Origin of the sequence: Synechococcus sp. CS-1333 (genome assembly GCF_025128015.1) — a bacterium.
Classification (GTDB): Bacteria; Cyanobacteriota; Cyanobacteriia; order PCC-6307; family Cyanobiaceae; genus MW101C3.
On sequence record NZ_JAHLYO010000009.1, the window covers coordinates 56,568 to 221,651 of the forward strand.

The 165,084-nt window shown below is 65.4% G+C and carries 139 protein-coding genes, 2 tRNA genes and 2 pseudogenes (1 of these 143 cut by a window edge); 81 read left to right on the forward strand and 62 right to left on the reverse strand.

The features are described 5' to 3' along the window. Together KQ303_RS02225 and KQ303_RS02230 are read left to right on the forward strand one after the other, a co-directional pair. On the forward strand, positions 1-1,471 hold the 3' portion of the coding sequence (locus KQ303_RS02225) for a radical SAM protein (protein ID WP_259729082.1). Its footprint begins 89 nt before the window's first position; the window shows 1,471 of its 1,560 coding nt (coding positions 90-1,560); its start codon lies off the left edge, out of view; the stop codon is at positions 1,469-1,471. A 141-nt stretch (positions 1,472-1,612) separates the two neighbouring features. Continuing rightward, complete coding sequence (locus KQ303_RS02230) at positions 1,613-3,853, forward strand: S8 family serine peptidase (RefSeq protein ID WP_259728980.1); 2,241 nt, start codon at positions 1,613-1,615, stop codon at positions 3,851-3,853. Positions 3,854-3,918: 65 nt separating this feature from the next. On the opposite strand, the gene KQ303_RS02235 is transcribed toward KQ303_RS02230, so the two are convergent. Next, positions 3,919-5,199: an O-antigen ligase gene (locus tag KQ303_RS02235; protein WP_259728981.1), complete on the reverse strand. Its 1,281-nt coding sequence runs from the start codon at positions 5,197-5,199 to the stop codon at positions 3,919-3,921. Positions 5,200-5,201: 2 nt separating this feature from the next. After that, on the reverse strand, positions 5,202-6,056 hold the full coding sequence (gene purU / locus KQ303_RS02240; protein WP_094511547.1) for a formyltetrahydrofolate deformylase: 855 nt from the start codon (positions 6,054-6,056) through the stop codon (positions 5,202-5,204). A gap of 133 nt (positions 6,057-6,189) precedes the next feature. On the opposite strand from purU, the gene psbQ reads away from it, so the two are divergent. The 3 genes from psbQ to pstS all read left to right on the forward strand — a co-directional run bounded on the left by psbQ (position 6,190) and on the right by pstS (position 8,893). Then, entirely contained in the window at positions 6,190-6,672 is a 483-nt protein-coding gene (gene psbQ, locus KQ303_RS02245) for a photosystem II protein PsbQ (protein ID WP_259728982.1), read from the forward strand. Positions 6,673-6,736: 64 nt separating this feature from the next. Further along, the gene (locus tag KQ303_RS02250; protein ID WP_259728983.1) at positions 6,737-7,807 is read left to right on the forward strand and encodes an FAD-binding oxidoreductase; all 1,071 of its coding nucleotides are present in this window, start codon (positions 6,737-6,739) and stop codon (positions 7,805-7,807) included. Between the two features lie 60 nt (positions 7,808-7,867). Continuing rightward, the gene (gene pstS, locus KQ303_RS02255) at positions 7,868-8,893 is read left to right on the forward strand and encodes a phosphate ABC transporter substrate-binding protein PstS (RefSeq protein WP_259728984.1); all 1,026 of its coding nucleotides are present in this window, start codon (positions 7,868-7,870) and stop codon (positions 8,891-8,893) included. Between the two features lie 178 nt (positions 8,894-9,071). Here the strand turns inward: pstS and dnaK are convergent, their stop codons facing one another. After that, entirely contained in the window at positions 9,072-10,979 is a 1,908-nt protein-coding gene (gene dnaK, locus KQ303_RS02260; RefSeq protein WP_094511214.1) for a molecular chaperone DnaK, read from the reverse strand. A gap of 244 nt (positions 10,980-11,223) precedes the next feature. Between dnaK and KQ303_RS02265 the strand changes: the two genes are divergently transcribed. From KQ303_RS02265 to KQ303_RS02280, 4 genes are all read left to right on the forward strand, one after another. Then, positions 11,224-12,201 (forward strand): shikimate dehydrogenase, encoded by a 978-nt coding sequence (locus KQ303_RS02265; protein ID WP_259728985.1) that lies wholly within the window; start codon positions 11,224-11,226, stop codon positions 12,199-12,201. A 14-nt stretch (positions 12,202-12,215) separates the two neighbouring features. Then, positions 12,216-12,680: a Tic20 family protein gene (locus KQ303_RS02270; RefSeq protein ID WP_094511541.1), complete on the forward strand. Its 465-nt coding sequence runs from the start codon at positions 12,216-12,218 to the stop codon at positions 12,678-12,680. Between the two features lie 110 nt (positions 12,681-12,790). Continuing rightward, on the forward strand, positions 12,791-13,159 hold the full coding sequence (rpsF, locus tag KQ303_RS02275) for a 30S ribosomal protein S6 (protein WP_094511212.1): 369 nt from the start codon (positions 12,791-12,793) through the stop codon (positions 13,157-13,159). 246 nt (positions 13,160-13,405) lie between these two features. After that, positions 13,406-14,302 carry a DUF4115 domain-containing protein gene (locus KQ303_RS02280; RefSeq protein ID WP_259728986.1) on the forward strand — a complete coding sequence of 299 codons (897 nt, stop codon included), beginning with the start codon at positions 13,406-13,408 and terminating at the stop codon, positions 14,300-14,302. 1 nt (position 14,303) lies between these two features. On the opposite strand, the gene KQ303_RS02285 is transcribed toward KQ303_RS02280, so the two are convergent. Both KQ303_RS02285 and KQ303_RS02290 read right to left on the reverse strand, forming a co-directional pair. Continuing rightward, on the reverse strand, positions 14,304-15,524 hold the full coding sequence (locus tag KQ303_RS02285; RefSeq protein ID WP_259728987.1) for an argininosuccinate synthase: 1,221 nt from the start codon (positions 15,522-15,524) through the stop codon (positions 14,304-14,306). Beyond that, positions 15,521-15,745 carry a hypothetical protein gene (locus KQ303_RS02290; RefSeq protein ID WP_144036949.1) on the reverse strand — a complete coding sequence of 75 codons (225 nt, stop codon included), beginning with the start codon at positions 15,743-15,745 and terminating at the stop codon, positions 15,521-15,523. The genes KQ303_RS02285 and KQ303_RS02290 overlap by 4 nt, the downstream gene beginning before the upstream one ends. Positions 15,746-15,840: 95 nt before the next feature. On the opposite strand from KQ303_RS02290, the gene KQ303_RS02295 reads away from it, so the two are divergent. From KQ303_RS02295 to KQ303_RS02305, 3 genes are all read left to right on the forward strand, one after another. After that, positions 15,841-16,092 carry a DUF3134 domain-containing protein gene (locus KQ303_RS02295; protein ID WP_094511208.1) on the forward strand — a complete coding sequence of 84 codons (252 nt, stop codon included), beginning with the start codon at positions 15,841-15,843 and terminating at the stop codon, positions 16,090-16,092. 65 nt (positions 16,093-16,157) lie between these two features. Next, positions 16,158-17,243: a phospho-N-acetylmuramoyl-pentapeptide-transferase gene (gene mraY / locus KQ303_RS02300; protein WP_259728988.1), complete on the forward strand. Its 1,086-nt coding sequence runs from the start codon at positions 16,158-16,160 to the stop codon at positions 17,241-17,243. A gap of 112 nt (positions 17,244-17,355) precedes the next feature. Continuing rightward, on the forward strand, positions 17,356-17,598 hold the full coding sequence (locus tag KQ303_RS02305; protein WP_094511206.1) for a hypothetical protein: 243 nt from the start codon (positions 17,356-17,358) through the stop codon (positions 17,596-17,598). A gap of 90 nt (positions 17,599-17,688) precedes the next feature. Here the strand turns inward: KQ303_RS02305 and KQ303_RS02310 are convergent, their stop codons facing one another. Next, the gene (locus tag KQ303_RS02310; protein WP_233132866.1) at positions 17,689-17,877 is read right to left on the reverse strand and encodes a cytochrome B6; all 189 of its coding nucleotides are present in this window, start codon (positions 17,875-17,877) and stop codon (positions 17,689-17,691) included. A gap of 59 nt (positions 17,878-17,936) precedes the next feature. Between KQ303_RS02310 and purT the strand changes: the two genes are divergently transcribed. After that, on the forward strand, positions 17,937-19,133 hold the full coding sequence (gene purT / locus KQ303_RS02315; RefSeq protein WP_259728989.1) for a formate-dependent phosphoribosylglycinamide formyltransferase: 1,197 nt from the start codon (positions 17,937-17,939) through the stop codon (positions 19,131-19,133). 50 nt (positions 19,134-19,183) lie between these two features. After that, on the forward strand, positions 19,184-20,212 hold the full coding sequence (locus KQ303_RS02320) for an LCP family protein (RefSeq protein WP_259728990.1): 1,029 nt from the start codon (positions 19,184-19,186) through the stop codon (positions 20,210-20,212). Between the two features lie 33 nt (positions 20,213-20,245). Here KQ303_RS02320 and KQ303_RS02325 read toward each other — a convergent pair whose 3' ends face one another. From KQ303_RS02325 to recN, 3 genes are all read right to left on the reverse strand, one after another. Then, on the reverse strand, positions 20,246-21,799 hold the full coding sequence (locus KQ303_RS02325) for a dienelactone hydrolase (RefSeq protein WP_259728991.1): 1,554 nt from the start codon (positions 21,797-21,799) through the stop codon (positions 20,246-20,248). A gap of 67 nt (positions 21,800-21,866) precedes the next feature. Beyond that, on the reverse strand, positions 21,867-24,905 hold the full coding sequence (gene uvrA / locus KQ303_RS02330; protein WP_259728992.1) for an excinuclease ABC subunit UvrA: 3,039 nt from the start codon (positions 24,903-24,905) through the stop codon (positions 21,867-21,869). Between the two features lie 87 nt (positions 24,906-24,992). Further along, positions 24,993-26,720, reverse strand: a complete 1,728-nt coding sequence (gene recN, locus KQ303_RS02335; protein ID WP_259728993.1) for a DNA repair protein RecN — start codon at positions 26,718-26,720, stop codon at positions 24,993-24,995. A gap of 75 nt (positions 26,721-26,795) precedes the next feature. On the opposite strand from recN, the gene KQ303_RS02340 reads away from it, so the two are divergent. The 7 genes from KQ303_RS02340 to purF all read left to right on the forward strand — a co-directional run bounded on the left by KQ303_RS02340 (position 26,796) and on the right by purF (position 37,286). Next, positions 26,796-28,724: an AarF/ABC1/UbiB kinase family protein gene (locus KQ303_RS02340; protein WP_259728994.1), complete on the forward strand. Its 1,929-nt coding sequence runs from the start codon at positions 26,796-26,798 to the stop codon at positions 28,722-28,724. Positions 28,725-28,751: 27 nt separating this feature from the next. After that, positions 28,752-29,402 (forward strand): alpha/beta hydrolase, encoded by a 651-nt coding sequence (locus KQ303_RS02345; RefSeq protein WP_259728995.1) that lies wholly within the window; start codon positions 28,752-28,754, stop codon positions 29,400-29,402. Between the two features lie 142 nt (positions 29,403-29,544). Next, complete coding sequence (gene thrC / locus KQ303_RS02350; protein WP_255100710.1) at positions 29,545-30,603, forward strand: threonine synthase; 1,059 nt, start codon at positions 29,545-29,547, stop codon at positions 30,601-30,603. Positions 30,604-31,127: 524 nt separating this feature from the next. Further along, positions 31,128-32,303: a DNA polymerase III subunit beta gene (gene dnaN, locus KQ303_RS02355; RefSeq protein WP_259728996.1), complete on the forward strand. Its 1,176-nt coding sequence runs from the start codon at positions 31,128-31,130 to the stop codon at positions 32,301-32,303. A 4-nt stretch (positions 32,304-32,307) separates the two neighbouring features. Further along, entirely contained in the window at positions 32,308-33,207 is a 900-nt protein-coding gene (locus KQ303_RS02360; protein ID WP_259728997.1) for an RNA methyltransferase, read from the forward strand. Positions 33,208-33,277: 70 nt separating this feature from the next. Further along, on the forward strand, positions 33,278-35,647 hold the full coding sequence (purL, locus tag KQ303_RS02365) for a phosphoribosylformylglycinamidine synthase subunit PurL (RefSeq protein WP_399232666.1): 2,370 nt from the start codon (positions 33,278-33,280) through the stop codon (positions 35,645-35,647). Positions 35,648-35,786: 139 nt separating this feature from the next. Then, the gene (gene purF / locus KQ303_RS02370) at positions 35,787-37,286 is read left to right on the forward strand and encodes an amidophosphoribosyltransferase (RefSeq protein WP_259728998.1); all 1,500 of its coding nucleotides are present in this window, start codon (positions 35,787-35,789) and stop codon (positions 37,284-37,286) included. Positions 37,287-37,337: 51 nt separating this feature from the next. On the opposite strand, the gene KQ303_RS02375 is transcribed toward purF, so the two are convergent. From KQ303_RS02375 to queG, 3 genes are all read right to left on the reverse strand, one after another. After that, positions 37,338-39,797 (reverse strand): DNA topoisomerase (ATP-hydrolyzing) subunit A, encoded by a 2,460-nt coding sequence (locus KQ303_RS02375; protein WP_259728999.1) that lies wholly within the window; start codon positions 39,795-39,797, stop codon positions 37,338-37,340. A 75-nt stretch (positions 39,798-39,872) separates the two neighbouring features. Next, positions 39,873-40,775, reverse strand: coding sequence for a tetratricopeptide repeat protein (locus KQ303_RS02380; protein WP_259729000.1), 903 nt, complete (start codon positions 40,773-40,775; stop codon positions 39,873-39,875). Positions 40,776-40,862: 87 nt separating this feature from the next. Continuing rightward, positions 40,863-41,843: a tRNA epoxyqueuosine(34) reductase QueG gene (queG, locus tag KQ303_RS02385; RefSeq protein ID WP_259729001.1), complete on the reverse strand. Its 981-nt coding sequence runs from the start codon at positions 41,841-41,843 to the stop codon at positions 40,863-40,865. 31 nt (positions 41,844-41,874) lie between these two features. Here queG and KQ303_RS02390 point away from each other — a divergent pair, with 31 nt between their 5' ends. The 7 genes and pseudogenes from KQ303_RS02390 to KQ303_RS02420 form a co-directional block, all read left to right on the forward strand. Beyond that, positions 41,875-42,525: an HpsJ family protein gene (locus tag KQ303_RS02390; protein WP_255141031.1), complete on the forward strand. Its 651-nt coding sequence runs from the start codon at positions 41,875-41,877 to the stop codon at positions 42,523-42,525. 79 nt (positions 42,526-42,604) lie between these two features. Beyond that, positions 42,605-43,381 carry a DUF502 domain-containing protein gene (locus KQ303_RS02395; RefSeq protein ID WP_259729002.1) on the forward strand — a complete coding sequence of 259 codons (777 nt, stop codon included), beginning with the start codon at positions 42,605-42,607 and terminating at the stop codon, positions 43,379-43,381. A 26-nt stretch (positions 43,382-43,407) separates the two neighbouring features. Further along, positions 43,408-44,022, forward strand: a complete 615-nt coding sequence (nusB, locus tag KQ303_RS02400; RefSeq protein WP_259729003.1) for a transcription antitermination factor NusB — start codon at positions 43,408-43,410, stop codon at positions 44,020-44,022. A gap of 7 nt (positions 44,023-44,029) precedes the next feature. Then, complete coding sequence (gene ftsY, locus KQ303_RS02405; protein ID WP_259729004.1) at positions 44,030-45,769, forward strand: signal recognition particle-docking protein FtsY; 1,740 nt, start codon at positions 44,030-44,032, stop codon at positions 45,767-45,769. A 145-nt stretch (positions 45,770-45,914) separates the two neighbouring features. After that, positions 45,915-47,318: a PP2C family protein-serine/threonine phosphatase gene (locus KQ303_RS02410; protein WP_259729005.1), complete on the forward strand. Its 1,404-nt coding sequence runs from the start codon at positions 45,915-45,917 to the stop codon at positions 47,316-47,318. Between the two features lie 52 nt (positions 47,319-47,370). After that, entirely contained in the window at positions 47,371-48,819 is a 1,449-nt protein-coding gene (gene argH, locus KQ303_RS02415; RefSeq protein WP_259729006.1) for an argininosuccinate lyase, read from the forward strand. Positions 48,820-48,934: 115 nt separating this feature from the next. Further along, positions 48,935-49,360 (forward strand): annotated as a pseudogene (locus KQ303_RS02420) (RNA recognition motif domain-containing protein); the annotation flags it as partial. A gap of 119 nt (positions 49,361-49,479) precedes the next feature. Here KQ303_RS02420 and dusA read toward each other — a convergent pair. Next, complete coding sequence (dusA, locus tag KQ303_RS02425) at positions 49,480-50,427, reverse strand: tRNA dihydrouridine(20/20a) synthase DusA (protein ID WP_255100473.1); 948 nt, start codon at positions 50,425-50,427, stop codon at positions 49,480-49,482. A gap of 69 nt (positions 50,428-50,496) precedes the next feature. Between dusA and KQ303_RS02430 the strand changes: the two genes are divergently transcribed. After that, a complete protein-coding gene (locus KQ303_RS02430) occupies positions 50,497-51,762 on the forward strand; it encodes an NAD(P)/FAD-dependent oxidoreductase (RefSeq protein WP_259729007.1) in 1,266 nt (421 codons plus the stop codon). A 119-nt stretch (positions 51,763-51,881) separates the two neighbouring features. On the opposite strand, the gene KQ303_RS02435 is transcribed toward KQ303_RS02430, so the two are convergent. The 3 genes from KQ303_RS02435 to KQ303_RS02445 form a co-directional block, all read right to left on the reverse strand. Further along, a complete protein-coding gene (locus KQ303_RS02435) occupies positions 51,882-53,330 on the reverse strand; it encodes a type II secretion system F family protein (protein WP_259729008.1) in 1,449 nt (482 codons plus the stop codon). 10 nt (positions 53,331-53,340) lie between these two features. Next, positions 53,341-54,420, reverse strand: a complete 1,080-nt coding sequence (locus tag KQ303_RS02440) for a type IV pilus twitching motility protein PilT (RefSeq protein ID WP_259729009.1) — start codon at positions 54,418-54,420, stop codon at positions 53,341-53,343. 71 nt (positions 54,421-54,491) lie between these two features. Beyond that, positions 54,492-56,339 (reverse strand): GspE/PulE family protein, encoded by a 1,848-nt coding sequence (locus KQ303_RS02445; RefSeq protein ID WP_259729010.1) that lies wholly within the window; start codon positions 56,337-56,339, stop codon positions 54,492-54,494. 217 nt (positions 56,340-56,556) lie between these two features. Here KQ303_RS02445 and grpE point away from each other — a divergent pair, with 217 nt between their 5' ends. From grpE to rsgA, 4 genes are read left to right on the forward strand one after another with little or no spacing between them, the layout of a single operon-like run. Continuing rightward, positions 56,557-57,306, forward strand: coding sequence for a nucleotide exchange factor GrpE (gene grpE, locus KQ303_RS02450; RefSeq protein WP_259729011.1), 750 nt, complete (start codon positions 56,557-56,559; stop codon positions 57,304-57,306). After that, positions 57,306-58,418 carry a molecular chaperone DnaJ gene (gene dnaJ, locus KQ303_RS02455; protein ID WP_259729012.1) on the forward strand — a complete coding sequence of 371 codons (1,113 nt, stop codon included), beginning with the start codon at positions 57,306-57,308 and terminating at the stop codon, positions 58,416-58,418. The genes grpE and dnaJ overlap by 1 nt, the downstream gene beginning before the upstream one ends. A 22-nt stretch (positions 58,419-58,440) precedes the next feature. After that, entirely contained in the window at positions 58,441-58,704 is a 264-nt protein-coding gene (locus KQ303_RS02460; RefSeq protein WP_259729013.1) for a sulfurtransferase TusA family protein, read from the forward strand. A 2-nt stretch (positions 58,705-58,706) separates the two neighbouring features. Then, positions 58,707-59,741: a ribosome small subunit-dependent GTPase A gene (gene rsgA, locus KQ303_RS02465; RefSeq protein ID WP_259729014.1), complete on the forward strand. Its 1,035-nt coding sequence runs from the start codon at positions 58,707-58,709 to the stop codon at positions 59,739-59,741. Here the strand turns inward: rsgA and KQ303_RS02470 are convergent. The 3 genes from KQ303_RS02470 to murC all read right to left on the reverse strand — a co-directional run bounded on the left by KQ303_RS02470 (position 59,716) and on the right by murC (position 62,509). After that, the gene (locus KQ303_RS02470; RefSeq protein WP_094511181.1) at positions 59,716-60,051 is read right to left on the reverse strand and encodes a YbaB/EbfC family nucleoid-associated protein; all 336 of its coding nucleotides are present in this window, start codon (positions 60,049-60,051) and stop codon (positions 59,716-59,718) included. The genes rsgA and KQ303_RS02470 overlap by 26 nt on opposite strands. A gap of 91 nt (positions 60,052-60,142) precedes the next feature. Continuing rightward, a complete protein-coding gene (murB, locus tag KQ303_RS02475) occupies positions 60,143-61,063 on the reverse strand; it encodes a UDP-N-acetylmuramate dehydrogenase (protein WP_259729015.1) in 921 nt (306 codons plus the stop codon). A gap of 3 nt (positions 61,064-61,066) precedes the next feature. After that, positions 61,067-62,509 carry a UDP-N-acetylmuramate--L-alanine ligase gene (gene murC / locus KQ303_RS02480; protein WP_259729016.1) on the reverse strand — a complete coding sequence of 481 codons (1,443 nt, stop codon included), beginning with the start codon at positions 62,507-62,509 and terminating at the stop codon, positions 61,067-61,069. A 162-nt stretch (positions 62,510-62,671) separates the two neighbouring features. On the opposite strand from murC, the gene KQ303_RS02485 reads away from it, so the two are divergent. After that, positions 62,672-63,694, forward strand: a complete 1,023-nt coding sequence (locus KQ303_RS02485; RefSeq protein WP_094511178.1) for a type I glyceraldehyde-3-phosphate dehydrogenase — start codon at positions 62,672-62,674, stop codon at positions 63,692-63,694. Between the two features lie 171 nt (positions 63,695-63,865). Here KQ303_RS02485 and thiL read toward each other — a convergent pair whose 3' ends face one another. After that, entirely contained in the window at positions 63,866-64,909 is a 1,044-nt protein-coding gene (gene thiL / locus KQ303_RS02490) for a thiamine-phosphate kinase (RefSeq protein WP_259729017.1), read from the reverse strand. Next, on the reverse strand, positions 64,902-65,990 hold the full coding sequence (locus KQ303_RS02495; protein WP_399232679.1) for a peptidylprolyl isomerase: 1,089 nt from the start codon (positions 65,988-65,990) through the stop codon (positions 64,902-64,904). The genes thiL and KQ303_RS02495 overlap by 8 nt, the downstream gene beginning before the upstream one ends. 131 nt (positions 65,991-66,121) lie before the next feature. On the opposite strand from KQ303_RS02495, the gene efp reads away from it, so the two are divergent. Both efp and accB read left to right on the forward strand, forming a co-directional pair. Then, positions 66,122-66,682, forward strand: a complete 561-nt coding sequence (gene efp / locus KQ303_RS02500; protein ID WP_094511175.1) for an elongation factor P — start codon at positions 66,122-66,124, stop codon at positions 66,680-66,682. A 6-nt stretch (positions 66,683-66,688) separates the two neighbouring features. Then, on the forward strand, positions 66,689-67,177 hold the full coding sequence (accB, locus tag KQ303_RS02505) for an acetyl-CoA carboxylase biotin carboxyl carrier protein (RefSeq protein ID WP_094511174.1): 489 nt from the start codon (positions 66,689-66,691) through the stop codon (positions 67,175-67,177). Between the two features lie 37 nt (positions 67,178-67,214). Here accB and pdxA read toward each other — a convergent pair whose 3' ends face one another. After that, entirely contained in the window at positions 67,215-68,231 is a 1,017-nt protein-coding gene (gene pdxA, locus KQ303_RS02510; RefSeq protein WP_255100485.1) for a 4-hydroxythreonine-4-phosphate dehydrogenase PdxA, read from the reverse strand. Between pdxA and KQ303_RS02515 the strand changes: the two genes are divergently transcribed. Further along, a complete protein-coding gene (locus tag KQ303_RS02515; RefSeq protein WP_255141020.1) occupies positions 68,230-68,448 on the forward strand; it encodes a hypothetical protein in 219 nt (72 codons plus the stop codon). The genes pdxA and KQ303_RS02515 overlap by 2 nt on opposite strands. 33 nt (positions 68,449-68,481) lie before the next feature. On the opposite strand, the gene KQ303_RS02520 is transcribed toward KQ303_RS02515, so the two are convergent. Continuing rightward, positions 68,482-69,438 carry an SDR family NAD(P)-dependent oxidoreductase gene (locus KQ303_RS02520; RefSeq protein WP_255141019.1) on the reverse strand — a complete coding sequence of 319 codons (957 nt, stop codon included), beginning with the start codon at positions 69,436-69,438 and terminating at the stop codon, positions 68,482-68,484. Between the two features lie 34 nt (positions 69,439-69,472). Here KQ303_RS02520 and KQ303_RS02525 point away from each other — a divergent pair, with 34 nt between their 5' ends. Next, entirely contained in the window at positions 69,473-69,718 is a 246-nt protein-coding gene (locus tag KQ303_RS02525; RefSeq protein WP_259729019.1) for a hypothetical protein, read from the forward strand. A 15-nt stretch (positions 69,719-69,733) separates the two neighbouring features. Here KQ303_RS02525 and KQ303_RS02530 read toward each other — a convergent pair whose 3' ends face one another. Continuing rightward, positions 69,734-70,150, reverse strand: coding sequence for an HNH endonuclease (locus tag KQ303_RS02530; protein ID WP_259729020.1), 417 nt, complete (start codon positions 70,148-70,150; stop codon positions 69,734-69,736). Positions 70,151-70,411: 261 nt separating this feature from the next. Between KQ303_RS02530 and KQ303_RS02535 the strand changes: the two genes are divergently transcribed. After that, on the forward strand, positions 70,412-71,956 hold the full coding sequence (locus KQ303_RS02535; protein WP_259729021.1) for a DEAD/DEAH box helicase: 1,545 nt from the start codon (positions 70,412-70,414) through the stop codon (positions 71,954-71,956). Positions 71,957-71,975: 19 nt separating this feature from the next. Here the strand turns inward: KQ303_RS02535 and KQ303_RS02540 are convergent, their stop codons facing one another. From KQ303_RS02540 to KQ303_RS02550, 3 genes are all read right to left on the reverse strand, one after another. Continuing rightward, positions 71,976-72,371: a hypothetical protein gene (locus tag KQ303_RS02540; RefSeq protein ID WP_259729022.1), complete on the reverse strand. Its 396-nt coding sequence runs from the start codon at positions 72,369-72,371 to the stop codon at positions 71,976-71,978. 16 nt (positions 72,372-72,387) lie between these two features. After that, complete coding sequence (locus KQ303_RS02545; RefSeq protein WP_399232685.1) at positions 72,388-72,939, reverse strand: DUF6554 family protein; 552 nt, start codon at positions 72,937-72,939, stop codon at positions 72,388-72,390. Positions 72,940-73,036: 97 nt separating this feature from the next. After that, positions 73,037-73,567 carry an AbrB family transcriptional regulator gene (locus KQ303_RS02550; RefSeq protein WP_255100712.1) on the reverse strand — a complete coding sequence of 177 codons (531 nt, stop codon included), beginning with the start codon at positions 73,565-73,567 and terminating at the stop codon, positions 73,037-73,039. Between the two features lie 85 nt (positions 73,568-73,652). On the opposite strand from KQ303_RS02550, the gene KQ303_RS02555 reads away from it, so the two are divergent. Both KQ303_RS02555 and KQ303_RS02565 read left to right on the forward strand, forming a co-directional pair. Next, positions 73,653-73,949 carry a hypothetical protein gene (locus tag KQ303_RS02555; RefSeq protein WP_255100490.1) on the forward strand — a complete coding sequence of 99 codons (297 nt, stop codon included), beginning with the start codon at positions 73,653-73,655 and terminating at the stop codon, positions 73,947-73,949. Positions 73,950-74,377: 428 nt separating this feature from the next. After that, complete coding sequence (locus KQ303_RS02565; protein ID WP_233132859.1) at positions 74,378-74,599, forward strand: hypothetical protein; 222 nt, start codon at positions 74,378-74,380, stop codon at positions 74,597-74,599. Between the two features lie 472 nt (positions 74,600-75,071). On the opposite strand, the gene KQ303_RS02570 is transcribed toward KQ303_RS02565, so the two are convergent. Both KQ303_RS02570 and KQ303_RS02575 read right to left on the reverse strand, forming a co-directional pair. Continuing rightward, positions 75,072-75,143 (reverse strand) — tRNA-Gly (locus KQ303_RS02570). Between the two features lie 64 nt (positions 75,144-75,207). After that, a complete protein-coding gene (locus KQ303_RS02575; RefSeq protein WP_259729023.1) occupies positions 75,208-76,359 on the reverse strand; it encodes an alanine--glyoxylate aminotransferase family protein in 1,152 nt (383 codons plus the stop codon). A 53-nt stretch (positions 76,360-76,412) separates the two neighbouring features. On the opposite strand from KQ303_RS02575, the gene cbiD reads away from it, so the two are divergent. The 5 genes from cbiD to mrdA all read left to right on the forward strand — a co-directional run bounded on the left by cbiD (position 76,413) and on the right by mrdA (position 82,204). Further along, positions 76,413-77,558 carry a cobalt-precorrin-5B (C(1))-methyltransferase CbiD gene (cbiD, locus tag KQ303_RS02580; RefSeq protein WP_259729024.1) on the forward strand — a complete coding sequence of 382 codons (1,146 nt, stop codon included), beginning with the start codon at positions 76,413-76,415 and terminating at the stop codon, positions 77,556-77,558. A gap of 86 nt (positions 77,559-77,644) precedes the next feature. Beyond that, on the forward strand, positions 77,645-79,243 hold the full coding sequence (gene guaA / locus KQ303_RS02585; protein WP_259729025.1) for a glutamine-hydrolyzing GMP synthase: 1,599 nt from the start codon (positions 77,645-77,647) through the stop codon (positions 79,241-79,243). Positions 79,244-79,346: 103 nt separating this feature from the next. Then, positions 79,347-79,955, forward strand: a complete 609-nt coding sequence (locus KQ303_RS02590; protein WP_255100494.1) for a hypothetical protein — start codon at positions 79,347-79,349, stop codon at positions 79,953-79,955. 81 nt (positions 79,956-80,036) lie between these two features. Further along, positions 80,037-80,441, forward strand: coding sequence for a hypothetical protein (locus KQ303_RS02595; protein ID WP_259729026.1), 405 nt, complete (start codon positions 80,037-80,039; stop codon positions 80,439-80,441). A 5-nt stretch (positions 80,442-80,446) separates the two neighbouring features. Beyond that, on the forward strand, positions 80,447-82,204 hold the full coding sequence (gene mrdA / locus KQ303_RS02600; protein ID WP_259729027.1) for a penicillin-binding protein 2: 1,758 nt from the start codon (positions 80,447-80,449) through the stop codon (positions 82,202-82,204). Positions 82,205-82,253: 49 nt separating this feature from the next. Here the strand turns inward: mrdA and KQ303_RS02605 are convergent, their stop codons facing one another. The 4 genes from KQ303_RS02605 to KQ303_RS02620 form a co-directional block, all read right to left on the reverse strand. Continuing rightward, positions 82,254-83,387, reverse strand: a complete 1,134-nt coding sequence (locus KQ303_RS02605) for a glycosyltransferase family 1 protein (protein ID WP_094511156.1) — start codon at positions 83,385-83,387, stop codon at positions 82,254-82,256. A gap of 28 nt (positions 83,388-83,415) precedes the next feature. Further along, positions 83,416-84,612 (reverse strand): NAD-dependent epimerase/dehydratase family protein, encoded by a 1,197-nt coding sequence (locus KQ303_RS02610; RefSeq protein ID WP_094511155.1) that lies wholly within the window; start codon positions 84,610-84,612, stop codon positions 83,416-83,418. 82 nt (positions 84,613-84,694) lie between these two features. After that, positions 84,695-84,862 (reverse strand): photosystem II assembly protein Psb34, encoded by a 168-nt coding sequence (psb34, locus tag KQ303_RS02615; protein ID WP_094511154.1) that lies wholly within the window; start codon positions 84,860-84,862, stop codon positions 84,695-84,697. Positions 84,863-84,936: 74 nt separating this feature from the next. Then, the gene (locus KQ303_RS02620; protein ID WP_259729028.1) at positions 84,937-85,785 is read right to left on the reverse strand and encodes a thiazole synthase; all 849 of its coding nucleotides are present in this window, start codon (positions 85,783-85,785) and stop codon (positions 84,937-84,939) included. A 54-nt stretch (positions 85,786-85,839) separates the two neighbouring features. On the opposite strand from KQ303_RS02620, the gene KQ303_RS02625 reads away from it, so the two are divergent. Beyond that, the gene (locus KQ303_RS02625; RefSeq protein WP_259729029.1) at positions 85,840-86,391 is read left to right on the forward strand and encodes a hypothetical protein; all 552 of its coding nucleotides are present in this window, start codon (positions 85,840-85,842) and stop codon (positions 86,389-86,391) included. A 117-nt stretch (positions 86,392-86,508) separates the two neighbouring features. Here the strand turns inward: KQ303_RS02625 and KQ303_RS02630 are convergent, their stop codons facing one another. The 3 genes from KQ303_RS02630 to rpmI are packed head-to-tail and all read right to left on the reverse strand — an operon-like array spanning position 86,509 to position 87,798. Beyond that, positions 86,509-87,168, reverse strand: a complete 660-nt coding sequence (locus KQ303_RS02630) for a tetratricopeptide repeat protein (RefSeq protein WP_311134102.1) — start codon at positions 87,166-87,168, stop codon at positions 86,509-86,511. 26 nt (positions 87,169-87,194) lie between these two features. Next, the gene (gene rplT, locus KQ303_RS02635; RefSeq protein ID WP_094511150.1) at positions 87,195-87,542 is read right to left on the reverse strand and encodes a 50S ribosomal protein L20; all 348 of its coding nucleotides are present in this window, start codon (positions 87,540-87,542) and stop codon (positions 87,195-87,197) included. Between the two features lie 55 nt (positions 87,543-87,597). Next, the gene (gene rpmI, locus KQ303_RS02640) at positions 87,598-87,798 is read right to left on the reverse strand and encodes a 50S ribosomal protein L35 (protein ID WP_094511149.1); all 201 of its coding nucleotides are present in this window, start codon (positions 87,796-87,798) and stop codon (positions 87,598-87,600) included. 76 nt (positions 87,799-87,874) lie between these two features. On the opposite strand from rpmI, the gene KQ303_RS02645 reads away from it, so the two are divergent. Both KQ303_RS02645 and KQ303_RS02650 read left to right on the forward strand, forming a co-directional pair. After that, entirely contained in the window at positions 87,875-89,467 is a 1,593-nt protein-coding gene (locus KQ303_RS02645) for a SpoIID/LytB domain-containing protein (protein WP_259729030.1), read from the forward strand. Between the two features lie 85 nt (positions 89,468-89,552). Continuing rightward, positions 89,553-90,926 carry a glycosyltransferase gene (locus KQ303_RS02650; RefSeq protein ID WP_399232730.1) on the forward strand — a complete coding sequence of 458 codons (1,374 nt, stop codon included), beginning with the start codon at positions 89,553-89,555 and terminating at the stop codon, positions 90,924-90,926. Here the strand turns inward: KQ303_RS02650 and KQ303_RS02655 are convergent. The 5 genes from KQ303_RS02655 to tig form a co-directional block, all read right to left on the reverse strand. Further along, entirely contained in the window at positions 90,923-92,947 is a 2,025-nt protein-coding gene (locus tag KQ303_RS02655) for a DNA polymerase III subunit gamma/tau (RefSeq protein WP_259729032.1), read from the reverse strand. The two genes, KQ303_RS02650 and KQ303_RS02655, sit on opposite strands and share 4 nt — an antisense overlap. A 31-nt stretch (positions 92,948-92,978) precedes the next feature. Continuing rightward, positions 92,979-93,650 carry a lecithin retinol acyltransferase family protein gene (locus KQ303_RS02660; RefSeq protein WP_259729033.1) on the reverse strand — a complete coding sequence of 224 codons (672 nt, stop codon included), beginning with the start codon at positions 93,648-93,650 and terminating at the stop codon, positions 92,979-92,981. A gap of 12 nt (positions 93,651-93,662) precedes the next feature. After that, the gene (gene clpX, locus KQ303_RS02665) at positions 93,663-95,009 is read right to left on the reverse strand and encodes an ATP-dependent protease ATP-binding subunit ClpX (RefSeq protein WP_094511144.1); all 1,347 of its coding nucleotides are present in this window, start codon (positions 95,007-95,009) and stop codon (positions 93,663-93,665) included. Between the two features lie 98 nt (positions 95,010-95,107). Next, on the reverse strand, positions 95,108-95,788 hold the full coding sequence (gene clpP, locus KQ303_RS02670; RefSeq protein ID WP_094511511.1) for an ATP-dependent Clp endopeptidase proteolytic subunit ClpP: 681 nt from the start codon (positions 95,786-95,788) through the stop codon (positions 95,108-95,110). A 51-nt stretch (positions 95,789-95,839) separates the two neighbouring features. Beyond that, positions 95,840-97,222, reverse strand: a complete 1,383-nt coding sequence (gene tig, locus KQ303_RS02675; RefSeq protein ID WP_259729034.1) for a trigger factor — start codon at positions 97,220-97,222, stop codon at positions 95,840-95,842. Positions 97,223-97,670: 448 nt separating this feature from the next. Between tig and KQ303_RS02680 the strand changes: the two genes are divergently transcribed. The 3 genes from KQ303_RS02680 to KQ303_RS02690 all read left to right on the forward strand — a co-directional run bounded on the left by KQ303_RS02680 (position 97,671) and on the right by KQ303_RS02690 (position 101,785). Beyond that, a complete protein-coding gene (locus tag KQ303_RS02680; RefSeq protein ID WP_259729035.1) occupies positions 97,671-98,789 on the forward strand; it encodes an aspartate-semialdehyde dehydrogenase in 1,119 nt (372 codons plus the stop codon). After that, positions 98,786-99,682 carry a 4-hydroxy-tetrahydrodipicolinate synthase gene (gene dapA / locus KQ303_RS02685; RefSeq protein ID WP_259729036.1) on the forward strand — a complete coding sequence of 299 codons (897 nt, stop codon included), beginning with the start codon at positions 98,786-98,788 and terminating at the stop codon, positions 99,680-99,682. Before KQ303_RS02680 ends, dapA begins: the two co-directional genes overlap by 4 nt. 126 nt (positions 99,683-99,808) lie before the next feature. Continuing rightward, on the forward strand, positions 99,809-101,785 hold the full coding sequence (locus KQ303_RS02690) for a ribonuclease J (protein ID WP_259729037.1): 1,977 nt from the start codon (positions 99,809-99,811) through the stop codon (positions 101,783-101,785). 25 nt (positions 101,786-101,810) lie between these two features. On the opposite strand, the gene KQ303_RS02695 is transcribed toward KQ303_RS02690, so the two are convergent. Together KQ303_RS02695 and tilS are read right to left on the reverse strand one after the other, a co-directional pair. Then, positions 101,811-102,521: a hypothetical protein gene (locus KQ303_RS02695; RefSeq protein WP_259729038.1), complete on the reverse strand. Its 711-nt coding sequence runs from the start codon at positions 102,519-102,521 to the stop codon at positions 101,811-101,813. Then, a complete protein-coding gene (gene tilS, locus KQ303_RS02700) occupies positions 102,521-103,573 on the reverse strand; it encodes a tRNA lysidine(34) synthetase TilS (RefSeq protein WP_259729039.1) in 1,053 nt (350 codons plus the stop codon). Before tilS ends, KQ303_RS02695 begins: the two co-directional genes overlap by 1 nt. Positions 103,574-103,612: 39 nt before the next feature. Between tilS and KQ303_RS02705 the strand changes: the two genes are divergently transcribed. The 3 genes from KQ303_RS02705 to uvrB all read left to right on the forward strand — a co-directional run bounded on the left by KQ303_RS02705 (position 103,613) and on the right by uvrB (position 107,033). Further along, positions 103,613-104,368, forward strand: a complete 756-nt coding sequence (locus tag KQ303_RS02705; RefSeq protein WP_259729040.1) for a DUF561 domain-containing protein — start codon at positions 103,613-103,615, stop codon at positions 104,366-104,368. A 135-nt stretch (positions 104,369-104,503) separates the two neighbouring features. Then, the gene (locus KQ303_RS02710; RefSeq protein ID WP_259729041.1) at positions 104,504-104,929 is read left to right on the forward strand and encodes a phage holin family protein; all 426 of its coding nucleotides are present in this window, start codon (positions 104,504-104,506) and stop codon (positions 104,927-104,929) included. 97 nt (positions 104,930-105,026) lie between these two features. Then, positions 105,027-107,033, forward strand: a complete 2,007-nt coding sequence (gene uvrB / locus KQ303_RS02715) for an excinuclease ABC subunit UvrB (protein ID WP_259729042.1) — start codon at positions 105,027-105,029, stop codon at positions 107,031-107,033. A gap of 20 nt (positions 107,034-107,053) precedes the next feature. Here the strand turns inward: uvrB and KQ303_RS02720 are convergent, their stop codons facing one another. The 3 genes from KQ303_RS02720 to holA are packed head-to-tail and all read right to left on the reverse strand — an operon-like array spanning position 107,054 to position 111,248. Then, positions 107,054-108,400, reverse strand: a complete 1,347-nt coding sequence (locus tag KQ303_RS02720) for an exopolysaccharide biosynthesis polyprenyl glycosylphosphotransferase (RefSeq protein ID WP_259729043.1) — start codon at positions 108,398-108,400, stop codon at positions 107,054-107,056. Then, positions 108,401-110,245 (reverse strand): aspartate kinase, encoded by a 1,845-nt coding sequence (locus KQ303_RS02725; RefSeq protein WP_259729044.1) that lies wholly within the window; start codon positions 110,243-110,245, stop codon positions 108,401-108,403. A gap of 34 nt (positions 110,246-110,279) precedes the next feature. Then, positions 110,280-111,248 carry a DNA polymerase III subunit delta gene (gene holA, locus KQ303_RS02730; protein WP_259729045.1) on the reverse strand — a complete coding sequence of 323 codons (969 nt, stop codon included), beginning with the start codon at positions 111,246-111,248 and terminating at the stop codon, positions 110,280-110,282. An 11-nt stretch (positions 111,249-111,259) separates the two neighbouring features. On the opposite strand from holA, the gene KQ303_RS02735 reads away from it, so the two are divergent. Then, complete coding sequence (locus KQ303_RS02735; RefSeq protein ID WP_094511132.1) at positions 111,260-111,883, forward strand: precorrin-8X methylmutase; 624 nt, start codon at positions 111,260-111,262, stop codon at positions 111,881-111,883. 8 nt (positions 111,884-111,891) lie between these two features. Here KQ303_RS02735 and mutS read toward each other — a convergent pair whose 3' ends face one another. After that, entirely contained in the window at positions 111,892-114,681 is a 2,790-nt protein-coding gene (gene mutS, locus KQ303_RS02740) for a DNA mismatch repair protein MutS (protein ID WP_259729046.1), read from the reverse strand. A gap of 144 nt (positions 114,682-114,825) precedes the next feature. Here mutS and psbZ point away from each other — a divergent pair, with 144 nt between their 5' ends. The 7 genes from psbZ to KQ303_RS02775 all read left to right on the forward strand — a co-directional run bounded on the left by psbZ (position 114,826) and on the right by KQ303_RS02775 (position 122,745). Next, positions 114,826-115,014, forward strand: coding sequence for a photosystem II reaction center protein PsbZ (gene psbZ / locus KQ303_RS02745; protein WP_094511131.1), 189 nt, complete (start codon positions 114,826-114,828; stop codon positions 115,012-115,014). 5 nt (positions 115,015-115,019) lie between these two features. Beyond that, a complete protein-coding gene (gene ribH, locus KQ303_RS02750) occupies positions 115,020-115,511 on the forward strand; it encodes a 6,7-dimethyl-8-ribityllumazine synthase (protein ID WP_094511130.1) in 492 nt (163 codons plus the stop codon). Then, positions 115,508-116,314 (forward strand): ABC transporter ATP-binding protein, encoded by an 807-nt coding sequence (locus KQ303_RS02755; protein ID WP_259729047.1) that lies wholly within the window; start codon positions 115,508-115,510, stop codon positions 116,312-116,314. The genes ribH and KQ303_RS02755 overlap by 4 nt, the downstream gene beginning before the upstream one ends. A 5-nt stretch (positions 116,315-116,319) precedes the next feature. Further along, the gene (locus KQ303_RS02760; RefSeq protein ID WP_259729048.1) at positions 116,320-117,147 is read left to right on the forward strand and encodes an ABC transporter permease; all 828 of its coding nucleotides are present in this window, start codon (positions 116,320-116,322) and stop codon (positions 117,145-117,147) included. 208 nt (positions 117,148-117,355) lie between these two features. Then, complete coding sequence (locus KQ303_RS02765; protein WP_259729049.1) at positions 117,356-119,539, forward strand: glycosyltransferase; 2,184 nt, start codon at positions 117,356-117,358, stop codon at positions 119,537-119,539. A 545-nt stretch (positions 119,540-120,084) separates the two neighbouring features. After that, the gene (locus tag KQ303_RS02770; RefSeq protein ID WP_259729050.1) at positions 120,085-120,471 is read left to right on the forward strand and encodes a hypothetical protein; all 387 of its coding nucleotides are present in this window, start codon (positions 120,085-120,087) and stop codon (positions 120,469-120,471) included. A gap of 141 nt (positions 120,472-120,612) precedes the next feature. Next, on the forward strand, positions 120,613-122,745 hold the full coding sequence (locus KQ303_RS02775) for a sialidase family protein (RefSeq protein ID WP_259729051.1): 2,133 nt from the start codon (positions 120,613-120,615) through the stop codon (positions 122,743-122,745). Positions 122,746-123,108: 363 nt separating this feature from the next. Here the strand turns inward: KQ303_RS02775 and KQ303_RS02780 are convergent, their stop codons facing one another. From KQ303_RS02780 to KQ303_RS02790, 3 genes are read right to left on the reverse strand one after another with little or no spacing between them, the layout of a single operon-like run. After that, positions 123,109-123,975, reverse strand: a complete 867-nt coding sequence (locus KQ303_RS02780) for a glycosyltransferase family 2 protein (RefSeq protein WP_259729052.1) — start codon at positions 123,973-123,975, stop codon at positions 123,109-123,111. A 4-nt stretch (positions 123,976-123,979) separates the two neighbouring features. Further along, positions 123,980-124,987, reverse strand: a complete 1,008-nt coding sequence (locus KQ303_RS02785; protein WP_259729053.1) for a hypothetical protein — start codon at positions 124,985-124,987, stop codon at positions 123,980-123,982. After that, a complete protein-coding gene (locus tag KQ303_RS02790; RefSeq protein WP_259729054.1) occupies positions 124,984-126,243 on the reverse strand; it encodes a glycosyltransferase family 1 protein in 1,260 nt (419 codons plus the stop codon). Before KQ303_RS02790 ends, KQ303_RS02785 begins: the two co-directional genes overlap by 4 nt. 230 nt (positions 126,244-126,473) lie before the next feature. Here KQ303_RS02790 and KQ303_RS02795 point away from each other — a divergent pair. Beyond that, positions 126,474-126,545, forward strand: a tRNA-Gly gene (locus KQ303_RS02795). Between the two features lie 145 nt (positions 126,546-126,690). Here KQ303_RS02795 and KQ303_RS02800 read toward each other — a convergent pair. The 3 genes from KQ303_RS02800 to KQ303_RS02810 are packed head-to-tail and all read right to left on the reverse strand — an operon-like array spanning position 126,691 to position 131,627. Continuing rightward, positions 126,691-127,845 carry an HlyD family secretion protein gene (locus KQ303_RS02800; protein WP_259729055.1) on the reverse strand — a complete coding sequence of 385 codons (1,155 nt, stop codon included), beginning with the start codon at positions 127,843-127,845 and terminating at the stop codon, positions 126,691-126,693. A gap of 42 nt (positions 127,846-127,887) precedes the next feature. Next, on the reverse strand, positions 127,888-130,851 hold the full coding sequence (locus KQ303_RS02805; protein WP_259729056.1) for a peptidase domain-containing ABC transporter: 2,964 nt from the start codon (positions 130,849-130,851) through the stop codon (positions 127,888-127,890). After that, positions 130,848-131,627, reverse strand: a complete 780-nt coding sequence (locus tag KQ303_RS02810; RefSeq protein ID WP_259729057.1) for a peptidylprolyl isomerase — start codon at positions 131,625-131,627, stop codon at positions 130,848-130,850. The genes KQ303_RS02805 and KQ303_RS02810 overlap by 4 nt, the downstream gene beginning before the upstream one ends. Positions 131,628-132,363: 736 nt before the next feature. Between KQ303_RS02810 and KQ303_RS02815 the strand changes: the two genes are divergently transcribed. After that, on the forward strand, positions 132,364-134,895 hold the full coding sequence (locus KQ303_RS02815) for a glycosyltransferase (protein ID WP_259729058.1): 2,532 nt from the start codon (positions 132,364-132,366) through the stop codon (positions 134,893-134,895). Here the strand turns inward: KQ303_RS02815 and KQ303_RS02820 are convergent. Continuing rightward, complete coding sequence (locus KQ303_RS02820) at positions 134,871-136,046, reverse strand: glycosyltransferase family 2 protein (RefSeq protein WP_259729059.1); 1,176 nt, start codon at positions 136,044-136,046, stop codon at positions 134,871-134,873. The two genes, KQ303_RS02815 and KQ303_RS02820, sit on opposite strands and share 25 nt — an antisense overlap. Positions 136,047-136,717: 671 nt before the next feature. Here KQ303_RS02820 and KQ303_RS14700 point away from each other — a divergent pair. From KQ303_RS14700 to KQ303_RS02830, 3 genes and pseudogenes are all read left to right on the forward strand, one after another. Next, a pseudogene (locus KQ303_RS14700) lies at positions 136,718-136,819 on the forward strand (DUF4214 domain-containing protein); the annotation flags it as partial. Between the two features lie 9 nt (positions 136,820-136,828). After that, positions 136,829-141,547, forward strand: coding sequence for a calcium-binding protein (locus tag KQ303_RS02825; protein ID WP_259729060.1), 4,719 nt, complete (start codon positions 136,829-136,831; stop codon positions 141,545-141,547). 84 nt (positions 141,548-141,631) lie between these two features. After that, on the forward strand, positions 141,632-142,852 hold the full coding sequence (locus KQ303_RS02830; RefSeq protein ID WP_259729061.1) for a glycosyltransferase: 1,221 nt from the start codon (positions 141,632-141,634) through the stop codon (positions 142,850-142,852). A 231-nt stretch (positions 142,853-143,083) separates the two neighbouring features. Here KQ303_RS02830 and KQ303_RS02835 read toward each other — a convergent pair whose 3' ends face one another. Genes KQ303_RS02835 through KQ303_RS02845 form a run of 3 tightly spaced genes read right to left on the reverse strand, consistent with a single transcriptional unit; the run spans position 143,084 to position 144,752 of the window. Further along, complete coding sequence (locus tag KQ303_RS02835) at positions 143,084-143,302, reverse strand: DUF6447 family protein (protein WP_259729062.1); 219 nt, start codon at positions 143,300-143,302, stop codon at positions 143,084-143,086. Between the two features lie 59 nt (positions 143,303-143,361). Beyond that, positions 143,362-144,261 carry a hypothetical protein gene (locus KQ303_RS02840; protein WP_259729063.1) on the reverse strand — a complete coding sequence of 300 codons (900 nt, stop codon included), beginning with the start codon at positions 144,259-144,261 and terminating at the stop codon, positions 143,362-143,364. Continuing rightward, positions 144,258-144,752: a GNAT family N-acetyltransferase gene (locus tag KQ303_RS02845; RefSeq protein WP_259729064.1), complete on the reverse strand. Its 495-nt coding sequence runs from the start codon at positions 144,750-144,752 to the stop codon at positions 144,258-144,260. The genes KQ303_RS02840 and KQ303_RS02845 overlap by 4 nt, the downstream gene beginning before the upstream one ends. A 122-nt stretch (positions 144,753-144,874) precedes the next feature. Here KQ303_RS02845 and KQ303_RS02850 point away from each other — a divergent pair, with 122 nt between their 5' ends. The 6 genes from KQ303_RS02850 (at position 144,875) to secA (ending at position 154,596) form a co-directional block, all read left to right on the forward strand. Next, positions 144,875-146,524 (forward strand): hypothetical protein, encoded by a 1,650-nt coding sequence (locus KQ303_RS02850; RefSeq protein ID WP_259729065.1) that lies wholly within the window; start codon positions 144,875-144,877, stop codon positions 146,522-146,524. 69 nt (positions 146,525-146,593) lie between these two features. Beyond that, the gene (locus KQ303_RS02855) at positions 146,594-147,760 is read left to right on the forward strand and encodes a glycosyltransferase family 2 protein (protein ID WP_259729066.1); all 1,167 of its coding nucleotides are present in this window, start codon (positions 146,594-146,596) and stop codon (positions 147,758-147,760) included. Between the two features lie 281 nt (positions 147,761-148,041). After that, entirely contained in the window at positions 148,042-148,839 is a 798-nt protein-coding gene (locus KQ303_RS02860) for an ABC transporter permease (RefSeq protein ID WP_259729067.1), read from the forward strand. Positions 148,840-148,896: 57 nt separating this feature from the next. Further along, positions 148,897-150,321: an ABC transporter ATP-binding protein gene (locus KQ303_RS02865; RefSeq protein ID WP_259729068.1), complete on the forward strand. Its 1,425-nt coding sequence runs from the start codon at positions 148,897-148,899 to the stop codon at positions 150,319-150,321. A gap of 8 nt (positions 150,322-150,329) precedes the next feature. Then, positions 150,330-151,124 (forward strand): class I SAM-dependent methyltransferase, encoded by a 795-nt coding sequence (locus tag KQ303_RS02870; protein ID WP_259729069.1) that lies wholly within the window; start codon positions 150,330-150,332, stop codon positions 151,122-151,124. 631 nt (positions 151,125-151,755) lie between these two features. Next, complete coding sequence (secA, locus tag KQ303_RS02875) at positions 151,756-154,596, forward strand: preprotein translocase subunit SecA (protein WP_255100534.1); 2,841 nt, start codon at positions 151,756-151,758, stop codon at positions 154,594-154,596. A gap of 32 nt (positions 154,597-154,628) precedes the next feature. Here the strand turns inward: secA and cysE are convergent, their stop codons facing one another. Both cysE and KQ303_RS02885 read right to left on the reverse strand, forming a co-directional pair. Then, entirely contained in the window at positions 154,629-155,417 is a 789-nt protein-coding gene (cysE, locus tag KQ303_RS02880; protein ID WP_259729084.1) for a serine O-acetyltransferase, read from the reverse strand. Positions 155,418-155,455: 38 nt separating this feature from the next. Further along, positions 155,456-156,484: a GntR family transcriptional regulator gene (locus KQ303_RS02885; RefSeq protein WP_094511103.1), complete on the reverse strand. Its 1,029-nt coding sequence runs from the start codon at positions 156,482-156,484 to the stop codon at positions 155,456-155,458. A gap of 151 nt (positions 156,485-156,635) precedes the next feature. Between KQ303_RS02885 and KQ303_RS02890 the strand changes: the two genes are divergently transcribed. Then, entirely contained in the window at positions 156,636-157,442 is an 807-nt protein-coding gene (locus KQ303_RS02890; protein WP_259729070.1) for a dienelactone hydrolase family protein, read from the forward strand. A gap of 70 nt (positions 157,443-157,512) precedes the next feature. Here the strand turns inward: KQ303_RS02890 and infC are convergent, their stop codons facing one another. Together infC and miaA are read right to left on the reverse strand one after the other, a co-directional pair. Continuing rightward, positions 157,513-158,172, reverse strand: a complete 660-nt coding sequence (infC, locus tag KQ303_RS02895) for a translation initiation factor IF-3 (RefSeq protein WP_259729071.1) — start codon at positions 158,170-158,172, stop codon at positions 157,513-157,515. Positions 158,173-158,233: 61 nt separating this feature from the next. Then, positions 158,234-159,145: a tRNA (adenosine(37)-N6)-dimethylallyltransferase MiaA gene (miaA, locus tag KQ303_RS02900; RefSeq protein ID WP_259729072.1), complete on the reverse strand. Its 912-nt coding sequence runs from the start codon at positions 159,143-159,145 to the stop codon at positions 158,234-158,236. A 295-nt stretch (positions 159,146-159,440) separates the two neighbouring features. Here miaA and gyrB point away from each other — a divergent pair, with 295 nt between their 5' ends. From gyrB to KQ303_RS02920, 4 genes are read left to right on the forward strand one after another with little or no spacing between them, the layout of a single operon-like run. After that, positions 159,441-161,399: a DNA topoisomerase (ATP-hydrolyzing) subunit B gene (gyrB, locus tag KQ303_RS02905; RefSeq protein ID WP_259729073.1), complete on the forward strand. Its 1,959-nt coding sequence runs from the start codon at positions 159,441-159,443 to the stop codon at positions 161,397-161,399. Beyond that, on the forward strand, positions 161,399-161,710 hold the full coding sequence (locus tag KQ303_RS02910) for an SH3 domain-containing protein (protein WP_259729074.1): 312 nt from the start codon (positions 161,399-161,401) through the stop codon (positions 161,708-161,710). Before gyrB ends, KQ303_RS02910 begins: the two co-directional genes overlap by 1 nt. After that, complete coding sequence (locus tag KQ303_RS02915; RefSeq protein WP_399232719.1) at positions 161,707-162,072, forward strand: fluoride efflux transporter FluC; 366 nt, start codon at positions 161,707-161,709, stop codon at positions 162,070-162,072. Before KQ303_RS02910 ends, KQ303_RS02915 begins: the two co-directional genes overlap by 4 nt. After that, positions 162,065-162,496, forward strand: coding sequence for a CrcB family protein (locus tag KQ303_RS02920; protein ID WP_259729075.1), 432 nt, complete (start codon positions 162,065-162,067; stop codon positions 162,494-162,496). The genes KQ303_RS02915 and KQ303_RS02920 overlap by 8 nt, the downstream gene beginning before the upstream one ends. 33 nt (positions 162,497-162,529) lie before the next feature. Here KQ303_RS02920 and KQ303_RS02925 read toward each other — a convergent pair whose 3' ends face one another. After that, positions 162,530-163,009, reverse strand: a complete 480-nt coding sequence (locus KQ303_RS02925) for a glutathione peroxidase (protein ID WP_311134103.1) — start codon at positions 163,007-163,009, stop codon at positions 162,530-162,532. A gap of 106 nt (positions 163,010-163,115) precedes the next feature. Between KQ303_RS02925 and mgtE the strand changes: the two genes are divergently transcribed. Together mgtE and KQ303_RS02935 are read left to right on the forward strand one after the other, a co-directional pair. Continuing rightward, positions 163,116-164,618, forward strand: a complete 1,503-nt coding sequence (mgtE, locus tag KQ303_RS02930; RefSeq protein ID WP_259729076.1) for a magnesium transporter — start codon at positions 163,116-163,118, stop codon at positions 164,616-164,618. A 259-nt stretch (positions 164,619-164,877) separates the two neighbouring features. Further along, the coding region (locus KQ303_RS02935) for a sigma-70 factor domain-containing protein (RefSeq protein ID WP_311134104.1) at positions 164,878-165,084 on the forward strand (207 nt) is incomplete at its 3' end.

The window sequence follows — 165,084 nt, forward strand, 5'->3', positions numbered from 1 at the left end:
GGATGTGCGGCGCCTGTTCACCGACCAGGGCGATCCGCCTCACCGCCAGCTCGATCTGTTCGGCCTCTCGCTCAGCTGGGAGCTCGATGGCCCCGTGCTGCTCGATCTGCTGGAGCAGCTGGGCATTCCGCTCTGGAGCCAGGAGCGGGGCGAGCGCGATCCGATCGTGTTCGGCGGCGGCCCGGTGCTCACCGCCAACCCCGAACCGCTTGCGCCGTTCTTTGATGTGGTGCTGCTGGGCGATGGCGAGCTGCTGCTGCCCGCCTTCATCGATGCCGTCCAGGCCCGGCGCCAGGCGCCGCGGGCCGAGCGGTTGCGGGCGCTGGCGCAGATTCCCGGCATCTACGTGCCATCGCTGTACGCCCCTCGCTACGGCGCAGCGGGGGAGCTGCTGGCGGTGGAGCCGATCGAACCGGGCCTGCCGGCCACCATCGCCAAACAGACCTGGCGCGGCAACACCCTCAGCCACTCCACCGTGATCACCCCGGAGGCGGCCTGGCCCGCGATCCACATGGTGGAAGTGGTGCGCAGCTGCCCGGAGCTGTGCCGCTTCTGCCTGGCCAGCTACCTCACCCTGCCCTTTCGCACCCCCTCCCTCGACGACGGCCTCATCCCCGCCGTGGAGAAGGGTCTGGCCGCCACCCAGCGACTGGGCCTGCTGGGGGCCTCCGTCACCCAGCACCCGCAGTTCGCCGATCTGCTCACCTGGCTTGATGGCGATCGCTTCGAGGGCACGCGCCTGAGCGTCAGCTCGGTGCGGGCCGCCACCGTGACCCCCCAGCTGGGGCGGATCCTGGCCAAGCGGGGCAGCAAGTCGCTCACGATCGCGATCGAAAGCGGCAGCGAGCGCATGCGCCGGGTGGTGAACAAGAAACTCGCCACCGAGGAGATCTTCGCCGCCGCCCGCTACGCCAAGGAAGGCGGGCTCAGCGGCCTGAAGCTCTATGGCATGGCCGGCCTGCCCACTGAAGACGACGCCGACATCGAAGCCACCGCCGATCTGCTGCTGGCGATCAAAGCCGCCACGCCGGGCCTGCGGCTCAGCCTCGGCGTCAGCACCTTTGTGCCCAAGGCCCACACCCCCTTCCAGTGGGAAGGGGTGCGGCCGGAAGCGGAGAAGCGGCTCAAGCGGCTGGCCCGCCGCCTTCAACCCAAGGGCATCGAGCTGCGGCCCGAGAGCTACGGCTGGAGCGTGATCCAGGCGTTGCTCTCCCGCAGCGACCGGCGCCTGGCGCCGGTGATCGCCGCCGTGCGCGGCCGTCACGGGCAGCTGGGCGGCTGGAAGGCCGCCTATCGCGACGCGCTGGCCGCCGCACCCGCTGCGCTGCCGTCACCGCCGCCCTGGCAGGAGGTGATCCACCAGCGCTGGCCCCATGAAAAGTTGTTGCCTTGGGAACATTTGGAGGGACCGCTCCCAAAGAGCCTCCTGCAGCGGCACCATGATGAAGCTCTTGAACCAGCCAAGGGCTGATCCCCCTTTTCCCGAGCGATGGGCCACTCTCAAACGCCCTCTGGCCAAAGCAATCTGAGCCCATCCATCCCACGGGCAGCCTGGGATCTTGAGGCAGGCACGACGGCCCCGAGCGGACAGGCCGAAGGTCCCGACGGCCCTGTGCAACAACTGCTCGTCCAGTGGCGCCTCAACATCGACGCCGCCAGACGCAGTTCCATCCACCGGGAGCTGGGGGGAACAGTCCTGCGCTCCATCCATACCCTGCCCATGCAACAGGCCGGGGAGGGGGTGCTGGATGTCGTGCGGGCACCCGCGGATGCCCAGGCCAGGGAGCGACTGCTGCGGGGCTACGGCCAGCGGCCCGAAGTCATGTTCGCTGAACAGGATGGGCGCGTTGGCATCCAGCAGGTCAGCAACGATCCCTCCCTCAGCACGCTCTGGGGCATGCAGAGCACTGGCTTCGGCTCTGGCGCCGTCGGTGCCTGGGGGCGGGACATCACCGGGACCACCACCACGGTTGTGGGAATCGTCGACTCCGGCATCGATTACACCCACCCCGACCTCTACCTCAACATCTGGCTGAACCAGGGCGAGCTCCAGGGCCTGAGCTTTTTCAGCACGCTGGTCGACACCGATGGCGACCAACTGATCAGTTTCCGCGACCTCAACAACGCCACCAACCGTTCCAATCCCGCCGCCGGGCTCACCGATTGGAATGGCAACGGCTACATCGATGCCGGGGACATGCTTGACAGCCGCTCAGGCTGGGAAAACGGGGTTGACAACGACAGCAATGGTTACAGGGATGACCTGATCGGTTGGGACTTCGCCAACAACGACAACGACCCCTACGACGACAACAGCCACGGCACCCATGTGGCTGGAACCGTCGGGGCCATGGGCGGCAATGGCCTGGGCGTGGCAGGCGTGAACTGGCAGGTGCAGATGGTTCCCTTGAAGTTCCTCGCCCGCTCAGGCAGCGGCAGCCTCAGCGATGCCGTGTTGGCGCTCGACTATTTCACCACCGCCAAGATCCAAGCGGGCCAGCGGGGGGAAACAGGCCAGTTCGTGGGCACCAATAACTCATGGGGCGGTGGTGGCTATTCCCGGGCCCTCGAAAACGCGATCGATCGGGCCACCCAACAGGATCTGCTGTTCATCGCGGCAGCCGGTAACGGCGGCCTCGACGGCATCGGCGACGACAACGACCTGAATCCCAGCTACCCCTCCAATTACTCCAGCAGCAACGTGATCGCCGTGGCTGCGATCACCAGCACAGGCGACCTGGCGAGATACTCGAACTTCGGGTCGGTGTCGGTGGATCTCGGGGCGGCTGGTTCCTCCGTCTTCTCCACCGTGCCCGGGGGGGGCTACGGCAACAAGAGCGGCACCTCGATGGCCTCGCCCCACGTCGCAGGAGCAGCGGCGCTGCTCAAGTCGGCGTTTCCCAGCGCCACCGCCGCCCAGATCAAGCGGGCCTTGCTCGAATCCGCGACCCCCACAGCCTCTCTGGCCAACAAGACCGTGACAGGCGGCCGGCTCAACATCCCCGCCGCCCTCGACCGGCTGGGCGCGCTGGTGGTGGACCCAACCCTGCCGATGGTGTCGGTGGCAGCCAGCGATGCTGCAGCGGCGGAAGCAGGCCAAGCGCCCGGCTCCTTCACCCTGACCCGCAGTGGCGGGACCCTCGGCCAGTCCCTGACGGTGAGCTTCAGCCTTGGCGGCACGGCCACCGCGCCCGACTACGCGCCCAGCCTGGGCAGCACCATCACCTTTGCCAGCAACCAGACGTCCGTCGTGCTCACCATCACGCCGGTGGACGACTCGCTGGTGGAGGGCCCTGAAACCCTGGTCCTCAATCTTGCGCCCGGCTCCGCCTACGCGATCGGCACGGGCTCGGCCACCGTCACCATTGCCGACAACGACGCTGCGCCACCGCCCCCAACCAACCAGATCCTCTGGGGCACCACTGGCAACAACACCGTCACCGGCGGCAATGGCGACGATCGGATCGCCGGGGTTCCCTCCAGCGGCACCTCGGCCGCAGCCTTGGGCCGCAACCAGATTGACAGCCTCACCGGCGGCGGCGGCCGGGACACCTTTCTCCTGGCCGACAGCCGCGGCACCTTCTACAACGATGGCTCCCGCCTCTCCCAAGGAACTGAGGACTATGCCCTGATCAAGGACTTCAATGCAGCCGACGACAAGCTGCAGCTGCGCAGCGATTCCCAGTACCTCTACCGCTTCTCGGGAGGATCCACCGAGATCTTTCTGGGCAACGGCGATAACCGCTTCAGCAATGCGGATGAACTGATCGGGAAACTGGAAGGGGTCAACCTCGTACCAGGGACGGGCGCCTACATCCTTGGAACCGGCAACAGCTGGACGACCTTCATCTGACGAGACCTTCAGCTGACGATCGGCCTCAACCTGATCGGGCCCGGATCGGGCATGCCCTGAGGTGATCAGCCCTTGGTCAAGGTCTGAGGGTCGGGATGATGCCTTTCGACTGTCCGCAACCCCGCCAGGAGTATCCACCCGGCAATATTGATGCGGCTGTCGTACATCGGAATGTCGGTGGCGTGAAGGACCACCAGCACCAGGGTTGCCGCCCACCAGGCCCGCTCGAACACCGGCTCCCTGGCAATCCCAAGCCGCGCCGCACGGATCAGAAGCCACAGCACGATCGCCACCACGCCCACGGCAGCCGGCAGGCCGTGGCTGACCGCCAGGTCAATCACCACGTTGTGGGGGTGGCCATGCCACTGGCCCGTACGCAGCGGGTAGATCACGCTGAAGGCCGCCGCGCCCCAGCCCAGCCAAGGCCGCTCGGCGATCAGCATCAGAGCCACGCCCCACTGGCTGAGCCGGGTGCTGGCCAGATTTCGCTCACCGGCGAACTTGACGTCATTCAGGCGGGCCCAGATCGCCTCAGGCACCAACGCGCGGGCGGGGGCCTGCAGCAACGCCGGCACGCCAGGCAGGCTGGCCAGGATGACGGGCAGCAGCAGCAGCAGCAAAAGCGGCAGCAGCCATGGCCAGCTGATCGGCCCGGCCACGATTGGGGCCGCCAGCACCAGGGCCCCCCAGGCATTGCGTGAATCGGTGAGATAGAGGGACGTAGCCAGAAGGGCCGCCAGACCGAGCGCCGCAGCGCGTCGCTGCCAGCTCTGGCCTGCCTGCAGCAGTGCCGCCAGCGCGAAGGGCCAGGCCAGCGCCAGCCAGGCACCGGCGATGTTGGCGTAGTCGAACAGGCCGGAAAAACGCCCGTCAGGCGTGCCCCCCTCGCCGATGTGCCAGATGATCGCTCCACCCAGGATCTGGAACGGCCCGGCCCAGCCCCACCACAGCTGGCCCAGGCCCGTAACGATCACCGGCACCGTGCCGGCCAGCAGCCAGAGCCCCACGCGGCGGCGGGCAGCGGCGCTGGCCACATACGGCTGAAAGCCCCAGAAGGCCCAGAAGAAGGGCAGCCAGTTTCCCATCCCCACCCAGGCAAGCCAGCCGCTGGTGGCGCGGAAGCAACCGATCACCATCAAGGCAGCCACTACCAGCAGCACCCGGTTGACCTTGTCCTGGAGGAACCGTCCGCGGCGGCTGGCGGCCACAAGCGCGACCAGCAGCAGCAGGCCAGCGATCAGGGCGCTACTGGGCAGCACGAAGACCCCAAGCTGGAAGCAACGCCAACCCATGGGTGGCGCCGTCTCGGGACGGCAGCTGTCGAGGCGGTGGATCAGCTCCCGCATGATCAGGAGAACACCGCTGTGCGGCCGCGGTAGACCATCACCTGGCCACGCAGGTGCAGGCGTAACGCCCGGGCCAGCGCCAGCCGTTCAGTGTCGCGGCCTTTACGGATCAGATCGTCCACGTCGTCGCGGTGACTGACGGTGATCGTGGCCTGCTCAATGATCGGGCCGCCATCAAGCTCCTCGGTCACGTAGTGGGCGGTGGCTCCGATCAACTTGACCCCCCGCTCCCAGGCGCGGTGGTAGGGCTGGGCCCCCTGAAAAGCGGGCAGAAACGAATGGTGGATGTTGATCACCGGCGGCGCCCCCAGCAGGAAGGCTGGGCTCAGCACCTGCATGTACTTGGCCAGCACCACCAGATCGATGTCCAGCTCGCTCAGCAGCTGCCGCTGGGCCTGCTCCACCTGCTCGCGGCTGCCGGCGCTGATCGGTAGATGCACGAAGCGGGCACCGAAATCGGCGGCGAGCAGCTCAAGATCCGGATGGTTGGACACCACCAGCGGCACCTGCATCGGCAGCTCTCCGGCCCGCGTGCGCCAGAGCAGATCCACCAGGCAATGGTCCTGCCGCCCCACGAAGATCGCCACGCGCGGGTGGCCGTCGGAGAAGCGCAGCGTGCCTTCCCCCCCCAGCCGCTCGGCAAGAGCAAGCGCGGCCGGGCCGATCGCCTCCCGCGGCAGGCCGAAGCCCTCCACCTCCCACTCCAGACGGCTGAGGAACAGGCCGGCACCGGCATCGGTGTGGTGATCGGCATGGCGGATATTGCCGCCGTTGGCAGCCACCCAGCCCGAAAGGGTGCTCACCAGCCCAGGACGGTCGGGGCAGATCACCTGAAGGATCGCCGTTGGAAGGGTCATCACCGCCAGGATTGCCAGGGTCATTGTGCCGCCCGCCCTGGAGGGCCGGTCCCACAACCTGGGCGGGTGGTGTTGATCAGAGCCACAGCGCTGCATGAACGGACGTAAAGTCCGCTCGCCTGTTCCCCTCGTCATGGTCGCTCAGCTGGTTTTCGCGCTTCGTTCCGCCCTGAAGCGCTTCGCCGTGCTCAGCCTTTCCGTGGTGCTCTGCCTGGGGCTGGCCGCCTGCGACGGCAATCAGGCCCGCAAGCCTCCCTCGATCAGCCCAGCGGACATGGCCGTGATCCAGCGCCAGGCCGCAGGCTTCCAGGCCGCCAAAGACCGGCTGCCGGAACTGGCGGAGCTGATCAACGAACGCAACTGGGTGTTCACCCGCAACCTCATCCACGGTCCGATGCAGGAAGTGGGTCGCGAGATGCTCTACATCAACCAGCGGCTTCTTCCCGCCGACCGTCCAGCCGCCACCAAGCTCGCCAACCAGCTGAAGGCCGCCCTGGCCGAACTCGATGAAGCCGCCAAACTCCAGGACGGCGAGCGGCTGCGCAAGGGCTACATCAAGGTGGCCAGCGGTTTCGGCGCCTACGGCGAAGTAATCCCCGCCGATCCGCTCGGCTGAGCCAACAGCCCCTCTGACGGCTCCTCCGCCCCATCTCCCGCTACTCCCCACGCCCGCGTCCCGGGTGGTGGTGATCGGCGCCGGCATCATCGGCCTGGCTGCCGCCTGGTGGCTCCAACGCCTCGGCCATGCGGTGGTGCTGGTGGATCCAGCCCCCCACGGCCCCCAGCCCGAAGGCAGCGGCAGCAGCGCCGCGCTCGGGGTGCTGATGGGGGAGGTGTTCCACCGCAGCAGCGGCCGGGCCTGGCGGCTGCGGCAGCAATCGTTGCGGCTGTGGGAGCAGTGGCGCGCCGAGCTGGCCCTGGCCGGTCAGCCGGTGCCCCACCGGCCGGGCCTGCTGCTGCTGGCCGCCGACGCTCAGGAGCTGGCGCGCCTCGAAGCCCTCGCCCTGAGCCGCCAGGCCCTGGGCCTGGCCATGGAGTTGTGGCAGCGGCCGGCGCTGGAAGCCCTTCGCCCCGCCCTGCCGCACGGTGCCCTGGCGGGGCTGTTCTCTCCCCGCGACGGTCAGCTCGATCCCCTTGCCGCCATGGCCGCCTTCCGCCACGACGGACTGGCGCGCGGCCTGGAGCTGCGGGCGGATCGGGTGGAGGCCCTGGAGCGCCGCAACGACCGCTGGCACCTATCGCTGCGCGGCGGCGGCGAGCTGGAGGCCCCCTGGGTGCTGGTCGCCGCCGGCCTGGCCAGCCCGGCGCTGCTGGCGCCGCTCGGCCATGAGCGGCCGCTGGAGCCGGTGCTGGGCCAGGCCGCCGAGTTGGAGATCAGCCCTGAGCTCGCCGCTGCCTGGCCGGCGAGCGTGGTGTGGCGGGGCATCAACCTGGTGCCACGCCCGCAGCGGCGGCTATGGCTGGGCGCCACCCTGGAGCCCGGCCTCAGCGCCGATCCAGCCCGCTGGAGCGCCCTGCGCCAGCTGGAAGGCGTAGCACCGGAGTGGCTCGCGCAAGCGCGCGTGCAGCGCCACTGGCAGGGTCTGCGGGCGCGGCCAGCCGGGCGGCCGGCACCGTTGCTCGAGCAGCTGGAGCCGGGGCTGCTGCTGCTGTCCGGTCACTACCGCAATGGCGTGCTGCTGGCACCAGCCAGCGCCGCCTGGGCTGCTGACGTCATCGCTACCGGGAACGGGAGCCTTACCTGTCGTTAACGTTGGCAGCCGTGCCCTTGGATAGCTTCCGGGAGAAGCATTCCGCTCGCCCGTCGTCCCATGGCCTCCCCCACCCGATTGCACCGCCGTCCGCTCGCCCGTCTGGCGCTGCCGCTCGGCCTGGGCGCGGCGATGGCGCTCACGGCCTGCGGTGGCGGTAGCGGGGGCGGCGGGGGCGGCCAGCTCACCGGCACCCTCAACGGCGCCGGCGCCTCCTTCCCCTCCTCCATCTATCAGAGCTGGTTCCAGCAGCTGGCCTCCACCGGCTTGAAGGTGAACTACCAGTCGGTGGGCTCTGGCGCCGGGGTGCGCCAGTTCATCGCCGGCACGGTGGATTTCGGCGCCAGCGATGCGCCGATGGACGCTGAGGACCTCGCCAAGGTGAGCCGCGGCGCCGTGCAGGTGCCGATGACGGCTGGCGCCATCGCCGTGGCCTACAACCTGCCCGGTTGCGAGCTCAAGCTCACCCAGGCCCAGGTGGCGGATGTGTTCCTCGGCAAGATCAAGAACTTCAAGGAACTGGGCTGCGCTGATCAGCAGATCAACGTGGTGTATCGCTCGGACGGCTCTGGCACCACCTACAACTTCACCAACAGCCTGGCCGCCTTCAGCGAAGCCTGGAAGAGCGGCCCCGGAGCTGGCAAAGCGGTGGCCTGGCCGGTGGGCGTCGGCGCCAAGGGCAACGAGGGCGTAGCCGCCAACCTGGGCCAGAACCGCGGCAGCATCGGCTACGTGGAAACCTCTTTTGTGAAGGGCGATCTGCAGGCGGCCGCCATTCAGAACAAGAGCGGTGACTTCGCCAAACCCGACAACGAAAACGCCAGCAAGGCGCTGGCCGCCATCGATCTCGGGCCCGACCTGATCGGCAGCGATCCCAACCCCTCGGCCGGCTACCCGATCGTCACCTTCACCTGGATCCTGCTCTACAAAACCGGCAACGGCGAGAAGGCCGAGATGCTCAAGAAAGTCTTCAACACCACCTTGTCGGAAGAATTCCAGAGCAAGGCCCCCACGCTGGGCTACGTGAGCCTGCCGGCTGAGGTGGTCACCAAGGCCAAGGCCGCCGTCGACAGCATCGGCAAGTAATCCCCGGCACACCGTCCCCAGCCAGCTTCAGGCCCCGGCCTGCGCCAACGGCTTCCCAGCCCGGCTTCCTGCCATAACCGGATTCCTGCCCCTGAAGAGCAAAAAAAAGCCCTCCCTGCGGAGGGCTTTTCTGCTGAGACGTGAGGGCCGGTGGCAGGCCCGAAGGCCTGCCCGCCGCTCACTTGCTCTCGGTGAACTCGGCGTCGATCACGTCGTCGGCGGCAGCACCGGAGGCAGAGGCACCATTGCCGGCCGCTCCGTTGGCCGCCGCCGCTTCAGCGGCACCGGCCTGCTGATACACAGAGGCGCCCAGGGCGTAGAGCTCCTGTTGCAGCTCTTCGAGCAGGCTCTTCATGGCGGTGAAGTCTTCCTTCTCGACCGCTTCCTTGAGCTGCACGCGCTTGGCTTCCACCTTGTCCTTGGCGTCGGCGGCCACCTTGTCGCCCAGTTCGCCGAGCTGCTTCTCGGCCTGATACACGAGGGTTTCGGCCTGGTTCTTCAGGTCGATGCGCTCGCGCTTCTCCTTGTCGGCCGTGGCATTCAGCTCGGCGTCCTTCACCATCTTCTCCACCTCGTTGTCGCTGAGGGTGGAGGCGCCGGTGATGGAGATGCTCTGCTCCTTGCCGCTGCCCTTGTCCTTGGCGGTCACGCTGAGGATGCCGTTGGCGTCGATGTCGAAGGTGACTTCGATCTGGGGCACGCCGCGGGGGGCCGGAGGAATGCCGTCGAGACGGAAGGTTCCCAGGCTCTTGTTGTCGGACGCGAGCTCACGCTCACCCTGCAGCACGTGGATCTCCACGTTCGTCTGGCCATCCACCGCGGTGGAATACACCTCCGACTTCTTGGTGGGGATGGTGGTGTTGCGGGTGATCATCTTGGTCATCACGCCGCCCAGGGTTTCCACACCCAGCGACAGCGGGGTGACGTCGAGCAGAAGGATGTCCTTCACCTCACCGGCCAGCACACCGCCCTGAATGGCGGCGCCCACGGCCACCACTTCGTCGGGGTTCACCGTCTGGTTGGGGTCCTTGCCGGTGACCCGCTTGACCAGTTCCAGCACCGCGGGGATGCGGGTGGACCCCCCCACCATCACCACCTCATCCAGCTCGCTGCTGGCGAGCTTGGCGTCCTTGAGGGCCTGCTCCACCGGCACGCGGCAGCGATCAATCAGCTTGCTGGCCAGCTCCTCGAACTTCGCCCGGGTGAGCGTGACATCCAGGTGCTTGGGGCCTTCCGGCGTGGCCGTGATGAACGGCAGGTTGATCTCGCTCTGGGTGGCGCTGGAGAGCTCGATCTTGGCCTTCTCGGCCGCTTCGGTGAGGCGCTGCAGGGCCTGCTTGTCCTGGCGCAGGTCGATGCCTTCGTTGGCCTTGAAGGAATCCGCCAGGAAGTCGACGATCACCTTGTCGAAGTCGTCGCCACCCAGGTGGGTGTCGCCACTGGTGGAGAGCACCTCGAACACGCCATCGCCCACTTCGAGCACGGACACGTCGAAGGTGCCGCCGCCGAGGTCGAACACCAGAATGCGCTCGTTGCTCTTGCGATCCAGGCCATAGGCCAGGGCCGCCGCGGTGGGCTCGTTGATGATGCGCAGCACTTCGAGGCCGGCGATCTTGCCGGCATCCTTGGTGGCCTGGCGCTGGGAGTCGTTGAAGTAGGCGGGCACGGTGATCACCGCCTGGGTGACGGTTTCACCGAGGTACTTGCCGGCGTCTTCCGCCAGCTTGCGCAGCACCTGGGCCGACACTTCCTCCGGGGCGAACTGCTTGTTCAGCACCGGGCACTTGACCTTCACATTGGCGCCCACCTTTTCGACGCCGTAGCTCACTTCCTTCGATTCTTCGTTCACTTCCTCGACCCGGCGGCCGATGAAGCGCTTGACCGAATAGAAGGTGTTTTCAGGGTTCATCACCGCCTGGCGCTTGGCGATCTGCCCCACCAGCTGGTCCTGGTTCTTGGTGTACGCCACCACCGAAGGCGTGGTGCGGAAGCCTTCGGCGTTGGCAATCACCGTGGGCTTGCCGCCCTCCATGACCGCCACGCAGCTGTTCGTCGTGCCCAGATCAATCCCAACAACCTTGCCCATGGTGTCCCACCTCCTCTGATCGGATCGTGTTCTTACCGCTGCATCCTCAGCAACAGGGGCCTGGCGAGGCGAGGGGTGGTTTCCGAACTGCAGCCGTACCACTGGCTCTTCTGTGGTGCAGCCGGGCCCGTGGGGAAGGCGCAGCTGATGGTGCTTCCCATGGCGCCGCCGCCAGGCCACCGATGATGCCGCAGAGGCCCCGGAGGCCTCCGCTGCCGCTGGTGGCACCGCCGCAAGCCCCCCCATGACCCACACCATCACCGGCCATACCGCTCTGCTGGGCGTGCTCGGCGATCCGGTGCGCCATTCGCTCTCGCCGGTGATGCACAACGCCGCCCTGCGGGCACTCGGCCTCGACTGGATCTATCTGGCCCTGCCGGTGGCTGCCGCCGACCTGGCCACGGTGGTGCGCGGCCTGGAAGCCGTCGACTGCCGCGGCCTCAACGTCACCCTGCCCCACAAGCAGGCCATGGCCGCCCTGGCGGCGGAACTCAGCCCCCTGGCCCGCCGGGTCGGGGCCGTCAACACCCTGGTGCGCCGCGAGGCGGGCGGCTGGCTGGGCACGAACACCGATGTGGACGGCTTTCTGGCACCCCTGCGACAGGCGGCGGCGGGCGGCGGGGCCGGCGGCTGGAGCGGGCGGCGCGCCGTATTGCTGGGCTGCGGCGGCAGTGCCCGCGCCGTGGTGGCCGGTCTCACCGAGCTGGGTCTGGGGCGCATCACCGTGGCCGCCCGCGACCACGGGCGCCTGGCGGCCTTCCAGGCGAGCTGCGGTGACTGGGCGCCGGCCCTGGACAGCTGGCTCTGGAGCGCACCCGCTGGCGGTGGGGACGGCAACGCCGCCGCTGCTGGCCCCAGCCTGGCGCAACGCCTCAACGAGGCGGATCTGGTGGTGAACAGCACGCCGGTGGGCATGGGCGCGCCCGCCAGTGCTTCGGCAGCCATGGCCGCCGCCCGTTCCCCCCTGACGGCAGCCGAGCTGGAGGCACTGCGCCCCGGCACGCTCGTCTACGACCTCATCTACACACCTCGCCCCACCCCGCTGCTGCAGGACGCCGCCGCCCGGGGCTGCCACACCCAGGACGGCCTGGAGATGCTCGTGCAGCAGGGGGCTGCCGCCCTGCAGCTCTGGCTCCAGGCGGCCGGCCAGGCGCTGCCGGTGCCCGTTGACGCCATGCGCGAGGCGGCCACAGCGTGGCTGGCGGCACCTACCGTGGGCTGACACGGCCCCGGCTGATGGACATCCCCATCTGGCAACGTTTTCTGGCCGTTCTGGCTTACCTGCTGCCCTGGAGCGACGCCCTTCCCTTCGGCAGGGACCTGTTCGGCCTCTTTCCACTGCTGCAGTGGCTGGCCGTTCCGGCGCTGCCGCTGGCCACCCTCCAGCAACTCGTTCCCTTCGGCGGGTTCGTGATCTTCCTGGTGCTGTTTCTGGCGGTGGTGCGCAACCCGCGGGTTCCCTACTTCATCCGCTTCAACGTGCTGCAGGCGATCCTGATCGACATCGTGCTGATCCTGGTCTCGCTCACCTTCCAGATCCTGCTGAGCCCCCTGGCGGGCAGCTTCGCCGTGCGCACCCTCAGCAACACGGTCTTCCTCGGCACGCTGCTGCTGGTGCTGTTCTCCGTGATCCAGTGCGTCCGCGGCAAGGAACCCGACATCCCCACCGTGTCCGAGGCGGTGCGCATCCAGCTCTACTGACCCGCCGCTGAAGCCCCGGTCAGCCCGGCGGGTAGGCTGGTGAGTCCGTCGCTGGTCGCCAACAGGCTGCCGGCCTCATCCGAGCCCGTCACGGAGCTTTCACTCCCGCCATGTCGCAGAAGCCTTACTACGAAACGATGTACATCCTTCGTCCGGACATCCCGGAGGAAGAGGTGGAGACGCATGTCAACAAATACCGTGACATCGTCACCGAAGCAGGCGCCGAAGTGCTTGACACCCAGATGCGCGGCAAGCGGCGTCTGGCCTACACGATCGCCAAGCATCGCGAAGGGATCTACGTGCAGCTCAACCACAACGGCGATGGCCAGCAGGTGGCCCTGCTGGAGCGGGCGATGCGTCTCAGCGAAGACGTGATCCGTTACCTCACCGTCAAACAGGACGGCCCGATGCCAGCCCCCCGCGCCGGTGGCGCAGCGGCGCCCGCCGAAGCCGAGGCTGCCATCGCTGTCGCCTCCTGATCCTGGGCCTTCACCGGCTGCTCCAGATCCGGGGACACAACACCGGGGTCGCAACGACTGCTGCAGTCGCGGCGGTCCCGGATAGCCTGATACCCATCTTGTCCCCCGTTCTGGACGTTGCCCGAACACGTCCCCTCCGACCGGTTCGGGTCTGACGACCCGACTGCCTCTCAGGCCAATGGCAGCGATCCGGAAACCCTTGAGGTTGATCTTCAAGCCACGCGGCTTGAGTTGCAGTCCAGCCAGATGCAGCTCCAGTCGGCCCACCTGCGTCTGAGCCGTACCCAGCAGGAGCTGGAGCAGGCGCGCCGTCACCAAGCGGAACTGGAATCTCTGGTTTCCGAGTTGCCTGAGATCTTTGAGCGCAAGTTCAAGGAACGCTGCGAGCCGATCCTGGAGCGCCAGAGGTTGCTCACGGAGGAGAACCAGTCGTTGCGGCTAACGCTCCAGCACGCGCTGCCTGGCCTCAACCCCCAGCAACGCATCTTGATGCCCGCTCCCGCGCCTGCCGCCGCACCGGGTCCGCCACCACCACCCACACCACCGTCCAGGGAGCGGCCCACCCAGCCGCGCACGCCGCTGCAGCCGCTGCACTGGTTGAAGAGCTCCCTGAGCGCCGCACCCCGTCTGCCGCAAACCCGGCACCAACTGCTGCTGATCGCCGGAGCGGTGGGCCTGCTCTCCCTCGGAGGCACCCTCGGATGGCATCAACTGCGGCAATCCCCCGCTTCCGCTCCCTCGGTGAAAACCACTGCGTCAATAGCGGAAGCGCAAGGGCAGGCCAAGAGCGGCAATGGCACCAGTGCCGCCACCCCCAATCCCGACGCTGTCGGGCCCAACGAAGTGGCCCTGCGCAGCAACGAGGACAACTGGGTGGAGGTGCGCAACGGCGCCGGTACCTACCTATTCGCGGGCTTGCTGAAAGGGGAGAAGCGATTTGCGCTCAGTGAGGGGCTGCAGGTGTTCGCCGGCCGTCCCGACCTGCTCACGATTCGACGCGCTGATGGCCCAGCCCGCCTGCTGGGGCGCATCAGCGACGTCGCCTGGGTCACCATCCAGCCTGGAGCCAGCGGCCGTGGCTCCGGGCCTGAAGCCGAAGGAACTCCCACCACTTCTCCGGCCATCGCGACTCCCAGCCCCTGAACTAACGCCGCCGCGCGGCGGCCCACAGGCGCGTGGGCAGGCCCCACATGTAGATGAACCCCTCAGCCGCCCGGTGATCGAAGCGATCGTCGGCACCGTAGGTGGCCATGTCGGGCATGTAGAGGCTTTCGCTGGAGGAGCGGCCGATCACGGTGGCATTCCCCTTGTGGAGCCGGATCCGCACCATGCCGCTGACGGTCAGCTGGGTGCGGTCGAGGAAGCCGTCGAGCGCCTCCTTGAGCGGGCCGAACCAGAGGCCCTGGTACACAAGATCAGACCAGCTGGTTTCGATCTGGCGCTTGTAGCGCAGCACATCGGCGGCCAGGGTGAGGCTTTCGAGTTCCTGGTGGGCCTTGATCAGCAGCAGCAGGCCGGGGGTTTCATAGATCTCCCGCGACTTGATCCCCACCACCCGGTTCTCGATCATGTCGAGACGGCCGAAGCCATGGCTGCCGGCAAGGGCGTTGGCGCGGCGCACCAGCGCCACCGGATCGAGCCGTTGGCCGTTGATCGCCACCGGATTGCCCTGCTCGAAGCTGATCTCCACCACCTCGGGCTGCTCCGGCGCTGCGCTCACGGAGCAGGTCATGGCGTAAATCTCTTCGGGCGGCTCGACCCAGGGATCCTCCAGCGGGCCGGCCTCGATGCTGCGGCCCAGCAGGTTCAGGTCGATCGAAAAAGGTGAGGCCTTGCTCACCGGCACCGGGATGCCGCAACGCTCCCCATAGGCGATCGTTTCTTCCCGGCTCATGCCCCACTCGCGCGCCGGAGCGAGCACCTTGAGCTCGGGCGCCAGGGCCCCGATCGCCACATCGAAACGCACCTGGTCGTTGCCCTTGCCAGTGCAGCCATGGGCCACGGCATCGGCGCCCACCTCACGGGCCACCTCCACCAGGCGACGGGCGATCAGCGGGCGGGCCAGGGCGGTGGAGAGGGGATAGCGGCCTTCGTAGAGGGCGTTGGCGCGGATGGCGGGAAAGGCAAAGTCGGTGATGAACGGCTCGATCAGATCACCCACGATCGACTGGCTGGCGCCGGAGTCGAGCGCCTTGCGGCGGATCGGCTCGAGCTCATCGCCCTGGCCGAGATCGGCCGCGAAGGTGATCACCTCCTCCACTCCGAATTCGTTCAGGAGATAAGGAATGCATACGCTCGTATCGACCCCGCCGGAGTAGGCGAGCACCACCCGTTTCGCCCGGGACGTCCGTTCCTCCTGTGTCATTCGCTCAGTGCCTCGCTCGGATCCGGTTGCTGGATTCTCCCCCAGCGGCGGGCGATCCAGAACCCCATCAGCAGCGGGGGCAGCAGCAGCAGAGCCCAGACGATCGCCGGCGTGGGCGTGAGCGCCACCGGCCAGCGGCGGCCGGCGGCCACCAGCAGGCCACTGAGCAGCAGGGCAACGGCCCATACCCGCAGAATCCCGACCGCCTTGGATGCCGACAAGAAAACGGGGCAGAGGCCTGATCTATGGTGGTGGATCGGCGAACCGGGCGCAGCGTTGGCTTTCCCAGCCTGAACATCCCCGCTGATCTGCATTCATGAGCACCCTCGACAGCGTCAATCCCTCCCTCACCCGCTACGGGCGGGAAGAGCCGGCACCGGTGCTCCCCCTGCGGGACGAACCGGACCTGCTGAGCTGGCTGGAAACCAGCGGCCGGCTGGTGGTGGATGAGGAAACCGCCGCTCCTGACGTGAGCACGGTGGAAGAGGAGGAGCTCTCCGCCCTGATGGGCGAGAAAGAGGATTACAGCCCCGCCGACGAAGCAAGCGACGAAAGCTGGGAAGACTGACCCTTCCCCTCCCATCCGTCCGGTTACGAGGAACGGGCCTGAACGGCCGCCATCGCCCCTGATCCTTGGCCTCCACCTCCCCGCTCACCGCTCCCGGCCGGCTGCGTTCACCCGCCAGCGCCCTCACCCTGCTGCTCGTGGCGGCGGCCTTGGGCTGCGATCTCTGGTTCCGGGTGTCCCAGCTCACGCTGCCGCTGCTGCTGGCGGCGCTGGTGAGCTGGACGCTGTGTGTGTGGGGGGTGCCGCGGTTGCGGGCCCTGAAAGTGGGCCAGGTGATCCGGGAAGACGGCCCCCAGGGCCACCTCAGCAAGGCCGGCACCCCCACGATGGGCGGTCTGCTGGTGGTGCCGGTGGGGGTGATCGTGGGCGGGCTGATCGCTCCGACCGATGAGCGACTGCTGGCGGTGGCCGCCATCACCCTCGCCTTCCTGGCGATCGGCGGCTTCGACGACTGGCGCAGCCTCACCCGCCGCACCAACACCGGCCTGACCCCGAAGGGGAAGCTGGTGCTGCAGGCGCTGGCGGCGCTGCTGTTCCTGGCCTGGGGCAGCTGGCGTGGCTGGTTCGGCGGCGATGTGGGCCTGCCGTTCGGCTGGGTGCTGCCGCTGGGCCTGCTGCTGCTGCCGCTGGGTCTGTTCGTGTTCCTGGCCGAAAGCAACGCCACCAACCTCACCGATGGCCTCGACGGCCTGGCGGCAGGCTGCGGCGCCGTGGTGTTCACCGGCTTCGCCCTGGAGCTGATGCTGCGTGGCCACAGCGGCGACCCCGCCATGGCCGGCTTCTGCGCGGCGATGGCGGGCGCCTGGCTGGGCTTCCTGGGCCACAACCGCCACCCCGCCCGGGTGTTCATGGGCGACACCGGCTCGCTGGCAATGGGGGCGGCGCTCACGGCGGTGGCCCTGCTCACCAACAGCCTCTGGCCCCTGCTTGTGATGGGCGGGGTGTTCGTGGCCGAGTCCCTGTCGGTGATCCTGCAGGTGTGGGTGTTCAAAGCCACCAAGGGCCCCGATGGGCAGGGCAGGCGGCTGTTCCGCATGGCGCCGCTGCACCACCATTTCGAGCTGGCGGGCAACCCGGAACAGCGGGTCGTGGTGGGGTTCTGGCTCGCGAGCGTGGCCTTGGTGCTGCTCGGCCTGCTGCTGCTGCCCTGAGCCTCGAGCGCTGCGGCGCAGGGCAGAGCTGAGCAGAATTGAGGCGGAGCTGAGCAGAATCGAGAGGGTGGCTCCCACCCCCGCGTCCATTCCCCGCACTGCGAGCGTCGCCTTGGCTTACTTCACCTGGAAGGAAACGGGCCTGACGGCCGATTGCGCCAGCCTCGAGGCGATGGCAGCCCGCTTTGAGGAGGCCGCCGGCCTGATGCGGCGCATGGCGCAGGAGGGCTTCCAACTGGAGCGCCACAGCGACGGCCAGCACATCACCCACGCCGATGCACAGGTGTTCGAGGCCTATGGCTTCGTGAGCGAGGAGCCGCCGGTGCGCCAGCTCGACCTGATCGCCGATTCCTGACCAGGCCGGGCTGATCGGCGTTTTGATCGGGACGTTCTGTTGGGGGCCTGCTGGCTGAAGCAGTGGGTCGCGGCGGGGAGGTCGCGGCGCTCAGGAGCGACGCAGGAAGCCCACCAGCCACACGATCACGAACGCCAGCGAAGAGAGGCCGAGATAGATCAGCACACCATTCTGCAGGCCGTCGATCGTCCATCCGAACGGCAGCCCATCGACGCCGTCACCGGTGGACGCGAAGGCCAGAACGGCGGGCGAAACGATCAAGGCAGGCGGGGCCGACACGCTGCTCTTCTAGCAGGGCCAAGCGGGGGAGCAGGATCAAGGGCACCTGCCCCCCCGTGATGACGGCGCCCACCTTCCCTCGCACCCTGATGCTGCTGGGCAGCGGCGAGCTGGGCAAAGAAGTGGCCATCTCCGCCCAGCGCCTCGGTTGCCGCGTGATCGCCGTCGACCGCTACGCCGGTGCGCCCGCCATGCAGGTGGCCGATGCGGCGGAGGTGATCCCGATGACCGATGCGGCGGCGCTGCTGGCCGTGGTGCGGCGCCACCGGCCGGATCTGGTGATCCCGGAGATCGAGGCCCTGGCCGTGGATGCCCTGGCTGAACTGGAGGCGGAAGGCGTCACCGTGATTCCCACGGCGCAGGCCACAGCCGTGACCATGAACCGTGATCGCATCCGGGATCTGGCCGCCGGCACCCTGGGCCTGCGCACCGCCCGCTTCGCCTATGCCAGCAGCGCCGAGGAACTGGCCGCCGCCGCCGCGCCGCTCGGTTGGCCCGTGGTGGTGAAGCCGGTGATGAGCTCCTCGGGCAAGGGGCAGAGCGTGGTACAGGGCCCCGAAGGCATCGCGGCGGCCTGGGAGGCGGCGCTGGCGGGCGCGCGCGGGGCCGGTGCGCGGGTGATCGTGGAGGAGTTCCTGCAGTTCGAGCAGGAGATCACCCTGCTCACAGTGCGGCAGTGGAACGGCCCCACGCTGTTCTGCCCGCCGATCGGCCACGTGCAGGAACGGGGCGACTACCAATGCAGCTGGCAGCCCGCCTGCCTCGCACCGGCTCAGCTGGAGGCAGCCCAGGCAATGGCCTTGAAGGTCACCGATCACCTTGGCGGTGCTGGACTGTTCGGCGTGGAGTTCTTCCTCACCGGTGCTGCCGGCTCCACGGACCCCGGTGCGGTTGTGTTCTCGGAACTCTCGCCCCGGCCGCACGACACGGGCCTGGTGACGCTGGCCGGCCAGAACCTCAGCGAGTTCGAACTGCACCTGCGCGCCGTGCTGGGGCTGCCGATCCCCGCCATCCAATCCACCGGTCCCGCCGCCAGCCGGGTGATCCTGGCCGGCGAGCAGCTCAGCAGCGTGGCCTACACCGGCGTGGCGGCAGCCCTGGCCGAACCCGACACCACCGTGCTGCTGTTCGGCAAGCCGGAAGCACGGCCCCACCGGCGCATGGGTGTGGCCCTGGCGCGCGGCACCGATCTGGCTGAGGCACGGGAGCGGGCCGATCGCGCCGCCGCCCGGGTGGAGGTGGTGGCAGGTCCCTGACCTGGCCAGCCAGGGGAATGGGTTTTATGGTGCGGCCATCGGAAACCTCAATGCCCAAGGCCCAGTCGCGTCGTAGCCCTCTCTCCGTCACGGCCCGGGTCCAAGACCTTGGGTCGACGGCTGACCCTGCCGCTGGCCTTCAGGAAGGCGCGCCGGCGGAAGGTGCACCGCGCCGGGGCAATGGTGGCAAGAGCCCCCGTCGCCGTCTGCATCGCCCCTCTGCGCTGCTGGGTCTGGCCTGTGGAGTGGGCCTGAGCCTGCTCGTCACCGGGCCCCTTCCCCAGCTGCTGGGCGCCTTGATGGCCGGGCTGATGAAAGCGGCCCCCTCGGTCAGCAGCCTGGTGGCGCCCCTCGGCCTCGACCAGCACCGCATCGTGGTGCTGGGCACCGATCACGTGGCCGCCAATACCGATGTGATGTTCACCGTGGAGGTGCAGGACGGCATCACCCGGCTGACCCAGGTGCCGCGGGACACCTTTATCGAATCCGACCAGCACGGCGTGCTGAAGGCCAATGCCCTCTATGCCATGGGTGGTGTGGAGGAAGTGAAGGCACAGCTCACCAGCTTGCTGGGCACTCCGGTGGACCGCTACGTGCTGGTCAACCTCAATGCCGTGCAGAAGCTGGCCGATGCCCTGGGCGGTGTGGAGGTGGATGTGCCCAAGCGGATGTACTACACCGACAGCCGCCAGGACCTTTACATTGACCTCTACCCGGGCGTGCAGCTGCTCAAGGGCGAAGCCCTTGAAGGCTTCCTGCGCTACCGCAACGATGAACTGGGCGATCTCGGCCGCATGGAGCGTCAGCAGATGGTGCTGCGGGAAGTGTTCCGCAAGCTGGCCCAGCCCGGCACGGTGGCCCAGTATCCGGCGCTGATCAAGCTGGCCGGCGAGAACGTAAAAACCGATCTCACGCCGATGGAGCTGGGCGCCCTGCTCTCCACCATGGGCTCCACCAAGCTCAGCACCAACCGCCTGCCGGGGCGGCTCTTCTGGCAGGACGACCTGAGTTACTGGATGCCGGACACCAACACCAACCACCCCGCCAGCAGCGACAGCGAAGAACTGCCGGCCTTCTGAGCGGACCGGCCACCAGCCCGCTCTGGTTCAGCTTCAGGGGGTGCGACCACGCAGGGCGCCGGTCACGTCCACCAAGGGAATAGCGCTGTCGCCCCAGCCATTGGCTGGTAGCAGTTGCGGGGCACCCGAGCGCGGGGCGACCGCAGGCCCGGCCGCATAGGCGGCGTTGGTCCAGGCCAGGAGCAAGCCGCGCAGCGCCCCACCACCCACCTCGTAGGTGGAACCGAGATTGAAGTGATCGCCGCCTTTGGCCAGCACGAGGCTGTGCCCACCGCCGGCATTGCGCGCCTCCAGGGTCATCGGCGTGATCGCCTCAGGCCCGGCGGGCACCACCCAGTCACGGCTGCCGCTCACCAGCAGCACGCGGCTGGAGATGGACTGGGCCGCACCGGAGGCGAACAGCAGCGACATGGGCGGACTGACCGCGACCACCGCCTTGATGCGGGGATCCGCCAGCGCGGCGGTATTGGCAGAGGTGAGGAAGCTGCACTGCAGGATCCAGCTGAGATTTCTGGAAGGATCGAAGGGGTCGTTGCAGAACTCGGTCAGGCGGGTGTCGCTGGGCTTGGCACCGGCCAGCTGCAGCACGGTTGTGGCGCCCCACGACTGGCCCATGGCCACCACGGAGTCGGTGCGGATGCCGGGCGGCAGGCCCAGGCCACCGGCAGCGACGGCATCGATCACGGCGCTCACATCCAGGGGCCGCATCCGCAGCTCCTCCGGGCCCGGCGGCGGCACCTTGCCGGAGAGCATGGCGCTCTGCTGCTGCCGGTCGCTGCCGGGGTGGCGGGGCAGGAGCACGGTGTAGCCGTGGCTGGCGAGATGGCGCCCCCAGCCCTCAAAGCTTTCCGGGCTGTCCCACAGACCGTGGGAGATCACCACCAGGCGGTTGTTGGCGCCTGTGGTCGGGCGGACCACCACCACGGACAACGGCTGGGGCCGGTAGGCCACGGGAATCGTGAGTTCAGCGCGTTGCGTGGCCAGTGGACCCGCTGAGCGCAGGGCCGGATCTTCCGCCGCCGCCGGCTGCGCGGCCAGCAGGGTATCGGCCGGCTGCTGCTGCCGCGCCAGCCGCTGCACGGCGAACAGGGCGCGGCCCAGATCGATCGTGGCCGTTTTTCCGGGCAGGGCCCGCAGCACAGTGAGCATGGTGAGCGGACCCTTGGCCGCCGCCTGGTCCAGCACCCTGGAAAGATCCTCCCCGGTGAACGGCTCCGGCAGGCCGTCGATGCCGCCGAGCGCCGACACCAGCAGCAGGGCCTGATTGAGCAGGGGCGAGGTCGCGGAGGTGTCGACCACGGCCGTCACCTGCAGCGGCAGCGGGGCATTGAACAGGTCCACGAACTTGCGGCCCACCGCTCCATCGGTGGCGCGGTCCAGCTCGGCCAGGTCGCTGTTGCCGGCCAACAGGCTGGCAGGGCTGCTGAGCTCGCTCAGCTTCACTGTGAAGTCGGTATCCAGCAGCGGCAGCCGCATCTGCACCCGCTCCAGCGCCTGGGCACGGGAGGGCGCCAAGGCGAGGCCCCCCACTAGCCCGGCAACGGTCAGCAGGGCGGTTGCCGCCGGCTTGAATCGACGCTGGGCCACGACGTTGGAGCGGTGATGCCTCCATGATCCCCTCCCGCTGGCCGTTGGTCGGTTGGTGGTGATGGCTTCAGGCCGAAAGGGCCACCGGTGGATGCTGAGCCAGCACCTGCTGGAGGTAGCGGCCCGTATGGCTGGTGGGATGCTCGGCCACCTGCTCCGGCGTGCCGGCCACCACGATCTGGCCCCCCTTGTTGCCGCCTTCGGGGCCCAGATCCACCAACCAGTCGGCACAACGGATCACATCGAGGTTGTGTTCGATCACCACGATCGAGTTGCCCTTGTCCACAAGGCGCTGCATCACATCCATCAGCTTGTGGACGTCGTAGAAGCTCAGGCCGGTGGTGGGTTCATCGATCAGATAGAGGGTTTTGCCGGTGGCCCGCTTGGAGAGTTCGGTGGCCAGCTTCACCCGCTGGGCTTCACCGCCGGAGAGCGTGGGAGCGGGTTGGCCCAGCTTGATGTAGCCCAGCCCCACATCCACCAGGGTGCGCAGCCGGTCGGCCGCCTGGGGAATGGCGCTGAACACGTCGGCTGCCTGTTCCACCGTCATCTGCAGCACATCTGCAATCGTGTGGCCTTTGTAGGCCACCTGAAGCGTTTCACGGTTGTAGCGCGCCCCCTTGCAGACATCGCACTGCACATACACATCGGGCAGGAAATTCATCTCGATCACATTCACGCCCTGGCCACTGCAGGCCTCGCAGCGTCCACCTTTCACGTTGAAGCTGAACTGGCCCACCTGATAGCCGCGGGCCTTGGCCTCCACCGTGGCGGCAAACACCTGGCGGATCGGATCGAAGGCGCCCGTGTAGGTGGCGGGGTTGGAGCGGGGGGTGCGGCCGATCGGGCTCTGGTCGATCACGATCACCTTGTCGACCGATTGAATGCCCCGCAATTCATCGAGACCGGACGGGAACGGCACCTTCAGGCCCAGCTTGTGCTCGAGCGCCGGGTGGAGCAGTTCGTTGATCAAGGTGCTCTTGCCGCTGCCGCTCACCCCGGTGATCGCCACCAGGCGGCCGAGCGGAATGTCGACATCGAGCCCCTGCAGGTTGTTGCGGGAGCAATTGAGCAGTGAGAGCTTGCGGCTGCTGCTGGTGCGCCGCTCGGGCGGGGTCGGAATCGAGCGCCGCCCGCTCAGGTAGGCCCCCGTGAGTGAGTCCTCCTCCGCCAGCAGGTTCTCGAGCGTGCCCTCGGCCACGATCCGGCCGCCGTGCACGCCCGCGCCCGGGCCGATGTCCACCAGGTGGTCGGCAGCGCGGATCGTGTCCTCGTCGTGTTCCACCACGATCAAGGTGTTGCCCAGGTCGCGGAGCCGGAAGAGGGTGTTGAGCAGGCGGTCGTTGTCGCGCTGGTGCAGGCCAATGCTGGGTTCATCCAGCACGTAGAGCACGCCGGTGAGCCCGGCGCCGATCTGGGTGGCGAGGCGGATGCGCTGGGCCTCTCCGCCGGAGAGGGTCATGGCCGGGCGGTCGAGGCTGAGGTAATCGAGGCCCACATCCAGCAGGAAGCGCAGGCGCATGCGGATCTCACGCAGCACCAGATCGCCGATCTGGATCTGGCGGGGATTGAGCAGGGGGTCCGCCCCTTCCGCCTCCCCGACCCCCATCAATGACTCGATCCGCTGCAGCGTGTCGGCGACGCTCACATTGGTGAGATCGGTGATCGCATACGGCCCCACCTTCACCGCCAGCGCCTCAGGACGCAGCCGCAGGCCATGGCAGGTGCCGCAGGGCACCAGATCCAGGTACTTCTCCAGCTTCTGGCGGATCGCCTCGCCGCTGGCGTCGCGCAGCTGCCGCTCCAGGATCGGCAGGATGCCTTCGAACGGGCGCAGGTAGCCCTGGCTCTTGGTGTACCGGCTGTCGGTCTTGATGGCGATCGGCTCAGGGCTGCCGTGCAGCAGCAGTTGCTGCTGGTCTTTGGTGAGCTGGTTCCAGGGCTGCTTGATCTCGAAACCGAAGGCTTCCCCCACGCTGAACAGCAAGGAAAAGTAGTAGCTGTTGTCCTTTTCACTCCAAGGCGCCACCGCCGCATACACCGGCAGGGCGGGATCGGGCACCACCCGTTCCTCGGTGAACTTGCGCAGATGGCCGAGGCCATGGCAATCGGGGCAGGCGCCGTAGGGGCTGTTGAACGAGAACAGCCGGGGGGACAGCTCTTCGATCACGGCGCCGTGCACGGGGCAGGCGAAGTTCTCGGAATAGAGCCGCTCACGCTCCACCCCTTCCGGCAGCTGCTCGCCGGTCTTGGGGACCACCTCCACCAGCGCAAGGCCGTCGCCGCGCTTGAGGCAGGTGCGCAGGGAGTCGGTGAGCCGTTCGTTGATGCCCTCTCGCGCCACCAGCCGGTCGACGACCACCTCGATGTTGTGAGCGTGGTTCTTGTCGAGCTCGATGTTGTCGGAGAGTTCGCGCACCTCGCCGTTGATGCGCACACGGGCGAATCCTTCGGCCACCAGGCCGCTGAGCAGCTTGGTGTGGGTGCCCTTCTTGCCCCGCACCACCGGCGCCAGCAGCTGGTAGCGGGTGCCCTCCGGCAGGGAGGAGATCCGGTCGACCATCTCGTCGATGCTCTCGGGCCGGATCGAGCGGTCGCACTGAGGGCAGTGGGGTTCGCCGGCGCGCCCGAACAGCAGGCGGAGATAGTCCTGAATCTCCGTGACCGTGCCGACGGTGGAGCGAGGGTTGTGGCTGGTGGACTTCTGGTCGATCGAGATCGCCGGGGAAAGCCCCTCGATCGCATCCACATCGGGCTTGTCCACCTGACCGAGGAACTGGCGCGCGTAGGCGGAAAGGCTCTCGACGTAGCGGCGCTGCCCTTCGGCGAAGATCGTGTCGAAGGCCAGCGAGCTCTTGCCGCTGCCGCTCACACCGGTGAACACCACCAGCCGGTTGCGCGGGATGGTGAGATCCACGTCCTTGAGGTTGTGCTGGCGGGCGCCACGCACACGGATCACGTCCTCGAGGGCGCCGCCGTTGAGGGAGCGCAGCTTCGCCGCCTCTTCCTTGTCAAGGGCCGGGACCGTGGTGCTGGCTGTGGTCGACGTGGCGTCAGGCTCAGACGATGTGCCCTTGGGCCCAGAAACGATGCTCGCGCGGGGCATCCGGCCTCGTCTAGAGCGTCTGAGTCTACGGGTGTCTCCTGATGGGCAGGGTGCCGCCCCTCGACGGCAACGGAAACGGCGCTCCGCTCAGCTTCGCTCCAGCAGCCCGGCCGCGTAGCGATGGGCCTCACCGAAGTCGCCCCCTGCCAGTTCCGCCAGCTCCTGCTGACGTGCCTGGGTGTCCCGCAGCGGGCGCACCCGGGTGAGGGTGCGGCCCGCCTCCACCGCCTTGCTCACCTGGAAATGGTGATCGGCAGCGGCGGCCACCAGCGGCTGATGGGTCACACAGAACACCTGGCGCTGGGCAGCCAGCTGGCGCAGCAGCGCGGCGATGGCGCCACTCACGCGGCCGCTCACGCCGCTGTCGATTTCATCGAACAGCAGGGTGACACCCGGATCCGCCGCCGCCAGGCAGGTTTTCAGCGCCAGCAGGAAGCGGCTCATCTCGCCACCGGAGGCCACTTCCCGCAGGGGAGCCAGCGGCTGGCCAGGGTTGGCGGAGAACAGAAAGGTGACCGCATCGGCCCCCTCCTCCGCCGGGGGCGTCGGCTCGATCGCCACCGAAAAGCGCACATCGGCCAGGCCCATCGGCCGCAGCGAGGCCGTCAGCTGCTCCTCCAGCTGCCGCGCCGCCCGCTGCCGCTGGGCGCTGAGCAGGCTGCAGGCCTGATCCCGCAGCAGGCGGGCCTGCTGCTCATCGGCCTCAAGAGCTTCGAGGGCGGCGGCAGCCCCACCGCTGAGGCGCATGCGTAGCTGGTCGCGTTGCTCGATCAGCCCCGCCAGATCGCGGCCGTGGCGGCGCTCCAATCCCTTGAGCAGGGCCAGCCGCTCCTGCACCGCTTCCAGGCTGGAGGGATCGCTGTCGAGGGCACCGCCATAGCGCTCCAGGTCGCGGGCCAGGTCCTGCACGTCCTGCAGCGCTTCGCCACAGCGCTCCACCAGGGGCCCGAGGCTGGCGTCGAAGCCGGCCAGCTGTTGCAGCACCTGTTCGCAGGCGGCCAGATGATCGAGCGCTGCCGGGGCCTCTTCGGCCCCTTCCACCAGCCGTCCCAGCAGCAGCATCACCCCTTCCTGCAGCCGCACCGCATGGGCGAGGCGGTCCTGGTCCTGCTGCAGCCGCAGGCGTTCGTTGGGGTCGTCGAGGGCGGCAGCCTCCAGCGCCTCGAGCTGCTGGCAGGCCTCCTGCCGTTCCCGCTCCAGCCGGTCGCGGTCCGCCCGCGCCTGCTCCAGCCGAGCGGCCGCCTGGCGCCAGCTGCGCACCGCCTGCCGCACCGGCCCCAGACAGGTGGCCAGCGCGTCACCACCGCAGCGGTCCAGCCACTGACGCTGCTGGCCGGGACGGGCCAGTTCCTGGGTCTGACCCTGCACGGTGAGGTCCAGCAGCAAGGGCCGCAACTCCAGCAGCTGCTGGCGGTTCACCACCACGCCGTTGATGCGACTGCGGCTCTGGATGCGCTCGACGTTGCTGCGCCATTCGCGGCTGAGCACCAGGTCCACCGGTGGGTCGGCAGGCTCGTCTCCGTTCTGATCGAGGCCATCGGATTCGGGACCGGCAAGCTGCTGATCCAGCTGCTGCTGCTGCAGCCAGGCCTGCACCGGCGCGGTGGTGGTGAACTGGGCTTCGATCAGGCTCCGCTCGGTGCCCTTGCGCAGCAGGCGCACGCCGGAGCCGCCGCCCAGCAGGGCATCGAGGGCATCGAGCAGCAATGACTTGCCGGCACCGGTTTCACCGGTGAGCACGGTGAAGCCCGTGGAGAACTCCAGCTCCAGGCTCTCCACCAGCGCGATGTTCTCGAGGCGCAGTCCCGTGAGCACCCGGTGCCTCAGCCGTCTGCCCGACCGTAGCGACGCTGAGATTCGTTTAGAAGGGGTTGATCGATCTGCCCCGTGATGGTTCGCTCCGACCATGTGAGCACCCCTGCGGAGCTCAGCGACTTCATCGAAGCCGCCGGCCTGCTCAGCTACGACCCGGCGGCGATCACCCGCCTCTACGCCGGTCACCCCCGGCGTCTGCTGCTGCGGCTCTGGCAGACCCTGATGCCCATCAGTCTGTTCCTGGTGGGTGTGGCCGTCGATCGCTTCACCGGCCTGCTCAGCAACCCCGACCGGGCCCGGGAGCGGGCGCGCGAATGCGCCCAGCTGCTGGTGGCGCTCGGTCCCGCCTTCATCAAGGCCGGCCAGGCCCTCTCCACCCGGCCCGACATCGTGCCGCCGGTGCTGCTGGAGGAGCTGGCCCAGCTGCAGGATCAATTGCCCGGTTTCAACGGTGCACTGGCCATGGCCTGCATCGAAGAAGATCTGGGTGCGCCCGTCTCCGAGATCTACGCCCAGCTCGATCGCGAGCCGATCTCCGCCGCTTCACTCGGCCAGGTGCATAGGGGCACGCTCAAGGACGGCCAGGCGGTGGCGGTGAAGGTGCAGCGCCCTGGTCTGCGCGAGCAGATCACGCTCGATCTCTACATCGTGCGCAACATCGCCGCCTGGATCAACCGGAATGTAGGCCTGGTGCGCAGCGATCTGGTGGCCCTGATCGATGAACTGGGTAAGCGGGTATTCGAGGAGATGGATTATCTCAACGAAGCCAGGAACGCCGAAACCTTTGCCAGGCTCCACCAGCACAACCCGAACATCGCCGTACCGGCCATCTATCACGAGGCCACCAGCCGCCGCGTGCTCACAATGGAGTGGATCGATGGGGTGAAACTCACCAATCTGGAGGCGGTGCGCTCGCTCGGCATCGACCCCGACCACATGGTGCAGATCGGCGTGAACTGCAGCCTGCAGCAACTGCTGGAGCACGGCTTTTTCCACGCCGATCCCCACCCCGGCAATCTGCTGGCCCTACCGGATGGCCGCCTGGCTTACCTGGATTTCGGCATGATGAGCGAGGTGAGCCGCGAATCGCGCACCGGGCTGATCCAGGCGGTGGTGCACCTGGTGAACCGCAACTTCTCAGCCCTCTCCACCGATTTCGTGCAGCTCGGTTTTCTGGGCGAAGAGGTGAATCTGGAGCCGATTGTGCCGGCGTTCGAATCGGTGTTCGGCCAGGCCCTGGAGATGGGAGTGAGCCGGATGGATTTCAAGGCGGTCACCGACGATCTCTCCGGTGTGATGTACCGCTTCCCCTTTCAGGTGCCGCCTTACTACGCCCTGATCATCCGCTCGCTGGTCACGCTTGAAGGCATTGCCCTGAGTGTGGATCCGGAGTTCAAGATTCTCGGTGCGGCCTACCCTTACTTCGCCCGCCGGCTGATGGAGGATCCGGATCCGGATCTGCGCCGCAGCCTGCGCGAGATGCTCTTTGATGGTGATGAGTTCCGCTGGCAGCGGCTGGAAAATCTGATCAGCAGCGCTTCCCTTCAAGACCAGCTGGATGTGGAGGGTCTGCTGGATCAGGTGCTCGATTTCCTCTTCTCGCCCAAGGGAGGCATGCTGCGCCAGCAGCTGGTCGATGCGATGGTCGACCGGCTCGATGCGCTCGGCTGGCGGGCCGTGCAGGCGATGGGGAGGCGGCTGCCGACACGGCTCCAGCCACCGGGCCTGCGGGGCATGGAGCGGATGAGTGCGATCGACGCCCAGTTGCTGGATCTTGAACCCGTGCAGCAACTCCTGGTGGTGCTGCGCGATGTGCCGGGCTTCGAACCCCGTCTGCTGCTGCGCCGGCTGCCACGGTTGCTGGCGGAACCCGACCTGCGCCGCATGGGGCTGCAGCTGGCCCAGGGGTTGGCGGAGCGGGGGGTGGTGCGCCTGCTGCGAGACGTGCTGGTGGCGCCGGAAACCCGTCGAGCCGCTGGAATGGCACCGGTCGGCAGCTTCTAGGATCAGCGTCCAGCCAGGGAGTTTCAGTTGCGCATCCGCCCCAACGTCCTGGGGGTCCTGCTCGGGCTCTCGCTGAGCACGGCCGCTCCGAGTCTTCAGGCGGCCGAGCAACTGGTTTTCGTCAGCGGCGCCTTCCGGCGCTCGATCCCGGTCGCTGATCTCGACCATCTGGCCGCCACCGGCCAGGCACGCGGCCTGCTGGCCGACGTGCTCAAGATCGGCCGCCAGAACCCGGAAGATGTGGCACGGCTGCTGAACCAGAAGATCACCCTGCCGCTGGTGCTTACCAGCCGTCTGCTGTCCACCCGCATCGGCGAGGCGATCCTGCAGCGCCTGGCGGGCATCTTCGCGCCGTTGCGGGCACCGGGCACCGGCGTTCCGGCGCTCCGCTCCGCCCTGATCATCGGCATCAGCAACGGCAATGGCACCCTCACCCCCACCGGCTTTCTGAGGGCCTACCCCGCCAACGAGCTGGCGATCAACATCCCGGCCCTGCTCAGCCTGGTGGGCAAAACCAATTCGATCGCCGATCTGGTGCGGTTCTTCTCCGAATCCCCGCTTGACGGCCTGCGGGAGGGCAATGAACGGCCCTCCGGCCCCCCGGCCCCGTCCACCAGCCCTCCAGCCAGCGCCCCCGGCCAGCCACCCGCCAGCGCACCCGATGCCAAGGGCTCCTGAATCGCTCCAGGCCCCAAAGCCAGCTCTCAGGGCGGTGAGCTCTCTCGGCGCTTCTTAACCGCCGCGTAGATTCGCCACAGCCTGCTCCGTCGCGCCCGTGCCGCTGCTCTCTGCCCTCAGGCGCCTGGGCGCGAAGCCCACGCTGCAGGACTGGCCGGGGCTGATCGAGGCCTACCGCCCCTGGCTGCCGGTCAGCGATCGCACGCCGGTGATCACGCTGCGCGAAGGCGCCACCCCGCTGATCCCCGCGCCGGCGATTGCGGCGCGCGTGGGCCGCGGCGTGAAGGTGTTCCTCAAGTACGACGGCCTCAACCCCACCGGCAGCTTCAAGGACCGGGGGATGACGATGGCGGTGAGCAAGGCGCGCGAAGCCGGCGCTGAAGCGGTGATCTGCGCGAGCACCGGCAACACCTCCGCCGCGGCCGCGGCCTATGCCAAGCGCGGTGGCATGCGCGCCTTCGTGCTCATCCCCGATGGCTACGTGGCCCAGGGAAAGCTGGCCCAGGCGCTGATGTACGGCGCCGAGGTGCTGGCGGTGAAGGGCAACTTCGACCGGGCGCTGGCGATCGTGCGCGAGGTGGCCGACAGCTACCCCGTCACCCTGGTCAATTCCCTCAACCCCTTCCGGCTGCAGGGCCAGAAGACGGCCGCCTTCGAGGTGGTCGATGCGCTTGGCGATGCCCCCGACTGGCTGTGCATCCCGATGGGCAATGCCGGCAACATCAGCGCCTACTGGATGGGCTTCCAGGAGTACCGGCAGGCCGGGCACAGCCAGCGGCTGCCCCGGATGATGGGCTTCCAGGCCAGCGGCTCCGCCCCCCTGGTGCTGGGCCACACGGTGGAGCAACCGGACACCATCGCCACGGCGATCCGCATCGGCAACCCGGCCAACCGCGAAAAGGCCCTGGCGGTGCGTGAGCAGAGCAACGGGGCCTTCCATGCGGTCACCGATCAGGAGATCCTGGAGGCCTACAAGCTGCTGGGCCGGGAGGAAGGGGTGTTCTGCGAACCCGCCAGCGCCGCTTCGGTGGCCGGCCTGCTGCAGCGGGCAGCGGAGGTGCCGGCAGGAGCCACGGTGGTCTGTGTGCTCACCGGCAACGGCTTGAAGGATCCCGGCACCGCGATCGATCACAGCGACGGCGCCTTCCATGCCGGCCTGGCGCCGGAGGTGGACGTGGTCGCCAAGGTGATGGGCTTCTGAGACCAGGGCTGAAGCCCGTCTGATCAACCAGGAGCCCCCGCCCACGGCCTTTCTTGGACGGGGGTTTTTGGCGTTCGGGCACGGACAGCGCCGCTGGAAAGCCCTGAAGCGGCCAGAAGCGTGGCGTTTTGATGTCGGCCGGTGAACAGACCGTCCCAGGGAAAAACGGGGGCCAGCGGTGGAAAAGTGCGGCTGAATCTGGGCCCCGAACAGAGCGTCGGTTTTCCTCAGGCAGGGAAATCGTGGAAAAGGGGAAAACGTGCGGTTTCCGTCAGCGGTTCTCCCCATGCCTGTTGAGCCAGATCCCTTGCTGCAACTAGCTTTCTGAGTTTCTCCCCGATTTCCACACCCCCTACGACTACGGCTGCTTTTCTCCTTTTTCTGAAAGAGAGAACTTCCGTAGAAGGATCGCGGAAAACGGGCGTGGAAAAGGGCGCTGACGGTCGTCCGCCGTTGCGGATCGCCCCGGCTTGTGGAAGCGTGGTGGGGCCCGAAAAGGGCATCCCACCCGGAGTCTCGAAACGATGAAGCTGGTCTGCTCCCAGGCGGAACTGAGCGCCAGCCTTCAGTTGGTCAGCCGCGCGGTGGCGGCCCGGCCGACCCATCCGGTGCTGGCCAACGTGCTGCTCACCGCCGATGCCGGCACCGGCCGGTTGAGCCTCACCGGCTTCGATCTCAATCTCGGCATCCAGACGAGCCTGCCTGCGGCGGTGGAAACCAGCGGCGCGATCACGCTGCCGTCCCGCCTGTTCGGCGAGATCGTTTCCCGGCTCTCCGCCGACAGTCCGATCACCCTGGAGTGCCCCGAAGGCCAGGAGCAGGTGGAGCTCACCAGTTTCTCTGGCAGCTACCAGATGCGCGGGCTGTCGGCGGAGGATTTTCCCGACCTCCCGCTGGTGCAGACCGGCGCTCCGATCCGGCTGGAAGCGGACGCGCTGATCAAGGGCCTGCGCGCCACCCTGTTCGCCAGCAGCCCGGATGAGGCGAAGCAGTTGCTCACCGGCGTGCATCTCGGCCTGGAGCACGACGGTCTCGAATGCGCCGCCACCGACGGCCACCGCCTCTCGGTGCTGCGTCTCGACAATGCGGCGGCCGCTGCTGCCGGTGCGGGCCCCGGTAACGGCGCAACGGACGCGGAAGAGGCGCCGAGCTTTGCGGTCACGGTGCCGGCCCGCTCCCTGCGTGAACTTGAGCGCCTGCTGTCCTCCCGCCAGTCGCAGGAGCCGGTGAGCCTGTTCAGCGAACGCGGGCAGGTGGTGTTCGTCTGGGCGGATCAGGTGCTCACCAGCCGCAGCCTCGACGGCACCTATCCCAACTACGGCCAGCTGATTCCCGCCTCCTTCAGCCGCACGCTTGAGCTCGACCGCCGCGCCTTCGTCAACGCCCTGGAGCGGGTGGCCGTGGTGGCCGATCAGCACAACAACGTGGTGAAGCTGAGCAGCGACCCATCCGCCGACATCCTGCGCATCAGTGCTGACGCCCAGGATGTGGGCAGCGGCTCGGAATCCTTGCCGGCGCTGGTGAAAGGGGACGCGATCGAGATCGCCTTCAATGTGCGCTACGTGCTCGATGGCCTCAAAGCGATGACCGCCGACCGGGTCGAGCTGCGCTGCAATGCCCCCACCACGCCCGCCGTGCTGGCGCCGCTGAAGGATCCGAGCTTCACCTACCTGGTGATGCCCGTGCAGATCCGCAGCTGATGCCGTGAGCCTTCCCGCTCAGCTGCTCCTCTCCGACCTGCTGCGCTTGCGGGTGCGCTGCGATCAGGGCCTCGACCACGGCCCCGGACTGATGGGCTGGATGCACCCGCCGGTGCACCGCCTGCTCGGCTGGGCCAGCAAGCCCTCCGCCTTCGGCACCCGCCGGCTGGTCTGGCGCCTCGACCAGCTGCGCGGCCTCGGTGAACTGGAGGCTTTGGTGCTGGGCGAACCGGCCGTCACCGATCCGGCCACGCTCGAACGCCTGCCCACGCTGTTCGATGCCGCCCTGACCGGCGCTGGGGGTTCCGTGCTGGGCACGGTGGCGGATGCGGCCGTGGAGCTGCGCAGTGGGCGCATCCTGCACTACCTGGTGTCGCGCAGCGATCCGCGCCTGCCGGGCACCAGCCGCTGGCGCCTCACTCCCGATCGGATCGTCGATCAGCAGCCCGGCCAGGTGCTCACCGGCCTCGGCGGCCTCGACGACCTGCCGCTGGCCAAGGCCAGTGTGCGGCAGGAGTTTCTGCGCCGCTCACGCCGCTGGCGGGATCAGGTGGGTCAGGAGACCACCCGGATCAGGGATCAGTTCCAGGAGGTGGGCGGACGCTTCGAGGAACGGCTGGAAGGCTGGCTGGAGGAACCCCCCTGGCAGGAGCCGCAGCGGGACGGTCCGCCCTGGCAGGACGCCGATTCCGGCCGGCGTCAACCGGACGGCGACCCGCTGGACGACTGGGACGACGACGATCGTCTGGAGGATCGCGACGATGGGCCCAGGGCCTGGGACTCGCCTGAGGACGATCCGGAGCTCGAACCGGACACGGACCGCTACCGTCGGACCCAGCCTGTCAGCGAGGGACCGTCCCGGCGGGGCAGCCGCTACGCCAGCGACACGGATCCCTGGGTCTGAACCCGCCGATCCCCCGGCGGCCGTGGGCGCTCGCTCGGCCAGACTGCGCTTTCCTGCCTGCGGCCGCCTGGTGTCCTCCCCCTCCTTTCCGCTTGCCGAAGCTCTGCGCAAGGAGGGCCTCAGCCAGGCGGACTACGACGAGATCGTGCTGCGGCTGGGCCGGGCACCGAACCGCGCCGAGCTGGGCATGTTCGGGGTGATGTGGTCGGAGCACTGCTGTTACCGCAACTCCCGCCCCCTGCTCGGCCAGTTCCCCACCACCGGGCCGCGCATCCTGGTGGGGCCCGGTGAGAACGCCGGCGTCGTCGACCTGGGCGAGGGTCAGCATCTGGCCTTCAAGATCGAAAGCCATAACCACCCTTCGGCCGTGGAGCCCTTCCAGGGCGCGGCCACCGGTGTGGGCGGCATCCTGCGCGACATCTTCACCATGGGCGCGCGCCCGATCGCGCTGCTCAATGCCCTGCGCTTCGGTCCGCTGGAGGATCCACGCAATGTGGGGCTGATGGAGGGCGTGGTGGCCGGCATCGCCCATTACGGCAACTGCGTCGGTGTGCCGACGGTGGGAGGGGAGGTGGCCTTCGATCCCAGCTACAGCGGCAACCCGCTGGTCAACGCCATGGCCCTGGGGCTGATGGAAACCGAGGAGATTGTGCGTTCGGGTGCGGCGGGCGTGGGCAATCCGGTGGTCTACGTGGGCAGCACCACCGGCCGGGATGGCATGGGCGGGGCCAGTTTTGCCTCCGCCGAGCTCACCGAAGCCTCCCTCGATGCCCGCCCGGCGGTGCAGGTGGGGGATCCCTTCCTGGAGAAGGGGCTGATCGAGGCCTGCCTGGAAGCCTTCCAGAGCGGCGATGTGGTGGCCGCCCAGGACATGGGCGCCGCCGGCCTCACCTGCAGCTGCTCGGAGATGGCTGCCAAGGGGGGCGTGGGTGTGGAGCTCGATCTCGACCGCGTGCCGGCCCGCGAAGACGGCATGACTGCCTACGAGTTCCTGCTGTCGGAATCGCAGGAGCGCATGTTGTTCGTGGTGCGTCAGGGCCGCGAGCAGCCGCTGATGGAGCGCTTCCGCCGCTGGGGCCTGCAGGCCGCGGTGGTGGGCCGCGTGGTGGCCGAGAACGTGGTGCGGGTGCTGCAGCACGGCGCGGTGGCCGCCGAAGTACCGGCCAATGCCCTGGCCGACGACACCCCGATCAACCACCACGAGCTGCTCGCTGCCCCGCCCGCCGAGATCCAGGCCCACTGGCAGTGGAGCGAGGCCCAGCTGCCGCCCGCCGACACCGCCGGTATCACCCCGGCGGGCCAGTCACCGCTCAGCTGGAACCAGGTGCTGCTGGCCCTGCTCGACACGCCCACGATCGCGAGCAAGCGCTGGGTGTACCGCCAGTACGACCACCAGGTGCAGGGCAATACCGTGATGCCCCCCGGCGGCGCCGACGCGGCTGTGGTGCGGCTCCGGCCTCAGCAGGGGCCTGGCTCGTTGCTGCCGGCCCAGCGCGGCGTGGCGGCGGTGGTGGATTGCCCCAACCGCTGGGTGGCCCTCGATCCGCAGCGGGGCGCGATGGCGGCGGTGGCCGAAGCGGCCCGCAACCTCAGCTGCGTGGGGGCCGAGCCGTTGGCCGTGACCGACAACCTCAATTTCCCTTCCCCCGACCACCCCACCGGCTACTGGCAGCTGGCGATGGCCTGCCGCGGCCTGTCGGAGGCCTGCGCCGCGCTCGGTACACCGGTCACCGGCGGCAACGTCTCCCTCTACAACGAGACCCGCCTGCCCGACGGGCGCCTGCAGCCGATCCATCCCACCCCCGTGGTGGGGATGGTGGGTCTGGTGCCCGATCTTGCCCGTGTCACCGGCCAAGCCTGGCGCGCGGCCGGTGATGCCATCTGGCTGCTGGGTGTGCCGCTGGCGGGCGACGATGACGCCGACGAGCGGTTCGGGCTGGCGGCCAGCGGCTACCTGGAGTGGATCCACGGGCTCAGCACCGGCCGGCCGCCGCGCACCGACCTGGCGCTGGAGCTGGCGGTGCAGGCTCTGCTGCGGCAGGCGATCGCCCAGGGGGTGGTGACTGCCGCCCACGATCTCAGCGACGGGGGCCTGGCGGTGGCGGCGGCCGAATGCTGTCTCGCCTCGGGGCTGGGCGCGCAGCTGGAGTTGCCGGCGGGCACGGCCCGGGCCGACCGGCTGCTGTTCGCCGAGGGCGGCGCCAGGGTGCTGGTGAGCGTGCCGCCGGCCCAGGCCCAGGCCTGGCAGGCGTTGTTGGAGCAGGCGCCGCTGAGCGGTGCCGCCGGCTCGCCGCCAGCCTGCCAGCGGTTGGGCCGGGTGCAGGCTGAGGCGCTGCTGAGCATCGAGCGGGGCGGCACGACGTTGCTGGCGCAGCCGCTCGATGTGTTGGGGCTGGCTTACGAGCAGGGGATTCCCCGCCGCTTGGCCGGCGGGGCCTGAGGCAGACTGTCAACGCAGTCGGTCAGTGGTCAGGCCTGTGGTTCGCGCGCACCCCAGGCAGCACCCCTCCCCGTCACCGTCCGGCCCCCAAGGTGCCAGCTCGCCTGCTCTGGGTGACGGGTCCAAACACGCACAAGCCATGACCGCTCCTGCCGTGGCTGCTGAACCCGCTGCAGCAGCAGCGGCGGCAGAGCGTCCCGATCGCATGGAGGAGGCCTGCGGCGTGTTCGCCGTCTATGCCACTGGCCAGCCGGTGGCGAACCTCACCTACTTCGGCCTCTACGCGCTGCAGCACCGGGGGCAGGAGTCGGCTGGGATCGCCGTGTTCAACGGCGCCAAGATCCGGCTCCACAAAGACATGGGCCTGGTCAGCCAGGTGTTCGATCAGGACGTGCTGGAGCGCATGCCAGGCGACCTGGCGATCGGTCACAACCGCTATTCCACCACCGGCAGCAGCCGGGTCTGCAACGCCCAGCCGGTGGTGCTGATGACCCGCCTCGGGCCCTTCGGCCTGGCGCACAACGGCAATCTGGTCAACGCCAACGAGTTGCGCGAGGCCCTCGACCATCTCGCCGGTGAATTCACCTCCACCACCGATTCGGAGCTGATCGCCTTCGCGCTTCAGGAGGCCGTGGATGGAGGTCTGGGCTGGAGCGCCGCGATCCGTCAGGCCGCCGGCCGCTGCCGCGGCGCCTTCAGCCTGGCGATCGGCACCCCGGACGGTCTGTTCGCCCTGCGCGATGGCTATGGGGTGCGCCCGTTGGTGTTCGGCCACATGGGCGACAAGCACCAGGGGCAATGGGTGCTCAGCAGCGAAACCTGCGGCCTCGACATCATCGGCGCCTCCTACGACGGTGATGTCGGCCCCGGCGAACTGATTCATTTCCGGGCGGGCGAGCCGGTGCCTGAGCGGGTGCGCTGGATCGAGGAGCCGGCCAAGCTGTGCGTCTTCGAGATGATCTACTTCGCCCGGCCCGACAGCCGCTTCTTCGGCGAATCCCTGTATAGCTACCGCCATCGCATCGGTGAGATGCTGGCGCGCGAATCCGCCGTGGAGGCGGACATTGTGATCGGCGTGCCCGATTCCGGCATCCCTGCTGCCATCGGCTTCTCCAAGGGCAGTGGCATCCCCTTCGCCGATGGGCTGATCAAGAACCGCTATGTGGGCCGCACCTTCATCCAGCCCACCCAGGCGATGCGGGAGGCGGGCATCCGCGTCAAGCTCAATCCCCTGCCGGATGTGCTCTCCGGCAAGCGGGTGATCGTGATCGACGACTCCATCGTGCGCGGCACCACCAGCCGCAAGCTGGTGATGGCGCTGCGGGATGCGGGCGCCACCGAAGTGCACATGCGCATCAGTTCGCCGCCGGTCACCCATCCCTGCTTCTACGGCATCGACACCGACAACCAGGAGCAGCTGATCGCTGCCCGGCTCACCCTTGAAGAGATCACAGCCCACCTCGGCGTCGATTCGCTCGCCTATCTCAGCCAGGAGGGAATGCTGGAGGCCGCCCAGGACCATTCCTCCCATTTCTGCACCGCCTGCTTCGATGGCAACTACCCGATTCCCATGGACGACGCCGTCCGCTCCAGCAAGCTGATGCTGGAGCCCTCAGGCCTGGCGGCCACCAAGCCCTGAGCCTTGCTGCCGGGGCCCTGAGGATCAGCAGGTCAGATCAGCCATCGGAAATCAGTTGATCAGCGGCACCAGGGCCTGCACGCTGTCGCCGGCCGCCAGTGGCTGCGGCAGTTCGCCGGGTTCGTCGGGATTCTGGGCCGAAAGGGTGGCTGGATCGAGGCGGAAGCTGCGGGTCGGGCTCAGCACCACCCCCAGGGTGGACGTTCCGCACACCTGCAGGTCCACCAGGGCGTCGCTGCGATCGAGGAAGCGCAGGCCGATCTGGCCCAGCTCGCCCCGCTGGCACCGCCGCAGACTCTCCAGCCGCAGGCGCTTGATCCGTCCCAGGCGGCTGGCCAGCACCACGTCCTGATCCGAGCGAGGGGCGCAGGCACCGGCAATCGTCTCGCCGGGCAGCAGCCGCAGCAGCAGGGGGCCCTGGGCCGCCCGCCCCATCAGCGGCACGTCGGCGTCCGTCAGCTGCAGGCGCAGCAGGCGCCCGGAGCTGCTGCCCACCACCAGGTCCTGGTCGTCGCTGCAGGGCACCACACGGCGCAGCACCACCCCGTCCTTCAGCTTCAGCACGGTGGCGGCACGGCCGGAGAGCTCCAGAAACGCGTCGATCGGCAGCCGCTTGAAACGGCCGTCGCTGCTCAGCAAGCCCAGGCTGCCCTCGGGTTGTGCCGGGAGTGGCAACACCTGAATGATCGGGTCATCGAGCAGGCTCTCGGGCAGGAACTTCTCCAGGCCGCCCTGCTGCTGTCCGGCATACTCCCAGCGCAGCAGGGCCACCCGCCCACCGGCGCTGAAGGCCAGCACGGCCGGTTTATCGCTCACCGCCAGGATCAGCCGCGCCGGGGACGGGTGCTCACCCAGCGGGGCGGCCTCCTCCAGATGCAGGCGGCCGAGCAGCTGGGGGCCCACGATCCGCACCTGGCCATCGGCCTGGATCAGCAGGCGACCATCGCCGGGCAGGGCGTCGAGCGCCTGCTGCCGCTGCAGCTCGGTGGTGGGTCGGGTGGCAGCGGCACGCTGTGCCACCAGGGCATCGCCGCCGGCCACCAGACGCGTGCGCCGGGGTGTGGCATAACGCTTCTTCAGGCTTTTCAGCTCAGTCACCATGGCGTCGAGCAGGGCCTGGCGGTCGTCGAGCAGGTGCCGCAGCCGCTCCCGTTCCTGTGCCAGCTCAGCGGCCTCCTGCCTCAGGCCGTCCTGCTCCAGGCTGGTGAGGCGCCGCAGCGGCATGGCCAGCACCGCCTCGGCCTGCCGTTCGCTCAGATCGAAGTGGACCTGCAGGCTCGCCTTGGCCGTGGCGGCATCCTTGGCCGCCTGGATCCGGGCAATCACCTCCTGCAGGGCATCGAGCGCCCGGATCAGACCCTCCACCACCTCCAGCCGGTCTTCAGTGCGGCGAAGGGCGTGGTTGGTGCGCCGGATCAGGGTGTGTTCCCGGTACTCCAGGAAATGGTTGAGGATCTGCCGCAGGCTCAGCTGCAGCGGCTGGCCGTGGACGAGCGCCAGCATGATCGCCCCGAAATTGCTCTGCAGGGCCGTGCGGCGTTGCAGTTCAGCCAGCACCTTGGCGGGCTCCCCGTCGCGGCGCACCTCCACCACCACCCGCATGCCATCGCGGTCGCTCTCGTCGCGGATGTCGGCGATGCCACCGATCTTGCCGTCGTTGACCTGCTCCGCCAGCTTCTCGATCCAGCCCGCCTTGCTCAGCTGGTAGGGGAGTTCGGTGATCACCACGGCGCCGCGGCGGTGGCGCCCCTTGCCGGGCTGCACCTCCTCGATGTGGGCCACCCCCCGCATCGGGATGCTGCCGCGGCCGTTCAGGTAGGTGTCGCGCACGCCGCTGCCGGTGAGCACTTCGCCGCCGGTCGGAAAGTCGGGGCCGGGGACCAGTTCGAGCAGTTTGTCGTCGCTGAGATCGGGCTTGCGGATCAAGGCGATCAGGGCGTCCACCACTTCGCCCAGGTTGTGGGGCGGAATGCTGGTGGCCATGCCCACAGCGATGCCCGAGCAGCCGTTCAGCAGCAGGAAGGGCAGCTGCGCGGGCAGCACGGTCGGTTCCTGCTGGGAGGAATCGAAGTTGGGGGCGAAATCAACCGTGTCGTTGCCGATTTCATCGAGCAACCCCTGATTGGCGATCGGTGCCAGGCGCGTTTCTGTGTAGCGCATCGCCGCTGGCGGGTCGTCGTCGACCGAGCCGAAGTTGCCGTGGCCATCGAGCAGCGGATGGCGGCTGGCGAAGGTCTGCACGAGGCGTACCAGCGCGTCGTAGACGGCCTGGTCGCCATGCGGGTGGTACTTGCCGAGCACATCACCCACCACCCGGGCGCATTTTCGGTAGGGCCGGTCTGGGGTGAGACCCAGCTCGTGCATGGCAAACAGGATGCGCCGCTGCACGGGCTTGAGGCCATCGCGCACATCCGGCAGGGCCCGACCCACGATCACGCTCATCGCGTATTCGAGGTACGACCGCTGCATCTCCTGATGCAGGGAGATCGGTTGGACGCGCTCCTCTGCCATCCTGTTCGGGGGTCTGGGGGCGGAAGGGGCTCAGCCTACAGATGCTGCCTGGCGGGCCCAGCTGCTGGTGGCTGCTCAGGTGGAGGGTTCTTCCTCCGTCTCCATGGTGCCTGAGGCATTGGCATTGGCCCTGTCCACAGCGGCCTTCAGGTCGGGATGGCTCAGCAGGGTCTTGGTGCTGGCACGCAGGCGGGGCCCCCAGAGTTGTTCTTTCTGATAGGCGTCAAGCACGTAGTTGGGTTCGATCGCCAGGGCCTCGCTGGCAAGCCTCCGCGCTTCGCTCTGTCCGTCCGGGGCGGCGGAGAGGCCGGCTGCCAGCGCCAGCATCGGTTCCGCCGCCTTGGCGTTGATCTGCAGGGCCTGGCGCCAGCGTTCGATCGCCTCGCCCCGGCGGCCCAGCTCATAGAGCACCAGCCCCTGGTTGTTGATCGCCTCCCAGAAGCCCTTGCGCAGCCCGGAGGCACGCTCAAAGGCCAGCAGGGCCCCCTGGGGGTTGTTGAGCAGCAGCTGGGCGTTGCCGAGATCGAAGTGGGCGCCTGCGTTGCGCCCATCCAGCCGCAGGCCCTGCTCCAGCAGCCCCACCGCCTGCTGCGGCTGACCATCGCGCAGGGCCAGGGAGCCTTCGGCGAACCAGATGCCGGGGTTGCGTGGATCGAGCTGCTTGGCCCGCGCCAACGAAGCCGATGCCTGCTTGCTCTGGTTGCTGCGCAGCTGGGCTTCCGCCAGCAGCACCCAACCGCGCGGGTCGCCAGGCAGCAGCTGCACGGTGAGGGCCGCCAGACGGGCCGCATCCTCCGCTTGGCCCAGGCGCAGCAGGCGGGTGGCCGCCTGGGCGATGCCCAGCCCTGCCGCTTCCAACTCCGCGGTCTGCGGAACATAGGCGTAAGGGACCAGCGCGAAGGCCGGCGGCACCGACCCTGCCAGAACGGAAAACGTGAACGGTGCTGCCGTAAGACTCGCCAACCAGCGCGGGGCCATGCCGGGCGTTCCATTCCAGAACCCACCCTAGAGCGGCGGTTCTTGACTTCTGCAGGCGAATGGCCTCTCTATTTCAGGCGGGCACTGTCAGCTGGCAGGGCCGGGCGTGCCCAGCCTCAGCATCGCCCGCAGGTTGCGCCGCCACATCCAGGGCTTGATGCGGCGCAGGGCCGAGGCCCGCAGCCGCTCATCCCAGTCGTCGTCACTCCACTGCAGCGCCTCCTCCGGCTGCAGGTCGAGCATCCAGGTGCGCGGCTGCAGGTCGGGATCGCTGGACACGGGCAGGTCCTGGTCGTTCCAGGGGCAGACGTCCTGGCAGATGTCGCAGCCGGCCACCCAGGGAGCCATGGCGGCGCTGATCGCCGGCGGCAGCTGCGGCTCGCGGCTTTCGATCGTGTGGAAGGCGATGCAGCGCCGCGCGTCCACCACGAACGGCTCGGTGATGGCGCCGGTGGGGCAGGCGTCGATGCAGCGGCTGCAGCGCCCGCAGAGTGGCTCGGCCGGAGCATCCGCAGGCAGCTCCAGGGTGGTGAGCAGATGGCCGATCAGGAACCAGGAGCCCCGGCGGGGGTGGATCAGGTTGGCGTGTTTGCCGATCCAACCCAGGCCGGCCTGCTCGGCCCAGGCCTTGTCGAGCAGGGGAGCGCTGTCGACACAGGCCCGCCAGCGCACCTCCGGCGCCTGTTGCTCCAGCCAGCGGCCCAGCTGGCGCAGGCGGCTGTCGATCACCCGGTGGTAGTCGCGACCCCAGCCGTAGCGGGCGATCGCCGGGCGGCCGGGGGTGCGGATCGCGGCCACGTTGTAGTTGAGCCCCACCGCCAGCAGGCTGCGAACCCCAGGCAGCAGCCGCTGGATTTCCGCCCGGCGTGGATCGGCCATCCAGTCCATCGAGGCGTGGTGGCCTGCGGCCAGCCAGCGCTGCAGGGCCGCCGTCCGCAGCTGCATCCGTTCATCCGGCTCGGCGACACCCAGCCCCACGGGGGCGAATCCCAGCAGCAGGGCCTGCTGTTTGAGGGCTGCGGCCAGGGCTGCGGGAGACAGGCGTTCCTGGTCGGGTTTAGATCCCACCCGTACAGTTGCGCATCACCGTCATTCTGCTGTGATCTCCGCCTCTTCCGGACGTTTCGGCGTGCTGCTGCGCTGGCTCGGTCTCACCCTGGTGGTGCTGCTGGCCCTGCAGCTCACCTCCGTGATCCTGATCGGCAGCTGGGAGGATCCCACCTTCCAGCAGCTGCTGGTGGAACGGCTGATCAGCCAGGCACCGATGGCGCTGGTGGGCCTGCTGCTGATCCTGCTGGGCTGCCGCCTTGATGTGTCCCACGAGGGCCGCACCCCCCTGCGCTGGGTGGTCACCGTCGTGGCAGCGGTGCTGGCGATCGGCCTGGCTGTGGCAGTGCCGGTCACGGTGAGCGCCGATGGCTCAATCACCGCCCAGACTGAGCAGAGCCTGGCCACCAAGCGGGGCCAGCTGGAGATGGCCAAGCAGCAGAGCACCAATCCCCAGGTGATTGAGCAACTGGTGCGTCAGGCCGAGCAGGCGGGCCAGGTGCCGCCCCAGGCCACGCCTGAGCAGAAGCAGCAGGCAGCGCGCGGCTTCATCGACCGCCAGTTGCAGCAGATGCAGGACCAGCTGAAGCAGGAGGAACGCTCCAGCGTGCTGGCCCTCAACCAGCGCCGTTTCAACGGCACCGCTTCAGCGGTGGTGTTGGCCGTGGCGTTCACGTTGGTGGCACTCGCCGCGGTGCTCTGAGCCTCGGAAGTTCTGTGGCGAGATGGGCCGCTGCTTAACGGCGTCCCTGGTGGCTGGCTAGGTTGAAGTCTGCTTTTTGATGTCCGGTCGTTCCGGCCCGCTCTTGGTGCAATCGAATCCCCGCACTGATGAACCCCTGGGGGACCGTCTTCGCCAGGACCTCAAGAACGACCTGATCGCCGGTCTGCTGGTGGTGATTCCACTCGCCACCACGATCTGGCTGGCCACCACGGTGAGCCGCTTCGTGCTCGCCTTTCTCACCACGATCCCGAAGCAATTCAATCCCTTCAATACGCTGAGTCCGCTCCTGCAGGAGTTGATCAATCTCGGCGTGGGTCTGTTGGTGCCGTTGCTCGGCATCCTGCTGATCGGTCTGATGGCCCGCAACATCGTGGGCCGCTGGTTGCTCGATTTCGGCGAAGGCACCCTGCAGCGGATCCCCTTGGCGGGTTCGGTCTACAAAACGCTCAAGCAGCTGCTGGAAACCGTGTTCCGCAGCAACTCCACCCGCTTTCGCCGGGTGGTGCTGGTCGAGTACCCCAGCAAGGGCCTGTTTGCCGTCGGTTTCGTCACCGGTGTACTCGGAGCCGCCATGCAGAGCACGTCCGATCAACCGATGCTGAGCGTGTTCATCCCCACGGCGCCCAACCCCACCACCGGTTGGTATGCCGTGGTGCCCGAGCAATCCGTCCGCGACCTCGACCTCTCGGTGGAAGATGCCTTCCGCACGATCATTTCGGCGGGGATCGTCAGCCCCGATGATGAGCGCGGTGGTCAGGGCAACCGCAGCTTCTCCAGCCTGCTGGCCCAGCTGAGGGCCCCTGTGTTCACCGCCCCCTCTTCCACCAAGGCCTGAGGGGGTTCACCCCTTCTGACGATCCGATGCAGAGTCGCTCCGTTTCCAGAGAACTGGCTTTGTTGATGCTGGGCCAGGTGAGCGATCGCGTTCCCACCGCCGACCTCTCGCTTGAAGGCCTGTTGCACCAGGCCCTCGCCAGCCTCAGCCAGTGCGTGCGTGAAGCCCTCGACAATGCCGCGCTCGACCTGGAGCAGGCGCAGCAGCAACTGCTCGACAGCGAACTGGTCGATGCCGCCGATCAGGTGGTGCGCGTGCGCGGTCACCTTCAGCGCGGTCTGGCACACGCCGAGCAGGCGATCAACCGCCTGTCAGCGGGCCTTGAACTGCCGCGCCTGCTGATGTTGGCCGACCAGGAAGATGTGCGCCGCGGCGCGGTGGAGCGGGCGCGGGCTGTGCTCGATCACCGCGAAGACCTCGATCGCCGCCTCGATGAGGTGATGGAGGGCTGGCGGCTGAAACGCCTGCCGCGCATCGACCGCGACATCCTGCGACTGGCCGCCGTCGACCTCGACACCTTCGGCACGCCGGCGGCCGTGGCCTGCAACGAGGCCGTCGATCTGGCCAACCGCTACAGCGACGAGCAGGGACGGCGGATGATCAACGGCGTTCTGCGGCGGTTCACCACCGCGGCCCCCTGAGGCAGGCATGGTTTTCGACTGGTTCCGGCGCCAATCCGCCCCCCAGCCCGTGGCGGCTCCTGCCCCCTCTGCGGCTGAAGCTGAATCCGCTGCACCGACGACGGCCGCTCCCGCTCAGGACGAACGACCCGCTGGTGATTCATCCACAACTGCTACCTCCACCCCTGAGCCTTCTGAGGGCGGGTCATCCGCCAGCCAGGAGAGCACCGGCTCAGCATCTGAAGTTGCTGAGGCTGGCTCCGCTTCTGCTGCTCCAGCCCCTGCCCCTTCTGCCCCGGCCCAAGCCGGCACCCCTGCAGCCCCTGTCGTCGATCAGGACGCTCTTGCCTGGGCGCGCGAGGCCTATGCCCGGCTGAAGGCCCAGCAGGATGCGGCCAGGCAAAAGGAGCCCCCAGCCGAGCTGCAGGCGGTTGCGGCCGAGCAAGGGTCTGGGGCTCTACCCTCCGCTGCCCCGCCTGCGCAGGAGGAACCCGCGCCTGCTCCTGAAGTGGCTGCAGCGGTGCCCCCTGAGCCTCAACCTGAGGCCAGGCCCCAGGCACCGGCCCCGCCCGCAGGCGCTGCCGCACCACCAACCGCGCCAGCCGCACCGGCGCCCGCACTGTCGCTGCTTGAGCAGGCTGCGGCCCAGCGCCGCGAGCGCCAGCAGGAGTTGCTGGAACGGCCGGAGCCGCAGAGTGCAACCGCCACCGCCGCCTCCACCGGCGCCCCGGCTGCTGACACCGCCGCTCCCCAGCTGGGAGCGTTCGATGAAGCCTTCACCTGGTCGGTGGAGGTGCTGGCGGCCCAGGGCGTGCGTGCCGATCAGGTGTCGCTCGAGGAGATCGACTGGCTGGGCCGGCTGCGGCGCGGTCTGGAGAAGACCCGCCAGGGCTTTGTCAGCCAGATGCTGGAAACCCTCGGGGATGATCCGCTCACCCCGGAGGTTCTTGAGCAGCTCGAAACCCTGCTGCTGCGTGCCGATGTGGGGGTGAAGGCCACCGATCAGGTGCTCGAGGCCCTGCGGCAGCGTCTCAACCAGGAGGTGGTGGATCCGGGCGAGGGGCTGCGCTTTCTCAAGGAACAGCTGCGGGGGGTGCTGGAGGCACCGATCCAGGCCAGCGGCACGGCGTTGCTGGCCCCGCAGCGCGATCGCCTGAACGTGTGGCTGCTGGTGGGAGTCAACGGTGTCGGCAAGACCACCACCCTCGGCAAGCTGGCCAACCTGGCGGTGCGCAGTGGCTACAGCTGCCTGATCGCCGCGGCCGACACCTTCCGGGCCGCTGCCGTGCAGCAGGTCACGGTGTGGGGGGAACGCAGCGGCGTTCCAGTGATCGCCAACCCGAGCGCCAACGCCGATCCGGCAGCCGTGGTGTTCGATGCCATCGGTGCCGCCAGTGCCAAGGGCACCGAACTGGTGCTGGTCGACACCGCTGGTCGCCTGCAGACCAAGCACAACCTCATGGAGGAACTTAGCAAGGTGCGCCGCATCGTCGATCGCCTGGCGCCCCAGGCCAGCGTGGAATCGCTGCTGGTGCTCGATGCCAGCCAGGGCCAGAACGGCCTGCGGCAGGCCATGGCCTTCGCCAGCGCCGCCGGCCTCACCGGCGTGGTGCTCACCAAGCTCGACGGCAGTTCCCGCGGGGGCGTGGCCCTGGCGGTGGCCTCCGAGGCCGGCTTGCCGATCCGCTTCGTGGGTGCGGGCGAGGGTATCCGCGACCTCAGGCCGTTCAACAGCTTCGAGTTCGTTGAGGCGCTGCTGGCTGTCTGAGCCGGAGGTGGCTGTGACTGCCCCTCCGCTCGGGGGCGGCTTCTCTGCGCTTCAACCGGTGATGCCAGCCACCCGGTTAGACGCATCACGAGCGCTCAGCGCTTAACGCGCACCACTGCTACTCTTCGTTCCCCCGGCCGCTCCCGTGAGCAGTACGCCGCCCTCCCGTGTGCCTCCGCCCCCTCCGCGGGCCCATGGCACCCTGTCGGCATCCGCTTCGCTGAGGCAGCTGCTCGACAGCCTCAGCCGGGAGCAGCGGCGCAACCAGGAGCTGCTGGCGTCGCTGGCCTTTGCCCTGCGCAGTTTCACCAATTTCAACCGCTTTCTGGAGCTGGTGCCCCTGGTCTGCTCCCGGCTGGTGGAGGCGGAGGGCAGCCTGTTGGTGGTGTTTCACGCCGATGGCCGCCTGTGGCGCGAGCAACTGCATGCCTCGCCACCGGAGCGCTGCCGGCATCTGGTGAGCCATCTGGCCGGGCTCAGCGATCAGGATCTGGCCGCCGGCGCCGGCGATGACGCGGTGGTGGCCCAGCTGGATCTGGAGATGCGCCGCCTGCTGGGCCAGGTGCCGATGTTCGGCACTTCGGTGGTGGCCCGCAACCATCAGCGCGGCCGGCTTTATGTGTTCGGCTCCAGTCAGGGCGATGGTCCCAGCTGGAGTGATGTGCACCGGCGCCATGTGCAGCTGGTGGCCGATCTCACCGGTGTCGCGATTGAAAACGAGGTGCTGCAGGAGGACATGCGCCTGCATGAGCGCCTTGATCGCCAGCTCAGCACCGGCGCCGAGATCCAGTCGCAGCTGCTGCCCGATCAGTGCCCCGTGATCGAAGGGGTGGACCTGGCCGCCCGCTGCCGGCCGGCCTTCCGCGTCGGCGGCGACTACTACGACTTCATCCCCACCCGCCCCGAGCTGGTGGGACGGCGCCGTGAAACCGAGCGCTGGGCGCTGGTGATGGGCGATGTGATGGGCAAGGGGATCCCGGCCGGCCTGCTGATGACCCTGCTGAGGGGCATGCTGCGGTCGGAGGTGCTGAGCGGCCACGCGCCGGACCGGATCCTGCGGGATCTCAACCAGCTGGCGCAGGAAGATCTGGCCCATTCGCACCGGTTCGTGACGCTCTTCTATTCCGACTACGACCCGCGCACCCACGTGCTGCGCTACGCCAATGCGGCGCACAACCCGCCGCTGATCTGGCGCCGCCAGGGCCACACGCTCGAACGCCTCGATGCCCCTGGCCTGCTGATCGGCCTGCAGCCCGAGGCCGAATACGGCTGCGAGCGCCTGGTGCTGGAGCCGGGCGACGTGCTCCTGTATTACACCGATGGCGTTACCGAGGCGGCGGGAGTCGGCAATGAACGTTTCGATGAAACCCGGCTGATGCGGGCCTTCGATCGCTCCTGCCGCTCCGGGTTGGGAGCGCAGGGGATTCTCGATCAGCTCTTCACCCGTCTGGATCGTTTTGTGGGCTCCGATCGTCAGCTCCAGGACGACGCCTCGATGGTGGTGCTGAAGGTGCGCGATGAGGTGATGCTGCCGGCACTGCCGGGCTGAAGCCCCCGGCCGCCGGGTGCAAAGCTTTGCCTGACGACAAACCTCGGCGGACATGGCCACAGAGTCTTCCCCTTCAGCGCGCGGTCGGGGGGTGTCCGGCGGTGCCGACGGCAGCTGGAGCGACCGTTTCGAGGAGGGCCTGCACCCGGCGATCGAGCGCTTCAACGCCTCGATCGGCTTTGATATCGCGCTGCTGCCTCAGGATCTGGACGGTTCGGTGGCCCATGCCCGCATGCTCGGTCGCTGCGGCGTGATCACCACGGCGGAGGCGGAGCGGCTGATCGAGGGGTTGGAACTGGTGCGGGCGGAAGCGGCCGCGGGCGGCTTCAATCCCGGCCTGGAGGCAGAGGATGTCCACTTCGCCGTCGAGCGCCGGCTGATCGCCCTGATCGGTCCGCTCGGCAAGAAGCTGCACACCGGCCGCAGCCGCAACGATCAAGTGGGCACCGATCTGCGGCTCTGGTTGCGGCAGAAGATCGACGGGCTCGATCGGGCTCTGCTGCGGTTCCAGCAGGCACTGCTGGCCCAGGCGGAGCAGCACGTTGACACGCTCATCCCCGGCTACACCCACCTGCAGCGGGCCCAGCCGCTCTCCCTCGCTCACCATCTGCTCGCCTACGTGGAGATGGCGGCGCGTGACCGGCAACGCCTGGGAGATGTGCGGCGTCGGGTGAACATCTGCCCGCTGGGGGCGGCGGCCCTGGCGGGCACCCCCGTGCCGATCGATCGCCGCCAGACGGCCGCAGAGCTGGGCTTTGAGGCGATCTATGCCAACAGCCTCGATGCCGTCAGCGACCGCGACTTCGCCGTGGAATTCAGTGCGGCGGCCAGCCTGATCCTGGCCCACCTCAGCCGCCTGGCAGAGGAGGTGATTCTCTGGGCCAGCGAGGAATTCGGCTTCGTGGCCCTCACCGACCGCTGTGCCACCGGCAGCAGCCTCATGCCTCAGAAGAAGAATCCGGATGTACCGGAACTGGTGCGGGGCAAGGCGGGCCGTGTGTTCGGCCATCTTCAGGCCCTGCTCACGATGATCAAAGGATTGCCCCTGGCCTACAACAAAGACTTTCAGGAAGACAAGGAAGCGCTCTTCGATGTGGTGCGCACCACCGAAGACTGCCTCGAGGCGATGGCGATCCTGCTGGAGGAAGGCATCCGGTTTCGCCCGGAGCGCCTGGAGCAGGCAGTGGCCGCCGATTTTTCCAACGCCACCGATGTGGCCGACTATCTGGTGGCTCGCGATGTTCCCTTCCGCGAGGCTTACCAGCTGGTGGGCGGGTTGGTGAAGCGCTGCCTTGCGGAAGGCCTGCTGCTGCGAGAGCTGCCGCTGGAGCGCTGGCAGGCGTTGCATCCCGCCTTTGAGGCGGATGTGTATGCCGCGATCGAACCGCGGCAGGTGGTGCGCGCACGTCGCAGCGAAGGGGGCACGGGCTTCGATCGGGTGCGTGAACAACTCGCCCTGATGCGCCAGCGGCTCGATCCGATTCCAGCGGAAAACCCTTGAAGCAGAGAATGGCGGTCCTAGGGTTGGGGTGTCACCTCCGATGGGTTCTTTCCGAGGCCGTCGAGGTTGATGCCATCAAGGCCCCTGTTCTCGGTCCAATCGGTTTCTTCGGTCAGTGAGCATTTTCGTCGGCAACCTCCCCTTCCGCGCTGAGCAGGAAGATGTGGCTGAATTGTTTGCGCCTTTCGGCGAAGTCGTGAGCTGTTCTCTCCCCCTCGAGCGGGACACAGGACGTAAACGCGGCTTTGCCTTTGTGGAGATGGCCGATGAGGCCACGGAAAGCAAGGCCATTGACGGCCTGCAGAACGTGGAGCTCATGGGCCGCCCGTTGCGCATCAACAAGGCCGAGCCCCGCGGCAGCGGCGGGCCGCGTCGCAGCGGCGGCTATGCCGGTGGCGGTGGTGGTGGTGGATATGGCGGTGGCGGCTATGGAGGGGGGGGCTACGGCGATCGGGGCGGCTCTGACCGGGGTTCCTCCGACCGCGGCAGCTCCGACCGTGGCGCTTCAGAGCGTGGCAGCCGTGGCTGGGAAGATCGCAGCCGCTTTCAATAAGCGCCCGTGTCCTGCCTTGAACCCCAGCGCGCGATAGCGCAGCGCCTGGAGCCTCTTCCCCTGGAACTGCAACGCCTCACGCCGGACTGTCGGGGAGACAGGAGCCCTCAGAGCCCCTGATCCTCCAGTTCACGGCAGGCCTGCTCCAGCACCTCGGCCCCGGCCGTGGCCTGGCCGGCGGCTTCCCCCAGCCGCCGGCGCCAGTGCCTGGCCCCTGGAACGCCCTCCACCAGGTGCACCAGGTGCCGGGCGATCGGCCACAGGCGGCCACCGCCGGTGCACCACCGCTCTGCGTAGGGAACCAGACCGCGCACCACGCTTGAGGACGTGGCGATCGGCGCTGTGCCGTCGGCAAACAGGTCCGCGTCGACCCGGGTCCAGCGCAGCGGATGCTCATAGGCCGCCCGCCCCACCATCACGCCGTCGAGGTGCTGGAGGTGGGGCCGGCATGCCTCCAGATCCTGCAGCCCTCCATTGAGCTCGATCGTCAGGTCGGGCCGTTCCTGCTTGAGCTGGTGCACCCGGTCGTAGCGCAGGGGCGGCACGGTGCGGTTCTGCTTGGGGTCGAGTCCCGTCAGCCAGGCCTTGCGGGCATGCACGGAAAACCGGGCGGCGCCGGCGCCGGCCAGCTGCTCCACAAAGGCCAGCAGCTCCGCGTAGCTGTCGCGCTCATCGATGCCGATCCGGTGCTTCACCGTGACGGGCAAGGGGCTGGCCGCGGCCATCGCCTCCACACAACGGGCCACCTGCTCAGGGTCCGCCATCAGACAGGCCCCGAAGCGGCCTTTCTGCACCTTCTCGCTGGGGCAGCCCACATTCAGATTGATCTCGTCATAGCCCCAGGCGGCGGCCAGGCCGGCGGCCTCCGCCAGCAGCGTGGGGTCATCTCCGCCCACCTGCAGGGCCAGCGGCTTTTCGCTGGGGTCGAAATCCAGCAGCCGTTCCCGCCGGCCATGGTGGAGCGCCTGGGCCACCACCATCTCGGTGTAGAGCAGGCTGCGGCGGGTGATCTGCCGCATCAGCACCCGGAAGTGCCGGTCGGTGCAGTCCATCATCGGCGCCACACTGAACCGGTGCGCGGGCAGCTTCCGCCCCACCTGCAACTCACCCTCTGCCATCTCCCCATGCTGCCTTCTGAGTGCCCCCTGGTGGTGGCCGGTGGTGGCCCGGCCGGCTACATGGCCGCGATCACGGCCGCGGAGGCCGGACTGGCCGGGGTGCTGCTGCTGGAGGCCACCGATCAACCCCTCGGCAAGGTGCTGATCAGCGGCGGCGGCCGCTGCAATGTCACTCATGCCTGCTGGGATCCGCGTGCCCTGGTGGGTCACTACCCCCGCGGGGCGCGGGCGCTGCTGGGGCCCTTCAGCCGCTTCGCCACCGGCGACACGCTGCGCTGGTTCTCAGACCATGGCCTTGAGCTGGTGGAGGAGCCCGATGGGCGGCTGTTTCCCCGCAGCAACCGCTCCAGCTCCGTGGTCAGAACCCTGGAAACGGCGGCGGCGGCGGCCGGTGTCACGGTCTGGCGCGGGGCCGCGCTGCGGGGGGCTGCGGCATCAGCGACGGGCGGCTTCGCCCTGCAGGTGCGCCACCGCGAGCAGCCCTTGCGCTGCCAGCGGTTGCTGCTGGCCACCGGCGGCCACCCCAGCGGGCGGCAGCTGGCCGCCGGGCTTGGCCATCAATTGGTGCCCCCGGTGCCCTCGCTGTTCACCCTCGCGCTGGAGGCCAATCCCCTGGCGGCGCTCAGTGGCGTGGTGATGGATCCGGTGGAACTGGAGCTGGACGTGCCGGGAGGAGAACGCTTTCGCCAGAGCGGCATCGTGCTGCTCACCCACTGGGGGCTCAGCGGCCCTGCCACCCTGCGCCTCACCGCCTTTGCGGCCCGTGCCCTCAAGGACCATCGCTACCAGGCCCGCTTGACGGTGAACTGGTGCGGAGGCCGCTCCGCCGCGGATGTGGAGGCGCTGCTGGCGGCCTGCCGCCGGGACCAGCCCCGCCGGCAGCTGGCGGCCTGCAGGCCCTGGCCGGAGTTGAGCCGGCGCCTGTGGCTGCATCTGCTTGAGCGGCATGGGGTGGACGGGCAGAAGCGCTGGGCCGATTTCGGCAAGGCCGACCAGCGCCGGCTGCTGGAGGGGCTGCGGGCCAGTCGGTATGCGGTCAGTGGCCGGGGCCCGTTCGGTGAAGAGTTCGTCACCGCAGGCGGAGTGGCCCTGGGCGAGGTGAACCTGGCCACGATGGAGAGCCGTAAGCAGCCAGGCCTGTTCCTTGCCGGCGAACTGCTGGATGTGGATGGGGTGACCGGCGGTTTCAACTTCCAGCACTGCTGGACATCCGGTTGGCTGGCGGGACAGGCGATCGCCCAGCAGGCGAAGCTTGCGACAGCTGCGAACTAGGCGTTGATCATCCAGCGTTCCTAGCTAGGGCTGCTTCTTCTGAATGAGAAACATTGAGAGAGCCTGCAATCAGCTTGCCCACCCCTATGGCCAATAGCCGATATTCTTCTTGTAATGATCTATCTGATCTTTTCAAAAATGGAGAACATTGGCAGATACATGGCCAGCAGAATCGAAGCCACGATGATGCCAATGAGCACGATCATGGCGGGCTCTAGTAGGGAGGTGAGCGCTTTTACGGCAGCTGAAACCTCATCTTCATAGAAGTCAGCTACTTTGGCGAGCATGGAATCCATCTCACCAGTTTCTTCTCCCACCACCAGCATGCTCAATGCCATTTCGGGGAAGACGCGCTTGCGTGAGAGGGCGGTACTCAGCAGGACGCCGTTCTGAAGCTCCCCGCGGCAATTGTCAATAGCGTCAGAGAGAATGCTGTTCCCCACGGTGTCGCGCACGATTTCAAGTGACTGGAGGATGGGAACTCCGGCACGGCTGAGGGAGCTGAAGGTGCGGCAAAATTGCGCCGTTGACGTTTTTTGGATGAGATCACCAAACAGGGGAATCTTCAGAATGGCTGCATCTACTTGCCGTCTACCTAGCGGAGTTGTGTAGTATTTGCTAAACAGGATGACAGCAAGAATGATGATTCCCGTCATGTAAATCGAGAAAGGCGAGCGTAGTAAAGCGCTGAGGTCCACCATGAATTGGGTGAATGGCGGTAAATCGGCACCTAGCTGATCGAAGATGCCCGCAAAGGTTGGGATTAAGAAGATAGTCATCCCCAGAAAAACAGCTATAGCGATCACCAGCACCGCAACTGGGTATCCCAGGGCCCCCTTCACCTGGTTCTGGAGTCTGGAGGTCTGCTCAAGCAAGAGTGACAATCTCTTCAGTGATTCATCAAGCACACCCCCGACCTCACCCGCTTCGATCAAGGCAATGCTCAAACGATCGAACACCTTTGGCCATTTGCGCATGGAGCTGCCCAGGGTTTCACCCTGACTGACTTCGACACTGATGGCCTGTAGAGCGCGCTTGAAGATTGGATTCATCTGCTGAGTAGCGAGCAGAGTCAGGCTGCGCACAATCGGAACGCCGGAATCCACCAAGGCCGCGAGCTTGCTAGCGAACAGGGCCTTGTCCTTGACTCCGGGTGACTGTTCAAACAGCGGCCCTAGGTTGATTTCCTTGTTCAGCAAGCTGCCGTCCTGCTGTTTCTCGCCTCCCTGGCTAGCCGCTCTTGCGAAATCCTGAACAAGCTTGGTTGTTGTGATCCCGCGACGCCTCAACTCACTGCGCGCTGCTGTCATATCGACTGCGGCCAGTTTTAGTTTCTTGGGCTTACCATCTCTACCGCTATAGGTGGCGATGAACTGGACTGTTGGTGTTGATCGAGTCTTTGCCTTTGCGAGCGGAGATGGGCTGGAGCCGCCCACAGCCTGTAGGGTGGTCGGGAGGATGCCGCGCTTTCTCAGGTCACGCCGTGCGGTTGCCAGATCCACTGCGCTGACGCGAAGCTCCTTGGTGTGCCCTCGGCTGGTGGTGTAAGTGGCGAGAAACGAGGCCATTCGGGAACGATTAGGAAAGGGTGCTGAGCAGGCGGTTGAGCTCCTCTGGTTTGACGGATTTTGAGCGGGCTTCTTCTAGGCTGATCTCTCCGTGCATGACAAGCTCGCTGAGGGCTTTTTCCATGGTCTGCATGCTCAGTTGAGCCCCGGTCTGAATCTGGGAGTAAACCTGCGCTGTTTTTCCCTCCCGAATCAGATTGGCGATGGCTGGGGTATTGATCATGATTTCTTGCGCCATCACTCGGCCCCAGGAGTGCTGGTCAGGATTCAATCGCTTGCACAGAGTCTGAGCAAAGATGGCAGCAAGACTGCCGCTGAGCTGCGCGCGGACCTGAGTCTGCTGGTTGGCGGGAAACACATCCACCATCCGATCGACTGTTTGAGCGGCGGAGCTCGTATGCAGGGTGGCAAAAACCAGATGGCCGGTTTCTGCGGCCGTGATCGCCAGCTGGATCGTTTCCAGGTCGCGCATCTCACCAACCAGAATCACATCAGGGTCTTCTCGCAGAGCGGCACGTAGGGCGTTGCTGAAGCTCTTGGTGTCGTCGTTCAGCTGGCGCTGATGCACCAGGCTGAGATTGTTTCGATAGGTAAACTCAATGGGATCTTCAATCGTGATCACATGCAAGGCCTTGGTGCGATTGATGTGATCCAGGAGGCTGGCCAGGGTGGTGCTTTTGCCGGATCCGGTAGGTCCCGTCACAAGCACGAGCCCTGAGGGCCTGTCCGTAATCTCCACAACCACCTCGGGCAGGCAGAGGTCTTCAGGGGTGGGTATTTTGCTGCTGAGTGCTCGTAGGCAGGCCGCGTAGGTGCCGCGTTGGCTGTAGACATTCACACGAAAACGGGCCAGACCTCGTAGCGCATAGGAGCAATCAAGTTCCCAGGTTTGCTCCAGATGTTTCCTCTGGGCATTGTTCAGGATCGAGAAGATCAGCCGGTTGCACGTTTCTTCCGTGAGAATTTCTTCATGCATCGGCCGCAGTTCGCCGTTGAACCGTCCATAGGGACGTTGTCCGGCGGCCAGGTGCAAGTCACTGCCCCGTGCTTCCACCAGCTCGCGCATGAAATCTTCAATCACGAGTTCCATGGGCTTCGCGGCGTTGAGCAAGCTTCGTGACGTTGCGCAATTCTGCACGCCTTAAGGGAGAGCATCAAGGGTCAGGCCCTCTCTGTCAGGCAGTAGGGGCATTCCAGCCATTCATCCTTGAGCCCGGCCCCGCAGCCGCTGCAGCTCAAGGTGGTGAGGGCTCTGGCACGGCGTTCCGATTCAAGCTCCGTGTCGGTGAGCAGCATGCGCTCCACCTCCTCCAGTGTGGTGTGCCCCTCCCGCACCAGATCCAGGCCGTAGCCGAGCAGGGTTTTCATCCCAGCTTCCAGGGCCAGCTTGCGGATCACATCGGTGCTCGCCCCCTGTGCCACCGCTGAAGCGATGGTTTCATTGAACTGGAGCACCTCGTAAACGCCGATGCGGCCTTTGTAGCCCCTTCCCTGGCAGGTGCTGCAGACGTGGGTGGCATCCGGTTCAGGCCGAAAGGCTTTGTAGAAGGTGACCTTTGTATCAGGGCTGGATAGGAGGCCAAAGTGGCCGAGCTCTTCAGGGCCGGGGCGATAGCTCACCCGGCACTTCGTGCAAACGTGCCGCAGCAAACGTTGCGACACGATTCCCAACAGGGAGGCACTGATCAGAAAGGGCTCCACGCCCATTTCGTTGAGGCGGGCGATCGCACTGGGGGCATCGTTGCAATGGAGGGTGGTGAGCACGAGGTGTCCGGTCAAGGCGGCCTCAATCGCAGTCTTGGCCGTTTCTCCGTCGCGGGTTTCCCCTACCAGCAGAACGTCGGGGTCCTGCCGCATGAAGGCCCGCAGGGCATTGCTGAAGTCGTAGCCCTTGTCGCGGTTCACCTGGGTCTGGGTGATGCCCTTGAGCATGTACTCAATCGGGTCTTCAACTGTGGAGATGTTGATACCCGGAACGTTACGCTCCGACAGCAGGGAGTAAAGCGTGGTGGATTTACCGGATCCGGTTGGTCCGGTAACCAGGATCATCCCGAAGGGGCGTGACCCCAGCGTGCGCACCAGATTGAGGATCGCTGGAGAGCTGATCAGCTTGTCAAGACCAAGCTTTGTGGCGGAGCTGTCCAGCAGCCGCATCACCACCTTTTCACCCCAGCGGCTGGGCAGGGTGCTTACTCTCAGTTCAATTGTCCGCCCGTTATAAACCCGTCGAATGCGGCCGTCCTGCGGCATCCTCCGTTCGGAGATGTCCAGATCGGCCATGATCTTCAGCCGTGAGGTGATTGCAGGGATGAGGCTTCTTGGCAGGAGTTCCAGAGGTTGCAGCACGCCGTCCTGGCGGAAGCGGATCTGCAGGCCATCTTCCTGAGGTTCAACGTGCACATCGCTGGAGTCACTGTCGATCGCCTTGATCAGAATCCGATTCACAAGACTCACCACCGGCGAAGCACTTGCGGCGGCAATGCCCTCATCAAGATTCATATAGGCATCGTCTTCGGCTGGCGCTTCGTCGAGCTGCCGTTCGAGGCTCAAGTTCTCCAGCAAGGAGACCCGCTCCACACGGGCCTCCTGCTGCGCCTCTTCGGGGTTCGGCAAGGAATCACCTGAGCCGTCACCATCACGAGCGACAGCAGCACCTAGCTCCTCAAGCCTCGCCTTGAGCACCACCTCGATTTCGCCCTTTAGAGCAAGACGCAAATCGGGTTCCAATCCGTCGCCAGCGATCGTCTCCATCAGCTCGTGACGCTGGCCCGATCCCCAGAAGGTGGGCACGGCCAACACGAGCCGGTTCCCGATGCGCCGAATCGGCAAGCTCGCCAAGTCGCGCCACCTCTCACTGCCGATCGAAGGGCAGGCCTCAAACGCTTTTGGATCCGCCTGCTCCAGCTCCTGCGGACGGAGCACACGTTCCCCAAGCAACAACTCCACCTCCAAGCGCTGCTGGGTGGGGGTGATGGCATCCGGCACCGGACGGGTTGCCGAAAGGGTCATGGCAGGAAGCGGCTCTAGGGGGAAATGCCTATGTGGGGCTGAGATTTCACGCACCCAAGGCCCCTTTCTAGACCAGATCCCCTCTGAAGGGCTGCTTGTTTGCCGCGATCATGGCGCACCTGGTGAGTGACGGATGCCGAGGTGCGGGCTTCCGCCGCTTGTGGGAGGCACGCGTCACCCTCCAACATGTTGGTGTCAGATCTGCGATCCAGCCGGCATGAGTGGCGAAGCCTCTTCCTTCTCCCAGGATTCTGAGGCCCCTGCGGAGGCACCTCAAGCGGCCTCCACGGAGGCCAATGTCGAGGGTCTTGCCAGCGAGGCGAATGAATTGATCACGCAGCTCGAAGCCTCCGCGGCCTCGGCCGACGCCTCCGCCCAGGCCGATGCCATCGGTTCGGAGGCCGGTGGTCCCGAGCAGCGGATTCAGGAACTGGAGGCGACGCTCAGCAGTCTCCAGGCCGAGCACGAGGGCGTGCGCAGCCAATACATGCGCATCGCCGCCGACTTCGATAACTTCCGCAAGCGCCAGAGCCGCGATCAGGACGAGCTGCGCATGAAGATCACCTGCTCCACGCTCGCGGAGATCCTGCCGGTGGTCGACAATTTCGACCGGGCGCGCCAGCAGCTGGACCCCCAGAACCCCGAAGCCCAGGACGTGCATCGCAGCTACCAGGGGCTCTACAAACAGCTGGTCGATGTGTTCAAGAATCTGGGCGTCTCGCCGATGCGCGTGGAGGGGGAGCCGTTCGACCCCAACCTGCACGAAGCCGTGCTGCGGGAGCCAAGCGACGAGGTGATGGAGGACGTGGTGATCGCCGAACTGCAGCGCGGTTACCAGCTGGAAGGCCGGGTGATCCGTCATGCTCTCGTGAAGGTGTCGATGGGCCCCGGTCCTGCCGGTGGGCCCAACGCCGCCAACGCCCCGCACGGGGACACTGAACCCATGGCCGGCGCGGATCCGAGTTGATGGCCGATTACTACGACCTTCTGGGTGTCAGCCGTGATGCCGACGCTGACACCCTCAAACGTTCCTACCGCCGGCTGGCGCGGCAGTTCCACCCGGACATCAACAAGGATCCCGGCGCCGAGGAGCGCTTCAAGGAGATCGGGCGCGCCTATGAGGTTCTGAGCGACCCCCAGACCCGCGCCCGCTACGACCAGTTTGGTGAAGCGGGTGTGTCCGGTGCCAGCGGCGGCCCCGACATGACGGATATGGGCGGCTTCGCCGACCTGTTCGAGACCTTCTTCAGCGGTTTCGGGGGGGCCGGCGGTGCCAGTGGTCCCCGCCGCCGTGGCCCGCGCCAAGGCGATGACCTGCGCCTTGATCTCACGATCGGTTTCAGCGAGGCCGTGTTCGGGCAGGAGCGCGATGTCCAGATCCGCCACCTGGAAACCTGCGCCACCTGCGAGGGCAGCGGCGCCAAGCGGGGCAGCGGGCCCACCACCTGCGGCACCTGCTCCGGATCCGGCCAGGTGCGCCGTGCCACCCGCACCCCATTCGGCAGTTTCACTCAGGTGGCGCCATGCCCCACCTGCGAAGGCACCGGCCAGGTGATCGCCGATCCCTGCGGCGATTGCGGCGGCCAGGGGGTGCAGCAGGTGCGCAAGAAGCTGCGCATCACCATTCCAGCCGGCGTCGATTCAGGCACCCGGCTACGGGTGACGGGCGAGGGCAACGCGGGCCAGCGGGGCGGTCCGGCCGGTGACCTTTACGTCTACCTGTTCGTTCAGGCCCACGACCACCTGCGCCGTGAAGGCATCCACATCCAATCGGATGTCACGATCAGCTATCTCCAGGCGATCCTCGGCGACAAGATCGAAGTCGACACCGTTGATGGTCCTGAAACCCTGGAGATTCCTGCTGGCACCCAGCCCGGTGCCACGCTCACGCTCAACAACAAAGGGGTGCCGCGGCTGGGGAATCCCGTGGCCAGGGGGAACCATCACGTCACCGTGAAGGTGCATATTCCCACCAAGCTCTCCAGCCACGAGCGGGATTTGCTCGATCAGCTCGCCGGTCACCATTCCGGCAAGGAACACCCGCACAAGAGCGGTCTTTTCGGGGGACTGTTCGGGTGAGGGCCGCCGCCTGCCCATCACCATGAAGCCCGCTGATGCCTCCACTGCTCCCGCGCCGGCCCAGTGCCTTGACCTGCGCGGCACACCTTGCCCCGTCAACTTCGTGCGCACGAGGCTGGCGCTTGAAAAGCTGCCGCCAGGTGCCTGGCTTCAGGTCGATCTTGACGCAGGCGCCCCTGAGTTACTGGTGAGCGAGGGCATCCGCGAAGAGGGGCATGAGGTGCTGCGCATGAAGCCCATCGATGGCGCCGGGGCGCGTCTGCTGATCTGCCGCGACGGGGCCTGAGCGTGGAGCAGGAGCCGGTCACCGGCCGGGTCGTGGCTCTGCAGGCCAATTTCTGCAGGGTTTGGCTCGATCGGGCCGGCCCTGACAATCAGCTCGAACTGCTGTGCGTGCGGCGCACCCGGCTGGGCAAGAGCGGCCAGCAGGTCCATGTCGGGGATCAGGTGAGCCTCGATGGAATCGACTGGGCCGCCGGTCGCGCTGCGGTGAGCCGCCTGTTTCCTCGCGGCAGCCGGCTGGAGCGGCCCGCCGTGGCCAACTGCAGCCGGTTGCTGGTGGTGGTGGCGCTGGCGCAGCCGGAGCCGGATCCCGTCCAGATCACCCGCTTTCTCCTGGCGGCAGAGGCCACCGACCTGCAGGTGGAGCTGGTGCTCAGCAAGGTTGACCTGGTGTCCCGACCCGCCCTGGAGGCGTGGCTGGTTCGCCTGAAGGGCTGGGGGTATGACCCGATCGGCCTGAGCGTGGCCACAGGTGAGGGGCTCGAGCTGTTGCGGCAGCGGCTGGTGAAACCGGGTATCACCGTGCTGTGCGGCCCTTCCGGCGTGGGCAAGAGCAGCCTGCTGAACGCCCTGATTCCAGCGCTTCAGCTGCGGGTGGCTGCAGTGTCCGGGCGGTTGCAGCGTGGCCGCCATACAACGCGGCACGTGGAGCTGTTCGCGCTGGGATCCGAGGCCCTGCTCGCCGATACGCCGGGATTCAACCGGCCGGATCTGCCGCTCGATCCCACCCGGCTGGCCGCGTTGTTTCCTGAAATGCGAGAGGCGCTGCGTTCGGGTGCGTGCCGGTACCGCAACTGCTTGCACCGCGGCGATCCCGGTTGCTGCGTCGGCACCGACTGGGACCGTTACCCCCACTACCTGCAGGCCTTGGAGGAGTTGTTGGCGGCCGGTGGCTCAGGGCCAGCGCGCCGTACGCAGGAGCCGGATGTTCAGGCACAGCGGACCGAGGTGCGGCTGGATCGCCGGCAGCGCCAGCCCTCTCGCCGCCGGCTGCGGCAGAGCCAGCAGGAAGGGCTCAGCCCCCCATCCCCGTCAGATTGAGCCCACCGGTGAGCTCTTCCATCCGCTCCTTCATGGTCGCGGTGGATTTTTCGTAGGCGGCCCGCAGCGCTTCGAGGGCGGCGGCTTCGGTGGCTTCGGCGCCGCAGGCCACCAGTTCAGGAGCCAGCCTGACCCGCAGGGGCTGTTGATTGCCCGAGAGCCACACGCTGGCTCGGCCGTCCTCACTGGTGCCCTCCAACTCCATGGCATCCAGTTCGTCCTGCAGTTTCTGGGCGTCCTGCTGGATCTGCTGAGCCTTGCGGAACGCTTCGGTGAGCTGGCCGAAGTTGGGAAGACCGAAGCCTGCCATGGGGACGATGTCGTGGGGCCACAGCGTACGTGGGCCGCCACGGTCGTTCAGCAGCACCTCTGGAACGGCTTGCCCCCCGCCGACACCCTGTTCAATCGGACATCGTTGCCCGATCGAAGCTGCCCAGGCGCTTCACTTCCGGGTGGAGCTCCAGGCCATGGGCCTGACGCACCCGCTCCTGCACCCGTTCGATCAGGCGGTTGATCTGCGCGGCGGTGGCCTCCCCCGTGTTGACGATGAAGTTGGCGTGCATGGGCGACACCATGGCGCCGCCCACCGTGCTTCCCTTGAGGCCGAGTTCCTCGATCAGCCGGCCCGCCTTGAGCGGTTCCGGGTTGCGGAACACGCTTCCGCAGCTGGGCAGGTGGTAAGGCTGCGTTCCGGTGCGGCTCTGCAGATTGGCGCTCGTGCGCCGGTCGATCGCACGCGGATCATGGCCGGCGCTCAGCTGGAACCGGGCCGAGAGCACCAGCAGCGGCTCCTCCTGCAGGCGGCTGTGGCGGTAGGCGAACTCCAGGCTCGACGCCGGCAGGATGAAGGGAACGCTGCCCGGATCCGGCGCCACCACGGTGACGTCGCGCAGCACTTCCGCCGTGCAGCCTCCCTGTGCACCGGCGTTCATCGCCACAGCCCCCCCCACGGTGCCCGGGATGCCCACGGCCCATTCCAGCCCGCTCAGGCCCGCCCGGGCCGCCCGGCGCGCCAGGGTGGGAATCGGTTCTCCCGCTCTGGCTTCCACCAGGCCCGTGCTGGCGTCCAGCTGGCTGCCCTGGAGGCGGCGTGAGCAGAGGGTCAGGCCCGCCAGGCCGCTGTCGCTGATCAGCAGATTGGAGCCCGCGCCGATCAGGCGCCAGGGCAGACCGCGCTCCCAGGCCCAGCGGGCCATGGCGTGAAGCTCTTCCTCACTGGAGGGTTCCCCGAACCATTCGGCGGGGCCGCCCACCTTCCAGGTGGTGTGAGCGGCGAGCGGCAGCTGGGCGCTCAGATTGGCCGGTGGTTCGCCGCCCGCCATCCCTCAGGCAGCCAGGGGTGTGACGACAGCGGCGCCGGGCAGGGCCTTGAGCCGGTCCCACAGCCCGTTGACGTCCCCGGCCCCCATCGCCAGCACCAGGTCACCGTCCTGGCTCAGCGTCGCCACGTCCTGGGCAAGGTGCTGCATGTCGGCTGCCACGCGCACCTCAAGGGCGGGGTGCAGCGCGGCGATGCGCTCCGCCAGCGATCCGCTCGACACCCCGGGGAGTGGCGCTTCGCCGGCGGCATACAAGGGCGCCAGCAGCACGGCATCGGCCTGGCCGAGGGCCTGGGCAAACGCTTCGCCGAATTCCGCCGTGCGGCTGTAGCGATGGGGCTGGAACACCGCCACCACCCGCCGCGGCACCGCCGGCAGCGGGCTGCGGCCGGTGCTCACCATCAGCCGCGCCATGGTCAGGGTGGCATTCACTTCGCTGGGATGGTGGGCGTAGTCGTCGACCACCAGACGCCCCTGCCAGCTGCCGCGGAAATCGAAGCGGCGGCCGGGGGCGCTCAGGGAGGGAATGGCCTGGCTGAGCGCTTCGAACGGCACCCCTTCCAGCCGGCAGGCGGCCAGGGCGCCGGTGGCGTTGCTGAGGTTGTGACGCCCGGGCAGCGGCAGCCGGAACTGCCCCACCTCTGTGCCCTGCTCGTAGAACGCGGCCAGGGTGCCGTCCCCCTCTTCTGCCACAGCGATGGAGGCGAAGTCGGCTCCGTCCGCGCTCTCGATCGACCAGCAGGCGCTGGGCTGAAAATGCTGGTGCAGCACCGGGCAGTCCCGGTTGGTCAGCAGCCGGCCGCAGCCGGAGGCGAATTGCTGCAGGGTGCCGATCAGGGCCTCCAGGTCGGCGTAATGGTCGGTGTGGTCGAGTTCGAGGTTGGTGATCACACCCAGGCTGGGCCGAAACTTGACGAGCGAACCGTCGGATTCGTCGGCTTCCGCCACCAGCAGCCTGCCGTTGCCCACCCGGGCGTTGCTGCCGAAGCCTGGAACGATGCCGCCGATCACGGCCGTGGGGTCGTTCGCGGTGGCGGCCAGCAGGGTGGCGACCATGGTGCTGGTGGTGGTCTTGCCGTGGCTGCCGGCGATCGCGATCGCGTCCTGGCTGTTGATCAGGGCCGCCAGCACATCGGAGCGGTGCACCACTGACAGACCCACGCGGCGGGCTTCGACCAGCTCGGGATTGGTCTGGGGAACGGCGGAGCTCACCACGATCTGCGGATCGGCCGCGGCTGTGGTGCGGATCGCCTCGATGGTGGTGGCGCTCTGCTCCTGAAACACCCGCACACCCCGGCGGCGCAGGGCCTGCAGCACGCTGTTGTCGCGGGGGTCGGAGCCGCTGACGGAAAAGCCCCGCTCCACCAGGATCTCGGCCAGGGCGGACATGCCGATCCCGCCGACACCGATGAAGTGCAAAGGCTGCCCGCGATCGACCAGCAGTCCCAACGGCGTCTCCAGGATGAACCGAAACTTAAGCGGCAGGATCCCCGCTTGTCCCTGCTGAGACACCTTGTGGCACCCGGCATGGCTCCCGTGGGGGCAGGGGCGCCATTTCTGTATGATCGGCAGCCAAAACCTCCCTTGTTAGCGGGTTTGCCCGCTGTTGCCATGGCTTTGCGTGTTGCGATCAATGGATTTGGCCGGATTGGTCGCAACTTCATGCGTTGCTGGCTGAGCCGCGGCGAGAACACCGGCATCGAAATTGTCGGCCTCAACGACACCTCCGATCCGCGCACTAACGCACACCTGCTTCAGTACGACTCCATGCTCGGTAAGATCCGGGACGCCAAGGTGAGCCACACCGATGACGCCCTGATCGTCAATGGACGCACCATCAAGTGCTTCTCCGACCGCAACCCCCTGAACCTTCCTTGGAAGGAATGGGGTGTGGATCTGGTGATCGAAGCCACCGGCGTGTTCATCGACAAGGAAGGGGCAGGAAAGCACATTCAGGCCGGTGCCCGCAAAGTGCTGATCACCGCTCCCGGGAAAGGTGATGGCATCGGCACCTTCGTGGTGGGTGTGAACGCCGATCAATACACCCATGACGGCTTCGACATCATCAGCAATGCCAGTTGCACCACCAACTGCATGGCACCGATCGTCAAGGTGCTCGATCAGGCCTTCGGCATCGTCAAAGGCACGATGACCACCACCCACAGCTACACCGGTGACCAGCGCATCCTCGATGCCAGCCACCGTGATCTGCGCCGGGCCCGCGCTGCTGCCATCAACATCGTTCCTACCTCCACTGGCGCTGCCAAGGCTGTGGCTCTGGTGTATCCCCCGATGAAAGGAAAGCTCAACGGCATCGCTCTGCGGGTGCCCACCCCGAACGTGTCGGTGGTCGACCTGGTGCTGGAGGTGAGCCGCGGAACAACCCGCGAAGAAGTGAATGCGGTGCTTGAGGAATCGTCACGGAACGGCATGAAGGGAATCATCAAGTATTCCGATCTGCCGCTGGTGTCCTCTGACCATGCCGGCACTGATGAATCCACGATCGTGGACGCTGACCTCACCCTGGTGATGGGCGACAACATGGTGAAGGTGATCTCCTGGTACGACAACGAGTGGGGCTACAGCCAACGCGTTGTTGATCTGGCCGAAGTGGTGGCCCGCAACTGGGTCTGATCCTCCCGTTCCTCGTTCGCCCGGATCGCCCTTCTTCCGAATCGGGCCGTATTGCCAACTGAATCGGGTCTTCCTGCACGGCCTCTCCTGAGGCGAGGGGTTTCGCAGGGAGGCCCTTTTTTGTGGGGCCGCCGCAACGCTGGTTTGCCCGGCCACGTGCTCCGGCACGCTTCAGCCGAAGTGCCGGAACCCGGCTGGGCCCTGCAGTGGCTCCTCTGTTCCCTGCCAGAGCAGCCGTCCTGTGCCGGCCACCAGCCGGCCGAGGCAGTGCACCCCCGGCAGGCAGGCCTGCAGGCGCTGGGCCCACCGCTCCGGCAGGGCCAGCACCAGCTCGAAATCTTCTCCGCCGCCGAGGCACCAGTCGGTGGCCTCCCGCAACGGCGCCATGGCCGGATCGATCGGCAGGGCTGAGCGATCCAGCAGCGCATCGCAGCCGCTGGTGCGGGCGATGGCAGTGAGTGCCGCCGCGAGCCCATCGCTGCTATCGGTGCCGCCCACCCGCCAGGCATCCCCGGGGGGCTGGCTTTGCTCCAGAGCAGCCACCACATCAAGACGCGCCTGAGGGCGCCGGTGTGCTGCGATCGCCCGCTGCCGCAGGTCTTCAGGCAGGTCGGTGGCGGCGATGCTGCCGGTGATGAGCCCGTGCAGCGGCTGCTCCAGCAGCAGCGCCAGGCCCAGGCGGCTGAGCCCGTGGAGACCACTGCACACCAGCACGTCACCGGCACGGCCGTCCTGCCGTCGGATCGGCCCCTGCGGGCCCAGCCGGCCCAGGGCCGTCACCGCCAGCAGGCGCTCGCTGCCGCTGCTGCAGTCGCCCCCGAGCAGCGGCGCGCCGGTGGTGGCCAGTGCCGCGGTCAGGCCGCCGTACACCCCTTCCACCCAGGCCCAGAGGGTGCGGGGTGGAGCCACCAGGCCCACGGTGAGCCCCACAACCTCACGGCAGCCCATGGCGGCCAGATCCGACAGGTTGGCGGCGGCGGCACGCCAGCCCAGATCGCCAGGGCCCATGGTGGCGTCGCTGAAGTGCACCCCCTCCACCAGCACATCGGTATTGACCACCAGCACCCCGCCAGCGCGCTCCTCGATCAGGGCGGCATCGTCATCGAACTGGCCCGGCGGCGCGAAGGCCCGCAGACGCTCGAGCAGTCGCCATTCGCCCAGATCGCCGAGGGTGGGCGTGGAGCCCTCGCCGCAGGCGGCCGGTGACTCAGGCATGGGGCCGCAGGTTCTCGGCCCCCTCCAGCACCGTGGCCTTGACGATGCCGTCATCGGCGGTGAGTTCTTCGAGCACATCAAAGCCGTCGGTGACGTAGCCGAAGGCGGCATAGCGCCCATCGATCAGGTTCAGCCCAGCGGGGGTCAGCTCGGCTTCGAACAGGAAGAGGAAGAACTGGGAGGAGCCGTCGTCGAGGGCTTCATCGGAATGGGCCCAGCCCAGGGTGCCCTTGGTGGCGAAGGGCAGGGTCGGGGTGGCCTTGAACAGGCCCAGGTCCTCGAAGGTCTGGTTGTAGAAGGGGGACGCTTCGCCGGGTACCTTGATCTCCAGGGGCACCGGGCGGTTGCTGTGGGTCTTGGGATCCACGAAGCCGTCTGCGGGACCGGCGGGATCGCCGGTCTGCAGCACATAGAAGTCTTCGGCCCGGATGAAGGGAAGATCGTCATAGAAGCCGCGCTGCACCAGGTCCACGAAGGCCCCTGCGGTGAGCGGCGCGTTGTAGCCGTCCACAACGGCGGTGAGATCGCCCTTGGTGGTGGTGAGTCTCACGGTGGCCCGGCCCAGCAGCCGCGGCAGGTCGTCGAAGGCGGCAGGAATGGTGAACGGGAACGGACCCACCAGCTCGGCCTCGGCGGCGCCGATCCGGCTGAGTGCCTCGCGGCGGGCATCCAGGAAGGCCTCCCGGTCCTGGCGCTCAGCTGCTGTCGCCATGTCCTGGAGGGATCCTTGCAACTGTTCGAGCAGGGCTTCCGCCTTGTCGCGGTCCGCCGGGTCGAAGCTGTCGAGCAGACCCACACGACGGGTACCCAGCAGCGACTGGGAGCGGCGCACCACATTGGTCAGGGCGCTCCAGCGCTTGGCGCGCAGGTCGTCGCTGGTGCTTTCGAGCCGGTGCTGGAGATCCTGCAGATCGGTGGCTTCGATCGGCAGCGCATCCCGCAGCAGGGCAGCGGGATCGGTGACGGCATTGCCCGGGGGTAGGGCTGCAGCGACAGGTCGGGGCGCCGTCAGCCCCGTCGCTGCGCAAAGCACCACGGCCAGGAGCAGGGCCCACAAACCACCGACCCGGGTCCTCCGCATCTGTCCGTCTGCCGTTTTCCGGACTTTGGCACAGCCGGCCGGTCCCGTTCCATCCGGCGCTGTCGCTGCAGCCGCACGGCGGGGAGGGGCCGAAGGGCAGCCGTACAATCCCGCTGACCCGTTCCCTCGGAATGATCTCCAGCAACGACTTTCGTACAGGCACCACGATCGAGCTGGATGGTCAGGTCTGGAGGGTCGTCGAGTTTCTGCATGTAAAGCCCGGTAAGGGTTCCGCGTTCGTGCGCACCAAGCTCAAAGGTGTGCAGAGCGGCAGCGTGGTGGAGAAAACCTTCCGCGCCGGCGAAACCGTTCCCCAGGCCCTGCTGGAGAAGTCCACCCTTCAGCACACCTACATGGAAGGTGACGACTACGTGTTTATGGACATGGGCAGCTACGAGGAAACCCGCCTTACCGCCAACCAGATCGGCGATGGGCGCAAGTACCTCAAGGAGGGCATGGAGGTCAATGTGGTGTCGTGGAATGGGTCCCCACTTGAGGTGGAGCTGCCCAACTCCGTGGTGCTGGAAGTCACCCAGACCGACCCCGGCGTCAAGGGTGACACCGCTACCGGCGGCACCAAGCCGGCGATCGTGGAAACGGGCGCCCAGGTGATGGTGCCGCTGTTCATCTCGATCGGTGAAAAGATCAAGATTGATACCCGCACCGACAGCTACCTGGGTCGGGAGTCCTGAAGCGCCATGCAACTCGACAACAACCAGCTCCACGCCCTGCTCACCTTCCTTGAAGGCAGCGACATCCAGGAGTTGAAGCTGGAGGGGGAGGATTTTCGTCTTGAGGTGCGCCGCAACCTGCCGGCCCCCAACCCCGTTCCTGCGCCTGCCGCCTACGCCCCGGTGGCGATGGCAGCCCCCGCGCAGGCTGCGCCAGCCCCAGTCGCCCCCCAGCCCTCCAGCGCGCCGCCTGCCGCCGCCGCCCTGCGGGCCGATCTGGTGGAGGTCACCGCCCCGATGGTGGGCACCTTCTACCGGGCAGCTTCACCGGGAGATCCCCCCTTCGTGGAGCTCGGCAGTGTCATTTCGGTCGGCCAGACCGTCTGCATCCTCGAAGCGATGAAGCTGATGAATGAGCTGGAGGCGGAAATGACCGGCCAGGTGGTGGAAATCCTGGTGGAGAACGGCACCCCGGTGGAGTTCGGCCAGGTGCTGATGCGCGTCAAGCCCGGCTGATCCGCGCTGGTGTCCAGCAGCCCCGCTCCGCTGCCGATCAGCCCAGGTCCCAGGCGGCGGTGAGAGCCGCCACCATGCTGTCGGCGCGGGCGATGCCAAGTCCGGCGATGTCGAAGGCGGTGCCGTGATCGGGGGAGGTGCGCAGGAAGGGCAGCCCCAGGGTCACATTCACGGCCGCATCGAAGGCGAGCAGCTTCACCGGAATCAGGCCCTGATCGTGATACAGAGCCAGATAGCCGTCCGATCCCTCACCGTCACCACGCCAGGCGGCGGCGGCACCCAGCCAGCAGGTGTCGGGCGGCACCGGCCCCACCAGCTCCACGTCCGGATGGCGTCGCCGCCAGCGGTCCAGTGCCGGCACCAGCCACTCGACCTCCTCTTTCCCGAGCTGGCCTGCTTCGCCGGCATGGGGGTTCAGGCCCGCCACTGACAGCCGCGGATAGGGCTTGAACCGCTGGCAGAAAGCCAGCAGAACGTCGAGCTTGCGCTCCACCAGCGCCCCATCGAGACAGCGCGGCATGGCCGCCAGCGGGATGTGCGTGGTGGCCAGCAGCGTGTTCAGACGCCAGGCGGTCAGAGGGGAGCGGGCTGTGAACAGCATCGAGGCCTCCATGCCGCCGGCCAGTTCCGCCAGCCGTTCGGTCTGGCCGGGGTAGTGATGGCCCGCTGCATGCCAGGCGTGCTTCGCGATCGGCGCTGTGGTGATGGCGCGGCAGCGGCCGCTGGTCACCAGCGCTGTGGCGGCGGTGAGCCAGGCGAAGCTGGCGGCACCACTGGCCGCTGAACCCTGGCCGGGCTGTGGCGCTACCTCCAGCGGCAGGTCCAGCACCTCCAGGCCGCCGGGGTCGGCCAGGGGAACGCTGCTCAGCGGCTCCAGGCGCCGGTGGGTGTCTTCCAGCCAGCGGCGGCAACCCACCAGCACCACCTCCGCTTGCCGATCGCCGAGCAGGGCCAGAGCCTTGAGAGCCACTTCCGCACCGATGCCAGCCGGGTCACCGAGGGAGACGGCAATGGCAGCGGGCTTAGTCTCGCGCTGATGGGAGAGTGACGACATGTTTCGGTGGTTTCTGATCGGATTGGCGGTGGTCGGAACAGCCGTCGGTCTGGAGCGGGGCTGGGTCACCGTGGATGGCTGCCGCTTCATGCAGGACACGAAGCTCCCCACCCTCAAGAACCTTCAACCGGATGCGGCCGGAGTTTGCCCCGAGCCCGGCGCTGACGCCTCCCCCGCCGACAGCCAAAGCATCGAACGGGTGTTCACCCGCCGCTGAACGGGCCCGGCGGAGTCGGCCGGAGACGTGGGCTCATGCGGCCTGGTCGCCGTTGCCGCGCGCGGCCGTCCGGCGCTCTTCGGCGAGGGCCTCGCGAAAACCCTCGCGGTAGCTGGGGTAGCGCAAGGTGTAGCCCAGGTCATGGCAGAGCCGATGGTTGCTGGCGCGGCGATTTTCCACCCAGAAGCTGAGTGCCATCGGGCTCATGCCACCGCAGATGTCCTCAAACCGCTCCACGGTCGGCAGTTTGCAGTCGAGCAGATGGGCGGCGTAGCCCAGGCTTTCCGTTGAGGGGCAGGGGCGGTCGTCGGAGAGGTTGACGATCCGCGGGCGCCGCTGGGGCGGCAGGCCGATGCAGTGGATCAGCGCTCCCACAATGTCATCGACATGGACGCGGCTGAACACCTGGCCCGGCTTGTGCACGAGCCTGCTGGTGCCCTGCAGCAGGTTCTGGAAGGGGCAGCGACCGGGCCCGTAGATCGCCGGCAGGCGAAAGATCTGCACCGGCAGGCCACTGCAATCCCACGCCTGCTCACAGGCCAGCCGGGCGCGACTGCGCGACGCCCCTGGCGCGGGAGGAGTGGTCTCGTCCACCCAGCGACCGCCATGGTCGCCGTAGACGCCGGTGGTGGAGAGGTAGCCGATCCACTGCAGCGGCAGCTGGGCCAGCAGCGGGGCCAGATGTTCGAGCACCGGATCCTTTCCCTGCCCGTCGGGCGGGATCGTCACCAGCACATGGGTGATGCCGTCGAGCGCCTCGGCATCGGGCAACGCGCCGTTGTCGGGGTCAAAGCTCAGCCAGCGCAGCGGCAGCGCGCTGCCAGCGGATCCCCAGGGGGTGAGCGCCTCCGGCTGGGCCGGCTGGCGGCGGGAGGTGACCGCTACCGGCAGCGCGTGTTCGGTGAGGGCCTGGGCGAACCGCAGTCCGCTGTAGCCACCGCCCAGCACCAGCACGCTGGCCGGCCGGCCATTGACATCACCGACCGTCATGAGTACACCTGTATCACATTCATGGCTTTCGTTGATGACCGCCTCCTCTCTCTCTAGCTCCCGCAGGGTGCCAGCCGGCCCCTTCGTGGCCCGGAGTCAGCGCCCCGCCGCGCTTCTCTCTGCCCGCACGGCCACCTGGAACACCGCTCTGGCCTGGGCTCCGGCCGTGCTCGCCCTCAGCCTGGTGCTGGTCGTCTCCGTGCTCGCCCCGGAAGCCCCGGAGCGGGAAGAGGGGATCTGCGTCCGCCACAACGGCCCGGTGGCCTGCCGGGTCTGGTGAACCGGCGAGGCGCGCTCAGGCCGCCTGAAAGGCCCAGTCCGTCCCTGCTGGAGTGGCTCCGGCATGGAGCGGCGGGCTGGAGCTGGGCTCCGGGTTGGCCCAATGGAGCAGCCGCACCGCCAAGCGTAGATCCCCATCCATCCAGGCACGGATCGCCATGGCCCGCCGCGGGTCGTAGAAGCGCTGACGCCGGTACCAATCGAAGGGATCGGCATCGCTTTTGTGGCCGTTGCAAGCCAGACAGGCCGGCACGCAGTTCGCTGTCACGCTCAGGCCACCACGGCAGCGGGGCATCAGATGATCAATGGATTCGGAGCGATTGCCGCAGTAAATACAACGATTGTCAGTGTGTTTGTGGAGAGATTGACGCCAGCGCCTGACGCGAAGTTTGGGGCAGAGATCTTCAAGGAACACCGCATCTCTCGCGTGCATCCTGATGGCTCAGTTGCGGAGAGTTTGCCCCCACCTCAAGAGATGTCAATGTGTCGAGGATTGCTTTTTTCGGCCTTCAGCGCCAACGGTTGCCCGTCGCCCCGATTCGACTAAATTTGTCTTCGGCCCGCTTGCAGCGCCCCCGTCGCCAGCCGCTCCCCCGCCGTCAGCAGCTCTCCCTCGGTCAGCCGCTCCCTCGGACCCCGCACGGTTTCCGCCGCCACCTGTCTGCTGCGTCTCGGTCCATCGGGACAGATCGAGGTGGTCTCCCCCTTTGATCCCGTCACTCAGGCCCAGTTGCGCGCCGTGCGGCCCCGGGGCCAGTGGCAGGCGCGGCGTGGTTGCTGGGCCTTTCCGCTCGAGGCCTCGCTGGCCTTACGCCAGCTGCTTGGCCAGCGCTTCCGGATCGATCCGGAGCTGGCGCAGTGGATGGCATGGCTGGAGCAGCCCCTGCCGCCCCTGCCGCCTCACCGCACCCTCGTGTCCCAGGCCGCCCTGGATCAGCCTCTGGCCGATGGGCGCCGTCTGTTCGCCCATCAGCGGCTGGCGGCGCGTTGGCTGCTGGCTCGCCGCGGTGCCCTGCTGGCCCACGCCATGGGCCTGGGCAAGACGCTCACGGCGTTGGTGGCGGCCCGGGCCATGGTCCGGGCGGCGGATTGCCGCATCGCCGTGGTGGCTCCAACCGCCCTCCATCCCCACTGGCGGCAGGAGGGCCTCTCCCTCGCCCTTGATCTGGAGCTGATCAGCTGGGCGGCCCTGCCGCGCTCGTTGCCGCCGGCCGCCACGGTGTTGATCGTGGATGAGGCCCATTTCGCCCAGAACATCCAGGCGGCGCGCACCCAGGCCCTGCTGCGGCTGGCCAGACATCCGCGGCTGCGGGCGATCTGGTTGCTCACCGGCACCCCGATGAAGAACGGCCGCCCGGTTCAGCTGTTTCCGCTGCTGGCGGCAATCGGCCATCCCCTCGCCCAAGACCGGCACGCCTACGAGGAGCGGTTCTGTCAGGGGCACTGGAGCGAACGGGGTGGACGGCGCCAGTGGCAGGCGGTCGGAGCCGAGCGGCTCGATGAACTCCAGCGGCTGACAAGGCCGCTCGTGCTCCACCGCCGCAAGCAGGATTGCCTCGACCTGCCTCCAAAGTGCCGCCGCATGCTCCCGGTGGCGCTCGGGGAGTCCCAGGCGATGGCGTTCGAGCAGGAACTGGCCGCCAGGCTGGACGACTATCGCTGCCGGGCCGCCAGGGGCGAGGTGCGCCGCGACGCCGAGCCCCTCGCCATGCTCACCGCCCTGCGCCGGATCGGTGCCCAGCACAAGCTGCCTGCCGCCATCCAGCTGGTGGAGGCCCTTCTGCGCCAGGGGGAGGCCGTGGTGCTGTTCACCGCCTTCGTGGCCAGTGCCGAACAGCTGCAGGACCGCCTGGGTGGGGCGCTGCTCACGGGTCGGCTGAAGGCGGTGGAGCGCCAGGCACAGGTGGATCGCTTCCAGGCCGGGGCGACGCCCTGCCTGGTGGCCACTTTCGGGGCTGGTGGCTTGGGCTTCACGCTGCACAGGGCCGCCCATGTGGTGCTGTTGGAGCGCCCCTGGACGCCGGGGGACGCGGAGCAGGCGGAGGACCGCTGCCACCGCATCGGCATGGCCGGACCGCTCACCAGCCATTGGCTGCAGCTGGGCGTGGCCGATCAGCTCGTGGACGGAATCATCGCCAGCAAGGCCGAGCGCATCACGCTGCTGCTGGAAGGCCGTCAGACGGCTCTGCGGCGCCAGGCGCTGCCGGCGATGGTGCGGCAGCTGATCGAGCGCTGGTGATCATGGTGCTGACCCCTGATCAGGTGCCAGGCAGCGGTGCCTTCTCCTGGCAGCCCTCCAGCCGGATGCGGATGTCGATGGCCAGCTGGGAGTCCTCCGTTCGGTTGCCCTGTTGCCGCAGCAGCTGGGCGGCCCGTTCGATGTCCCTGCAGGCGGCCTCCTGATCGCCACCCAGGCTGTGCAGCACGGAGCGCTCGCTCAAGGGGCGGGGATCGGTGGGGAAGGCCTGCACCGATGCGTCACAGCGCTGCAGCGCCGCCGGCAATTCCGCCAGTTTCACCTCACGCAGGCAGTCGTCGTTGGCTGGCGCGTCGCCTACCTCCGGCGGCGGAGCCGCCGCACAGCCGATCAACGCCAAGCCGGCCAGGGCGACCGTGGTGAGCAGGCGGATCCCCTGCAGCCGGTTCCTGCTCAAGTGCAGTGCAACACCTTCAATTGTTGTAGCGCTCCTCGCGGGTCATGCCCCCTTGGATCGGCACCGGCCCGCTGGAGGTGACGGCAGGAGCCGCAGGGGCAGGGTTCTCGCTGCCGAACAGCGCGCCCAGGTACTGGCCGCAATCGGGGAAGGCGTCCGGGTTGTTGACCACCGCCTCGGTGATCATCACGGCGCCGTGCTGCGGAGATGTCTTGAACAGGCTCGCGGATTGCCGCCGGATCAGGGCATAGGCCGCCGTCCAGCTCACCTCGTGGTTGTTGCCCGCCTTGCGCATGAAGCAGTACACCTGCGCGCCCTTGCTGCCTTGATCGGCAGGCAGCGCTGTGGTGGCCTGGCTCAAGGCGGGCTGTGGGATCGCCCCGGCCGTCAGGAGGGAACCAGCCAGCGTGAACAGACCTGCTGTGAGGGCGGTGCGGATGCGGCGAAAGGAGCTGGCTCGCAGAGCACCGGCTGGAGCAAGGCCGGACTCGGCGGCGCTGGTTTGCAGAGTGCCGGCCCGAACAGTGTCTTGGTGAACAGTGGCGCGGCGAACAGTGGGGTGCTGCATGGAAGGGTGGAGGCGGGCCCGAGGCTGCTGGGCCCAACGTATCGGCCGTGCTTCGGCTGTCGAGGGGCCTCTGTGGCGGTTATGGCCAGGGCCGGGCTCAGCCCGATGACGAACCGCCCGTGCTGCCGAGCACCAGGCGCACGATCACAGGCAGCACCAGCAGCACGGTGATCAACCGCACGGCATGCAGGGCCGCCACGGCCGCCCCTACACCGAACTGCGCTCCCACCAGGCTCATGCCGCTGATGCCCCCCGGTGCTGCGCCCAGCAGGGTGATGACCGGATCCACGCCCAGCAAACGGCTCGACCACAACCCCACCACCAGGCCGGTGGCCACCAGGGCCACGGTGATCAGGATCGCCGGCCGCCACAACACACGCAGCTCCGCCAGCGCGGCACTCGTGAGCCCAGTGCCGATCACCGTGCCGATGCCGATCTCCAGCAGGGTGCGGGTTCCGGTGGGCCATTGGGCCACTTCGAGGCGCCCGCTCATGCTCGCCACGGCCGCTCCAAGCAGCGCGCCGGCCAAAGGGGCAGCAGGAATTCCGGTACGCAGAGCCAGTAGGCCCCCGGCCGTCCCGCACAGCAGATAGAGCACCAAAGTCGCTGGTGCAGCCATGAAGAAGATCCGCTGGTGGGATCCCTCAGTCTGAAAGACGACTTGAGCCCGCCGGGGATGTGTGTTGTCATCGGCGTTACCGACTTTGCCTGCGATGACGACCGAATCGGTGTCTTTCCGGATCACGCGAACCGCCGAGGATCTTGCCCAGACGGTGGCCGCCCTTTCCCATCGGCTGGTGAAGCTGGAACAGCGGCTTGGCGCCCTTGAAACGGCGATCCAGCGGCCTGAGTCGCCAGACCAGGCTCAGCTCGATGCCCTCGACCACGTGGAAGCGCTGCTTCAGGACTGCCGGCAGCTGCTTGATGAGCCAGGTCCCCAGGCGGAGGCGGTGGCCGAAGTGTTCCTGTCATCGGCACCCGAGCCGCAGAGCTACCGGGACGCCGCCTAGCTCACCTTCTCTCGATGCACTGGCCAGGGGTGGCAGAATGAAAAGAAAGCGAACATGGCTTTCACCTATCCCGCTTGCCCCCTGCCACGGCCCCTCGGGTCGGCTGGGCTGAACGCCACCGGAACCTCCGCCTCCCGCACGTTCCCTTCCTGCACACCTCCTTCCGCTTATGTGGAGCGGGGGCACCAACGCGAAAAGCTTGAATTCGCCCTTGCTGTGGCGGTGAGCCGGGGTGATCAGTCTCGCGTGGAAGCCCTGAGATCGCAGATTGCCGATCTTGTCGACGAGGGAGAAGAGCCTGGAACATGAGCGTTTGGCGGCAGGCCCAGCCGTATGGCGGCCGGCAAAGCTGTTACTTTTCGCTGCGGCAAGAACTCAGGCAGCTCTGCTCGAAACCCCTACACTTGCGCTATTCATGATCTCCGGTTTTGACAGTCGTCGCTAAAAGCATGGCGGTGAAAGCAGTTTCGCACGAGCAGCGTTCTGCCCTCCTTCAAGAGATCAGCCGCCATGAGTCTGCTGCCAAAGCGGCAGCGCAAGAGGGCGATCTGGCTGAATCTGCGCGCTGCATTCTGCTGCTCCTCGACTGCGAGCGTCGTGTGGGTGGCCTTGGCCCCCAGGTGTTGCAACTGATCAAACCCCGCGCCTGAGCCTGCACCCCCGCCTGGGTCAGCGGCCACCCTGCCGATCACGGCATCTTCCGGCCTGGCCTTCCCCAGGCAGGTGTTGAGCCAACGCCCTCGCGCTGCCTGCCTGGTGTGACGGCCTCACGGTCTGCCGCGCAAGGGTCAATGCCGCTTCGCCCCTGCGCAGCGTTATCAGATCCGGCAGATGCCACAAGGGTTCCGGCGATGCTGGATAGGACCGGCAGATGTGAGGAACAGTCCTGATCCGCAGACGGGCACCCTGCAGGTCGTTAGGGGGAAGGCGGAGAGTGCTTGAGAGCCTCAATCCAAGTGCTGCCAGGCGGTTGGGTGGCTGCCGATCAGCCAGGGGTGCGATTCATTCGCTGCACACGCTTCACTTCAATGCCCCTTCATTGGGCGATGTGCTTGGAGCTGAAGCAGCTTCAGCAGTTAAGTGCTAAACAGCTCAAAACCAATTTAAATTGAACATCTTTCAAGCGGGTGACCGGATTCGAACCGGCGACGTTCAGCTTGGGAAGCTGACATTCTACCACTGAATTACACCCGCATTCCTGCAATGTAGCAAGGTGCCGGAAGGCGGCCTCCTGGAAGGCCGCCCCGCGCGCTGCGCCTCAGCGGGCCAGCTCGGTGGCAGCGGCTGCCATGCCGGCTCCCACGGTGGCTGTGGCCATGCCCATCTCCTGCAGGGTGGCTTCGATCGCCGCCACCGCCGTAAGCACATCCCGATCGCAGACGAAGCCGAGGTGGCCGATGCGGAACACCGAGCCCTTCAGGTGGTCCTGGCCGCCGGCCAGCAGGATGTCGTAGCGGGCCTTCACTTTCTTGCGCAGCACTTCGGCGTCGATGCCGCTGGGTGCCACGGCGGTGATCGAGGGGCTGCCGTGGCCCTCCGCCGCGTACAGCGGCAGGCCGATCGCCTTCATGGCCGCGCTCACCGCGCGCCGGTGGCGTTCATGCCGGGTGAAGATCGCTTCCAGGCCTTCGCTCTGCATCATCTCGAGGGCGGCCTCGAGCGCGAAGTAGAGGTTCACCGGAGGGGTGAACGGATTGCTGTCCTGGGCGGCCGCTTTTCGATAGGCGCCGAGGTTCAGATAGAACTTGGGCAGGTCGGAGCGCTGCTGTGCCTGCCAGGCCCGCTCGCTCATGCCCACGAAGCCCAGACCGGGCGGCATCATGTAGCCCTTCTGGGAGCCCGAGCCCACCACGTCGAGGCCCCAGGCGTCCATGGGCACGTTGCAGGCCCCCAGGCTGGTGACACAGTCGGCCACAATCAAGGCCTGGCCGTGGGCATGCACGTGCCGGGCGATCGTTTCCAGGTCGTTGATCACGCCCGTCGAGGTTTCCGAGTGGGTGAGGATCACCGCACGGATCGCTTTGTCTGTATCCGCCTCCAGCGCCACACGGAACGCGTCCGGATCCAGAGGCTGGCCCCATTCGGCCTTGATCACCTGCACATCCAGCCCGTAGGCCTTCGCCACCTTGACCCAGCGCTCACCGAACTTGCCGTTGTCGCCGCAGATCACCTTGTCGCCGCGGCTGAGGATGTTGATGATCCCCGCCTCCATCGCCGCCGTGCCGCTGCCGGCGAGCACCAGCACATCGCTGCCGGTCTGATGCAGCCACTTGAGCTGCGCGGTGGTGCGCTTCACGATCGCCTGGAAATCGGCGCTGCGATGGCCGATCGGGTGGCGGCTCATCGCCAGCAGGACGGTCTCCGGCACCGGTGTGGGACCGGGAATCATCAGGGTGAGCTTGTCCTGCATGGGGAGTGGAAACGCGGGGGCGCAGCGGCACAATCAACCACCTTAAAAAACGGATGGTGAACGCTTCACCCGGCTACACCCTGCCGGTGTGGGTGACGGCGGCGGCGTGTGCCGCCGTGCAGGCGCTCCAGCGGGCGGAAGCTGGCCCTGCGGCTCCCTTCGAGGGCCTGCAGACACTGGAGTTGCTCGAGCCGCCCGGGCTGCAGCCGGTGCCGGTGGAAGCGGCGGCTCCGATCGGGCCAGGCCGAGCTCTCGGCATCAGTCGCTGCGACCCCGGCGCCGGCCTGGATCTCACCCGTGGCCTGGCGGTGTGGGTGGTGGCCTGCTGGATCCAGCCGCCGCCGGCCGGCGGCTCGTGCTTCGTGCTGGAAGCCGGCGAAGGGGTGGGGGTGCATGGCACGACGGGTGACCTGTGCGCCTCCGCCTATGCCCGTGCCCTGCTGGAGACGAACCTGCGGCCCTTGGTCGGTGCCGGCCGGGCGGTGTGCCTGCGGCTCGTGCTGCCTGAGGGCCGGGCCCTTGCGCTGCGCACCAGCAACGCGGCCTTCGGCGTGGTCGACGGACTGGCGCTGATCGGCACCCAGGCGGAGGTGCAGCGCAGCGCCGCTCCCGATCAACTGCAGGCCTGCCTGGCGGCCCTGGCGGCACGCACCGCCACGGCCGGCTTCAACGGTGATCTCGTGCTTGTGATCGGCGAAAACGGCCTCGATCTGGCGCCCAGCCTGGGGCTCCCCGCCGGGCTGCTGCTCAAGGCCGGCAACTGGCTGGGGCCGGTGCTGGTGGCGGCGGCGGAAGCGGGAGTGCGCCGCCTGCTGCTGTTCGGCTACCACGGCAAGTTGATCAAGCTGGCCGGTGGGATCTTCCACACCCATCACCATCTCGCCGATGGCCGCGCCGAGGTGCTCACCGCCCTGGCGGCCCTTGAAGGTCTCAGCGGTGAGGCCCTCGGCCGCCTGCATGGTGCCGCCACCGTGGAGGCAGCGCTCAGCGAACTGGTGGCCGTGGACCCTGATCTGGCCCAGCGGCTGGAGCGGCGCATCGCCGCGGCCATTGAGCAACGCAGCATGGCCTATCTAGCCCGCTACGGCAGTTTCCCCATGCGCGTGGGGGCCGCGCTGTTCGACCGCCGGCGCCAGCTGCGTGTGTGCGGACCTCAAGGCCAGGAGTTGCTGGAGGCATTCCGGCACCCTCTAGGGTGAGTCCCTCAGGCCTGGCGGCCCATGCGGGGCCTTGCTCCGGGGGCAACGCATCCGGCCAGCCGCCGATCAAGAAGCGTTCCGGTCGTATGTCTCAAGCTTCACAGTCGCTGGAACAGCCGGAGAGCCAGCGCCACCCGGCGATCGTGATCCTCGATTTCGGATCCCAGTATTCGGAGCTGATCGCGCGCCGTGTGCGGGAAACCGAGGTGTATTCCCTGGTGATGGGCTACGCCACCAGCGCCGATGAGCTGCGCGAGCTGGCCCCCAAAGGCATCATCCTCAGCGGTGGCCCCAGCTCGGTGTATGCCGAAGGGGCGCCTGTGTGCGATCCGGGCCTCTGGGATCTGGGCATTCCGGTGCTCGGGGTCTGCTACGGCATGCAGCTGATGGTGCAGCAGCTGGGCGGCAACGTGGTGGCGGCGGGCCGCGGAGAGTACGGCAAGGCACCGCTTCAGGTGGACGATCCCACCGATCTGCTCACCAACGTGGAAAACGGCTCCACGATGTGGATGAGCCATGGCGATTCGGTGGAGACTCTGCCGCCTGGATTCGCGCGGCTGGCCCATACCAGGAACACGCCGGAAGCGGCAGTGGCAGATCATCGGCGCCATCTTTATGGCGTGCAGTTCCATCCCGAAGTGGTGCACTCCACCGGTGGCATGGTGATGATCCGGAACTTCGTTTATCACATCTGCGGCTGCGAGCCAGATTGGACCACCAGCGCCTTCATTGAAGAAGCCGTGGCCGATGTTCAGGCCCGTGTCGGCAGCAAACGGGTACTGCTCGCCCTCTCCGGTGGCGTGGATTCCTCCAGCCTCGCCTTTCTGCTGCACAGGGCGATCGGGGACCAGCTCACCTGCATGTTCATCGACCAGGGCTTCATGCGCAAAGGGGAGCCTGAATTCCTGATGGAGTTCTTCGATCGCCAGTTTCATATTCGCGTGGAGTATATCAATGCCCGTGATCGATTCATCGCCAAGCTCAAGGGCATCATCGATCCGGAGGAAAAGCGCAAAATCATCGGTGCCGAGTTCATCCGTGTGTTCGAGGAGGAGAGCAAGCGACTCGGCCCCTTCGATTACCTCGCCCAGGGCACCCTCTATCCCGATGTGATCGAGTCGGCCGGCACCGGCGTGGATCCCAAGACCGGCGAACGGGTGGCTGTGAAAATCAAGAGCCACCACAACGTGGGTGGCCTACCCAAGGATCTGCAGTTCAAGCTGGTGGAGCCGCTTCGGCGTCTGTTCAAAGATGAGGTGCGCAAGGTGGGCCGCAGCCTCGGCCTGCCCGAAGAGATCGTGCGCCGCCATCCCTTTCCGGGGCCTGGCCTGGCGATCCGCATCCTGGGCGAGGTCACGGCCGAGAACCTCAACATCCTGCGCGATGCCGATCTGGTGGTGCGCGAGGAGGTGCGGGATGCAGGGCTCTACCACGACATCTGGCAGGCGTTTGCGGTGCTGCTGCCGGTGCGCAGCGTTGGTGTGATGGGCGACAAGCGCACCTACGCCTATCCGATCGTTCTCCGTTGCGTGTCCAGCGAAGACGGCATGACCGCCGATTGGTCGCGCTTGCCCTACGACCTGCTGGAGAAAATCTCCAACCGCATCGTCAATGAGGTGCGGGGCGTGAACCGGGTGGTGTACGACATCACCAGCAAGCCTCCCGGCACGATCGAGTGGGAGTGACAGCCGGCTGAAGGCGCCGCCGGCGGCGTTCTTTTGTCTGGTCTGGGTCTGGTCTGGCCCGCCCGGGACAGCTTCGATACCATCGGGGCCCGGCCTTCCTCTCTTGACTGTCGCCCTCGAGCAGGACCCGCAGCTGCAGCGCCGCCTCCAGCAGGACAGCATCCAGCTGGCCGGAAAGGTGATCTACCTCAATCCCTTTCTGTATTGGCGGCGCTTCGATGCCAACACCGACCGCTGGTTGCGCGAACCCGGTCAGCTGCAGGAGGAGCAGATTCTCGCCAACCGGGGCCGCTTCTACCCCGAGGTGCTGTGGGAGGAGATCCCCGAGCAGGAGGCGCAGATCAAGGATGGCGCCGTGGAGATGTTCCTCAAGACCCTGGAACTGATCAGCACCTTCAACCCCGAGCTCAGCGCCGGCCACCTGCTGGAGGTGGAGCGCAAGATGGCCGTGACCAAGAAACGCTCCTTCGAGCGCTGGGTGGAGAAGTCATTGCGCCGCCGGCAGACGTTGGAGCGGCAGGAGCGCCGCCGCTTCGATCGCGAGCGGCTGCTGCGCAGCTGGGGAGAGTGGGCAGGGCTGGACGTCACCCGACAGGCCGTGCTGCCGTTCACCGCGGTGCTGGTGCTGGCAGTGGGGGCCGGTTGGATGGTGGGCTCGCGCGAGTTCTGCCGCCAGATGATCGTCGATCCCGGCGTGCAGCGGCTGCCCTGAGTCCCTGCCACCTCCGGAGGGCGTCAAACTGGGGGCAAAGCCGCTCGCCTGCGCGGGTGGTGCTGCCTCGGTTGCTTCGGCATGGCTGATCCTCTCGATTCCCTTCGGCTCGCGCTGATGCAGGAGGTACTGCCGGTAGGTATGGCGGTGGTCGAGCGGGCGCGCAAGGGGGGCCCGCTCGAGGTGGTGGAAGCGTTCACCGCTTCGCCTGACCCGCTCGCCCAGCTGAAGCAGGAAGGCGATCCAGCGGCGCGGGCCGTGCGCCAGAGCCTTGATCAGATCCAGCCCGGTCTGGGCAATCCCGTGATGAAGGTGGAGGTGCACGATGTGGCCCCGCCACCGCCCTGGTCGCCGCAGGCGGGCGATCCGGCCGCCACCGGATTCTCAGAGGCCGCAGACCCGCAGCGGGAGCGGGAGGCGCTGCAGACCACCCTGGCCCGGATCTCCGAGCGCCTGGCGCTGCTCCAGCACCGCCTGGAGGCCTGACGCCCATGGCCGCTGGGCATCTGCACGGACAGGCCCGCCACGCGGGCATGCGGCACCAGCCGGCCTGGCTGCTCGGGCTGATCGTGCTGGTGCTGGGGGCGATGGGCGCCCGGCTCGTGTGGCTGCAGCTCGCGCAGGGGGCAGAGAACAAGCTGCTGGCGGATCAGAACCGCATTCGCCTGCTGCCGCGCCATCCGATGCGCGGCCGTCTGCTTGATCGCAACGGCCAGGTGTTGGCCAGCAGCCGACTCACCTACAACCTCTACATCCAGCCCCGGCTTGTCGATGACGCAGCCTGGCCGTCGCTGCGGGTGCAGTTGGCTGCGCTGCTGGCGCTCGACCCGGCGCAGCTCGATGCCAAACGCAAGGACGGCAGAGCCGTGGACGGCTTCCGCATTGAACTGGCGGGCCCCCTCAGCACCGAGCAGGTGTTGCGTTTTCGCGAGCAGGCCGAGTCGCTCAAAGGGGCTGATGTGGATGTCGACGTGCTGCGCGCCTACCCGCACGGACGGCTCGGCGCCCACGTGCTCGGCTACACGAGCAGCATCACGGAGGAGGAATACAAGGAGCTGTCTGAAACGGGCTACCGCCTGCAGGACCGTATCGGTCGCACCGGCCTGGAGCGCGTCTACGAGAACCACCTGCGCGGCGAGTGGGGGGGACAGCAGCTGGAAGTGAACGCCGATGGGCAGGTGCAGCGGGTGCTGGGAGACAAGCCGTCGCGGGCCGGCAACGATCTGCGCCTCACCCTCGATCTGGAGCTGCAGAAGGCGGCCGAGAAGGCCCTCAGCGGGGTGAGCAAGGGGGCGATCGTGGCGATGGATCCCCAGACCGGCGCGATCCGGGCCATGGCCAGCCGCCCGAACTTCGATCCCAACATCTTCTCGGAGGGCCCCACCACAGCGCAGTGGAACGAGCTCAACCGCCCGGAAGCCCCCATGCTCAACCGGGCGCTGCGGGGGTTCCCGCCCGCCAGCACCTTCAAGGTGATCACCGCGATCGCGGGGCTGGAATCGGGCTTGTTCAATCCCGCCTCCACCATCCTCACCTCAGGCTCCTTCTGCTACGACGGCCAGTGCTACGCGGATCACGGCAGCTTCGGCAGCATCGGTTTCCGCCTGGCCATGGCGGTGAGCAGCAACAGCTTCTTCTACCGGCTGGGCCTCAAGACCGGCCCCGATGAACTGTTCAGAGCGGCCCGCCGCCTGGGCTACGGCAGTCTCACCGGTGTCGAACTCAAGGGGGAGGAGAGCCCCGGCTTGCTGGGCGATCCCGCCTGGAAGCGCCAGGTGCTCGATGAGCCGTGGACCTCGGTGGACACGATCACCTCCTCGATCGGCCAGGGGGCCGTCACCGTGACGCCTCTGCAGATGGCCCGTCTGTATGCGGCAATCGCCAACGGCGGCTGGCTGGTGACGCCCCACCTGGCGGAGCGGCCGGTGGAGCGCCGCTGGATCGGCCTCAAACCCAGCACCTTGAAAGTGTTGCGGGAGGGGCTGCGCGAGGCGGTCACCAGCGGCACGGCCACCCTGCTGAACGACCCTTCGCTGCCCGCCGTGGCCGGCAAGACAGGCACCGCCGAGGATCCCCCCCGGCCAGACCATGCCTGGTTCGGCGGCTATGCGCCGGCGGGCAAGCCCAACCTGGTGATCATTGCCTTCGGCGAGAACAGTGGCGGCTACGGCGGCACCGTTGCCGCACCGATGGTGAAGGCCCTGCTCACCACCTGGTTCCGTGACACCCTGCCCCAGCTGCGCAACTGAAGCCGCGCGCAGGTGACATCGGATGGCTTCGAGCTGCTTCGGGGGGGCTTCAGGCCACCAGCTGCAGAGGGGGGCGCACCACCTCGCTGTAGAAGCGCCGCAGTTGCTGGGTGGCGCCCGCCCAGCCCCAGCGCTCTGCTTCTGCTCGTGCTGCCAGCCGCAGGGCCTGGCGCCGTTCGGTGCTGGCCAGCAGCCTTTCGGTGGCGGCGGTGAGGCTGGCCGGGCTGTCGGGATCGTAGAGGCAGCCGTTCACTCCGTCGGTGACGATGTCGGGGATGCCGCCGCGGTTGGCGCCCACCACCGGGCAACCGGCCGCCATCGCCTCCAGCAGCACCAGCCCAAGCGTTTCGGTGGAGGAGGGGAACAGGAAGGCATCGGCGCTGGCATAGGCGCTGGCCAGATCCTCGCCGCCCAGGTAGCCCACGAACGTGGTGGCGCTGCCGGCGAACACCTTCTCAAGCTGCTGGCGGTGTGGGCCATCACCCACCAACGCCAGCCTGGCCTGGGGCAGGGCATCGAGCACCGGCCGGATCCGCTCGATCTGCTTCTCCGCCGAGAGCCTGCCCACGTAGAGCAGCAGGCTGTCGCTGTCGCCGTGCACGCCGGTGAGTTTGCTGCGCATGGTCTGATTGCGCCATTCCGGTCGGAACAGATCGGTGTCGACTCCCCGCTGCCACAAGGCGGTGTGCTGGATGCCGTGCTGGCTGAGTTCCTCCACCATCGCCGTGGAGGTGCAGAGGTTGAGGGCCGCCTGGTTGTGGGCCGCCTTTAGCAGCTCCCACAGCAGCGGTTCGAACATGCCCATGCCGTAGTGCTCGAGGTACTTGGGCAGGTGGGTGTGGTAGCTGGCCACCAGGGGCACGCCCCGGGTACGCGCCAGCCAGATCCCGCCCAGGCCGAGCACCGCCGGGTTCACCACGTGCACCAGGTCGGGCTTGAAGGCGTCAAGCGCCTCGGCCACCAAGGGCCGCGGCAGCGCCAGCTTCAGCTCGGGGTAGAGCGGCAGGGGCAGGGCCGGCACGCCGATCACCCGTGCGCCCATGAAGGTGTCCGGGGCTCCTTCGGGGCAGAACAGCAGCACCTCGTCGCCCGCATCCACCAGGTGGGTCACCGTTTTGGTGAGCCGCGTGACAATGCCGTCGACCTTGGGAAGGAAGGTTTCGGTGAACAGTGCGATCTTCACGTGGACGGCGTGCCTGCGGACGGTCCGTTCAAACCACCGGTTGGAGCGCGGCCGCCTGGCTGTGGGTCCAAGTGGACACGCAGGGAATGCGGGAGCGATCGCAGCGATCGGCCCAGCGGCGTGCCACATCCACAACTTCGCCCAGTAGGCCGTCGTCGAGGGTGGTGGGCTTGAGCCCCAGCTCGATCAGGCAGCGGTTGTCGACGATCAGGTCGTTTTCGATGGCCTCCTTGCGGGGGTTGGGGAGGTGGTTGAGCTTGGCCCCGGTGACGGCCGCCACCTTTTCGGCCAGATCCTTGACCTTGTGGCTTTCGGTCATCTGGTTGTAGATGCGCACCTTCTCCCCTGAGGCGGGGGGATTGTCGATCGCCAGCTCCACGCATTTCACCGAATCGCGGATATGGATGAAGGCGCGGGTCTGGCCGCCGGTGCCATGCACCGTGAGTGGATAGCCGATCGCCGCCTGCATCAGGAAGCGATTGAGCACGGTGCCGTAATCACCGTCGTAGTCGAAACGGTTGACCAGGCGCGGATCCCTGTCAGTGAGATCGGTGTTGGTGCCCCAGACGATGCCTTGGTGCAGGTCGGTGACGCGGATGCCGTCGTTCTTGTTGTAGTAGAAGAACAACAGCTGATCCAGCGTTTTCGTCATGTGGTAGACGCTGCCTGGATCGGTGGGGTGAAGGATTTTCTCCTGGAAGCGGGTGCCATCGGGCTGGGGAACTTCCACCGTGAGATAGCCCTCGGGGATGGTGGCGCCACGGTGGGAGCCATAGCCGTACACCCCCATCGTTCCGAGGTGAACGATATGAATGTCGAGACCGCTTTCAACAATTGCACAAAGAAGATTGTGCGTGCCATTCACGTTGTTATCGACCGTGTAGCGCTTGGTGGCGCTCGACTTCATCGAATAAGGGGCGGCCCGTTGTTCGGCGAAGTGCACCACGGCACTGGGGCGCTCACTGCGCAGCAGCCCCAGCAGCAGGTCATAGTGCTGGGCGATGTCGAGTGCCACGAAACGGATGGGCCGGCCTCCGGTTTCCTCCCAGGCACGCAGGCGGTCGTTGATCGTGGCGATCGGAGTGAGCGATTCGACCCCAAGGTCGATGTCGATCTTGCGGCGGCTCAGGTTGTCGACGATCACGACGTCGTGACCGGCGTCGGCCAGGTTCACAGCGCAGGGCCAGCCGCAGAAGCCGTCGCCGCCGAGAACGAGAACCTTCACGTCTGAACTCCTGCTGAACGAGCGATTGCTCTCTTGGGGCAAGCTACTACAGGCATTCCGCCCCCCTCGTGCAGCAGTGGCGTCAGCTGATGCCGACCGCCACGCCCACCATGGCCAGCACCAGCAGCCCACCTGCGATCAGCAGGACGGTGGTGCTGCGGCTGCGTTCACCGCCGGCTTCGACCACCTGCATCCGCGGTTCTCTGGCAAAGGCGTTGAGCCTGCCCCCGTCCTCCTTGGTGACCGACATGGTGGGGTGGCCCGATTCAGAAAGCGAACCTTAACGATGTCCTTCCGCGCCGGCATCGAGGCCGAAAGGGAACGTCACAGGCGCGGAGCCTCGGTGTTGCCGACCCGTCCCCACTGGGGTGAGCTGGCCTGGGCGTCCGGTCGCTGCGGCAGGCGCCCGGCCTTCCAGGCGCACCGGCCCGCCTCGGTGGCCCGAGCCATCGCCCAGGCCATGGCCGGTGGATCGCCTGCCATGGCGATGGCGCTGTTGATCAGCAGGGCGTCAGCCCCCATCTCCATGGCCTGGGCCGCTTCGCTGGGTACGCCCAACCCCGCATCCACCACCACCGGCACCCCCGCCGACTCGATGATCAAGGCGATGTTGGCGGCGTTGCGAATGCCCTGGCCGGAGCCGATCGGAGAGCCCAGCGGCATCACGGTGGCGCAGCCCACCTCCTCGAGTCGACGGGCGAGCAGCGGATCGGCGTTGATATAGGGCAACACGGTGAAACCCTCCTTCACGAGCCGCTCGGCCGCCTCGAGGGTGCCGAATGGATCGGGCAGCAGGTGGCGGCCGTCGGGGATCACCTCCAGCTTCACGAAGGTGTTGTCTTCCTGGCCGGCGAGCTTGGCCAGCTCTCGGCCCAGCCGCGCCACCCGCACGGCCTCATCTGCGGTGGCGCAGCCGGCGGTGTTGGGCAGCATCCAGATCGTGCTCCAGTCGATCGCCTCAATCAGGCCCTGATGGCCTGCCGCCGCCGCTTGCACCCGCCGCACCGCCACGGTGACGATGTCGCAGCGGCTGGCCGCCAGGCTGGCCTGCATCGCCGCTAGCGAGGGGTATTTGCCCGTGCCGGTCATCAGGCGGCTGCGGAAGCGGCGACCGCCGATCACCAGCGTGTCGTCGGCGAGGGCGGACGGATCCGAAGCCGGAATCTGCACCATGGGGAGAAGTTACAGCGCACGCCTCCTAACCTTCGCGCAAGCCTGCTTGTTTCCATGACACCGGTTCTCCCCCTGCTGCTCGCCGCCAGTGCGGTGCCGGTGGGCAGTTTTGTGCCGTTCACCCTGCCGTCCGCCTCGCCGCTGGACACCTCCTTCAGTGAGACCGGTCCGGTGGAAACCTTCGATCCGGTAGGCCGGGCCGTGCTGCTTGCCGCCCAGTTGCCGCGGCAGTGGCGCGGCAGTTACCAGGCCTTTGGCGGCGGCGTCCCCACCCCTGTGGAGCTGCGCCTCGACACCGTGACGGCCATGGGCCAGATGATCGATCTGCGCGGCACGCTCACGGTGGGCGGCACCACCTCGCCGGTGCAGGGCAACCTCAATGCCAAGTCTGATCAGCTGGAGCTCATCCCCCTGATCGACACCCTCACTTTGGGCCTCGAACCAGGCGGTGATTTTCTCGGCCTGCAGGGCTTCTCGCTGATGGGCTGGAATGCACCGCGGCTCACCAATCCCGGTGGCCGGCTGGTGCTTGATCCCGTGAGTGCCTTCAGCCCACCCGCTTCCCGGCCAGCCGGCCAGGTGGCGCCAGTCCGCGGGCTGTGGTGACGACAAGCGAGCGCCCCTGAGGCAGCGAACCTCAGGGGCGGCTGGCCCTCTCCAGGCCATCTGTTCGGTTCCCGCTGTCGCTTTAAGCGGATCAGCCTGGAGCCTGACGACCTGTGGTCAGACCGGTGTGTTGGTGGGCGAGGGTTTTGGAGACGATTTGCTGCCTGTGCTGCTGGACCCAGCTGATGATGAGCCTGGCTCGCCAGTGCCCGCAGCCATCCCCTGGCCGCTGGTCGCCGGGGCTTTCAGTTCAGCTGGAAAGCGACGATCGAGCAGCTTCAGGCGCTTGAGGGTTGTTTTGTTGGTGGGATCGAGGCTCAGGGCCTTGGCATAGGTGTCCCGCGCCTCATCCGGTTTGCCCTGTCGCTCGAAGGCATAGCCCAGGTTGTTGAGTGCTACCGGGTAATCGGGTTTGGCCTGAAGAGCTGCCTTGTAGTGGCGGATGGCACTGGCGTAGTTGCTCTGGGCCGCCAGGGAAAAGCCAAGCGCGTTCTGAATCAGCGCCTGCGCCTCGGGGGGCTCACCGCCACTCTTCTTCTGGGCCAGGCCAAGGGTGTCCACCGCCTGGGCGTAGAGGCGCTTGCGCAGCTGCACAGAGCCGAGTTCGTAGAGAACGGCAGGGTCCTTGCCGTCCCCTCCCTTGGCTTGCCCCTCCAGCCGGGCCAGCGCCGCTTCATCGCGGCGGACCCGCATCACCTGCAGGGCGATGACCACGGCTGCACCGCCGAGCAGAAGGATCAGGCCGATCAGATAGGCCTGAGGCAGGAGAATGTCCATCGGGCCTCCCCGCAGTGCGGTGGTGATCAGCGCGTAGCGGCCGAAACCACGCTGGTGAAACTGGCCGGATCAGCCACGGCGAGCTGGGCCAGCATCTTGCGGTTCAGCAGCATGTCGGCTTTTTTCATGCCGCCCATCAGCCGGCTGTAGCTCAGCCCGTTCATGCGGGCGGCGGCGTTGATGCGGGCGATCCAGAGACGGCGGAAATCGCGCTTCCGGCGGCGACGGTCGCGGTAGGCGTTGCACAGCGCCTTCATCACACGCTGGTTGGCGGTGCGGAACAGGCTGCCGTTGCTGCCCTGGAAGCCACGGGCCAGGCGGAGGATCTTGTTACGGCGTTTACGGGCGACGTTGCCCCTCTTGACGCGGGCCATGGTGAGTTCTCAGGGCGAAATGGAAAGGAAAAGGAGTGGGCGACCTGGCGAGAGGTCAGCCGGCGTAAGGAAGCATGCGGCTGACGTTGTCGGCGTCGCGTTCGTCGACCACCGCCATCGTGCCCAGAAAACGCTTGCGCTTGGGGCTCTTGTGATCGAGCAGGTGGTTGCGGAACGCATGCCGGCGCATGAATTTTCCGCTGCCGGTCAGCTTGAACCGCTTCGCGGCAGCTTTGCGGGTCTTGAGCTTCGGCATGTCCTGCGCGACTTCACAAACAACCAAACTACGACTTGGTAGTGCCGGCTGCCAACTCCCCCCGTCCGCTTTGCCCATGCTCCGCCAGCTGTTGCGTCCTTCCGCCCCCCTCTCCCTGCAGCCCGGGTCTGCCCTGGCGCCGGTGGCCCTCGGGCTGGCGCTCACCCTGCTGGCGGCACCCAGCTGCCGTGCTGTCCCCGCTCTCGACCCCCTCCCGGCCCCTCTGCCCCTGCACTGGCCCACCAGTGCGCCGCCGCCGGTGCAGCCCGCCCAGCCCGTGTTGTGGGTGTCGCTCGGCCCACGCCTGGGCCCTGCTCCTGGCGGGGTGGCCAAGGCCGCTCCACTGGTGCTCCAGGCGGCGGCGGGTGAGCTGGTGGTCACCGACGCCGACGGCCAGCGGCTCTCGGGGTCCAGCGTTCGCCTGCGCTGGCAGGAGGAGCCCCTGGCGGAGCCGTTCCAGCTCGCCCGCACCGTGCTGGGCCCGTTCGCCAGCTTCGAGAGTGCGGAACAGGCGGCGACGGCCTGGCGGGAGCTCGGCGTGGCTCCGGTGATCGCTCATCCCGCCGAATGGGAGGTATGGGCGCCTGCCGCCACCCAGGCTCCGGCCGGCCTGCAGGCCCGGCAGGTGGAGCAGCGGTTCAGCCAACGGCTGGTGCTGACGTCCGGGGAGCCGGGAGCTGCTGGTGCGGCATTGAAAGGTCCGCTGCGGATCACGGCGCCGGGAGGGCTGCGCTGGGAGGGCGGTGTGTTCCAGGGGCCGTTCCGCCTGGCGAGCAACGCCTACGGCGGTTGGACTCTGATCGAGGAGGTGCCGCTGGAGCGCTACCTGCTGGGTGTGGTGCCCCATGAGATCGGCGCCGGATCACCGCCGGCCGCCCTCGCCGCCCAGGCGGTGCTGGCCCGCACCTGGTCGCTGCGCAACAAGCACCGCTATGCCACCGATGGCTACCACCTCTGCGCTGACACCCAGTGCCAGGTCTACGCCGATCCGCGGCAGGCGGGGGCGGCGGTCCGGGCTGCGATCCAGGCCACCCGGGGCCAGGTGCTCACCTGGCAGGGAGAGCCCATCCATGCCGTCTATCACGCCACCAACGGGGGAATGGCCGCTGGCTTTGAGGAGGTGTGGAGCGGCTCGCCGCTGCCCTATCTGCAGGCGGCGCCGGATGGCCCACCCGCTTTCAACGCGCGGTTTGCCGTGCCCCTGGCGGCGGCGTCGCTGCCGGCGCTGCTGGCCAACGGCGGTTCCGCCTATGGCGCCTACCACCCGCGCTTCCGCTGGCAGCGCCTGCTGACGACCGCTCAGGTGCAGCAGGCGCTCACCACGGCCCGGTTGCCGGTGGGCACCCCCTTGAAGCTCAGCGTGCTGGAGCGGGGACCGAGCGGCCGCGTGATGGCGCTGGCCATCGAGGGGAGCGAAGGTCGGCAGGTGCTGCGCCGCGATGCCATCCGCCGCACCTTCCGGCAGCTGCCCAGCACCCTGTTTGAGCTGAGAGCGGAGGGAGCCGGCCGCTGGCGCTTCAACGGCGGCGGCTTCGGCCATGGCGCCGGCCTCTCTCAGGCGGGTGCGATCGATCTAGCCGGTCGGGGCTGGACCCTGCCACAGCTGCTGAGTCGGTACTACCCGGGGACCCAGCTCCAGCCGCTGGAGGCGCTCGGTCAGGGCCTTTAGAGTTCGGCCCAGTTCGAGCCCTGCCACGACCGAGACCCTGTCGCGTGCGGCGTGGCATCACGGAGAGCGTTCATTCATGCCAGGCCTGACCGCTGCGAAGACCGCCTCTCGTCCTCGGCGTGGCAAAGCGGCGCTGTTCGTGCTCCTGTGCGGTTGTGCCGGCGCGGCACCCCACTGGGTGGAGCCGCCCCGCAACCTGCTGCCGGCGATCAGCCTCACCTTGCTGCTGGGCGCCTATGTGATCCGCACCGTGCTGTTCCGGCTCTGGAAACCCCAGCTGCCGGCTGCCCTCCCCGAGGCCTTGGACCACTGGCCCGACGTTGATGTGGTGGTGGCGGCGCGGGACGAGGAGGCTGTGATCGGGCGCCTGGTGGAGCGGGTGGCGCAGCTGAGCTACCCCGAAGGCCAGCTGCGTCTCTGGGTGGTGGACGACGGCAGCGAAGACCGCACAGCCGCGCTGCTGGAGGAGATCGGCAGCCGCCACTCCCTGCTCACGGTGCTGCGCCGTCCGCGCGATGCCGGTGGCGGCAAGTCGGGGGCGCTCAATGCCGTGCTGCCCCAGCTGCGCGGCCGCTGGATGCTGGTGCTGGATGCCGATGCCGGCATGCCGCGGGATCTGCTGCAGCGGCTGATTCCCTACGCAGAAGCGGGCAGCTGGGCGGCGGTGCAGCTGCGCAAGGCGGTGGTGGAAGCCGATCGCAACCTGCTCACCCAGGCCCAGGCGATGGAGATGGCCCTTGACACCGTGATCCAGCAGGGACGGCTGGCCTCCGGCGGTGTCCCCGAACTGCGTGGCAATGGCCAGTTGCTGCGGCGTGATGCCCTGGAAGCCTGTGGCGGCTTCAACGAAGCCACCGTCACCGACGACCTCGACCTGAGCTTCCGCCTGCTGCTGGGCGATTGCGGCATTGGCGTGCTCTGGGATCCGCCGGTGGAGGAGGAGGCGGTGCGCACCCTGCCCGCCCTCTGGCGGCAGCGGCAGCGGTGGGCCGAGGGGGGCCTGCAACGCTTCTTCGACTACTGGCCCAGCCTCGTGGCAGGTCCGCTGGCCCCTTCCCGCAAGTTGGATCTGGCGGCGTTCTTTCTGCTCCAGTACGCCCTGCCGGTGGTGTCGATCGCCGATCTGCTCACAGCCCTGGCCACCCGCACGCTGCCATCGATCTGGCCGCTGTCGATCGTGGCCTTCGGCCTCTCCGGGGCGGCGATCGTGGCGGGTTGCCGGCGCAGCAGCGAAGGCCCCCCCCTGCCCAACATCAATCCCTTCACCGCCGCCCTGGGCATCGCCTATCTGGCCCACTGGTTCGTGGTGATTCCCTGGGTGGCGCTGCGCATGGCCCTGCTGCCGAAACGTCTCGTCTGGGCCAAGACGCTTCACGTGGGCGAGGCATCCGGCGAGGAAAGCCACGAGGAAAGCGACGATCTCACCGGTGAGGCTGACCTCACCACCCAGGTCTCCTAGGGCGGGTTCGCCCCATCCTGCTGCCCTGGCACCGGCCCGTCGAACGCAACCACCTCGCCGTTGAAGAAGTCCGCCAGGCGCCGCGCCTTGTCGTCGAGCGGCACGGGGGTTACAGGTGGACCGGTAGGTGTGGCCGTGGTGAGGCCTGCGGCCACCGCGGGTGCTGGAAGGCCAGTTGCAGCAACGGCAGCCATGGCCGTCACAGCAGCCCCAGGCCCTGAACCGGCGGCGGAGGGCGCCTGAGCCGGCTGCAGCCCCGGTACAGGCGGTGTCACAGCAGCTGGCGGGGAGACCGTTCGCAACGGCATCGCCGTGGCGGCTTCCGGTCGCTGTGCCTGGTCCGGTCCCTGGCCCAGTCCCGGTGCCGCTGGTGCTGGCGTTGGCCCCCCTCCGCCCGGCACGGCCCCAGCGGGTGCCCCTGAACCGTCAGCGGTGGCACGCGGTGGACCTGGGGCGTCGGCGCTCTCCAGCACGAGCTGGCGGGCGGAGCCCAGCGCACTTTGCAGGGCCTTCTCCAGCAGCGGCAGGCGGCTCTGCACCATCGCCACCCAGTTGCCGCTGACCCGCACCACCGCCCTCTGCCCGTCGAGGCGCACCAGTGCCGCCTGCTGGGACAGGAGCATGCGGGTGGAGGGAAGCTCCAGGCTGGCCAGGATCTGTTGCCACAGCTCGGTGAGGTCGCTGCCGCCCCCTGGGCTGGAGGGCACCGGGTCTGGAGGGACCTGGGCTGCGGGCCTAGGGGCTGCGGGCCCCGGGGCCCCGGGGCCCGGCACGCCGGGCTCTGCGGCTGCAGGGACCGGGGCACGCGCGGCTGCAGGGCCATGCGCATTCGCAGCTGGCGCGCTGGGAACGGCTGGGGCCTGGGCGGGCGCAGCAGCTCCCGGCGAAACAGAAACCGGCGCGGCGGCGCTGCCCGTCGACGCTTCGGCCAGCAGGCCCAGCAGCAGCACCTCCAGCCACAGGCGTGGCTGCACGCTCTGGCGCAGCTGCTGTTCGCTGCCCTTGAGGCCGGCCTGCCAGCTCAGAAGCCGGGGGGTGGAGATGCGGGCCGCCAGCTCCGGCAGCTGGGGCCGGAACTGGGGGGAAAGGCTGCTCAACTCCAGGCGCCCGGGCGCGGCTGCGGCCACCGTGAGGTCGCGCAACAACGAGGCCAACCCCTGCAGCACCGCCCCCGGGTCGCGGCCCCGCTCCAGCAGCTCGCGGCAGGTTTCCACCACGGCCAATGGCTCAGTGCCGGCGAGAGCCGCGGCCAGGGAGAGCAACTCCTGTTCTGGCACCGCCCCGAGCAGCTCCCAGACGGCTCCAGCCTCCACCGGGGCAGGCAGGAGGCTGAGCTGGTCGAGCAGGCTTTCGGCATCGCGCAGGCCGCCCTGGGCCCGCTGGGCCACCACATGCAGGGCCTCGGGCGTGATGCTGATCGCTTCGAGCCGGGCGATCTCGCCCAAGTGGGTTTCGATCGCTTCCAGCGGAATGCGGCGGAAATCGAAGCGCTGGCAACGGGACAGGATGGTGGGCAGCACCCGCTGCGGATCGGTGGTGGCCAGCACGAACACCACCCGCGGCGGTGGCTCCTCCAGGGTCTTGAGCAGCGCATTGAAGGCAGCGGTCGAGAGCATGTGGCACTCGTCGATCACGTAGACCTTCCAGCGGGCCTGCACCGGCGCGAAGCGCGAGCGTTCGATCAGTTCCCGGATGTTGTCGACCCCGGTGTTGGAGGCCGCATCGATCTCGATCACATCAAGGGCATTGCCCGCCGTGATTGAACGGCACAGCTCGCAGACGCCGCAGGGTTCGGGGGTGGGGCCGTCGGCGGCGATGCAGTTGAGCGAGCGGGCCAGGATCCGCGCGCTGGAGGTCTTGCCGGTGCCGCGTGGACCGCTGAACAGATAGGCGGGCGCGATCCGCCCCTGCCGCAGGGCGTTGCTGAGGGTGGCCACGATCGCCTGCTGGCCCACCAGCTGGTCGAAGCGCTGGGGACGGTACTTGTGATGGAGCGGCTGGTAGGCGCTGGCCTGGGTCATGGCGGGGTCCCCGACGGCCTGATCAGCGAGGTTACTGGGGGCTCCCGGTGCCCAGCAGACGCTCCAGCCGGCCTTCCAGTTCCTCCACCGCTTCCAGCTGATCGGCCAGGTTCTGGGCCTGCAGCCGGAGGCGGTCGAACTGGTCGCTGCTGCCGCCATTCCAGCGGGCTTCGGCCTGCTCCAGCTCCCGCTCCAGCCGCTGCTGCAGCTTCAGCCGCAGGGCATCGAGCTGCTCCAGGCTGCGGCGGGCCAGCTCGCGGCCGCGCTCCAGCTGGGTGCCGTCGATGGTCAGACCCTGGCGCAGCAGCAGGCGCACGGCCACCAGCAGGGCGGCGGGGATGAACTGACCCAGGGCCAGGGCGCCGAGACTGCCGGTGCCCAGCCATCCCTCCACCTGGGAGCTGCGGTGCCGCCCGGTCTTACACCAGCTGGCGAAATGCTCGCAGTTGTTGAACACCAGGTTGTAGCGCTGCTCGCCCAAGCGGCCCATGGCGCGCCGCAGGGTCACGCCCACCGGCGACACCTCCCCTTCCGGGTAGCTCACCACGCTGACCGCTTCGCCACGGGAGAAGTCGGCGAGCGGGCTGCGCAGGATCTGGCGGCCCTCCAGGTAGTGGGCCACCGTACCGTCGCCCAGATCGATGCCGTGGTGGTCGAACAGGCCGTGCTGGCGCGGCACCTGCAGATGGTCAGCCGTTGCCATGGCGGCTGTGCCTCAAGCGGATTCCTGTTTGTCGACCAGGCCGGGGTAGGGAAGAATCTTGGCGCGCGAGCGCTGCTCCACCAGCTCACGGGTGATCGTGAAGGTGGTGATCGCGTCGTTGGAGGGGATGTCGTACATCACATCGAGCATCAGTTCCTCGACGATGCCCCGCAGCGCCCGGGCGCCGGTGCGGCGGCGGTGGGCCTCTTGGGCGATCGCCTCGATGGCGCCGGCCTCGAACTCCAGCCGCACGTTGTCCATGCTCATCAGGGTCTGGAACTGCTTCACCAGCGCGTCGCGCGGCTCGGTGAGGATGGCTTCGAGGGAGCGGATGTCGAGCGGTTCGAGCACGGCGCTCACCGGCAGCCGGCCGATGAATTCGGGGATCAGGCCGTAGCGCACCAGGTCGTCGGGTTCGAGGTGGCGCAGCACGTGGGCCGCCTGCTGCTCCTTCTGGACGCGGCTGCGGCCGCGGCCGTCGCTGGGCAGAAAGCCGATCGAATTGCGACCCAGCCGCCGCTGCACCACATCCTCGAGGCCGGTGAATGCGCCGCCGCAGACGAACAGGATCTGGCTGGTGTCGATCTGGATGCAGTCTTGGTAGGGGTGCTTGCGGCCGCCCTGCGGCGGAACGTTGGCCACCGTTCCCTCCAGCATCTTGAGCAGGGCCTGCTGCACCCCTTCGCCCGAGACATCCCGGGTGATCGAGGGGTTCTCGCTCTTGCGGGCGATCTTGTCGATCTCGTCGATATAGATGATGCCTCGCTGGGCCTGCTCCACATCCAGGTCGGCCTTCTGCAGCAGCCGCAGCAGGATGTTCTCCACGTCTTCGCCCACGTAGCCGGCTTCGGTGAGCGTGGTGGCGTCGGCCACCGCGAAGGGCACGTCGAGCAGTTCGGCGAGCGTCTGGGCCAGGAGGGTCTTGCCGGAGCCGGTGGGGCCGATCAGCAGGATGTTGGATTTGTGCAGACGGGTGGCGAGATGGTCGGTTTCGCCCTGCCCATCTCCCTGCCAGGCGAGGCGTTTGTAGTGGTTGTAGACCGCCACCGACAGCACTTTCTTGGCTTCGTCCTGCCCCACCACCTGCCGGTCGAGGTAGGCCTTGATCTCCCGCGGCTTGGGGACGGTGGCAAGGGTGGGGGCCGGTTTGGTGCCCTTCCTGGGCGCAGGCTTGCGGCCGCTGTCGTGGTGGGTGCGGGGGCTTCCGGCCGTGTCCACCAGCTCTTCATCGAGAATCTCGTTGCAGAGATCGATGCATTCGTCGCAGATGTAAACGCCTGGTCCGGCGATCAGCTTCCGCACCTGTTCCTGCGATTTTCCGCAGAACGAGCACTTCAGATGGGCGTCGAACTTTGCCATCGCGTGGGATCCGGGAGCGGAGGAGGAACGCTGGAGGCCGGAACTCCAGATGGGGCCGGAATGACGGGGTCAGACGAAGGGGGCCGCACTGGCGCGGCTCAGGCCGGCATGGTGTCAGTGACGACACGGTCGATCAGCCCGTAGGTCACGGCTTCGTGTGGAGACAAAAAGTAGTCGCGGTCGGTGTCTTCGGCAATCTTTGCCAAAGGCTGGCCGGTGTGTTCGGCCATCAGTCCGTTCAAGGTGTCTTTGAGGAAAAGGATCTCCTTCGCCTGGATTTCGATGTCGACCGCCTGGCCCTGGGCTCCGCCCAACGGTTGGTGAATCATGATCCGGGCGCTTGGCAGCGCCATGCGCTTGCCCTTGGTGCCACCGGAGAGCAGGAAGGCCCCCATGCTCGCGGCCAGTCCGTAGCAGATGGTGACCACATCGGGGGCCACCTGCTGCATGGTGTCGTAGATGGCCAGACCTGCGGTGACCGAACCGCCGGGTGAGTTGACGTAGATCTGGATGTCCTTGTCGGGATCTTCCGCCTCCAGGAAGAGCAACTGGGCCACCAGCGAATCGGCCACGGCGTCGTCGATGCCGGTGCCGAGGAAGATGATCCGCTCGCGCAGCAGACGCGAGTAGATGTCAAACGCCCGCTCGCCCCTGCCGGATTGCTCCACCACGGTGGGGAGCACCCCCGGAGCGGCCTGGGGCCCCGCGCCGCTGAGGGCCATGGGTGGTTGACCCTGCCAGCGGTTCTGGATCGGATGGGGGCGGAAGGCGTCGATCACGCGGCCGTGGGGATGCAAGGGGAGATGAAGTCAATCTATGGCCGCTGCGCTTCAGCCCGCTGCGGCAGGAGGTTCGGTGGCGGCTTTGTCAGCTCCCTCGCTGGCTTGTGCTGCCGGCTCCGGCGCCTTCTCGGTGACGGTGCTGTTCGCCTCCAGCCACTCCAGCAGCTTCTCGCGCAGCAGGTCGTCGGCCACGGCCAGCCGCAGCCGCTCGGGGTCGATCGTGCTGGTGTCGCTGAAGCCCTTGCTCACCTCCTTCACCTTGGCGTCAATGACGGCCGGCTCCACCGCGATCGTTTCGGCCTCGGCCAGAGCCTGCAGGGCGAAGGTGCGCTTCAGCCGCTGCACCGCCTCAGGACGGGAGGTGTCCATCAGGCTGCGAACCAGCTCCTGGGTGAACAGCTTCTTGACGTCCATGCCCTGCTGAGCGATCTGGCTGGCCGTCTGCTCGATCAAGGAGCGCACTTCCTGCTGGATCAGACTTTCGGGCAGCTCCACCTCCAGCTGCTCCACCAGTGCATTGAGCAGGGCTTCCTGGCGGCCGTTGCGGGCGCGCCGTTCGGCGTCATCGCGCAGCCTGGTCTCCAGGTCGGCCCGCATCTCGGCCACGGTGGCCTTGTCACTGGCTTCCTGGGCGAAGGCATCGTCGAGGGCGGGCAGTTCGCGGGTCTTGAGGTCGCTGAGCGTGATCGCGAAGCTGGCGGCCCGGCCGCGCGCGTCTTCCTGGGGGTAGTCGTCGGGGAACTGGCAGCTGACCTGGCGCTCCTCGCCGATGGTCATGCCGAGGATGCCTTCCACGAATCCGGGGATCATGCGGCCATCGTCGAGCTCCACCTCCAGGGCTTCGGCGGTACCGCCCACGATCGGCTCACCGGTGTCGGCGTAGCTGCCGCTGAAGCTCACCACCGCCACATCGCCGCTGGCGGCGGGCCGGCCTTCCACCGGCACCAGGGTGGCCCGCTGGCGGCGGGATTGCTCGATCAGTTCATCGATGCGGGCCGGGTCGAAACTGACCGCTTCCGCTTCGGCCGTCAGGCCGGTGGTGGCCTTCAGGCTGGGGGTGGGCTGCACATCAAGTTCCAGGGTGAGCACCAGGGCATCCCCGGGGTTGAAGCGCTCCAGCAGCGCCTCGAAGCCTTCGCTCAGTTCGGGGCTGCTGAGCGCCTCGATCTTTTCCTGAGCGAGCGCATCGCGCCAGACGCTGTCGACCAGGTCTTCGAGGGCGGTGGCGCGGATCCGCAGCGGACCGATCTGCTGCAGCAGCACTGGCCGCGGCACCTTGCCGGGCCGGAACCCCGGCAGGCGCACGCTGCGGCTCAGCTTGTTGACCGCCGCTTCGTAGCTGGCCTGGGAACGGCCGCCAGGGATCTCCACTTCCAGGGCCAACCGGCTGCCGGGGAGGGGGCTGGTCTTGACCTTCAAAGCAGAGCTCATGGACGAACCGGCTGGACCGGCGGGGCAGGGCAGCTCCCGATACTAGAAACTCGCCTCTCCCCCCTATGGACCGGGCAGAGGCCGCCCCAGGCAGCCCCATCCTTGTTCGCCAAAGCGATGGGGTCCGGGTAAGGTGATCGGGACGACAAACAGATCCATATCCCCATCCGGTTCGATGCCGGCTGGAAACGCTCTTCTCGTAAAGCCCGAGGCCAGGCCGTTTCCACCCCGTCTGAATCGCCGCACTTGCTGCACAGAGTTTTCACACCCCACTGCTCTCCTCACCTTTCCCTTTTCGTCTGTCTTCGTTTCCCTCGCTTCGTCGGTCGGCCCACTCCGTTCTCTTTCCAAGCGCTCGTTGCAAGGCCCAGCCGCTGCCTCCTGATCCGTTTCGGCTCCACCCCGTCTGAATCCATTTTCGTCTGCTGCTCCGTTCTCCCCCGCTACGTTGTCCACCGCACCATCCGCCTCCTTTCTGAATCGCCAGCCGCTCACCGTCGCCGTACTCGGCGCCACCGGTGCGGTGGGCTGTGAGCTGCTTGAGCTGCTGGAGGAACGCCAGTTCCCGGTGGCCGAGCTGCGCCTGCTGGCCTCCCCCCGCTCCGCTGGCCGCAGCCTCACCTGGCGGGGCCAGGCGCTCACCGTCCAGCCGGTCGCCCCGGACGCCTTCGAAGGGGTGGACCTGGTCCTGGCCTCTGCGGGCGGCTCCATCTCCCGGCAGTGGGCGCCGGTGGCGGTGGCGGCCGGCGCCGTGGTGATCGACAACTCCAGCGCGTTCCGCCTGGATGAGGATGTGCCGCTGGTGGTGCCCGAAGTGAATCCGGCGGCGGCGTTCGCCCACCGGGGCATCGTGGCCAATCCCAACTGCACCACGATCCTGCTCACCCTGGCCCTGGCTCCTCTTCAGGCCCGGCGTCCGATCCGGCGTGTCGTGGTGAGCACCTACCAATCGGCCAGCGGCGCGGGAGCCCGGGCGATGGAGGAGCTGCGCGCGCTCAGCCGCACCGTGCTCGATGGTGGCCAGCCCGTGAGCACGGTGCTGCCCCACTCGCTCGCCTTCAACCTCTTCCTGCACAACTCGCCGCTGCAGGGCAACGGTTACTGCGAGGAGGAGCTGAAGATGGTCAATGAAACCCGCAAGATCATGCAGCTGCCGCAGCTGCGCCTCACCGCCACCTGCGTGCGCGTGCCCGTGCTCAGGGCCCATTCGGAGGCGGTGAACATCGAGTTCGAAGAGCCCTTCCCCCCCGAGGAGGCCCGTGCCCTGCTGGCGGCGGCACCCGGTGTGGAGCTGATCGAGGATTTCGATGCCAACCGTTTCCCCATGCCCACCGATGTGACCGGCAGGGATCCTGTGGCGATCGGTCGGCTGCGCCAGGACATCAGCGATCCACATGCGCTGGAGCTCTGGCTCTGTGGCGATCAGATCCGCAAGGGGGCCGCGCTCAACGCCATCCAGATCGCCGAGCTGCTGTTCGACCCGTCCCGCCAGCCCCCAGGCGGCAGGGCCGAGCCCTCCGCGGCAACACCATCCCGCGCGCAATCCCTTGCAGGAGGTGCCGGTTGACACTGGTTGCCGCGCCTTTCGGCCGGGTGCTCACCGCCATGGTCACGCCGTTCGCGGCCGATGGCTCCCTTGATCTCGATCTGGCTGCCCGCCTGGCGGTGCACCTGGTCGCCCATGGCTCCGACGGTCTGGTGGTGTGCGGCACCACCGGCGAATCCCCCACGCTCAGCTGGGATGAGCAGCATCAGCTGTTCCAGGCTGTGAAGGAGGCGGTGGGACCCGGCGCCAAGGTGCTCGCCGGCACCGGCAGCAACTGCACGGCTGAGGCCGTGGAGGCGATCTCCCAGGCGGCCGCGCTCGGTGCCGACGGTGCCCTGGTGGTGGTGCCTTACTACAACAAACCGCCCCAGGAGGGGCTCGAGGCCCACTTCCGGGCCGTCGCCAGCGCCGTGCCGGAGCTGCCGATCATGCTCTACAACATCCCCGGCCGCACTTCCTGCAGCCTGGCCCCGGAGACCACCGAGCGGCTGATGGATCTGCCCAACGTGGTGAGCTACAAGGCCGCCAGTGGCAGCACCGACGAAGTCACCCAGCTAAGGGTCCGCTGCGGCTCGGCCCTGGCAATCTACAGCGGCGACGATGCCCTCACCCTGCCGATGCTGGCGCTCGGGGCTGTGGGTGTGGTGAGCGTGGCCAGCCATCTGGTGGGCCCCCAGATCCGGCAGATGATCACCGCCTTCCATGCCGGTGACCATGCCACCGCCCAGGCGCTGCACGAGCAGATGATGCCGCTGTGCCGGGCGCTGTTCTCCAGTACCAATCCCATTCCGGTCAAGGCCGCCCTGCAGCTTGAAGGCTGGCCCGTGGGCGCCCCCCGACTTCCTCTTGTTTCTGCCGACAGCGATGTGCGTGAACGATTGACCACGGCCCTGGCCGCCCTGCGTCCCACGTGACGCCAAGGCTCCCCTCCGGCATGGCCTCGCCCGGAACTCCTGCTTCAGCTTCACCGCACCAGACCACAACATCTGCTCCACAGCTCCATCCCCCTTCGTTCCGGATCTGATCCGGAGACACCCCTGATGACCTCAAGCACCAACGGCAAACAACCCTGTCTCCGAGTGATTCCCCTCGGCGGCCTGCACGAGATCGGCAAGAACACCTGCGTGTTCGAGTACGGCGATGACCTGATGCTGGTGGATGCCGGCCTGGCCTTCCCCAGCGACGGCATGCACGGCGTGAACGTGGTGCTGCCCGACACCAGCTATCTGCGCGAAAACCAGAAGCGCATCCGCGGCATGATCGTGACCCACGGTCACGAAGATCACATCGGTGGCATTCCGCATCACCTCAAGAACTTCAACATCCCCGTGATCTACGGGCCGCGGCTGGCGATGTCCATGCTGCAGGGGAAAATGGAGGAGGCAGCGGTCACCGATCGCACCGTCATCCAAACCGTGAGCCCCCGCGATGTGGTGAAGGTGGGGCAGCATTTCAAGGTGGAGTTCATCCGCAACACCCACTCGATCGCTGACAGCTTCAGCCTTGCGATCACCACCCCCGTGGGCGTGGTGGTGTTCACCGGCGATTTCAAGTTCGACCACACCCCGGTGGATGGCGAATACTTCGACATCCAGCGCATGGCCCATTACGGCGAGCAGGGCGTGCTCTGCCTGTTCAGCGACTCCACCAATGCCGAGATTCCCGGCTTCACCCCGCCCGAGCGGGCTGTGTTCCCGAATCTGGATCGACACTTCGCCAATGCCGAAGGGCGGGTGATCGTCACCACCTTCGCCAGCTCGGTGCATCGGGTGTCGATGATTCTGGAGCTGGCCATGAAGCACGGCCGCAAGGTGGGCCTGCTGGGCCGCTCCATGCTCAACGTGATCGCCAAGGCGCGCGAGCTGGGCTATATCCGCTGCCCCGATGAGCTGTTCGTACCGATCAAGCAGATCCGTGATCTGCCCGACCGTGAAACCCTGCTGCTGATGACCGGCAGCCAGGGTGAACCCCTCGCTGCCCTGAGCCGCATCTCCCGTGGCGAGCACCCGCAGGTGCAGGTGAAATCCACCGACACGATCATCTTCTCGGCCAGCCCGATCCCCGGCAACACCATCTCAGTGGTGAACACCATCGACCGGCTGATGATGATGGGGGCGAAGGTTGTGTACGGCAAAGGCGAGGGCATCCACGTGTCCGGACACGGTTGCCAGGAGGATCACAAGTTGATGCTGGCGCTTACCCGGCCGAAGTTCTTCGTGCCCGTCCACGGTGAGCACCGCATGCTCGTATGCCACTCCAGGACGGCCCAGTCGATGGGGGTCCCCGCCGACAACATCCTCATCATCGACAACGGCGATGTGGTGGAACTCACCCCCGACCGCATCCACAAAGGGGAACCGGTGAAGGCCGGCATTGAGCTGCTCGATGCCTCCCGCAACGGCATCGTCGACGCTCGTGTGCTCAAGGAGCGCCAGCAGCTGGCTGAAGACGGGGTGATCACCCTGCTCACCGTGATCAGCACCGATGGCGTGATGGCGGCCCCGCCGCGGGTGAACCTGCGCGGCGTGGTCACCACAGCCGATGCCCGCAAGCTCTCGGTCTGGGCCGAGCGTGAGATCACCTGGGTGCTGGAGAACCGCTGGAATCAGCTCTCCCGCAACAGCGGCGGCAAGGCACCCGATGTGGATTGGGTGGGCGTGCAGCGCGAGATCGAAGTGGGGCTGCAGCGCCGGCTGCGCCGCGAGCTGCAGGTGGAGCCGCTGATCATCTGTCTGGTCCAGCCGGCTCCTGGTGGCACGCCCGCCTACAAGGGCCGCGCCGATGCCGAGCCCGACACCCGGCCGGCTCCCCGCACCGTGCGGCACCAGAGCCGCGAGGTGGTGCGGGATGGTGCGGTGCGCACGGCCCCGGCGGCTGCCGCCACGCCAGCTCGCCAACTCGCCGTGGCCGCACCAGCGGCCGCCGTCGTCAAGGAGGAGCCTCAGGCAGAGCGCCGCGAGGAACCTGAAATGCCCGCCAACCGGGTGCGCCGCCGCCGTTCCACCGCCGCGGGCTGACGCCGCCGCCGGGTGGTGCTGGGCCTCAGTCCAGCACCACCCGCAGCAGTCCTTTCATCAGCTCCGCTTCCTCTTCGGGGCTGATTTCCAGCGGAGGCAGGGACGTGCGCCCCGCATCGGCGGTCCAGCGGGTTGCTGGCGTGGTGTCTTCCACCACCCTCACGTTCACGGTTTCGATGGGGGGCGGAACTGGCAGCACCGTCTCGATCGCCAGTCTGCTGCTGCCGGAGGCCGCACCCTGGGCAGAGCCGCCCTTCGGGGTCGTGGGCATGAACGGCAGCGAGCTGTACGCGCTTGCCTCGAGGTCGAGCAGCTCCGCCTCCTCGTCGTCCCCGTTACCGCTCAGCCAGGGCATGGCGGCGTTGCCGCCGGTCTTTGGCTTGGTCGGTCGATCACGAACATGCCCCGGCGCGGACTCACTGGCCTGTTGTTGCAACGCCTTCTCGGTGAGCTCCACCCCCTGCGCCGCCAGGTCGCGGTAGATGGGGTCGAGGGCGTTGTCGAGCACGTTGTGGTACAGCTGCCCGGCGCGCAGCGGCTGCTGCAGCCCATAGAAATTGATGTGGCCGAGCAGCAGCTTGAGGCGGAGCACCTGGGGACGGTTCCCCGTGCCTTCCACTTCCTCCATCAACGCTTCGGCGCCGGACAGGGCTTCGTCGTAGCGTCCCTCGCTGTAGGCCAGCTCCACCATGCCGTAGTTGCGATCGAAGCTGGCCTGATCGAAAACGTCGGACATCAGTGGGGGGTGGTGTGGAGGGTCGAAGCCGATGCTGGATCGGTGCGGCTGACTGACCGCTCCAGTGTGAGCGTTGCGCGCCCCCACACCAGCCGCCAGCCCTCGGCAAGATCCAGGCTGCCAGCCCCGCGCTCCGGCGGCAACCGCTGCCTCAGACGCTCCAGCTGGGAGCTCAGCGGCCCGGAGCCCGTTTCCCGCTCGATCCAGTGGTGCAGCACCGCCCGCTGAGTGGCCGCCGACAGACCGGCAAGGGCGGCACGCCTGAGCGTGCGGGGGCTGTCAGGCTCGCTGAGCGCTGCGATGCTGAGGGCCAGCAGCTCGCTCTGCAGCGCCTGGCCGTGCTCCAGCCGTTCGGCCAGGGCGTTCATGCGCCGGCTGGCCCCGGGATGCAGCTCCTCCAGCACCGGCAGCACCTGATGGCGGATGCGGTTGCGGCTGAAGCGAGGATCCGTGTTGCTGGAGTCGGGCCACACGGGCAGGCCACGGTCTGCGCAGAACCGCTCCGTTTCCTGACGCATCAGCCCCAGCAGCGGCCGGGCGATCTGAACAGTGCCGCTGCTGGGACGCAGGCGTCTCAGGCTCGCCAGACCCCGCAGATGGGTGCCGCGGGCCAGGTGCAGAAGCATGGTTTCGGCGCGGTCGCTGGCGGTGTGGCCCGTGGCCACCCGGCGGCAACCCAGCCGCAGCGCCTGGTGCTGCAAGCAGTGGTAACGCCATTCCCGTGCCTCCGCTTCCGAGGCCAGCGCTCGGTCAGGGGTGGCCAGCTCCAGCGGCAACTGCTGCTGCCTGGCCCAGGCGGCAAGCTCCCGGGCCTGGCTGCTGGCTTCGGGGCGCCAGCCGTGATCGCCGTGCCAGAGATGGAGTTGCCAGTGGTGCAGGCGGCGCAGGTCAAGCAGCAGCCCGGTCATCGCCATCGAATCCTGCCCGCCGGAAACCGCCAGCAGCAGCCGCTCCCCCGGTGGCAGCAGCTCGGGCAGCAGCAGCAGGGTCCGGTGCAGGCGCAGGTGAAGAGGGCTCCACGGGGAGGCGGCAGCTGGCGGCTCCCCGTGCATGGCGGGTGGGACAATGCCAGTCATCCGCTGCCCCCGCCGATGTCCCGTCTTGCCAGTCTGCCCGCTGCTCTGCAAGCTTCGCTGGCCTCGCGGCGGATGCTGAAGGTGATCGCGGGCCTCACCAATCGCGACACGGCCTCGGTGGCGGCGGTGAGCCGGGCGGCGGGCGCTGGCGGCGCCGATTTGATCGACGTGGCCTGTGACCCCGAGCTGGTCCGGCTGGCGACGGCGGCCTCCGGTCTGCCGATCTGCGCCTCGGCGGTCGACCCCGAGCTGTTCCCCGCGGTGGTCGCCGCCGGCGCCGCCATGGTGGAGATCGGCAATTTCGATGCCTTCTATCCGCTCGGCCGCCGCTTCGGTGCCGAGGAGGTGATCGCCCTCACCCGCCGCACCCGGCAGTTACTTCCCGACGTGGTGCTGTCTGTCACCGTGCCGCACATCCTGCCGCTGGACCAGCAGGAGCAGCTGGCAGTGGTCCTGGCGGCCGAAGGCGCTGACATCATCCAGACCGAAGGCGGCACCAGTGCCCTCCCCCACAGCGCCGGCATCCTCGGCCTGATCGAGAAGGCGGCACCCACCCTGGCGGCGGCCCACACGATCAGCCGCGCCGTCCCCCTGCCGGTGCTGTGCGCCTCCGGCCTCTCGGCCGTCAGCCTGCCGCTGGCGATCGCCGCCGGCGCCAGCGGCGTGGGCGTGGGCTCGGCCATCAACCGCCTCCACGACGACCTGGCGATGCTTGCGGTGGTGCGCAGCCTGCGCGAGGCGCTCAACGGCGTTCCGGCAGCCGTTCATTGACCCGATTGGCCGTCTGGCCAAAGCTGGTGCCGCGACGGTTGGTTTGCCTGTCTCCTGGGCCATGAAGGAATGTGCCCAGCGCCCTATGCACCCCCTGGTGAGGTGGATAGGGTTCAGTGTCCGCATCTTTGAAGCATGGGAGCCTTTGTCTGGCTGCTGCAGTGGCCCATCCGCGCCGGCATCCTGCTGATCGTGGCGGCTCTCCCCCTGGGGGTGGAGATGTCCAACTTCGGGACGGCCATGCTCTCTGCTGTGGTGATCGGCCTGCTGGGCACCCTGCTGGTGTGGCCGCTGAAACTGCTGCTCGCTCTCCCCTGGGCGGTCACCAGCCTGGGTGGATTGATCACCCCGGTGACCTTCCTGTTCAACTGGCTGATCACGATCATCCTGTTCGCCCTGGCGGCGTGGCTGATCCCGGGCTTCCGGCTGCGCGGTGGAGCGGTGAGTGCGATCTTCGGCGCCCTGGCCTACAGCATCCTCAGCACCTTGATTCTCGGCCTGCTGGGCCTCAATGTGAGCTTCACCCGTGCAGGTCTGCTGGCCGGGGCCGGGCTCAGCTGAAAACTGGCGGGCTCTGGGCGGCTCTCCGCCGCTTTACCCCTTGCGGCTTCCTTAGGATCAGCTGCTACCGGCAGGCCTGGCCTGGCATCCGAGCGGCATGCCCCGTTATCAGCTCACAGCCCCTTATGAACCCAAGGGGGATCAACCGACCGCCATCGAGACCCTCACCCGCGGCGTGGAGCAGGGGCAGCGTTTTCAGACCCTGCTGGGCGCCACCGGAACGGGCAAGACCTTCTCGATCGCGAATGTGATCGCCCGCACCGGCAGACCCGCCCTGGTGCTGGCCCATAACAAGACATTGGCGGCGCAGCTGTGCAACGAACTGCGCGAGTTCTTTCCAGAGAACGCCGTTGAGTATTTCATCTCCTATTACGACTACTACCAGCCCGAAGCCTACGTCCCTGTTTCTGATACCTACATCGCCAAGACGGCCTCGATCAACGAAGAGATCGACATGCTGCGGCACTCCGCCACCCGTTCGCTGTTCGAGCGCCGCGATGTGATCGTGGTTGCTTCGATCAGCTGCATCTATGGCCTTGGTATCCCCTCGGAATACCTCAAGGCAGCGGTGAAGTTCCAGGTGGGGGAGACGCTCAATCTGCGCGGTTCGCTGCGGGAGCTGGTGAACAACCAGTATTCCCGCAATGACCTGGAGGCGGGCCGCGGCCGCTTCCGGGTGAAGGGCGATGTGCTGGAGATCGGCCCCGCCTATGAAGACAGGCTCGTGCGCATTGAGCTGTTCGGGGATGAGGTGGAGGCGATCCGCTACGTGGACCCCACCACCGGTGAGATCCTCCAGAGCCTGGAGGCGGTGAACATCTACCCCGCCAAACACTTCGTGACCCCCAAAGATCGGCTCGAAGTGGCGATCGATGCGATTCGCACGGAGCTACGCGATCGTCTCGAGGTGCTGCATGCGCAGGGCAAGCTGCTGGAGGCCCAGCGCCTCGAGCAGCGCACCACCTACGACCTTGAAATGCTCAAGGAAGTGGGCTACTGCAACGGTGTGGAGAACTATGCCCGCCACCTCGCGGGCCGCCAGGCCGGCACTCCGCCCGAATGCCTGATCGATTACTTCCCCGACGACTGGCTGCTGGTGGTGGATGAAAGCCATGTCACCTGCTCCCAGCTGCATGCCATGTACAACGGCGACCAGGCACGCAAGCAGGTGCTGATCGACCACGGCTTTCGCCTGCCCAGCGCCGCTGACAACCGCCCGCTCAAGGCGGAGGAGTTCTGGGAAAAGGCCCGCCAGACCATCTTCGTGTCTGCCACTCCGGGACAATGGGAGATCCAGCAGAGCGAGGGCCACATCGCCCAGCAGGTGATTCGCCCCACGGGCGTGCTGGATCCGATCGTGGAGGTGCGCCCCACCGAGGGGCAGGTGGATGATCTGCTGGCTGAAATCCGGGTGCGGGCGGAGCGCTCGGAGCGCAGCCTGATCACCACGCTCACCAAGCGCATGGCGGAGGATCTCACCGATTACCTGGCCGAGAATGGGGTGCGGGTGCGCTATCTCCACTCCGAGATCCACTCGATCGAGCGCATCGAGATCATCCAGGATCTCCGCAATGGCGCGTTCGATGCTCTGGTAGGTGTGAATCTATTGCGAGAAGGGCTCGATCTTCCGGAAGTGTCGCTGGTGGCGATTCTCGATGCCGATAAGGAAGGCTTCCTGCGGGCAGAACGCTCCTTGATCCAGACGATCGGCCGCGCCGCCCGCCATGTGAGTGGGGTGGCGTTGCTCTATGGCGACAACCTCACCGATTCGATGGCGAAGGCTATTTCCGAAACCGAGCGGCGGCGTGCCATCCAGCATGCCTACAACGAAGAGCACGGCATCACCCCCACCCCCGCCGGCAAGCGGGCCGGCAACTCGATCCTGGCCTACCTGGAGGTGTCCCGCCGCCTCAACGACGATCAGCTGGAGCAGGCCGTGGAGCTGGCTGTTCACAACGAAGCCCCGCTCGAAGCGCTTCCGGAGCTGATCACCCAGCTGGAGGAAAAGATGAAAACGGCCGCCAAGAACCTCGACTTCGAAGAAGCGGCCAACCTGCGCGATCGCATCAAGCAGTTGCGTCAGAAACTGGTGGGTCATCACTGAGCCCTGCTGCGATCAGCTGGTCAACGCCCGGAGGCCTTCAGCACGGTTTTGATCGTTTTGGCGAGGATCAGCAGATCCAGCCAGATGCTGCCGTTGCGTAGGTAGTAGAGGTCGTAGCTGAGCTTCAGCTGCGCATCCTCCACGCTGGAGCTGTAGGGCATGTTCACCTGGGCCCAGCCGCTCAGGCCCGGGCGGATCCAGTGCCGCAGCCGGTAGTGGGGGATGCGCTGCTCCAGCTCCCCTTCCAGCTCCGGCCGTTCCGGCCGTGGGCCGATCAGGCTCATCTCGCCGCGCAGCACGTTCAGAAGCTGCGGAAGTTCATCGAGGCGGGTGCGCCGCAGCCACACACCCACCGGGGTGATGCGTTGATCATTGGGCTCCGACCACCTGGCCCCGCCCAGTTCCGCCTGTCGCACCATCGAGCGCAGCTTGATCACCTCAATGGCTTTGCCCATCAGGCCGGAGCGACGCTGGCGGTAGAACACAGGTCCGCCATCGCCCAGGCGGATCAGTGCCGCAGCCGGCAGCAGTAGGGGCGCAGCCAGCAGCAGCAGCAGCAGGCTGATGGCCACATCGGCGAAGCGCTTGAGCTGCCTCTCCACCGTGGGCTGACGCCCTTCGATCCGCCCGGAGAACAGCAGCCACTGGTGTCCCACCCACTGCGGCGGGATGCGCTGCAGCTCCTGCTCGGCCATCTCGGCCAGGGTGGTGAGTGGCCCGCCCAGCCAGGCCAGCTGCTCCGCCTGCCGCATCAGGGCGGGGTCGGCCTGCACACCCGGGCTGAGGGCGATGCCATCCAGCCCGCCCGGCAGCTGTTCACGGGCCATGGGATGGCCGTCCACCGGCGACGCCGGGGCGTGCGCATCCTGGATGGCCAGTGCCGGTCTCCCCGCCTGGTGCCCCCACTCCCGCTCGATCGCCGCGATTTCCTCCGGCAGCGCCAGCACCCGCCAGTGGTCGTTGCCGGGGTGGCTGGACACCTGCCGGATCGCCAGCCGCACCAAGGCGCTCCACAGGGCCAGCAACACGAACAGCGGGATGAGGCTGCCGCGGTGCAGCACGGCTACAGCCGGGCCTGCCCGCACCAACCAGCCCAGCAGGGCGGCGGCACTGAGCGACACCGCGCTCGTGACCCCCAGCCGCAGGGCCAGGCGCATGCGGCGCATGTCGGCGCGGCGCAGCACGGTGTACGAACCGAACAGCCAGCCGAAGGTCCAGTAGAGCAAGACCAGGATCAGCAGCAGGCCGGCGCTCGGGTCGCTCGGCGCCTGGCGCGCCCGGCCGATCAGCAACGCCAGCACGACGAGGCCGGCGGCATCAAGCCCCGCCGCCAGGGCCAGCCAACGACGGGTGGAGAGCCAGTGCACCTAGGCGCCTGCGGGGAGGGCGGCGTCGTGGCTGCCGGGAGCCTCGCTGCCCTGCGCCTGATGGCTGGCCTCGCCCCCAAGCGCGAAGCAGGCGTGCACCACCTGCAGGGCCTTGACGCCATCGTCTTCGGCCACCACGCAGCTGGTGCGGATCTCGCTGGTGGCGATCATCTCGATGTTGATGCCCGCTGCCGCCAGGGCCCGGAACATGCGGCCCGCCGTGCCGGGTGTGCAGGGCATGCCGGCGCCCACGGCGCTGACCCGGGCGATAGCGCTGCCCTGCTCGAAGCTCGCTTCCGGCCACTGCAGCAGCAGCGGTTGCAGTGCCTGGCGGGCCCGCGCCAGATCCTCCCGTCGCAGCGTGAAGCTCATGTCGCGGCTGCGGGTGGGCCCTTCCCCGCGGGTGCGCTCCGACTGCACGATCGTGTCGAGGCTGATGCCCGCATCCGCCAGGCTGCGGCAGACGGCGGCGGCGGTGCCGGGCCGATCGGGCACCTGCCGCACGGCCACCTGGGCCTGATCCCGGTCGAGGGCCACGCCCCGCACAGCGGGATCGTTGACCCTGCAGGGCAGCGGGTTCTGGCGCAGCTGGTGGTCCTGCAGCTCGAACACTTCGGCAGCGGCCCGCAGCGCCCGGTGGCCCTGGCTGCCGTCCACCAGGCAACTCACCTTCACCTCGCTGGTGGCGATCATGCGCAGGTTGATGCCGTAGCGCGCCAGGGTGTCGAACAGGCGCGCGGCAATGCCTGGCCGCCCCATGATCCCGGCTCCGGAGATGCTCAGCTTGGCCAGGCCCGCCTCGCTGCTCAGGGCCGTGTCGTCGGCCTGGAGATCGCCGAGCAGAGCGCGGCACACCGTGAGTGAGGCCTCCAGCTGATCCTCCGCCACGGTGAAGGCGATGTCGTTGGTGGTGCCGTCATGGGTCGATTGCACGATCAGATCCACGTTCAGGCCGGCGGCCGAGAGGGCCTCGAACAGCAGGGCGGCCACACCGGGCCGGTCGGGCACGCGGGTGAGGGCCAGCACCGCCTGGCGCTCCTCGAGATCGGCGCCATCGACAGGACGACCCAGTTCCAGCCCACCGCTGCCGATCGGGCGCGGCGGGCCACTGGTGAGCCGGGTGCCGGGGGCCTCGCTCCAACTGGAGCGCACCACCAGCGGCACGCCGTAGTTGCGGGCGATCTCCACCGCCCGTGGGTGCAACACCGAGGCGCCGAGGCTGGCCAGCTCCAGCATCTCGTCGCAGCTCACCTGCTCCATCAGCTGGGCATCCGCCACCTTGCGGGGGTCGGTGGTGAGCACGCCCGGCACATCGGTGTAGATCTCGCACACCGACGCCGCCAGCGCCGCCGCCAGCGCCACGGCCGAGGTGTCGGAGCCGCCGCGGCCCAGGGTGGTGATCTCCGGCGTACCGGCGCTGCCGCTGCTGGTGCCCTGGAAGCCGGCCACCACCACCACCTGGCCCTCCTCCAGCAACCGCTCGATGCGGTCGGTGCGCACCTCCAGGATCCGCGCGCGCCCGTAGGACGACTCGGTGACGATCCCCACCTGAGCGCCGGTCATCGACACGGCCGGCACGCCGATCGCCTGCAGCGCCATCGCCAGCAGGGCGATCGACACCTGCTCACCGGTGGCCAGCAGCATGTCCATCTCCCGCTGGGGAGGGGTGGTGGTGATGGCCCGGGCCAGGCCGGTGAGTTCGTCGGTGGTGTGGCCCATGGCCGACACCACGATCACCAGATCGTGGCCCTCCTCGCGGCTGGCGGCGATGCGACGCGCCACGGCCTGCAGGCGTTCCACGCTGCCGACGGAGGTGCCCCCGAACTTCTGAACCAGCAGGGCCATCCCGGTGCGCGCGCGAACGGTGGATCGGTGCTGATTATCGGAGGGGGGCTGACAGGAACCCATCGCGGAAGGCGTCGCCGGCTTCAGTGCCCCGTTTGAGCGCCGCCTCCACCTCCAGCAACTGCCCCAGCAACCGCAGCAGCCGCTCCGCCGACCGACCGCGCAACTGCTTGCGCAACACGTAGATGCGCCTGGGGTTGCCGATGCCGGCCGCCTTGGCGATCACGGCCACGTCCTGTTCGCCCTGGGCGTCCAGCAGGCTCACCCACACCCAGCCCCGCAGCTGGCCGGCGAGTGTGGCCACGATCCGCAGCGCCGGCTCCCCCGCCCGCACCAGCTCGTCCACCAGGGCGATGGCCTCGCCGGCGTCCCCGCGCAGCAGCGCTTCCCCCACCGCCAGGCTGCTGGTGCTGTGGCCCGCCACCAGCGCCGCCACCGCCGCGCCGTCGATCGGGCGCTGACCGCAGAACACGGCGAGCTTCTCCAGCTCGCTGGCCAGGCGGGCGCTGTCGCTGCCGATCGCACCCGCCAGCGCTTCGATCGCCGCCGGCGTGGCCGTCAGGCCCAGGGAGCGGGCAGTGCTGCGCACCAGCTCCAGCTGGCCCTCTCCATCCCACACCGCCGGCAGCACGAAGCTGCGTTCCTTGGCGATCGCCTTGAGGGCTTTGGTGGTGCGCAGGCGTGCGTCCGGTTTGCCTTCGCTCACCAGCACCAGGTGGCTGGTGGCGGGGATCAGCTCCAGGCTGGCCTCCAGCTGCGTGGCCAGCTCCGCCGGACAGGTGTGGCAGAAGGGGCTGCGCTGCACCACCACCACCCGGTCACCGCCGCCGAACGGGCCGGTGCGCGCCTCGATCAATGCCTGGCCGGCCTGGGCCGTGTCGTTGCCATCGAGCCGGCTGAGGTTGATGCTCTGCCAGACCGGATCCACCGACGCGGTGATCAGCTCCTCCACCGCCCGCTGACGGCTGGCCTCGTCGTCGCCCCAGTAGAGATGGATCGGCATCGGGGCAGGCCGTGGACCATCCGATCTTCACCGAAAGCGTGCGGAGGATCCGGGGCTGGCTGGGGCCCACCGGTCTTGACCCTGTGCAACAGGAGGTGCTCGAGCGCCTGGTGCACAGCAGTGGCGATCTGGCCATTGCGCCGGAGCTGCGCTTCAGCCCAGGCGCCTGCGTCGCCGGCCTGGCGGCCCTGGCGGCCGGGGCGCCGATCCTCACAGATACCGCGATGGCGGCGGCGGCGGTGACCCCGATGGCCCGCCGCAGCTTCGGCAACCCGGTGCACAGCGTGCTGGCCTGGGCGCCCGCTCTGGCGCCTGAAGGCAGCACCCGCACCGCTGCGGGGATGGCCCCGGCCCTGGCGGCCCTGCCGGGGGCTGTGGTGCTGATCGGCAGTGCCCCCACCGCGCTCGAACGGTTGCTGGAGCTGGTGGCCGCCCCCGAGCCGGTCGCGGGCGTGGTGCCGCCGGCGCTGGTGATCGGCATGCCGGTGGGCTTTGTGGGGGTGGCCGAGAGCAAGCGCCACCTGGCCGCCAGCGGTCTGCCCCAGATCCGGCTGGAGGGCAGCAAGGGGGGGGCGGGTCTGGCGGCGGCGGCGGTGAACGCCCTGCTGCGGCGCGCCTGGCTGGACCGCGCCTGAGGCCTTCCCTAGGCCGCCACCTGCAGCCCCACCACCACGTGGCTGTTGGCCTCGATCCGTCCGAGCACCTGGCGGGCGCGGCGCACCACCTGCTGGGGCACCCCGGCCAGGCGGGCCGCCTCGATGCCGTAACTGCGGCTGGCGCCGCCGGGACGCACCTGATGCAGGAACACCAGCTGATCGCCGGTTTCCTCCACCAGCACCTGGAAGTTGGCCACGTTCGGGAGCAGCTCGGCCAGCTCGTTGAGCTCGTGGTAGTGGGTGGCGAACACCGCCCGCGCCCGCAGGCCGTCGGCCAGGTGCTCCGCCACCGCCCAGGCGATCGAGAGGCCGTCGAAGGTGGCAGTGCCGCGCCCGATCTCATCGAGCAGCACCAGAGAGCGATCGGTGGCGTGGTGCAGGATGTTGGCCGTTTCGGCCATCTCCACCATGAAGGTGGACTGGCCGGTGGCGAGGTCATCTACGGCGCCGACCCGGGTGAAGATGCGGTCGCAGAGGCCGAGCCGGGCGCGGCTGGCGGGAATCCAGCTGCCGATCTGGGCCATCAGCTGCAGCAGGCCCGTCTGGCGCAGATAGCAGCTCTTGCCACTGGCGTTCGGTCCGGTGAGCACCACCAGATCGGGCTGGTCCGCCTCGCCCAGGTGGATGCCATTGGCGGTGAAGGGCTCCTCCACCAGCAGCTGTTCCACCACGGGATGGCGGCCGGCCTCGATCCAGAGGCTGCGGTCGCCGGTGAGCTCGGGGCGGCAGTAGCCGCAGGTGGCGGCCACCTCGGCGAGCGAGGCGATCGCATCGAGGCGGGCCACGCGCCGGGCAGCGCTGCGGATCGGCGCGGCCAGGGCGCCGACGGCGGCGCGCAGCTCGCTGAACAGTTCGTACTCCCGCTGGGCGGCGCGGGCCTGGAGCTGCAGGATGCGGCCCTCGCGCGCCTTGAGTTCGGGCGTCACGAAGCGCTCCTCGTTGGCGAGGGTCTGGCGCCGGATCCAGTGCTCGGGCACCCGTGTGGCCCGGGCCCGGCTCACCGAGAGGAAATAGCCGAAGGTGCGGTGAAACTGCACCCGCAGCGAGGGGATGCCGCTGCGTTGCCGCTCCGCTTTCTCCTGCTCCACCAGCCAGGCCTGCTGGTCGTCGAGCCGGTTGCGCAGCCCATCGAGTCGCGCGTCGACGCCGTCGTGGATCAGCCCCCCTTCCGTGAGGCTCAGTGGCGGGGTGTCCTGCAGGGTGTGACGCAGCTGCTCCACCAGCACCGCCAGTTCGGGCGGCGGTTCGCGCAGGGCCGCCAGGGGCTCGCTGCGCGCCGCCGCCAGCAACGCCGCCAGCCGCGGCAGCCGCTCGAGTCCATCGGCGAGGGCCACCAGATCCCGGGCCGAGGCGGTGCCCGCACCGGCCCGCCCCGCCAGCCGCTCCAGATCGCCCATCGGCCGCAGCAGACGGCGCAGGGCCAGCCGCAGCCCGCGCTGCTCCACCAGCTCACTCACGCCCTCCTGACGGGCGTGGATGGCGGCGCGGTCCATCAGCGGCGCCTCCAGCCAGCGACGCAGGGCCCGGCCGCCCATGGCGGTCATGGTGCGATCGAGGGCCCACAGCAGCGAGCCGTGGAACTGGCCGTCGCGCTGGGTGCGGGTGATCTCCAGGTTGCGCCGCGTCTGGGCATCGAGCACCAGGTGATCGCCGGCGAAGCGGAGGCTGGGTGGATCGAGGGGCACCAGGCCGGCGGCAGTGCTCCGGGCACCGGTCTGGTTGTCGTCGAGGTAGCGCAGCAACCCTCCCGCCGCCCGCAGCGCCAGGGGCGCCTCCGCCAGCCCGAGACCGTCGGTGGTGGCAAGCCGAAAGCGCTGCAGCAGTGTGCGCCGCGCCTCCGGCAGGCTGAAGGGCGTGCGCGCCAGCCGGGTGAGGTGCAGGGCTGGTGGGCACCAGGCCGGCTTGCCGGCGGTGCCGTCCGGGTACGCCGCGGCGTCGGGATCGGGCCAGATCAGCTCGGCCGCCTCCAGTTGCAGCAGTTCCTGGTGCAGGGCATCGCTCCCCTGCCGTTGGCTGAGGCGGAACTCGCCGGTGCTCACATCGGCCACCGCCAGCCCCCAGTCGCCCTGCTCCAGCACCACCGCCGCGAGCCAGTTGTTACGCCGGGCGGCCAGCATCCCCTCCTCCAGCACGGTGCCGGGGGTCAGCACGCGGGTGATGTCGCGCTTCAGCAGCGCCCCCTTGGCGGCCGTGGTCTCCAGCTGGTCGCAGAGAGCGACGCTCAGACCGCGGCGCACCAGCTCACTGCAGTAGCGCTCGGCGGCGTGGTGGGGGATGCCGGCCATCGGCACCCGACCGATCGCCTTGCCGGCGTCCTTGCCCGTGAGCGTGAGCTCCAGCAGGCGGGACAGCTGGATGGCGTCCTCGAAGAAGCACTCGAAGAAGTCGCCGAGGCGGTAGAGCAGCACCCGCTCGGGGTGGGCGCGCTTGAGCTCGGCGTAGTGCCGCAGCATCGGCGGCAGGTCTTCCGCCGCCACCAGGCTGTGGTGATGCCAGCGGGGCTGGTCCTCCGCCAACGCCTGCTGCGGGCTGGCTTCGCCGGCGGCGCTGGCAGGGGCTTCGTCGGTATCGGGATCGGTGGAGAGGCTGCGGCGCGAGTGGGCCCGGGGCCGGGCGGCGGCCGCTGCGGCGAGGGCGCCATCGTCCAGGTCGAGATCGCCCGGGCTGCTGCGGTCTCCATCGCCCGGTGCGGATGCGGGCTCGGCGGCGCCGAACAGACTGCCCTGCAGCGCCTCCTCAGGCACCAACGAGAGCTGGCGATCGGCGTCGGCGCCCACGGGCGGCTCCTGGCTGCAGCGATGGTAGGGGCCCCGGGCCAGCTGCTCCCCACAAGATGTGAAGGATCCGGCGGCCGCCCGCAGGTGAGGGAAATCCCACGTGGGAAGATCGTCGCACTGCCCTCCCCAGGCCCCGCAGGTCCCATGCAGCTCCTCAACACCCTCACCGTTCTGGCCCTGGTGGTGATGTCGTTCGCCCTGATCGTGGCGGTGCCGGTGCTCTATGCGAGCACCGAAGACAGCGGCCGCTCCAACCGCCTGATCCTGCTGGGTGGCGCCGCCTGGGTGGCCCTCGTTCTGCTCAACTGGGGAATCAGTTACTTCGTGGTCTGAGGCCCTTGGCGGTTTTCGAAGGACGGTTCACCGAGGTCAGCGGCCTCCATATCGGCATCGTGGTGGGCCGGTTCAATGACCTGGTCACGGGCAAGCTGCTCAGCGCCTGCCTGGATGCCCTTTCTCGCCACGGCATCGACGTCACCCCCAGCAGCGAGCAGCTGGATGTGGCTTGGGTGCCCGGCAGCTTCGAGATTCCCCTCGTGGCGCAGCGTCTGGCGGCCTCGGGCCGCTATCAGGTGGTGATCACACTCGGGGCCGTGATCCGCGGCGACACGCCCCACTTCGATTACGTCTGCTCCGAAGTGAGCAAGGGCGTGGCGGCCGTGGCCCGCGATACGGGCGTGCCGGTGATCTTCGGCGTGCTCACCACCGACACCCTCCAGCAGGCGCTGGAGCGGGCCGGTATCAAGAGCAACCTGGGCTGGAGCTATGCGTTGCAGGCCCTGGAAATGGGCAGCCTGATGCAAGTGCTACCTGGCACAATTGTACGTTGACCGATAGCGTGACGCTCTCTTCAAGGAGAGGCTTGGCCTCCAGTCCTGCTGATCAGCCGCTGGTGGAGCTTGACAGGGTTTGCCTTGACATTCCGGTGGAGGGCGTTGGCGGTCGTTCGCTCAAAGCAGCGCTTGTCGGTGGGCTCACTGGCGGCCTGCTGAACCGCGGCAAACGAGGAGGGGTCTCGGTGCGCGCTCTCAATAACCTCAGCTTCACAATCAACAAAGGAGAGCGAGTTGCGTTGCTGGGCCATAACGGTGCCGGTAAATCCACCCTTTTGCGGTTGCTCTGTGACATCTACAAGCCCAGCAGTGGCAGTGTCCGCCGTTATGGTCGGGTGGTTCCACTGATCAATAAGAACTTTTGGGTGGACACCGATCTCACCGGCAGGCACGCTGCACGCGCCCACTATCTTTTCAATTGCAACACAATCAAGGGATTTGACGCTTTTCTGGAGGAACTCACAGCCTTTACGGAATTGGCTGATTTCATCCATCTACCGATTCGCACCTATAGCGAAGGCATGCGCACCCGGTTGCAATTCGGGCTGCTTACCGCCTTCAGGCATGAAGCCTTGGCGCTAGACGAGGGGCTAGGGGCTGGTGATCAGTGGTTCCTCTCCCGAGCCCGGCACCAGCTCACACGCTTCTTAGGGGAAGCGGGAACACTTATTTTGGCCTCCCACTCCAATGACCTGCTCGCTCAATTCTGCACCAGGGGGGTGGTTCTCATGCACGGGCACCTTGAGTTTGATGGCTCCCTAGAGGAGGCGATCGAGGCCTACACCAAGGGGGTGGGCTGAGAGCGATGCAGGAGCTTTCCCCGAGGGATATGAGTCTGCGAGATGCAAAGCCCGCCATGGGCCAAGGACTGGGTTATGCCTGCCGCACGGCGCGTGCATGGTGGTACAGCGCTTGGTTGCGCACCTTGGCTCGGTTCAGCCGCACCACGCTGGGTAGCTTCTGGATGGGCCTGAGCAATCTGTTGAGTGTGGGTGTTCTAGGGGTTGTGTACGGCACTGTTCTGAAGGTTGCCGACCCTCTCCGTTACATTATTTATCTCGGATTTGGTGTCACTATCTGGGGGCTCGTCAGCATGGCGTCACTTGCGGGCAGCACTCTGTTCCTGCTGCGCCGTGACCAACTCGTGAACAATGCGATGCCGAGCATCTTCTATTGCCTGGAGGAATGGGCGTTCCAGCTCCAGACCTTCGCCCAGGCCTTTGTGGTTGTTCTCCTCGCCTTCGCATTGATTGATCCAGGTCTTCTCCTGAATGCTGTTCACTACATCTGGCTGCCATTGATCAACCTATGCCTATTCACGTTTTGGATCATCGTTTTGATGGCCGTGTTGGGAGCCCGCTTCAAGGATTTTGCTCAGTTGATGCCGATTCTTCTCCAGCTTCTTTTTCTTGTTTCTCCAATCCTCTACAAGCGGGAAGGCCTTGGCGAGCTCAGCGTTCTCGCTGACTTCAATCCCTTCTACCAAGCGCTTGCACCGGTGAGGGACAGCTTGATTGATGGTCAGTTACATCTTGGAGATGAGTTGCTCTCTCTTGCCATTAACACCATTGGGGTGTTGATAGCAGTGGGAGCCTTGAAGTGGGTTCGGTATCGCCTTCCTCTATGGGTCTGAGGCTGCAGCGCATGGCTCCTTTGAGGGGCTCTCTTGCACGTGTAACCAACGAGTGCAGGGGTTCTTGCCGCCATTGAGTGAATGCCAGCTTTTAATGTGAGCCTGAACTTCCTATGAATCGCCATCGCTTCCAGAGTGTGTGTAGGCGATAATCTGGCAGGAAAGTGCTTAGCGTGCTACTATCTTAGACATCGGCGATCATTTATTCATGCTTGCATCTGTAGTGATACCTGTATACAATACCAAGCCAGATCAGCTTGAGGCGGCATTTCTGAGTGCATGCGAGCAAACTCTTGACCCCAGTAGCTATGAAATAATCATTATCGACGACCATTCGACCAGCCAGGATACCCTGCACCTGCTTGATGTGATTGAGGGCCAAGCCTCTCGTTGCGCCAATCATGTGACGGTGAAGCGCTTAGCAAAGAACACTGGATTGGTTCAAGTTCGCAACTTCGGCGCACAGATCGCCAAAGGCGATTTTCTTGTGTTTCTTGACTCCGACGATCTTGTCTCTTCCGACTATCTTCTCAAAGGCTTGGCTACAATGATGTCAGGCGAGAAGATTGGCTGGACATATCCGAATGTAGTGGGATTTGGGTTTGAGCAGAACTTCTCGCGTGCTGAGGACTTTGGCATAAGAAGGCTATTCGTCTATAATTATTGCGCAACAGCCTCCATGTTTAGAAAAAAAGCATGGGAATCCATCAAGGGCCAAAGAGATAAGACAGTTGCCGGTGGCGTTAAGTGGTATGAAGACTGGGCTACCTATATGAGCCTGCTTGTAAAGGGCTGGTATGGAGAGCCAAACAGATCCATCGTCTTTTACTACCGCAAAAACATTAAAAGCATGATGACGAGGTCTCCCGAGCTCGCACTCGCTAGCCGATATGTTCATTGGCGCACGTTTGTTTGCCGTCTGCCGTTCATGGCAGGGGCCAAGCTGAATTATATGAAAGCGCGATCTGGATCAGAGACTACGACCTCTCCACTTGACCCTAGGTATTACTCAAGGCAAGCGCTAGCGATGCTGCTGAGGCAGTTCTTGAAAATTGATACACCCGTGGCACGGGTCAAGACGCGCTATCTGTTCTATGCGATGGCTCGGCCGAAAAAGCTGATCTCTGAACTGGTCTCTCTCCGGTTCCTCCCCAATCCATGTGAGCAGTACTGCGGATTATCAGAGAGCATCAATTACAGTAGCAGTAGCTTTGACGAAATCTATTCCAAGCTCTCTGCACTTAGCCCTGCTTCCAGTAGCGTTCTGGTTGGTCATTATTGGTGGCGTGCTGGCGGGGCGGAGCAGGTGTTGTTGGATCTCTGTGGATATCTCAAGGAGATTCAAGGCCGAGAGTTGTTGGATATTGTTGTTCTTGGGCGTGGTGAGAACAAATACTTCAGCGAGCAGTTCTCTTCTGTTTCACTGTGTGCGGGAATCCTGGAAGAGCTGAGCACATCGCCAATCGGCAGGATCAAAGCGCTATGGGCATTGATTTGCATTCACAAGCCTGCCTCAATCATCATCATGAGCAATCCGCACCTTTATTGCCTTGCGCCGCTGATCAAAAAGTACTTCCCCTCAGTCCGTATTGTCGACTTACTCCATTGCACCGGAGCCACTGGCACCCTGAGCTGGTTCGACCTGAGCAATTATTACAAGGACTTTATTGATACTCGAATCGTCATCAGTGAGACATATAAAGACTTTATGTGCGGCCGCTATGGCGTGGATGAAAGCAAGGTCCTTGTCGTGCACAACCAGGTAAAGCCGATGCGTCCACAATCGCAGCAGGCGCCTTCTAAATATAGCCGCATGGCGCTAGGAATACCAGACACTAACTTGATTGTTGGTTTTCTTGGTCGTTTGGACATGCAAAAACGGCCCGATGAGTTTCTGAGGCTTGTTGAATCCACGCAAGCTAACAGCGGCATCTCCTATCTCATGGGAGGAGATGGTGAATTGCGCAGCACCGTTGAAAAAGCCGCTTCACAGTATGGCAGCCTCAGTTATGTAGGAAATGTTAAAGACGCTGGCGGCTTCTTGTCCCTTTGTGATGTCGTTGTTTTCTTTTCGGAGTATGAGGGCATGCCCTTGGTGGCTTTGGAATGTGCGTCTCTGTCGGTTCCCATCATTGCTCCCGATATTGTTGGCTTTAGGGAGCCGATTGCGAATGGAGAGTTTGGCATGCTTTATCCGTCATGCTACGACGGAACAGATCATACGAAAGTTAAAACGATCATTGAAAATGATCTCAGCAAGCTTCGGCTTCTCGGCCCAAATGGCCCATCCTATGTTCAAACATATCATGCGAGATATTCCGCCAGGCCTGGCTTCGACCAGTTGATCAATAGCGTTCTGTTTAGCAAGCCCAGCATCTGTGCATCACATTAGAAGCTCTTTTCATGGCTTCAGTGTGGTTGTGCGATGCCGCTAAGTGTTCTTCCGAGCCATGCGATTGCAGCGACTGTCCGCAGCGACTGTCGGCAGCGCTGGGCGCCGCGGCAGCATGGACACAGGACAGGCTGTTGCCGAGGATCGGCAGGGCGTGGCTGTTGAGCGATGATCAGCAGCCGGCTGTTGCTGGATTGGCTCAGCCGGGCTTCCAGTGAGGCTTGAGCCTGGGCAAGGGCACGGATCAGCGGCCTCCTTCCTAGCAGCCACCGTTGCGTCTGCGGGGATCAGCAATCTTCCCAATGAGTTGATCAGTTTCTGATCAACTTCGGTAGACGTTGGCTTGGACTCTGAGGGGCGGGAACCCCACTGACTGAGCCAATCCTCGCAGGTCAGGCAAAAGAACCGGTGAGGCACTTGGCTTCGGTTTCAGACCCATCCAGGCGGCCAAGCTGTTGCAAATTATAAAGAACATTGCCCGGATCGCTGAAGTATAAGATTTCCTACAATAGCATCAAGATATATCGTATAGGTTGTGGGCTGCAATGGACTTTCTTGTAACAACCCTGGCCAATCAAGGGATTGGGAGCCTGAGATGGGCAATCACTAGTGCCAATAGCTCCATGGGGTTTGATTCGATTGGCTTTGATTCCTCTCTTGCTGGAGGAACAATCAGTCTGTTTAGTAGTTTGCCCGTAATTACTGACAGGGTGGCGATCAGTGGATTGTTTAATGACACGAGTGCGCCCGGCATTGCCATTGATTTCAATGGTCGCGCAGGATTAGTGTTCCGAGGCAGCCGAGCCGCGGAATCAAGCCTTCGAGGGTTGTCACTAAACGATGCCGGTGGTGATGGCCTCAGGCTTGATGCGAATGGGATCACTGTTCAGAATAACTTCTTTGGCTTGATGCTCGATGGTGTCAATGGCTAGGGCAACTCGGGCAATGGGATCCGAATCACAGCCAACTCAAGTCAAAACACGATTGGTGCTCTGACGGATCCCCTCACAGGGCAACTGGTTGACAACACGTTCTCCAATCAATTCGGTGGCAATGGTGGTTCGGGTATTCTGGTGCAAGGTGCCAACACCCATACCATCTCAGGGAACAAGATCTCCGCGATTGGCGATGGGAATCGTGGCATCCTTGTTACCGAAAGCCGTGCCACTACATCCCCAACCAACGATCTCCAAATTCTCGATAATATGATCACGGCCAGTGGTGCACAAACAGCTGGCATTGAAGTGGTCGTTTCCAATGGTTACCTTGATCGCCTTGACCTCATTGGGAACAAGATCAGCACGGATGGAGCCTTCATGTCGCATGGTATTCGCTTGCTGGCCTCTGGATCTGGCTCGATTGGATCTGTGCAAGTGAATCAGAATGACATTTCAACGTCGGGACCTCTCTCTGAAGGTGTTTACTTGAGCAGCCTGGATGGGGGAACGATCAGACAGGCAACCGTGAATAGCAACACGATTCTGACCACGGGAGACGTTGGCAGCGATTCAAACAATAGATTCGAATTGGAATCAGATGGAATATACATTAACGTGCTCAGAAACAGCAGCATCCAGACTGTTCAAGTTGAAGGCAATGAAGTAACTACGCTCGGCAACGATGCAGATGGAATCTACTTGATTGCCGGAGTCAATGGAGAAGTTGGCGAAGCCATGGTGTCCAATAATATAATTTCAACACTTGCAGATAATCCCATTCAGAGCAGTCAGTCTGCAGAAGGAATCAAGATTCTGTCTTATGAAAACTCAAGCATTGATATTGCACTGTATTCGAATACGATCCTCCAGTCAGAGGGCGATGGCATTCTTTTGAGGGTTCGTGCAGTTGTGAATGGAATCGAGTCAACTGGTGGCGCAATCCTCGCCGATCTGCAGGGCAACAATGTTGTTAATGCCAATTCCTCTGGTCAGATCTTTGCCACAGCGTATAGCTTTTCCAACCCTGACAATGCAGGGATAATCGCACTGGTTGGCGCTGACTTGGATGAGATCATCGCGAACAACTCGCCAGCTGATCCTGCCGCGTTCTCTGTGACTGGCACCATCCTGTTTGCCCCTGGTGCCCCTGGTAGCCCTGATGTCATCACCGGGAATCCCACTACGATCACGAACGGTAATGAGGGCATGATCTCCTCGCGTTTTCAGGATCATTCATGGGTCACTGAAGATGGCGCTGTTAACGTGATGGCCAACACAAATGGCCAGCTTTCACTCTATTCCAGCATAGACAATGGTTCAACATGGGAGGCAACTGTCACGCTGGCGAACTCCACTGCTTCTTCCCGTGCAGATGGCATGATCGTTGATGGCAAGCTTTATTCAGTGTATACGATTGAAGGCGGCGGGATCGCTCTTGCCATCCTGAGCTATTCGGAAGCGAGCGTATCTTGGACAATTGAATCGACGGTAATCCCACCCAGTCCTGCGTCCCTGAGGGTTGAGCGGCCGTCCATCGCCGTCACCGGGGCTGGCACGATCGTTGTAGCGTTTACGGCAACCGACAGGTCAACAGGACAGGCGAGCCTAAGGGTCGCTCAGAGCGATGATCAAGGAGCAACATGGGCTGTCCTCAATCAAGGAATTGTCAATACAACGAATGACGGCAGGATGTCGGGGAACGTCATTGCATTGGATGAGGGATTTGGGCTTCTTTATACCAATGGAGCTACTCTGAATTGGACTGAGTTTTCGGAAAGCGCGTCCCCTGGTGGCAGCCTTGGCGTCAGTGAGACAATCTTGATCCAGGGAGATAGTCAGAATGATCCCAATGGCACCCATTTCAGCTCGTTGACCGATGAGGACGGCAACATCCATGTTGCCACTAATAACGGTGAAAGCCGAGTTGTTTACTTGCGATACAATAATGATACGGACTCATGGGATGAGCCTGTTGTGATCACGGATCAGCCCAGCGGAAACTACATGCAGATCAGCCTGATGGAGGATGGCACGATCAAGATCACCTATGATGCCATTATCGATGGCGACAGAGTTGTTGCGGTCAGCGAGAGCACGAACGGTGGAGATAGCTGGGCCTTGATTTCTGTCCTTACCCAGGATGTTGTTGCGGATCCCGGCAATCGCAGAGTTGAAACTCCAGCGTATGCGCAAGATACATTGCCGGTCTTTCAGCAGGTTGAGTCAGCAAGCGGCTCCAATTCACTTGTGTATTATGAAGTGGCTTGAGGAAGTTACGGGCAATCCGCTTTAATCAGGCCAGTTCGCAGATTTCGAGAGGATCGATCCTGCTGTTCAGCCGTGGCGCTCGCTGCTCTTGCCTGCGAAGACAATCACGGCTCCCTGGATTCCACTGAAGCGCCTGATCAAGCTCATGCATCACCAGCGCTCCAGCAGGGGGGCTGATCGCTACGCTGTGCTTTCGCTGCTTAGCCGGAGTGAGGTTGAACGAGAGAAGATGGATGATTTCTTGTGGATATCTTGGGCACCAATGGATTGGCTGACACGGTGAACGTCCAGGCCTTGCCTACCGCTCTTGGTCACCTAACGCATGCCTCAGCAGGCACAGCAATCGTTGCTGGTTGTCTTTGGCTATGAGGTGCTGCGATGGTCATCCAGGTACGGCTGACTCCCGGTCGCCAGATAATCGATGAAGGGCGATGGAAGCTTGGCATCCTGCCACAGGATCCGGTGAACTCCAGCAACCGTTTGTCTCCACGCACGCTCCAGCGCCCAGGCTGTTAGGGCCATGAGTCTTCGGCTGGGGGCACTGAATGTGTGCCTGAATAGTTTCTCCACAGCGAAGATGCTGCGTCCACGTTGGGATGACAGGGATGCGCTATGCAACCGGTAGGCCATCAATGGCTCCATGAGGCATCCATAGCGCGGTGGCGGGTCGTTGGTGAACAGCCGGAGCCATAGGCCGTAATCCTCGTGGCGTTCAGGATGGAACGGTTGCGTGAGGCAATCACGCTGGATGATCACAGACGAGAACGGCACAGGATTGCCCCGTAGCAGTGCTTTGAGATTGAGAGTAAGCGGAGGCCTGCGCGTTTCAACTAACTTCATGCTGGTTGCTTCAAAGCGGTGATAGCCAGTTACCGACAATTCGATTCCGTGAACGGAGTGAAGGACAAGCTGGCGCTCAAGTTTGCGTGGATGCCAGAGATCATCGGCATCGAGAAACGCAATCAGTTCACTTGTTGCACTGGCCAAACCGACATTGCGGGCGAGCCAGGGTCCGGGAAAATGGTCGTTGTGTGGAATGCTGATGAGTTTGAAGCGTCCATCACGTGTGGCAACAGCCTCAGCAATCTTTTGTGCTTCGCTATCTGACCCATCGTTGACGAGAATACACTCCCATGCGTCGACCGTTTGAGCCTGCAGAGACTTGCAGGCCTGGGATAGGAGCGCCCCCTGGTTACGGAAGGGCAGCACAATGGAGACCCGTGGCGACACAGCGTTAAAAATCAGGTAAGAAGGGTGTGTCCATCATCGGATGTTGAAGCAGGTAGCTTCGCTGCATTCGTGATAGACGACTCAGCAAGGAGGGTTGTCGGCTGAGGCGAAGACAGGAGGTCACCAGTTCGTCGCGGCTGCAGGTCTCCCAGTGCAGAAGTGAAAACTGATCCCACAGTGGCCATCGCCCCAGGATTGGTACCACGCAGCCGCTGGCCACAGCCTCTATCTGCGCAAGACCAAGCGATTCATAATCGGAGGGAATCAACACCAGTTTTGCTTGTCGCAACAGGGCAGGAATATCGTTCGTCGTTGGTGAAACAACTACAGTCAACGTGGGTGAGCGTGAGATGTCACTGCTGGGTGGTGAGGTTGGAACGATGGCCGCACTGCGAAGCCCTGTTTCCTGCACCACAGCAAGGAATCTGGACCAACCTTTCTGTTCGGTGGGGCGTCCGAGAAAGAGCAAGTCAAAGGGCCTCTGCCTGGCGTCCGGGCACGAGTGCGCCTGTTCAACCTTCAGCCGCTGCAGCACCGCAAGGGGCAGAGCATGACTTGAAAGCAGACAGCGCCCTGCCTGAAGCAGTTTCTGCTCATGGATCGTCTGCACATACACGTTGATTCCGATCCTCTGCATCATTTTCAGCACTACCTGGGCCAGGCGAGCCCGCCAGCGGTGCTTGACAAAGTCAGGGTCATGAAAGCTGGGGAGCCAGGCGATACGGACGGATGGATTGAAGCAGCGGATATGGATGGCAAGCAGATAGGCCCAGGCGCTGTCGCAGCCAAACAGGAGCAAGTGTTCTCCAGGCCTGACCCTCTCGGTTGGCTGAGTGCCATGCAAGACGCCACACTTCTCTTCATGGGGCAAGGACTTCAACGTCCTGCGTAGGGTCCACAATCCGGTAGAGGCGAACTGGGAGTCTCGCAGACGGTGAGCCACTTCGGTGGCCACCACATGAATGCCGCCGATCTCGCGGAATCCCATTGGCCTGTAGGCGAATGCGGTCATCTTCTGCTCGCAAGGGCGATGTTGTACACCCCACGGGTCAGGTGAGCGGTACGAGCCCAGCTGAACTTCTTGGCTTGGACCTCGCACTGCTGAGCCAATTGGCGCCGCAGGCTTTCTGATGCCAGCACGCGCTCAAGGGCAGTAGTGAGTTCTACCGGACTCTGTGGATCAATGGTCAAGCCGGCCTCACCCGTCACCTCTGGGATGGATGACGTGTTTCCGACGATCACCGGTGTTCCGCAGCTCATCGCTTCCAGGGGCGGCAATCCAAACCCCTCGTATAGCGATGGGTAGACAAACACATCAGCAAGCGAATACAGCACCGGCAGCTCCTCTTCAGTGACATGTCCAAGCAGAAGAATGTTCGAACTGGCAGAGCTCTCCCTAAGTCTGTCCAACAGGGGTGCCGACTTCCATCCGACTGATCCTGCCAGCAGTAGCTTGATGGAGTCCAGCGAGCTGTGCCGCTGCAACGCCTCGAATGCAGTCAGTAGTGTCGCGAGGTTCTTTCGAGGTTCAAGTGTACATAAGCTAAGAATGACGCGGTCGTTGGGCTTCAGTCCAAAACGCTCACGGGCACAGCTCAGGAGATGAGGATCCGTTACCGGTTGCAGCTCTGGGGAGGCGGCCAGTGGAGTGACATGAACATGCTCCGCAGGCACGGTGTGGGTGAAGTGCAGAAAGTCACGCTTCGTGGATTCTGATACGCAAATCACCTGATCGCTCCTGCATAATCCATCGACAAGCCCGTGAAAATGGCGGACGGTTTCCCTCGTGAACAACTCTGGCATGATCATTGGAATCATGTCGTGGACCGTCACGACCACTGGCAGCGCATCATGACGGCGGATGGCAGAAGGTACGGCTTGAAACGGCGTGTGGAACAGGGTGAGCTCTTTGTCACAGCTCTTCAGCAGAGTGTCGAACCTCTGCTGGCTAGCCGCGCGTGCGCCTGGAAGGCGTGCGTAGCTGCGACGTAATGGCTTTGCCAGTCGGATCAGCAGGGGCGGGAGGCTCCTCGTCAACACCGACGTCGTCAGGGCAAGGGCCAATGGATTGGCACCGAGATCAAGTCGCTTCAGTTCGACTTCAGCGAGAGAGGCAAGAAGTGGCTCTGGGCAATAGGTTTTAAGTGTGATGTTGGCTTGATCGTGGAGTGCCTGCAGCAACTGGCTGGCATAACGATAAATGCCACCCCGCGCCAGAGGTGAGCGGGCCGCCTGGCCAAAGATCAACGTGTCAAAGATGAGATTCAAGCTTGCCGGATGGCCTCCCATCGCCTGCCTCTTCGGTTACGGACTGTTGAGTTTGGTCTGCGCCTCTTGTTGGCGGGCGCGTTACTCTGCTCGGCCTCGCTTACCCACTCCAGCCCTTGCCAGCAGTGGGCCCCAAGAGCCATTGCACCATAGACTCTCGCCACTGCTCCAGCAGCGTTGACTGGCGGGCAGCCCGTGGTGCATAATGAATGAGTGCCAGTCAAATGGCTGCGGGTGTAGCTCAGTGGTAGAGCGTCACCTTGCCAAGGTGAATGTCGCGCGTTCGAATCGCGTCACCCGCTTCATACGGTAAAACCCCTGAATCTTGCTTGCAAGGTTTGGGGGTTTTTCGTGTAGTTGGTTGATTGCCTGCCCTCAGTTTACGCACCTGGAGCACAACACTCTTGAGTGCCACGATTTGTGATGAACCCTACGTGGTACTGGAACCTAAATCTGACGAAGTGAGTCGGCTTTGTCTCTGAATGTATTCAGGAGGAGCTGCAGATAGCTGACTCTACGGAGTTTGATGTTTGCCTGTAAGGACATACCAACTTGCAAAGGCAGTGCTTGGCCAGATTCAATCTTCAGTTGTTGGGTATTCAACTTGATCTTTACGGGGAACCGATAGGTTGGTTTCAGCTGATCGGGGGGGATCGCATCGGAGCCAATCTGTCTTACGACACCGCTGATCACGCCGAAATCAGTGGCAGGAAAGGAATCAATGCTGATATCCACTGGCTTGCCAACGCTGACGAAGCCGATGTCTTGACTGGCAACTTCTACACTGGCTTCAAGTTTATCAAAGGGAACAATCTGCATGACTGGCTCGCTCGTTTGGGCGGCAAAGCCGGGTCCAGTTGGCTTGAGTCCGAAGATAATACCGTTGACTGGTGACTTGACATTCTGATAGCGAATGTTAATCTTTACGTCGGAAAGGCTGGAATTCAGCTCGTTTACCTCGCCCCTCAGCTGCTGAATGCTCTGGTCTAGGATTGCTTTCTGGCGCATTCTGTCAACACGCGTTTGATTCAAGTTTCCGTCAATCTCTGCAACCTTATTGCGCTGATTGAGATATTGTAGCTCGCCAATACCGCCCTCTTTGGTTAGGGTTTCCAGGCGCTTGAGCACATCTGTTTCCAGTTCAAGGTTCCGCTGTAGTGATTGCTGTTCAGTAGAGTTTAGGTCTAGATACTTTGCGAGCTCCTTTTCTTTGAGCTCCAGCTGTTCCTTTTTCAGCAGGATGCCCCGCATCAAGCTCCGGCGGCGATCCTCTGTTGCTTCGCTGTCTAATTGAAGCAGAGTTTCACCAGCGTTGACTTTCTGGCCATCCTTAACCAGAACTTTCGCAACGACACCGCCCACTGGAAGACGGATGTCCTGAACGACACCGATGGGTTCTAGCTTTCCCGGGGCTACCACGATCTCTTCCGTTTGCGCCAAGGCTATCCAACCCACACCGAAGGCCGCAGTGCCAATCAGTCCCCAGGTTGTTGCCGTCGCCCAAAATGGTGACTGCTCCAGCACAGAAGCATTCTCTGATTCTGTGTGAATGCTTTGCTCGATGTTGTTTTGGAGCTTGCGGAGGGGATTGGTCAGTTTCACTGAAGTTGCGAAGAAGAGAACATCGTTCGTTTTGAGCTAGGATCAGCTGCCTTCTTGTTGGCGGTAGAGAGCGTAGTAGCGACCTTTCAGTTGAACAAGTTCTTCATGGGTGCCCTGTTCGACAACGTTTCCTTGGTCCATCATTACGATGAGCTTGGCACGGCGGATTGTGCTTAGACGGTGCGTAATGAAGAACACCGTGCTTCCTTGAATGCTTTCAACCAAGTTGTCGCATAGACGACGTTCAGTATCGTAGTCAAGTGCACTGGTTGCCTCATCCATCACAAGCAACTTGGGGTTGGTGATAAGAGTTCGGGCAATGGCAATGCGCTGTTTCTGTCCGCCTGATAGGCCAGCACCTCTCTCGCCGATGTTTGTGCTGTAGCCTGCTGAAAGGCTCATGATGAAGTCATGAGCGCAGGCTATCTTTGCTGCTGCGACGATGTCGTCACTCGTGGCATTGGGATTGCCAAGTGCAATGTTTTCGTTGATCGTACCGCTGAACAATAGTGGCTCCTGAGGTACGATGCCAATCTGACGACGCAGAGAATAGAGTTCAACTTTGTCGATATCGTAGTCATCAATAAGGATGCGTCCTGATTCAGGGCTATAAAGCCTTGCCAGCAGCTTCATCAATGTGCTCTTGCCGCTTCCGCTTTGGCCGACAACGCCAACAAACGTTCCTGATGGAATCGTCAGGTTGACGTTGTGAAGCACTGGCGGCAACGACAAGTTGAAGCGGAAGGTTACATCTTCAAAGCGAACGCTGCCGTTGATGGCAGGCAGCGGGATCTTCTGCTTATCTGCTTCATTGGATTCTTCTGGAGTGTCAACGACATCGGCTAGACGCTCAAAGGAAACTCTCAATTCTTGTATGTTCTGCCAAATTGAGCTCAAACGCAACAATGGCTGTGTGACGTATCCACTGAGGATGCGAAAGGCAATCAGCTGGCCCAGGGTTAGTTCGCCCTTCAGCACCATCGTGGCGCCAACCCATAGCACCATGAGCTGAGAAAGCTTCTGAAGAACTTGGCTTGTCTGGCTTAATGCCGTCCCTGTAATCGTCTTTTCGAAGGACTTACTGATGTAGCCTGAGTACAGGTCTTGCCACTTCCACCGGCTGACCATCTCCACATTCTGGGCTTTGACGGTTTGAATTCCGGTGAGGACCTCCACCAAGTGGGATTGGGTTTTTGCGTTTTCTTCGGCGGCATCACGGTACTGACGCCGAAACAGCGGAGCTCCCAGCACGGTGAGAGCCACTTGAATCGGCACCACCGCCAGAGCGATCAGGGTCAGAACCCATGAATAGATCGACATCACGATAATGTAGATCACCGAAAAGGCGGCATCAATAATCGTGGTGAGAGCCTGTCCTGTCAGGAACATGCGGATCTTCTCCAGCTCCGCAATCCGACTGCCCAGCTCTCCGACAGGGCGCTTATCGAAATAGCCAAGAGGAAGGCGCAGCAGATGATCAATGACCTCTGCGCCCAGCCGCGTATCGATGCGATTGGTTGTTTCAGTGAAGATAAAGGTGCGAAGACTCTCCAGCACACCTTCCAACAAGGTGACAACGACCAATGCGATGCCGAGAACCTGCAATGTGTCGAGGCTGCGCTGGCTGATCACCTTGTCAATGATCACCTGAATGATCAGGGGGTTGGCCAACGTGAACAGCTGTACAACGAAGGAGGAGACGAGCACCTGAGTGAGCACACTCCGGTGACGCCTCAGCGCCGGCAGGAACCACGACACCCCGAACTTCTGCTCTGGTGTGACGCTGGTGCGATCGACGAGAAGCAGGTTGATTCCCTCCGGGAAGGCTTCTTCCACTTCCTGAGGGCTAAGCCGGATCAAGCCCTTACGCGGAGAGGCCAGCACGATTCCACGGGCGTTACTGGCTTGCAGGAGAGCAAAGCTGCCGTCCCACTCGACCAGGGAGGGAGTCTGCAGGCGGGTACAGGCGCTGCTGCTGACTTTTGCCCCCACCACATGCATGCCCATCATTGAAGCGAGGCTTCCGACCAACTGCATGTTCGGCGCCTGACCGCGTTGCAACTGCTGCCGCAGAACTTTCTCGATGGCATCCTTTCGAAAGGGCAGGGTCATCTGCCTGCTCAGCATCTGAAAGCAAGCCAGGGTTTCATCAATGGGGCCCTCCCCTCTGATGACTTTGAAGGGTTGCCGTTCATCACTCCTTCCCAGATTCTCGGCCGTGGGTAAAGGCGATTCAGGTGCAGCCAGGACTGTGGGACCGGCACCATCCACTGCGGTGATGAGGCTCCCGTTCTGATTGCCGCCGGCAGCTGGAGCGGCCTGGCTTCTGCCAAGACGTTCGATGACTCCGACTGGCAATCCAATCAACCTTGCCGGCAACGGGCCAACGGGGGCTGGCAGGCTCGAGCCAGAGGCGACGACGGCTCCGATGTCCAAGCCAGGCAGGTTGGCGCTTGCCACATACCAGACATGCTCAGCGTCGACCTGTTGCGTCGTGAGCGGAACACTCCGGACAGTGGCCTCGGATTGCAGCAGCGCCACGCTGTCACGGATGCTGAGAGGAGAAGCTGCGGATTGGCTTTGAAGGAGTTGAACGAGGCGTACAAACTCGGCAGTCCAGAGGTGCGTCGAGCACCAATCCTTAAAGATCTTGTCTCTGGAGTGCAACTTCAGAATTGTATTGTCGGGGATGGCCAGTGCCATGACCTCGCTGGAGGCATGAACCTCCTCGCAGGGGGCGGCGCTCAGCAGTGAAGCGAGCCCTACGACCTCACCGGGTTCCAAGCGCTCGACAGTTCGCCAGCCTGTGCCCTGATGGGCAGTGAGACGGGCGCTTCCCTCAAGGATGATCAGAACTTCACTGGGAATGGTGTTGGCGACCGCTATGGACTGCCCGACGCGGTACTGCAACAGGCGGGACGTATCCTCCACCAGTTGTTTCCCCTCAGCTCCAAGGGAACTGAACACCTCAAGCTCCCAAAGCTTTTGGTAGGTGGTGGTGGTCATACGAGAGGGTTCAGCGGGGCTGGGCAAATTTGCTTGATCCTAAGGGTGACCTCCTCCTGGATCCATTCGTCGAACAGCTCCTGGGCCATCCGCTGCCGCATCGCCTCATCAAGGCTAGCCGGTTGATGCCTTTCGAGCCGTACCAGCAACCAGAGCTGCTCGACTGTGAACGGAGCGATCAGTTCGCCGACTGTGGCGCTTCTCAAGCGTTGCGCGAGTTGGGGATGGGCTTGATTGAGAGGCAGGGGGCCAACCAGTCCGCGCGATGTTTTTTCAGGCCCCTCGGTGTAGGTCTCAGCCAGCTCTGCAAACGTGGCTTCTCCCTCTTCAATTCTGAGGTAAAGCTCGCGGGCAAGAGAGCCATCTTTCACTCTGATCAGGCTATAGATGACTTGGTCAAGCTGGTTCTTTTTGTCCAGGAATCGTGCTTCGGCTTTGGCGATAAAGTGTTGGCCGCAATGGACGGCAATGCGGTGTGGCAATTGAACTTGCCACAGGTAATCCTGTTGCGTCCATCCCATTTTGCTCAGAAACTGGGCTTCGCTGGCTTGATCTTGCAGGCCGTTGGCTTTGCGGAAGTTCGAAAGCAGGGTTTTGCTCAACTCCTGCTCCAGTGCACCCTTGTCCAGCGTTTCTTCAAGAACCATGTGGTACACGAAGGGGCGCAGCAGGTTGCAGTGGGCCAGGGAGCGCAGTGTTGGTGCAGCCACGCCTGGGATCCCTGCTGACACTTCCTCGGCAGCTTGAGCGTGCTCGGGCTGTGAAACGGCGCTCATGGGGTCATGGGGAAAGACCGTGGACAGGGACAAAGGGTCCGCAGGGTAGACGTGACGCTATCTTCCCATGGGTGTCTGCCGGGTTGGGCCAGGCCCCGCTGTGGGAGGATGGCTAGCCCTAGGCCGACTTCCTGCCCTGCTGATTGATCTGCGTCAGTTACAGCGTCAGAGTGCCGCTGCAGATCCTGCCTTGCTGCGCCGCTGCCTTTCCAGTGCGCCTCCTGGCCTTTTCGCTGCAGAGCGTCCGGTTCTGATCTGCGGTGATCCGCAATGGGGCGAGTCCCCCGCTGCCGGGGTGTTGCTGGCCTGGCTTGGTCAGCGCCCGCGCCATTTCTGCCTCGTTCCCGAGCTTGGCCAGCCCTGCCTGGAGGCGCTTCAGGCCTTGTATGGCTTCGACGAGGTGTGTGTCCCCTCACTCCATCCAGCCGCGTGGCCTCGAACGCGCGTCTGTGCACCGGATGGCACCCCCTCTCTGCCTCCACGCTCCCCGGGCACACGGCTGGCCTATATCAGCCCGATGCCCCCCCAAAGGAGCGGAATCAGCACCTATAGCCTCGCTCTCCTGCCCCACTTGGCCAGGCACTTCTCGATTGATGTTGTCGCTGAGTTGCCGTGGGATGGACCACCTCCAGAAGGGGTGCTGTCTGTGCTCACGCCTTTGCAGTTCGCCAGTCGCGCACATCAATACGATCATGTTCTGTATCACTTAGGGAATTCGTCGGCTCACCTGGAGATCATGCGGTTGCTCGGGGCCTTCCCTGGTGTGGTGGTTCTGCACGACTTCTTTCTTGGCCATGTGGTGTGCAGCCCGGAATCAGATGAATGGCTCGGAGGAACCTGCCTGCAGAGGCTCTACGCCTCCCACGGCTATCAGGCCTGCCTCGCCTACGAAGCGTCGCAGCGAGGCGGCGATGATCACGTCATCTGGGCCTACCCCTGCAACCTGCCGCTGCTTCAGCAGGCCGATGGCGTGATCGTTCACAGCCGCGAGGCACTGCGATTGGCGGAATCCTTCTACGGCCCCACCGCCGGTGAGTTCTGGACCCTGATTCCCCATCTCAAGCAGGAGGTTCTCCCTGAGCCCACTGATCGCTCTGATCAGCGTGCTCGCCTCGATTTCGCCGAGGACTGCCTCGTGATCTGCACCTTTGGATTCCTTGGGGTGGCCAAGCGCAGTCTGCTCTTGCTGGAGGCGTTCCTGGCGTCGTCCCTGGCGAGCGACCCCCGTTGTGTCCTTGTGTTCGCTGGCTCGGCTGGGAGTGATCAACGGCTGCTGAACCGTATGCGCCGGGCCATTCGGCGGGCACGGGCGCAGGGCGGCCTCCTGGCGGAGGTCCGTATCACCGGCTGGATTGATACAGCCGACTACCTCGGCTACCTGGCGGCCGCCGACCTTGCCGTTCAGCTGCGCAGCTCTTCGCGGGGCGAGACTTCCGGGACGGTTCTTGATTGCCTCGCTGGCGGGGTCCCCCTGATCGTCAACGAACATGGCAGCCTTCGGGAGATCCCCGAAGGCTGTGCGCTCCGCCTGTCGGAGGCTTGCGACACCGCAGAGTTGGCACGTGCCCTGGAGTCGCTGGCGCGCGATCCAGAACGGCGGCGGCGGCTCGTGGAATATGGCCGCCGCGAAATCGCCGAGCGCCATCGCCCCGACCACTGCGCCGCTCGCTATGCGGAGGCCCTGCATCACGCTGGCGAGCAAGCTCAGCGCCGCCAGCAGCTGCTCACCCCATTTCGCCGGCAACTGCCTGAAGATCCTCACCAGGTCGTCAAGGCTGCCAATACGCTCGGCTTGCTGTTTCCTCCCGAGCCGCGGCAACGCCAGTTGTTCCTGGATGTCTCGGCCCTGGCAGAGCAGGACCTGGGCAGCGGCGTGCAGCGTGTGGTGCGTTCGATCTGTCAGCAGTTGTTGGCGCGTCCACCGGTTGGTTTCCGGGTCGAACCTGTTGTGGCTTGTTCGGACGGCCTGGGTTATCGCTACGCGCGCCACTTCACCACCAATCTGCTGCAAGCGGCGGTCGATGAATTGGAAGATGGGCCTGTTGCCTGGTACCCCGGTGATGTGTTTCTTGGCATCGACCTCAGCCATCACGTGGTACTGAGCCAACGGGCTTACTACGCCTTCTTGCGTGCACAAGGTGTGGAGGTGCACTTTGTGGTGCATGACCTCTTGCCTTGTTTTCTGCCGGAATGCTTCCCGCCGGGTGCGTCGGAACGGCATCGCGCCTGGCTCGATGTGGTTCTGCAAGCAGACGGGGCCGTGTGTGTCTCCAGGAGCGTGATGGAGGAGCTCAAGGGTTGGCGGATGGAGCGGCAGGCGGCGGCGCAGGAGAGTCCATTCCGGCTCGGCTGGTTTCACCACGGAGCTGATTTTCAACGTGGCACCGCCACCGCGCCTAGCCAGGAGGAGATCACAGCCGTGGAAGCCCTGGGCCCCTGGCCCACCCTGCTGATGGTGGGGACGGTCGAACCACGCAAGGCTTACCTCGATGTGGTGGAAGCGGCCACGGCGCTCTGGCAGAACGGGGCAACCTTCAACTTGGTGATCGTGGGCCGTGAAGGCTGGACCGACCTGCCGGATCCAGACCGCAGAACCCTGCCGGCCACGGTGGCGGCGATCCGGCGGCATCCCCTGCTCCACCACCAGCTGTTTTGGTTTGATGCGGCGTCAGATTCCCTGTTGCAGTGCCTGTATGAGCGTTCCTCAGGGTTGATTGGGGCTTCCTTTGGGGAGGGCTTCGGTATTCCGCTGATTGAAGCCGCCTCGTTTGGCTTGCCCCTGTTGTTGCGGGATCTGCCGGTGTTCCACGAGGTCACCGGCGGCCATGCCAGCTTTTTCCCCAGCAAGGCCAGCCGGCAAGCCCTCAGCGAGTCCATCGCCCGTTTTCTGGAGGACATCTCTGGAAACGCGGCCGCAGCAGCTGGCCACCGACCAGCGCCGTTCACCCCCCAGTCCTGGAGTCAGAGTGCTGATCAGCTCGTTGAGGCGATTGGTCTGCAGCCGGGAGCTGAGCCAGCGCCATGCCTGGGCGCGCCTTCGTTGGCAAGCCCCGGGGCACCGATGAGTCCTGAGCCCCCTGCAGCAAGACCCCGCCGGCGGCAACGCTGGCGCCGGCGGCTCAGCACGGTGAAGGAGCGGATCAAGCGGCTGCTGCGCCCCGCCCATCACCCCACGCCTTTTTCAGGGTCCGTCGGCATGTCAAGCTCGCCTGGGTCACTGCTGCCAGGGGCTGAGGCCTGGCTTCACGAGCTGCGACGCCAACGCTGAAGGAGGCGTCCGAGGCGACGGTAGGGAGCGGTGAGCCGCCAGGAACGGCTGTGCTTGAGACTTTCTTGATCAAGCAAGGCCCGATTGAGTTGTCCCTGCAGCTCAGCCAACCGTCTGTTATCCCTTGATTGCTGATCAGCGGCTTTCTGTCGGGCGATCTCAAGCTCTCGCACCTTCTCTTGGCTGGCTTCCAGAACGAGCAAACAGTTTTTCTCCTTTTCTGCCAGTTCCAGCACCTTTCTCTCGCTGGCCTCCGCCATCATCGCCCACTCCTTCTCTTTCTCGCTCCACTCCCTCTCTTTCTCGCTCCACTGCTCGCTCCACCGCTCTTCCCTGCGCTGGCTGTCTTCGTTGAGCCGATGCACGATCCCCTCGAGTTCATCAGCTTCTTGCACAGCCCAATAGGCCTGTTGTGCACGCAGGGCAGGATCCTTGCGGAGCCTTTCCCTCACCAGCTCCGCCACTTGATGCAGGTCGTAGTGATCAAGGGTCTCGCCGCGGGTGCTTTTCTCGTCATGGATTGCCGTTACATCGCTAGCGTAATAAGCCCATTTATCAAGCTTGTCGCAAAGATCAAGGCAAAGAGCCACATCCTCCCCGCACACGCTGAAGCTCTCGCGCAGCCGGATGGCCTGGAACTCTTCGCGACGCAGTACCATCAGCGCACCAGTAACGGCGGGCATGGGCCCCGACTCCCGCACGGCCAGCGCATCGGGGTTGATCAGGGGGCCGAGCCGATCGGGCCGGAAGCGGTTGTAAGGCACACCCTGGTTCGCGAAGAGAATGCCGGCATGACCGAGGCGACCATCGCTGGTGCGCAACCGCCCCCCCACCACGCCCACCTCGGGCCGGCTTTGCAGGATCTGAATGGCCCGATCCAGGCTGCCCCGATCCAGAATCACGTCGTCGTTCAGCAACACCAACAGGTCACCGCGGGCTTGATCAGCCAGGGCATTCATGTTGGTGGCGAAATGATAGGCTGAGCGGCAAGCGATTTTCAGTGGCGGGTGGGCATCAGCTTGAAGCAGGCCTTCATCCTCCGGGTTTCCATTCCAGGAACAGAGCAGTTCATCGGTGTCGTTCCAGAAGCGGCGTGCTTCGCCCAGGCTGCGAACCAGCCGGTTCAGCAGTGAGGCGTTGCGAGACACCACCAGGCAGGAAACCGTCGGCGTGATTGAGGCGCTGTCAATAGGGACCATCAAATGACTCGTGGGCCTAAGGGATCACGCCGTCATTCAACTGCTTCTCAACACGGCTCAGGAGCCGCAACGGCTCACGAGTCACCACCTGTGTCAGCAGCCGTGCTCCGCTGAGGCGTTCCAAGCGGCTCTTTAGCAGATAGCAGGAAGTGGTGGGTTTTGGGCTTCGCGCAGGCCACATGGGGTAGTGCAGTATTCCGAGCCCAGTCGTCGCTTGCTAGCTTTGTACGTCCAGTCCAAGATCTGTCAGCGAAGCGGCATATCACACCGGCAAAAGCTGGTCTCAACTCGTAATGCTCGGGTATGATTGGGCGGATCTGCTGGGTCTGCCACTGCGGCAACAGCCTTGACAGAACTGCCAAGACCCTTAAGGTTTCTCGGCAGCCGCAGCCGCAGCCCAGCTGCGGAGACCGTCCCCTCTTCCCCAAGCCTGGAGAACTCCACGAATGGCAACTGCCCTCGAAACTCAACTTCTTTACATCACTTATTTCGGCAGGCCAGCGGATCCAGCCGGCCTCGCCTACTGGACAACGGGCCCTCAGGCTGCCCTGCCCCTCGATCAAGTCGCGGATTTCTTTGCTTCAGACGTTTAGTTTGCCCAGACGACCGCCGGCAAGACCACAGAACAAATCATCAATTCGTTCTACGTCAATGCCTTTGGGCGTCAGGCCGATGCAGCCGGCCTTCAGTTCTGGACGGCCAAGGTCAACAACGGTGAGATTTCGATCCAGGACGTGGGCCTGTTCATTGCCCTAGGCGCTCTGGCTCAGCCTGCTGGTTCGCCAGACCGTGTGGCTTTGGAATCGAAGCAGACGGCCTCCCAAACCTGGACCGGCCTTGTGGCAGCGGATGTCACGGCAACTCTTGAATACGCCGGTCCGCTTGCGGCCACCTTCGGCGTCGACTTCCTGGTGCCCGTCACTACCACGGCCACCATTCCTTCGTCGGCAGCCACCCAGGCCTCCATCAATGGCCTGCCCCCTGTGGGCACCGTTGCCCTGCTGAGCTCGAACGCCAGCAGCGTCACTGAAGGCGGCACGGTCATCTTCCAGATTCAGACGATCCCGGATCTCGCTGGCCAAACCATTGCCTACGAGCTCAGCGGCGTTCAGGCCGCTGACGTGGCCGGTGGAAACCTGGCGGGCACGGTGACGATCAGCGCCACCGGCGTGGGCCTTATTCAGGTCACCATCGCGACAGACGCGATTCTCGGCGAGACGGAAACCCTTCAGATTGATTTCCCCAACCAGATCGTCTTCTCCAAGCCGCCTGGTAGCGACTCTGTGGTGATCATTGACACCACTCCTCCGGTCGTCCTCCCCACCGAAACGGTTCTCACCACTGCCACCGATGTGGTTGCGGCCACAGCGGTCTCCGCGTTCACCTTCATCGGCACTGAGCAGACCCTCGGCCAGAACGATCAGCTGACTGGTCGCGCCGGCACCGAATCCAAGCTGCTGATTGGTACCGACGGAAGCTTCACCGTTGACAACTTCACCAGCTTCGGCATCCAGACCCTGGAGCTGAATGCTTCTGGCGAAGATCTCTGGGATAGTGGTTCGGTTGATCTCAGCCGTGCTTTCGGCCTCAATGGCGCGAGCGGCGCAGCCGATGGGCTCACCAAGATCAACATCAATCAGTCAAAGCTTGGCTTCCTCTTCCTTGAGGACATCCAATCCGCTGTTGGTTTCACCACTAAAATCAAGGACAGCTTCAGCACGATCGAATACAACTTCGACGTCAACGCCCTAGCCAGCTCTAACAATCTGGTCAGTGTCGTCATCGAAGAAACACCGGTCGACGCCACCTCCGGTGAAGCCCTCGGCCTTGATTTCACCCAAGGGCCTCTCCGCTCTAACGCCAGCATCGAAACCCTTGCGCTCACCTCGCTTGGCTCGATCACCAATGTGGTCGATCTGCTCAGCGTTGGTGACGCGCTGACCACCTTGGTCATCGACGGTGATGCTTCCCTCGACATCACCACGGATCTCGGCCTGCCCAGCAATGACAACCGGCGCATCAGCACCATCAATGCGTTTGAGTTGGATGGTGATCTGAGCCTGCGCTACACCTCGATCCTGGGCGATGTCATCAACAACTTCCTCCCGGATGTGAGTGTGTTTGGGGCGATCGGGGATAACTTCCTTGATCTTGGAACCCAGTCCCCAACCTTCGCCACCGATTTCTTTGTTGTCACCCAAGACGGAGACGACACCGTCTTCACCGTGGGCGGCGATGACGACCTCTTCGTTGGTGAGGGCGACAACCTGGTGGATGCCGGCGATGGCCGCAACTCAGTGTCCGCTGGCGTTGGCGACGACACCATCACGACCGGTGATGGAATTGATCTTGTCCAAGCTGGCGATGGCGACAACATTGTCGACACCAACGATGGCAACGACACCATCACCTCTGGTTCTGGCGACGACACGATCGACGCTGGCGCCGACAACGACGTTGTCAATGCTGGCGATGGTGACAACAGTGTCATCGGTGGTTTCGGCAACGACTCAGTCACCACAGGCGCCGGAAACGACTTCATCGTTGGCGATGTCCTCATCCCTGGTGGTGTGGTGGGTACCGGCAACGACACCATCAGCTCTGGCGCTGGCGAAGACTTTATCTTCACTGGCGGTGGTGCCAACCTCGTCGATGCTGGCGATGATGATGACTTCGTTGTTGTCGGTGAAGTTGTCAATGATGTCTTGCTTCAAGACACCTTCGCCAACACCGTTCTGCTTGGCCTAGGCAACGATGGCGTGGCGATCGACACTGACTCCCTCACCTTTGCCGATTCGATCAACGGTGGCGCTGGAATCGACACCATCGATCTCGCCAACGGCGGAACCCTGCTCCGTTCGGAAACCCTGCGGGTGAGCCGGATTGAAGCCCTTGATCTGATTGGCAACGGTGATTACTCGATCACCCTCAGCGACGAGCTGGTCCGCACGTCGGATGACATCGGTTCACGCATCTTCTCGGTGTTCACTTCCGGTGATGACGCCGGCAACGTGACCCTGGATCTGAGCTTCCTCAGCCCAGTGGATCTTGTTGGCAATCTCATCTCGATCCGCTACTCCGGTCAGGATGACACCGACAGCGAAACCATCATCGTCCGTGATGAGCTGATCAGTCCCGAATCTGTGTTCGCCTTCGGTGAAGCACCGCTCGATCAGGATGAAACCTTCGCAGACAAGCTGCTGATTCTTGACTCGGCAGACGTCACCGCCGTCGACCTCGTCAACGTGACGGGCCTTGAGGTGATCGAACTTGGCTCCTCGGTGAATGGCCCTCAGACCTTCACCTTTGATCTGCGCAACCTCAGTGTTGCCCAGTTCAACAGCCTCGTTGGTGATGGCAATGATGTGCTGATCATCCGCGCCACACCTCTGCTGGCGGGTTCGGTTTCCAGCCTCAACATCGATCTCACCGGCGCTGATCCGCTGCTGGCCGGGCGCATCATCGTTGAGCAAAGCGCCGATCTCAACGTTTCCGTTGTGGGTGTGCCGCCTGGTTTCGTCACCATCAACACGGCACTCTTCTACACCCCCAACGCCGACAATCTTGTCGGCACTGCGGGCAACGACACGTTCACGGCCTTCCAGCTCTCGGACGTACAAGTCGGCGACTTCGCCAACGGTCTCGGTGGGGTGGACACCCTTGAGCTGGAGTTTGCAGTCAGCAACCCGCTCGCCCCACTGGCTCTGCAGCTGAGCCTCACCAACATCAGCAACATCGAAATCTTCGATTTCAACCCTGCGGCCGTTAACCAACCGGTCCGCTTCAGTGGAATCGGTCTTTTCTTTGCTCCTGGGCTTCAGTCGATCTTCACCGCCGGTGGCGACGACTTCCTGGACGACATCGAGCGTTCGCTGTTCATCGATGCTGGCAGCGGTAACAACACCGTCGATCTCGATGCAGCGGGCACAGTTGTGACGGCCGGTGGCAACGACAGTGTTTTTGGCAGCGGTGGCAACGATTCCATCGTTACTGGCGGCGGTAACGACACCGTTAATGCTCAGGGCGGTAATGACTCCATCAACGTCGGTGAGGGTAACGACTCTGTGCTGGGTGACGGTGGCAATGACACCATCGATGGCGGCACTGGTAACAACACCATTAACGCTGGAACTGGTGCCGACTCTGTGATCACTGGCGTCGGCAACGACTCCATCGTTGGTGGCACTGACAACGACACCATCAACGCCGGAGATGGCACCAACACCGTGTTGGCTGGACTCGGTGCTGACTCTGTCGTGACCGGCACTGGCGCTGACTCCATCAGCACCGCCGATGCTCTTGAAGTCGAGAACGACACGGTTTCCTCTGGTGCCGGCGCAGACACCGTTCGGGTGGGTCTGGGCAATGATTCGGTGACTGCTGGAGCAGGCAATGATCTGATTGTCCTGGGCGTGACAACGTCCGTCGAGTCAGGCGGCATCATTCATACCATCGACGAAGGCGGTTTCACCATCGGCGATCGCATCAATGGTGGTGCCGATGTTGACACTCTCGTGTTCGCCCTCGATGCCGTTATTGGTTCCATCACCACCGTCACCGGCACGCAAGTTCAGAACATTGAAGTTCTGAACGTTTCCCCTGGAGCTGCGAACCAAACCCTGGTTCTCGACACCACCCTGCTGCCACTGCCCACCGGTGGACGTTTGGCGGTCAACCTTGATGGCGACGTCAACGACGATGGGGCTGGGTTCGTACTCAATGCCACCAGCTTTGTTCAGGGCCAGGCTGTCGATGTCTTCACCACCGGACTCGATACCAGCTCCACCTACAACCTGGGTGCCGGCAATGACACCTTCACCAACTTCGTTGCTGACTCCAGTGACAACGTGACAGTGGCCGGTAACGGCGGTGCTGACACCATCAACCTGTCCACCAACGCTGTCGAAGTTGTCCAATACAACACGGGCAATGATGGTGGCACCGGTGGAACAGGCACTGGCGGTGACTTCATCACCGGCTACTCCGCTGCTGCTGACTCCATCGATATCACCGGTGGCTTGCTCACCGACATCGGCGGGCTGCTCTCCAACCAGGTGACCAATGCCCAGCTCACCCTGGGTGGCCTGAGTGGCACTGGTAATCCGGGCAACAACCTCTCGGGTCGCAACATCCTCAACCTCACCGGTCCGGCCCGCAGCCTCACCGATGCACAGTTGCTGGATGCCAACGCTATCGCTGCTAACATCAATGGCGTGGGCGTTGTTGGCAATGGGCTTGCTTTTGGCGATCTCATCGGCCTCTTCAACACTGTTGATGCGGTTACCAACCAAGCCCTGATCGTCCAGCAGGGTCAAACGGATACGGCTCTGTATCTCTATACCGAGTCGTCCTTCGACTTCTCCAATCCCCAGGCTTACACTGTGGAAGCGAGCGAACTGCGCCAGCTGGGTGTGTTCGACAACAGCCTGTTCACCGGTGTTGAACTGGTCTGAGTCTGGTCTTCTCCTTCTCATTCAAGCGGGGCTTCGGCCCCGCTTTTTTTCTGTTCGATCCGTTGACGCCTGAGTTCCACCTGCATGAACATCCTGTTCGTTCATCAGAATTTTCCCGGCCAGTACAAACATCTGCTGCCCTATTGCCAGGCGAAAGGCCACACGGTTCTAGCGCTTGGCAATGTTCGGCCCCTTTCCGCTTTTCCTAAGACCTATCCCTATCGCCACTACGGCTTTGATCGCTCCAGCGGCCGTGACACTGATCCTCTGGCGGTGGACTTTGAAAGCAAGATGATTCGCGCGCGGAGCTGTGCTGCAGCTGCACAATCACTTCGTGATGAGGGATTCATCCCTGATGTGATCTGCACGCATACAGGCTGGGGTGAGGATCTCTTTCTGCTGGATGTATGGCCTACTGCGAAGTTGATTGGTTATTGTGAGTATTACTACAACATCGACGGCTTTGATCTCGGCTTCGATCCAGAGTATTGCTCCAGCGACTCCCTGATTCTGCAAAAGCTGCGAGGCAAGAATGCCAGCATCCTGCTGTCGCTGCAGCAGGTCAGCGTGGGTGTGAGCCCCACCCGTTTTCAGCGCAGCACCTATCCGCAGGAGCTTCGCTCACGCATTCGCATCATTCACGATGGCATCGATACCCGCCATGCCAAACCACAGAAGGATCTCTATCTTGAGGTGCGCGGCCGCAGGCTTACTGCGGCCGATCCCGTCGTCACCTTCGTGAGCCGATCCCTTGAGCCCGCCCGCGGTTTTCACCGTTTCATGCGCGCTCTACCCAGGTTTCAGGAGTTGTGCCCGCAGGCTCACATCATCATCGTGGGAACTCCCGAAGGTGGATATGGTGCGCGTCCCGATGTTCCCCATAAAGAGCAGTTGCTGGCTGAACTTGAAGGGCAGATCAATCTGGATCGCATCTATTTCCCTGGCCGGCTTGCCTATGAAGACTTTCTGCGGCTACTGGCTATCTCTAGCTGCCACGTGTATTTTACGATCCCGTTTGTGCTCTCCTGGTCGTTGCTTGAGAGCATGGCGGCCGGTTGCGTCGTGGTGGGCTCAGATACCGCACCGGTGCGGGAGGTGATCCGCCACGGTGAGAATGGCCTGCTTGTGGATTATTTCAACCCCGATGCACTTGCCAATCAGATGCATGCTGTTCTGAGTGATCCAGAGGCCTATGCCTCATTGCGGCTTGCCGCACGCCGAACGGTGATCAGCCACTACGATCGCGCTGATTGTTTGGCCCGTCACCACGCACTCATTCAAGATGCGTTTCATGGGCATATCTGAATGGCCAGCTGCCGCCAGCTCTTGCCGGTGGTGTGGCGTTCAGAGCTGGTGAGTCACCGGCGATCGGGTGCGGGCTGCGGCATGTTCTTTGCCACAGCCTCATTCCTTCGGGTGCACAACCAGGGTCGCAGACACTACCAAGGCGGCAGGTAGTCTCGCGACAGATCGGAGAGGATGAATGTTGATGGTTGTGCCGGCTTCTCCTCTCAGAGAGCCTGCACATCTCCAACGCTATGGCTGAGTGACTTCGCTGGAAGGCACATCATGAAGCAACTGATCCAGCTTTGCTGATAACACCTGCCGGGCTGTTTCCGCCACAGCCACACTTGCCTGGCCGCGGGTGATCTGCTCCCCTGCAGCCTGGAGCAGGCCGAACACCTGCCTGGCTTCTTCGGGAAGATCTTCGATCACGAATTGGCGCCCCTTGAAGATAATATTTCGAACCGGCATGGCTGAATCCAAAATGCAATGTCACCTTATCACCGTGCTTCCAGGCCTTGGCGTGGTGTTCAGGCCTGTGGCCACTGCTTGGCGTACGACTGAAACGAGGGGTGGCCATGCTCCACCCAATGGAACTGCCTGTGCGGCAGCGCTGGCTTCAGCACGGCGAAAAACCGCAGGGCGGTGAGCGTGGCGGCGGTTTCCAGTGGACCGACGAACCCCTGCTTGGGCAAGGACTGACCCCGCAGCTGCATCACTTGGCTGTTGCTCAGGCAGAAGAGGCCAGAATGTGGATTGGCCGTTCGATCAAACACGATCTCCTGTCCATCCCAGAACCGCCCGCGGCCAACGGCGGCCTGGGGTGTGGTGAAACGGCCGATGAACTCGCTGCGCAAGGGGCCATCCACCAGCAGCCTTTGGCCCGCCTGGCCGGGGATCCGTTCGTAGCGGTGCGGCATCAGCACCGCCTTGTGTTCACAGCCGGCAAGGAACCAGGCCTGTTTGTCGAAGAAGAGGGGATCGCCGATCACCAGATCGTCTTCCAGGTAAAGAGCCAGATCCAGCACGGGCTCAGCCTGGATCAGGAAGTCGCGGGCGGCCAGGGGCAGTTGGCGCGGATCCTCCAGTGACACGCTGTGCAGGGTGAGCCGATCGGCGTAGGGCCGTATCGCTTCCTCCAGTTGATGGCCCTCACTGGTGAATAGATGCAAGTCGAGGCTGATCGAGGCCAGCCGGTGCTTGTCGCCGAACTGCAGGGGCCCGGCGCACTCCAGCACACGTTGGCCGATGTTGAGCACCAGATCCTCCGTGCTGCGCTCCAGTGCGAGCAGGGCGGCCAGGCATCGGCCCAGCGCCAGGCAGCGTTCAAAGCGGGCCCCTGGCTTGCCGGATCCATAGCCTGTGCCGCCGCTGCGCTCACGGAAGTAGTGGGGGATGGCCACCCGCACCCGCAGGGAGGTGTTGCTCATTCCCCGCTGGCCTCACGCCTCATCAGCCGTTGGTGCTGAACGGCGTTGAATCCCAGCTTCCGGTAGAAACCTTCGCAGTTCGTCGTCATCAGATAGGTGCGCTCCACTTGTGCCAAGGCTGGTGCCGCCAGCAACGCTTCCACCAGTTGCCGCCCCAAGCCATGCCCCTGGCTTTGCTCAGCAACAACCACATCCCAAAGCACGGCACGAAACACGCCATCACTGTTGGCCCGGCCAAACCCCACAAGCTGCTGTCCGCTCCAGGCACTCACCACAACGGAGCTACCTTTGAGCATCGTTCGCAGCTGAACCCGGCTTCGTGCCGTTGCCCAAAAGCTGTTGCAATTTAGCAGCTTCTGCAGTTGGCCAATCGCATCCACCGGCCTCAGCCCTGGCCCCAGTCCCAGACGCAGGCTGGGAGCCCCTGCACGGTGGCGAATCACGGAGATCAACAGGCCTGGCTCCTGGCAGAACTGACGACAGTGTTCCATCTTCGCCTCCACCGCCAGCCAGTGGGCTGGGACCTTTCCTGATAGTGTTTGCGAACCAACTCAGGCTTTTGGTGCTTCTTTCGAAGTTGACTCGTTTGGATTGGCTTCTGGCCACCTTGCTGATGGCAGTGTTTCCTGTTTACAGCTGGATGCATGGCCAGGATATCAATTACGACGCTCGCAACTATCACCTTTACGCCGCACTGGCTTTTCTCGCCGGTGATTACGGAGCCGATCTTCTTCCCGGTGGCACTCAGACCTTTCTGAACCCCCTGGCCAGCCTGCCAGCGGCATGGATGTTGGCAGGTAGCCATGTGGTCGGGCCGCTCTTGCCGACGCTGCTGTTCTCATTGGTCCAGGGCGTTGCTCTGCTGGTGATCTATGCGATCGGGTTGCTGTTGTTCGCCCACGATCGCCTCCTGTCATTTCTGGCGGCACTGCTGGGGGGAAGTGCCCCGATGGTGTTGTCCGAGGCGGGCAACACGATGGCTGACCTTACCCTGTCGCTGCTCAGCGTCAGCAGCCTTGCGCTGGCCTTGCTGGCGGTGAGGGGATCTGTTGCACCAGGGCGGAAGCGTGTGCTGGTGGCCTTCTCTGCCGGCATGGCAGGCGCGGCCGTAGGGATGAAGCTCACCTTTCTGATCACCTTGCCGCTCTTGGTGTCTGTGCTGCTACTGGGCCCGCCCGCACCGCAGGGATGGCCGGCGCTGCTCTCCCGGTTGCGTTTGGCCTTGGTGACCTGGCTGATGCCTTTTCTGATCAGCTTCATGCTGTTCGCCTCTCCCCAGCTGTTTCATTCCAGCCGAAATACGGGGAGCCCGTTCTTCCCGCTGTTCAATAACTATTTCCGTTCGCCGCTTCACGAAGACGTCCACCCGCACGAACGTCGTTTTCAGCCTGATTCACCAGCCGCCTTTCTGCTCGCTCCCCTGTTTGATTTCACCGACAGCTTCTTTCCGCCGTTCAATCCTGAGAAGAACCTGCAGACGCGTCGTTCGGAGGTTGGCCTCAGGGATCTGCGCACCTTGCTCTGGGCTCTGAGCAGCCTGGCTCTGCTCGTTCTCCCTGCCCTGCGGCAACGATTAGGCCGGAGGCCACGGGCCTTGGTGCTGGGTCTTGCGGCCTCCTATGTGTTCTGGCTCTTTCTCAGTGGCATCGGCCGCTATGCCATCCCGTTGCAACTGCTGATGGGCTTAGTGATCGCCATGGCCTGCCGGCAACTGCTTGCCCCCCTGCCCCTGCCGCCACGGCTCTTGAACCCCTCGCTCCTTCTCGCTGCCTTGCTGGCGCTCAGCCTGGCGTGCCAGATCACGCCGAGCTGGGGGCGCTCAGGCTTCCAGCAGCACTGGACGCTGATTCGCGCAACCTCCCCATCGGCGCTGGTGCCCGTGCGTGATGGTCGGCTTCAGTTCCCTGCTGGTGTGCCCGTTGTCCTGCTCGATCGACCCATCGGTTGGATCAAGTCGCACACCCTGGCCAGCAACAATCCACTGTTGCACTGGAACCCGGGGATCGCCCCGGTTTCAGTGGATCACTCGAAGCTGCCCATGGTTCACCAGCGGATTCAGCGGCAGCTGCTGGAGAGCGGTTTCGACTCGTTTCTGGTGTTGATGTTTCAAGGTGGTGTTGATCGGCCAGAGGAGCGGCTTCGTGCCTTCTTGGCGGACGCCCCTGAGATCACTGCTGCCGGTTTCCAGGCGGGAACCTGCTCTTTTTATCAAACGAGCAAGGGAGTGGAGGATCTCAGCCTCTGTTCCGTTTCATTGCGTTGAGTTTCTTCACTTCAGCCGAACGCCGCCGGGCGGATCAGCCCAATAGGATGGGAATTCAGAAGTGGTGCATTGGATTTGCAAGTTGATGGCGATCCTCAGCTTAGTTTTGTGATTCCCTGCCTGAATGAGGCGCCTACTCTGGCCGCCACGATTCGTGATTGCCATCGTGGTGGGGAAGCAACGGGCCTCAACTTTGAGATCGTGGTGGCTGACAATGGCAGCTCAGATGGCTCTGTGCAGATCGCTCAGCAGGAGGGTGCACGCGTTGTGTCCGTTCCCATTCGTGGCTACGGGGCGGCTCTCTCTGCTGGCATTAAGGCGGCACGGGGCTGCTTTGTGTTAATGGGGGATGCAGATTCCACCTATCGCTTCGATCAGGCTCCGCTCTTCCTGGCACCGCTGCAAGCCGGGGCTGATCTGGTGATGGGCAATCGCTTCCGCGGCACGATTTCACCAGGGGCGATGCCGTTCTTGCATCGCTATCTGGGCAACCCTGTGCTCAGCCTGTTGGGAAGGATGTTGTTTGGCATTGATGTCGGTGATTTTCACTGTGGATTGCGGGCTTTCCGCAGAAGCTCAATCATGGCCCTTTCCCTTTGCAACACTGGCATGGAATATGCCTCTGAGATGGTCATCAAGGCCAGCCTTCGTGACATGCACCTGGTTGAAATTCCTACGGATCTTCGCCCCAATCCACCGGGTCGTCGCCCCCATCTGCGTACGTGGCGAGATGGGTGGAGGCATCTCAAGTTCATGCTTTCTTTCAGCCCGCGCTATGCCTTTCTGGGGTTTGGATCTGTGTGTCTGGTGGCCTCGCTGCTGTTGTACTCTTCCTATGCAACTCAGCTTTCAATCTTTACGGGTACAACCTCGCTCCTGGTTGCTGGTTTCCTGTTCTATTCTGCTTGTGCGCTGATTTCTGATTATGTGGTTACCCGCTTCTTCTTCGCGCAACGCTACGGCAACCACATCGGGCGTGGCGGCCGGTTGATTGATCGCTTGCTTCATGGTCGATCCGGAATCGATCGCCTCATGAAGTCTTCGGTGGTCATGCTGGCTCTCGGTACGGTGCTCATGTTGATTGTTTTGCATGCCTACCAAAACGCCTCGCTCTCTGAGCGCGCCATCAGCCAGTTGGCTTTCCTGGCCTCGGTATCCCTTTCAGTGGCCCTCTTCTCTTATCTTACTGGAGCGAAGATCTCCACATTGGTGGCATTCCAGGATCGCGAATTCTAGGCACACGCGTTGATTCATTGCGCTTTGAGCATCAATTCAAAGGCATTTCTTCATTGAGGCCTTTTCTATGATCTCGCCAGCCATCACATGGCCTCTTTCGGTTGTTCCGGGCGCTCAGAGGCCGCAGATTGATTGTTGCTCCTTGAGGAGTGACAAGCCTCTACAATGGACTGCCGGCCATCCTGATTTCTCCGCCCCATCAGCACGCAATGATTGTAACTCGCCGTGCACTTGGCCATAGTCCAAGCCGCCATCCGCTCAGCCCATCACGTAGGTGGAGGTTGCAGTTTCCCGCCGTGCTTCTCAACAATCGTGAGCTCTGGTGGCGGCTGACAGAGCGGGAGGTGTTGGGGCGCTACCGGGGTTCGCTACTGGGTTGGACCTGGAGCTTTCTTCAGCCCCTGTTGATGTTGGTCGTTTATACGTTTGTTTTTTCGCAAGTGTTCCAGTCCCGTTGGGGCACCTTGCAAAATCAGGGCTCTCTGGCTTTTGCCGTCAATCTATTCGCTGGCCTGATTGTATTCAACCTCTTTGCTGAATGTGCGAATCGGGCGCCCGGCCTGGTCTTGTCACATCCAAACTATGTGAAAAAGGTTGTGTTTCCGTTGGAGATCCTGGCCTCTGTTGCTCTTGGCAGTGCCGCCTTCCATGCACTCGCAAGCCTCATCATTCTTCTTGTCTTCGAACTGGTTGCGTTTCAGGCCATTCCAGCTTCCATCCTTTGGCTGCCGGTGATTTGGATTCCTCTCCTCCTTGGCTGCCTTGGGATCACCTGGCTGCTGTCTTCTCTGGGGGTCTTTTTGCGGGATATCGGCCAGGTTGTGCAAGTGGTGGTCAGCATGCTGATGTTTCTGAGCCCGGTCTTCTTCCCGATGTCCGCGATGCCACCACGTTGGCAGCCTCTGTTGCAGCTCAACCCCCTGGCGCAAGTCATTGAGCAGACGCGTCGCGTGGCTATTCAGGGGGAGGCTCCTGAGCTTGGCTATGTCGTTGTTGGCCTTCTGCTTGGGGTTGTGATCGCTGAGCTGGGGCTACGTGTGTTTCAAAAGGCTCAAGGGGCCTTCGCTGATGTGATGTAAGAAGCACCACCCCATGAACTATAATCTTTCTCCGGCGTCCCTGCTGCCACTTCCAACGTGACTATTGAGTCGGATGATCTGATGATCCACGTGGAAGACTTGGGAAAGTGCTTCCACATTTACGACGATCCCACGCAACGTTTGAAGCAGGCCCTTTGGCGTGGCCGTCGCCAATACTTTCGCGAGTTCTGGGCCTTGCGGAATGTCAGCTTTGAGGTGCGCCGCGGAGAAACACTTGGTGTGATCGGGCGCAACGGCAGTGGCAAGAGCACCTTGTTGCAAATTCTTTGTGGCACCCTTACGCCGAGCGAAGGGCAGGTGCAAACGCGAGGTAGGGTTGCTGCCTTGCTGGAGCTTGGTAGTGGCTTCAACCCTGAGTTCACAGGAATAGAAAACATCTATCTCAACGCTTCCCTCTTCGGTCTTAGTCGAGAAGAAACCGCAGAGAAGCTCGAGGATATTCTTGCTTTCGCTGACATCGGCACCTTCGTTGATCAACCGGTTAAAACCTATTCCAGCGGAATGTCTGTGCGGCTGGCGTTCGCTGTCGTTGCTCATGTAGATGCCGACATCCTTGTGGTGGATGAGGCTCTCAGCGTGGGAGATGCCTTCTTCAATCAGAAGTGTTTTCGCTTTCTGAATCGCCAGCGAGAGGAGAAGTGTCTGCTCTTCGTGAGCCATGACACGCAGGCTTTGCGTAGCCTCTGCAATCGAGCCATTCTTCTTGAGGCGGGTCGCATCAAGTTCGCTGGAGAAGCGTCCACAGTCAGCGACTTCTACCTTGAGGACCTTTACATCGCCCAGGACGCATCAACTGGCCGCTCAGTGACGGCTCCAGACATGCCCACCCAGCCACCTGTTGAGCCTGCGGAGGAGTACTACACCCGTTGGCGCGACTACCGACAGGAGCTACGGCTCAATGCAGGGCTTGGTAATTTGATTGAGATCACGCCTTTTGATCAGGCCCTGTTGCTCTCCAGCTCGTTTGGAACCGCGGAGGCCAGTCTGGAGAGCGTGCACCTGGTTGATGCGGCGAGTGGCCTGCCGCTTCGCACGGCCATGGGCGGAGAGCTTGTCGATCTCTCGATCACAGCCCGTGCCCACGCAGCGATCCGCCAGCCCATTGTGGGGTTCATCTTCAAAGATTCTCGTGGGATGGCGGTACTCGGAGACAACACCTGTTTATCCCATCCGGATCCCACCTTCACAGTCCCGGCCGGAGACACTTACTTCGCTCGCTTTCGATTTACCCTGCCTGTGCTGGCTCCTGGTGACTACGCCATTGCCGTGTCCCTGGCGGCAGGAACACAGGAAGACCATCGTCAGCTGCAGTGGCAGCATGATGCCTTGATCCTCCATAGCGAATCGAGTGCCATGTACGCCGGCATTGCAGGGCTGCCGATGCAGGAGATCGAGTTTGGCTGTTTGCCCCACCAAGACAGCCCATCCAGCAAGGAGCTGGGAGCTTGCCACCGTCAATGAACATGCCGATGGAACGAAATCTTGGCCTTTTGCCCCGCTACCTGGCCCCCTCGGCGTGGTGGGAACATGTGCCCATAGCCCATTGGCTTGTGGAGCATCTCCAACCGCAGACGGTCGTGGAGCTTGGTACGCACTTTGGAGTTTCTTTTTTCGCATTCTGTGAGGCGGCACAGGCATTTTCACCTCAAACCTTTGTCTATGCCGTTGACACCTGGCAGGGAGACGAGCATGCGGGCGGGTATGGAGAGGAGGTTTTTCAACGCGTTCAGAGCGAGCAGGATCGCAACCATCGTTGTCGTTCGCGGCTGGTGCGGTCCAGCTTTGATGAAGCCGCTACTCACTTTCCATCCGGAGCCATTGATCTTCTGCATGTCGATGGTCTGCACACGTATGACGCCGTCAAGCACGATCTCGAAACCTGGCGACCGTTATTGAAGCCCGAAGCCGTGGTGCTGTTTCACGACATCAATGTGAGGGAGCGTGGATTTGGTGTGTGGAGGTTATGGAACGAGCTGCTGGAACGTTCCGATACCCATGGGTTAGGCCTTCTCCATGGCCATGGCCTGGGCCTATTGAGTTTTGGCACGAGCGAGCCCGCTTGGCTGAATTCGCTTCGGGAGATCCTGCCGCTGCTCACTGCCAAGGGCAGCCTTCTCGCCCAGATTGCTGAACTGCGGCCTGAATGCCAGTGGGGTGAGCGTAACCACCTGCCCTACAGGTTGCAAGCTGAGCAGCATTGGCATTCCCTGCAGCAAGCACGTGAAGAGCTTGAACGGTTACGCCATGAGCAGAGGGGCGAATAACCCACGGTCCACCCTGTTGCGCACCTGCCGATGCGTCCTGCAGCCATCCGATGCAGGCGTTTGCTTTGCAGTGAATCCCTTCTGTAGGGAGATCTGACCCTTCCCGTCACCCCCAGCACACGTACACCTATCCCTTTGTCTGTTGATTTCCCCCAGACCCTCCGCCTCACCGTCGTGAAGACAGCGTTGACGCTCTAAGCCGCTTCAGCAGCCTGTTGATGCTCGCATAGCAGGCACTTCGCCGACGTCAAGGAGATGACGCGAGCACCTTGCCAGGCCGGCTTGTCCCCACGTTTTGGTGTGGGGGGCTGACGCCGGCCGATCGATGCCGACCCGTTCATCCCTGACGGCTTTCCAGCAACGAGCTTTTCTCGCTGGTGGCCCCGCCACTCTCGCCCTTCGGTTTGGGTGAGCCTCTGACTTGCCCTGGCCTGTTCTGGCCTGAAGGGCATCAGCGACGCCCGCTGCCCAGCTGAAGCCGCCAGCTTCGGCGCGCCAAGGCTGTACACACGACCAGCAGGGGTGGATTCCCGCTGGCGCGGGTGCCGAAAACCCTTGCAGCAGCTGGCTTCTCCGCTCCCGACCATGATTTTGCGGTGGTAGGGTGAGGGGATACGAATGGTCCGTTTCCATGCTCAAGCTCCTCCTGGGAGATCCCAATGCCCGGAAGCTGAAGCGCTACCAACCGCTCGTTTCCGACATCAATCTGTTTGAAGAGGAGGTGGCCCCTCTCGACGATGACGACCTGCGGCGCAAGACCGTCGACTTCCGTGAGCGCCTGGCGAAGGCGGAAACCCCGGCCCGCCAGCGCCAGCTTCTCGATGAGCTCCTGCCTGAAGCCTTTGCCGTGGTGCGTGAAGCGGGCAAGCGGGTGCTCGGGATGCGCCACTTCGATGTGCAGCTGATCGGCGGCATGGTGCTGCACGAAGGGCAGATCGCCGAGATGAAGACGGGTGAAGGCAAGACCCTTGTGGCCACCTTGCCTTCCTATCTCAATGCGCTCACCGGCAAGGGTGTGCACGTGGTCACGGTGAACGACTACCTGGCGCGTCGTGATGCCGAGTGGATGGGGCAGGTGCACCGCTTCCTGGGGCTGTCCGTGGGGCTGATCCAGCAGGACATGCCGCCCAGCGAGCGGCGTCGCAACTACGGCTGCGATATCACCTATGCCACCAACAGTGAGCTGGGCTTTGATTATCTTCGCGACAACATGGCGAATGATATCGAAGAAGTGGTGCAGCGTGAATTCAATTATTGTGTGATTGACGAGGTTGATTCCATCCTGGTGGATGAAGCGCGCACGCCCCTGATCATCTCAGGGCAGGTGGAGCGCCCCCAGGAGAAATACCGCCGCGCTGCTGATATTGCCAATGAGCTCATCCGTGCTGAAGGCAGCTCGAAAGATGGTGTGGATCCCGAAGGGGATTACGAGGTGGATGAGAAGCAGCGCAATGTGACCCTCACCGATGAGGGGTATGCCAAGGCTGAGCAGTTGCTCGGAGTGGAAGACCTGTTCGACCCCGCCGATCCCTGGGCCCACTACATCACCAATGCGCTCAAGGCCAAGGAGCTGTTCATCAAAGATGTCAACTACATCGTGCGCGGCGAAGACGCAGTGATCGTGGATGAGTTCACCGGCAGGGTGATGCCCGGCCGCCGCTGGAGCGATGGGCAGCATCAGGCGATTGAGGCCAAGGAGAATCTGCCGATCCAGCCGGAAACTCAGACACTCGCCAGCATCACCTACCAGAACTTCTTCCTGCTCTATCCACGCCTGGCCGGCATGACCGGCACCGCCAAGACAGAAGAAGTGGAATTCGAGAAAACCTACAAACTCGAAGTGACTGTGGTGCCCACCAATCGGCAGCGCTCCCGCACCGATCTGGTGGATCAGGTGTACAAGAACGAAGTGGCCAAATGGCGGGCGGTGGCTCTGGAAACCGCCACCATTCACCACGACGGGCGCCCCATCCTGGTGGGCACCACCAGCGTGGAGAAGTCGGAGCTGCTTTCCTCTTTGCTGGCCGAGCAGGGCATTCCCCACAACCTGCTGAACGCCAAGCCCGAAAACGTTGAACGCGAGGCGGAGATCGTGGCCCAGGCCGGCCGGGCCGGAGCCGTCACGATCGCCACCAACATGGCGGGCCGCGGCACCGACATCATCCTGGGCGGCAACACCGATTACATGGCACGGCTGAAGCTCAGGGAAGTGCTCCTGCCCCTGCTGGTGCGGCCCGAGGAGGGCCATCGGCCCCCGATCCCCCTGCCCCGGGAGGCTTCCCGCGCCGGTTTTGCTCCCGGTGCCGCCCTGCCGGCCTCGGCGCCCAGCGAAGCCCGCGCCATCGGCGCTCTTTTCCCCTGCGCTCTCACCCCCGCCACCGAGCAATCGTTGGTGGAGCTGGCCCGTGAACTGGTGAAAGCCTGGGGTGACCGGGCCCTCAGCGTGCTGCAGCTGGAAGACCGGATCGCCCAGGCGGCGGAGAAGGCCCCCACCGACGACCCCCAGATTCAGGCGCTGCGCAGCCTGATCGCCCGGGTCCGCGCCGAGTACGACGTGGTGGTGAAGGAGGAGGAGGAGCGGGTGCGGCAGGCCGGTGGTCTGCATGTGATCGGCACTGAGCGGCATGAATCGCGCCGGGTCGATAACCAGCTGCGCGGCCGGGCCGGACGCCAGGGCGATCCCGGCAGCACCCGCTTCTTCCTTTCGCTGGAAGACAACCTCCTGCGCATCTTCGGCGGTGAACGTGTGGCCGGATTGATGAATGCCTTCCGGGTGGAAGAAGACATGCCGATCGAATCGGGCATGCTCACCCGCTCGCTGGAAGGGGCGCAGAAGAAGGTTGAAACCTACTACTACGACATCCGCAAGCAGGTGTTCGAGTACGACGAAGTGATGAACAACCAGCGCCGAGCGGTGTATGCCGAACGGCGGCGCGTGCTCGAAGGCCGGGAGCTCAAGCTGCAGGTGATCGGCTACGGCGAACGCACCATGTCTGACATTGTGGATGCCTATGTGAACCCTGATCTGCCGCCCGAGGAATGGGATCTGGGCCGGTTGGTGGCCAAGGTTCAGGAGTTCGTGTATCTGCTGGCCGATCTCACGCCCGAGCAGCTCCAGGGCCTTTCCACTGAAGAGCTCAAGGCGTTCCTGCGCGAGCAGCTGCGCAACGCCTACGACCTCAAGGAGAGCCAGATCGAGCAGGTGAGGCCTGGGCTGATGCGGGAGGCGGAGCGGTTCTTCATCCTCCAGCAGATCGACACCCTCTGGCGCGAACATCTGCAGGCCATGGATGCCCTGCGTGAATCGGTGGGTCTGCGCGGCTACGGGCAGAAGGATCCCTTGATCGAATACAAGAACGAGGGCTATGACATGTTCCTGGAGATGATGACCTCCATGCGCCGCAACGTGATCTACTCCATGTTCATGTTTCAGCCCCGCATGGAAACCGCCGAAACGGTGGTCACTGGCTGAGCTTCAGAGCCTGCGCCGCAGCAGCTCATTCGTCAGTCGGCGCCGTCAGCCGGCGCCGTCAGCAGCCCGCTACCCGGCCCATCGCCGGGGCCATCGCCCAGGAACTCGAGGATCTCGCGGTCCCTCAGGTTCTGGGCCTTGCCGCCGCAGATGTCCCGCAGGGGGCGGCCGGCGGCCACTTCCCGCAGGCAGTTCTGCAGCCGACCCACCTCACCTTCGAGCGTGTCGATGCGCTCCATCAGGTTGCGAATCACCCTGGCTTCCGCATCCGGCAGCTGCGAGTGCGCCAGAGGATCGATCCGCACCCCCGATTGATGCACCACCCTGCCGGGAACGCCCACCACCGTGCTGTCGGGCGCCACATCCCGCAGCACCACCGAGCCGGCGCCGATGCGGGTGTTCGATCCCACCACGATCGCGCCGAGCACCTGCGCTCCTGCCCCCACCACCACGTTCTCGCCGAGCGTGGGATGGCGCTTGCCGTGTTCCTTGCCCGTGCCGCCGAGGGTGACCCCCTGAAACAGCAGGCAGCGATCGCCGATCACGGCCGTTTCTCCGATCACCACGCCCATGCCGTGGTCGATGAAGACCCCATGGCCGATCTGCGCGCCCGGGTGGATCTCCACGCCGGTGAGGCTGCGCCCCACCTGCGAGAGCACCCGCGGCACCAGCGGCAGGCCCAGCCGCCACAGGCGGTGGCTGAAACGGTGCAGCACCAAGGCATGGAAGCCCGGATAGCAGAGCAGGATCTCCACCGTGCCGCGTGCGGCAGGGTCGCGCTCTTTGATCATGCGCAGGTCGGCGCCGATCGCACGCAGCAACCGCCCGATCGAGCCGGGCGGAGATGGCTTCACGCTGCTCATCCCACCTTCATGGTTTCGGGATCGCCGTAGCCATCGCGCTGGCCGGTGAGGCCGATCTCCTTGCGCAGCAGATCGATGGTGGAGGCCCCCAGGTAGCTCTGGGCGCAGTGCACCTGGGGCAGCCGCATCAACTGGGCGCGGTTCTGGCGCAGGGTCTGCTCCACCAGCGGCAGGCTGGGTCGGTCGCAGAGCACGTGGCTGGCGGCCCGCAGCAGGGCCAGCAGGCGGCTGCCCACGTCGGGGTTGGCGGTCATCACCAGCAGCTCGTTGCCGCGCATGCTGTGCAGGATCACCTCCGCGGCCCGCAGGATGCCGGGACTGATGCTCACCAGGCCCACGCAGCTGCCCGTCCGCAGCTCCTTGAGCAGATCGAGCTCGTGGCGGAAGTCGTTGAGATCCACCGCCACGGCGCGCACGCCGAAGCGCTGGGCCAACTCCTCCACGGGCTGGAGGAAGTAGCGGCTGGTGACCACCGTGCCGTTGCTCGAACTCTCCAGCACCGCCTCGAGCTCCTCCATCGGCACCACTTCGACGGGCACCTCCAGCACGGGCACCAGTTCTTCGGCGATCAGCAGCGAGGCGCCGATGTCCTCGCGCGGTGTGCTCACCAGCACGCGGGCGCCGCAGCGCAGCCGCCAGTCGATTTCGCGGGTGAGCAGCTCCCTTGCCTGCTGCAGCGTGCAGCCGGCGTTGAGCAGGCCGTCGACGCACTGGCGCACCTCGCGGTCGATGTCGGGCCGCAGGCGGTTGCGCAGGCCCGGCGGTGCCTTCAGCTCGCGCGGCTTCTGCTGATCACGCACATAGATGCCGGAGCCCGCCATCGCCTCCACGACACCGTCGTTCTCCAGCTGGCGGTAGACCTTGCTGATCGTGTTGCGGTGCAGGCCGGTCTGCATGGCCAGCTGCCGCGTGCTCGGCAGGCGATGGCCCGGCGGGTAATGACGGGCAGCGATCGCGAAGCAGATCTGGTTGTACAGCTGGGTCGACGCCGGGATGTCGCTTTCCTGCTGGATGTGAAATCGCACGCCGGCCCGGACCTGAACGTCTGGGGACACCCTACGGAGCTTCGGCCCCGGTGACAATTCCCTGTTTGTCATAAGAGGCTGTGCCGGTTGCTCCGCCACTGGCCCAACCGCCGCAGTGGCATCGTGTGGGCCGACCCCTGCGACAGCATCCGTGGCCGAGTGGATCACCCTTCCCGCAGCCCCCGCTGCTGCTGGTCCGGGCGGGGCGACGGCTGGCAGGCCAACAGGTTCGCTGGCAGGCGAGCAGGCGCAGCGCACCGGTGTGGTTTCGGTGCCGCTGCGTTGCTGGTGGGCTGCTCCCGCCCAGCCCGCACGGGGCGCCATCCTTGTGCTGCCGGAGGTTTTCGGCATCAACGCCTGGGTGCGTTCGGTCGCCGACCGGCTGGCTCTGGAGGGGTACGCGGCGCTGGCGGTGCCCCTGTTCGCCCGCAGCGCTCCGGCCCTGGAGCTGGGCTACAGCGCCGGTGATCTGGCCGAAGGACGCAGCCACAAGGACCGCACCAGCAGCGCCGAGCTGCTGGCTGATCTGGACGTGGCCTGCCAGTGGTTGCAGGAACGCACCGGGGCCGGCCTGCTGGGCTGCGTGGGCTTCTGTTTCGGCGGCCACGCCGCTCTGCTGGCGGCCAGCCTGCCCCAGATCGCTGCCACCGCAGACTTTTACGGGGCAGGGGTGGCCAGCGGCAGGCCGGGGGGCGGCCCCCCCACCCTGGAGGTGTTACCGGAGGTCACTGGCAGGGTCTGGTGTTTCTGCGGGCGGCGCGATCCGCTGATGCCGGCCGCTGAGTTGGCGGCCATTGTGGCTGCGTTACGCCAGGCCGATCCGGCGGGCGTGCGCCACCGGCTGATCGAACTGGAGGCGGGCCACGGATTCATGTGCGAGGCCAGGCCCGACCATGACCCCGCTGCTGCCGCCGCCGGCTGGCGGGGGATGCTGGAACTGTTCGCCACCACGCTTTGAACATGGGCGTGGCGCAGCAGCGAGCAACGCTCTCCGTCTGCGTTCGGGCGCAGCCACGGCCGTCAGGCGCTCAGCCCTCGGCGCCCTCGCCTGCAGCGGCGGCGCTGGTCTGGCGCTGCGGTGACGGAATGGTGCGCACCGCCTTGGCCGCCAGGGCAGCGGCATCTTTTTCCTTGGTGAGCGGCGTTTTGCGCGGCGTGAGGAACATGATCATGTTGCGCCCCTCGCGCTTGGGGTCCTGCTGGATCTCGGCGCTTTCCTCGAGGTCTTTGGCCATCCGATACAGCAACTGCTCAGCCAGCGCCGTGTGCTGAATCTCCCGGCCGCGGAAGATCACCGTGCACTTCACCTTGTCGCCGTCCTTGAGGAAGCGGATGGCCTGACCGATGCGCACCTGGTAATCGTGCGAATCGATCTTGTAGCGCATCTTCACCTCCTTGACTTCGGTTTGATGCGACTTCTTCTTGGCTTCCTTGGCCTTTTTTTCCTGCTCGAACTTGAACTTGCCATAGTCCATGATCCGACACACCGGCGGATCCGCCTTCTCGCTCACCAGCACAAGGTCGAGCTCACGGTCCTTGGCGACCTCGAGGGCTTCCTCCCTGGTGATCACGCCGAGCTGACTGCCGTCGGCATCGACCACCCGTAACTGGGGGTAACTGATGCGTTCGTTGATGTTGGGGAGCTCCCGCACGGGAGCACGACGATCAAACCGAGGACGAGGAGGCATTCAAAGAAGCGAGGGGCGTAGCGGAGGCCGGCACGGGGATACAGCCGTCGAGCACTCACCCTTACCCTAGAACCCCTTCGACCGCCACCATGGCGGCCCTCAGCAGATCGGTGGCGCCAGCGGCCGGATCCAGCCACAGCGGGTCATGCCGGCGCCGGAACCAGGTGCGCTGGCGCTTGGCGTATTGCCGCGTGCGCTGGTCGGTTCGGCTGATCGCCTCCGCCTCGCTCAGCTCGCCCGCCAGCAGCTGCAGGGCTTCGCCGTAGCCGATCGTCTGCAGCAGCGGCAGGTTGGGGCCGAAGCGCCGGGCCAGCTGCTGCGTTTCCTCCACCAGGCCATCGGCATAGAGCGAACGGGTACGGCGGGCGATCCGCTGCCTGAGGTCGCTGGGGTCAAGGCCCAGTTCAAGCACCCGCCAGGCGGGTGGCCGTTGGCTCTGCTGGCTGGACAGGGGCCGGCCGGTGGCATACAGCACCTCCAGGGCCCGCTGGGTGCGCACGGTGTCGGCATGGTCGATGCGCCCTGCCGCCTCCGGGTCGGCCTGACGCAGCAACTGGTGGCAGGTGGCAGGCCCAAGCGCCGCCAGTTGGGCGCGCAGGGCCGGCTGTGGCGGAACCGCCGGTGGCTGCAGCCCCTGGGTGAGGGCCTGCAGGTACAGCCCGCTGCCCCCCACGAGAAAGGCCACGCCGCGGCGCTGGTGTTCGGCGGCGATGGCGGCCTCGGCCGCCTGGCGGAACTCCTGCAGGTTCAGCGGCTGGTCGGGCGGGCGCAGGTCGAGCAGGCCGTGGGGCACGCGCGCCCGTTCGGCGGCGGTGGGTTTGGCGGTGCCGATGTCCATGCCCGCATAAAGCTGTCGGGAATCCACCGAGAGCACCGTGAGGTCGAAGTGGCCGGCCAGCTCCAGGGCCAGGGCCGACTTACCGCTGGCGGTGGGCCCGAGCAGCACGAGCACGAGGGGAAGCGAAGCGGCCATCCGGGGGGCGTCTGCGCAGGGCGCGCGCGGGGTGACCTGAGCCTCGCTGAGGAACGGCCCGAGGGGATGCGCCGGAGGCCTGCGGGCGGTCCCGGCGCGGGACGGACGGAGCAGAGATGCGACTGGGGGGTGCATCCCTGTCGCAAACGGGCGCTGAGCGCCCCCTGGGCGCCCCTCTGAAGCAGCAGTGGTAAGATCGACACCTCGATTGGCCTTTTGAGCGCCCTGTGCCGCTGCTGCACCGCTTCACCCGGCTACCGGCGCACGCCGCAACTTGCCACCTGAGCCTTTCGGAATGAGCGACTCCTCCAAAGTTCAGCACGCCTACGGCGCCGAACAGATTCAGGTGCTCGAAGGCCTGGAACCGGTGCGTAAGCGCCCCGGCATGTACATCGGCACCACCGGGCCGCGGGGTCTGCATCACCTTGTGTATGAGGTGGTGGATAACTCGGTGGACGAGGCCCTTGCCGGCCACTGCACCGAGATCCTGGTGCGCCTTTGCGAGGACGGCTCCGCAGAGGTCACCGACAACGGACGCGGCATCCCCACCGACGTGCACCCGCGCACCGGCAAGTCGGCCCTGGAGACCGTGCTCACCGTGCTGCACGCCGGCGGCAAGTTCGGCAGTGGCGGCTACAAGGTGTCCGGCGGTCTGCACGGCGTGGGCGTTTCGGTGGTGAACGCGCTCAGCGAGTGGGTGGAAGTGACCGTGCACCGGCAGGATCGGGTGCACCGCCAGCGCTTCGAGCGCGGCGCCCCGATCGGAACCCTGCGCTCGGAAGCCGATATCAGCGGCCGCACTGGCACGGCGGTGCGCTTCAAGCCCGATATCGAGATCTTCTCCGGCGGCATCCACTTCGACTACACCACGTTGTCCGGCAGGCTGCGGGAGCTGGCCTATCTCAACGGCGGTGTGCGGATTGTTTTCCGCGATGAACGCAGCGAGGCCCTCAGCGCCGACGGCAGCGCCCACGAGGAGATCTATCACTACGAAGGCGGTATCCGCGAGTACGTCGCCTACATGAACGACGGCAAGGATCCCCTTCACCCCGACATCATCTATGTGAATGCTGAGAAGGACGGCGTGCAGGTGGAGGCTGCGCTGCAGTGGTGCGTGGACGCCTACTCCGACAGCATTCTCGGCTTCGCCAACAACATCCGCACCGTCGACGGCGGCACGCATATCGAGGGTCTGAAAACAGTTCTCACCCGCACGCTCAACACCTTCGCCAGGAAGCGTGGCAAGCGCAAAGACGGTGATTCCAACCTGGCGGGCGAAAACATCCGCGAGGGGCTCACCGCCGTGCTGTCGGTGAAGGTGCCGGACCCGGAATTCGAAGGGCAGACCAAGACCAAGCTCGGCAACACCGAGGTGCGCGGCATCGTGGACACCGTGGTGGGCGAATCGCTGAGCGAATTCCTTGAGTTCCACCCCCAGGTGATCGACCTGATCCTGGAGAAGGCGATCCAGGCCTTCAACGCCGCTGAGGCGGCTCGCCGCGCCCGTGAACTGGTGCGCCGTAAATCGGTGCTCGAGAGTTCCACACTGCCCGGCAAGCTGGCCGATTGCAGCTCCCGCGATCCTTCCGAATCCGAGATCTATATCGTGGAAGGCGACTCCGCCGGTGGCTCCGCCAAGCAGGGCCGCGACCGCCGCTTCCAGGCGATCCTGCCCCTGCGTGGCAAGATCCTCAACATCGAGAAAACCGACGATGCCAAGATCTACAAGAACACCGAGATCCAGGCGCTGATCACCGGCCTGGGGCTGGGCATCAAGGGAGAAGAATTCAATGAATCCTCGCTGCGCTATCACCGGATCGTGATCATGACCGACGCGGATGTTGACGGCGCTCACATCCGTACGCTGCTGCTTACCTTCTTCTATCGCTACCAGAAGATGTTGCTGGAAGGCGGCTATATCTACATCGCCTGCCCGCCTCTCTACAAGGTGGAGCGCGGCAAGAACCACACCTACTGCTACGACGAAAAAGACCTCAGGAAAACCCTTGATGGCTTTGGTGAGAAGGCCAATTACACCCTCCAGCGTTTCAAGGGTCTGGGGGAAATGATGCCCAAGCAGCTGTGGGAAACCACCATGGATCCCTCCACCCGCAAGATGAAGCGGGTGGAGATCGAAGATGCCGCTGAAGCGGATCGCATCTTCACCATCCTGATGGGAGACAAAGTGGCGCCCCGCCGCGAATTCATCGAAACCCACAGCGCCGAGCTCGATTTCGCTCAGCTCGACATCTGATGGCCTGGCGTTGGATCTGGGTGCTGGGCTTCGCCCTGATCGCTCCGGCCTCCCTCCCCGCCGGTGGCGCCGATTGGCGCACGCCGGAGCTGCGCCGCCGCCAGAACGGCGATCCGCTGCTTGCTGAGGGCTCGCGCGATGGCGTGCTGCGCGCTTCTCCCCATCACCGCGCCCCCTGCCTGCTGCCCGTGTCTGCGGGCGCGCCGCTGCGGCTGCTGCGCGTGTGGCAGGAGCCCGAGGGGGAACGCTGGTTGCACGTCGAGGCAGCGGCTGACGCCGGAACGGCCCGGCGCGGCTGGCTGGTCGGGTGAATGAGGCCCTGCTGGTGGCCGTCGGTGCGGTACCCGGCAGTTGGCTGCGGCTGCGGCTGGTCAACCACTTTGAGCCGCTGTTGCCCCATCGCCACTGGGCCACCCTCGCGGTCAACGTGTCCGCCAGCTTCGCGCTCGGGCTGGTGGTGGCGCTCGATCGCTCCAGTGGCACCGCCAGCCCCCTGCTGCTGCTGATCGGCACCGGTTTTCTCGGCAGCTTCAGCACGTTCTCCACCTTCATGCTGGAAGCCGTGCAGGCCTGGCAGGCCGGCAGGCGACGCGAAACACTGGCGCTGCTGGCGGCCTCCGTGCTGCTGGGCGTGCTGGCCGTGCTGCTGGGGCAGGCGGTGGCCCGTGCCTGACCCGGGCGATCTTCAGGCGCGGCGGTTGCGTTTCGAGCTCGTGGAGCTGCTGCTGGTGGCTGCGGGGGCGGTGCCCGGCGCCCTGCTGCGCTGGCAGGCGGAAGTGCATCTCGGCCCTGTGCTGGGCGGTGTCCCCTGGGCGCAGCTGCTGGTGAACCTGACCGGCAGCCTGGTGCTGGGCCTGCTGGCGGGTCCGATCCCCTGGCGCACGCCGCTGGTGCTCTGCCTCGGCATCGGTTTCTGCGGGGCCCTCACCACCTTCAGCAGCTGGATGCTGAGCCTGGTGCGGCTGGCCGAGCTCGATCGCGCCGGCGAGGGACTCTGGCTGCTGCTCGCCAGCCTGGTGCTGGGTCTGCTGGCAGCGGCCGCAGGGGTCGCCGCCAGCCATCGGCTCATGGCCGCCCTGCGTCGCCGCAGGCTGTGAGCGGCATGGAGCCGCTCCGCCTCTGCGGTCGGCTCAGGCGGCGAGGGCCGCCTCGATGGCTGCCGTCAGCTCAGGGCCGGTGGGATCCACGGCGCTCTTGAAGCGCGCCAGCACCGTTCCGTCCTTGCCCACCAGGAACTTCTCGAAGTTCCACTCCACATCCCCGGCCGGTTCGGCCTGGGTGAGCACGTCATAGGGAGCGCTCTTCGCGCCCTTGGCCTGCACCTTGTCGAACAGCTCGAAGCTGGCGCCATAGGTGGTGGAGCAGAACTGCTGGATCTCCGGCAGGCTGCCCGGTTCCTGGGCGCCGAAGTCGTTGCAGGGAAAGCCGAGCACCTTGAAGCCGCGGGGACCGTAGGTGTCCTGCAGGGTCTGCAGGCCGGCGTACTGGCGGGTGAAGCCGCAGCGGCTGGCCACGTTGACGATCAGCAGCACGGAGCCGGCGTAATCGGCCAGCGCTGTCTCCGCGCCTGTGGCGCTGCGCACCACCACATTGGAAACGCTCACGCTCATGGTTGTTGTTGTCGCTGCCGGCTGACCCTAGAAGCTGAGCGCCGCTCCGGCGAGGCCGTGGCAGGAACCCTCCCCATACACTCGATGTGCCGCCACTTCGGGGCCGATGAGCGAGCTCGACAGCGGCGGTGCCCGCCATGGCCGCCAGGATCCTGAGGGCCGAGGGAAGTCCGGCGGCTCTGAGTACGGCGGCGGCGCGGTGGGCAGCATCAGCGGCTCCACGATCGTGCTAGGCGGTGGCCTGCAGGTGGCCGAGGTGGTGTCCCGCCAGCTGGAAGCCCTGCTCAAGGCCAGCAACTACGGCGGCGTGAAACTGCTGCTGGAGCCGGTTCAGCCGGTGGATTGCGCCGAGGCGATCGGCACCCTGCCGCGCACGCTGCAGGCCCTGGCCTTCCGCCTGCTGCCCAAGGACAAGGCGATTGAGGTGTACGAATACCTCGATGGCGATGTGCAGCAGAGCCTGGTGGAGCGGCTGCGTTCCGGCGAGGTGCTGGAGCTGGTGGAGGAGATGTCGCCGGACGACCGGGTGCGGCTGTTCGATGAACTGCCCGCCAAGGTGGTACGGCGCCTGCTGATGGAGCTGAGCCCGGCGGAGCGCCGGGTCACGGCCCAGCTGCTGGGCTACGAGGCGGAAACGGCCGGCCGGTTGATGACCACCGAGTTCATTGACCTCAAGGAGTTCCACAGCGCCGCTCAGGCGCTCGACATCGTGCGGCGGCGGGCCCGGGACACTGAAACCGTGTACAGCCTCTACGTGACCGACGCTTCGCGCCACCTCACCGGCATCCTCTCGCTGCGGGATCTGGTGATGGCCGACCCGGAGGACCGCATCGGCGATGTGATGACCCGGGAGGTGGTGAACGTCACCACCGCCACGGATCAGGAGGAGGTGGCCCGCGTGATCCAGCGCTACGACTTCCTGGCGGTGCCGGTGGTGGACCGCGAGGAGCGGCTGGTGGGGATCGTCACGGTCGACGACGTGATCGACGTGATCCAGCAGGAGGCCACCCGTGACCTCTACGCGGCCGGCGCCGTTCAGGCGGGCGATGAGGACGACTACTTCCGCAGCAACCTGTTCACCGTGGCCCGCCGCCGTGTGGTGTGGCTGCTCGTGCTGCTGATCGCCAATGCCGGCACCGCGGCGGTGATCGCCTCGCAGGAGTCGGTGCTGAAGCGGGTGGTGATGCTGACGGCCTTCATCCCGCTGCTGATCGGCACGGGCGGCAACGTGGGTTCGCAGAGCTCCACCGTGGTGATCCGCGGCCTCAGCACCCAGCGCATCCAGGTGCTCGGTACCTGGCCGGCGATCTGGCGCGAGGCCGTGGCCGGCGCCTTGCTGGGGGTGCTGATGGTGCTGGTGGTGGTGCCCTGGGCCCGCTATGTGTCAGGCAGCTGGCTGGTGGCGGTGGCGGCGGGCCTGAGCCTGGTGGCCATCACCACCCTGGCGGCCACGGCCGGCGCGGCGCTGCCGCTGCTGTTCGATCGGCTGGGGCTCGATCCAGCCCTGATGTCGGCGCCCTTCATCGCCACCGCCACCGACGTGGCAGGGGTGTTCATCTACCTCAGGACCGCCACCTGGCTGCTCGACTCACTCGGGATGCCGCTCTAGCTGGCTTGCTGCGCCTACTCCCCAGGCAGGGTCTGCGCTGTGGGTGGATGAGCGGCTCTGGCCAGCGAGCGCCAGGGCAGGAAGAAGCTGGCGACCGGCACTGTTCGGACCCTGGCTGCCCTGGGTGGCGCTCAGGGGAATGTCGCCCTGAAGAGTCCGAGATGAGAGGGACTTCACACTTCTTCAGGTTAGGCTTTACACACTGTCAAAACACCACGCCGTGATCGTCGCTCTCTCCCCGTCCCGGCCCGTCGAGTCGCTGGCCGATGCCGACCCCCGGCCCGTGGTTCTGCCCCGTTCCCTGCCCCCCGTGGACGGCGACCTAGTGCGCTCGTATCTGCGGGACATCGGCCGCGTGCCGTTGCTGAGCCATGAGCAGGAGATCACGCTGGGCCGCCAGGTGCAGGAGCTGATGCGTCTGGAGGAAACGGAGCTGGAGCTGGAGATGCGCGCCGGCGGGGTGAAA

Bases quoted from the DNA above. Each gene is read 5' to 3' on its own strand.
- KQ303_RS02235 (WP_259728981.1), bottom strand. From the start codon at position 5,199: ATGCGGGAGCTGATCCACCGCCTCGACAGCTGCCGTCCCGAGACGGCG.
- purU (WP_094511547.1), bottom strand. From the start codon at position 6,056: ATGACCCTTCCAACGGCGATCCTTCAGGTGATCTGCCCCGACCGTCCT.
- psbQ (WP_259728982.1), top strand. From the start codon at position 6,190: ATGGTCGCTCAGCTGGTTTTCGCGCTTCGTTCCGCCCTGAAGCGCTTC.
- pstS (WP_259728984.1), top strand. From the start codon at position 7,868: ATGGCCTCCCCCACCCGATTGCACCGCCGTCCGCTCGCCCGTCTGGCG.
- dnaK (WP_094511214.1), bottom strand. From the start codon at position 10,979: ATGGGCAAGGTTGTTGGGATTGATCTGGGCACGACGAACAGCTGCGTG.
- KQ303_RS02265 (WP_259728985.1), top strand. From the start codon at position 11,224: ATGACCCACACCATCACCGGCCATACCGCTCTGCTGGGCGTGCTCGGC.
- KQ303_RS02270 (WP_094511541.1), top strand. From the start codon at position 12,216: ATGGACATCCCCATCTGGCAACGTTTTCTGGCCGTTCTGGCTTACCTG.
- rpsF (WP_094511212.1), top strand. From the start codon at position 12,791: ATGTCGCAGAAGCCTTACTACGAAACGATGTACATCCTTCGTCCGGAC.
- KQ303_RS02280 (WP_259728986.1), top strand. From the start codon at position 13,406: ATGCAGCTCCAGTCGGCCCACCTGCGTCTGAGCCGTACCCAGCAGGAG.
- KQ303_RS02285 (WP_259728987.1), bottom strand. From the start codon at position 15,524: ATGACACAGGAGGAACGGACGTCCCGGGCGAAACGGGTGGTGCTCGCC.
- KQ303_RS02295 (WP_094511208.1), top strand. From the start codon at position 15,841: ATGAGCACCCTCGACAGCGTCAATCCCTCCCTCACCCGCTACGGGCGG.
- purT (WP_259728989.1), top strand. From the start codon at position 17,937: ATGACGGCGCCCACCTTCCCTCGCACCCTGATGCTGCTGGGCAGCGGC.
- KQ303_RS02320 (WP_259728990.1), top strand. From the start codon at position 19,184: ATGCCCAAGGCCCAGTCGCGTCGTAGCCCTCTCTCCGTCACGGCCCGG.
- uvrA (WP_259728992.1), bottom strand. From the start codon at position 24,905: ATGCCCCGCGCGAGCATCGTTTCTGGGCCCAAGGGCACATCGTCTGAG.
- KQ303_RS02340 (WP_259728994.1), top strand. From the start codon at position 26,796: ATGGTTCGCTCCGACCATGTGAGCACCCCTGCGGAGCTCAGCGACTTC.
- dnaN (WP_259728996.1), top strand. From the start codon at position 31,128: ATGAAGCTGGTCTGCTCCCAGGCGGAACTGAGCGCCAGCCTTCAGTTG.
- purF (WP_259728998.1), top strand. From the start codon at position 35,787: ATGACCGCTCCTGCCGTGGCTGCTGAACCCGCTGCAGCAGCAGCGGCG.
- KQ303_RS02375 (WP_259728999.1), bottom strand. From the start codon at position 39,797: ATGGCAGAGGAGCGCGTCCAACCGATCTCCCTGCATCAGGAGATGCAG.
- KQ303_RS02380 (WP_259729000.1), bottom strand. From the start codon at position 40,775: ATGGCCCCGCGCTGGTTGGCGAGTCTTACGGCAGCACCGTTCACGTTT.
- KQ303_RS02395 (WP_259729002.1), top strand. From the start codon at position 42,605: ATGTCCGGTCGTTCCGGCCCGCTCTTGGTGCAATCGAATCCCCGCACT.
- nusB (WP_259729003.1), top strand. From the start codon at position 43,408: ATGCAGAGTCGCTCCGTTTCCAGAGAACTGGCTTTGTTGATGCTGGGC.
- ftsY (WP_259729004.1), top strand. From the start codon at position 44,030: ATGGTTTTCGACTGGTTCCGGCGCCAATCCGCCCCCCAGCCCGTGGCG.
- argH (WP_259729006.1), top strand. From the start codon at position 47,371: ATGGCCACAGAGTCTTCCCCTTCAGCGCGCGGTCGGGGGGTGTCCGGC.
- dusA (WP_255100473.1), bottom strand. From the start codon at position 50,427: ATGATGGACTGCACCGACCGGCACTTCCGGGTGCTGATGCGGCAGATC.
- KQ303_RS02430 (WP_259729007.1), top strand. From the start codon at position 50,497: ATGCTGCCTTCTGAGTGCCCCCTGGTGGTGGCCGGTGGTGGCCCGGCC.
- KQ303_RS02435 (WP_259729008.1), bottom strand. From the start codon at position 53,330: ATGGCCTCGTTTCTCGCCACTTACACCACCAGCCGAGGGCACACCAAG.
- KQ303_RS02440 (WP_259729009.1), bottom strand. From the start codon at position 54,420: ATGGAACTCGTGATTGAAGATTTCATGCGCGAGCTGGTGGAAGCACGG.
- KQ303_RS02445 (WP_259729010.1), bottom strand. From the start codon at position 56,339: ATGACCCTTTCGGCAACCCGTCCGGTGCCGGATGCCATCACCCCCACC.
- grpE (WP_259729011.1), top strand. From the start codon at position 56,557: ATGAGTGGCGAAGCCTCTTCCTTCTCCCAGGATTCTGAGGCCCCTGCG.
- dnaJ (WP_259729012.1), top strand. From the start codon at position 57,306: ATGGCCGATTACTACGACCTTCTGGGTGTCAGCCGTGATGCCGACGCT.
- KQ303_RS02460 (WP_259729013.1), top strand. From the start codon at position 58,441: ATGAAGCCCGCTGATGCCTCCACTGCTCCCGCGCCGGCCCAGTGCCTT.
- KQ303_RS02470 (WP_094511181.1), bottom strand. From the start codon at position 60,051: ATGGCAGGCTTCGGTCTTCCCAACTTCGGCCAGCTCACCGAAGCGTTC.
- murB (WP_259729015.1), bottom strand. From the start codon at position 61,063: ATGGCGGGCGGCGAACCACCGGCCAATCTGAGCGCCCAGCTGCCGCTC.
- KQ303_RS02485 (WP_094511178.1), top strand. From the start codon at position 62,672: ATGGCTTTGCGTGTTGCGATCAATGGATTTGGCCGGATTGGTCGCAAC.
- thiL (WP_259729017.1), bottom strand. From the start codon at position 64,909: ATGCCTGAGTCACCGGCCGCCTGCGGCGAGGGCTCCACGCCCACCCTC.
- KQ303_RS02495 (WP_399232679.1), bottom strand. From the start codon at position 65,990: ATGCGGAGGACCCGGGTCGGTGGTTTGTGGGCCCTGCTCCTGGCCGTG.
- efp (WP_094511175.1), top strand. From the start codon at position 66,122: ATGATCTCCAGCAACGACTTTCGTACAGGCACCACGATCGAGCTGGAT.
- accB (WP_094511174.1), top strand. From the start codon at position 66,689: ATGCAACTCGACAACAACCAGCTCCACGCCCTGCTCACCTTCCTTGAA.
- KQ303_RS02515 (WP_255141020.1), top strand. From the start codon at position 68,230: ATGTTTCGGTGGTTTCTGATCGGATTGGCGGTGGTCGGAACAGCCGTC.
- pdxA (WP_255100485.1), bottom strand. From the start codon at position 68,231: ATGTCGTCACTCTCCCATCAGCGCGAGACTAAGCCCGCTGCCATTGCC.
- KQ303_RS02520 (WP_255141019.1), bottom strand. From the start codon at position 69,438: ATGACGGTCGGTGATGTCAATGGCCGGCCGGCCAGCGTGCTGGTGCTG.
- KQ303_RS02525 (WP_259729019.1), top strand. From the start codon at position 69,473: ATGACCGCCTCCTCTCTCTCTAGCTCCCGCAGGGTGCCAGCCGGCCCC.
- KQ303_RS02530 (WP_259729020.1), bottom strand. From the start codon at position 70,150: ATGCACGCGAGAGATGCGGTGTTCCTTGAAGATCTCTGCCCCAAACTT.
- KQ303_RS02545 (WP_399232685.1), bottom strand. From the start codon at position 72,939: ATGCAGCACCCCACTGTTCGCCGCGCCACTGTTCACCAAGACACTGTT.
- KQ303_RS02555 (WP_255100490.1), top strand. From the start codon at position 73,653: ATGACGACCGAATCGGTGTCTTTCCGGATCACGCGAACCGCCGAGGAT.
- KQ303_RS02575 (WP_259729023.1), bottom strand. From the start codon at position 76,359: ATGCAGGACAAGCTCACCCTGATGATTCCCGGTCCCACACCGGTGCCG.
- cbiD (WP_259729024.1), top strand. From the start codon at position 76,413: ATGGTGAACGCTTCACCCGGCTACACCCTGCCGGTGTGGGTGACGGCG.
- guaA (WP_259729025.1), top strand. From the start codon at position 77,645: ATGTCTCAAGCTTCACAGTCGCTGGAACAGCCGGAGAGCCAGCGCCAC.
- KQ303_RS02595 (WP_259729026.1), top strand. From the start codon at position 80,037: ATGGCTGATCCTCTCGATTCCCTTCGGCTCGCGCTGATGCAGGAGGTA.
- mrdA (WP_259729027.1), top strand. From the start codon at position 80,447: ATGGCCGCTGGGCATCTGCACGGACAGGCCCGCCACGCGGGCATGCGG.
- psb34 (WP_094511154.1), bottom strand. From the start codon at position 84,862: ATGTCGGTCACCAAGGAGGACGGGGGCAGGCTCAACGCCTTTGCCAGA.
- KQ303_RS02620 (WP_259729028.1), bottom strand. From the start codon at position 85,785: ATGGTGCAGATTCCGGCTTCGGATCCGTCCGCCCTCGCCGACGACACG.
- KQ303_RS02625 (WP_259729029.1), top strand. From the start codon at position 85,840: ATGACACCGGTTCTCCCCCTGCTGCTCGCCGCCAGTGCGGTGCCGGTG.
- KQ303_RS02630 (WP_311134102.1), bottom strand. From the start codon at position 87,168: ATGGACATTCTCCTGCCTCAGGCCTATCTGATCGGCCTGATCCTTCTG.
- rplT (WP_094511150.1), bottom strand. From the start codon at position 87,542: ATGGCCCGCGTCAAGAGGGGCAACGTCGCCCGTAAACGCCGTAACAAG.
- rpmI (WP_094511149.1), bottom strand. From the start codon at position 87,798: ATGCCGAAGCTCAAGACCCGCAAAGCTGCCGCGAAGCGGTTCAAGCTG.
- KQ303_RS02645 (WP_259729030.1), top strand. From the start codon at position 87,875: ATGCTCCGCCAGCTGTTGCGTCCTTCCGCCCCCCTCTCCCTGCAGCCC.
- KQ303_RS02655 (WP_259729032.1), bottom strand. From the start codon at position 92,947: ATGACCCAGGCCAGCGCCTACCAGCCGCTCCATCACAAGTACCGTCCC.
- KQ303_RS02660 (WP_259729033.1), bottom strand. From the start codon at position 93,650: ATGGCAACGGCTGACCATCTGCAGGTGCCGCGCCAGCACGGCCTGTTC.
- clpX (WP_094511144.1), bottom strand. From the start codon at position 95,009: ATGGCAAAGTTCGACGCCCATCTGAAGTGCTCGTTCTGCGGAAAATCG.
- tig (WP_259729034.1), bottom strand. From the start codon at position 97,222: ATGAGCTCTGCTTTGAAGGTCAAGACCAGCCCCCTCCCCGGCAGCCGG.
- KQ303_RS02690 (WP_259729037.1), top strand. From the start codon at position 99,809: ATGACCTCAAGCACCAACGGCAAACAACCCTGTCTCCGAGTGATTCCC.
- KQ303_RS02695 (WP_259729038.1), bottom strand. From the start codon at position 102,521: ATGTCCGACGTTTTCGATCAGGCCAGCTTCGATCGCAACTACGGCATG.
- tilS (WP_259729039.1), bottom strand. From the start codon at position 103,573: ATGCACGGGGAGCCGCCAGCTGCCGCCTCCCCGTGGAGCCCTCTTCAC.
- KQ303_RS02705 (WP_259729040.1), top strand. From the start codon at position 103,613: ATGTCCCGTCTTGCCAGTCTGCCCGCTGCTCTGCAAGCTTCGCTGGCC.
- KQ303_RS02710 (WP_259729041.1), top strand. From the start codon at position 104,504: ATGGGAGCCTTTGTCTGGCTGCTGCAGTGGCCCATCCGCGCCGGCATC.
- uvrB (WP_259729042.1), top strand. From the start codon at position 105,027: ATGCCCCGTTATCAGCTCACAGCCCCTTATGAACCCAAGGGGGATCAA.
- KQ303_RS02725 (WP_259729044.1), bottom strand. From the start codon at position 110,245: ATGGCCCTGCTGGTTCAGAAGTTCGGGGGCACCTCCGTCGGCAGCGTG.
- holA (WP_259729045.1), bottom strand. From the start codon at position 111,248: ATGCCGATCCATCTCTACTGGGGCGACGACGAGGCCAGCCGTCAGCGG.
- psbZ (WP_094511131.1), top strand. From the start codon at position 114,826: ATGCAGCTCCTCAACACCCTCACCGTTCTGGCCCTGGTGGTGATGTCG.
- KQ303_RS02760 (WP_259729048.1), top strand. From the start codon at position 116,320: ATGCAGGAGCTTTCCCCGAGGGATATGAGTCTGCGAGATGCAAAGCCC.
- KQ303_RS02765 (WP_259729049.1), top strand. From the start codon at position 117,356: ATGCTTGCATCTGTAGTGATACCTGTATACAATACCAAGCCAGATCAG.
- KQ303_RS02770 (WP_259729050.1), top strand. From the start codon at position 120,085: ATGGACTTTCTTGTAACAACCCTGGCCAATCAAGGGATTGGGAGCCTG.
- KQ303_RS02785 (WP_259729053.1), bottom strand. From the start codon at position 124,987: ATGACCGCATTCGCCTACAGGCCAATGGGATTCCGCGAGATCGGCGGC.
- KQ303_RS02805 (WP_259729056.1), bottom strand. From the start codon at position 130,851: ATGACCACCACCACCTACCAAAAGCTTTGGGAGCTTGAGGTGTTCAGT.
- KQ303_RS02810 (WP_259729057.1), bottom strand. From the start codon at position 131,627: ATGAGCGCCGTTTCACAGCCCGAGCACGCTCAAGCTGCCGAGGAAGTG.
- KQ303_RS02815 (WP_259729058.1), top strand. From the start codon at position 132,364: ATGCGGTTGCTCGGGGCCTTCCCTGGTGTGGTGGTTCTGCACGACTTC.
- KQ303_RS02830 (WP_259729061.1), top strand. From the start codon at position 141,632: ATGAACATCCTGTTCGTTCATCAGAATTTTCCCGGCCAGTACAAACAT.
- KQ303_RS02835 (WP_259729062.1), bottom strand. From the start codon at position 143,302: ATGCCGGTTCGAAATATTATCTTCAAGGGGCGCCAATTCGTGATCGAA.
- KQ303_RS02840 (WP_259729063.1), bottom strand. From the start codon at position 144,261: ATGAGCAACACCTCCCTGCGGGTGCGGGTGGCCATCCCCCACTACTTC.
- KQ303_RS02845 (WP_259729064.1), bottom strand. From the start codon at position 144,752: ATGGAACACTGTCGTCAGTTCTGCCAGGAGCCAGGCCTGTTGATCTCC.
- KQ303_RS02850 (WP_259729065.1), top strand. From the start codon at position 144,875: ATGGCAGTGTTTCCTGTTTACAGCTGGATGCATGGCCAGGATATCAAT.
- KQ303_RS02870 (WP_259729069.1), top strand. From the start codon at position 150,330: ATGGAACGAAATCTTGGCCTTTTGCCCCGCTACCTGGCCCCCTCGGCG.
- secA (WP_255100534.1), top strand. From the start codon at position 151,756: ATGCTCAAGCTCCTCCTGGGAGATCCCAATGCCCGGAAGCTGAAGCGC.
- infC (WP_259729071.1), bottom strand. From the start codon at position 158,172: ATGCCTCCTCGTCCTCGGTTTGATCGTCGTGCTCCCGTGCGGGAGCTC.
- miaA (WP_259729072.1), bottom strand. From the start codon at position 159,145: ATGGCCGCTTCGCTTCCCCTCGTGCTCGTGCTGCTCGGGCCCACCGCC.
- gyrB (WP_259729073.1), top strand. From the start codon at position 159,441: ATGAGCGACTCCTCCAAAGTTCAGCACGCCTACGGCGCCGAACAGATT.
- KQ303_RS02910 (WP_259729074.1), top strand. From the start codon at position 161,399: ATGGCCTGGCGTTGGATCTGGGTGCTGGGCTTCGCCCTGATCGCTCCG.
- KQ303_RS02925 (WP_311134103.1), bottom strand. From the start codon at position 163,009: ATGAGCGTGAGCGTTTCCAATGTGGTGGTGCGCAGCGCCACAGGCGCG.
- mgtE (WP_259729076.1), top strand. From the start codon at position 163,116: ATGAGCGAGCTCGACAGCGGCGGTGCCCGCCATGGCCGCCAGGATCCT.